Origin of the sequence: Candidatus Nitrosotalea sinensis (assembly GCF_900143675.1) — an archaeon.
Taxonomy (GTDB): domain Archaea; phylum Thermoproteota; class Nitrososphaeria; order Nitrososphaerales; family Nitrosopumilaceae; genus Nitrosotalea; species Nitrosotalea sinensis.
The window spans coordinates 171,570-397,235 of sequence record NZ_FRFC01000003.1 but is presented as its reverse complement, the minus strand read 5'-3'; the positions used below and the strand labels follow the sequence as shown (position 1 = coordinate 397,235).

Sequence of the window (225,666 nt, the reverse complement as noted above, 5' to 3'; positions counted from 1 at the left end):
TGTCAAGTCCAAGCATAGATTGTCTTTCATCAATCATTTTTTGTGCTTCTTTTACTTTATCTGGATCTTCCCAGAACGTAGTTGCAAGAACTATTGCTTGTGCTCTTTCCTTAGCATCATCTGCCTTGAATATTCCAGATCCTACAAATACACCATCACAACCCAAGGTCATAAGATATGCAGCATCAGCAGGAGTGGATATTCCGCCTGCTGCAAAGTTTACAACTGGCAGCCTACCTAAACTTGCAGTCTCTTCTACAACAGAATAAGAAACCTTGAGTTCTCGTGCAACACTAATCAAATCTTGTTCATCACCTGCATCATAGATAGATTTGATACGTCTTAATTCTGTGTTAACATTTTTGATATGAATTACTGCTTCTGCAACATTTCCAGTTCCTGGTTCACCTTTTGTTCTTATCATAGCAGCACCCTCTTCTATTCTTCGTAATGCTTCTCCTAGGTTTCTTGCCCCATTTACAAAAGGACTAGTAAAATTCCATTTCCATATGTGTCGATTTTCATCTGCAGGAGTTAGAACTTCTGATTCATCAATCATGTCTACATTTGTTTCTTGTAATACCATTGCTTCATAGACATGACCAATTCTGCATTTGGCCATCACTGGGATTGTTACCGAGTCCATTATTTCTTGAATAATTCTAATACTTGCAGTCCTTGCAACACCACCAGCTTTTCTTACATCAGACGGCAGTTTGTCCAATACCATGACTGCAACTGCTCCAGCATCTTCTGCAATCTGGGCTTGTTCAACTGTTGTAACATCCATCACAACTCCATTTTTTAACATGTGAGCAAAACCACGTTTTAGTGTAGATGTTCCTCGTATAGTACCAAAGGACCCAACTTTTTCTTTTACTACTCCTTTGGTATCGCCTAAATCACCAGAAAGTGGAATCATAAGATTTGATCGTCTCCTTAGGCTATTTTATTATTTCCGCAATGACGTCATCCAAACTACTTTGAACGTGAGTCATCAAGGGAGGAATAAATGCGTCAGTAGAATTTTGGTCTGGCCATTGCATATTAACAGATTTGCCATTCAATGTTACCTGTAACCCAAATTTTTCATATTGACTTAGATCACTTTTTACAGGATAGTTAGTTGACGGGATTGCCATAAATCCTGTTTCTTTTATCAGAGCAGTCAATCTTTTTACCTCATCTTTTGATAATTGGTATTTTTTATCAGGTTCTGAATACCCGTTCTTTGTTAAACTATAGGTAGTTTGACCATCATTTGATATAGTTAGAACTTCAGTGGTATCTGCACCAATACTTTGAGTCATACCAAACGATATTTTCTGTAAATGTTGCTTACTGTATTCTATTGATATTACATCATCATCATTTACTGCAACATTTGGGATTTCAGGACGTAAAAGTGTAGGAACTACGATAAACAGGGCTGCAAGTATAGGGATTGCTGCCAATAGAACAATTATGGGACGGACCAAAATCTACTCCCAGCGTGTACAATATCACAGTACAAAGCTTTCTTGTAACAGCCCAACGCTCAAAGAAAGTTACATGGTACCAATAAATCTTCAGCAACCAAGTAAATTAAAATTCAAGTGCATTTATGGTCATTACGTGGGGTCGTAGCCTAGCCTGGCATGGCGACAGTTAAGATCACATGATCACCGCTAAGGGCTCCAGTGGTTTCACAAGCTTCACTGACGCAAGGATGATGTACAGTTTGGAGCTGTAGTGACCCGTGTGTCGCCGGTTCAACTCCGGTCGGCCCCACCATCTGATCTTTAGACAACCTTAACAGTTATAAGGAAAAAGAGAGATAGTAATTCTGCTAGGGGAGAATGGGACACATGAGTTTTACAATTACAAAAAAATTTCGAGGTAGTAATAATTGAGTAAAGGAAATTTTCCAACATTTGGTGCATCCAAGACTGGAACTTTTGTCTCTACTCTGAAAAACTATAATCTGCCTCCTTTCATTTTAGAAAAGGTTGCAGCAGATTGTAAATCAGAACTTGTTAGAAAAGGCAGAATTGAAGAACGGCTGCAAAGCATGAATGACTCGGCTCTTGAATTGTTGCATAAGGTTTTTGTTGATTGTCATGAAGATGAAAATGGCGTATATGCCAACTATAGATTTTTTGCATACATTTCAAGCATGTTCCACAAGTGTGAGATTTTATTAAATGAAAAAATTCCAGGCAATTCTGGTAAAGTGTACAAAGTTCCTATTGCAGTTAAAAACAACGGCATGTACATTGCTGTTGGAGTCAACAAATCTTCAGGTGGCCCAACAACAAAAAGAGAAGCAATCAAGTTTTACGAAATGGTAGACGATATCAAGAAAGGAGAGCATGGAAACCAACTCTCAGAAGGAGTCTTTGGATCTTCAGTAGGATTTGACGGTGAGGCACTTGTCGCACTTGAAAAACTAAGTACAAGTAGAAAGAAAGATCCTCAAAATAAGATTGATTTCAAAACAGCTAGTTTTCAAGACAGAATTTACTCTGTCACAAAGTGCTAGTGTTTCTTTTTAGCAGGACAAAATTTTGAATGTATTTGTTTTTCCACAGTAAGTGTGGTTTCATTTTCGTGAAATAGTTTCGTACTGCAATCCGGGCAAATGAATTCAGGCATAAAAAAACTCCAAATCACTTACTTATAGTCTTTTAGCGCACCGAAATGATCTATACTTTAAAGCTGGAGGTATCAAGAGTTGCAAACAGTGCTTCTTTTTCTGTTCTGAGGTGATTTTTATCATAATACTCAAAGGGTACTGATGCAAAAAGATGTTTGTCCCAGATATCATGTACCAGTTCTTTGTAATTTTTGTATCCAGATTGTCTTAGAAATTCATGCGCTAACTCATGTGAGACTTTGGGACAATTAACATCCATTAGAAATTTGAGATCGTTTGGTTGTGGACTTTTACTCCATTGAACCATGCCAAAATTATCAGCAAAGTAACCTTCACATGTACAATCAGTCCACAAAGGTCTAAAATATGTCAAATAGAAATGAAATATGTCTCTGCCTCTATCAGCATGATCATCAAGTAAAGCAGGAGTATCAACAATCCTAAGACGTCCACCAGATCTTACCACCATTTCATCGGTTTGAACATCAACTTTTTTTGAGAAAGTTTTTTCTATCCATGTCTTGTAAAATGCGGCCATATCTGTGATATATTCAAATTCCCATTTTCGATTTTCTAGATCCTCTTCTTTTACCAAGAATATGAAATGTAGAAGCATAAAGAAAAAAGAATTATGAAGCAATTAAAGGTCTTTGCATAAAAATAGAATACTCTATGGATAGGTTTCAAAAATATGGAATGGAGAAATTTCCAAAGATTTAGCTTTGGCCTTCTATTCCCATCAGGGTAAGAGTGGAACGGATCTTCTCTATTTTACGAATTTTCCAGGTAATTATCTCACGTAGTGCTTCCACTGTTGGAGATTCTATCTTTGCTAGAATATCGTAGGCCCCAAAGGTACCATGTACTTCCTTGACTCCGTTAATGGCTTTCAGCTGAGAGATTATAGACTCTTCAGAGCCAAGTTCACAATTTATCAGCACATATGCAGTTGCCATGATATACCTATACAACGCAAATATATCAATAGATCTGTTTTATCAGTACAGGATCAAAAATTGCATCATATTGATAATAGCAGTGTTTTTTGATATTTTATACCAAAAAATCTTTTGAATATAGTTATTTTTAGAAGAATTAAGAAAAATAATGTTCCCCGGTTCTGACTCACATAGAGTCATTGGTACTTTTAGCCTAAATCCTCATCTTGTTCTATTACCGGGGTGCCCTGTAGCACGGCTGGGTGGACCAAAAATCATATTTTATCATCCCAGTCCGTCTGCGTGCATTTGGGGCGATAGATTATTTTTTATCCAGTAATTTATTGTGATTGTTTAATATCAAATTCCAGTGTGATTCTATTCCAATATCTTGGAATCACATATTCGTGTAACCGCTTCAAGAGTAAATGCAAAATAACTAGGCAGACAGCAATCCTGAGAGTTTTATCTCAAATCCTGACACTGGTGTTCGTAGTTTGAAATTATCAGAGATTTTCGGACTAATTTCTCCTATTGTGCCAACCTCTTTTCCAGATACCATAATTTTGCCTGTTCTTCCCTCTACAAACATTGGTTCTTTTTGTGTCACAGTTTTACATGAAAGATCAAAACTTGTTTTAAAGAGAGATTGCAAAACCGATTTTATCTCAGTAAAGTTGACGTCTTTATGTGCACTAAGGCAAGCCATATGCATGATCTCTTGTATCTGGGAACCCTTTTCAAATACAGTCCCTATTTCAAATATTTTTTGAGGGTACGATTCATGAATATTTCTTGATAGTACTTCCATCATTTCAGGAATTAACATGTCGCGAAGAATGATGTGTTCTTGACTTTTTGAATCGGCTACAGATATCATCTTTGTAGAATCTCTTGAAGTTTTATCATACAGAGATTCTTTGCTAGTCAGCTCAAAGTTCATTACTTCAGTATATCCAAGACCTATCATAACAGAACGAATTGTTTCAAGTGTTTTTGTGATGTGGTTTCTTTCACCAGCAGAAAATGAAGCCGGCATTGTAGGAGTCAGGTTTTGTATTCCATAACCAAGTGCCACTTCTTCAACTAGATCCATTTCTCCAAAAATATCCGTCCTATATCTTGGAATAGTGCATACAATTTTTTTTCCTTTTATCTTTGCGTCAAGTCTGCTCTTTCGAAGAGATTGAACAATCAGTGGATTGGTCATTTCAATTCCAAGAGTCTTTTGTACCAACATAGGATCAAGATTTAGGTTTCGTGATTGTAATGTAGGAGTGGCATTATTTTTTCCAGTTATTTTTACCGAGAAGAGTTGGAATCCAGCTGTTTGTAATATATTTGCGATAACTGCAAGCACCCCTTCTGCAGTATTTTTATCAGTTGCTGTAACTTCTACAAGAAGATTACGAGTTTTTGTATTCATCTGTGTTAGTTTTGAGTTTATTATAGGAGGAAGTGATACAGTGTTCTCATCAGAATCAAGTATGATAGGTACCTGTTTGTATCCATCAAGTATATGATGATATTTTTTTCCAGTTTCTGTTTTTTCAAGTATTTCTGATACTGTCATTACACTATCAGCCTCAAGCGGTACAAAACTATGATTTTTATTCACAGTTTTATAATACAGTGGGAATTTTATTTTTTCAAGATCGTGTATGCCAATTGATGCCTTTTTCCTTCTCCTTCCAAGTCCATTGTGCAGATCTTCCTGCATTGTTATGATTTGTCTTATTGTTTCATCATCAAGTTTGCCATTTCGTGCTTCAATAGCTGTTACAAATGGTCTTATCTTTGACACTGAAGAATCAGATTTTATAACATTTTTGCCATTTTTGATTTTCAACACAGGCATTCCCAGTTTTATTCCAAGTAATCCTTGAAGACCAGTAACTATTCCATAATCAGTAGAATAATCCGGCCTATTGGGACTATATTCTACATTAACATGATCCTTTGTCTCCTCTTCTATGTCAAGGCCGATAAATGGCAATGTTTCTACAATTTTGTTTTTAGGAACACTCCTGCCCAGGATTTTTTTCAATCTGTCAAAGTATAATGTGACTACGGGCATTTTGGTACACTCCTCAACCAGCCAAATTTATTTTCATACAAGTCACGAACATCTTGTAATCCAAATCTCAACATTGCAATTCTTTCAATTCCTCCACCCCATGCAAGAACTGGATTTTTTATGCCTAGTGGTTTTGTTACCTCAGGTCTGAATATTCCCATTCCAAATAATTCCACCCACTTGCCGAGTTTTTCATTATATATCATAGACTGTAGCGACGGTTCAGTATATGGGAAAAATGTAGGCCAGAATTTTATTTTCTTTATTCCCATCTTGTGATAAAATTCCGTTTGTAGTCCCATAAGATCTCGTAGTGTGACATTTGTTCCCATCACTACACCTTCAACTTGGTGGAATTCCGCAAGATGTTTGTAGCTTAGTTTTTCATTTCGAAATACTCGACCTATTGAAAACAGTCGTGCTTCATCATATTGTTGATCTGCAAGCTCCCTTATTGTGACACATGTAGTATGAGTTCGTAGTACCAGTTTTTTTGCTTCTTCGCTCTGCCAGTTGTAATTCCAGCCTTTTTTATGAGATTCAGAGACTTTACGTATCTGATCAGGCTTTGCTACATTTCCTGCTTTGATATCCTTCAGATAGAAAGTATCCTGCATTTCACGTGCAGGGTGATCCTGTGGTGTAAAGAGTGCATCAAAATTCCAAAAACTTGATTGCACGTTATTTCCTATAATTTCAGAAAATCCTAGACTGACAAATATTTCACGTACTTCATCAATTACATCTCGTAATGGATGACTGCGAGCTGCAAATGCAAGCGGTGCATCAGCCTCAACATCAATTGCCCTCACATAGTCATGTGTCAGAGATGCATCAGATATCAAGACAGAATCAAGATTATCTGGAACAGTTCTTGATGCATCTATTCCTTTTTCAGTAAGGCCTACCAAAGTAGATTTTTTTGAGATAATAGCAATAAGATCAGGTCTTTTTTTGAGAGAATCTAGTGCATTTTTTTCTAGTTCGTTTGCAGATACTCCTTCAGGAGATTTAGATACAGTTTTTAGAATTTTTTCTTCAGGAGTAACATCATGATACCCTTTTAGCATCATTCTATTTTCATGAATTTCAATCCATCCGTTTTTCTTTGCATTTGCTATTGCAGGACTAAATTCATTTTTTAGATAATTTTTTGCATCATTAATTTCACATGAGTATCCATCCAAGGATCTTAGATGGTTTAGCAGTTGCCTTTCAGGCAAGCCCTTTTCAATGGCTTCAGGTCCTTTCTTTCCCAGTGTTACTACATTTGTTTCAGATTCTTGTACATCTGTAAGATTTTTGAATTTGAGCCATTCTATACCTCTTCGTATCTGATCAAGAGAGAGTTTTGTAATAGAAGCAAGTTCTTCAGGTGTGAGATTTTTCTTTTCTGCTAGGGTCTTGAGTATTTTTTGTTCAATAGGATGCAGAACTTGTGACATTATGACAAAAAACCATAAAGACTTTTTAAACCTAATCCTAAGTAAATCATGAATGTCATCTGAAGAGTTTACCGTAACTCCTTGGAGCGTAGAAGGAGATATTGACTATGATAAACTCATGCAGAAGTTTGGTACAGAAAAAATTTCTCCAGAATTAGAGGCTCGCATTGAAAAGATAACTGGTGAGGTCCATCCCATGTTAAAACTTGGGTATTTTTTTAGCCATAGAGATTTGGATAAGATTTTAACAGAATATGAAAAAGGTAACAAGTTCTACCTGTACACTGGAAGAGGTCCTTCCGGCAGAATTCACATGGGACATCTTCTTCCATGGATTTTTACAAAATATCTTCAAGAAAAATTTGATGTAAATCTAATTTTCCAGTTAACTGATGATGAAAAATTTCTGTATAGCGATGGGAAGACAATGGAAGATGTCTCAAGATTTACCCAGGAAAATATTTTAGACATAATTGCAATAGGGTTTGATCCAAAAAAAACCAAGATATTAATCGACACAAAAGACATCAAGAGAATTTATCCCATATCACTTGAGATAGCAAAGAGGATTACATTCTCAACTGTAAAAGCAGTTTTTGGATTTGAGAATTCAACAAACATTGGCATGATTGGATTTCCGCCAATACAGGCAGCACCTTGTTTTCTTCCATCAATAATAGAAGGGCGACCAACACCAGTACTCATACCTGCTGCAATAGATCAAGATCCCTATTGGAGAGTCACAAGAGATATTGCAGAAAAGATGGGATACCCCAAGCCTGCACAAATTCATTCCAAGTTTTTGCCAGGACTTGGGATGCAAGGAAAAATGTCTTCATCAATACCAGAGACTGCCATTTTTACTACAGACGATGACAAATCAATAGACAAAAAGATCTCAAGTACATTTACCGGAGGCCAACCAACAGTGGAACTACAACGACAACTTGGAGCAAACTTTAGCATATGCCCCGTATTTTGGTATCTCAGATACTTTTTTGACACAGAAAAAGAATCTGATGAAAGAGCAAGAAAATGCAAAGGTGGACAATTATTGTGTGGCGAGTGTAAGTGCAACCTAAAAGATGCTACAAAACCTTTCTTAGCAGAATTTAAGAAACAGAGAGAAAAAGCTAAAGATCAGATAGACAAATTCATGTTTGACTGAAATGAAGAGAAATATCACATGTGCAGACAATTATGAGGCACAGAAACTTGCAAGCCTAATATACATAAAAGAAGACAATGAGATTTTCATTAAGGGAATCTTAGAGATAATTGAAAACGAGATAATAATATCTTTGAAAGATAAGTCAGCTCACAGCATACTTTTTAAAGATAAATCCCAGGCAGAGTCTTTTGCAGATTTTATCCAATCAGTAATTGAAGAGACAAACAGAATAACAACGACTCTGGTTGTTGAAGATGTAGTAGAGATAACAAAAGAATGAAATTCAGACAAGAGATTTGTCCATTTCCTGAGTAACCAGTTCTTGAACTTTGAGAAAATACAATCTTGTTGTATATGGCATCTCATCAAGATTATTTTCTATTGCAATCATGAGATATCGTACTGCTCTTTTTGAGATATTTAGATTAAATTTGAGATATAAAATTGGATCTTGTTTTACACCAATCTTGTCTACCAACCATGGCGGTGCCATTTCTTTTGCATCTCCAATAATTTTGTTATACCAAAGTGCTATGTTTTCTGGATCCAAACCTTCCTTCAGATTAGTAATTCCATATGACATTCCATGTAGCATTTTATCGGTTAATTCCTTCAACACCATACAAAGTATTGTAGAGTTTTAGATAACCTACTCAAAGAATGAAAAGTTATTAGTCAAAGTATGTTTCCATCAGAATCAATCTCAGATTTTTTTATTCTTGTTGTTGATATTCTCATTCCGTCCTTTGCAAGAGCCATAGGTACAACAATTATCTCAACTGGAGAAGAATTTCGTGCTTTGCGCAGTCTATTTAGTTCATCACCTTTGAAAGCAGTTTCCTCACTTACCACCAATGCTTCCACATCATTTTCTAGAACAGCAGGACCAAAATCATTATCTAGCTTACTTATTTCATAGTTGGAATTTGGAAAATTCTTCTTAATTGCATCTTCAAGGGAGTGAAATCTAGTAACATAGTCATTTGATGGATTTTTCCCCTTTTTCTGTGCAAACTCATCACTTGTTAGACCGATTATAACTTTGGATGAAATCAAAAAGCCATTTCGTAGCAACTCAAGATGACCCTTATGAACAATATCAAAAGTTCCCCCCAGAGCTACAAGTTTGAATTTTGTCATGACAGATAGTAATGTTTTGGTAGTTTTATCATTTAACAACTATAGGATTAAGGGATAATGAAGATGAGGAAGACAGAGGGACAGCATCAGGATTCCACACATATGTTTCAATAAAATAAGAACCTGCATTCTGGGGTTTCCAATCTACTGATATTGTTTGATTTTGTGAACCAAGAAATACTCCTGTAGATTTTCCTATGAATTCAGATCTACCGTCAAATTGTTTTATTTGAACATAAAAGACAAATGGTTGTGTGGAGTTAAGCAAATATTGAATTCCACTGGATATCTTCATTGATGCATTCAATGGTATTGCAGAATATGAAGTGCCATTAGAGTCAGTTATTACAGTGTTACCTACAATTACAGGTGAAATTACTTGGGCGGCAGTTACAGGAATTAATTTTGATTGATAAGAATCAGATTCGGCAAGTATTACATATGATTTTGCTCGTGTGTTAGAATCAGATGTCATACTAAATGCAGAATTGGCTCCAGGGCCGACAGTAATTGGATCAGATATTCCAACAGCAACTACTCTCTGAAACGCATCGTATGAAATCAAATAGAGTTTAGTATTAGCAGACTTTTGTGCCCCATTGTTTGTAAGAGTACCAGAGATAGAAAGTTTGTCAGATACTTGCAAAGTTCCAGGAGAGATTTGTAACACTTGTTGCTTATCAGGAGAAGATTGGAATCCTGCAATCTTTACCTGTACTTGAGTAATGGAAGGATTAGGACTTGTAGAGGATATCATAAATGGTGATTTTCCTCCAGCTGGAATTACCTGAAGAAGTGTGGTGCCAGTCTTGTATTCAATTTGATTAGAGTTATCATCCATGAATGTTACCCCAATTGTAACAGCATTGACAGGTGAGCTTAGATTGTTTTGTACCTCGCCGAAGACCTGCGTGGTACCGTCACTTACCTTGTGTGAATAGATTGTTTGAAGAACTGTAACGCCCAGGCTTGTAGATGGCGGAAGATCAGCCCAAGCAAAATTTGTTGTAAGCAATATAACAGCCAAAAATGATGAAAGTAACAACATTTTCATGAATGAATGTTGTATGAGGAGATTAATCACGTGCTACATATCATAATCTATACAACATAGTTTAGAAGGTTCTACTAAACTAGCGTTAGAAAATCAACATAAAAAGAAGATAAAAGATTTGGTTTTATTTACTTGTGTTTTCGTGCAGTAATTACACACCAGTAAATGAATCCTGGTATCAGTCCTACCATCAATGGTATGTATACGCCGGCTTGACTCCAATCTTGCATATCTAAATTACCTAACCACCAAAAAACTTGCATAGTATTTAAATCCATCTTTCTGAGGCTTTACATAAATACAATTTAGCGATCTTGTTTCAAGTCTGTTCTTATTTAAATAAAACATGAGCTCGAGTTCTAATCAAGACTTGGAAATAACAATAGAACCATGGAACCAACTAGTAATCCACGAGGTTCTAGAGCTAAAATTCGAAGATTGGATAATACAGATAATTGCCAGTGCAAGATCTGCAGGCGGAGGTATTCCCACTATCTTTTGGGCAGGAGGAGTGGCATTTCATTTTGCAACCTTTCCTGATACTGATACAATAGTACAGGAGAAGCTAAAGGGGAGAATACATTATTCTTCAGTCACATTTGCCATAAAAGAAAAATTTGAAAAACAAGTAATACGAGAAGGCGGAGCTGTTAATTTTACAGATGTTGGGCACAATGAAATATTTAGCAAACTCACAGAGAAATTAAAATCTCAATCAAAATTCCAAAATTCTCACTGAGTTTTTCTTGATTTTCTATAGACCAAGAAACCACCTATTACAATCAATGCTATACCTATCACAAGATAATACGGAGGATCAGACGATATTGGAAAAATGAAGATTCCTGCTGTAATCATGCCGAGATACACAAGCATTGTCTGATCTATATCAAATGCCATAAAGATTGGCATCTCCGCTCCATGCTATAAAGAATGCTAATTGTATATTTGTAGGATAATTACTCCTCAGATAATCAATTTTGCCCAAGTCATAAACATGACTATTACTGAGAATCCCATTATCCCAACAGTAATCCAGCCCATAGAATTTGACATTTTTCCATTAGTAATACCATCTAGTATTTTTCTGTCACTGCCTATCTTCATGATAAATACAAGGAGTGGAACTGCAATTATTCCATTTATCACAGCTGCATATATCAGAGCTTTAATTGGATCAACATCTGTAAAGTTTATCCACAAACCTACAACGGTGGATGCTATAATGATCAAGTAGAATCCTTTTGCCTGTTTGAATTTCTTGCCTAGTCCCTCTTTCCATCCAAATTCTTCTGACAAGGCATATGCAGATGAACCCGCTAGAACAGGTATTGCAAGTAACCCAGTGCCAATTATGCCTAAAGCGAATATGGTTTTTGCAATCTCTCCAGCATGAGGGAATGTTTTTACAAGAGGTTCTAGTGATTTAGCTGCGTCATCAGCAGTAGCAATATCAGTAAGACCATGTACATGTAAAGTTCCAGCAGTAGTTAGAATGATAAACCACATTATCACCTGTGACAATCCCATCCCTATTGCTACATCTTTTCGCATGGTTTTGATTTCTTTTTTTAGAATTTTTGGCATACCTTTCCCAATTTCAGATATCTTATTTTTTGCAACATCTTCTTCAGCTTCTTGAGAAGTTTGCCAGAAAAACAAGTATGGGGATATAGTAGTACCAAAGATTGCAACAAACAACATTACAAATTCAGAAGTAAATTCAAAATGCGGTACGATACTTGATACAACAATATCTTTCCAATTCCCTCCTACAATAAATGCCGTAACAACATACGCAAGCAGACTTAGAGTAAGATACTTGAGCATAGTAACATATTTTCTATAAGAAATGAAAATTTCCATACATACTATAAATGCAGAAAATAGTATTGTGATTGCCACTATTGGAATTTGCGGTAAGACTAGAGTTATTGATGCAGACATGGCACCAATATCTGCTCCAATGTTTATTGTATTTGCAATAAGAAGCAGACCTATTATGGGATAAACAGTACTTTTTGAATACCTATGTTTCATAATATTTGCAAGACCACCACCAGTAACAAGTCCAATTCGCGCACACATTTCTTGAATTGTAATCATTAAAGGTAACTGGAACAATGCCAACCATAACATTCCAAATCCAAATTGTGCCCCTGCTTGTGAATAAGTCGCTATTCCAGACGGATCGTCATCAGATGCTCCAGTGATTAATCCCGGTCCCAAGCTTTTGAAAAAGGAATTCAGTCTATCAAACAAGTACTTACACCTTTACAAAGAATTTGCAAGACAGACATGCTTAGAAATTACTCCCATTTAATTAAAAAGAATTCTAAATTATCGAATTTGATAACAGACGATATTGTCCGTGAATGGTTATCAGTGTTGATAATTTAGCGTCGGTTAAAATCCAGTTATCAAGTATCAACTAGATATGAGATTAGCCATAGTACTTTTGATTGCAGTATCAATATTAGCAGTTAATACAGCATTTGCAGATTCACCACAGACTGGAATAAAGGGATCAGGATTTGCTTTGATAAATGGTGACTCGCCTAAAATGTATACATCAAGTGTCAAGATTTTCTTGCACAATCAAACAGTTGATAGTGGTTATGTTATGATTAACTCAGAGAATTCCATAATAATTGCAAAGATTGCATCAAATGGATGGCAGTTTGCATATAATGGAGATGGTTCATTTCATGCTACCGGGCCAGTCACATCTAGACAAAATATATCATATTCTCTAGTTCTAGATGGAAGTAGAGTCATTTCATCAGGAGCAGGTTCATTATGGAAGATAAGTGCAGAGATGACAGGAAATGGTCAGAATTACCTATTAGAGTATCTAGCAAATAGCAAAGACTATCTTAATGCAGGAACATCAAGTTCATCACTTACAGCAAGTATAACAATTCCAAATGGAAACTCTGCACAGTCCAGTGTGGGATTCTTCGTACCACTTAATCTAGAGATTTTGAGAGGTACCACAGTTACATGGCAAAACCAAGACAACATAGGCCATACAATCCAAAGCATAAATGACAAGGGAATCATCATCCCAATGTTTAACAGTCCAGTTCTAAAAACAGGTGATACCTTTGTCTACAAGTTTACCAAACCAGGAGTATACCACTACTATTGCTCTATCCATCCTTGGAGAATTGGCGTAGTAACAGTGTCATAAGTACGCACTCAAATCCAACCAAGCATTATCTTTCACATTACAACTTTATTTTCAAATACAATTTACACATATGTCTATACAGGTAGATTCAAGAAAAAATACCCAATAGCAATCCCATATACAACATGACCAATAAAACTTGAAACAGATGGCAGTATTCCATCAGGATGAGTTCGTAGTGATATTCCTGTTATAGGTTTGTGGATAGGAAGTAATGTGACAACCCATAGAAATAATCCATATAGTATTCCTGAGAAAAACAAACTTCCAAGAGCAATTGGGAATATCCACAATGCTAACAAAAATCCCATACTTCCCAAACCACCATTTACAAAATGTAACAAAAAAATTCCTTTGAAATGAAGATTTGATTTTGATAATTTGAAAAATTTAACACATAGTACTTGATTTTCATGCCATTCTAATACACCCTGCAATCCCCATTTCTTCCACGATGGAATTTCTGTTGCAGTCATCAAAAGAGTAGCAAATAGACCACCAAGAAATGCCACAGCAAAAGAGAGTAAATCAGGTGTCATCATAATAATTCATGAACTTAGACATTACATTTACATTTTTTATTTTTTAAGATTTCTACCTGTTCTTCGAGAGAATTGATAAATTTGGTTTGTTTTGTAGAACCTATGGCCAGTCTTTTATCCAAATCACTTTTGTGGTGATATCCGCGACGTTTCATTTCAGATACTAGTAAACTATGTCTATTATACAGTGCGTGTAACTTGTTTTTCCAGCGCAATGTTTCTGGATGATGAGTATAGCCCATCTTATTTTGTGTCAATATAGTCCAAATTGCATGTAATTCCCTATGTTCTCCCAAAAGATGTAATTGACACAAGTTTTTTGGCGGAATATCCCAGATTCTCAATTAGAGTATCAACTTTTTTTATTATAGGGTTTAGGTTTTTTCTGATTTTTCATCATGGTTTTCACCAATGAAGAAACACTATCAAGATCATCAGTAGATACAATGGCATCAAGTTTCTGGTCCTTCATTTCTTTCACAGCCAGTCCACCCACAGCTATAGGTACAGAAGATTTTGATTCGATCTTATGTATGAGGCGTTTACAGGAAGACAGGTTTTCAGCAAGAGTCACAGAAATAAAGACAGCATCAGGTTTAACATCTAGAATATAATTTACAACAGAATCATGAGGTAAAGAAGGAGAAATATTAAAGACTTTGAAACCTTTATTCTGCAATACGGATTGCAGTACATTGCATCCAAGATTGTGCCATTCTCCTTCAGGAGTACATATTACTATCTTGCATCCCTGTTGTGAGGCAGACGTTCTTTCTGTTAATGTTTTTACAAATGAATTCGCTGTATTGCTTGCTACATGTTCTTGAGCAATCTCAAGCTTTTTGTTTTTCCAGAGATCACCAATCTCATACATTACAATTTTTAAAATATAGTCATAGAAGTTTGATAAGTGTAAAGACTTTGAATATGTATCATAGACATCAATCGCTCCTTCAAGGTTTCCATCAATTAGAAGATTGAAAAATATTTTTCGTATCTTTGTATGTTCTTTTTGTACATTAATTTTATTCTCTATATTATGATTCACAAGAAAAGTCCTGACATTAGGAATGTCTTGAAACTCTTTTGGGATGCTGTCAATGGAGATATGAGAAACTTTACCAAGATATTTTATCGTCTTTTGTCTTGATGTGTTTAATTTTTCATCCCAGACACTATGAACTAGATACGCATATTCGATACCTTTTATTTTTTTACTTCGAATATAGACCAATGAATTTGATAGTATATCATCATTATTTAAAATAGTGCTAAGAATTCTACATGGTGCCAACTAATCTATACAATTTATAAAAAATATTAGGCACTAGAATTATTAGTTGTCACTAGTTTATATTCTAAAATAACAAAAACAAATCAATGAAGAAAGAAATTGGCATGATTTTGGCACTAGTTGTCATCGGATTTGCATTAAATCACGCATATGCAGATTCTATTCCAGCTTGGGTCAAAAATAATGCCAAATGGTGGTCTGAAGATCAGATAAATGACAAGGAATTTGTCAGTTCCATACAATACCTAATACAAAGCAACATAATCAAAATTCCAACATCATCGCAGAATACAAATGCTACAAAATCTGATCACATACCAAAATGGGTAAAAACCAATGCGGGTGGATGGGCCAATGATTCCATTAGCACTTTGGAATTTGTATCAAGCCTTCAGTACATGATAGATGTAGGAATAATCCAAATATCACAAGGAGGAAATGAATCTCAGAATTCAAATCAAACCCAGTTGTCAAATACTACATCCGTAAGTTCTGATACAACAAGTTGTGACAATGAGAGTACTCCTGCAGATAAAGAGACATGCCTAGCAAATATAGAAAATGAACAAGAACTCAAAACAAAAATGCAAAACTCTACACCATATACAGTAGGTCCTGTGACCTATTATCTAACAGGTGCAGATGCGATCAATACAGGTGATGGTGAAATGGTGATAGTTCATACAATAATAGAGAATACCCAGAGTTCATCAAACAATCCAGATTTGTTTTGCACAGGACCTTTTGCATGCAACTATCATTTGTCAGACGGGCAAGGAGATTATCCACCATCGATATTTTCTCTTACATCTGGCCATCTAGAATTAGTATACCACAAACCTGTTGCAATAGATTGGAACTTTTACAGCAAAGAACATGTGGGAGGATTTGACTTTGATCCATCAAAGCAATACTATCTAAAAATAGGAGAACCATTTGGCAGTACCTCAATACCACTGAAGTTAAACCTTCAGTGAGATTTTTTATTATCTACATTTAGAAGAAATTTTTTATGCAATATCAGAGAGCGCGATAACTAGTAATCATGTTCGCTAAACTCAGCTCCAAGTGCAATGCTAGCAATAGTTGTATTTGGTGTTGTTTTACATTGCATTGTAATATTTGGTAGAAACTGATGGAAAATTTGTTTCAGCAAATATTCTGTAAAAAGAGACCATTTTATACCAAGACTATGCTGTATGATGAAATGATGTATGCCACCTTCTATTCTATGATCAGATGTCATTCCCGATGCTCTCATATAATCTTCTAATGCTTCAATCGCTCTCTTCAGATCATAGTTTCCTTTCATAAACATGACCCAATCTTTGATCATTGGAATCATGACATCAATTATCTTGTTTATCTCGTCTCCTTTCATTTCATCGCCAAGTATTCTCAAAATTTCTTTCGGTACTGGAATTATCCCTATCTTATCTGCGAATCTATCCCATTTAACGTATTTTTCTAAAATTTGTTTTACAAGTACATTTTGCGATATTTCTTTTTGCATTGCTTCTGTCTCTAACTCATTTATGATATATTCAGGAAGCCTATAGCTAATACTCCGGGTTTGTTCGTGTTTTGGAGGATGTCGTTGTCTTTTAACAACCATCTTGTTACAGTACACAATTGGCAATGTAATAAGATTATGCCAATTACAGTTTATTTACTAGGGAAAATGTAGTTGTAAAATACGAGTTTATTGTACTGAAATACTGTTTTTCAGTGCAATAAACTTCAATTGCCCTGAAACTATTTGACTACCAATACAGGTATTTTGGACTTGTGTACAACATCATTTGCTACACTTCCAAGGAATGTACTTTTCATCGGACCTCGTCCACGAGAAGCAATAACAATCAGATCAAATTTTCTATATGAAGCATATTCAGTAATTTGCCATGATTCTGTGCCGTAGATTATTTTCTCATGAAATACAATACCATTTTGAGCGCAGAGTTTTTTTGCATCAGTCATGAATTGCTTTGCTTCCTTCAATGTTTGATTCTTCAAAGAAGTAAGTAGGGGCCCAAGACTTATTGTGTAATACGGAGTTACACATAGACCTGTTATAGTAGAGCCACATTGTCTTGCAAGGTATATCGCTTCATGTAGACCCTTAAATGATCTTTCAGAGCCATCAAGTGCAACCAAGATCTTGCTAATTTTTTGTTTCATAGAATAATAAAGAATATTGAAGAATATTAACAGATCTTACAATTATCAAAACTGGTTTCAATGTACAATAGTTACTGGGCACTGAGCATGTTCTGAAACATGTCTTGCAGTGCTTCCAAGACGCTTTATAGAAGATACTCCAGTGAGCCTTCTACTTCCCATGATTATCATATCAGTTTTTGATTTTTTTGCATGTTTTAATATTGCATTAGATACATCATCATGGACAATCTTATACGATGTCTTGGTTCCTTCTTGCCTGCATTTTTCTACAACTTTAGTAAGCTCCTTTTCTCCTTGTTGAGTCAGGGTTTTTACAATTTCCTGATAATTCATGACAGCAGCACCAGAAAATACAGAGTCGCTTATTGGATAATAAACAGGGATCACCATCAAGATAGTTAGATCTGCCGTGAAATTTCTTGCTATATCCTTTGCTAGTTCCAAAGCTTTTTTAGATAGAGCGGCTCCATCATATGGCACCAAGATATTTCGTATAACCATGTTACAGTTACAGTCTAGTCATAATGATATTTTAATGAATGTATGCATTATCAGAATTGATTTTATTTAATTATCAAATATGATAATGTTGCCAGTGATTTTATATCAAGATAGGTAAGACTCCTCATGACAACTGCACGCGACATTATGTCAAAAAAAGTAATTACGATAGAGACTAGTTCATCTACAACTGAAATCGCAAAAATAATGAACAAGAACAATATCAGCTGTATTGTTTTAACCAAAGATGATAGACCGTGCGGAATAATCACTGAAAGAGATTATCTATCAAAGATTATCTCACAGAATAAAAAGGCATCAGACATGAGTCCGTCACAGATAATGTCCTCACCATTTGTCACAGTCTCAACAGTTTCAACTGCAGATGATGTAGCACAGACTATGCTTGAGAATAAAATTAGACATGTAGTAGTAATGGATAATGCACATCCTGTAGGAATAATCACCATAACAGACTTTTTAAAACATCTCAATACACTGGTTACAGATTCATCAGAATACAAAAAGGATCTATACGAGAGCCTATTCGAAGAACATGAATATTGGGATAGATAACGTATTGTGTACATGGGAGAAAATAAAGACAGACGAGATGATAAGCTATCCCCAGATTATGGTTCAGTATTAAGAGAAAACGCTATTTTAACAACCTTTTCTGCATTTTTGTTTGGATTCTTGTTGAACATTGCAATCAATCCCCCAAAAAATTTTATTTTCATAGACAAGATCATACTTTTGATATCATTATTTTCTATCACCATATCAGCAGTCTTGTTCATAATGCCTGTAATTTATCACCACTTGGAATATCCATACCTTGATTTTGACAAATTCAAGGAACGAAGTCATCGCTTTACATTATTTGGATTGATTCCTGCAATGATTACATTATTTTTAGGATTACAACTTGCAACAAGATCGCTGGTAGAAAACATCACAATTTCATTTGCATTGGGAACAATTCCATTTATTTTGATTTATGTATTTTACAGATTAAGAAAGTAATCAAGTGTTTTTAGATATCAGGTCTTTAAGATTTCTTCATTCGTAAAAGAATTTGATCAGCAACTCGACGCATTTCAGAGTCTGAACCTGCACTGCATAGTTTTGTGAGATCAGTTGTAGTTACAATCCCAACTAATCTATTGTCACGCACAACAGGAACCTTGTGAATTCTTCGGAGTTTCATGATTTCAGCTAATTCCCACACACTTTCATCAGGATTAATCACAATGAGAGGTGACGACATTACATCTTTTACAGAAGTGGACAGGGGTTTTGCATGGGCTACTATCCTTCGCACAAAATCCCTCTCAGTCAATATTCCAATTGCAACATTTTCTTCCATTACAATAACACATCCCACACCTGTATCTTCCATAATTTTTGCAGCGTCTTTTACAGAGATAGAGGAATCTACTGTAACCACTTGTTTTTTCATTATATTGTGAACTAGTTCTGTCATGTTTGTTCTAATTACCTAAAGATATTGCCTTTACTATATCAGTTTTAGTTATTATGCCTACAAGTAATGATTTTTGCACTACTGGAAGACCACTTATTCCATGGCGTATCATTAACAATGATGCTTCAGATACATCTTCTTTTACATCAACAGTGATTGGATTAGGCGTCATAATATCTGCCGCAATAAAAGTACCAAGATAACTTAATTGGTTTGATTTAAACTCGTGTGGTTTTTCTGCCATCTGATAATTTTCTATTTCCTTAGGATCACCAGATTGCCGTAACCATAGAGGGATTTTCGCAGGAATAAAGTCACGATGTGTGATTATTCCAACTGGCTTTCTATTTCTACTTACTACCACGCGTGATATTTTATTTTTCATTAATACACTTTCCACATATAGAAGAGAATCGGCCGTTTTTACAGTGATTACAGGTTTTGTCATAACTTTCGATACAGAAATAGATTCTGCTGCCTGGGTTAGAAATACCGAGACCATGTCGGTTTTTGTTATTATTCCAAACAAGCTCGAGTCTTTTTTCAATACAATTATCGAGCTTATCTTGTGATTCAACATTAATCTTGCACAGTCATACATAGTAGCGTCCTCAGTAACAGTAACAAGCTTTTTTGTCATTGCATCATTTACTTGCATGTTTTCAATTGATTTGTTATCCATACGGTATATCGATCGAACTAAATCTTTTTCAGTTATGATTCCTACCGGTTTTTCATTTTCAGTTACGACAAGCCTGCCTATTCGGTGTCGTAGCAACATAGATCGCGCATCAAGAAGTGAGGTTTTAGGAGACGTTACTACTGCCCGTTTCATTATTTGGTGAATATCAGAATTTTTTAATTTCAATAACATATGAACAAATCAGTGATAGATAAGAGTACTTTTGCAATTTTCAAAAATGATTATCAAATATGATAAACTAGTCTAATACTAAAATACATTTTTGTAAAAATATGCTCCAAATGGACAAGCCACAGAAAAAATCAGAAGTCTCCAATGAGATTTCGCCATATTGGAAAGCTGGCTGGTTGGAAATGGACAGGGTTTTTGACAACTTTAGAAGAGATTTGGAGCGTTCACTATCCATGTTTCCACACATAGGTGTTCCGTCTTTTCCCACATCTGCAATGTCATGTGACATAATAGATGAGGGAGACAAATTCATGATCAATGCAAACATGCCAGGCATCCAAAAAGACGAAATCAAATTGAACATAACTGAGAATTCAGTGGAGATTTCAGCACAACATAAAGAAGAGACAGATGAGAAAAAGAAGAATTATGTACGAAAAGAAAGAAGAGAGACGTCATATTACAGGACATTGTCTTTGCCTGAGAAAGTGTCTTCATCAAAGGCAAAAGCAAAGATGAACAATGGAATCCTAAATATTGAGATTCCAAAAGTTACACCTACACCCAAATCAAAAGGTTCGTCAATTCCAGTGCAATAATTCTTTTAGATTTTTTTTATATTGTTTTTTATTACATTAGATGATTTAACAAGCATATCATGTTCAGAGTCATCAAGATCAATTTCTTTAATGGATGCACCATTCTTATTTATCACTAGTGGAACTCCCATGCATACATCAGATATGCCATATTCCCCATGCAACATCACAGAGGATGGTACTTCTAATGATTCATTCTTCATTATTGCTTTTATGATGTCGTAGGAATGTTTTGCAGCACCAAAGACAGACGCGCCCTTTAATTCTGTCAAAGGTCTCCAATAATTTCTTACCTCATTTGTGATATCAGTCATTTGATTTTTATCAAAATGTATTGCTTTCCCATCAAGTTTAACAGTTGAAAATATTGGAACCATCGAATTTCCATGTTCTCCTAATACAATAGATTCAATTCCAGATTGGTTTGTGTGTAGTGTTTTTGATATGGCATATCTGAATCTATCAGAATCTAGACTAGAGCCCATTCCAATTACATTTTTTACAGACAATCCACTTTCTTGTAAAATACAATATGTAATAACGTCCACAGGATTTGTAATCACTATAACTTTGGCATTGCTAGCATATCTTTCAATCTTTTTTGAAATGTCTTTTATTATTGGAATATTATATTGGATTAGATCAGATCTATCAGTGACTATTTTTCCTGCATTTACAGTGATTACAACAACCTGAGACCCTGCAATATTCTCATAGTCATCTGTACCAGTAACAGATATTGTAGAATTTTTTGGTACTACGTTTACAATATCAAGTGCTTCCCCCATAGCCTTATTCTTGTTCCTATTCACTAGAACAATATCATCAAGAGATGCAGAGGCTGAAAGAAATCCAATTGCAGAACCTACCTTGCCAGCACCAATTATTGAAATCATATAACTAGAATACAGACCCTAGAAAAAGAGTTTTTCTAGATATCACGCAAAATGAGGATCGTTTCTTTGAATTACAGCATGGATTTTTACTTCATGATAGGCACGCACTATGTCAGTAGCGGTAACTACTCCTTCTAGATCTCCATTTTCATTTACTACCGGTATTCCACTTATTTTATATTCAGACATTAATTTTGCTGCTTTTGCAAGATCATCGTTATACCCTATTGTCAGAAGCTCATTACCAACAACGTCATTTACAAACAATCCCCTTGCAGAGGTTTTTGGAAGAAGATATTCCCTTGTATTTTCGGCTCCAGATCTAAAATAAGGACTGTTTCGCAAGAATGTATCATAGCTGATTATACCAACCGGTTTTCCATCATTATCAGTGACAACAAGTCTTGATATCTTGTTTCTATTTAACATGTTAAGAGCAAATAACAGTGAATCAGATTTTCTGCATGTGATTATGTTTGTATTCATGTAATCTTTAACCTTGTACAAACCAGTAAATAATTTTGAGAAATTGTTAACCAAATCAGATTTTGTGACAATTCCTTCTAGTTTTTCTTCATCTACAACAACAATAGAGCTTATTTGAAATGCATCCATACGTATAGCGCATTGAACTAGAATTTCATCTTGATCTTTTGAGATAGTAAAGAGATTCCTACTCATGATTTCATCAAGATGTATTTGGTTTAACATTCTAGATGTTTTATCATTTTGTAGAAACTTGCCTATATCACGTTCAGTTACAATACCAACAGGATTACCGTCACTAATAATGACAATTCTCTTTATGTCATTGTTATTCATAAGAAGTAATGCATCATGAATGCTGCTATCAGGATGTAATGTTATCACATTCTTGGTGTAAGACATATTTCCAGCACAATATTTTCTACCATACAAGATTTAAAATGATTTTATGATTATCAGGTTTGGTTTGGATATAAAATTTGGTTTGTTCTAATCCTGTAAATTTACAGAATTAGGAACAATTTCAACATCAAGCATACCATTGTTAAAACATGTTACAATGGATTTGATTTTAGATTTATACAAAAAGTACTTTTTTCCATCTTCATTGATTGAGCCTGATATGCCCAGAAGTTTGTGAGTATGGAGTTGTTGTACTCTTCTATAAGCAGTGCTGATGGGGATTCCACAGTCATTACTTAATTCAAGAGCTGATTTGGACACATCCATAGTAGATTCAAGTATAGCACGAGAATACTTGTCTGCCATGATTTCAAGGAGGACGTCTTTGGTTGTTTCTTCTTGTACGGGTTTGCCGTGTAATAACACTTGCATGTCTACATTACTTTGCTAATTTGATATAACAAGTAGGACCGCATTGCACGACAGTGCATACAATTTGTGCGCACATTAGATTGCCATGGACTACATCATCTAATCATTTGCCTTGCAAGATTTCGTAGTGTTTCTAATCTATACACAGAGATAGACAATTTTTGGGACCATTTGGGAAGATCCATGTCTAGTAAATCTCTTGCCAGCATGACATTATTCTGTGAGAATGCGTCCAATTCTTTCTTCCTTAGCCCAAGTATTGTGATAGGATAAAGTCCATTATCTTCAATAATTTTTTCAAGACCATGTTCTGGAGGATAACGCCAAGATAGGACCTCTTGGCCAATACACATACCGTATGTTATGGCTTCATGAGATACTTTAGTATTGCATACAAGTATTTCTTTGTCAAACTTCCCAGCCAAGTCCAGAAATCGTGCATGAGTATACAATGATTCTTTTATTCCAGTATAGATACCAGGCGAATTATGAAATTTACATTCCACCATATATCGAATATGTGAATCACGTACTGCAATAATGTCTATTTCATGAGACACACATGTTCCCTGTACCGCAGATCTTTTGGATTTTATCTCATATCCACGTGCCTCAAGTACTGCGCTAACATAATTTTCAAAGGAGAATCCCGCAGGACCCATCTGCATAATGGATTCTTTGAGACGATATCGATGTCCTATCAATCTGTTCTCAGCATTTAGAGCAAGGATATCCAAGACCATTCGATAGATTTGACGCGTGGTTATGCCTGGGAATATTTGTTTAGAGATCTTTTGTGCTACTTGTGTTGCTAGTTTGTTATTAGCCCCTGCTCTTATACACGTAGTCTTGACTTTGTTAAAGTCAAATGGTACAGAACTACCATCAGACTTTATTACAAAACCTCGCTTTCTCATCCTACATGTATAAGATTAGAGGTCCGTTTTAATATGATGCTACAGAAGCAGAGCCTGTTAGTTTTTCAACCTGTGGATCCTGTGCAATTTCCTGAAGCATTGTTATGTTCATAGTTCCTCTAGCAAGAACTTCATTGTCATCATGAGCTGCTACTAGAAATCCATACCTGTTTCTTATGTATGAGACCTTATCAGAAATATCAACTCCATTTTTGTAATGGATCTCAAGTTCCACCATTGGATATGCGTCTGGCATTTTTCTTTCATAGAGCATTATCTGTAAACCAAGCTCTACGTCGATTTTTCCTAGTGCCTTCTCTACATTTGAGAGAAAACCATCGTAGATCATTTCTGCAGTATTTGACATGGAATATAACAGTCATAGTAAATAATTAAAGAGAAAACCTGATTATCACGTTTGATAATGAATGTGACTTTTCCATATCAGAATCTAAATTGTATAAACTATCTATGAAAATTATGATAATGATTCTAATATTAAATAGATATTTTTTGTATCATGAAAGATAAAAAATCAAAGAAGAAAGAAGATGATCTAGAATGGGAACATGAGAAGGCAAAAGAAGAACTACACCAAGCAGAATTAGCAGAAGGATACGAACAAGATGAGAAATTCGAAGAATCTTCAGACTAGATTTTGAGAGACGTCATACAGATTGAAAAACATCAACAATAGACGAAAAAATAGTTTGATTTTACATATCATTATAAACCTGACATGTTGTTTCAAAATCCATCAGGGGCACATAGGTTTGAAACAAACAAGGTTTTACATAAATTTGTTATTTGTTTTCTTTCTCATGTCTGTACTTGTATCATCTAATCTTGCTCATGCACAAATAGACCCACCAGAGATCCCACAATGGGTAAAAAATACTGCCAAATGGTGGTCTGAGAACAAGACTACAGACAAACAATTTCTGATATCAGTAGCATATCTGATTAAAACAAACATGGTAAGTAGTTCAAATACAAATCCCAGTTCTGACTATAAAGTTCCAGGATGGTTCAAAAAAGTAGCAACATTTTATGCTGATAACAAGATCACTGAAGAAGATTTTGAGAAATCTATTGAATACCTCATTAATACAAATTCAATTACAGTTTCAGATTCACTTCTTAATGCAATAGACAAAAGAGGTTTGGCTACTATAAATTATCATGGATTCTCCCCATTGTTTCAAATATACGCATATGCAAAAGATTTTCGCATCATAAACGGTACGCATGTACCAATGGAAGCTCATTTTGCATTAAAACCAGATCTCATGACAAACGGAACGTACGACAAGATTGCATTATGGGACAAGCCACATAGTGCTGCTGTCATAGTTCCTTTGTTTACATCTACAGCATATTGGGAACCAGGATTTTATACATATTACAGAGGAGATTGTGATTCTAGTTGTCTGACAAAAAAAATCTTGTTTGATAGACCAGGTGGATTTTCTGCAAGTCAGAATGCAGTAGGTACATTGCAATTACTTGGATATGATACCATAACAGATCTTGATGTTGACCAGAATCCTCAAATTTTGAATCAATATGAGAAAATAGTCGTATTACATAACGAATATGTCACTCAGCAGGAATTTGATGCAATAACACATCATCCAAAAGTGATTTACCTATATGCAAATCCATTATATGCCAAAGTGAGTGTAGATTACAGCAATGATACCATCACCCTAGTTAAAGGACATGGATATCCTACACCACAAGATCGTAATGCTCTTGGATGGAAATTTGACAATAGTGAAAAAGAATACAATACAAATTGCGCTCATACTTCTTTTCATCCAATAGACAATGGCATAATGCTTGATTGTTATCCTGAAAACATGATTTTCACCAATATGACAATACTGAAAATTATGAAAGATTATTGAAAATTAAATACAGAGAGTGGACCGGAGGGTTTCTCCTCCATCTGAGGGGGCTACATCTCGATTTCCGCGCCGTAAAATAATCAGGTGATTAGGGTGAAAACCAATCACTTTTCCTTAATTTTTTATTGTTTAATGAATTTGAAATAACAGGTACATTTAGAGCAATACTCTCCACATTCAACATAAATTTACGAGTTCTGGAGAACTACCACTTACAGTATTTGAGAATACTAACTGTTTGTATCAACATAAAACCAGATGGGTTTTGATTCTACTCCGCCATATTTTGCTGTTAGTTGATATTTTCCGTCATACGGCCAGCTACTTTTTTGCATTCGGATAACTTGTTTAAAACATCCAACTTCAGGAAATTCGCATCTACTTAGAACCGCATTTACAGGTCTGTCAGATCTAGGTTGGTGAGCTGGATTGGCATCCCCTATTGGTCCTGTTAGAATAATGTCTATTGGACCGTCCATACCGGATCTAATTGTTCCATACACGGTCACAGAAATTTCTTTATCCTGCCAATAGTAATTTGTAGTGTCAGTTTCAAAGTAAACCCATTCGACTTCATTTACCATTTAATATTATCCACTCATTTTCTGTACAGTACAAAAATATAAAAAGATAGCAGATTCTCAAAATTGGTAAACTGCATCACTCTTTACTATAACAAACAAGATTGATTCATCAATGGCAAATTGGGCGCCTGATCCAGAATCAATAATAAGTCTTGCTTGGTCGATTTCAGGCAAATATGCAGACTCTGTCGAGGAACAAGAAACTGCACAGCGGGCGGAATCGCATTTCATAGAAATTAAACAAAAACTAATGGATAATAATCAACTAGCTTATGCCAATGACATAGCTACTTCATTACTGGCATCTAGTAGAACACTTGCCTTGATAGTAAGACACAGAAACAACAATTTTGACATGATTGAAACTCTCAAAACAAATGAGATTGACATGTATAAAAAATTGCAGAGTTTTACCGGTTCATTACAGAGCATATTGCCTAGACTTTCAGGTGTTGCAATTGGCGGATCAACAATCCCAGCCCTCTTAAAAGATGTTTACAGTGTTTCTCCCTCGGTTTCATATCTTCTTATTGCTACTTTTGGTGGTGTTGGGTACATATTATCAGAAATCATATCCGCCAGGATTGGAGGTATAAAACTAAATGAAACCGTAGAAAAATACGGATTAAAAAAAGACACAGAATTTCACGAGTATATCTACAGATCTAGACTGGAACTACGTTCTTTATTGGATGATTTGATTCTAAGTTATCGGCGAAATATAGATCCAGATTATGACGTTTCAGAAGATGAACGAAATAAAATCATAAAAAATATTTTTGATTCTGTAAAACAGAGTGTACCAAAGTCCAAAGACCAATAAGCAAAATTACAGTTGATTTTCATCAAATCCCTGTAAGATTCAAACTCTGTGAGACTCGTTACAAAATTCCCTTATTGACATAGGAGTGAAGAAAGATTATTATGATAAAATTACTGTTTGTAAAAATGTGCAACAGGCTACAATAGAGACTAACTTTGGAAATATTGTTTTCGAACTATTACCAAATTATGCTCCTGAGACTGTAAGGAACTTTGTCAAACTGGCCAAGTCCAATTTTTATGACGGCATACTTTTCCACAGGATAATACCCGGATTTATGATTCAGGGAGGAGATCCAAATACAAAGCAACCAAACAAAAGCAGCTGGGGGATGGGAGGACCTGGATATACCATAAGGGCGGAATTTAATTCAAAACCACATGTGAGAGGCGTTGTCTCAATGGCAAGGTCTGATGATCCTAACAGTGCAGGTTCACAGTTTTTCATCGTAACAGGCGACAGCACATTTCTTGATGGCCAGTATACAGCGTTTGGTGAGGTAAAGAGTGGCATGGAAGTTGCCGACAAGATAGGCCGCCTTCCAAGAGGCAAGAATGACTGCCCCGACATAGAGGCTAAAATTCTTCGCATTACAATCTCAGAGTAGATACAAAATTCCTTTTAGTTTTTTATCAAAATAGAAATCGCATATATAGAACTACAAAAAACTCGATTCGTTGATTAAGAATCATCTTAATGTGACTTTAAGAAAAACCTTCATCGTATTACTTGTTCTTGGTTTTACCGCATGTATCCTTCCATTAAATTTAGCTGCATATGCTTTTACCAACGGGCAGAGTGCAACTACAGTAATAGGCCAATCAAGCTTTACTACAAATGATTTTACTCCCAACGCAACTAGAGAGAATTCTCCTATCGGTCTTGCATTTGACTCGTCAGGTAACTTATGGGTCGCAGATGATGGCAACAATAGAGTGTTAGAGTACACTGCACCATTTTCTAATGGCGAGGCTGCAACTACAGTAATAGGCCAACCAAACTTTACTTCATTTGCCAAGGCCACCACAGCAACTGGAGAAAATGGTACTTCTGGTCTTGCATTTGACTCGTCAGGTAACTTATGGGTCGCAGATTTTTACAACAGCAGAGTACTAGAATATAAAAAACCATTTTCTAATGGCGAGGCAGCATCTCTTGTAATAGGCCAGCCAAACTTTACTACAAATACTAGTGCGCTCACTGCAACGGGATTGCATTTTCCTTCTAGTCTTAAATTTGATTCATCAGGTAACTTATGGGTTGTAGATGAGTATAATGACAGAGTGTTAGAATATACTGCACCATTTTCTAATGGCGAGGCTGCAACTACAGTAATAGGCCAGCCAAACTTTACTACAAATAATTGCGTTACTACAGCAACAGAGTTGTGTGTTCCTTATGATCTTGCATTTGACTCGTCAGGTAACCTATGGGTTACAGATCAAGATAACAAGAGAGTAATAGAGTACACTACGCCTCTTTCTACTGGCGAGGCTGCAACTACAGTAATAGGCCAGCCAAACTTTACTACAAATACTAGTGCGCTCACTGCAACGGGATTTATTGGTCCTTATGGCATTGCATTTGACTCGTCAGGTAACCTATGGGTTACAGATCAACCTGGCAACAGGGCACTAGAGTTCCTAAAAGGAACAGGATTTACAAATGGTGAGGCTGCAACTACAGTAATAGGCCAGCCCAGTTTTACTACAGGCACTGGCGCGCTCACAGCAACTGGATTGAATAATCCCTATGGTATTGGATTTGACCCATCAGGCAATCTATGGATTGTAGATTTTCTTAACGACAGAGTACTAGGATATTCATTAGCACAGGCCACAGTGCCAGAATTTCCTATTGCTGCAATATTGCTTGTAATAGGCTTTGCATCAGTTACAATGCTATCTAGGATAAAATTTAGAGCATAGAACGCAATTCCTAAATTAATTTTTCGAAATTAACTTATTGGCATAATTTTAGAATTTTCATCTAGAAGAAATTGAATAAACAATTACAATCTAGTTAAAAAATAGTTATAATTTAGAAACATCTCTTTCTATTTTTTTGCCTTCTTTATCTACAAAATAGTAGGTATCATGACCATCATTTTCAAAATGTAATGTAAAGCTCTCATCTAAATCATCTAATGTATCTCCTCGGACTTGAAATCCACAGTCGACACAAATTCCTCTCATGTCCCTAGTCATGTTATTTTTTTATTTTATCACTTCTTACTATTAAACAAGATCTAGGTTTTCAATAATGCAAATTTATCGTAGTTTAAGACTAGCTAATTTGGCTGCTTTAACTTCCATTTGCAAAAACTGTAAAGGGCATCATATACGTAAAACTGTTTACTCATGTTGTCATGGTCATCTTTTGCATTCATGCTAAAGCCATATGCTATGGCAAGTAGACCTTCAGATTGGGGTGTCAGAGATCTGTTTGGAGTATCTGCACCTCGAACTATCTTTGCTACCTCGACTAGTGCCTTATCCTTCTTGTCCAAACCATATTTTTTCACAATGGCATCAAAAGAGCATTCTTCTCCATGATGACCAAGTTCAACATTTGATACATCATACGGTGTGGCGTTTTTCTCCTTTGCAGTCTGCATTACACTATCAGCAGGAACAAAGAGAAACTCTGCATCCTTGTCTACAAAGTTCTTGATTAACCAGGGGCAAGCAATCCTGTCCACCTTTGCATGCTCTCTTGTTACCCATTTCATTAGAATACACTATGTAGATAATCTACATATAAGACTTGTTTAATCCTATATGTAGTAAAATCATGATAAAACAAAAAGGAATGAAGGTGGGTGCAGTTTCCTTGTGGCTACTTCTCTTACTGGCAGAGCGTCCAATGTATGGTTATGAAATAATTAAAGAACTTGAGAAAAAATTCTCCGGATACTGGAAACCTAAAACAGGTACCATATATCCAGCTTTAGAAAAACTTGAAGAAAACAAATCAGTTACAAGTAAAGTTGAGTTTATGGACAAGGCACCTGACAGAAAGCATTATGCTATAACAAAAAAAGGAGAAGATGAACTTGCAGAATCAATGGTACACTGGTCAAAGATGGCAGAGATAATAGAAAATCACTGGGAGACTCATCAAGCTGTATTTCGCCACAAATCTGAAATCTCAAAAGATGATCTAGTCAAGATCTTTTCGAATCTTGGAAAATCATTGCAAAGTAAAGACAATCTTGAGATGAGCAAGATAATTCCATCTTCAAAGAAAGTTTCTGTGAAAAATCCAACTGATCCACTTGAGTTCAAATTTCTTTATGCTAAGGAAAAGACAAAAGAAGGAAAGGACAAGTTTGAAATTCACATAGAATTTGAATGGAATGAAAAACACAAGCGCGGTTCTAAATAATTATTGAATTTTGTGGGTTTCAAACACTAGTAACTTTGCATCAGATCCAGAATAATCAGGAACTGCTATGTAGAGCCTATCCAACTGTGGTACAAAAAGAGAAGTTCTACCTCCATCACCAGTTGGTGTCTTTGCTATTTCTTGGTAGTTGTTAGCATCTTTTTGGGATATTACATCCAAGTATCCTTCGCCTCCTGTGATGTAGATTTGTCCAGTTTTATTATCAAAGAATATGTCGTCAGCATCTTTTACAATGTCTAATTTTGCTACAGGTTTACCAGTATCTGTGTTGATTACTTGAAGCTGAGAGGGGGATCTGTAGACTATAAAGAGCCTATGGTTACCATCATCTAATGCCATGGGGTAATTTCCACCTGCTTCACTATTTTGCCACTTTGTAGATATGGTTCTTTTTTGAGCATCAATTATTGCTATTGAGTTGTCTTCTGGAACATTGACAAAGATTCCAGGTTGTAATTTGTCTGAAATCTGAAATGATTCTGGATGTCCATCGAGTTTTATGATATCAAGCAATTCTAGTTTTGTGGGATCTATTATTGCCAAGCCTCCATTTCCAAACCCAACGTATACCAGTTTCTGATATTGATCATAATGGATGTTGTCAGCATCACCTGTAAGAGATATTGTATTTACAAGAGAGTATGTGCTAGCATCAAAAATCTGAACTGTTCCATCTTGTCCGTTTGCAACAAAAATTTTGTTTGTGTTAGGGACAAATACAATACCTTGAGGCTCATGTAGACCAGTAATTGATTTGATGTGTTTTTCTGTTGTAAGATCTATAACATCAACTGAATTATTTCCTAGCTCAGATACAAACAATCTTTTTCCATCAAGATCAATATCCATGTGATCAATTCTTCCAGAAACATTTGGCAGTTGTATAGTTTGAATTAGCTTAAGTGATGATGAATTAAGTTTGGACTGTACTAGGTTTTCTTTATTTTCATTTTTTCCAATGTTTTCTGTTGAATAGATTAGCAATGTCGCCATGATTACTGCACCAGCCATACCAATAATGCCAAAATAGATTTTTTTGTTTGTCATTGATGTCAAAATCATCTATTCATTGAATTGCTGGAATGGTTTTTTTATTGTGATACCTTGATCATCAGTAACAGTCACTGTAGTTGATGAAGATGGTGGTGATAAGATCACTCGCTCTCCAGGCTTGAGTATTGGAATCTTGTCTGTATAGTTGCCATAATTGATTTTGAGATTTGTTAATGCACTAGAACCTGAATTTAAAAGAGTTACATGTGATTCTGAGACGCCATCTCCTGATTCTGTTCTTGCATCAACATACAGAGAATATTGAGAGGTGGAGCCATTAAACACGAATAGAAAAACTATGACCACTGCGGCTCCACCGCCGATTGCTCCTGTGACCAGAGATTTTCTCATAGTAGATCTACTACCTAGGTAGATCATCTACTTATTTAAGAGTCTTTTGAGATCAAATAATTGGCACACGATCAAGTTCAAATCCAAAAACCTTTCCTTAATTTTTATTTCATTTCCAAGCACGACAAAAAGTAATGTTGTCACCTCAATCATGAAAATTCTAGATTCCAGCACCAAGAATTATGCCAACCTCATACAGGGCGGTTGAAAAAAGCCCCATGTGGCGGCGTAGATCAGTCATTGATTGTTCGCTAACAAATCAGTATAACATTATATCGTGATTTTCAAGAATGAGAAAATCACATGCCTGTAGAATTTTATTCTGATTCTGTTTACATCAACTAACGAGATTCTATTTTTAATAACAGAAACACAAGATTAAACTTTCATAGGTTTTCATCAAAAATTTTCATAGTTTTTATTTGTTATGGGCAAGATTTTAAAACCATAAAAATTCAGGTTTATAAAAATTGAAAATGACACGAAAAAAATCCACATTAAATAAAATGTATGATCATTTTTTACATATTGCTCCACGTTATCGTGAATTGAGAACCACAGATCTTGGACCCATATTGTTTATCACTAACAAGCTTCAACACCTCCCAAAAATACATGCGGTAGATATCGGATGTGGTACAGGCAGATACAGTCTCAAGTTAGCTCAACATTTGGGAGAAAAATGTCATCTTTTTTGTCTTGATAATAATAGAGAAATGTTACGACAACTAAAGGAGCATTTTGTAAGCAACAATATTACAAATTTTACTCCAATACGAAGTGATTCTCACAAAATACCGTTACAAACAGACTCGCTTGATTGTGTCATGTCATTTAATGCAGTTCATCATTTTTCACTGCAAAATTTCTTAAAAGAATCTTCAAGAGTACTCAAAAACAATGGAAGATTATTCATATACACTAGATTGAGAGACCAGAATGCAAAGACTATCTGGGGAATGCATTTTCCTTTATTTGAGAAAAAAGAAAATCGTCTTTATGAGCTAGATGAGTTAAAATTAGCTTTTGAGAAAGATCCAAACCTGAACATCAATTCGGTCAAGTTTTTTGAACACAGTAGAGTCTATCCACTGGAAAAACTTGTAGAACAGGCAAAAAATCACCATTATTCAACTTTTAAGTTTTATAAAAAACATGAATTTCGAGAAGCATTGCACAGATTTGTGCAAAACATATTGAATCATTATGATGATCTAGACAAAATAACATGGAAGGATCAGAATACATTGCTTGTAATTGAAAACAAACAGTAAGTGACCAAATTTTCTCATGTCTAATTCTGATAACATAGGAACAACCCGAATCTTGCTAAAAGATCATGAAACTCGTAGTATAATCAAGAAGATATTAGAATCAAATAGACAAGCACTATGGCTCCAAACATAGCAAGACCGATACTTGCTATGTACATCGTAGAGTGTCGTGGTAGATATTTTCCTGCTTCTATGTCCTTCTGAGCTTTGAGATAATTTATCAATGCGTAAATTATCAATAAAATTCCAAGACCAATCATACTCATACCAAGTATGGTTGAGGAGGACTGCGACGGCAAGTTTGGCGGAATTGTCTGATTTTTTGTAAGGATGCTGAATTCTCTAAGAAATAGACTGAATCTTGCAACTACAAAACCTAATCCCATGATGGCTATGCAAGTGCGTATCCATGCAAGAAAAGTACGTTCATTTGCTAGGTGTTGTGTAGAACGATCTGGTTTTCTATCTTCTGCAGACAATATCTGAAGCTAATATTTTGGACCTATAAGGTTTGGTTTTTCATTTACAATATTCTTGAAAGTCAACCAAGTGTCATGCAAACAAATGAATTTCAAAATGCTAAACCATTTTTACATTTTAACTGATTGTAGTATAAACATTAAATTATTTTATAATAAACAGAAGCATATTTTCAATCAAGTATTTGTTAAAGCTTTTGGTACAATCACAGAATACGCTAATAGAAGAAAAACATTCCGTAACAAAATCAGTTGACAATGTTAATTATCTCGTAAATACTTCAACATGAGACACATCATATGATAACAAGTGGAACAAAGAAAACATCCACCATCACCTTCAGATTGAATGATGACATCATTACAAAATTACGCAATGAATCTAGGAATAAAGACATAAGCACCAACACACTTGTAAACCAAGCTCTTAAGAAATTTCTGGATTGGGATGTATTCCAGCCACAAATTGGACTAGTCAGTATTAACAAAACTGTTTTTATCAAAATCTTTGGAAATTTGAAGGAACAAGAGATCATTAAGATGGCATCAAGGATTGGTAAAGACGCTGGTGTGTAAAATCAATATTTCTTACTTCGATATGTTTCCCACTTTTGTTTGCTGATTTCATATACAAAATTTAGGCGCAGAGACTCTCCAAAATATGTCACTTCCTGTTCAGCGATTTTTTCTGCGCCCAAGCGACTGATGGCTATTTGAGAACGAATGTTGTTTTCCCCAATGTGAAAACGTACCTTTGAAACGAATTGAAAAATATAATCAAGCATCATTACTTTTACTGATTGGTTGATGCCTTTGCCCCAATAAGGTGTGGCATAAAATGTATAGCCTATGAATATGTGATCTTCTTTTTGATTGTAATCGTAAAACCGTGTACTTCCTATTACATTTCCTGTTGCTCTATCCACAATTTTAAAAGCTCCTTTGCTTTGGATTGCTCCATCAAAGAATGTGTGAAATACGTCTTTTTTCCATCGGTCCTTATTTGGATGCTGCTCCCATATTTTAGGATCTGAAGCTACTGCATACAAATCTTCAAAATCTTTTTCTTGTAAAGGATAAAGAATTACTTTGTCATTTTCTAACAGGGGTTGTGTGTTGAAAATCATTTTGGAAATAGATACAGAATTAATTTAATAAAAATTAAACTTTGTATTAATTCTTCGTTTTATTTTTTAATTCAAAATTTGCAAGATTCAAATCCTTACAAGTCGGAACCTGAAGATTTGTTTACAAGATTCTTTTCCTTAATGTTTATTTTAGAAATTTATGGTATTGATTTTATAATATTTTGTGCAGCACCTATCAACTGAACAGCTTGAGCTTGTGTGATTGTTTTTCCTGTTTGTGCATTAACATGATTTATGAATGCGTTAAGTTGATTCTTTGCTTGAGTATTTTGATTTGAATTAAGGGAGTTTATTGCAGATGTAAGCTGGGAATTGAGGCTTGAGGTTTGTCCACTTGACAAGTTCATGTTAGTTATTGTAGTAGTAAGCTGTTGTGATGCTTGAGTTGGTGTAAGAACTGTGACCGTAAACGATGCTGATCCAGTGTTACCGTGAGTATCTGTCGAGGTACATGTTACTGTAGTAGTGCCAATTGGAAATGTCGAGCCGGATGCTGTATCGCATACAGGTGTACTGGCAGTATCATCTGGATCTGTTGCAGAAACAGTAAAGGTTACAACAGCACCCGCTGTACTTGTTGGAGATACTGTGATGTCTTGAGGTACAGTTAGAACTGGCGAAGTTGTATCAGTAGTAGATGTAGATATTACTGAGACTGTATTGCCTGTACCTCCATTTCCGTAATTGGTTACATAGACAGTATTTGTGTTGGGGTTGACTGCAATACCATTAGGACCTGTTCCGACAGTAATTGTAGATGTAACTGCATTAGTGTTGCCATCTATTACAGAAACAGTGTTACCAGCACCAAGTCCTTGGTTGGCAACATAGATATTATTTGTAGTAGGATTGACTGCAACTCCTTGAGGTTGTAAGCCAACAGGAATTGTAGATGTAACTGCATTAGTTGCACCGTTGATTACATAAACGGCATTGACTGTGCTGCTTCCAATACTGCTTGCATATGCAGTATTTGTATTGGAATTGACTGCGATACCAAAAGTACCTGTGCCAACGTTGATTGTAGATGTAACTGCATTAGTGTTGCCATCTATTACAGAAACGGTGTTACTATTTTCATTTGTAACATAAATGGTATTTGTGTTAGGGTTGACTGCTATTCCGACAGGACCTTGGCCAACGTTGATTGTAGATGTAACTGCATTAGTGTTGCCATCTATTACAGAAACAGTGTCCCCATAGCCTGATCCATAATTGGTTACATAGATTGTATTTGTGTTAGGGTTGACTGCAATTCCTACAGGTTCGTGGCCAACGTTGATTGTAGATGTAACTGCATTAGTTGCACCGTTGATTACAGAAATAGTGTTACCAGCACCAGTATTGCCGTTAGCAGTGGCTACATAGACGGTATTTGTGTTGGGGTTGACTGCTATTCCTTGAGGAGCAACTGTGCCAACAGTGATTGTAGCTGTAACTGCATTAGTTGCACCGTTGATTACAGAAACAGTGTCGCCTGTATTACCACCACTATTGCCTACATACACGGTATTTGTATTGGGATTGACAGCTACTCCGTAAGGACCTGTGCCAGTTGTGATTGTGGCAGTTACACTATCTGCAAAAGCGTAATGTGATTGATTCATTGAAAGTATAGATTGTGAAGATAAAGTTACAACAAGAATTAATGTGAAGACAAATGTTAGCCTATTCAGATTTACATTCATTTGTAATTTCCATCCTTATTGTATCTATGTGATTGTTCAAAATCATATTATCAGATAGTGTTTGAGTATATCAATGATCTTTCAAAAATGAAAATACAAACATTATAAATTTTACAAAATCGTAACCAATATTTCAAAAATAATATTCGATCCTATTGTTTAAAAAATTCATTTTATAAAATCAAAGGACACCAAACTTATTTGGTTAAATATTAGATTCCATAGACATTAGAACTATGTCTGATGATTCCAATCAATTCTTTATAGAAATGAATGGTAAAGACATTAACAAGATAGCTACCATCAGATTGCAGAATAAGATTTTAAACGCAGATGGCAAACATTATGAAAATAACAGGAATGAAAAATTTTTTTACATTACAGATAAAAAAATAGCTGAATTAATATTTGATACATATGGGAATCCATTAAACCGTCAAATTCTTGAATACGCATCAATCCCACATACTATAATGGAGATTTCCTCTAATTGCATCGGTTCACAAACTACCTCATATAGAAGAATTTTGAAACTAATTGAGAATGGTTTTTTGATACCTTTGGATGTTGGCAAGAAATGGAAGGGTAAAAAATCAATTAGGTTTGTATCTACTTGCACGAATGTATACTTGCATGTATCAGTAGGATCTCTCATGGTATTGATACAATTTCAAAACTTCTTGCAATAACTTGATAAAAAAGATAAAACTAAATCTGCAAGATTCAAATCCTCACAAGTCTGAACCCAAATGAATTCATCGACAAGCAGTAAAAATGGTTTACCCCCTCAATTAGGCGTAAAAATCTGCTACATCTCGTAAAAGTTAAGATGTTAGGTACCAGACTTTATTCGTTGAAGATCTTTTTTTCTTTCTTATTGTCAGAAAACTTGACGACAACAGAACAACCAATTCAGATTGTTGTCAGTGTTGATCAAGTTGAAAAAATGATTTCACAGGGCTGGAGATTTTTGGCAACTTTGCCCGGAGAAAAGGCAGTATTTGAAAATTTTGGGTTCAGAACACGAGATGTTTAACCCTCGTATAGAGTGGACTGGAGGGGATTTGAACCCCTGACCCCTCGCGTGCAAGGCGAGTATTCTACCGCTGAACTACCAGCCCGTTACAGGAATGAGAAAACCGCTTAGATTTTAATTGTTGCCTTTAGGTGGTAAAGATTTTATTGATAATATTCATCGAAATATTCATGGTATTATTAAAATCAGAAATAGTCTTAAATGCAGGAGACAAGGCTCCAGACTTTAATCTTTTAGGAATTGATGATAAGAAACATTCCTTTGCAGAATACAAAGACTATAAAGCGAAATTAGTAATTTTCATGTGCAATCATTGTCCATATGTACAAGCCAAAGTAGATGCAATTAATGAGATCTACGATAAATTCAAAGGAAAGATTGCAATGATAGGAATTAACAGTAATGATTCAACCAAATATCCAGATGACAGTTTTGAAAACATGAAAAAATTTGCAAAAGAAAAGGGTTTGAAATTCACATACCTGGTAGATGAAACCCAGGAGATTGCAAAAAAATATGGTGCAGTTTGTACTCCGGATCCGTTTCTCTTTGATAAAGAAGGAAAACTTGTTTTTCACGGAAGAATAGACAATGCAATGAAACCTGAAGACAAGCCTACAGAAAAAACAATGATACTAAACATAGAGAAGATTCTTTCAGAAAAGAAGATAGAGAAAGATTTTGACCCATCTATGGGCTGCTCCATCAAATGGAAAAGCCAGCAGACTTAAATGACAGTTGGGCAAAAAAATTTCGGGCCGATAGCTCAGCTTGGCTGGAGCGTTCGACTGATAAAGATTATTCAGATATCGAAAGGTCGTGGGTTCAAATCCCATTCGGCCCATATTCTATTCCACATACAATAGATTTCGATAAATAGGAAGAACTTGTTACACTTTTGTTGTCAAGATTTAAGCTACCAGCATATCTTTTGGGTAAGAAGTGATACAATATGGAAAAGGACGAACTATGCAAACAGGTCTTAGATTTAGATTCACGAATAAGGTTTGCAGGCGTGATAAATGAAAATGGCAGACTAATTGCAGGAGGGATGAGATCAGGATTCAAGTCTCTTGAAGATTCAAAAGATGATGAGATGCTATACATGGAATTAGTTTTAAGAGCAAGAATGAGAAAGGAGTTTGACAAGGTCTTAGGCCCAGTGAAATTTGCCATGTCATACAGAGACAAATTGATAATCATGAGTTTCCCAGTAGAGGAAAATATTCTATTGATTTCAGTTGAGAAGGATATTGATTTTTCCAAGCTCCCATTCAATATTCTGGATATAATCAATCATTGATTTTTATAACTTTCAAATACAGTTTGGCACCACTGTAGTAGCGCTTCAACATCATTTGATACAAAATCAGCATTGACCTTTGTTTTTTTTGCAACCTTTGTACACAATGCAAGATGAAAATTTTTTCCAAATCTTTCTGCACTTGTATTTACTGCCTGGGAGAAAAATTTGATCTCACTTTCTTTTGAGGAAAAAATTGTTACAATCATAACACCTTCACGTTTTGACCACACTTTATTGAGAAACCTCTGCAAATCAATGTCAAACATAACATCGATTGCAGAAGACATATCTCCAAGCAATGAGACTCTCCATTTTTGAGTACGGAGTACGGAAGAGACAGCCTGTGCAAAAAGTGCATTTTGATAATCAGTAGATAAAATTACCATGTTTTTTTTAGGATCAACTTCCTCTTCTAAGAGACCTATAAGAGAAATAGAAGTAGAAATTAATTCATCAAGAAAATTCTTCTCGGATCTTCCTATTTTTCCACTATCATATGAATTCTCAACTGCCTCAATGGTTGGGATTATTATTTCACTTACAATCTTGGCAGGAGTTGCTCCAGAGTGAAGGGATGTACGTATTAGAGTATGTGCTTCACGGGCAGACCCAGATAAAACATAGTCCAGATATCGATTTTTTACCTGGAAAAAATCAGCTGGAAAACTAAGCTTATCCACACCATCTTCTATGAACCAGAGATTGACACTTCCCATGTTTTTTTGTTTTATCAAGCCCTCTCCTGCAAAAATTTTCAGATATTTAGACATGGTAACGCGATTGATTCCAAGCTCTTCAGAAATCTCTATTCCTGTTAATCCTGTTTTAGATGACCCTAGTGTATCAATCAATTTCTCGCGTATCTTTTCTAAATTATATTCTCTGGCCACAAACCCCGTGTGTTATTCCAGTATATAGCATTAATAAAATCAACAAGGACCAAAATTTGGTCCTTGTTGACCGGTACTTTGGTATGGTCTGGTTGGTCCAAGTTATGTGAGCGTGGTATGTGGTATACTACTAGCGCACTATCAATCAAATCACCAAAAAAGTAAATAAAAAAAACGCAGAAAAGATACCAAATATTTAAAAGATAAAACAAAAAAATTGCACAGATACACACCTAGTACATACAGAAAGACACTCATTGTTGAAATGATTTCATCTGAACAATGCCAAGTTACTTGAAAGTTAGATAATTACATGATTTGTAGGTAGATAACAATTGGTTAGAACATTTACAGCCAAAACTGTTAAATATTTGTACTTTAAAGTACGGTATAGATAAGTAATATGCCAAAAGCAGGTTTCAAATCAATAACAATTTCAGAAGAAGTCTACAATAGATTCCACGATGTTTACAAGAAAAGTAAGCATGAGCTTGCAATGAAAGGTGTCAATAGTTTTGCAGGTTACATAACTTACATGATGGAAGACTTGATGCAAAAAGACGATACCTTTGCAAGATATGCACCAAAGCTTGAGAAAATATCCGTTGATGGTGACAGAGTAGTCATAAAGGATAATATCAAAAATAGAATAGCAGAGGTTGCAGTTCAGAATAATGAACTCTACTGCTTGCTTTGTGAAGAAAAGAATTGTGTTCATGTAGGATTCGTATTTTCTCTTCCAGAGATTTATGAAGTTCTAAACGCTAGAGGAATTAAACATCAGAGATAAGAAAGTGCAGGAGGTGGGATTTGAACCCACGAACCCCTAAGAGACGGGATCACCCATTAGTATGATCTTAAGTCCCGCGCGTCCAAAGGCCATTAAACCTTCTTTGGCCAGGCTCGGCGACTCCTGCGTTTTATTAGCGATATGTTGGAGAAATTAAACGTTTTATGAAAAAATTTTCTAGAACCAAGTAAGATTAATAAGGATTCAGAAGAGCGAGCTTGTCATGCTTCGATAGCTCAGCCTGGTAGAGCGTTACCTTGGTAAGGTAAAGGTCGCGGGATCGAATCCCGTTCGAAGCTTTAGATGTTTTCAATAAATATGATTTGTTCATTCTCAGAGATGTATCAATTACATCATTTTTGAATGACAGAGTATTATCAAAAATGACAGATTAATTTTCATCACATATCAACAGAACCTTATTCTGTTTCCAGAATAGAAATTACCATATCAAGCAAATGTTGGGTTTGTTTCTTTACTCCCGCAAGGATCTGTTTTATTTCATCATCAGTAATTCTAGCCTCATGGATTTTGAGGCTTCTTGAAACATGGTCTGTGCCATGCTCAGCCATGAATTTATTGAACTGATCTAAAAATTTGCTTTCAACTATTATCTTACTGGAATTCTCTAGTTCTTTAACTGGATGATATATTGTTGATCTACCAAAAAAAGTCATCATATCAGGTGACAAATTTATCATATTCCCATATAGATCATAAAATTTCCAAGATGTTTTCCTATAGGGAGGCAGATTCAGGTATAACTCATCTCTTGTTTTATATCGTACTAGATACCCACTAGTCTCAAGATCAAGCCAGGAGTTCTCTTCAGATATTCCAACTAGTTTACACAGGTTTTTGCAAGATTCCAATATTTCATGCAACGAACGAGCATCATCTAATAGCTCGATGCTAATGTTTTTTGCCATTTGAAGGGCTTGAGATCTCTTACCAGAAGACAATACATACAAATCAGAAAATACCTTTGATTTTATTCTATCTTATGAATATAGGCGGTTTATTCAATAGTTCTTGATTAATAATTCAGTATGCCCCGTTCTCTTTTGGGAAACAGAATTGATGAATCTATTTGCATTAATTTCTATTATGCCATCTGAGAACTCTTTGAATAACTCGAGTATATCTTCAGAGTGAGAATTTGACAATAACACCTTGACGCCTTTTTTGTCAAGTGCCTTGAATTTATCATATAATCTTCTCTGATCGCTAAAATCAAAATCACTATCAGTATAGCTTGTAAAACTTGCAGTAGAGCTAACAGGTTGATACGGAGGATCAAGATAGACAAAATCTCCATGCCCTACCGTATGTAAGGCATCTTCAAAATCCTGACACTTTATTGAAATGTCCCTTGATTGCAATATTTTACTTACCTCAAGGAGATTTTCCTTGTTTACAATGTTAGGATTTACGTATCTTCCAACTGGAACATTGAATTTTCCTTTGCTGTTTACACGATACAATCCATTGAAGCATGTTTTGTTCAAAAAGATGAGTCGTGAAACCTTATCAACATCATGTTTTGGATTGGTTTCTCTTATCTTGTAATAATATACACTAGAATTTTTTGCATAATTTGCAGCATGGGCCTCAAGTGAAGAAATGAGTTCTTGTACCTTGTCCCTAATTGTTACATAAGATAATACAAGATCTGAGTTAAGATCAGACAGGAACCATTTTGTCTTTTTTTCTTTCAAGACAAGAGAAAAGAATACTGCCCCTCCACCTAGAAATGGTTCAAAATATCTCTCAAATTTACTAGGAATGTGATTTGATATAACAGGCAAAAGTTGCCTTTTTCCTCCAGCCCATTTTACAAACGGTTTAGGCACAATTGATACCAGATATTCTTGTTTCAACAGAGGTTAATTTCAAAATATTATTTTGTGGCATAAGGTTACAAAAGATCACACATTGTGTAACTTTTTTTAATCAAAAATTAATCTCAAGATAGCTTAAGGATCGAACATAATAAAAGTAAAAGAAGGGGTGTTAATCCCACTTAGACCAAGCTGCCATCCACCTGTATGTCCAGGTTGTGAGTTTGGTACCTAATGCAGTCATTGTTACTGTCAAAACTGCACCAGCTCCTGCACCCAATGCAACAGGACTATCATAGAACTTTCCTACTTGGGGTTCTATTGGTGTCATGTATGGAGGCAATGTGGTTCTTGGATATTTGAAAGCAGTCTCAAGAGGATCATCTATTGTGATTAGATTGATCATGTTGAACATCGACATTGACATTCCACAGAGCACACCGCCGATTAGGATCAAAGAGTGTTTGTTTCTCTTTGTTGCCCAATATGCCAAGTCCATCAATATTGCAGATGGAATCCACATTGGCACAACGATGAAGCTGTATGGATATCCTAAGGAGAACCACGCACCTTTTGCAATCCAAGTATACACTGTCATTATAAGTGCATAGTAGGTTGCTGTTCCTGGAACACCAGTGAACGTAAGGTAGTATGCTGCACCGACTGCGAGCATCAATGATTGTGATAGAGTAAATACCACATAAGATGTCCACATCCAGTCAGTATAGAAGATGTAGTCTCCTGCGTTGATTGTCAACAAGGTCGAGTTGACTGCTACCACTACTATGAATAAGTAGTGAGTACATCGTCTTAGCCAGACCATTAACTTGTATGCAGGAAGTGATGTATATAAAATTTTATGACATGCGAGATCAGCAACAGATCGTCTCAAGATCTGAGTTAACTCTGATGGAATAATAATAAAAGAAAAGATGAAAAGGAATTTTTCTATCCGAAGAAGAAACAGTCAGTCACAAGTGTTGCAATTGCGATTGCAGCAATTACACCAGCGATTAGACCGTTGTATGTCTTCGCTTTAGAAGTACCCTCTGTCACTACCTTGACACAGAACAAGTACCCTATAGCTTCTATGATTGTAAGTACAGTTAACGCAAAGTGTGCGCTTGGCGGTGGATATGCCCATGGATAATATACCACTGCAACAGCAACTCCTCCCCATGTTCCTGCCCAGAGTGCAACAAATGCACCTGTGATGAGGCCAATCATGTCTTCTACACGTTTGCCAATCATCTTGCTTACATCGGAACTGGAAGCGCCGCCACCTGTACCGAATCCTTTTGGTAAGGTCATTTGGTTTTACTGACAGATGTATGCTTTTAAGTCTTTTCCCAATACAACTCACGTTAAACTGATCGGAGAAAAATAAGAAAAAGAGCGCTTGTGCGCGTTTATGGGATTGATCTGCTGTACAATTTGCCTTCAAGAGCCATCTTGTACATTTCTGCAACATATGGATTCTCACCTGGTGTTTCTGCGCCAAGTTCGACAAGTCGTGCGTATACTCTTACTACATAGGCAAGTGCACCCATGAAAGCAACGACGACACCCATGTTGAACATCCAGTGGTTTGGAACTGCGAAGATCTCTTCTACATACCAGAAGTGCCACATCTCGTTGACACCTATTGTAAACATGGTTGCTAAGTAACCAAGAATGGTCATTTTAAGACCGGTGTTCATTGAGTTGTTTGGACCTCTCAGAATTGGTACCTTTCTGTCATAAACAGCTACCATTCCCCATCCTAATGGAAGAGCAATGAAGTGGCTGTATAACCACCAGTGTGCTGGTGTGAAAGCACTATCTCTGATTGATGTCTGGTGTAGAGATCCGTCTACGAAGTTATCGACCTCTACGGATGCAGCGATCGATCCCAATGCGATGATGATAAGCCAGATCTTTTTCAATCTCTGGATTTCAACTTCTTTTGGAATCAGTGCTGGCATTTGTGCCATAGTGTGTTGAATCAAACACAGTTATTTAAAATATTAGTTGTAATTTCTATAATTTTAATTATAATTTTTACATCATTAAACTTCAATATATAATAATATCAATTAAAAACAATACAAAATCAAATAATAATATAACTAAAAAAATCATGCATGCCATGATAATCATGAATGCATAACATGATCCAGTCAAATCACTGGATCAACAGGGCAAAACATATATCGTTGTAGTTTCTCAGTTGGTTTAGTTAAGCGATATGGTCGATAAGAAGTTTATTGTGGCTGCAATAGGTGTGATAGTAGCACTTGGAGCAGTTGGACCATCATTAACACAAATGTTCCAACATGCTGAAGCACATGGTGTTCAGGCACAACTACAAAGTCGTTTCATAAGAATAGACGGTGAGACATGGTCAAAACAGTCTGTTCATACTGGAGACACTTTGACAGTATCTGGCAAATTTGTAAGTCTTGTAAACAGAGACTTGCGAGGCTGGTACACTGTATATGGTGACTCACCAAACGCTGGTAACAGATGGGAAATTGTAGCAAGAGATCCACCTGGTAACGTAATCACGATACCAGCAAACGCAGTGGTTCCATACAAGTTGACCATAAAGGCACTTGAACCAGCAGTATATCACATGCATACGCAGCTTAACATAGCAAGCATCGGTCCAGGTCTAGGTCCAGGACAAACAGTCGTGGTAACAGGCGATCCAATCGTGAAGCCAATCCCATACACAAACGTCATCTATCAATCGATAGTGATTGGTGTAGGATATGCAATCACATTCGCAACAAGACCTTGGCAAGTGATTTAACAATCACCCCCTCTCTTTTCATTTTCTAAGTTTCCTAGCAGAGGCTTTACACAAATATTAGAAAACAGACTTGGTTCTATCAAATTCCAAAGTCCATTTTCTCACATAATAAAGAGGAATTAGTACTGATACGGGCAATGCAATTATCATTCCAAAAGGCCAAGAAATACTCATTTGAATTACCAAGTCCACAAAGAAGATGATGATTTCGATAATAATACCATAAGCTAATTTTTTGATCCTGTAGAATGCAATCAGTTGTGTAACAAAGGTAGGTATCACTGCAAGTATCATTTGAATTTTAAGGAACTTTTCATCTCTGTCATTTTTTTCCATATTAGAAACCTATTGCAATTTTTGTTTTCAAGTAAAATATTTCTATCGTAAATATCAGTAAGTTGTTAAAACATATCATTTAGAAATTTTGTGAAGTTTTAGGTGTAGATTTCACCCCAGATTGGGAACTGTCTGCACAACACGTTCACAATTCAAGATGTTCATTTTTTGTTTGTCAAATCAAGTTTTTAATTTCATTCTATTTCAAATCTAATGATTCATTTGTTCAACATGAGCTTCTTGATTGAAAATAACAGGTCGTTATATTATCTAGGCATTGTTTGGGTCTAGAGAGACTAAAATCAATACTCTATCTTAAAGTCATCAAAATAAGCGCCAGTGTCTTTCTTGGTCCACATTCCTACTTGTCCTGATTGATAATTATGATCATTTGCACGTATAATTATTTGCCCGTCAAGAGAAGCTGCTATTCCTTGTGATGACACTAGTGCTTCCATGGTGTGCCACTGTCCAGGGGTTATTGTAACTGATTTGTCATAATTACAAATTAGAAAATCAGGGGTGTTTTTACAAAGAGAGAGCCTGTTTTGCTCTGAATCCGCCATGAGAACAAAGTAGTGTTTTGGATCAATGAATCGTAGAATCATACCAGCAGACTTGGCATTTTGACCTGAGATAATTTTGAACTTCATTGTAACATTTTCAGTATCCACTGTAGGAGAATCCGGAATTAATTGTAAATGATAATCAGAAGTATCATTGACTGGCATCTTTTCAAGTACATTTGGAAGAGAGGGTGCAGTTGGTTCAGATTTTACAATCCAATATGGTTTTTGATCTGTTGACAAGTCAGCAAATCCTTGCGGAATTGTTCCATTTTGATAAGAATCAAAGTCCACCATTTTTGTATGATGATATCCAGAATTTATCTGAGCATTGTAATACGCATAAGATATTCCAATTACGGTGATAATTCCAAATACTATAAGACGCATTTTCCTGTTAAATTTAGGTTTACGAGATGACAAGATCTAGAGATAGTGAAAGTTGTGAATGATATAAAGATACCAGATTCAAAGAAAAGAGAATTTCAAACTATTTTCTCTTTTCTCGCTTTCTTGGTTTGTTTTTCCCTCTCCATTTGTCAAAGCCCCACCTTGTTGCTCCAAATGTTCCAAACGTGAAGAAGAATCCAGCAACCAACAAAAATATGGTATTATGATGAGGATCTATTAGATACCAAAATGCAAAACCTATTGCTGCACTTACAAATTGTAATACAACAAAAACTAGCCATCTATCTACCATGAACAAAATTGGTAAAGGCACATACTATTTACAGTTTCTCAATGGAATACAAAATATTTGTACAAAAGATAAAAATGAAAAAGATGGGATGATTTTTACTCTGCAAATCCAGAGTATGCTCTTTCGCCTACTTGAGATATGTCCAATCCAATTTCTTCTTCTTTTGGTGTGACTCTGACACCACCTGGCCAAATTGCATCTTGGATTCTCCAAATGATGTAAGTTAGACCAAATGACCAAGCTGCACCAAATCCTGCACCCATACTGTTGATTACGAACTGCATTGGGTTGCCAAAGAAGAGGCCATTGTGTCCATATGGATTGATTCTGACTTCACTGAATGCACCTGTTAGTAATGCACCTACTACACCACCCATTCCGTGTACACCCCAAGTATCTAGTGCATCATCTATTCTTGCCCTATTCTTGATAAGTACACAGTAGAAGCATACTGTAGCACATGCAAATCCTACTATTATTGATGCCCATGTTCCAATGAAACCAGAGGCTGGTGTAATTGCAACAAGTCCAGCAACAGCTCCGTTGACTGCACCGATGGCGCTAGTCTTTCCAGTATGTGCCCAGCTTAAGAACAACCACCATATTGCTGCAACTGCAGTTGCTATGTTGGTATTCTGGAATGCCTGCGTTTCTAGGAAACCTGCAAATCCTGCACTACCAGGGTTGAAACCGAACCATCCAAACCACAGCAATGATGCACCCAAAATTATGAGCGGTATTGAGTGCGGTTCAAATGGAGCCTTTCCATATCCTATTCTCCTTCCCAAGAACATTGCAGTTGCTAGACCTGCAAATCCTGAGGTGATGTGAATGACTGTTCCTCCCGCAAAGTCTTCTGCACCCATCTTGGCTAACCAACCAAGTGCGGTACCTTGACTTCCAAGAGACCAGTTTGCATGTCCTGCTACATCGTAAATGAATGTGGTCCACAATACAACATGTATTAGGAATGCACTCATCTTCACCCTGTCAGCATAACCAGCAATGGCTAGTGATGGAGTGATGGCAGCGAACATGAGCTGGAACATCACATAGGCTAAGTGAGGAATTGTTGGAGCATATACATCAGCTGGTGCGTTGTGCGATACATTATTCAGACCTATCCAGTCCAAGTTTCCGATAAACCCTACTGGATCAGCGGAAGGACCAAACATTATCGAGTATCCAAAGATAACCCATTGGACACTGACAATAGAGTAGACCATGAATGCCTGTAACATCACTGTTAAGGAGTGCTTTCTTCTTGTAAGACCTCCATACAAGAATCCCACACCACCAGGAGTCATTATCATGACGAAGACTGCTGCTGCGTACATGAATGTAGTATCTCCTGTGTCTATACATGGTGCATTGCTTCCACCAAACGTCCCGTTACCCGGAGGAGTCATCGGCTGTGAACAGTGAATCTCATGTGTTTTGTTAGGATCTGCAAGAGCTCCTAACGGACCAAACTGAGCATGTGCGTCCTGTATTGCCGTGAATCCAGATAACCCGACTATTAAGCCTGCGAGCACAAAAACTACCGGCCACTTGTGTTTTGTTACTATCTGCATTGGCGATTTAGAAATTGTCTCCAGCATCTTTCGATAGAGATGTTTCGCATCTATAAAAGGCATTTTATCCTAAAATATTTTTTTTATGATACTATACATCAATAATTGACAATTTGAAAAAATTTTAGTATCATAAAATTACAAAAAATTCTAAATAAAATTATTATACAACTTTAGGACTAGTGCACGCATGACTGAAGCAGGAATAGAAATTTTCATTGCAACTGGTGTAACACTTGCAATGACAATAGCAATTTACTTCGGTGAAAGAGCTCACAGATATAATTTGGCAAAGAAAGGAAAGACATGGGGAACCTACGGCTTCAAGTACGAAGGTCACGGTCACGCCTAGAGTAAATCCCTTTTACCACATTTTTCTAAATCACAAGATCAGATAGATTGATTTATTCACACAATGTGCTGAACAAATGATGAAAAAGAGTCTCAAAGAAGACGAGGTCATAATAGCTTCACTTCCTCAGATTTGGGGAATAGCTCTTGGATTACGAGGTTTCTTTCATAAAAGTAAAGAAGGAATTCTTATTCTAACAAACAAAAATTTGATCTTTGTTCCACGCTACATATGGATAACAGCAAAAGAAAAGGAAAGGTATTTTGCAAATGACAAGGCAGTAATAGGAAAGCTAGCAGATTATAATGAATCAGATCTAGATGAGGATTTGACAGACAATCCCAAATCATGGATGATACCCCTTGATTCTATTACAGATGTCAAAAGTGTTACAGCAAGAAAGGTAGATTTTCTCAGGATCACATTTAGAGAAAAGGGAAAAGAGATCAAATATGAATTTGGAATAACAAAGACAGTAACAACATATCCATATCGACAGCCCCTTGTTTTTAAGAACCTAGATTGGAGCTTGTGGATAGGCCTCATAGTATCACAGATGAAAAAATAAAAAATTAACCTTTATTTTCTAGTTTTTTTCGTGCCTGAGACACAATAAAATCATCATTTGTATCATCATCTTTTTTTAAGAATTGTACGTCAGATACTTTCTTTTTAAATTTGAATATTTCAAGTTCATATTTTTTCTCCTTTGTGAAATAAATTGCAAGCTGCAATGACATGGAACCATTATACTCATCAAGAAATTGTTTATAATTATCAGAAATTTTAAGAGATTTCAAAAATACATTTGTTGTCTGCAATATCCTTGATTTACAGTACAGTATGAATTCATAATTATCAGTACCTTCAAAGAACCGGATTTTGATTTCATCATCAGGCCAATATTTTATTATTTTATTCCAGGTGTCTGCGAGTTTCCTTCGTCCATCAAATATCAAATATATCGTAGGTCTCACATCATAAACATGATATCCCAAGCCCAAAAAATCTTCAAACCAATCTATTTTAGAATCAGTCATGCTCAATTCAAAAAAACAAGTATTGTATTTAATGATTAGAGATACATACAATAAGAAAAGTTAAGATGGTCATAAGACAACAGAGTATCAATGGGAAATAGAAAAAAAATTTCTGAAATAATGAAGATGAGTAAAGAAGAATTGTATCAATATCTAAGACAAGAAGATAGTTCCATCCAATCAACAGACAAGATAGACATGAAACCTTTTGAACATGGCATCAAGGTTTTTTATTTTCACAAAGATTCAGAAAAACCATACAAGACAAAGGTGTACCTAAATCCAGATGAATTAGAATCTCTAAGATAAATAATTAAGATTATCACAATATTAAATTAAAATGAAAAAAGTGTATGATTATAGGAAGGGTTTTGATTTTAATTCACGCCACTTGCCACGAGCCCAGAATCCCCATTTCTGTTTGTCTTCATTTGCATAGAAACATTTCTCATTATGAGGACATTCCATGCATCTTTCAGACGGTTCGATTGCAGGAGCAATGTTGTTTGCCAACAATGTATTGAGAATTTTTGCTCTACGTTTTGTTTCGTGTATGAGCTTTTCACTCTTTGGTACATTGAATTCCATTTCATTTCCTTCTCTATCAAAGTAGACAATCACACCTTCTGGTTTGTCAAACATGAATAGATACGAGTTCAGATGTATGAAATCTTCTGGATATGGCATCTCAGGAAGTTTTTCTGAACTTCTAAAGAGCATCACTACCTCATCTTCAACTCTGTCAGCTCTACCGACTATCTTTACGTTAGAACCTGCATCAAGTTGGCCATCCATGGGTTTTTCCATGATGCTAAATGCGCTCTTTTTCATTATCTTTGACACCATCTGTTTGTGATTGCTTTCAGATGGATCTTTTCGATCAAGGTATGCACTTCGTAAACATCCGCTTACCTCATCTACTGTGATCTTCCCCTGGTCAGCTACTTGTGGATTTATTTCTGCAAAGACTTGTTCAATTACATCGTAAACATCTACTCGCGGCGGTGAATCAGTTGCTGCACGGTAGTTGTCAATTCCTTCCTTGATCTTTTCTTGAACTTTTCCAACAATTTTTGCTTTCTTGTAGCTAGCTTTGGATTCTGTCATTCTTTTGAAGAGTGGGATTTCATCTATAAAAGGTATTTTATCCTAAAAAGATTCTTTTATGATATTATTCTTTATTTTACAATATTTTAAGCAATGATTTTAATAAAACCATTTGATATGTGCAATGAATCATAACCATGAAAAAAATTGAAGCAATAGTTTCAGAAGAAAAATTGGATGCCGTCTTCTATGCACTAACAGAACTAGACATCGGAGGGTTTACGTATTTTAGTGTCAAGGGCAGAGGTAAGAGGCCAAGAGAAATGGTTTCCTCAGGTAGAGGAGGGCGTGTCGAAGCTACACATAACGTCAATGCATTCATCTATGTAGTTGTAAAGGACGCCATGGTAGACAAAGTAATAGACACAATAACTTCCCATGCAAGTACAGGTCAAGCTGGAGAAGGAAAGATCTTCATCTACAATGTCGATGACTCAGTCGATGTAGGAACCAAGAAACGCGGCGAATCCTCACTCTAAATTTCTTTTACATCTTTTAATTTAATTAAAAATGTCTTAATCTATATACCACTACAAAGAACAAAAATTATGTTCTGGCCTGGGATGGGAGATCCCACAAAACGCAAAAAAGTGCTCAGGTTTCTTGCAATTTCAGTAGCTGTAGGAATAGCAGTAGTTTTGATAAGCACTACAGCTATTTCAAAGGTCAAAGAACAAGATCCATTATACCACAAGTGTGTCAACGGATTAGATATTCAATATCATGTATCTGCCACGCTAGATGTAGAAGTAGATGGTAAAAAATGGGTCAGGCCAGTAAGTACGGAAACTATTCCAAAAGATTGTGAGAGGTCAATGGTCTTTTTAGATGATGGAACAATCAGAGGAGAATGGACAAAGAAATATCCATTTGAAGTAGGCCAGTTCCTTTGGATGTCAGGATTTCCTTTACGCGATATGGATGAGACCAAATCAAAGATCTATGTAAATGGAGTTGAATCATCAGAATTCATACACACCCAAGTACAAGATGGGGCACACTACAAAGCAGAGTTTGCCACAAAGAATGCAGGAGCACCGACTTTCACACCGCCACAAAATTAGCTCGAGTCTACAGTAAATGAAAATTATCCATTAGAGGACCGAATTAAAAATAAGGAAAAAAGAATTTTTGGTATTTACCAGTATTTACCGTTGTCTGGTATCAGACCAATGCCTTCTCTTTCAAAGTGCTTGTTGAGTTCTGCGACCCATCTTTCTCTTGTGTCGCCACCAAGACCGTGCACTCTGAGCCAGAATGCAATTACTCCGAGAAGGAATACTGTGAACATGATGGTTGCAAAGATGTAGACCATCACATCATAAAATAGCGGGTCATAGTTTGGACCTATCTGACCTGCAAAGTTTGACAGCATACCTACGAGCATAGTGAATATTGTGCTCATCATAATTCAGAACAATTTAGGTACGATATATACATTTCTGTAAAAGACGAAAATCATGGATCAGATCTGAGGTTAATAAAATAAGAAAAAGAGAAGAATTTATGCTCTCTTTGCTTTTTCCGCTTGCTTTGCTCTTACGACAAAGGCAATGAAGATTCCACCGAATACTCCACCTGCAATGATAGATGCACCGATTACACCGTTTGCATCAAGGTATGGAGTACCTGAACCTGCGTGCGGATTATTTTGTACTGCCTGTATTTTTGCTCGAGCGAGTTTCAACTGGTCTTCCAGTGTAACTCCTCCACCACCACCTACACCTGCATATTGTGCAGCTGCAAATGGAGCGAATGTCGAGACTACAAATAGAGCCAGGAGTACCGTTCCAATAATTATTGGTGTTTTCATATGAGTACCTAACTCAGATTCAAGTTAGTAGATATTTAACTTTTATGTAAATACTGCGCACAAGAACTCAAGTAACATTTATGTTTCCTCAAAAAACAAACGCTTCGTGGGTCGTCTTCATTCACACCGACATGGAAAGTCACATTCGACTAGACCGATCACTCCTAGTACACCTACATGGGTAAAACAGAGTCCAGCCGAGATCGAAGAACTTATTGTCAAGTATTCAAAGGATGGTCTTGCACCAAGTAAGATCGGTGTCAAACTACGTGATCAATATGCAATACCAAACACAAGACAGATAGTCAAAAAATCAGTTACAGAAATACTTGAACAAAAGGGAATAAAGACAGAGATGCCAGAGGACCTCAACAATCTAGTAAACAAAGCACTTGGCCTTCAGAGACATTTGAAGGAAAATCGATCTGATAAGAGAAATGTAAGATCACTTGAGCTTTTAGAGGCAAAGGTTCACAGATTATCCTCATATTACAAGAAGATTGGTAAAATACCCAAGACTTGGAAATATAAGGCAGTCATCGCTCAACTCGAGTAATGGCAAAGTTAGATCAAGCATTATCCTATTTTCATGACAGAGTTTCAGATTGCATCAAATCAGGCAAAGATATTTCCGTAATAACTCATCTTGATTGCGACGGTATAACTTCAGGAAGCATCGTAACCAAATCATTAATCAGATCAGGTGCAAAATGTACAGTACGTACAGTCAATGAATTTAGTAAAAACCTCATAGAGAAAATGAAAAGCGATTCCAGACAATTTCACATAATTACAGATCTTGGAGGAGGATTTGCAAAAGATATCGACAATGCATTAGATGACAATTGGATAGTAGTTGATCATCATCAAATACCTCAAGAGGAATTTGACAATCAAAGAGTCATCAATGCTTGGAAATACGACATCGATGGAGGAAAAGATGTATCAGCAGGAGGCATGGCTTATCTTGTTTCAAATGCAATCCATAAAGAAAATACTGATTTGGCATGGATTGCAGTTGTTGCTGCATTAGGAGATAGACAAGACCAAGGCGAAAAAAAATCATTTACAGGAATAAATCTTGACATTGCATCTGCCGCAAAAAAAGATGGCCAAGTCGAGATTGATTTAGACATATTACTTGTAGGAAGAGAAACCAGGCCGCTACCAGATGCCCTTGCATTCACATCACAGCCATTCATAGAAGGCCTCACATGGAATCGCGATGCTTGTCTTTCACTTTTGAATTCCTCAGGAATAAAACTAAAAGATGGTAGTAGATGGCGGGTTCCAGCAGAGCTGACAGAGGATGAAAAGAGAACTTTGCTCCAAACAATATCAAAATACATCTCAACTAAAAATGCAAGCGATATACTTGATGAGCTTGTTGGATATACCTACACATTATCAGGTGAGGACAAACGAAGTTTCCTTCGCGATGCAAGAGAGTTTTCAACAATGTTGAATTCTTGCGGACGAATTCGTAAAGCAGGAGTAGGAGTATCAATATGCATGGGAGATAGAACTAAGATGTTGCAAGAAGGAGAAAATATTTTGGTAGAGTATAGGACTTTCTTGAGAACTTACATGAATACACTTTCCAGTGAGAGGTGGAGAATTACAGATAACGGCCAGTATTTAATGGTAAATGGCGAAGGTCTAGTGCCAGAGAATATGACTGGTGCAGTATCATCACTTCTTGGCGGATCACAGAAAAATACTGGAAAAATAATCATACTTAGAACAAATGGAGAAGAGGGAACTATCAAGTTCTCATCTCGTAAATCCACAGGATGCAAGTCTGATGTCAATTTAGGACTATTGATGCGAGAATGTGCTGCAAAGGTATCAGGAGTTGGAGGAGGACATGCTGCTGCAGCAGGAGCAAGAATAACAAAAGACAAACTGGATGAATTCCTTGATCATTTAGAAAAAAATGTCACTAGAATGCAAAATTCAAGTATTTCTGAATAATATTTCAGAAAAAAAAGCAGAGTCCATAAGAAAGTCTTTAGAGCCAGATAATGTTGATTTTCCAGAAAATCTTTCATTTATAATAGAAAAAAAAGAAACATCTCTGATTTTTACATTTGAAGGTAAAGGAAATATACGAACACTGATTTCTACTATTGATGAAGTTCTTGAACAGACTCAGGTTATACTCAAAGTGACAGCAGATGCTTGACCCTAAACTTCTTCGAGACAATCCCGATAAAATAAAAAACATGCTAGAAGCAAGAGCTGTCAACTTTCCATTAGATGAATTGATTTCATTAGATAAAGAAAGAAGAGATCTCATAGTAAAGACTGATGAATTCAGAAAAAAAAGAAATGAAGTTTCATTAGAGATTGCAAGAAAAAAGAAGGCAAAAGAAGATGCATCAGAGCTGATCAATCAGATGCAAGCAGTTTCAGATAATCTCAACAGACTGGAACAAGATCAGATAAAAACAGAAGAAAAATTCACGAAACTTTCTCTGACATTGCCAAACATGCTACATGAATCAGTTCCAATTGGAAAAGATGAGACTGCAAACAAGGAAATAAAAAAATGGGGAAGCATTCCTACTTTTGATTTTCAGATAAAAGATCATATTGATTTGATGCAGAATCTTGATCTAGTAGATTTAGAAAGAGCTGCAAAAGTTTCTGGTGCTAGATTTTATTATCTTAAAAATCAGCTTGTCAGGCTAAATCAAGCATTATTACAATTTGCACTTGATTTCTTGTCAGAGAAAAATTACATGCCAATACAAACTCCATTTTTGATAAACAGACATGCAATGGAGGGTGCAATAATTGCACAGGATTTCGAAGACGTAATTTACAAGGTAGAAGGAGAGGATCTTTACCTCATAGGAACAAGTGAACATGCAGTTGCATCAATGCATACAGATGAGATAATTGATGGTAAGAGATTACCTCTTCGATATGCTGGAGTTAGTACATGTTTTAGAAAAGAAGCAGGAGCACATGGTAGAGATCAAAAAGGAATATTCAGAGTTCATCAATTTGAGAAAGTAGAACAGTTCGTATTTACAAAACCTGAGGATTCATGGCAAGAACATGAAAGAATGCTTTCAATAGCAGAGGAGTTTTACCAAAAAATTGGTATACCATACAGAGTAATGTTGTTGTCAAGTGGAGATCTAGGTAAGATATCTGCCAAGACATATGATATTGAAGCATGGATGGCAGGGCAGAAAAATTACAGAGAGATAGTATCTTGTTCAAACTGTCTTGACTTTCAAGCAAGAAGATTAAAGATAAGATTTAGAGATAGAACCGATGAGCAGCCACAGTACCTACATTCATTGAATAGTACTCTTGTAGCAACCACCAGAACCATGGTTTCAATAATAGAAAACTTCCAGACAAAGGATGGACATGTTCTAGTTCCTAAGATATTACAGAAATACGTGGGTTCTAGTACGATCTAAAATGTCGTACAACTTATATTTTGGCCGCAGAAGTCCATCATAGTTGGCACGTCAAAAGACTGCAAGAGTAAAAGACAAGTGGAGAGAAAAGAAGTGGGTTACAGTATTACTTCCTGCTTCATTTGACAAGAAACCAATTGCTTACATACCAGTTACAGACGATGATAGTGCAGTAGGCAGAGTAATAGAGGTTACATTACATGATATACTAAAGGGAGATCCATCACAACATCAATTCAAGTTGTATTTCCAAGTTCACAAAGTAGAAGGTGAAACAGCAACTACAATATTCAAGAGATTTGAATATTCCAAGGAATTCCTTCGTAGCCTTGTGAGACGAGGATCTTCGTTGATTAGCTTTATTGCAGATGTAAAGACAAAGGACGGATACATTTTCAGAATAAAGATAGTAGCATTAACACATAAGAAATTGAATACATCTAGAAAACATGCAATCAGACTGGTTGCCCAAGAGGTAATGTCAAAGACCATACCTGAAATGACAATAGACCAATTCATTCAAGCAACAGTCTTTGGAAAGATAAATTCAGACATCATGGCAGCGGTCAAGAAGATAATTCACGTAAGACATGTAGGAATTGAAAAGGCAAAACTCATCAGAACTGCAGAGGGCGAAATCGCCTTGCTACAGGCTTGATAGATATAGCCAAGGTTTTACATATTTCATAGCATGGCAAATCAATTAGAAGTAACAATAGAATTGATTTTGCATGCAACCGAAGACACCAAAAAAATCTTTGATCCCATCTTTGAACTATTCAACATAGAAGAGGAAGAATTCATAATGGAAAAAACTCTAGGACATTATGGAAATACAATATTGCTTGCAAGAGCAACACTTGTGAAAAAACGTGCTGGAGAATTCGTTAAGAAACTGGCAGCTAGCATATCGAAAGTACAGATGAATGAATTAATAGAAAATATAGACATGTATTTTGAAGACACTTTACTCTTTTTGAGAATCGGCAAGAATGAGATTGTTAGGAAGGAAGTTAGTTTGCAACAAGATAATGCAATAAAGATCAAGATAAAAATGCCCATATACAAGAGAGATCAGATTTCAAGAAAATACATAGAATTACTAACGGTTTGAATAAAATCATCAAAGCCTGCAATGATTTAATAATATTTATCGACCTAACAGAGAAGGGAATGAGGTAATATTTTTGCCGCTCCAGTCTGAGCATCTGCTGTGAGGAAGCCGCGACGAACCGACCCAAAAACACCTTTGATCCATTTCATACGGTTCTTTTAAATAGAGTAGATCCTGTTTTTTCGCTGTGAAAACAGATTATGATATCATAATAGCAGGCGGAGGACTAGCAGGAATGATTGCTGCCCAGTCAGCTTCATACTATTCTAAACAAAGATTATCAATTCTAATAATAGATAGAAACCCCGAACCTACAATAGGCAAGAAGACCATCAATGGATGGGTTTGTGGAGATGCAGTAGGTAAGAACACTGTAGACTATATGACTGAGAGGATAAAGATTGCATGGGGAAATCCAGAGATTGAACATCCAGTAAAAGGTGTAATGGCATTTTCACCAGATCGAGAAACTTCCATTCCATTTGATGGTGATGGATATATGTTAAACAGACAGCAACTTCCACAACGTCAGCTCCGCGATGCAAAGAAAGCAGGAGTCAACATACAGTATTCTGTTGCACTAAGAGGTTTGATATACGAAAACGGTACAGTTGTGGGAGTAGAAGGAACAAATCTCGTTACAAATGAGCCATTCAAAAAGACTGCCAAAGTCGTAGTTGATGCCACAGGAGTCACATCAATGTTAAGAAACGGTCTTTCAATAAAATCAAAGATTGAGAGAAAGATTGACCGTGATGATCTAGAATCTACTGGAAGACACATTATGAAATTTGAACAAGGCATACCGGATAAGACAGATTTTGATCCTGATTATTGCATAATACATCTTGATCAAGACATTGCCCCAGGAGGATACGGATGGGTATTTCCAAAAGGCAAAAACAAAGTCAACATAGGATTAGGAGTACAACAAAAAGAGCTGATAAAAAGAAACCAGAGACTCGGAGCACATGATGATGTTACAAAATTAATTAATGATTATGTAAAGATGAACAAGGCAATAAAGAATCCAAAGCTATCAGATGATCCAATGGATTCCAACAATGTCACAGGAAACTGGCAGGTTTCTGTTAGAAGACAAAACGATTGTCTTGTTGCAAACGGATACATGCTTGTAGGAGATTCCGCATGGATGCCAAAACCACTTGATGCTGGAGGAATAGGTCCAGCCATAGTTGCGGCAACAATCTTGGGTAAAAACATAGTAAATGCGATAGAAGCAAATGATGTTAGTGAAACTGGTCTTTGGCAATACAATATTGATTTCATAAATGACTACGGATACAAAACTGCAGGTCTTGAAATTTTCAGACGTTTACTCCAGACATTAACAAATGATCAGATAAACTATGGAATGAAGCACTTTTTGTCTAAATTAGATGTAGAAGCAATAAGCAAAGGAGAGCATCCAGACTTTGGAACTGTGGGAAAACTAGGTATGATGATAAGAGGAGCACTTAATAAAAAATTGGCAGATGGTCTACGATTTACTGCGCAGCAGAATAAAGTACTTACAGAGCATTACTACAATTTCCCGAAAAAACCAGAAGGTTTTGATGCATGGCAAAAAACTCTGCACCACATACTTGATGAATCATATTCAAAAATAGAAGTATAGACGTTCTAGGAGAATTTTACAGGTATGGAACCAGTTCCCCATTGCTCTTTTATTACAAATGAATAATTCTTCGATGGATCAATCACATCATAAAAAGTCCAATCTAGAAATTTAGTATCATTAGGCACAAGAGTCATACTTCCATAGATTAGAGTATTTGTAGAATATGAGATATCATGCTGCCCATCACTCAACACATAGCTGCAAGAGTCTCTATTTTGGCACGTCATTGTAACCTGATGATCAGAATTGTTTTTCACTACAAAATGAATTGTCAGTATTGTTTTTCCATCATCAGCATCTTGAGATTCACTATTTACATAGTAGAAAGTGACAGGACCTATCACATATGGTGTTGCAGCCTGTATAGAATTTTTAATTTTTGTATCATATGCTAGTTGTTCATAACAAGTCTCTTTATCTGCGGCAGTTGCCAATTGACTGCAGTTAGTGACAACATTATCTTGTGAGATTGTAATTATTCCAGAACTTAGAAGATATTGTATTCCAGAGACAAATTCATCGTTAGAGATCACATCATTTGCCCAAAGACCTGCATTATTTTTTATCCAAGATGGAATTTTGTTGTCATGTGAGATTACAGAACCAAGAGGGATTATCAATATTTTATTTTCAATCAAGAATTGAAGACCTTTGATAAATTCATCATCTGAGATCTGGCCTTGGTTCCACAATTTTGCATTAGTTTTTACCCAATTTGGGATTTGAGATTCTGCATTTATCGGCATGAAAACAGCAGAGAACACGACTACACATAGAACACAGACAACACTAGAGAAACTAGCCATGAATAAACAGAGTGTTTGTTGAAGATTAATCCTACTAATTCCTAGTGGTAAAATGGAAGACATTTTTAAATTGAGGATAAGACTTGTACCAAACGTGCTTGCAGAATCATCATTATACATAGACTGGAATAATTCCTTTGAGGTTTTAGACAAGGCATATGCATCCAACTTGTTTGTATTAATAATAGGCCCCAAAGGCACAGGTAAGACTACACTTGTGAGAGAATTTGCAGAAAAGAAAGGAATCAAACTAGAATCAATCAACTTTAGTTTGAGAACTCGTGAAAGTCATCTAGTTGGAGCAAAGACCCTAGAAAATGGAGCCATAGGATTTGAACAAGGAATTCTAGTCAAATCTATGAAAGAAGGAAACATACTTTATCTTGATGAAATAAACTCTGCAGAAGCAGATGTCCTTCTAAGACTTGATGAGGCACTAGACGACAGAAGACAAATAGTCCTAAAGGAATCAGGGGGAGAAGTAATCAAGGCTACAAAAGGATGGTTTGTCATTGCTACAATCAATCCCCTGTCACATGTAGGTACAAAGGAACTGCCTCCACAACTATTGAGTAGATTTCCAATAAGACTCAGACTTGAGTATCCTCCAGAAGATATTGAATTTCAAATAGTAAGACAGTATTCATCAGGATCACATGAAAATGAAATAATGCAGGGAATCAGATTGGCAAATATTTTAAGACAAGCAGCTGCAGTTGAAGAGTTGTACTATTCACCCAGTTTACGTGAAACAATAGCATTTGCAAAGATACTTGATTCAGGAATCAAAACAAGACAAGCGGCAGAGTTGGTATTTGCTAACGTATATCTACAATGGGGCAGCGTAGAATTCCAAAAAGTAAATGACATCATAACATCCATGTTTGGCAATTGATGCAATCACTACATCTTAGAAATGACACATTACTTGAGATATCTACATTTCTTGTAAGACGATGGTCTGGAAGAGAATCAATCACTGTCAGTATATCTGATCAGAAAGAAGTTCAGACAAAGTTACGTGAAAACAAGATTGTAATGTTTCCATTGGAAAAATATCAAGGTACAGATTTTCAAAAATATAGACAATTTAGAACAGCTCTATGGTATGAGGCTATGCGAATTAGATATTCAAGCAAGATCCTCAGCAATGATCATGCATTTGGTTACATTCTCAACACAATTGAGACCAGAAGAATTGAAACGATTGCAAGAAAAGTTTGGCAGGGAATGGACGGAGAGATAATCTTCAGATATGGAGTATCATGGCTTTATAGACCATTATTGAATACACTCTACGGCAATACCAGAATTGTAGAAGGTTTTTCCCAGTATTTCTTACTAGGAGACATTAAGGGGGAGCTTTCACCAAATGCATTTGAGAAGGTACAAAAGGCTACAAAATTGGCTCAAGAGATAGTCAACGAAGCAATTGAAAAAAAATACGGAACAGACTGGCTTGAGAAAAAAATACCAGAAATAATCAAGGTTTTAGAGATTGACCCACTTTTAACAATTCCAATATCAATACCCAAGTTGAGTTCAGGGATGGCACTTTCAGATGACGAGTTTGTAAAAACTCTTAACAAAATTGCAAAATATCGGGAAAGTGATTTTGGAGAACTAGATCCTAAGAAAATTGCAGAAGGCAAGGAAGTATTTGAAGAATTCAAAGTTTTGCTAGAAGAAGCAAAAAGAACTGAAAACAAGGGTCTTACCAGCGAGATAATAGGTGTGAACATGCCCACTGCAACAAATGTCGATGAAACCAAAATAGTTGATACAGATTTGATAAATCACCTCAAAGCAAAATTCAAGGAATGGAAATCAGGGTGGAAAGAAGAACATGTTTTTGCAGGAGATGAGTTTGACGAGGAGACACACATGGAAGGTCATAAACCATTTATTGCAGATAGGAAGATTGCAATAAAAACAAAGATTGTGATACTGCTTGATCATTCATCAAGCATAGCAAATCAAGAAGTACAGTACAAAAAGGCCACACTTGCCTTGTGCGAGGTTTTAGAATACCTGAAAGTAAAGTTTTCAGTATATGCGTTTAACACAGAACAAAAGCAAGTAATTTGTTGGTTGATAAAACCAGAGAATTTAAAGTGGAATAACATTGCAGCCAAGAGACTTGCACAGATAAAAGCAAATGGGAGTACGCCGCTTGCTGAAGTTTACAATACTTTATTGCCATCGCTTCGTTCAAAAAAACCAGATATATTTTTGACATTAACAGATGGAGAACCATCAGATCCTGATGCAGTTCGTGCTGTTATGCGAGATCTCAAATCAATTGGAATAAAGATGGTTGCAATAGGATGTGGACCTGATACTGAGGATGCCATAACAATAGCAAACAATCTCAGAAGACTAGGATATGAACGAACTCTTGCAGTAAGTAGATTGAGTGATATTCCAAAAAGAGTTTTGAGCGTACTTGGGACTAGTTAGAATATGAAATGCCTTTCAGTTTCCCAGCCTTACGCAGATTTGATAATCAGTGGTAAAAAGACCATAGAATTGAGAACATGGAATACAAAATTTCGAGGAGAGTTTCTAGTTCATTCCCCAATCAAGATAAAAAAAGAAGCATGTAAAAAACTAGGCATAGACGAATCAAATTTACGTACAGGCGTAATCATAGGCAAAGTCGAGATATATAATGTGAAATCATATGATTCCATCGAGGATCTCAAGAAAGATCAAGACAAGCACCTTGCCACCGAGGAATTTTTACGCCACAGATACGGATTTTTGCTTAGAAAACCACAGGCTCTAAGAGTTCCAGTACCATACAAAGGTAGTTTGGGGTTTTTTGAAGTCAAAAAATTACCAAGACCATCAAACAATGACATAAAATCAGAATTGTTTGATGAAGAATACAGATACCAATGGATAGGAAAACACTAGAAATTTGTAATTTTAGATCTTGGTATTTGGGTTTTCTTTTTTGAGTTTTTCCCAGTCTGCAAGAAAGTTTTTCAGACCAACATCCGTAAGAGGATGTTTCAACATCTTACCTAGTACGTCGGGAGGCAATGTAACTACATCGGCTCCTATTTTTGCAGATTCTACTACATGCATCGGATGTCTAACACTTGCAACAAGAATTTGAGTGCCAAAATTATAATTGTCGAAAACTTCTCGCATTTCTCGTATCAGATTCATTCCATCTTGGCCGTTATCATCAAGTCTTCCAATGAATGGACTCACATATTTTGCACCTGCCTTTGCTGCGAGTATTGCTTGATTTACAGAAAAGCACAATGTAACATTAACAGGAATATTCTCAGATGTTAGGATTTTGCATGCTTTGAGACCTTCAGGTGTAAGGGGACATTTGACAACTACATTGTTTCCATATTTTCGCAATCTTCGTCCTTCCTCTAGCATTCCATCAGTATCCACACTTAGTACCTCAAGACTTACGTCGCCTTTGACAATTCGGACAATTTCTTCCATTACCTTTTTAGGATCTCCGCCTTCTTTTGCCATCAAAGATGGGTTTGTAGTTATTCCGTCAACAAGTCCCATGTCATTATACATCTTTATTGCTGAAAGATTTGCAGTATCAAGAAATATTTTCATTTTATTTGACTCCTAATGGATTTTACCGTATTAGATATATGAACTGATGTGATTCCATGTTTTTCAAGCAAGAGAGGTATCTCACTATCTCGTGCAGATTCACCAAACTGATCTTTTGCACCTACACGTTTTACAAGTACAGGATAAGTTTCAGAAACTGTTTCTGCAACTGCAGAACCAAATCCTGCCATTATGTTATGCTCTTCACATGTAACTATTCCCCCTGTTTCACGTGCAGCCTTTTCCAATAGTTCAGAATCTATTGGTTTGATTGAGAACATGTCAATTACTCTGCATGATATCCCTTCTTGTTTTAGAGAATCAGCTGCCTCAAGTGCTATACTTACAGTTATACCACATGCAACAATTGTGCAATCAGAACCATCACGCATTACTATTCCCTTTCCCATTTTGAATTCCTGATCTTTTGCATGTATTATAGGAGTTTTTGATCTTGCCAATCTCATATAGCACGGACCATACACCTGTGAAAATAGTTGTGTGAGTTTTTCCACAGATATAGTGTCTGCAGGAACAAACACTTTGACATTAGGAATTACTCTCATTATAGCAATATCTTCAATCTGTTGATGTGAGCCTCCATCAGGACCCACACTGAGTCCACCATGAGATACAACCATCTTTACATTAAGACCATTTTTTCCATTTCTTGACGGGTAAGCAATACCATTACGGATTTGATCAACACATCGGCCCGGAAGAAATGCGGCATAGGTACTTGCAAACGGAATTTTTCCTTCATTTGCAAGTCCCGCTGCAACTGTAACTAGATTTGCTTCTGCAATTCCTACATTAAAGAACCTGTTTGGAAATTTTTTTCCAAAAGGCTTTGTTTTCAGGGAATCCGTAGTGTCAGCTCCTACCACTACGATGTTAGAGTTTTCCTCACCTAATTTGATCAGTGTTTCTCCATATACGGTTCTCATGTCAGCAAATTCAGTCATGCAAAACCTGCCTCCTTGGCAATTTGTAAGAGTTCAGTCTTTTTCTTTCCAACTTCGTGTAAATCAATCCACTTGTTTACAAGATCATTTCCACCAAGAGTATGAGCATGATGAATCAAGAGTTTTCGTCTTGCATGCATTAGTTTTTTTCTAAATTCCACTATTGTTGCTCGCACATCTTTTTGTCCTATTATTGCACTTCCACCAACAAAGATTCGTGCCCCATCTGAAAAGCAAGATTCAATATTGTTCAAATCTACTCCTCCATCTGCCTCAATTAGACCCTCGAATCCTCTTTCAGTCAAGAATTTGGAGATCCTTTGGGTCTTTTCATGAATAGGTTCTATGTATTTTTGTCCAGATTTACCTGGAATTACAGACATTATTATTAGCTGATCTAAACCAGGAATGAATTTTTCAGACCAGGAAGGCAATTCCGTATCCGGATTTATTGCAAGTCCCACACTTACATCATTAGAGCGAAGCACATCATGAATTTCCCCAAAACTTGATTCATCACAAACTTCGACATGTACTGTAATTATATCAGATCCTGCATCTACATAGTTTTTGACATGTTTTACTGGTTCAGTTATCATAAGATGTGTATCAAAAGGAATTGGTGTTATTGAACGCAGTTGTTTTATTTTTTCATGATCAAATGTCTTGTTCGGTACAAATACTCCGTCCATTACATCAAGATGAATAAAATCCGCTCTTGCAAGAGCGGCTCTTTTTACTTCATTTTCTAGATTTGCCATGTCTCCAGCAATTATTGAAGGAGATATCAAAAATTGACAGTCAAGTTCTAGATTAATTATTGGTGATATCTGAGGATTTGGTGCAACTCCATGCCATTTTGGATTGTCTTCCATGTGTTCTACAGATTTTCCTTTTATGGTACGGGACACAATGATAGATGGTGTTCCTCTTGTTTGTAATGCAGAATTTACTGCTTTAACAATCTGTTCTATTCTATGACCATCAATTTCTAGTACATTCCATCCGAAAGATCTCCACTTGTCTCCAACCTTCCACCTTGCTGCATTCTTCCACATTTCAGATATATCGTCCCCTACAAGCTCCTCATCTAGCGGCATTATTCTTTCTGTGTAATCGTCTTGTTGAATGAAATTCCTATCAAGAAATACAGTAAGATTATCTACTTGATATTTTGAAGCAGCCATGGCTGCTTCCCATACTTGTCCCTCATCAGATTCTCCATCTCCGATTATAGTGTAAATATGATGATTTTTTCCATCAATTCGTGCTGCAAGTGCCATACCAGTAGAAAATGACAATCCAAGGCCAAGAGAACCCCCACAAAATTCTACCCCAGGACATTTGAAATCAGGATGACCCTGCAGTTTGCTTCCAAATTTTCTCAGTGTCTCCAGTTCAGATTTATCAAAAAATCCAGCTACTGCCAAATTTGAGAATAAACCAGGGGATGCATGACCTTTTGACAAGACAAGCCTGTCTCTATCTTCCCACAGAGGATTCTTAGGATCATACTTTAGGAACTTGAAATACATACATCCCATTATCTCTGCCATCGAGAACGATCCTCCAGGATGACCAGAGCCTGCAATAGTTATTCCTTTAATTACAAGTTTCCTTGCTTCTCGCACTTTCTTGAAGATATGATAATAATTTAGTGCCATGACCATTCCAGAATATGAATTTCAAAAATTTTGCTATGGTTCAAATTCATAGGGTTTAGCGCCTTTGGAGTAAATAAAAAGTTATTTCATAAAATATTAATTCAAAAGCAGCGTCTAGAAAATATGATTGTAGATCTTCTCCCTCTTGTGATTTATGATGACAAATGCTACCTATGCTCCAAGTTTGCCAGCATTGTTCATATTTTTTCCAGAAACAAGATCCCAATCATAGGTCATTATTCTAAAGAAGGCATGAAAATAAAATCCGAAATTTTCGATACCAATTATGATTCTACCAGAATGTTTTGGTTTGTTACAGAAAATAGTGCATATGGAGGTAGAGCAGCAATAATACCGCTAGTTTGGCACACAATTACAAGTACAAAGAATCGTCCAATCATAGGACCATTTCCGCCTACATGCAGCAAAGAATGTAAAACCATCAAGTCCTTTTTTGTAAGAACAACAAGTCTGCTTTGCAATAGTGAAAAGATTGCACTCAAACTTGGTTAATATCCACGGCTGTTTCGATCAGGAATTCCCACATTTGGATTTCTAAATCCATGTTTTTCCATCATATGGTTTAGGAATCGTATATCATCAGAGAATTTCTCTCCACATATAGAACAGTTGCTCATATACACAACTACTGATCGAGATCTTTTTTAGGTTTTGTAAACATATACAGATATGGTAAACATCCATAAGATGCACAAGATTACTTTTACCATAACACCTAATGCAAACGGTTATCTTGTTGGATGCAAGGAGATCCAGTCCCTTTTTACAGATATACACTCAGTTTCAGACATTGAAAAGACGCTGCAAAATCTCCTATCAGAGTATGTAGACAATTTTCCAGACGATGCGCAAAAGAAAGGTTTTGGCAAAGATACACCTATTGAAGTAACATGGCATGTATCTCCCAATTCAGTTGCTTTAGAATAAAGGCGCCAGCACTACTGCTTCCCAAGGGCTCTCGCACCTTAGTAACACAGTAGCGACATTGGGTTTGACTTCCGGGTTCGGTATGGGACCGGGTCGGACCCCAACGCTGTGGCCGGCTTACTTTTTTTGCTGTTAATGTTATGTATTAATCTTGCTTGAGTAGAGATATAAATTAAAGAAGAGGGTATCAGGCATGACTCATCGAGTTGCAGTACTGGATAAAGAAAACTGCCAGACCAAAAAATGTGGCCTTGAGTGTATCAAGTATTGCCCAGTAAACAAGATGGGATCAGACTGTATTGTATTAAATGAAGAGACCGCCAAGGCTCAGATTGACGAGAACATTTGCAACGGATGTGGAATTTGTGTAAAGGTTTGTCCATTTGATGCAATCACAATAGTCAATCTTGCTGAAGAGCTAAAATCAGACAAGATTCATCAATATGGACAGAATGCATTTAGGCTTTACAGAATTCCAAGTTTGAAGAAAGGTCAAGTCATGGGCTTGTTGGGAAGAAACGGTATAGGAAAAAGTACAGTTGTAGGCATATTGTCAGGAAATCTCAAACCAAATTTAGGAAATTATTCATCACCCCCAGAATGGAGTCAAATTTTAAAGCATTTTCAGGGGACAGAGTTAAAACAGCATTTTGAAAAAATATCAAATAATCAATTAAAGGCGTCCATAAAGCCACAACAAGTATACAACTTGGCAAAGGTGTTTGACGGTAATGCAAAAGAACTATTAGAAAAATATGACGAACGTGGAAAAATAAAAGAACTCGTACAGCAACTTGGACTTCAAAACTCCCTTGAAAATAAACTCACAGATCTTAGTGGAGGTGAGCTTCAAAGAATTGCAGTAGCAGTGGCAGCATCAAGAGAGGCAGATTTCTATTTCTTTGATGAACCATCGTCATATAACGATGTATTCCAGAGAATAGGAGTAGCACGAGTAATTCAAGATCTTGCAAAGATAGGAAAGAGTGTCATGGTTGTAGAACATGATTTGACTCTGCTTGATTATCTTAGTGATTTTATAGAGATTCTATATGGAGAACCTGCAGCATACGGAATAGTTGCAAACATGCTCTCTACAAAGGTTGGAATCAACGTATTTCTTGATGGATATCTACCTAATGAGAATGTAAGATTCAGAGATGCCGCATTCAAATTTGATGCATCTACATCCACCGATGAATTTGTCACAATTGAGAACATCATAAACTATCCAAACTTGGAAAAGAAATTTTCAAACTTTTCTTTATCAGTAGAGGCAGGCAGAGTTAAGAAAAGCGAAGTTTTAGGCATAGTTGGAGCAAATGCATTAGGAAAAACAACACTGATGAAGATGATAGCAGGTGTTGAAAAACCAGACATTGGCAGCATAGAAACCAAAGTAAAGATTGCATACAAGCCACAATATCTCACAAACGATTTTGATATTGAGGTTATTGCTCTTCTTGAAAAAGCATACGGAGGTGCAATACAGGAGACACCAGAAGAAGAAGTCATAATCAATCCCATGAGGATAAAAAAACTATACAACAAGTCAGTCAAGAATTTATCTGGAGGAGAGTTACAGAAAGTAGCAATAGGAGCATGTCTTCTCCAAAAAGTAGACGTCTATGCACTTGATGAACCTTCTGCGTTTTTAGATGTGGAAGACAGAATTGCCGTTGCAAAACTAATACAGAGATTTGTAAGATCATATGGTAAATCTGCAATTATAATTGATCATGACATTCAACTCATGGATTTAATCTCTGATTCTATTGTAATATTCCACGGAACACCAGGAAGAGAAGGACATGCAACAACCCCCAAATCCAAGGTAGAGGGAATGAATGAATTTCTTAGATCTCTTGATATGACATACAGAAGAGATGAGACAAGCATGAGACCAAGGGTAAACAAGCTTGAGAGCAGATTAGACAGAGAGCAAAAACAATCTGGAAAGTTTTACTATAGAAATTGACAAAGATGCTAAAACAAGCAATGGCTGGGATACTCACCGAGGTAGAGGCAGCAGAGATGTACGGTGCCTTTGATCAGATAGGAAATATCATAATACTAAGAGTTCCAGATTCTCTATTATCCAAGAGAAAAACCATCGGTGAGGTTCTATTAGACAAGGTAAAGACAGCTAAGTCGGTCTATTACCAATCATCCCCGGTAGAAGGTGATTATAGAATTAGAAGGCTAGAATTACTTGCAGGAGAGGATAATACAATAACAGAATACAAGGAACATGGATGCAGATTCAAGGTTGACGTGGAAAAAACATTTTTTTCACCTCGACTTGCAACAGAACGCCAAAGGATTGCAGATCTTATCAAGGATGGAGAAACAGTAATCAACATGTTTGGTGGTGTTGGTATGTTTTCCTTGGTAGCTGCAAAGAAGAAAAAATGTCATGTCTACAACATAGATATCAATCCAGATGCAGCAAGATTGTGCTCTGAAAACATATCATTAAACAAACTAAAAGGTACTGTTGAATCCATAGAAGGAGATGCAGCCAAAGTAGTTGAAGACAGACTACAAGACACTGGTGACAGAGTTTTGATGTTACTGCCAGAAAGATCAGATGAATTTTTGGATCATGCAATAATGTCTGCCAAAAAAAATGCAATAATTCATTACTATTGTCACATTCATGCAGAAAAAAAAGACCAAGTAGCATTTTTAGCACCGCAACATTTTCTTGGAGTGGTCAAAGTCAAATCAGAAATTTTAGGTGCAAAGATAGTAAGGCCTGTAGGACCTAGATTTTATCAGGCAGTAGTAGATGCTGCCATATCAAAATAATTTACTTGTCATCAGTTACAAGAGAAGATGGAGACGGTCTTGATGTTGCCATGTTATATCCAATCCATGATATAACCCCAAGAATACCTCCCACTGCCATGAGTACAGAGAGCTGAAGAACAATAGGACTCCATTCAGAGAGCATTAACAGATAGGCATAGAGAAAGAACCCCACTATTGCCAAGACAAATATCATCATTCCAATAGTGCGTTGTCTTGTCATAAGGCTAGAGTCTTTTTGTGACTTATTTATTTTAATCTAGTAAGCAAACTCTATTGCCATTAGATATGCGTCTTCACCATCACGATAGTACGCCTTTAGTCTCTGTTTTGTAACAAATCCAATCTTTTCATACAATCGCACAGCCTCATTGTTACTACATCTGACTTCAAGATACAGCTCATCAGATTTTTTCAACTTTACTCCTGCAATTGCTTCCTGGACCAGACCTTCTCCAATTCCTTTCTTTCTATGTTCAGGAAGCACTGCAATGGATACGACATGACCCTTTTTTACAAATCCAAGTTTTTTGAAGTTTGAAAAGCCATATTCAATTTTGCACATAATATATCCAACAAGTTTCTTGTCAATTTCAGCCACTAAGAAGGCTTCAGGTAATTCAGCAAGTAGGCTTTCATAGAAATAATCAGAATAATGTTCAGGCAATGTTTTGAGGTTTATCTCCATTGCAGGGATAAGATCAGACAAGTCACATCGACGAATTACGCAATTTCCAATTTCTCTTAATGCTACTTGCATTGTTATGGATACTTGAATAATTAATTATTTAACTTTAAGCAAAATAAGAGAGAAATAATTAAAGCCAGCAGTAGGTCATAGTCAGGCATATCATCTCTTGACGAAATTCTATCAGTGGTTTCCTCTCATTTTAGAGTAATAGGATTCAATCAAAGCCCAGTAGTATTACAAGTTGAGATTTCTGGAGATAACGTAACTGAGCAATTTCGCCAATTAGTTCAAAAGTTGGAAACAAAAAACATTCTGGTTAGGCTAGAATCAGATTCAGGAAGAATGTTCTTACTTATTTCACGATTTGAACCTCCCAAGTCACGTAGGTCATGGATTCCAAGGGCACTGTTTGCAGCAACAATAGTGACAGTCATGATCGATGGCTACTATCGAGCAGTAGGTATGAATTCAATAGTGAAAGGCGATGATCCGTTTTACGTAGCCGTTTTGTATACAGCGTCACTTATTGGAATACTAGGAATACACGAACTTGGACACATGATTGCATCAAAAATTCACAAACTTAGAATCAGTTGGCCATATTTTATTCCAGGAATTCCAGTACTTGGATTTGTTCCAACTTTTGGTGCACTAATTATGTCCAGAGGACTAATTGTAAATAGAAACATACTTTTTGATGTAGGTATTTCCGGCCCAATAGCAGGCCTCATAATAGCAATAATAGTATCCACATATGGTGCATCTGTATCCCCACTGATACCAACTTCACAGGCTCAGGAACTTGCAGAAAAGTTAGGTCTTGTGGATCTTCATTCAAGTGTGATAATGGATGCCACTATTGCACTTGTGGGAAAACATGTACCACATCAAGAACTTGTAATGTCTCCTGTCTTGCTTGCTGCATGGTTTGGATTTCTCATAACATTTCTTAATCTTTTACCTGCGTGGCAGCTTGATGGAGGACACATTGCAAGAGCAACATTTGGTATAAAGTGGCACAGAATTTTGACATATGTAAGTATAGGAATACTTGCTGCAACAGGATATTACATCATGGCATTATTTGTCTTGATTTTTAGTATGAGAAGTATGGACGTAAGACCACTTGATGATATATCACCACTATCGAAGAAAAGAAAGAAAATGTTCATCATAGTCATGATACTTGCATTTCTTTGCGCCCCCCTGCCATTTTCTATTTTACCTCAATAGAATGCGGGAGCCATCAGAAATTATTGCAATCTTTTGTCGTTCCCCATATGTTTTAAGAACATAATCCAGAGTTTCTTTTGCACCACTAAATGGAATCATTCCTAATTTTTCTTTCGTATACAAATATGGAAGAATAGATACTATACCTATTCCAAATTTCTTGCGTACCTCAGTTAGAAATAGAAGATCTTCCATTCTATCTACATATTTGGAAGGGCTCTTTAGCCTGTCCAGATTCATTCTACCTTCCACATACTGCTGTATGGCTTCAGAACCTAGCCCTCCCTTGCATTCTGCAAGAAGTATTGCTAATCCTTCATCTTTAATTGCATTATAACAATTCCATAGTGATGAAAGAGATCTGCTCAATGTTTCGTTACTTGTTTCCTTTCCAGTACTGATTATTGCTACCTTGTGTTTTTCTGATTCTTGAGTTGCAACAGAGGATAAGGATTTTGCCAGTAAGAAAGTTGATGATGGATGACCTGCTGCAATATCAACAATCCCTGTTTGATTTGCTACAATCTCTATAGATGATATTTCAAACCCATCTGTGAATTTTTTTGCAACCTGCATTGTTGATACATCATAACCAGGCATAGGAAGATTTCCCTCTCTTTTTTCATATGCTTCAAGCATGTTGTCTCTTCCAAATCTACGTAATAGTTTGGTAGATACTGTATCATATCCAAATAAACCATCAAATTCCATTTCATTGATAAAAACAAGATTAGCATTAGAAAATTGTGCAGAATCAAATTCAGATATAGATATTTCAGGATCAGCAAAGATGTTTTTTATAGAATTCAGATTTGGTTTGTCTACCAGGAACTTCGGTTTTGGTAGCGATTTTTTTACGCATATTTCAACCAAAGATGAGATTATTTTTTGAATGTTCTTTGAATGTTCTAGTATCACAAATTCTGTGGGTTTTGACATGTCAAGAGATTCTAGTTTTGAGACAATTCCAGAATCAGATAAAGGTGCACCACCAGGGACAATTTGTTTTTCTAAATTCTCTGCTTTTACATCAAGCACAACATCTGTAGGCCCATAACTTAACCAAATTTCTGGCATACCATACCGAAGGGACAGTTAAAATAAATCTAGTTCGGTAAATTTTGCTGTGGATTTTGTCAAAGAGTTTGCAATATTCCTGCAAAAAAGCGGTGCAATCAAGTTTGGAAACTTTAGGCTTTCAAGTGGAAAAGACAGTGCATACTACATAGATCTCAGACTAGTACCAAGTTTTCCACATCAGTTCAGAAAGATGATAAAATCACTCCAGAGTTTGATATCAGATAAGATAGGTCTTGATAGTTTTGACTATATAGCATCAGTTCCAACATCAGGACTTGTGATAGCGTCTGCTCTATCTATTGAAGCTGTAAAACCCCTTATCTACATAAGACAAAAACCAAAGGATTATGGTACATCCAGCCTAATAGAGGGAAAGATACCAGAAGGATCAAGAGTTGTCCTGGTAGATGACGTAGGAACAACAGGTCATTCTCTACTTCACGCAGTCAAGGCACTAAAAGAAGCCAAAATGAAGATAGAGCATGCATTTGTCATAGTCAACAGACTTGAAGATGCACGTAAAAACCTAGAACAAGAAGGTGTGAAATTATATGAAATTACAGATATTCTTGCACTTGCAAACATTTTACATAGTGAAGAGATGATTGATAGTCAAACCATTGACAGAATCAACAGTCAAATGTCAAAGTCCTGATTTAAATTAATTTTTGCAATTAACTTTCATAAATCATCAGTCTTTTTTCTTCCAAAAGAGTATGTAGATTATGTACTGAGCGATACACATCAGATTCTTTTTTTGCTCCAGTACATACAAGTTTTCCAGATGCAAATAGCAATATGACCGTTTTAGGGTCAAGCATCCTATGTATTAATCCAGGAAATTGTTCTGGCTCATACATGCTTCTTGGAAGATTACGTGCTGCTTGTTCAAGATGTATCTTGCCACCAAGATTTGCAGATGCGACAATGTTTTGAATTACAATCACTGCATCTTTTTTTATTTTAACTCCTCCCTTTCGCAAAATTTGTACAACACTTCGTACTGCCTTTATGGATTGTTCCTCTGATTTTGCTCCAGTGCAAACCATTTTCCCAGAACTGAAAATTAATGTAGCAGTTTTTGGAGATTTTATTCTGAAAACTAGACCTGGAAATTGATCAGGATGATATTCAACATCAGGAAATGTCTGAGTGATTATATTAAGATCAAGTCTTTGATCAATTGAAGCAGATGCCACAACGTTTTCTATACTTACAATAGGTTTTGTTTGGGGCATTTCGGTGTTTAAATACGCGCTTTATATATACTCTATAACATTTGGGATAAAATCAATGATTTGATCATCACTAGTGTAGGCAGCTCAGACAAATGCCTTTACATCATCAGGTCAGTTATAACTCTGATTCTTCATTGCGGCCAAATGAAAATAAGTTACTGCTTATTTTAAAATTGACATATCAAAACAAAAAATTCAAAAAATAATCAGATTAGAAAACAAGTATAGAAAAATATCAAATAGAGAAAATGAATTAGTGGGCCCAAAGGGCTTCGATCCCTTGGCTCACCGGTTATGAGCCGGTTACTCTACCAAGCTGAGTTATGGGCCCTACGAAAGAGCAAAATTGACACGCGCTATAAAATAGTATAGAGTTAACAGTAAGCATTGTAGCAGCTGTCAAGTAGCATATTTTGAGCAGCCATTGATTTTATTGCAATTTGAACCAATTCATCCTCTCTTGATGCAGGAGTTTTTTCCAAGACTTGTCTCCACAGAGCAGCATGTCTAATGTCAGCTTCTGCATGCAATCTGAAATATTCTATTGCCCTATCATCTGATATTCCATAGAATTTTCTCAGTCCATCAATTTTTGTGAGACTGATTTTTGGTATTTCTTGTTCTAGAGCATACATTGCTGCAGCACCGCCCTCAAAAGAATTCATCAGTGAAGAAAGATTAGAAACTGCTTGTTTTGTCAAGTCAAGTCCTTCATATGTACTTAGGTCATTTTGGTGTACACCTAAAGATTGTGCAAAATTCATCCATGGTGCAATATGTTCTGATTCTTCATCCCTGTTTAATGCAATTGCGTCTTTGAGCTCACCCGGGCTATTTGTCATAATCTTGTCTACAAACAAAGGTACCGATTTTACTAGCTGCAAGTATTCTCTTGAATAACCGTTAAGTGAATCAATTGATAATTTACCCTCATTCCACATAACATAGAATTTGTGCTTTAACAGACTTTGTTCTTCAATTATCTTGTCAATTCTCTGAATAAGGGAATTCATGCGAATTATCAAATTCTAGCAATAAAAAAATCTTTTGAAATGGCTTCAAAAGGATTTTATGGATATAAAATAGGATGCAAGTTGGGCTCCAGTGGTGTAGACCGGTCAAGCATGTGGGACTTTCAATCCTACGACCCGGGTTCAAATTCTTACATGATGAAAATCCCGGCTGGAGCACCACTTCAAAAGCATTAATATCCTAACTAGGTCTTACGATAGCTAGTGCAGATGATTGGATAGAAAGAATTTTGAGATAAATCCGCTCATAAAAGACTTTGAAAATTACATAGGCAAGGTTGATCTTGCAATAAAACAAGAATTAGAGTTGTATTCAGCATCTGAGTTTTTTGAGCCTCTACAATACGCCCTTGAAGGCGGGAAAAGAATTAGGCCACTGATTCTAATCTTATCTGCAGAGAGCATAGGAAAATGTGATCAAAATGCCTATTCTGCATCATGTGCGGTTGAATTATTGCACACAGAATCTGTTATACATGATGACATAATAGACAACGAAATATTACGAAGAAGAAAAGATCCTTTCCACATAAAATATGGATACAATACAAGCATAATTACTGGCGATTTTGTTCTTGGTTTAATTTTGAACATTTCATCCAGACTTGACAATGCAAGAATAGGACGAGAGCTTGCAATCACGGCTATGATGATGAGTGAAGGCGAAATGCTTGAGACAAGACTAGAAACAAGTGAAGATGTAACATTTGATGATTATGTCAAGGTGATGGAATACAAGACTGCCACAGCATTTGAGGCAGCTGCAAAGATAGGGGCAATCTTAGGAGGTGGCACAGAAGAGCAAATTTTAGCTCTTGCAGAATATGGTAAGAATATGGGAATTGCATATCAAATACGAGATGATTTACAAGATTGGAATAATGAAGACAAGCTGTTTAACATATTAATCAAAAAGAGTTCAGATCCAAGAGTTGTATTTGACAAGATGGAGATAATGCTTAACACATATTCAAAGAAAGCAAAGACAACTCTAAGAAAGATAAATGAAGGTCCTGCAAGAACAAGATTAGAGAGTCTTTTAGATCTTACTATGCTTAGTGTATAGCTGGCAATCCACTCATTATTGGAACTGCAGATTTTGCAAATTGGATTATTGGGTCTGGGTAGACACCTATTCCAACTATGAATATTATTGAGAATATCATCACTGTAATTACAGACTTTGGTTCCTTGACTCTCTTTTGTTCTCCATCATCTTCAAAGTACATCTTTCGTATTATCCAACCATAATAAGCCAGTGAAAGAGCACTGTTTAGTACTCCAGCTATTGCAAGATACGGAGCCCAAGATACAGTGTGCCCTGCATCTATTGCAGAACCAAATAGCATCAATTTACTCCAAAATCCATTAAGTGGTGGAACACCTGCTAGAGCAAGTAATGATATAGTAAGACCAAATGCGGTAATGGGCATTTTTTTGCCAAGACCTTTTATCTTTTCAATATGGGTAACTCCAAGAGTTGTAACTATGCCTGCAACTGCAATAAAGGCAGCAGCTTTCATTACAGAATGATTCAATATGTGAAATAGCGACGCTTGTATTCCAATTGGAGATATTGGTGCAACACTAAGACCAATTAGGATGTATCCGGCCTGACCTATACTTGAATATGCAAGCATTCGGGTAAGATTTCTTTGTCTTATTGCTGCCAAGTTTCCTACAGTCATTGTAACTATAGCAATTACGGCAAGTGCAAATGCCCAGTGGAGGTTCAAAGCTATTGCGCCCATAATTACTACTCGCAGTGCTGCTGCAAAGCCAGCTTTCTTTGTACCAGCTGCAAGCAATGCTGCGATTGTAGGTGGAGAACCTTCGTATGCGTCGGGTAACCACATATGGAATGGAACAAGACCAATCTTGAATCCAAATCCTGCAATGAACATTCCCACTGCAAGAATGGCAAGAGGCATCATGTCAGGCGATAGATGTGAAAATCCTGCAATCACCTGTTCGATGTTGGTAGAACCTGTTAGACCATACGCGATAGATATTCCATAAATTATGATTCCAGATGATAAGGCTCCAAACAAAAAGTACTTGATAGCAGCCTCGTTTGATGATGGATCTTTCTTTAGATATCCAGCAAGCACGTATGTAGGAATACTCATGAGTTCCCAAGATACAAACAACATGACTAGATCAGTAGAATATGCAATCAGTACCATTCCAATAGAGGAAAGCAAGATCAGAGAATAGTATACAGCAGGATTTGCCCTATTGCGCATATAGTTAAACGAACCAACTGTCGTCATTATTCCAACAATTAGCATTGCTATTGCAAAGAATGAACCAAACTTGTCATCTACAAGTACATTAGATGAAAATATTGCAGACTGGGTTATTTGTTTTGTAATTATCTGATATATGACAAAGCCTATTGATGTAAGCAGTGCACCAAGTGTTATGATTCCATAAACTGAAGAACCTTTTTCTTTTCTTGCCACATTTATGACAGGAATTAACATTCCTATTGTTCCCAGTATCAGAGTTAACATGATTGGTGTTGATGTAAAGTCTATCATTTTCTATCTCCTAAATTAACAACAGGAATACTACGATTAGTATACCTACTCCAAATATGTATAGATAAGATTGTGAGACTCCGGTCTGTGTTGCTTGCATTATTCTTGCTCCACCTGCCATAGTCCTCTCAGGAACCACGTTGAATCCCTCCAACACGATATTTTCAAAGTATTTGTAAAGACCACGAGCAGCATATAGTGGAGCTACCACAAATGCCCAATAGATTATTGCGTTAAGATACCATCTATTTAGGAAGAATTTATGAATTGCATAAAAGAAAATATTTGAATTTACAAATTTAACAGGATCGACAAATCTTCCAATGTAGAATATGTATCCTAGTCCAAATCCAATTGCAAATGCAGCAAGCGAAGCCATCAAAGCTATTGGATTAACACCTTCCAAGAATCCTCCAAGTAATGGTTGAGATTCAGTAGCAACTATATCCATACTTGATTTGATTCCAAATGTAGAGCTCAAGTAGTTGACAAATAGATCATGAATTTGGTGTTCAAATGCAAGACCCATAACACCAATTCCAATTGTGAGTACAGCAAGTATTCCATATGGAATCCACATTGATGGGCCAGCTTCGTGTATGTGATGCCCTTCTTTTTCTAATTCTTCTACATGTTTACTCTTGTTACCAAAGAATACCAAACCTATCATTCTAGTTGTATAGAATGCGGTAATTACAGCAGTAATAACTGCTATTGCAAACAATGGAATTGCCCAAGTGCTACCAGACTGATACACGGCACCAAAGATTGCATCCTTACTCCAAAATCCAGTAGATATGAACGGGGCTCCCATCAATCCAAGTCCTGCTGCCCACATGAATACATATGTCTTTTTCATGTACTTTCTAAGACCACCCATATCAGTCATGAATCTAGAACCTACAATGTGTAACAGAGAACCAGCTGCCATGAACAAAGAAGCTTTGAACATAGCATGTGAAATCAAGTGGAAGAATCCAGCAGTATAACCATCAACAAATTGTTTAGACAGACCTGCTACACCAAGAGCCATCATCATATAGCCTATCTGTGATCCAGTAGAATATGCAAGAACTTTCTTTATTTCAGGATGTACCATTCCTTGAGTAGCAAGCAAGAGTGCAGTTATGGCTCCAACCCAGGCTATTACTTCAAAGAATTGATCCATGTTTATTCCAATTGCAGCAAGTGCAAAGAAGAGTGGAGCAAGACGTGCCACCAAGAATACACCAGCTTTTACCATGGTTGCAGCGTGAATGAGTGCGGATACAGCAGTAGGTCCAGTCATTGCTTCAAGCAACCATTCATTGAGTGGGAATTGTGCTGACTTACCTATAGCACCACCAAACAACAACACTGCGGCAGGAATGAGCAAGTGTTGTGCAGACATGGCAGTAGCCCAGCTTGTATTTGCGGTAAGTTCTCTAAATCCAAAAGTTCCAGCAAATGCAAAGATAAGGAACATTCCTGCAAGCATCATGATATCACCTACTTTTGTCATGATGAATGCCTTCATTCCAGAATGAGTTGGAGAGTAATAATCTACCAGTCCGAGCACATGTCGTCCCTCTACTCCCACATGATCCTTCTTCTTGTCCCTATACCAGAATCCTACTAGTGCATAAGATGCAAGACCTACTCCTTCCCAACCAAAGAAGAGTTGCAAAAAGTTGTCTGATAAAACAATAAGCTGCATAGAGCCTAGGAAAAAGGCCATCCAGAAGAAGAATCTGGTAAGATCCTTGTCGCCTTTCATGTAGCCAGTACTGTACACAAATATCAAAAATGAAATCCATGCCACAATGTTACTCATTATTACTGCAAGTGGATCAGCAAGGACACCAGCTTTGAGTCCAATAGATGAAATCCACGGTATTTGGTTATGAATTTCATGATTACCAAGTGCAGCTGGAAGTAGAGTCACTGCAGATATTGCGCTTGCAAGAGCAAATGCTACTGCGACCCAGCCTGTTGATCTTTTCGATACTCGGCCAAAAGCAGGTATTATCAATGCGGCTACAAATGGCAATATCCAGATTGCCCATACACTCAAGTCTCCAAATCCAGAACTAAAATCAAAAGGTAAGATAGCCATGTCTAAACTCCTACAAGTCCCCTCATGAAAGGAATTATTTGGTTAAAGAAGATGTCAGGATATATTCCAATAACAACACTAAATCCTGCAAGAACCATCATTGGGCCTGTTACATACCAATTGGCTTCTCTTGTATTTTCCAAATGTTCTGGAAGTTTTCCAAAGAAGACTCGTTTTATCATCCACAAGATGTATGCCATAGTAATTACTGTTGCAACAAGACCCAGACCAAATGTAATCATTCTAATCATAGAACCCTGTTGGATGGCAGTTTGTAATGCACCATAGAACATGGTCCATTCGGACATGAATCCACTTGTTGGTGGAACGCCCATCAATGTTAGAGCTCCAATCATAGAGCATACTGCAGTTATTGGCATTTTTCCTGCAAGTCCTCCCATCTGTGTTATACTTCGAGTTCCTACTTGCAAGATTATTGCACCGGCCATCATAAACAAAATTACTTTACCCAAGCTGTGAGAGACAAACAACATTTCGGAGCCAGAAAGTCCAAGTGCAGAAGCAGAGCCAATCCCAAACAAGATGTAACCCATTTGACTAATACTAGAATATGCAAACAATTTCCTAATATCATCCTGGACTAGTGCCATGACTCCACCATAGATCATTGTGGCCAAGCCCCAGATATTCAATGCAAGAGCAAAGTGTTCATACTGACCTGGCATCAGCATTATTATCAGTCTAAAGAAACCATATGCACCGACTCCAAGCATTGCTCCAGACGATAATGCATTAAGTGGTGTAGGCGATGCCTTGTAGACATGTGGTAGCCACATGTGAACTACAAATGAGGCCATCTTTACTGTGAGACCAACTATTATTGCAACTGCTGCCAGTCCTAGAACATGTGGCGGAATTCCATGCGTTTTGATATCAGCATAGTTAAAGCTACCAACACTTAGACCAATTGAAAGAAAACCAAGTAAGAGAATTACTGCACCTACATGAGTCCAGAAGAAGAACAATAATGCAACTCTTCTTCTTGACTCATAACCCCAAAATGCTAACATGAAAAATGCAGGAATAAGCATAACCTCAAAGAAGACATAAAATTCTATCAGATTGGTTGCAAGGACAGTACCAAGCATTCCCATTGCCATGACAAGGAAGAGTGCATAGTATGCACCAATTTGGTGGTTGACATGATCTTTAGTAGCTGTAGATTCAATTATTTCAGTTCCTCCTCCAATCAATTGTTTTTCTTTCATTTTTTCTTCAAACACTTTAGTGATTCTTGAAACCATGTATGGTTTTGAGAAGAGAGCAACCAATGTAGATACAACATAGATGATGATTGCAAATGGGGATGCAAGACCATCAAGTAATAAACCAAATTCACCAAATAACTGAGTCCATTGATAGTGTTCCTCATATGATGTTCCAGATAATGCGGGAGTGATTACCAGAACTGTGCAATATAACAACAATCCAAAGCTAAACAATGCCGCAGCTGTTGCACCAATCTTACGTCCGAGGAAATATGCTACTGGTGAAAGCAGCAATGGTAAGAATATAGCTTGTAATAGTACGAATTGCATTATCCTTTCAAGCTCCTAAAGTCTGCAATGTCAATGTTTCTGTACATTCTATACGCTACTATTACCAGTGCTAGTCCAACTGCAACTTCTGCAGCAGCTATGGCAATGGAAAAGAGAGCAAATGTTTGGCCTTGACTGTTTGGTATGTATCGTGAAAATGCCACCAAGTTTAGATTAGCAGAATTAACAACCATTTCAATTCCAAATAACATACGAATTGCATTTCTCTTTACAGCAATTCCATAGATTCCAATGGCAAGTAATGCCACTGAAACTAGAATAAAATCAATCAGCCCGTTGGTCATTTATTACATCCTCCCTTCTTGCCAGTGTCATTGCACCAATAATCGATGATGCTAGAATTAATGCCATCACTATTAATGCAGGTGAATAATATGTTAGAAAATCTTCTCCAATCTTTTTGTAATCTACTGCTGATGAGTGTGTATCCATTGTTTTCAGCCCAGAACCAATTATTATTGTTCCAATACCTAACATGAGTACTATCATTAGCCCAATACCGGCATATCTTCTACGTTTATCCTCAACTTTGTTGAAGATCAAATCTCGTCTTACCAACATGACTGTAAACAATATGAGAACTGCAATAGAGCCAACATATACCGAGAGTTGAAACATTGCTACAAATGGAGCATCAAGCAATAAGAAGAACCCTGCAACGCCAGACAGAGTAAGCATCAATGCTATTGAACCATAAATCAATGATCTAATTTCAAGTGCTACAATTGCGGAACCAATTGTTAGAACAGAAAGAGCTAAAAATACAGAATCAACCATGTGTAGCACCCCTGTCATCTATCTTTATTTCAACATCCTGTGAAATCTTTGGTTTTATAGCAAGTTGTGCCGGGGTGTAGATAAGAGCAGATTTTGTAAAGGAAGAAAGCTCATAGTCGTTGGTCATGTATAATGCATAGAACGGACATGCATCTACACATAAACCACAGAAGACACATTTACCATAATCTATCTGTGGCATTATTGCTTTCTTGTTGTGTTTCCAAGTTTCGTTAACCTTGACCATACTTATGGCCTCTGCAATTCCCTCACATGCTACAGAACAAAGCTGACAACCAGTACAGTGTTCGTGATATAGTATGTGTCGTCCGCGTAGTCCAGCTATTCCTACACCAATTTCAGGATTGAATTGAAAACCATCACCTACAAATTTTAATTTCTGTTCAGGATAACGCAGAGTGAATCGTTTTATTGCAAGATGTTTCACACCCGAATTCAGGGCACGTATTATTCCACCTATGTTACTCAATGTAATAATCCCCCAGGTCCCAAGACACCTGCGTATAGCAATCCGAGAGCTATAAAGATGTTAACGAATGCAAGACCAATTAATTTGTACCAACCAGTATGCAATATCATATCAATTCTGACTCTGGGGAAGACTCCACGAGGTAACAATATCAAAAGTATAACTCCTACAGTTTTTATCACAAACCACAACGTTCCGTTAAGCATATCTTGATCAAAGAGTGGCAATCCTGGGAACTTCGCAGTTACTGGACCAATTGTTATTCCTTGAGTAATGATATCTTGCGGGAACGGAGGCCAGACCATTGGACCATTCCAACCACCAAGGAATAGAACTGTGAACAATCCTGCAAATGCGTATAATTTCAGATAGGTTCCAAGTTGAATCAATCCATACATCATTCCAGAGAACTCTGTCAACCATCCAGCTACGATTTCACTTTCTGCTTCGGGAAGATCAAATGGAACTCTTTCAAGTTCTGCCAGTATTGTAATGAAAAATACTATAGCACCAATTGGAAGGAATGTGATCCACCAAAAGTGTTCTTGAGATTCTACAATGTGTGAGAGGTTGAGACTGCCAGAGAGTATTACCACCCCCAACAGAGACAATATCAATGGAATTTCAAATGCAACCATTTGATGGAGTGCTCTAAGACCTCCAATGAAGGTCCACTTGCTATTTGCTGCCCATGCAGTAAGTACTGCAATTATTGGGAAGAAACCAATTACGGCAAATACTGCTAACAAACCAACACTTGGATTTGCAACAACCCAACCTGGTGCAACTGGAATAAGAGAAACAAATGCGCCTGCCGTTCCTACAAATAATAATGGACCAACCCAGAAGATTGGTTTGTCAGCCTTTGCAGGAATGATAATTTCCTTACTCATTAATTTGAAACCGTCTCCCATCAGTTGTAGTATTCCTTCTATTTTTCCACAATACAGTGGTCCTACTCTAAGCTGTATTTTTGCAAGGAACTTTCTTTCAACAAATATGGTAGCAGCTGCAAGGAGAGCAGCAAATCCAAATCCTGGAAATGCCATCACCCTAAAAATGGTTGTATGCATGAAACTTTTTACAATTGGAAGTGTACGTGATGGGTCTGCCATCCAGGTCATTGCCAAATATGGCGTCATAAATTGACCATTAATTACAGGAAGTTTGATGTAGAATAGAACAATGAAGACTATTGGTAATCCAACAAGACTGAAGATAAGAAGTACCCAGAAGATTAGATCAAATAAAGAAGCTATGAATCTACTAAGTCTAAACTGAGGTGCTATAGTAGACATTATCTATCTGCCTCCACAGGCCAATAATTAAGACCCCAATAAACTGCCGGCATGTTTCCAAGTTTTTCTCCTTTTAACAAATAAGGCATACAAATCAAATTTCTAAATGAACCAACACTGATCTTCACTCTATAAGGCTCCGGTCTGTTGTTAGATACAATGTAATATCCAACTGCTCCTCTGCCAGATTCTATTCTGCGATAAACTTCATCATTTCCTCCTTTTGGATTTGGTTTTAATTTAGTGCGGACAGAACCAGATTTTGGCATCTTTCTTAATGCATCTTTTATGATTCTGCAGCTCTCAAACATTTCAAGATAAGGTACACGAGATCTTGCATAAGAATCACCTTCTTTCATCACTATAGATTGAAAGTCAAGATTTTCATAGACATCATATGGTTCCTTTTTCCTTACATCAAAGTCAACACCAGATGCTCTTAGTACTGAACCAGTTGTACCAAGTCGTATAGCATCAGTCTTGGATAGGATTCCACTTCCCTCTGTTCTTGCTTTCAGTAACGGATTTTGATAGAATACAGCCTCATATTCTTTGAGCCTCTTTTCAAAGTACTCAACTTGACGTAAGCATCTCTCCTCAAAATTTGATGGTAAGTCATTTCTGACTCCACCAGGAACAAGATATGCATGTGTGACTCTAGCACCAGACATTGCTTCCAAGAGATCAATGAAAAGTTCTCTGTCACCAGCTGGCCACATGAACATTGTCGAGTGACCCATGAATATACCGTAGATAGCTAACCAGTACAAGATGTAAATACAACGATTAAGTTCTGCTGCAATCACTCTGATGTACTTTGCTCGTTCCGGTACTTCAATTCCCAACAACTCTTCTACTGAGAGACAATACGGATACAAAATATTAGAAGAATCATGTATTACAGGTCTTTCAAGATGAGGAATATTTTGTATGTAATTTCTATACTCAGCCATTTTCTCTTCCCCTCGGTGTACATAACCAGGATCAGGATCACATGAAACAATATAGTCACCGTCTACTTTGATTATCAATCGCATATGTCCAGAACCTGGGTGTTGTGGACCTACGTTGAGCGTCATTATCTTCTCATCCACAGTTTCAATATGCATTCCGGGTGGTAGTTGTGTAGTCATTTTATCTTCCCTTTATCTTGAAGTCCTTTCTAAATGGAGGTATATCTGCCCAATCTTCTGGTAAAAGCAATCGTCGCATATCAGGATGTCCTTCAAAGTATACACCAAACATTTCAAAACACTCTCTTTCATGAAATTCTACACTATAGAATATGTCACGCAATGAAGGAGTTCTAGACATATCAGATCCTGGATTTGGAACATCTTCTCTTGGAACTCGAGTTGCAAGAGCAAATATTTGTCGTCCAAGCTTTTCATCAGTATAAGATCCCAAGTGATAGATTACCTCAATTTCTTTTGAATCAGGATAATCAACGCCGGATACAGATTCTGCATGATCATATTTTAATTCATCCCGGATAAACTTGGCAACTGATATAATATCTTCTCTTTTAGATGTAACCCTAATTCGATCAGACCGTACATAATCAACACGCACCTTGTCTCCAAACTTTGAAGAAATTTTGTCTGCCAAAGATTTTTCAAATTCTGGAATTGGTTTTGGTTTGACAGGTACATCAGGAGATAAATCAAGTCCCTTTTCTTCATAGAATTTTTTTGCTTCATCTTTTGACATGGACTCTGGCTTATTGCCCGTAGTTTTCTCCTCGCCAGTATCCTTAGCCTCTACGTCCTTGTCAATTCCAGAGCTCATTGCTATTTGGCCTTTGTCCGTTTAATTTTTTCTTGAAGTAACATGCATCCTTGAATCAAAGTTTCAGGTCTTGGAGGACATCCCGGAACATAGACATCAACAGGAAGAACCCCATCAATTCCTGGAAGCACGTTATATGAGTCAAAGTATAATCCTCCAGTTATAGCACAGGCACCCATTGCAATCACATATTTTGGATCAGGCATCTGATCATACACCATTCTCAATCTAGGAGCCATTTTTCTGGTAATTGTTCCCATCACTACAATTAGATCACATTGTCGAAGAGAACCAAATGCTTCGATGATACCAAATCTTTCAACATCATATCTAGGACTGGATGCAGCACCAAATTCTACACTGCAACAAGCAGTCTCAAGATGGACAGGCCACAGAGAGTAGATCCTACCCCAGTTTATTGCATAATCAAATGGTTTTCCTACTGCTCTAACTAGAATATCACCAAGTTTTCCTACCAGAACGTTTGTAGCATGAGGAGAATTTTCCGGACTAACTAATTCTTTTAACATTATTGCTTCCCATCCCGAATCTTTGTTATATTCGATTTAAAAGTTACCAAATGTCTTTCCTCCCAGCTTGATATAATGCAAAGGCAAAGGCTGCAAAGATTATAGCAAGAAATCCAATTATTGGAAGAGTTGCGGACTTTGGAAGATTTAGTATACTGCTGCCCCAGGCATACAAAAAGATCGCTGCTACATCAAAGACTACAAACATGAGCACAAATGAGTAATATTGCATCATAAAGTGGGTACGTCCTTCGCCCTTTGGAACCTGACCAGACTCCATAGGCAGGAACTTGACAGGGTTAGGAGTACGTCTTGGAGCGATCATTCTAGATAGGATTAGAGTTGGTCCTGTTGCCACTATTGCAAAAGTGAATAATAATAAAATTGGACTGAAACTACCAGCAGCTTCTCCTACCAAAGTAGCTAACAAGCCAGTCGGAGAGTATAAAAATCTATGCACATTCTACGATCATAATTTTCATTGTAAACAAAATTTTCAAGAATTTTATCAAAATTAAATAATATATTCAATTGTTCAAATATCCTCAAATTGACTACATGATTTCTAAAATGATTGATATATGACAGCAGGAGAGTATCAATATGGTAAATGTAGGACAGAAGGCACCACCTTTTACCTTAGTAGATACAGAATTAAAAATGCGAAGCTTGGATGAGTTTAAAGGAAAAAAAGTTGTCTTGTCATTCTTCGTGGCAGCAAGTTCTCCTGTATGTACAAAGGAAATGTGCACCTTTAGAGACGAGTGGAATGAAATATCAAAACTTGGAGCACATGTAATTGGAATTAGTAATGATGGACCATTTGCAAACAAAGCATTTGCAGAAGCTCAACACCTCAACTTTCCAGTACTTGGAGACTACAAGAGTAAAACCATAAGAGACTATGATGTTCTAATGCCAGACTTGTTGCATGTAAAAGGGTATGATGCAGCAAAGAGATCTGTATTTATTGTAGATGAGGCAGGAACTGTTGTCTATAAATGGGTTTCAGACAATCCGTTGTTAGAGCCAAACTATCAAGAGATCATGGACTTTCTAAAGAAGAAATAACATCTCTTTCAATTTATTTTACAAATATATTACATATCAAATATTTTATAACTAAAATCTAAATATCAAGAAAACAACTAAGATAGAGTGACATTCAAACAAGAAAATTACAAAAATAATTTAGAAACTCGATCTAAAAAACAAAAATCACTACAACGTGAATTTACCAGCCTAATAATAAAAATAATATCAATCGCAGTGACATCATGGGTTGGGTTAACAATCTTTGAGATATTTGCAGCACCTATGGTAGGATTAAAACATCCCCATATTCAAGCAGCAGAGACAGTTGTTACAATAACACTTTCACTAATAGCAGTTATTGCAGTTAGACGCATACTAAAAGAATTTTCACACAAGATACCTGCACAATTTTCTGCAGGCATTTCATTTTTTGCAATAATTTTGATATCATTGATTTCCAGCATATCGTTGCTATACCAATGGAATGTAGCACCAGAAGAGATCTTAGTAGGAGGAGGAGTAGCAGCAATCATCATAGGTATTGGGATATCAACAATAGTAGGAAACATAATCTCAGGAGGGTTAATGTTGACTACATTTCCAGCGAAAATTGGTGATGAAATAGTGATAGTAAATGACAACGTACGTGGAAAGGTTGAGGAGGTAAACGTCTTGTATACAAAGATAGTTACGGATCACAATACAGAATACATCGTTCCAAACAATGCCATAATTCAAGGAAATGTCAGAATAATGAAAGAGATCCCAATAAAGGAACAACTGCCATTTACAGAAGGTGATGAGATTGAGCTGAAAAATTCAACAGACATCTATTCAGGAGTAGTATTCAAGATAAGCCCAAAGTTTACAACTATTTTGTGTGAAAATAAGGAAATTACTGTTGCAAATAGTGCTATATTTGACGGTCAATTCACCATAGTAAAATCACGAAAATAACAATAATTTATTTTAAATTTCAGTTAGAAATTTATTCAATTTCTACAAGTACATCATTTTTAGCAACTGATGCACCTTGTTTCATTTTTATTGATTTTACAACTCCATCTTTGTGAGATTTAATTGAGATCTGCATTTTCATAGATTCTAAAACACAAACTACATCACCTTTTTTTACATTAGATCCAGCTTCGACATTAACTGATACAACTCTTCCAGGAATTTGGCTTTTGAGATTGGCTTGAGAATCAGTAGCAGAGTCAGCACCAGAATTTTTGTATACAATATTATCCATTTCAGGACGCTTGTTAAATGTCAGTTTTACACCATCAATAACCAGAGTTATCTTGTTAGTGCTATTCTCGAGATATTTTGTAATATGATAAGCACTATCTAACATGAATTCTACTTTGTCATGAGTCATTGTGATGACTTTGAGATCTCTTTCTTTTCCTTTAATTTTTAGTACAAACTCATTGTTGCCTGCAGTCTTGACAATTTCACCATCCAAGTTTTCATCTGTATTTTCTAATTTGAATTTCATATCAATGCCTGTCCACTTGTGTTTTCCATCTTACGCCATGTTCTTTACGTGTCTTGATTTTATTTTTGAGAAATTCTGAATGTATGAGAGTAGCAGCAAGTCCGGCCTCAGATTTTTGTGTTGCCTCATCTTTTAGGTCATTTTGTAGCCTATCAAGAATCTTGAATCTATCAAGAAAGTCTGTTGACAGATCACCTGTAATAAACTCCTTGCTGTTTAAGATGGTTTTGTATAATGGTATAGCAGTTTCAACTCCTTCGATGTAAAAGTCAGACAATGCTAAAGACATGCGTTGTCTTGCTTCTTCAAAGTTTTGACCCCATGTGATGAGTTTACCCATAAGTGAGTCATAATATGGAGAAACAGTACAGCCTGGATAGAGATATGTGTCAACTCTAACTCCTGGTCCAGATGGTATGCTAGTATCCCATATTTTTCCAGTAGAAGGTGCAAAGTCCAAAAATGTATCCTCTGCATTTATTCTACATTCTATTGAACATCCATTTACTTTGAGATCCTTTTGTTTGAATGGAATTTCTTCTCCATTTGCAATGTCAATTTGTAATTTAACAAGATCAAGACCGGATACTAATTCAGTTACTGGGTGTTCTACCTGAAGTCTTGCATTTATTTCTATAAAGTAAAATGTTCCATCGTCCAATCTTAGAAACTCTGCAGTTCCTGCATTAAGATAATCAACTGCGATTGCGGCATTGACTGCCAATGCTCCTATCTCATCACGGGTCTTTTGATCTACTACAGGAGATGGAGACATTTCTATGAGTTTTTGATGTCTTCTCTGTATGGAGCATTCTCGTTCAAATATGTGCACCGCATTTCCGTGCTTGTCACGTGCTAACTGAAACTCAATGTGTCGTATTTTTGGCAGAAATTTTTCTACAAATAGAGCAGACTTGCCAAAAGCAGCTTTAGATTCTCCAGAAGCAAGTTCAAAGGCTTGTCGTAATTCCTGTTCATTATGTACTAGTCTAATTCCTCTTCCTCCACCACCAAAGACAGATTTTAGTAAAACGGGGTATCCAATATTATGTGCAATATCTAGTGCTTTTTCTACCTCTTCTACAATTCCGGGACTTCCAGGAACTGTAGGTACTTTAGCTTTTATCATTGCAGCTTTGCATTCCATTTTATCACCACATAGTCTCATTGATTTTCCCGAAGGTCCAATGAAATTCAGATTCTTTTTTTCACAGAGATCTGCAAAGTCTGCGTTTTCAGAGAGAAATCCATACCCAGGATGAATAGCGTCAGCGCCGGAACTAATTGCAGTTTCTGCTATTTTCTCCATGTTAAGATAACTTTGAGCCGGAGGGGCTGGACCAATATGATATGCTTCTGTTGCCATCTTTACATGTTTTGAGTTTACGTCTTCATCAGAATAAACTGCAACTGATTTTATTCCCAATGCATTACATGCCTTAATTACGCGTATTGCGATTTCACCTCTGTTTGCGATTAAAATTTTCTTGATCATGTCTTTCTAGAGATTAATGTTCCCATGTTTTCTTGGAATTCTTCGTTCCCTTTTATTTGCCAAAGCATCTAGGGCTCTTATAAGAGCTGGTCGTGTTTCGGCAGGGTCGATTACTGAATCAATAGTACCATAAGATGCAGCTACATAAGGATTAGCAAATTTTTCTGTAAAGTTGTCTACTAGTTGTTTTTTCAGAGCAACTGGATCTTTTGCAGCATCAAGTTCCTTTCTGTTCATAATCCTCACAGCAGCTTCGGATCCAAGTACTGCTATTTGTGCAGTAGGCCATGCATAATTAACATCAGTACCAAGATTTTTGCTTGCCATAGCTATGTAGGCTCCACCATAAGCTTTACCCATAATCAATGTTATTTTGGGCACAGTGGCTTCACAGTAAGCATACAACAACTTGCTTCCGTGACGAATGATTCCAGCATGTTCTTGTTGGGTTCCAGGCATGTATCCAGGAGTATCCACTAGTGTGATGATTGGTATTCCATAACAATCACAGAATCTGATAAATCGAGATGCCTTGTTAGACGAATCAATATCAAGTGCTCCTGCCAATACCATGGGTTGATTTGCAACAATTCCAACTGTTCTTCCATGAAGTCTTGCAAAACCTACTACGACATTGGGTGCAAATAGTTCATGTATCTCAAAAAATACATGATTATCAACTATGGAATTTATTATTTCTTTGACATCATATGGTTGAAGTGGATTTTCTGGTATGATGTTTATTAAACTATTATCAAGTCTGTTAGGATCATCGCCTGTTTCTACAATGGCAGGTTCTTCAGTGCTGTTCTGTGGAATATACGACAAGAGTGTTTTGGCAATATCCATACACTGATACTCATTTTTACCTACAAAGTGTGCAACACCACTATTTCTTCCATGAGACATTGCTCCACCAAGTTCATCAAAAGATACATCTTCGCCAAGTACTGTCTTTACTACCTCAGGACCAGTAACAAACATTGTAGCAATCTTGTCTGCCATTATGACAAAATCAGTCATAGCCGGAGAATATACTGCTCCACCTGCAGATGGTCCAACACTAATTGTAATTTGCGGAACTACTCCAGATGCCAGTTGATTATGATAGAATATACTTGCAAAACCATCAAGACTTAGAATTCCTTCTTGAATTCTAGCACCACCCGAATCAATTATTCCAATGATGGGGCACCCAACCTTTACTGCATTATTCATCACTTTGGTGATTTTTTTGGCACCCATTTCACTAAGTGTACCTCCAAGAACCGTGAAGTCATATGCAAAGAGAAAGACTTGTCTTCCATGAATTGTGCCATAGCCTGTTATGACTCCATCTCCAAAGAATTTCTTGTTCTGCATATCAAATTCATAATAATGGTGTGTAGTCATTGCATCAATTTCAGTGAAACTTCCTTCATCAAGAAGAAGATCAATTCTTTCTCTAGCGGTGAGCTTACCTTTATCATGCTGACTTTGAATTCTTTCCTCTCCACCGCTTTGTTCTGCTTGTTTCTTTTTATGTAAAAAATTTTTAATTTTTTCAGAGTGCATGATTCGAATTAGAAACTAATGTTAACCTATATTAATTTAATCAGTTTTGACTTCTCGAATACCATCTCGACCACCCTTTGCATTTCGAAAAACATTCATGCCGACATGATAATTTTCCCACAAACCCTCGATTATTTGTAGGTCTTCTCTTGCAATTTGTAGAGATTCTTTGTTAGCCTGTGGATCAGATTCTAATTTTGCTACCAAGTTTCTCTTTTCTACAAGAAGATCCTCCAAACCTACCTCATAGTTTGATTCTCCATGAAAAGCTGGATCTAGTGGAGTTATCTTAGTGGATTTTGCCATTTGTTTTCTAGTTTTAGTGGTTAGATTTTAAGGTTTTAGATACACCACAATCCCAACGTCTTAATTTAGTCCAGTATTTTGAACATAGAATAACAAAAATTCAAGATTCTTTTTTTAACCCCTTTATGACAATTGTATCATGGACTTTTTCCAAGTAGAACCTGCTTATATTTCCAAAGAAGGATGCAGGTTGATCTGGAAAGGAAATGATGAAGATGACCAAGATGTCATAGTCCTAAGTAAAGAGGAATTAGAATCCCTAGTTGAACTACTATCAAAAGAATCTACAGGAAAAGTAGAACTTGAAGACGAATTTAGTACCATATGGGTCAATACAGATACAACACAATTCAGGTTAAAAGAACACAAAATGTTAGAAGTGAAAACTCAGTTACTTAGAAAGGAAATTTTAGAATACAAAAAAATACCCCAGGAGCAAAAACCAATCAAGATTTATCCAAAAGAGTATTTTCCGTCAATAACAATAGAAGATGAAGATAGAACAGAAAATAACAAGACGCTTGATTCCATACTAGGTAACAAGGACAAGACAGTGACACCAGAGAGTGATTTTTTCAGAGTTATTGCAATTCGTAGATCAACTAGAAATTTTGACACAACTAGATTGGTCGAACAATGGAAGATTGATAAGATTCTAGCTGCGGCCGACACTGCTCCAACTGCAGGCAATTTCCAGGGGTTTGAAGTATTTTATGTCAGAAACAAGGAAGTTAAAAAACGTCTCGTAGAAGCAGCAAACAATCAACCATATGTTAATGCACCAGTAGTACTTGTCTTTTGCAAAGACCCCTCTCGGGTAAAAATGAATTTCCGCCCTGAAATTCTTGCCAAGTTTTCTTTACAGGATGCAACCCTTGCAGCAGCATATTCACAAATTGCTGCATCTGCACTTGGATTGAGCTCTATATGGATTGGAATGATTGATGAAGAAAAAGTTAGGCGGATAATTGATACTAATTTGATACCATCATCAATTCTTTGTATTGGATATCCACATCGTAATAGACCACCAAAGTCTAGACGCAAACTAAAAGATTTGATCCATGTAATAGAATAAACATTGCAATGAAACAGTGATATTTTTCATTCCAAGTTCAACAGAGGATATTTCTTTATCACTGCAACTTGATACAGTGAAAAAGCATCTTTTGTATCACTGCATTTCTTGCATATGCACATTTGAGAAACCTTGTCTAGATCACAATTATCTGCAAATTCGCAATCAGGACATCCTGCAGGTCCCCCACAAACTAGACATTTGAGTTGTTTGACTTCTGCACAAGCTTGGTGCTTTACTCCCAAACCCTTGGCCCAGAGTGCGATTTCGCTGACCTCGATTTTTTTGTTACAGACAATACATGTACCAGGAAATTTCATCGGGATTGTACGCCAACTCATTTTAACAGCGCCATTTCCTTTTGTACAATTTCAGTATCATTTTCATCTAGATGCATTTCAATGGATTTATTTTTAATACAATATAGAAGATACGGAAGATAAAATGTAGCAAATGTACTACGTGATACATGTGTTTGCCGTGCAAGAATGCTAGTGAGTTTTTTGATGGCAGCACCATCCCACCTTATTCTGTTAAGAGTGGGCCAAGAAAGATTGAATTTAGAATATTTGATAGATAATCCTGGTTTGTATAGTTTTAACAATATGCTGTCAAGATATCTCAAGAGACGCCATTCTTGATTTTTCATTATTTTTCCATACAACATATCAGCTTCTGACAGGACATCTAGCATTTGTTTTAGCTCATTCGTAGAAATATTGCTTGTTATAATGCTAGAATAAAACGCATTAATTTTTTCTCTAGGATCAGTTCGTAATGAATAGAGTATTGTTTGTGCTTCTTCACTAGATTTGGCATCAAAAAATCTATTTATTGATTCTTCCACATCATTAGTTTCATATGATTTGTCGAGCTGTGGTTCAAATCCACCAGCTAGTGCCTGTGCAGAATTTAAAATTGAGCGTATATCTCCACGTGAATCTATTACAATTTTTATCATACTGCCAATTGGTATAGATTTGTTTTCTTGTTTGAGAATTTTTTCAAGGTAGAATCTCATCAATCTAGGAGGAAGCGGTTTTAGTTTTACAGTTGTTGCAACTTTTTTTATAGATTTCATCTTGTCAGATGTATCAAAATTTGCTGCAAGAATTATTGGCACAGTAGGTTCCTTGAGTATATCAATTAGTGCCTCTACTCCACCAAAATCAGATCGTCCATGTATCCCATCTACTTCATCAATGAAGATCATTGGTTTGCCAAGTACGCTACGATTTCCAAGTACTGGACTGAGAATTTCTTGAATTTTTTGTTTGTTTCTCACATCACTTGCATTCATACTTATAAGATCATACCCAAATTGTTTGGCCCCCAATACGGCCATGGTTGTCTTTCCAATTCCGGGAGGACCAACTAGTAAGATGGGTTTTGTTCCTTTAATCCACTTTCCAAGCCACTTTACAAAAGATTCCTTTGCTTCTTCATTCCCAATCATCTCAAGTAGATTAGTTGGCCTATATTTTTCAGACCACATCATATGAAATCACTTTGGAATTTTTGATTCAAATTCCTTCCATAGTTTCTCTTTTGATAGTTGGTTAAACCAATACATGTTGTAATGTTCTACTGTTAGAAAGAGAAATTCCAGAAAATCTCTGTGTGAAAAATTTTCAGGCAATAATTCCAAGGCAAGTCGTGCCTCTCCTAGATAGATATCACTTTTCTTCATGGTAAACTCAAATCCTTTTTGAACATCTCCTGTAAGAAATGTGTAGTAAAGCGGCCATGAGGGAACTTTGACAAATTTATTTTTTATAGAATCTTCAACTTCATTTCCACAGCCAACAGATTCTGCTGCCTTTGCCATTCCCAGATAAAATATCTCTCCAAGTGGAAATCTTGTAAGAGTCATATTCTTTCCAGCAGTTCCCATAACTGCACGGTATTTTTTATAACATTGAATCATTTCTTCTTCAGATATGGATTTGGGATTCATTTTTAATTTGTAATCGACATATTGACCTATTCTCGCATCTTTGAATCCTCGCTCAAATTCTTCCAATACTTCTTTTCCTCCCGTAGAAATTTTGTCTCTTGCAAGTTTTAGAATATATGGGTTCATCAGTTTATAGTCGTCAAGAAATTCCACATCTTCATCTCTATCCATTATTCTATCCATAGGTTCACTGAGATCAATTGCTATGATATGACCATCTATAATGTCAGTTTTTTTCTTGGGATTATCATCATCACCGAAATATTGAGCGGAAGCATCATACAAAGCGCTGAAAACTGGAAATGTCATTTTGACAAAATTAGAATTTAGTATTCTAGATACCCTATCAAGAAGTGTCTCATAATTTTCAAGTCTTTTTCGAACCTCATCAATCTGAGATTTTTGTAGGATTATCTCAGTAGAGCCCACTTCTTTTGCAAATTTTTCCTGGGTTTCAAATGGATTAGGATCTGATTTTATTTCATTTAGTAGATCTTCGGTAAATCTTTTAGTAAATTTTGGAAATTCTTCCTCTGCCTCTTTTTTGTATTTATCAAATAGCCGATATCCCTTACTCTTGAACAAGGCTTGTTTAACAATATCTTTACCGGGTTTAGTGGACAAAAGAGCCTCCTTACTAAAGATAGAATCGTCTTTACTGCTCACACAATGGCACTCACTTTTTTGCTATTTATGCATTCAGTCTGTTTTTTATTACTTAAAATAAATTAGGATCAGCAAAAGAAAACTTGTGAAAGTAATCGAAATTTTGGAAGAAGCTGCAAAAAGAGTACACAAAAATGTCAAACACCTTGCAGGAACTAAAGAATCTGGAACAGATCATGGGGTAGGAGCGGGAGGAGACATTTCACGCCGTATTGATATTGTTGCAGAAAAGACAGTTCTGGATTATCTACGTGAAATAAATTTCGAATGTACCGTTTTTGGAGAAGAATGTGGAATGGTAGAGTTATCTCCAAATCCAAAGGGTTTTGTCATAATGGATGCAATAGATGGTTCCACTAATGCAGTCAGAGGTTTGCCTTTCTATTGTTGCTCACTTGCATTTACTCCAGAAGATAGACTTGGTTCTGTCACGGATGGAGTTGTAATGGATTTACATAATGGTGATCTATATTCGGCCTCAAAAGGGAAAGGTGCATACATGAATGGTAAAAAAATTCAGGTACACAAAGAAAAACCAGTGTACTTTGTTGTTGGAGTAGATATTTCAGGAATATCATCTGATGCATTGCCACGACTAGCACCAATTCTTGCAGCATCAAATCATGTAAGACATTTTGGAGCAGTAGCTTTAGAGCTTGCAATATTTGCTCGAGGATTAGTTGATGTCTTTGTTGATTTAAGAAGAAAATTAAGAATCACGGATATTGCTGCAGGATATCTAATAGCATTAGAGGCAGGTGGATATGTTGTTGATGAAAATTACATGCCTCTTGATTCAAATTTGAGCTACGACAAAAGGATCTCATTTATTGCTGCCGCAAACAAGGAAACACTTGCAGAGACCATGAGAAAGCTCGGATTACCAAATAATGCCTAAAACATATCCTTGGAAAAAAGTTATGGCGCCCTTGGCGGGATTTGAACACGCGTCGAGGCCGTGACAGGGCCCCATTCTAGACCGGGTTTTACGAGGATAGGCATAACCACATCCCCTCTATACTACAAGGGCGTTGAAGTATTTTGGAAGAAAATCTGAGTTTAAAGCTTTCTTTTCTTCTAGAAATTTTGTAAAAGACTAAATTATACACAACTATGACCCTTCGCTATGGGTTCGTAGCTCAGCCAGGTAGAGTACCGGACTTTTAATCCGGCTGTCCGGGGTCCGAATCCCCGCGAACCCGTTTAAAATCAATAAAAATTGCCTTACATGGAATCAGGCGTGCAATATCAACAAAACTACTATTTTTACATCAAACAGCCCAAAAATAGGAGAATTCTAACTAACTTAGGTTCAGTTCTGGAAACTCTGCTTGTTTGATTCCCAGATCATGCTGCAATGTTCTGATTTTCTTTGCATATTCGGCCATTCGGGTATTGTCACTCTGCACTTTGGCTATCTTGTATCCACGCCATGCTTTTTTGAGTGCACCCCATGTCTGACCCGCAGTGTAGTTAGGGTTGTTTGTTTGTGGCTGTACGAATTGGTACATACTAGCAGATGAGTTGTAAAAAATGAATATCAGTACATATGTTAAGTAAAATCAATATAAAAGTCAAGTTTCTCACATTAAATTTAGATAATTTCTAACTTTTATGTATAATAACTTAATTTTTCTACATTTTTGATATATTTTAGGTTTTGTTTTTTATTAAGGTCTTCAAGTTATTTTCAAGATTTTCAATTGCTTCACTTACTTCATTTGTTCTCTTACGTGTACCCGTTGCATATGCTTGGATCTTTCTTCTTCTTTCTGAAATCATTCTTTGCTGTTCACTTTTGCCAGAAGACCCCTGTGATCTTCTTGTTTGTAGTGAAGATTCAGGAGTTGTAGTTTGTATAATCTGATAGAGTTCTTTTACATCAATTTCATTAGTTGGAATGGTTTCTTTCACTTCAGATATGGACAATTGTGTTAGTGATTTATTTGAATTTGCAGCTAGTTGTACTAGATGACCAACTATTTTATGAGACACTCGAAAAGGCACTCCTTTTCGCACTAAATGTTCTGCAACATCAAGAGAGATAGAGAATCCTTCGTCTATTGCTTGGCGTAATTTTTTTTCATTGATAGTCATAGTTTGAAGAAGAGAGTTGATCACAAGTAATGACGATATTACTATTGTAGTCGTAGGCCCTATCGAGACTTTGATTTGTTGTAGATCTCTGTTATATCCAGATGGGAGTCCTTTGAGATTTGACAAAATTGCCATTTGATATCCTATGACTTGAGCTGTTTTTCCTCGAATTAATTCAAGAATATCAGGATTTTTCTTCTGAGGCATAACACTTGATGTAGATGTGAATTTGTCTGATAGTTCGATGAAAGAAAATTCAGAGGTAGACCATATAATGAAATCTTCTGCCATTCGACTTAGATTTGTCATAAGAATTGAGGAATTACCCACATATTCCGCTACAAAATCTCTAGATGATGTTGCATCAATTGAATTCTCTATCAATCCCTTAAATCCAAGCATTTTTGCAGTAAGCTGTCTATCAATTGGAATACTTGTTCCTCCCACAGGTCCTGCTCCAAGTGGAGATTCATTGATTCTACCATATGCCACATAGAACCTATCAAGATCTCGAAATAATGCATCAGCATATGCAAGAAGGAAATGTGAGAACAATCCAACTTGTGCTTGTTGAAGATGCGTATATAGTGGCATAATCGTATTTTGGTGTTTTTCAGATAACTGGACTAGTGTAGATATGACTTCGGTCAAACAAAAACAGATATTGTTAACATCATCACGTATCTTCATTCGCATATCAAGAGTAACTTGATCATTTCTTGAACGTGCAGTATGCATTTTTCCGCCTGCTTCTTTTCCAGCTTTTTTTATCACCAGTGATTCAATTAGCTCATGAATGTCTTCTGCCTCAGATTTTGCAGAAAATTTTACTTTTTTTAGTTTCTCTAATGCACCAAGAATCTTTTGTGCTTCTATTTTTGTGATAATTTTATTTTCTAAAAGCATGAGAGTGTGAGCTTGGCTTCCAAGAATGTCATACTTGGCAATTTGGAAATCATCAGAGATTGATGAAAGAAATTCTAACGTATTTTCATCTAGTTTCCCTTCTAATCTAGATCTGTACATCAATTTAGGAATTAAAATGGTTATATATAGCATAGACGCTTTTTTGAATTATGTCGCAGGCATCTCAAGACTTGAGGAGACAAATCTTTGATGAACTAACAAAAATAGTTGATCCTGAAATAAATGTCTCAATAATGGAACTTGAGTTAGTAGACAACATAGACATTGCAGGGTCTGAAGTAAAAATTGATCTTCATTTGACCAGTCCATTTTGTCCTGCAATATTCGGATTTAAGATAGCACAGGATGTTCATGACAGTTTGCTCAAGATAGATGGGATAAATGATGTAAAATTGAATGTCTCGAATCATTTTATGGCAGAAGCCATAAACAATCAGGTAAATTCTAGTAAGAATCCCAAAAAACCCTAAGACAAGAAAATATTATTTTCTGAATCCTAAGAGATATCCTCTAAGTAATTGAATTGCCATTGCTGGGTCTACACCTTTTGGACATACATGACTACAAGATCCTGCAAAGTGACATCTCCAGATACCATGAGAATCATCAATTACTTTTAGCCTATCGTCTTTTCCTTTGTCACGATTATCTGCAACATACCTATAAGCTTGTGCAAGTCCCTGTGGACCAATAAATGAGGTATCTGTAGCCATAGTTGGGCAAGCAGAGTTACACAAGCCACATTTGATACAATAAGAGAATTGTAGAAACTTTTCAAGATCTTCTGGTTTTTGTATGAATTCCTTAGAACCAGGAGTAATCTCAGAATCCTCCCTTATGATAAAGGGTTTTATTTTTTTGTGATTCGAAATTAGTTGCTTAAAGTCAACTGCAAGATCCCGAATTATTGGAAAGTTGTTCATTGGCTCAACTGTAATCACATTTGAATTCAATTCGGAAATCTTGGTGTAACAAGCTAGGGCAGGCTTGCCATTAATTTTCATACCACATGAACCACATGATGCTTGTCTGCAAGAATATCGTACTGCCACAGAGTGATCAAAATGCTGCTTTACATACAATATTGCTTCAAGAACTGTTGTCCATTTTTGTATTGGAATTTGAAATTCAGCAAAAGAAGCTTCTTGTCCTTCAGATGGATTTGATCGAGCAATTCTGAGAGTAATAGTATTGGGTTGATTTGTAGTTTTTGAATCTTCAGACGGTTTTTGTGTCTCTGCAACTGCCATATCTACGAAGCTCCCATTCCCGCCATCAATATAGTTCTTGAGCCATAAGCAATCAATGCAGCCATTGCAGCAAGAGAACCATAGTTAATCATTTTCTCATATGTTGATCCTTGTTTTAATTCTAAGAGTATCACTCGAAGACCATTAAATCCATGTACAGAAAGTAAAATCAACACAGCTTCAAGCATCAATGCATATGGGAGGAAGTGATAATTTGCAATGACATTCTGATATTGTAAAGAGTCAGAAAATTTTTGCGACATCCTCATCAAAATATGTACTGCTACGAGTGCCACAGCTCCTAGTGCTGTCCCATAATGTATTTTCATGATGATACTTTCTCGCATTTTACTCACCAAATAGTACTGATGCACCATACATCATAGCTAGTGCTGCAAGAGCGATTGAGACCCAGATGCAAAGTCTTTGTTTATAATTAAGGGATGCAGCCTTGTAGGGGTATTCTGGTTGCCCAGGTTTTCCTACACCTATACCTCCATGTCCAAGCATCACTCTTATTCCATTTGCAGTATGAAATACACACATGCCGATTACAAGAGTAAGAAAGAGATGGCCTTGAGTAGTTTGAGTAAATTCAAGCATCTTATCCCATGCAATCTTTCCGTTTACGATTGTACTTGTTTCATAAATGTGACCTATCAGGTAAGCAAGCAACCCAAGTCCTGTCAGTCTCTGAAGCCAATATGCGACTCGCTCCATTCCATAGCGTGTCGGATTTGCCATTCCCTTTATGCCTTCACGGTTTGACAATCTTTCTGCCACTAGTATTTCCTCTCCACTGGCTTGTATTTAGTGATAGTTACTGGATGAGTCTTTAGAACAGGTTCCTTTGTGTCATAATAAACAAGGGTATGGTGTAAGAAGTTCTTATCATCTCTATCAGGATAGTCCACTCTTGCGTGAGCTCCCCTAGATTCTTTTCTTGCAATAGCACCCATTAAAATCACTTCAGCAACACGAAACATAGAATCTAATTCCATCACGTTTGTAAAATTAGTATTGTACTCTTTGGCTTTATCATCAACATGTTTCCAGGTTTGTTGATGTAGTTTTCGTACTTGTTTTAGTCCTTCAACAAGATCACTTTCTGTTCTAAAGACATATGCTTTTGAGTTCATAATATCAGTCAATTCTTGTCTAACTTCATATGGATTTGCACTTCCACTTCCTCTGAATATACCATCGTAGATTCTTTTTTCTTCATTTGCGATTAGGTGTATTGGAAATTGAGGTTGTGGTTTTCCTTCAAGAATATATTTCGCAGCCAACTCTCCAGTTATTTTTCCCCATACAAGACATTCTGCAGTAGAGTTTGCTCCCAGTCTATTTGCACCATGTACACTGTTACAAGCAGCTTCCCCTGCTGCCCATATTCCTTGTATTTCTGTTGCACCATCAATGTTTGTGTGAATCCCCCCCATCATGTAATGACATACAGGTCTCACATCAATTGGTTCATTGATAGGATCTACGCCTGAGAATTTCAGTGAGATTTCTCTAATTGCAGGTAGCTTTCCAATTAGTACCTCTTTACCAAGATGTGTAAGATCTAATTTCAGACACTCGACCCCGGTCTCGTTTTTGAAACCTCTTCCTTCATTTATTTCAGTCATCATTGCACGTGAAACAACATCTCTTGATGCAAGTTCAAGTTTTGTTGGAGCATATTTTTTCATGAATCTTTCTCCATTTTTATTGAGTAGATATCCACCTTCTCCTCTTGCACCTTCTGTAATCAAAATTCCTGATGGAAGTATTCCAGTAGGATGAAACTGGACAAATTCCATATCTTTTAGTGCCATACCTGCACGATAGGCCATGTCTAAGCCATCAGGAGTAGAAGCTAGTGCATAAGTTGAGAAACTGTATACACGTCCAGCTCCACCCGTTGCAATTATGAGCGCTTTAGCTTTGAACATGTAAAAGTTGCCACTTGCCATCTCTATTGCAGTAATACCGCAAAAGCGTTGACCATCATGAATTATTGATGTAACAAACCACTCATTGTAAAATTCAATATTATCAAATTTTTGGCACGTATCATACAAAGTCTGCATTTCGTAGAATCCAACTTTATCTTGCGCATACGTTGCACGATTAAAGCTATAACCTCCAAATGCTCGTTGACCTATTCTTCCATCTTCTCTTCTTGACCAAGGCATGCCCCAATGCTCAAGCTGATATACTTCAGAGGGCATTTCTTGTACAAGTCTTTCAATTACATCTTGATCTCCAAGAAAGTCGCTTCCTTTCACAGTATCATAAACATGAGATTCCAGAGAATCTCCTTCTTCAGGATACAGCACTGCAGCTGTTCCACCTTCGGCAGATACAGAATGAGAACGCATAACTTGAAGTTTCGATACAACTCCAATCTTTATCGTTGAACTGACTTTTGCCGCTTGAATTGCCGCTCTAAGACCAGCAAGGCCAGAACCAACTATCAAAAGGTCAAGTTCTATGCTGTTAACCATTATTCGACATTCTCCTTTCCAGGCTTCATAAATATGTCTTGTGAAGGATTTCTGCTAATATTTACCATACATCGTAGTATCAACACCATCTGCCGTAAAACTCAAGACATTTTTTAATGATTTTTACATATTATGAAAAAGATCTGTTGTATAACTGGCTTGAGATTAATCAAATAATAAATAATTGTATAACGCCATAGCCACAGTGGCCAATATTAGAAAGTTATTACTAGATAAGTCAAAACCTCTTGTGTTTCCAGGTGTCTACGATGCGATAACTGCAAGAATATCTCAAAAAGCAGGATTTGAAGCAATGTTTCAAACTGGGTATGGCACATCCGCAGCATTACTCGGTATGCCAGACTATGGTTTCATAGGATCAACTGAAACAATTGAAAATGCGAGAAGAATATGCAAATCAGTGTCAGTCCCAGTCATTGTTGATGCAGATACAGGTTACGGAAATCCATTAAGCGTATGGAAACTTGTCAATGAATTAGAAGCAGTAGGAGCTTCAGGAATATTTCTTGAAGATCAAAAGTGGCCAAAAAGATGTGGACACATGTCTGGTAAAGAAGTAATTCCAAAAGAAGAATATGTGGAAAAACTCAGAGCTGCAGTAGAAGCTAGGAAGAATAAGGATTTCATAATTGTTGCAAGGACAGATGCAAGAGCTACAGAAGGTCTTGATGCTGCAATAGAGAGGGGTCTACTTTACAAAAAGATAGGTGCAGACGCCATATTTGTCGAGGCTCCAAAAACAGTAGAAGAAATGAAGAAAATAGGAAGATCAATCAAAGCACCATTGGTTGCAAATATGATAGAGGGGGGAGCCACACCGGTACTCCCAGCCAAAGAATTACACAGGATGGGATTCAATCTTATTTTATATCCATTGTCTGTTCTTTATGCAAATACGTTTTCTACTCTACAGATTTTGAAAGAGTTGAAGAAGAATGGAACAACGTTAAAGTTGAAAAAATCTCTTGTGAACTTTAATGAATTCAATGATATAGTTGACCTTTCAAAATTTAAGAAAATGGAAAATAGATATTCAACAAAATAAATTACAAAAAAGAAAAGAGTTTTTCAAGGTAATCCTATCTAAGAGTTTGTTCTCTTTACTTCTATTTCTATAGTAGAAACATTCCTGGAGCGTCCATCTTGTGATTGCATCTGTTCTGAACCTATCTTGATGTTTCCTACGGCATAGCCGGCATTTTCTGTTTTTCGTGCAATGATTTGCGCTACATCAACTGCATGACCGATACTAAGCCCTCTTGCCTTGATTGATATTTTTGGTTGGTTTGCCAACTGTATGAGCGCAGACGTAACGTATGACATCAGTGGCTTTTTTCCAATGTAGATAATGTCTCTAGATTCGGACATGGGCTAACTATCATTTGGGATAATTTAAATCTAAGAATGAAAAATTCGAGGCAATGAAGTTTTTACTAGCATTAATTTTCGCATTAATAATCATAGGAGTAGATTCTGCATATGGTTATGAAGAAGTTTCTACGTCAGACTTTAAGATAGTAAATTCCCTTGGAGAGGAGATAAGATCTCCTGTGGTTGACCAACAACTCAACTTACAAACATCATTAAAAAATTCGAGTGAAAAAAATATTGACTGGGCATACATAGTTCAAGTAATTAGTTCGGATGGAGTTATTGTTGATCTTAATTACGCTACAGGATCCCTAGTGAAGAACCAAACTCTTGCAGCATCACTTTCATGGACTCCAAGTGAAAAGGGAAATTATAAAATCGAAATATTTGTGTGGGACAATCTTCGTGACATCAATCCTCTAGCTCCAATGTCAACACAGTCAGTGACAGTAACCTAAAGTGAACTGGAGGATCTGGAGCCTAAGAAACCTACGATAAATCCATTCATATAGCAAAACCTTACAGAGTAATGAAAATTATGTCCATTCCCAATTTCTTATTTGAATAACAAGAGACCAGATCTGTTAGATTATGATATAATTAAAATCAGGAAAATTGTATTGCGTTAATTATCAAAGAACTGGTAGCAGATCTATGATCATCCATTGCACTGACAACCAAGTTAGATAAATCCATTTTACCAGTTGGTGTTATGTGAAATGTGACATATACAAATGGTTGTTCTATTTTATATTCAGCAATAACATTACCTAAAAGGTTGTGAGGATCAACTAGATAGAGATGGTGGTTCATAGGATACGATATTGAAGTATCACCGATGTTTGATAAATCCGTACCCTGCATATTCATGTAAAGGGAGACTGACTTGATAGTGGCAGGACCTTCATTGTCAAATATCTTAAGAGTGATCGTAGATGATTTTCCTATTGGAAGAATCTGTGGTACTGGTATTTGTTGAGAAAACTTTGAAATGTCAATCGTGTTTCCGTTGATTGTAAGTCCGTCGGCATACTTTAACAATTTCCCACTGCCAAACGAAGGAGGATTAGAATATGCTGCATATGCTGGCATGTTTTGTCCTGCAATAGCTGAAGATAACAGAATAATAGCGATAAGAGATGTCAATTTCATGAATTTTTTGTGCATGTCAGTTGTAACGGCTTTACCATAATAAAGTACAGATATGATTATCATTATTGATTTTTAGCTACAAAACTCCCTTCATAATTTTCATGTTATTGAATTTATTGCAATTATCAATTAGATCAAGATGTCACTTGACTCCATTTATGCTCAATTCTAATCTCCTCCAAAGTTTTAATCAATCATCCTTTCATACATATCTAAAGGTGTTCAAGTGATCAAGACTTCAAAGCGTATAGCTGAAATGTTACTTGACATAAAAGCAGTAACTTTTAGTTTTACAAAACCTTACTTGTACACTTTTGTTTCCGGTATCAAAGGACCCATGTATTGTGATAATAGACGATTGATAAGTTATCCAAATAAAAGACGAGTGGTTGTTAGTAGCGTAGTTAAGATTGCTAAAAAACTGGATTTTGATATCGTTGGAGGAGTATCAACAGCAGGGATTCCATGGGCTGCGCTAATTGCCGAACGACTCAACAAGCCCATGATATACATAAGACCTGAGGCCAAGAGTTACGGTAAAAAAAGACAGATAGAAGGAGATATGAAAAAGGGTGACAGAATTTTAGTAATTGAAGATCTTGTAAGTACTGGCAATAGCGCAATATCTGCAATCAAGGCGGTAAGAAGAAATGGAGGAAAGGTAAGTGATTGCATATTTATTTTCACCTACGATCTTGATGCTGCAAAGAAGAATTTTCAGAGAATCAGATGTAAAATGCACCCATTACTCATATTTCCTGATCTTATTGAAGTTGCAGTGACAAGAAATTACATCAGCAAGAAAGAAAAAGAAGAGCTACTAAAATGGCATAAAGATCCCAAGAAATATTGGACATCAATTTGATCTGGCAATTATAAAACATTGATTGGAAATAAGATGGTCTAAACTCACTAAATAGAGTTCTAGGAGGCTAGAGGTTTGTCAAAAAACAAATCAGTGGTGGAAAAAATTGTTGGACTATGACCTGTTTGAAATCAATGATAAAGTGGACCGGGTGGGATTTGAACCCACGATCTCACCCATGCCAAGGGCGTATCCTACTAGGCTAGACGACCGGCCCATGTTCAACCAGAATATTGTATCTGATTTGCATTAACTTTTTTTGAGAGGTTATTAACGTTTAGTGTAAGTCTAGAACATAATGAAAAATAATAACATAAGATATTTAACCACCTAAATCAAAATCTCCGCGTGGTCGTAGACAGCAAAGCAATAATTTCATACATACAAATTCAGAAAGAAGATTTAGCGGTTTTCAGATTCAAACCAAAAGATGGAGGTGAAGTTCCACAATACAAGGCAGGACAATTCCTTACACTTGGAGCACATGTGCCATCAGAGAATAAAGTAATTCGCAGAGCATATTCAATTGCCTCGAATCCAGAAAATAGAAACTATATTGAATTATACATTAGATGGGTAAGAAAGCCTCTTCCAGGTCGTCTTACTACAGTATTATTTAGCGCAAAAGAAGGAGATGAGATAATTTGGTTAAAGCCTACTGGTCCATTTACAATAGAAGAAAAGATGCCAAATGGCGAACCAGATAATAGAAGAATAGTTTGTCTTGGAGGAGGTACAGGTCTTGCACCGTTTCTTAGCTATGCTAGACACCTTCACGCAGTAGGAAGCAATAGAGAGATCGTAGTATTTCATGGTGCAAGTTATGTTGATGAATTAGGATATAGAGATGAATTAACAAAACTTGAAGAAGAAAGTCTTGATAGAGGTAGAGACAAGTGGAATTTCAGATATAGAGCTACAATCAGCAGACCAGATGAATGGTTCAACAGAACATGGAATGGTCACAAAGGTAGAGTAGAGAGTTTCTTACAGTCAAAAGATGGAGAAATGTCACCTCTTGAAAAAATGGTTGGTGAAAAAGTTACAAAAGAAAATACAGTTTTCTTTATTTGTGGCTGGCAGGGAACTATAGATGGATGCCTAGATGTATTGACTCCAAAGGGCTTTGTTACTGAAAGAAACAAGAGAGCAGACAAGAGCTTTGAAATAAAATACGAGTCATACGGATAATTCTTTGAAAGAGTAATATTCTATTGCAATAGCGATTCTTACAGGGACGTAGGTTAGCTTGGTAGACTGCCAGCCTCGGGCGCTGGATGTCGTGGGTTCAAGTCCCATCGTCCCTATATCTGTGAAATTTTAGCACGACTGCAAATAAATGATGTAAATATAACACGAAAATAGAGAAACCTATTGACAGTTGCAATATATCTTGCACATTTGAATCCAGTTACCAAAGCACATGTAGAGATAATCAAAGAATTAAAGAATGAAGAGCAAGTGAGAATTTTACCAGTCATTTTCATGAAAGATGGAAACGAGATAAACAGTAGAAGTTTTCCATTCAGTTACGAACTAAGAAAAAAAATGTTAAAAGCAGTATTTGGTGAAAGTGTGGAGGTTGCGTCAGATTATACATTTTATTCCCCATTTGCAAAATACATGCCACCAATGTTATCACCATATTCCTGGAAGATTAAAAAGCAGATTTTAGAAGGGGTAAAGACAGACTATTTTACATACACCGGAGACAAAGCTGAAGGATTTGTACTCAGATTATACGGATTAAATCCCAGAATAGGTAAAAGAAAGGAGACATCAGCATCATCTGTGAAGCAGAAAATGTTTGATTCAGCAATGGGTGAAGATACAGATTGGGAAGATTATGTAGAACCCAGTGTAGTCAAGATAATACACGATAATTGGGATGTAGTGAAAAAGTTTGCAAATGCCCAGGATCTTACATATAGAATACTAGGAATGAAGTTTCCAAGTACAGGATTTTGGTAGAAATAGATTAATTATAGACAAGCTCGGTTTTTCACTATGAAATCTTTTACCCCAAAGTTTGTGTGGTTTGATGGAAAAATAATCAAGGATGAAGATGCAAAGGTGCCAGTCATGACACATGCCATACATTATGGCACATCAGTTTTTGAGGGATTACGTGGATATTGGAATTCAAAGAACTTGAATATCTTTAGACTACAGGATCATATCAAAAGATTCAGAAATTCAGGCAAGGTTTACTCAATATCATTAAAGTTTACAGATAAAGAAATAGCTGATGCGATAATTCAGATTTGTAAGAAAAATAATGTTAGAGAATCATGCTACATAAGACCATTTTATTTTGTAGGCAGACATGGTATCAACCTGCATGTTACTGAAGATACCCCAACACATGCTGCAATAGTTATGTTTCCTTTTGGAGAATTATTTAACAGAAATGGAATAAAAGCTGGAATATCTTCATGGAGGAGAATTAATGATGTATCAACACCACCACTTGCAAAAATGGGTGGAAATTATCTTAATTCAATATTAGCAACACAAGAATCAAAGAGAAATGGATATGATGAAGCGATATTGTTAGATTATTTAGGGAACATAAGTGAAGCACCTGGAGAAAACATTTTCATTGTACGAGACAAGAAATTGTTAACCCCACCACCAAGCTCATCCGCATTAGAGGGAATAACAAAAGATTCAGTAGTAAAGATAGCAGAAAATTTAGGATATCAGGTAGTGGAGCGTGAAATTCCAAGAACAGAGATCTATTTTGCTGATGAGGTATTTCTTACAGGAACTGCAGCAGAGATAACACCTGTTATTTCCATAGATGGTAAAAAAATTGGAGAGGGAATAGTAGGAAAGACAACAGACAATATCAGAAAAATATACTCGGACATTACAATGGGCAAGAATAAAAAATACTCAAGATGGATCACACCGGTGTATTAGAATGAATATAATTCAAATAGGAACAGGTGGGTTTGGCAAGAATCATGCAAGAATCCTTTCCCAGTTTGGAGTTTTATCAGCCATATGTGACGCAGATGAATCACGAGCAGAAGATTTTGGGAAAAAATATTCTGTGAACCATTATTCATCTCTTGATTCACTTATGAATTCTGAGAAATTTGATGCAGCATTTGTCTGCACTCCTACTTCTACTCATTTTGATCTTGCAAAGAAACTCTTAGAACATAAAAAAAATGTCTTTGTTGAAAAACCAATGACATATCTCTCAAGAGAAGGGGAAGATCTTCTTAAATTAGCAAAGAAAAACAAAGTCATACTCACAAGTGGGTACATAGAGAGATTCAATCCTGCAGTTTCACTTGTTAAAGAATATGTCAAGACAAAAAAATATGGAGAATTGATAATGCTAGAGTTTCATCGTGAAAACAGAATGCCAAATCACATAAAGGATGTAGGGATAATCTATGATACCTCTGTTCATGACATAGATACTGCGATGTGGTTGTTTGATGATGTTCCAGAAGTAGTGTTTGCCAGATCTGGAAAGATAAGACATGAGCATGAAGATTTTGCAACAATTATGCTTGGTTTCAAAGACAATAGGGTTGCCATAATATCATCAAATTGGATAACGCCCATACGTGTGAGAAAATTTAATGCAGTGTGTGGAGATGCAATAATTTCTTCAGATTTCATAACACAAGAAGTGAAAATTGAAACCAGTTTAGGTGCAGAGATACCTCGAAAAGAGATGGAAGAGCCTTTGCTTTTAGAGATAAAGAATTTCATATCTGCAATAGAGGGTAAAGACAACATCAGAGTAAAAGCAGAAGATGCAGTCAACACTACAAAGATTGCAGAAGCGGCACTTTTATCTAGTCAAAAGGGAACCCCAGTGTATCTAGATCTGAAATGAACAGAAAATTAATGAATATACTTGCATGTCCCATAGACAAACATTCCCCATTGGAGTTGATAGAGTTATCCTCTAATGGAGATGTGATTGCAGAGGGCATCATATTTTGTTCTAAATGTTCCAGATATTATCCAATACTAGAAGAGATTCCGGTGATGTTACCAGATGAGCTGCGTGAAAAAAATCAAGATATTGAATTTTTGAATAAATACAAAACCATTCTTCCCGACAAGATCATTGCAAAAGGCTTGCCGTGGCATTTGTGATGAAAATGGTAACAAATTTTATTTCTGAAAAGGCAAAACTTGGAAAGGATGTTAGGATATGGCATTTTGCATATGTGGGCGACAATACAGAAATTGGAGACAATGTCAAAATAGGCTCTCTTGCACATATTGATTACAACGTAAAGATAGGAGAAAATACAATGATTGAGGGCCTTGTTTACATACCACCACTATCAAGAATCGGAAAGAATGTCTTCATTGGACCAGCTGCTACATTGACTAATGATCCTTATCCAGCTAGCAAAAAAATGATAGGGGTAATCATAGAGGATGGAGTAGTCATAGGTTCAAGAGCAGTAATAAAGGCAGGAGTCAGAATAGGAAAGAATAGCGTAATAGCAATGGGAGCAGTTGTAACAAGAGATATTCCTGAAAATTGTGTAGCAGTAGGAGTTCCTGCCAAGGTGAAATATTCAAGAGAGGAATATGACAAGAAGAAGAAGAACTGGGAAGACAGTTAACGATTGATTTGCCTGTGAAATATCCAATTCTTTATTTTTGACATTATCAAAATCCAAATAATTACAAGCATAATTGCGATTCCCGCTTTTACAGAAGAATCCACTATGGAATCTAGTTTGCCAAACCCATGTATTGAGATGTGTGCAATTATTGGTACAACTATAGCACCTCCTGCAATTATCAATATCCACATTACGAATATGTAAAAGAAAATCAAAGATCCTTTCATAGCTTAATTTCCATCATAAAAGATGTTATTATTGCAAGTGCTGCAGAAAATAGCGACAATTTGAATATAACAAACCCCACTTGTTTTTCGGTAAGAGGGCCATTTGCAAGAATCAATCTCACAAGAGTTACAGGAGCAGATTTATCGTCACTGGCCATGAGCTTAAAGTCTGCAGTATGAACTACCGGTTTTGCTTTTATCTGTCTGTGTTCTATTATTCTCTTTACACTTGAGAGAAATAGGAAAGAGTTTATCACAGCAGGAAGAAGAGCAATTGCTGCAATAATTTCCACATGACCTACAATGGATATCACACCATACATTGCACCAAGGGTCAAAGCACCAGAATCTCCTGGAAATATTTTACTTGGAACTTTGTGATATTTGTAGAATGCCAATGAAACAAAACCAAGAGGCAGACTGGCCAGTGCAATGTCATAATTTTGTACGATTACAAGACAAATAGTAAGAGCAAAACTTGCGATAGTCATAAATCCGCTTGCAACGCCATTTAATACGTCAATAGAGTTTATGGTGTTTCCCATAACAGGAATCATGATTACTATTAATCCAAGATATAGTTCTGGGATCTTGACTGAACCAAATAGTGGAAAGGCAAGATGTGGTGGAACATATGCACCAAGCAAGATAATGGGAAGTGCAGATACAGCAAGTGCAAGAGGCTTAAACCATCCACCAAGTACTTTTCTATCATCCGCAAGCCCAACAAGAAAGGCAAGTGAAGTTGTAGATATTATTGCAAGAATTGAAGCAGAAGGAAAAAACCCATACAAAGTAAACTCTGAAGCCAATATACCTACAAGAATAGATGGACCACCCGGTCTTGCGACCATTGTTGCAGTCTCCTTATTGTAGTCCTTTACAGTCATGTTTTTCTTATTAAGAAGAGAAATCAGTCGAGGAGTTGTTCCATAAACAACAACAAATGCAATTGCAGAGATTAATACCGCTACAACTGTTTTGTCTAACATCATCTTATCTTTTTTAGATGTGTCTTTATGTTTTCTGCAATAACTGGCCCTATCTTGTCCATTTTTGCAAGTTTTTCAACAGGTATTGATGCTAGATCAGCTGTTGTTTTAATGCCATTTTTGAACAAGAGTCTGGCTCGTATTCTACCAATCCCCTTTATTCTTACTAGATCAATAAGTTCTTCCTTTATTCCATACAATATTCTAGATCGTAAGACATCAAGTTCAGGTAGCAGGCTGTCTTTTCTTTCCAATTTTGCAATTTCATAAAGTGCATGAATGAGCCAATCTGATGTTTCAACCATTCTGTGCATATCCCCAGACTCTATGCCGTAATTATCAGAAAGAGAAATTTCATTTGATTCATCAATCCAAGCACGTAGAGCAAGAAGACTACGATTACAATCATATTCTGATATATGCTCTATTAGCTCATCTGCATGATTTTCAATCAGAGTTCCTATGTATTCATAGTCTTTATTACGTAATGAGAATTTTGGAAAAAAATCTTCTGAGCTTGTAATTAGATGTAATAGACCAAGAGTATGTCCAGATGTAGAAATTTTCTCTAGAGATTTTTTGAATAGCACTGCAGTAAGAGGATCTATATACAAAGTAGAAGTTTTTTTACCAAAATCTGTTGCAATGTATCTATTTCCTTTTTGTTGTACAAGACCTTCTGATTCTAGATATCTCAACGATATTTGTATATGAAATTTCATAGTTGATTTTCTTTCCTGAGATCCAGATAGTGTTTTTGAAAAGAAATCTATGATATCTTCACCTTTAATGCCAGGACTTGTAGATACAAAACTCAGAAGATGAATTCGTAGTGCTTTGTCTCCTGTGAGCTTTGATAGTATTGGTTCAGGAGTTCCGTTGATGTAATAGTCAAAGATTTCCTCACCATTTGAATTGCTGACAATTATCGCTTCCCCATATTTGTCATACTGTGGCCTTCCTGCTCTACCACATAGTTGCTTGTACTCTAATATGCTGATTGGTTTGTTTGCTCCGTATTTTGCGTCATATCGAGTAACATTTGATATAACTACTCTTCTAGCGGGAAGGTTTACTCCCGCAGCAAGTGTTGGAGTAGACGCTAAAATTTTGATTCTCTTATTTCGAAATTCAGATTCCACCACATCTCTACAATTTGGATTAAGACCAGCATGATGAAACGCTACTCCATTTTTAATTAGACCAGCAAGTGTTTTGACAAGATCAGTATGTTCATTATCATCTAAAATTTTTTGTGATGTTTCTGCAAGTTGTTCTTTTTCTTCATTTTGTAGTATCTTTGATACTGCTTCAGACGCTTTTGTAGCAAGGGCTACAGAGCGTGCCCGGGTTTCTGCAAACAATATTGCTTGCCCTCCATTTTTTAATGAATCCAACCCTAAGTCTACTGGGGGTCCTCGTATGCTTGTTTTTATTTCAAATGTTTTATTATCTTGCATGGTTACTATGCCTTGATCATAGACTCCCTCGAATAATGGCACTGGTCTCCATTCGCTATGAACCAGTTTACATTCTAACCAATCAGCAATCTCGTCAGCGTTAGTGACAGTTGCACTCAAAGCAAGTATTTGCGGCTTTGATGGCAGTAGTTTTAATTTTGTAAGTACAATTTCCAAAGTTGGGCCTCTATCATCATCACCGAGAAGATGTACTTCATCTGCAATTACAAGACTTATTTCGTCTACCCATTCAGCTCCTTGTCGTATGATAGAATCCATTTTCTCATTAGTCAATACCAATATGTCATTATTTCCTAGATTTCTGTCAGACACATCAAAGTCTCCAGTAGATATTTGAATTTTCACATTCTTTCCAAGATCAATAGATGTTAGTTTTTTGAATTCATTAAATTTTTCAGATGCCAGAGCTTTTAGTGGACTAAGATAGACAATTTTTCCTCTCTTCTCAGATAGATTTTTTATTATTGCAAGAATCGCAATTAGTGTCTTACCACTAGCAGTAGGCGCTGAAACCAGAATATTTTTTCCTTCAAGCAATCCTGCTTTTACTGTCTTTTCTTGTGGTTGATACAGGCTCACGTAGCCCTGTATTTTCAAGAACTCAATTACAGAAGTAGGAATATCTAGTTGCTCTATTTTCATACACGGTTATAATGACCAGGTTTGGATTCATAAATAGCTGACTCTCTTTGCAACTTTTTAAGATATTTTCTTGCTTCATCTTCTGTAAATTTACCAGTCTTGGCAAGTTCTTTAACAAATGCTTTTTCTTCTACAGGTCTCTTTTCATCTCCTTCAAGGGATCTCATAACATCCATGAACAGTTGCATTTTTGATACTTCACTGTGGGGTCGTCCTTGGAGAACCCCAAGATCGACCTTACCAGTATTAACATCAACCCCGGCATCTTGTAACATACTCTGCATAAGAAAAATAGATCTTTCTGCATCTTCTGCATCAACTTGAGTTTTCATTAACAATCTAGCTCTTGCAGTGGCTAATCTCACAAGTCCTTCTAGTTGTCTTGGTGTTACAGTAATCATTCCTTCAGATTCTACATTTCTCATTGTCATATAGTAGTTGAGTATAAGATCTTCTGCTTCTGGAGTTAGATTTGGATCATATCTTTTTGCATATGACAAATATTTTGTTAGAATATCAACATCAATGAGCGATTTTGTATCAACACCAGTTGTATGATGCAAATTCAGGATGTGTCTGGCAATTCTGGTATCTCTTTCTTTTGATGGAATATCTCGTACAACAAAAATTAAATCAAAACGTGTCAAGAGAGGAACCGGAAGATTGACATTTTCAGTTATATTCTTGAATGGATCATATTTTCCAAACATCGGGTTAGCTGCTGCTAAAATTGAGGTTCTAGCATTTAATGTTGCAACAATTCCACCCTTTGCAATGCTTACAGATTGCTGCTCCATTGTTTCATGTAAAGCACTTCGATCTTCTGGTTTCATTTTATCAAACTCATCTATACAGACAAGTCCCTGATCTCCTAATACGACTGCACCTGCCTCTAACATCATTATACCAATTTTATCTCGTACTACTGCTGCAGTAAGTCCTGCTGCCGTAGAACCTCTTCCAGATGTATACAATCCCCTTGGTGCAATTCTTGCACAGAACTTGAGCATTTCACTTTTTGCAGTACCAGGATCACCTACCAAAAATACATTGATGTCACCACGAATTTTAGCTCCATCTGCAAGTATTTTTTGTGTTGAACCAACGATCAACAACAAGATTGCTTCTTTGATGATATCATGTCCACTAACATGTGGTGCAAAGGAAGCCACAAGTCTGTCATAAATATCAGGATTTTTAACAAGAGATTTTATTATTCTCTCTTCGTCTGGAGAGATCTCTTCTCGCTCTGTACTTCTAGATGTTTTATTTCCACGCCCACGATGAAATTCAATGTTATTTCCTTGAACACGTAGTCTATAGATACCACTTTTTCCTCGCATAGATGGGATATGTTCTTGTTCAATTCTCACAATCCCAGTCAATATGATACGATCACCTGGTCTTGCATTGTCAACTAAATCTTGTAGAACTGTAACATCCAGATAATGTGGTAGTTGACCTGGCGGTAGATCTTCTGGCAATTCTTGCAATCTAACCATTTGGAAATCGATAAACTTACTTTGTTCAGGGCTTATCTCTAGATCTCGGTGAGTACATTTTCCATTATCACATTTTAATGGTTCTTTGAATTCTAATCCTTTTTCTTGAATTCTGACAGTTTTATGATTATCAGGACAATAGTATACTAGTTCTTTTGCTAGAGGTTTAATTTCAGAAGATCGTACTACCATTCCAGACACACTAATTACTTTACCAATTACTTCGGCATTCACTTCACGTAAGCTTCTCTGTGACGGATAATTGGAGATTCTTACACGTATATCATGACGAATCTTTTCTGCATACTGTGGAAACCTTTCTTTTAGGACATCTTTTATTGCACCTCCAAAAGCTCTGAGTATTTCATCAGGATCAATGGTAAACATAGATTCTATCTCAGGATATGAAACTAGATCATTATAATCAACAACAATATATTGTGTTTTTTTTGCCATCATTTGATCTATTTCATCAACATACTTGTAAGATCCAGATTTGTCTTTGAATTGACTAAGAAAATCTTTTACTTGATCTTGCAGTTTACTTTTAGAGATAGATTCAGACTGTGCAGTCATTTTTTATCTCCAATTATCTGTTTTTTAAATTCAGAGCTATTATTATGAATATAATCAAATAATGCTCTTTCCTCTATTGTTAATTTTTTAGCCAGATCAGCTGTCATCTTTGACGAATCTGCCAATCGGATTATCTTTCCTTGTCTTTTACGAATCAGAGAATTTAACATGCTTTCTATTTTATCACGATCATCTTGTGGTAGTCTCTTGGTGAACGAATTTACTTTAATGTAAAAATCTAGTTCTAGTGTAGCTAGATCAAAATCTCCTTGTACATTCTCTTTCATGACTGCTTGTTTTAGTGCTACAATCATATCATTATCTTGAACTTCAACGAGCTTTTCCGTAGAGAGTACTTCGGCTATCCACCTGGGGATGCTCAATATTTCCCCCTGTTTAGATTCCATAGATACTAATGGAGCTTCTATTTTCAAATCATGACTAAAATTCACCTTAACATCCTGTAGGCGATATCCCATACTATGTACTTGGATTAATTCAGAGACATGCAATTTACTCGATCCTCCTATGACCTTCTAAAGGGATCGATCGATCAATTCTGTTAACCATTTTGTTTGATCATTTGATCCATCTTTTATCCGTACAAATTTCTTCCTATTTGCATATACTGACGTATGTTCAATTTGACCTAATGTAATCATACAAAAATTAACTTTTTTTCATTCATAATAGCAAGGTCATATCAGAATACCCTAGCTACTATACATTGGAAGGTAGATCCTCAAACTTAATTTTATTAGTAAGTGAAAGACGTATGTCCCTATGACTGAATCATCAATGTGGGTAGAAAAATATCGTCCAACAAAGATCTCAGACATCATAAATCAGAAGGAAATTGTTGGTAGTTTACAATCACTTTTAAAAAATACATCAGAGATGCCACATTTACTATTTTCTGGATCAGCAGGAGTGGGTAAGACCACCACTGCACTATGTCTTGCAAGAGAGATTCTTGGAGATTCGTGGAGAGAATACACACTAGAATTGAATGCATCAGATGAGCGTGGTATAAACATGGTCAGAGAAAGAGTAAAGAAATTTGCAAGATTTTCAGGTTTAGATACAAACATACCTTTCAAACTTGTAATTTTAGATGAAGCTGATGAGATGACTTCAGATGCTCAAACTGCATTAAGAAGAATTATTGAAGATGCCGCAAAGCATTGTAGATTCATAATGATTGCAAACAACATATCAAAGATAATAGAACCGTTACAGAGTAGATGTGCTGTTTTTAAATTTACTAGAATACCAGAAGATGACATAATCAACCATCTTGAAGAAATTTGTAAAAAAGAGAAAATAAAGTATACACAAGGAGGTTTGAAAACTTTATACCAATATTCAGAGGGAGACATGCGTCATACAATAAACATGTTACAAGCAACAGCGAGCATAGGTGTGATAAATGAAGATAATGTAAAATCCTCTGCAGGACTTGCCAAAACTAGTGATGTAAGTTCAGTCTTCAAGCTTGCGCTTGCTGGAAAAACTTCAGAGGCAAGAAACAAGATGATTGAGCTCATTAAAGTATATGGCATGTCAGAATCAGATTTTTTGAAATATCTTAATGAAGAATGCTATAAAACCAAAACATCGCATCTATCAGAGATGCTTGAGATCATAGCAAAATATGATTATAGATTAATCATAGGAGCAAATCCTGAAATTCAACTATCTGCATTATTGGCAGAATTAGGAAGTATAGAAAAAGAATAGCGCAGAGAGAGGGATTTGAACCCCCGGGTGCTTGCGCACATAGGCTCTCAAGGCCCACGCCATGCCGGGCTAGGCGACCTCTGCAAGTTTTTTTGATAAGGACTTGTTAAAATTTGTTAAGTTTGCCAAACTGAGAAGTTTAGACATTACATGTAGAGACTAGCAATAAGAAAAAGAAAAGGGACGAAAAAATTTAGTGGTGTGCGTGTGGATTGACAGAACCGGTTTCCATTTTTACAAAGGTTCCGGCTGCTTTCTCATGGTGTTCCAAGTTAGATTGATCTACCTTGATAGCTTGTGGTGGGCAAACTGAAACGCATGCCATGCACCAAATGCAATCGTGCTCTCTAATTGGATCAGCCTTGTCAGTGTAGTCTGCTCTATGTTCTTTTTCAGAACTACCAGTTCCAGCAAATGTTGCATTTACTGTCTGTTTTGCAGGAATATCTTGTTCTGTTCTATACCATTGGAATACTTGCACAGGACATGCTTCAATGCATGCACCATCTGCGACACATGAATCCCAATCTACTGCTACCATTGTACCACTTACACCCAATGGTTCGATTTTTTCTCCTCGAGCCTTGAATGATGCGATGCAATTTTCATCTTTTGAAGCTTCTGCTAATCTACCAGGGCCCCATCTGAAGTGAAAATGCTCACCATCGGCGTGATTTATTTTTCCAAGTGGGTTGTAACCCTTTGGAAAGTCTTCTGGTATCGGCATAGTTTTTTGTCGCAGGCTATGTTATTTAAACCTAGACAAAGCTATGCAAGTTTTGCAATCTCTCTTTCATGAATATCTTGGCTTAGCTGATCAACTTTGATTGCTTTTGTCGGACATACTTCAACACATGCCATGCACCAAATACAGTCAGCCTCTTTGACAGGATTTGCTTTATCAGTGTAATCTTTTCTATCTTTTCGTCCAGTTTCACCAGGATTTTTGTACCATTCAAAAACTTTGGTAGGACAACTCATCAAACAGATCCCATCTGCAATACATGAGTCCCAATCTACTGCTACAAACGTACCATGTACTCCAATTGGTTTTATTTCTTCACCTATAGCTTGATAATCAGCTATAACTTTAGGATCCGAAGCGGCTTCTGCAAGTCGTCCAGGACCCCAAACTAGGTGATAGTTTTCACTTAATGGATCTTTGAATTTTTCAATTACTTTATGATTTGTAGGAAAATTTGGATCTATGGGCATACTATCTGAAATTGCTGTTACTTATTTAAAGTGTATACAAGATAAATTCATATCTTTCACAAATCGTCCTAGCTTATTGGGAATTTTCAAGTATGATGTATATCGCAATCCTAACGTAGGCATTTATGCCAAATGTAACGATAAGTTCGTTTTCATACCAAATGGATTTGCTCAAACAAAAGCAAAGAACCTTGCCGATTTCTTAAAAACAGAATACGTTTTCACGTCAGTGGCAAATACAAGATTACTTGGTCCATTAATGGCAGTAAACAACAAAGGACTTTTGCTCCCACGTAATTGTCATGAAGAAGAGGTTGTGCATTTGAAGAGATCGACTGGACTAAATGTAGACATATTAGATACAAAACATACAGCGTTAGGAAATTTGATTTGTGCAAATGATAAGGGAGCTATAGTATCACCATTAATTCCAACAGAAAATGTCAAGACAATAGAAGATGTTTTGGGAGTAGAGGTAATTAGAAGAAGAGTAGCTGGATACCACCAAACTGGTGCTATGATTGTTGCAAACTCACACGGAGGAATTATTCATCCATCATCAGAGGAAGAGGACATTAGAATAATATCACAAACACTAGGGGTCGAGGTAGAGCCAGCAACCATAAACGGCGGTTCGCCATATCTTTCCTCCGGAATACTTGCAAACAATAATGCCCTAGTAGTAGGAGTACTTACAAATGGCCCAGAACTTGTAATGTTAACTAGAGCATTTAAAGTTCAAGATTAGATTTAATTTCATTCAATACAGAATCAATTTTTATTGAGGTTTCAGATCCATTTTCCATATTTCTCAATATAACATAATTTTCAGCATATTCTTTTGGAGCAATTATTATCACATATTTAGAGTCAGAGGCAATCTCCATTTGTTTTTTCAAGGATTTTCCTGATAATTCTACATCCGTAGCTATTCCCTCTAATCGTAATTTAGATGCAATATTAATTGCAATTTTTTGCATGTCATCATTAACAAAAACTACTGATACCCTAGGTTTCTTATTGTTTGATTCTACTTGTTGTTTTTCTAATAATAATGCAATTCTTTCTACTCCTCCAGCTGCACCAGTAGCTCCAAGATCATTTCGCCCAAAGGCCCTAGTCAAGGTATCATATCTACCACCGCCCACCAGTGCACCTACATCAAAATTCCTTTCAAATACCTCAAATACAATTCCAGAATAATAGTCAAGTCCTCTCACTATACCAAAATTGATTCTAATATTATCCACATTTCTATTTTGTAGAGTCTCAAATAATCGTAAAATCTTGTCCCAGTTTTTTATTTGTGTAGTATCAATTCTTTGTTCTATTTCAGTGGGGGATCCTTTTATCTCAGAGAAATCAAGAATTTTTTCTAACTCAGGCACAGAATATCCTTTTTCTTGATATTCTCTAACGATGTCTTGCTTTCGCTTTTTTTGAATCTTGTCAACAGCTCTAAGAATATCTCCAATAATGTCAGGCGAATCAGTATTGAAAACATTCTTGACATATGATTCTACCAATTCTCTATCACATACATCAATTACAACATTCTCAAGACCTAGACTAGATAGGAATTTAGATGTAAAATCTATTATTTCTGCATCAGATTCTACATTTGGTTCACCGTAGATTTCTATATCCCATTGATGGAAAAATCTATACCTACCCTTTTGTGGTTCATCATAACGCCACACACCTCCAAATGTAGAAATTTTTGCTGGTAATCTCATAGATTTTTGTGATGTAGCAAAGCGGGTAAGTCCTATTGTAAAATCAAAACGTAATGCGATTTCTCTATCTCCCTTATCAGTAAAATGATAGATTTCATTTTTTATTGACGGACCGCTTTTTGTTTCAAGAACGGATAGTAATTCAATGGGGGAAGGTTCCATAAATTGAAAACCAAACAAGGTTGACGTTTCTATGAATTTTTGACGAACATATTCAATTTTAGAAGACTCTTTTGATTCAATGTCTCTCATTCCACGCGGTAGTTCCAATTTCAAGACTCATTCTTTTTCTAATGCATTTAGACTTTCTGATTATCAAATCATTGTTAGAATAAATAGTGTGTAACACACCTACCAATTCATGACTTATCGATATCTGGAACACATGACAGATGCATTCATTGAGGTTACCGGGGATACGATAGATGAAGCCTTTGAGAATGCTGGAATATCTGTTGTTGATACGATCATTGACATAAAATCAGTTGAGGTCAAGGAAGACAGGACCATGGAACTTCATGCAGATAATTTGAAGAGTTTGTTGTATAACTGGCTTGAAGAAATCATAATTCTCACAGTTACAGACGGTTTTGCAGTAAAAATATTTCATGTTAAAATAACAAAGAATGACACATGTCACTTGTTAGCAAATATCAGTGGGGAGGAGATAAATGTTGAAAAACATCATTTTAAAATGGAGATCAAGGCACCAACTTATCATTTGATGGAAATCATAGAGGAAAAGCCTGTTTTGATGCGATTCATTTTAGATCTTTAGGCTAAATTATTAAATGGCTAGCATCTAAGTTAAACTAGTTTTGGTAGATGAAGAATTAGAAAAGATCATGAAAAGAAAATTAGAAGAGATGAAATCATACAAGGAACCTGAAATTTTAGATTTAACAGATTCTAATTTTGATAAATCCATAACTGGTGATACACCAATAATCGTAGATTTTTGGGCAACGTGGTGTGGTCCATGTCAATTCATGTCTCCCATTTTTGAGAAGATTGCAAAAAAATACAAAACTATTAGATTTGCAAGAGTAAATGTGGATAATGCGCCTGGAATCTCACAGAGATATGGAGTGTATTCAATTCCAACATTCATCGTATTTAGTAATGGAGAGCCTGTTGACAAGGCAATGGGTGCAGTAGGAGAGCCCGGATTACATATGCTTGCTCAAAAATACTCCTAGTAAGCATAAAGTGGGTTAACTTTTCTTTGAATCTCGATTATTTCCTGTAGCGTTTGAAATTCTTCAGGGCTCAATTTATGAGAGAAAGTTTTGAGCAGTTGTTTTGCTTCCGGAGATGGCGGCAGAGAATAGAGAACATCTTCTTCAGATATTTGCCTACCTATTGTTACATTTTGGATTGATACTGCCACTTCTTTACCTTTTTTTGCAACATCTACACTTTTTCCATTTTCTTGTATCTGGTGTACAATTCCAATTTTTCTCCCATCTGTACTCATTACAGGTATTTTTTGTTTCAATGTTCCCGCATCTATCAAAACTCCAAATACAGCAGGATTATTTTTTCTAAAAACAAAACCCTTCAGAAAGGTAAATTTGCATATTGGTGTAAGTTCCGAAAATACGGCATTCTCTTCATTTGCAGTATCATCTTGAACCCAATTTACGTAATTATCAATAAGACTATAGATTACTTGATCATGGAAAATTTTAATGTGATTTGCTTCTGCCTCTTCTTGAGCATCTGTTAAAATTTTCACATTAAATGCTATTATCACACCCAGATGTCTATCTCGTTCTTTGATTGCAAGTGCTTCCATAACATCGCGTCGTGTAACAGGTCCAATATCTGCAGTAGACACAGGAACGTTCTGTTTTTTCAACATATCAGTTAATGCTTCTAATGATCCAATAGTATCACATTTTAGAATGACACCTTTTGTATCAGTCTTGATGAATACAGATTTCATTTCAGACTCGATTAGTTTTTTGAGATCATCAATTGTTGATTCTTCAGTAGTTGCATAGACAGGACTTCCTGGAAGTACACCATCAAGATCAGGCGATGCAATTTTGATACCAGCCGCTGCAACTACTTCATTTACTGGTCTAAATTTATCTCTAGGATCACGCATCTCATCTAATGGTTTTGGAAGAAGAATTGCCTTTGGCTTTGTTACTATTACAGAATCTCTTTTAGCGACTAGAACAGAATCACTTTTTCGCAGAGTACCATCAATCAATATCATATTTGCAGTCATTCCAAGTCCAATCTCCTCTTTTACCTCAAGAACAATACCACGCGTCTTTTTTTCTGTTTGATCTAGTTTTTTTTGCATATATTGCTGTGTTAATCCAACCAACACTGCTAGCAATTCAGGCATTCCTTCTCCACTTCGTGCACTGACTGGGACTATTGCAACTTCTTTTGAGAAATCCTTAACCCTGTAAAATGCTTCAGAGTTGTATCCAAGAATTGATAATGTTCCCACTACATTGTAGAGTAATTCATCAAGAGCAGTTTGAACAAATGAATCTTGTTCCTTGACAGATTGTGATATGAACATTGTTTTAGGATTCTTTTTCCATCCAGAAATCATATCTACTTTATTTAATGCTATAACAAATGGAACTTTTCTATTCTGGAGGATTTTTAGACTTTCATTTGTCTGTGGTTGGAATCCTCTATTGACATCTATAACTAGAATTGCAATATCTGCAGCAGAGCCACCTCGTGCCCTGAGATTTGTAAATATTTCATGACCGGGAGTATCAATCACAAGTAAACCCGGTATCTCCTGGTTTGCACCTCCCATTTTTACATATAATGGTCCACATACTTTCTTTAATATCTCAGAAGGGAGAAAGCTTGCACCAATATGTTGTGTAATTCCACCTGCTTCTCTTGCTTGTACGCCAGTACCTCGTATCTTGTCAAGTAGTGATGTTTTACCAGAATCTACATGACCTAGAACTGCGACTATGGGCTGTCGTATTTGCAATTATCTTCACTTGAATACCACAGCTATTTCTTTTTCAAAACTTTCTTTAGAGTCAGAAGCATGGATGATGTTATCAGATATTCCCAATCCAAAATCTCCTCTTATTGTTCCTGGTGCTGCCTCAAATGATTTTGTAGATCCTATCATCAATCTAGTCGTAGCAATTGCATTATTTCCTTCTACTATAGCTGCAACAACACTTCCTGATGTGATAAAAGAAACTAATTCACCAAAGAAAGGTCTTGTATTATGTACTGCATAAAATTCTTCAGCCATTTGTTTTGTAAAAGTGAACATCTTTAATTTTACAATTTTAAAGCCTTTATGTTCAAATCTTGAGACAATATCTCCAACGAGTTTTCTTTCTACTCCGTCGGGCTTGACAATGAATAATGTTTGTTCAGTCATTTACTTTTTGACCTTAATTCCGCCTTTTACATATCTGTTGGTCCACTTGAGTCTTCTTGGATCTCGTTTTAGGACTAGCATGTTCTTTTTACATTTTGAAGAACAGAACCAAAAGACTGTACCATCGTTTTTCACAAGCATAGTACCCGAACCTTTTGCTACAGGTTTATTGCAAAAACTACAAGGCTTGACAAGAACACTCAATTTTTATCACTTTATTTTTCTAGCTTCACGTTCTGTCTCTCGCAACATAAGAATGTCTGACATTCTTACAGATCCTTTAACATTTCTTGTAAGGATTCTACCTCTATCCTTTCCATCTAGTATCTTTACTCGTACTTGTATAACTTCACCAGCAATTCCAGTTCTACCCACTATTTGTATAACTTCGGCAGAAGTAGGAACTTCGGTACTCATTGGTTAGCTTGACCGCCTTTTATCTGCGACAATGATGCCACAATTTGGTCTACTATATGTTGAGCATCTCCTGCGTCTAATATCGCAGCAGCAGCAGAAGTAACATCAATGCCTAAAGATTTACCTAGATCTTGTCTACTTGGAACAAAGCCATATGGAATTCCATGTTCTTCACATAGTATAGGAAGATGTGCAACTACTTCTGCAGGCTCTACATCTTCTGCAATAATTACTAGTTTACTTATTCCTCTCTCTATTGCTTTTGTAACTTCATTGGTACCTTTCTTTACTTTGCCACTTTGATGTGCAACTCTTACAGCTTCGTATATCGGGCTAACCAAGTCAGCCGGCACTTGAAACTTTACGTAATAAGCCTTAGCCACATGTATCACCCATTGGGATCATTTCCATTCTTTGTGTGCTTACAATTGGTTTTAAAAGTGTTATCTGTCAAGTACTGCCTTTACTTTTTGCAAGTATTTGTTAAATATTTCATCAAGTTTAGATTGTGACGAAGATTCTGCATATATTCTAGCTATAGGTTCAGTGCCACTGAGTCTTACCATTATCCAGCTAGAGGTATCTAATGATAACTTGATTCCATCGGTAAGATCTTTTTTGTATGGTTCTGATTGTAATATTTGAATGATTTTCTTGAATTCGTCTTTTGTACAGTTGATTTTGTCTTTTGTAGTAAAAGATGGAGGAAGACTATCCATTTCCTTAGACAAAGAGTTCCCAGTAGTTGCCAAAAGATCAAGCAATATTGCCATTGTCATAGATCCATCTCTGACTTGATTATGTTTACCAAACATAAAACCACCATTTTCTTCAAAACCAATAATTGCTTTTTCTTTAACCATTTTACGTGATACCTCAACACTACCTACTTTAGTTCGTAAAACATTTGACTGTGAATCAGAAGCTATTTTTTCTATCACAGATGTTGAATTGACAGAAGTAATTAGTTTTGATTTAGGATATTTTTGTAGAATATATTTTGATAACAACAATGCAGATCTGTCACCTGTAAGAATTTTTCCTGATTCATCACAGAAAATGCTTCTGTCGCCATCACCATCAAAAGCTATTCCAAAATCAGCTTTTGATTTTACAACCATTTTTGATAATTTTTCTAAATTTTGAGGTGTAGGCTCTGAACCTCTACCAGGAAAAGCTCCATCAATTTTTTCATTTATTAGAATTGTTTTGCAACCAAGATCTTTGCACAATATAGGTGCAGCCTCTGCTTGAGCACCATTACCAAGATCTAGCACTATTGTAGGATGCAACGATTTTATTTTTTTTATGTTTATTTGTTTTTTAATTCCTGACAGATAGACATCAATTGCTTTTGGTTCAGTAGTAATAATACCGAATTTTTTAGATATTTTCCATTTTTTCGTAAAATAAATCTCTTCTACTTTGAGCTCATCTTCTCTTGATATTTCAATCCCATCTTTTGCAATAACCTTCAGTCCATTATATTGCGGAGGATTATGTGATGCGGTAATCATTATGCCACCATTATATCCGAGTTTCTTTGTAGCATATTGTAGACATGGAGTAGGAACTAGACCACATACAGCAGAATCAAGACCAGAGGAACTCAAAGTAGCTATTACTACTTTTGATATTATTGTGCTTGATACTCGTCCATCATAACCTACAAGAATTGGCCCTTTTTTAAAAAAAGCTGCAAGTGAAGCAGTTATTTTGGATATGAAATCAAGGGTAAGATCTTCCTCAAATACCCCCCTAACCCCATTAGTGCCAAATAACTTCCCCATGCCCTACCATCGACAATAGAATAAATTTGTCTTAAAAATCATGGTGCATGCGGGAGTTGCCAAGCCTGGTCAAAGGCGCAGGGCTTAGGACCCTGTCTTTTAGGAGTTCGTGGGTTCAAATCCCACCTCCCGCACCTAAACAATACAGAGTTGCATTTCTTTATGACTGTGAAAATGGGCACTACAGAAATTGTTTGAGCACTCATAGCAGTGCCAATCACCTATGGTGGAACAAACCTTGCAAATTTTGACAGGATTATTGTGATCATAACTATTTCCACGATTATGAGATCTATGAGAATTTTTTTGCTTGTCCATCAGAATCCCTCATTTGTATAGAAATTTGAAAAACTAGTATCTCCCATTAGCAACACATTACAGAATTATAATATCTAGTTGGACTAGCATTCTTACAATACGACGTATCCAAAAGGCTATTTAAGTATTAATAAGTGCAGTATGTCTAACAGTTAGAATGAACAAAACCATTGTTGAACTTGTCATAGTAGGAAAAGATCATGAAGGAGTAGTGGCTGGTTTTACTAATTTCATATTTCAGAATGATGGAAACATAGAGAAAATTAATCAAAATGTGGTAAAGGGACTTTTTGGAATGTATCTAGAAGCGTCTTTTGTAAAGAAACTAGATATGGAAAAATTTAGTAAAGAAGCAGAGAATTTAGCAAGAAACCTGAAGATGGAGGTAAACATACATTATGAAATATCAAAAAGCAAAAAAGTTGCAGTACTTGTTACAAAAGAACCTCATTGTCTTGAGTCAATTTTAGATGCAAGGACAAAGAGGAAGATCAATGGAGAGATTGTAGTCATAATAGGTACAGAAGACACTTTATCCCCCTTAGCAAAAAAAGCCAAAATTCCTTTTGTATTAGTTGATGAGAAGGACCAGCAAAAGGCAGAGGAAAAAATAATCTCAATAATAAAAAAATTCAATGTGGACCTGATAGTACTTGCAAGATACATGAGAATACTTTCACCTAACTTTGTCTGGAGATATCCCAATAGAGTAATCAACATACATCCGTCATTATTACCTGCATTCCCAGGTGCCTTTGCTTATGTTCAAGCGTATGAGAGAGGAGCAAAAATAGTAGGTTGTACGGCCCATTACGTAACAGAAGATTTGGATCAAGGACCTATAATATTTCAGGATGCTTTTGCAATAAATGAAAATGAAACCATAGAGTCACTGAAAAAGAAGGGGCAAAAATTAGAAGCAAGTACACTATTAGAAGCTGTAAAAATGCATTTGGACGAAAGGCTAGAGGTATATTGGGGAAAGGTTCATGTCAAACCCAAGAGATCTAAATGATAGCAAGAGACCTTACAAATACAGACATTATCAAATTAACAAAAAAAGATACAGTCGCAATAATCCCTGTTGGTTCAATTGAACAACATGGTCCACATCTTCCCATATCCACAGATACAGATATTGTTTCGCACATAGCAAGGCAAGTAGCTGAAAGAAATGAATTTTTGCTTTTACCTACCATAGAATATGGCGTCTCCTATGAACATCGTCCATTTTTCAACATGAGTGTATCCAGCCGCATCTTGGAGAGGATCTTGATAGAATTATGTAATTCGTTATCAGAAAACAACATAAGAAAAGTCATAATCCTCAATGGACATCACGGAAACCAAAATGCGTTAAAAAAAATACCAGAAAAAATATCCAAGACAACTAGACAACGAGTTTTTGTCTATTCGTATTGGCGTTTTATGAAAAGAAAATTTGATCATGCAGGATTTGTTGAAACATCCATCATGTTAGCAATATCAAATAAGGTATCCATGCACAAAGCCGAAAAGGGATTAGTACCTGAAAATATGCCAGTTAGCGATCTAAAAAGAATAAGTAAAAAAGCTAACAAGTCATTTATTTCTGTCACAAAAAATGGCGTTTGGGGAGATCCTACTACTGCTACAGCAAGAGCAGGAAAAACGATTCTAAAGGAGATAATCTCAAATTTATCAAAAGAGAGTCAAACTTGCCTCACTGGAGCAGGTTGAAAATTTCACCAATGAAATTTTAATATATACCCTCCTTAGAGTGGGTAATAAGTGAAATAAATGTCAGTAGATATGGCAGTAAAAGTACTTGATGAAAGCCTGAACAAGGTTGTGCTTATCAAGCTGAAAGGCGGCAAAGTGATAAGAGGCAATCTTCACGGTTTTGACCAACACATGAATCTGCTACTTGAATCCTCAGAAGAGATTCCTTCTGAAGGAGAGACAAAAAGCCTCGGTACCATAGTTGTCAGAGGAGACAACGTAGTAATTATATCTCCTCCACCAAAGTGAGTATACTATGACAAAGGGTACCACCTCAATGGGAGGATACACAAAAGGGCGTTTACACATTAGATGTAGACGATGCGGCAAGAACTCCTACCACATACGACATAAAAGATGTGCAAGTTGTGGATATCCAGAGGCCAAGATAAGGAAATATACTTGGATCAAATGGTATACTTAGATGGAAGAAATAGTCCTAGCTTTTAGTTCTATTGCAGGTGCATGTACCGCGGTAGCACTGGACAAAATTCCAAAAGTCAAACGTAGCAAGCATGTGCCCACTGTCAATTCTGCAATCACATCTCAGTTACATTCACTGAGAATGGAAAAAGAGATTTTATCAAAAACAATTACAAGGATTCATCAACAAGAATCAGACGTAAATAAAATACAAAAAGACAAGCTTTTACTGCGTTATCAACACCAACTTGGAATAATAATTGCCAAGATTGAGAAATTAGAAGTAGCCAGCAGATATCCAGATCTTGGTCCTGTAGGAGACAGTTTGATTTCACTAATGGACAACAAGCTTTCACAGTTAGATCAAAGATTACATGAAATTTCTTCAAAGATCACAGTAAATACTATTCAACCCAAGCAAATAGAAAAACCCGTCCAGATAATTGAGATTCCACAAGAGAAAAAAATTGAACCAAAATTAGATACTCATAAAGAAAAAACAGAGGTTAAAGAAGAAAAGATTGTCAAGCCAGAAAGAACACAAGAATGGTTGCCACCAATGGAAGTGCCAATGCACGAGAAACACAGAACAGTTGAATTGAGTACATTAACAGAGATCACAGGTAAATCCCCACAATTTCCTGCTGAATTAATAAAACCCGTCCAAGCAGAGCCCCAAACTCCTCAGATCATAGAACCAAAAATAGAACCAGTACAAACGTTAAAGATTACAGAATCAATAGTTGAGGAAATAACAGTAACTGTTCCCCAACCTATCATACAAAATACAATTGAGACATTACCAGAGATAAAACACGACCAACCGGAACATGAAAGAAAGATCCAGTTACCTACTCCAATTAAGATTCCAGAAGAAGAAAAATTAGAAGATGACGACAAGGATTTAGATAAAATAAAAAGTGAAATAATGAAGGCACTGTCAAAACTAGAACAAGTAGAGGTAGAGTAATTGACAGTTGATGATGCCATAGAGGCATTGTCCCCACAGGCATTAAAGATGATCAAGAACAATTTTGTGATAGGTCTTGGTAGTGGAAGAGCCGCAACCGCCATAGTAAGACTATTGTCAAGCCACATCAAAAAGACCAAGTTTTCTGTAAAAGCAATACCAACATCTTTACAAATCAAAATGGAAGCTGAAAGGGGGCAGATTCCACTAATAGAGGCAGATCAGATAAACCATATTGATCTAGTTTTTGACGGTGCAGACCAGATAGATGCAAGTGGTAATATGATAAAAGGTGGAGGCGGAGCTCTATTACGAGAAAAGATTCTGATAAGCATTGCAGACAAAGTAGTAATCATTGCAGACGAGTCAAAATTTGTCAAGAAACTAAACAGGAGTGTACCTGTTGAGGTTCACCCATTTGCAAGAAAAATAACAGAATCGCAGATAAGAAAAATAGGTGGTAACCCACACATAAGATTGTTGGATAGAGGCTATCCATTTATGACAGAGAATGGGAATGTCATACTTGACTGTGATTTTGGCCAAATTAGAAATCCTAAGGAGCTTGCAACAAAAATAATTGAGATACCAGGAGTTATAGAAGTAGGAATATTTTCCAAACCAGACATTATTTACAAAGTAAAAGAAAACGGTAAATATGAAATTGTATAATATGCAAGGATTAGAAATATTTTATGAAATGTGATCGTTGTGAAAACATAGCAGCATATTCTAGAAAATACTCGGGAGAGAATCTTTGTTCAATTTGTTTCTCAGATTCCATAGTAAACAAGACTTCTAGAACAATAGCAAAATACAACATGATAAGATCTGGCGATACAATAGGAGTAGCAGTTTCAGGTGGAAAAGATTCTCTTTCATTATTACAAGTATTGAAAAAAATTTCACTAGACCATAGATTTACCCTAAAGGCAATCACCGTTGATGAAGGAATTCCAGGATATAGAGACGAGGCACTCAAGATTGTAGAAGATTTTTGTAAGAAACTAGATGTAGAACACAAAGTGTACCCATACAGTTCCCTTTTCGGTACAACCCTGGAACAGACATTGGATCTTCGAAATAATGACAAAACTTCTTCTTGTTCAATATGCGGAGTCTTGCGAAGAAGGGCAATTGATTTTGGAGCAACTGACCTCAATGTTGACGCAATAGCAACTGGACATAATTTGGATGATATGCTTCAAACATTTGTTATAAACATAATTTCTGGAGATACCAAAAAGATTGGCTGGATGAATCCAGATACATCACAAAACAGATTAAGAAAGATAAAGCCATTTTGTGAGATTTACGAAAATGAGATTGTATTTTATGCATTCACAAATAATATTCCATTCCAGTCAGAAGAATGCCCTCACATGAACGAGGGTATTAGAACAGAGATCCGTAATTTTCTAAATTCTTTAGAAAAGACGCATAGTGGCATCAAGAATAACATGTACAAATCAATACTAAAGATTTCAACAACTCTCAAAGAATCTAATAATTCAGAGTGGAGAATTTGTTCTAAATGCGGTAGTGAATGCACAGGAAATACATGTTCAGTGTGCAACACACTAGCCAATTTAAGAATAAACTAAAAACCCAATGCAGATAAAGAACTTGTATTTACAATAAATTCGGTAGTAGGTAGGGTTGGGGCGCTAGCCGTGCCCTGCCTCTGAAACCGGCTATATGCAGAGACCAGTAACCGCTGGATAAATCTCTAGATAGACGGTACTCGCTTGACTTGCGGATATGAAATCACGCCGAAGCGGGTGGATACAGGACTGAAGTTATCCGAAGGGATAACTCTCAAGTTCTAACTGCCGAAAGGGATGAGGTCCGGGAGGGAGCAATCCTAAGGTAGAGCATCCACGCTGCTTCGTCTACGTGGCGGATCTTGCTTGACTTGAGATGAGACCGCTTGTTTAGACTGGAACTGGCGGATCTACTACCTTAATATTCTTAAATCAAAATCATATAAATTATGGAAGGTCTAATTTCGGGTAAAAGTAGAACTTATGCTGAATTCAAGCCTAGCATACCAGCAACAATTATTCCATTATTTGATGAGCTTCGAGATTATTGTTTGTCGCTTGGAAAAAATGTTATCGAAGATGTCCGTATGCATAGAGTTGTATTTTCAAAATCAATTAAATTTCGTAGTTTTGCAGATATTGAACCTCAGAGAGATCATATAGTAATAAAGATCAAAAAAGGTAGAAAAGAATCAGAAAAAGAGATGCAAGTAAAGACAAATGACAATCTTGAAGAAGTCAAAAAATTACTGCTAGAAGCTTATACTAATATTCACTAGTAATGAATTTGAAAATCAGAAAATTCTCCAAGATATTTTTCTTCAGAAACTTGTAATTCCGTTACAATTGCGCCAGCAGGACCAAATTGAGCCCAGTCTATTACGGCATTAACGTTTGAATCTTCTCCTTCCAAAATGGCTTCTACTCGATTGTCTGGAAGATTTTTCACCCAACCAAAGACATTATTTTTTTCAGCAGTCTCCATAGTTCCCTGACGAAAATATACACCTTGTACTTTTCCACTTACTAAAATACGAACTCTCTTTGTATTCATTTGTTATTCAGAGACTAGTCCAGGATTATTCTCTTTCTTTCATTCTAGAACGTCCAGTCTTTCTTGCTGCTATGCTTCCGACTTTACGTCCAGGCGGTGCGTTTCGTGAAACTGTTGATCCTCTTCCAACGTGTTGGTGTCTTCCACCACCGTGGGGGTGTACATAAACTGCTTGAGCAACACCTCGTACTATAGGATATTTGTGTCCTTTTGATTTCTTTCGTCTCCATGCAGGTCCAGCCCTCATAAACGGTCTATCTCCAACACCTCCGCCTGCAAGAACTCCAATCATTGCCCTATTCTGAGGATTAAGAGTTGTGAATTTGCCAGATGGAAGTTTTATTGTTACACCTTCAGAGCTATGTGAAAATACAGTTGCATATGTACCAGCAGATTTTACTATTGCACCACCATCACCAAAATGTTTCTCAACATTGCATACAATGGTACCATCAGGTATGTTTTGAACACTGATTACATTACCTGGAGAAATATTAGATTTTAAACCAAATTGAAATTTAGAACCAATCTTTGTACCAAGAACTGACGGAACAAAAGAAAAGAGTCCAGTCTCAAATCTCACTTTAGCAAGAGGAGCATCTCGTCCTGTTTCATGCACAATGTCAACCACTTCCGCCTCATGTTGTTCTCCTAATTGAAATCGTGGATATTTAGCAGGAAGTAACTTTCCAGTAGAAGCTGCTCGGAATTGCATTCCTCCTCTACCTCGTCTTCTTACTAGTGGTCGCTTACCCAAAGTATCGATTGTGATTTATCTTGTAAATTTTAATCTTCTGATCTAAATCGTGGATCAAAGACGACAAAGGTATAAAAATTAGTTTGAGGGTGCTAAAATGTGAGCCAAAACGCACTCTCCCTTAAGGTACTTGAGGCTTATACCCGTGACGTAGGGAGAGGAGTAGCTCGTATAGATTATGATTCCATGGATTCACTGGGAGCTTCTACAGGTGATGTTATTGAGATAAAGGGAAAACGAAGAACTGTTGCTAAATGTTTACCACTGTATCCTTCAGATGAAGGAAAAGGGATTATCAGAGTAGACGGATTGGTCAGAAACAATGCAGGTATTGCAATTGGTGATACTGTAGCTGTAAGAAAAATTAAAGCAGTGGCAGCAGAAAAAGTAGTTGTTGCACCACTAGAAGCAATACCTCCAATTGATGAAAGATATCTTGCAGATGCCCTAGAAAGTGTACCTCTGATAAAAGGAGACAACGTAATGGTGCCGTATTTTGGCGGACGATTAACTTTTCAAGTGATAGGAGTTACACCTGCAGCTGATGCAGTACTTGTTACACAAAAGACAGTATTTCACATTGCCGAGAAAGGAGAAACATTGCGTGGTGTACCACAGGTAACATACGAGGATATCGGAGGATTAACTGATGAAATTAAGAAAGTTCGTGAAATGATAGAACTCCCTCTAAGACATCCCGAGATTTTTGAAAAATTAGGGATTGAAGCTCCAAAAGGCGTTTTGTTATACGGACCTCCAGGAACAGGTAAAACACTACTTGCAAAAGCAGTTGCAAATGAAAGTAATGCACATTTCATAAGCATATCAGGTCCAGAGATAATGAGTAAGTTTTACGGTGAAAGTGAGGCAAGATTAAGAGAGATCTTCAAAGAGGCAAAAGAAAAGTCTCCATCAATAATATTTATCGATGAAATTGATTCAATTGCACCAAAAAGAGAAGAGGTCACAGGAGAAGTAGAGCGAAGAGTTGTTTCCCAATTACTTTCCCTGATGGATGGACTTGAGGCCAGAGGAAAAGTAATTGTCATATCTGCAACCAACAGACCTAATGCAATCGATCCTGCACTTAGAAGACCTGGCAGATTTGACAGAGAGATAGAGATCAAAGTACCTGACAAAAAGGGCAGAAAAGACATTTTGATGATACATACAAGAAACATGCCATTAAGCGATGATGTGAATGCAGACAAGATTGCATCAATTAGCCATGGATATGTAGGAGCAGATTTGGAGTATCTATGTAAAGAGGCGGCAATGAAGTGTCTGCGAAGACTACTTCCAGAGCTAAACTTGGAAGATGAAAAACTCCCACCCGAAACATTAGATAAATTAGTAGTAAATGCAGAGGACTTTCAAAATGCAATAAGAGAAGTCACTCCATCAGGAATGCGTGAAGTTTTCATTGAAAATCCAGATGTTAGTTGGGACGAGGTAGGAGGACTTGAAAATGTCAAACGTGAACTTCAAGAAGCCGTAGAATGGCCAATGAAATATCCCACATTATACTCAAAACTTGGACATCGTATGCCTAGAGGAATATTGTTGCATGGACCAAGTGGTACTGGAAAAACATTGATGGCAAAAGCAGTAGCAACTGAGAGTGAAGCAAACTTCATTTCAGTTAGAGGACCAGAATTATTATCAAAATGGGTTGGAGAATCAGAGCGTGGAATAAGAGAGATCTTCAGACGAGCAAGACAGGCATCTCCATGTGTAATATTTTTCGATGAAATTGATTCAATTGCACCAATACGTGGTGTAGGAGGAGAGACGGCAGTTACAGAAAGAGTAGTAAGTCAGCTTTTGACAGAATTAGATGGTATAGAGAGTTTACATGGTGTAGTAGTTCTTGCTGCAACTAACAGAGCAGACATGATTGATACCGCATTGTTAAGACCAGGCAGATTTGATAAAATCATACTTGTGCCACTTCCAGACAAAGAAGGAAGGAGGAAGATCTTAGAGATAAACACAAAGGAGATTCCAGTAGTCAGAGAACCTATGACAAATGGAATAAAGAATACAGATTATGTAGACATTGACAAGATTGCAGAAGCAACAGATGGAATGAGTGGTGCTGATGTTGCATCAATAGCAAACACTGCAGTGTCACTTGTCATACATGAGTTTCTTGATAAATATCCAGATCAAAAAGAGGCAGAAAAACAAGCAACAGAGGCAAAAGTAACTATGAGGCATTTTGAAGAAGCAGTAAGAAAAGTCAAGACACAGAAGGAATTGAAGATAGGCGAAAAGGTAGCAGTTCCATACTATAGGTAATTATAAGTTACGAAAAGCATTATTAAATAAAAAACTTGGAATATGCAATTATTTCCAAAACTTCCATTTATTCTCAGGAATGTTTTCTTGTTTTTCATTTAATGTATTATAACTATCTCCAGTTTCTATCAGTGAGATAATTTTTTCCAAGCTTAACGGAGTATAGTTGACAAGCTCTGCTGAAACATTAACTGTCTTATTTTTTTGGTGTATTAATGGATAATCTATCAAATTTGTATTGTGTTTATCACCATGAATTATCCATCCATCATATCCAAAAGGTCTACGTGGTTCATGCATTAGCAAAAATTGGTAATCTCTATACTGTATTCCATACCTATTTGGTATTACTGTAGCATGCTCAATTATGTCAGTATCATGATTTCCCCTCAAATGGTATATCTTTCCACCGAGTTTTTTCAGCCAAAAGTCTATCGGTCTTCTTCCTCGACCAAACGTTAAATCCCCTAGAAAATACAATCTATCTTCCTTCACAGTATTGTTCCAGTTTTCAACCATTTGATAGTTCATTTGTCTTATAGAATCAAAAGGTCTGTGAGAAAATCGAATAACGTTACCATGATCAAAATGAGTATCGCTTAATACGAAAACTCTTTCAGTGCTAGGTATTTTCTCAAATTTGATTTCAGACGGCTCTCTTTTCTCACCTAGTTTCTTCATAGTCTTGTGATATGTTTTTCTGTCAAGAGATTTGGAACGATCCAGAGTTTTTCCTTGTAGAAGATCATATTCAGCAAGTATTTTGAAATTCTTTACTACAGTAACTCTAATTACATATTGATCCATTTCTGGTATCTTCCAAGTCTGAAGATAATCCCAAATACGATCAAACTTTCTTTGTATGTCTTTTACAAGTGTTGCATGAAAAGTAAAATGGACTTTATCAAATTCTGATACATCACAGAATTTTCCTAATTTTTCATACAGTTCCAATCGGAGTTGTTTGAGTTCTTCGGAGGGGTTTATTTTTACAAAGATTACACGATCTTCAAAGCTATCAAATCCGTCTAACTTGAATTTGACTAGCTCATAGTGCTTGCAAACATCTTTGACTTCCTTAACAAGTCGTTTTTCATCTCGTGTTGATACAGGTCCAACAAGTGTAATGTGAGGAACCTTTTGACTTTTCACATGATAGTTTCTAGCTATGTTTTTTTTCAATTCCTTTATGGCTTCTTTTGCATAACCTGAAAATCTAAACTCAATCAGATAACTGGATTTATTTGGATTTTTGTAACGACGAAGCCGATTAGAATGACTTAATATCCAATAGTAATTTGGTTCATCATCTGGCATGTTTCACAAAATTATTCAGTAACAAGTATTTCAGCATTCTATTATAATTTAGAATTAATTTACCAGCAGAACTTTTGATCTTGTGGTTCTGTTTGAAAACTAGAAGGATCATACTCATAACCATTAGGTAGAACTGCTTGGAAGTCTTGGACCATAACTAGTCTTTGTGAATCATAGGCAATTCCTATTGAGACGGACACAGGTTCTGGGTCGAGTATGTTTCTTTTATGGCCCCAATTAGATGATGCATCATCATACATCATTCTATTATTTCCATCTAGAATACTTGATTGAGGAGTTCCATAGGTTGTACCAGATTCACCAGCAATGTTTTCTGAAACTAGAAACATAGTATCGCCGTTATTTTTGTATCTCAGCATAGGACCCTCACCTTTAGCATCTATATGATGAATACAACCTTCTTGAAGCAACTCTTCTGCGTATATCTGAGATGATCTTGCGTTTCCTAGAGTTAGTACGTGTAATCCATTTTGTGTCCTGTACTTGTTGAGGTCATCTAATGCAATCTGCTTTAGTTCATCAAGTGAAGGTGGAGGAACAGCTTGTGGTATTATTGATGGAAGATTAGGTACTGAAACATCTGGTAATTTGATTGGTATTGATACTGGAAGTTTTGGCATTGGTACTTTGATTATTTTTGGTGCTGGACTACCTGGAATGTTAATAAAATTTGGTTTTTGAATTGTTACAAATGATGAGTTGATAGTTGGATGAAATACAAAATATGCAATTACAGCAACTACAATTATAGATAAAATAATCCAAGGGCCTTTTTTTCGTCTTCTATAATGAGTTCGCTTTTGATATGTTCTCTTTCTACATTTTACACAGACAAAATAGCCTTGAGTATACTGGTATTGATGTCTACAAAACACCATAATTAATGATCAAATCCCTTAAGAAAAGTTCTTTTTTGTGCATTACATTCAGGATTGTTAGTCAAACACAACTAGGCTCTTTTCCATGCCTATTCTATAGACCCCTGATTATTTTAATAACGAGCTTTATAGCTTATCGGTAACAAGTTACGAAAAGCGTATTAAATTACATTTTTTCAAGCAATACTTCTACTTCTTTTTCAGACAATATATTAAAAAAATTACAAGAACAGAATAAACTTCTAAAAGTCTTTTATTTCATTTCCAAGATCTTCGAATAGCTGTTCATGTTCCTTCATGAATGCATCTATGAAATCAGATTCATCTTGGCTCATAATGGTTTAGTATTTTTTCTAATATATAAAATTAGTCTATCAATTATCTCTGTCTGGAGTCCTCCTCTCTCTTCTTGGATTTTAAATAAAAGTTGCCTCAATTCACGTTGTTCCTCTGGTGGGAATTTTATAGATAATCCATTTCTTCGTAGGAATATCGTGGTAGATAGTATTGCAGTTCGTTTGTTTGCCCCACTAAATGATTGAGCCCACGGTATGCCACCAAGAAGATGAGCTGCTTTTACAATTATTTTGTCTTTATGATCTACCTCATCATTACCTGTTTTTTCTACGATAGAAAGAACTTCGTCAAGTCCAGATCCTGACTCAGATATGTATTCTGGCAACTCAGGATGCCGTTCATTCCATTCTACAATTATTTTTTTATTCAATTCTATTACAAGTGATTTTTCCAAGTAACGGATTTGCATTGCTTCCACTTTCTTGTACATGGTATGGTTAATAGGCATTAAAATAAAATGACAGTTCTGGAACTGTTCTTATGTTCCAATTAAAAGATGATTAATTTCTTAATTCAGTTCCCTTACCTTTACGTATACTCCTTCTTCGCCTTCAGTAGGTAATTTACTAGCCTCTAAATGAAATATCTCGGAATCATCACAAATGATACCTATTCTTTTCATTGCATCCAGTACTGGTTTTGATAAATTATCCAAGTCATTTCTCTGCATTCGATATATTCTATTAGGTGCAAGCCAAAATCGTAACACCACAGAGAGTTTTCTTTTTTCACAGGTACTACAATGTAAAGAGGCAAAATGCCTCTCAAGAATACATCTCCAATTTTCGATTGTTTCCTTTCCAGAGTTGGTACTTACATGACCATTCACACTGATTTCAAAAATAGGTCTGGATTTCATATTGGTGTAACTCCTCTTCTATCCAGTTCCTCTTTGATTCTCTCTTGCATCTCACCTGCAAAATTTGCCACTTCCTCTACAATCTTTTGTTTGGATCTGTCCTCAATTGCAGCAAGAAATTCCTCAAAGGGTAATTGTTTCAGATTCTGCAAGATAGATTCTAGATCTTTCCAAGGTCCAACTTTGAGATTTCTTTGACTCTCTGTTAAGAAGGCGTATGCTTTTTCGATGTTTCCATCTTCTGCATCCAAGATAGCTAGTGCTTGTGAACTCTTTGGGTTTGGTGTAGCAATGATTTTTGCAAAGGTTCGCACATCTTTGTAAGTAAGAGTGAACTTTTTGCTTGCAATCAAGTCAATGAAGTAATCTAGCCTTGAAGGATCTTCACTGACCCAACTTGTCAATATTTTGCTACTATATAGCTCTGCAAAGAAAGAATACTTGTGCAGATAGTTCTTGTCTTCAGGATGTCTTTTGCCATAGGTCTGTGTTGCTTTGAATGCATGATAGTAGTTCATTACAGTCTTTTTTGTCATTGCAAGGTCTTCTGCAATACTTTGAAATGACTCACCATGTTTTTCGACTAGATCAAATATGTGACCTGCTTTGTTTGCTGCTGCCCATGCTTTAGGACCTGATACGTGAATCGAGCCTAGGAATATGTCAATTTCACGGTCAGTGCCTTTGAGAACCATTACTGGCACTATCTCAAAGTGATGTTTCTCAAACCCTTTTTCTTTACCTAGAAGGATTTCTTTACTAATTCTCCTAAGAGCTGTGGTTCTCCTATTACCTTCCTTGACAACATACTTGCCATTTTTCTGTTTAACATAGAGGGGTTGTAGGATACCTTTATCTCGCAAAATCTGTTTCATCAAGGCTCTTACATCTTCCTCATCATAGAGCCATTCCTCAATTTGAGATTCTGTCAGATGGGTTCCTAGATGCTTGAATCTGACATTCTCTGAATCCAGTTGAAGGTCTTTCAATGCTACTTCCTTTGGACCTTCATATATTGACGGCATGGAGGAAAGTATCAATTCGATTTAACCCCCAACATATCACATATTTTTTTGTCAGGCATCTTGTAGATAATCTGACATTTTTTACAAAAATACATGTCATTTATCTTGTCTTTTCTTCCTCCAGTGTAAAGAGAGTAGCAACGATTGTTACACTCGGTACAGATGGGATTTTGATGAGCTAACTCACCGTTGAATATCCTTATGCTCATTTCCACTCTCCCACTGGTTTTCTAGAGGAATTTTTCCTACACTTCTTACACCAAGATTGTACTCTGACTGTTCCATCACCCATACTTCTCAGTCCAAAAATACTTTGGATTGCAGATCTGCCTGATGTTCCTGTTCCACAGTGTGGACATGATGTTGGGTCTTTCAAAACTTCCTTCATTGATCCCAACCTCTTGTTTTATTTCTGAAATTTCTCCCTGATGCACTGACAGAGATACGATGGATTCTTCTTTGCTGTTTAGCAGAATAAGACGGGCATAAAGAAAAACCACCTATGTCTTCTGTTACACTGTTTGGAAGATTTTTGCCCTCTTTTACCAGGTATCTTCCTACTGGATTTTCTACAGGGGAGTGCTTCCCGATCTCAATTACGAGATATTGTTGTAATCTGTGATTCATGTAGTCTATTCAGCAGACTAGACTACATTCAAAACGGAGAATTTGTGTCGGTCTTAGTATCTTTGGTTTGAAATCTAGTTACATTCTTCTGAGGATTAGTACCATTGGTACTATTCCATTAAATAATAAGCAACACATCATTTTTTGAATAAATTTGTCAAGCAAATTGGGATTAGGAGGAGGTTTTAAAAAATTCATGGCTCGTATGAAAGAAGATCCTTTTGAACACTTTCTGGATGCGTTAGCTCTTGGTTTCAATGCGGATTATGAAGAAGCTATTGAAAAGATCGATAGAGCGATTTATCTTACCAATGAAGGTTATGATAAAATAGAAAAGGCTACGCTCTTGATGCTCAAAGGTCTTGCATATTATCACATTGAAAATTATAAAGAATCCCTATCAGCTTTTGAACAGTCTATCAAATTAAACCCTAAAAATTTCTCAGTATGGAATGCTAAAGGAGTTACACTCATAGAATCTGAGAAATATGAGGAAGCTTTGTCATCTTTTGAAACAGCACTAAGATATGCAGAAAAAGAGGACTTGCCTTTAGCTTGGACAAACATGGGATATGTATTGAATGAATTAGATAGATTTGAAGAGGCATTGGAAGTATGCATAAAGGCTCTAGAATCAGATCCCGCCATTGTTGATGCGTGGTATGACAAGTCTTATGCTTTGTCTGAATTAGGAAATCATGATGAGGCACTTGTTGCATGCGAAGAGGGATTAAAATTAGATAAAGAGGATCTGAATTTGCTTGTTCAAAAAGGCATTGTGATGTTAGATTTAAAAAGAAATGACGAAGCTCTAACATATTTTGAACATGCTACAAAACTTGACCCAACTGATGAACTTGCTTGGTATAACAAAGCTTGTACTCTATCCATATTAAACAGAGGTGAAGACGCTGTAGATGCTTTAATTGTGGCCACATCATTAGAGCCAGAAAATCTACTTGAGATGGTAGAGGAAGAAGATTTTGAAAATATAAGAAAATTAGATCGATTCAAAAAACTTGCTAGTCAGATACTTTAACTTCGTGAAAGCTGTCCAGTTTCCACAGTTCATTATTTTGACTCTGTAATTCAGCCAACTTGTTAGATAATTCTCTTCCTTTGTCAAGTAACTCGTATACTGTTACATTCTTTGCATCTTCAGATGGTTTTTTAGTTATCCATCCCCATTCGCATAATTCATCTAGAATGTTTGCAAGTGATACCCACTTTTGTCCTCTCAAACCCGATCTTTCATCTTGTGTCATATTGTGCTGATTTGAACGGTTGACTGAACGAAGAAACATAATGACTTTCAATCTAACATTATCTCTAGGAAGATAGGTAGGTCCTCCTTTACTTGGTTTGAACTTGCCTCTTCTTACCAACACTTTGTTGCGTAAGTTGTTTTAGATAAACTCGATCAAAATATCTCAATCCAGCTAAAAAGTAGTTATAATGAGTAGTATGGCTTTTGAGAGATTTATCTATTTTAATGAATTAGCTTGGGGGGTGGAGGAACCAGTTAGTACAGTTATTCTTTTTCCTGATGCATTACAATGTCTACTGCTCAACATGGAACGTATGGTCTTTTATGAGCAATTTTCTTAATAGGATGGAATTGTATTATAATATACATGCTTTTTAAAAAACCACGAGATAATTGTTTTTTCGTCGTAGGTTTAGCGGTGGGTAATTTAATTTTTGAAAAGTGGTTAGACTCTTTGAATCCATCTAATATGATAAATCAAGGACCACCTCCGTGGATTGTACAATATCTTTCTACTATTGTGATTCTGGTAATTGGAGTATATCTTATTCTTCATTTGACGTTAACGACTTATTCAAATCTTGGGTCAAAATTAAACAGAACCAGACATAACTGGTACGTATATGGAATCAAGTCATCTGCAGCTCTAGTTATAGTTCTAGGAGATGCTACTACACTACTTGTAACAGAAGGCAACTTCTACAACAGTGCATTTCATTTCGCTAATAGTTTATCTCCATTGGAAATGCTTTTCATACACTTGATTTTTCCAATTCTAGGGATATTCTTGATTTGGAATTTAAGAAATCAAAAGATAGAATATGAAGAAACTTCACCGATCAAATCCTAAAATAAAGCAGTAAGAGCATGATAGAAAAAGAATAAAACGTTAGTAATGAACAATCCATTGTGAACTTCTCAGAAATTTTACTTCAATACATGCAAAAATACTACACAAAACCTCATGAAACCATCAATCTTCTCTTTGCCATGATAGCTGGATTCGCAGCACTTTCTGCTATAATAATTACATTATCCGAAAAAATACCTGATGCATTATCACGTATAATTGCAATAACATTTACACCTATAATGCTACTTATTGCAGTCTTGTATGTGGGAAAAAAAGCTCCAAAGGAAAACAAAAAGGTTCTAGAAATAGAACACGCAATAATGCTAAATCATGATATTATTGATGGATTCAATCCATTAAAAAGGAGAAGGGTACTTGAATTGATTCACCCTTCCCTTACAGAAAAAAATACAGATGACAAATTTAATGAACTAATGAATATTCTAAATTCAAGAACTTCTACCTAGTCATGATTTTCAAAAAGAAAAGGAAGAGGGATTTGTATTTTAAGGCATCAAAACTAGCTTTAGATAATTCTAGATTAATTTGTGATGAAGCACAGTTTTTGATAGATAAAAATCATTACGCTCGAGGTTTTGCGTTATCCATTATTAGTTTAGAAGAGTCTGCCAAGTCATTTCTATTACGTTTAATCTCACTTGATCTTGTCTATGAGGATAAGACAATGAAATTTGTTCGTAATCACGAAAGTAAATTACAACAATCATCTCAGATACTCTCGCTCTCACCAAAATTGATACAAGCATTCGTAGGACTTGCTCAAATGGCTCAGGATGCAGGGTATATCAAAACTGAAATTGAGATACCAAAAAACTATCATGAAAAAATCAAACAATTAGAAGAAATCACTCAAATGGTAGCAAAATATCATAATAAAAAAAACGATTCGTTATATGTAGATGTACGTGAGGGTAGAATAATCAATCCTAACGAAATAACCAAAAAAGAACAAGCTTCAACAATAGCAGAAATGGCAGATATGCAAATTGACATAGTTGAGATTGCTCACAAGTTAGATGATTCTAAATGTCTAGAAATTTGGAAATCACCTTATGTGTCGATGTTAAAAATTGATCATCTTTTGAAGTCATGACTTAAGATTACATGTAGAAAAACATCAGTGAGAAATAACTCTACATGATCATGTGATACTATGTTGGTATCACACTTGCACTTCAAATGGATCTTTTTGAAAATATTTAGTCCACCATTCTTTTGGTGCAACAAACTTGTCTATTGAAATATTTGCTTCATCAGATCCTGTATAATAGAACGGTTCATCGTTTTGTGTCAATCCTACACGTCTATCATTTTCAATACGTGACTTGATAAACACTAGGTGATTTTTTTCCAATTTTTGTGCAGGTTCAAATGTGGTTTGTCTATTAATTGTTTGATTACCCCATGATTTCTTATTAAAAAGAACATCATACGCAGCTTGATGTATCCTATCTATGTGCTGGTTCATATCCTCACTATGAACAAGAGTCTGTGTTATTCTCCTATCTGCGTGAGTTGCTCCATCCCGTTTGGTTACCATCCAATCTGCAATTTCATCTTTTGAATAATCAAACTCTGAAGATTTTAAAAATGCATATAATGATTCTGCCAGTCTACTACCATCATTACCAAAAGCATTTTCAAATAATCGTACCAATTCTTTGAACTTTGATAGGTTGTCAGTCTGACCATTTGCATTAGCCATGATTTTTACACCCTCAGTTCTATCCAATAATTGATTCTCATAAATTTCTCTGAAAAAATTATTATGAAAAACCATTCTTGAGATTAATTTTAATTCAAATCCTTTAGATTGAGTAAGGTATCTACTTTCACTTTCATTTTCAGGTATGAATCCTTGTGATGGATGAGGACTGGAAATACTTACTTTAGACATATCAGAGATAGATATAAGTTGAGAAAAATATCTCAGAGTCTTACCTAATTCTGATAATTCATTCTGGGGTATTTCAATGGATTTATCTTCTAATAATGTTGGAAGAGATGTTAATTTTATTATCGCATGCATTAATACAGTTACACCGCTTTCACGAAATTGGCGTTTATTTACTGGTTTTATGTTAATGATTCTACCATCAGTGGATTTAGTCGTGTAGCCTATGAAATGCCACTCGTTCTGTGGTTGTTCTATGTGAAAATTTAAGTTATTAAATAAAAGCATAGTTACTTTTTCCTTGTATTTTGAATTAAGCTTTTCCAATTAAATGACTAATTCTAAAACAATTAATTTGATATCGTCAATGATTTCAATATTTCATTCAGATCTCTAAACGGAGCATAATCAAATCGATTGTCTTCAGACTCAATCCATCTTCCAGTTGACACTGTCTTCCAATGATCATCCGAGTCAATCAATCCCTCATAATGCCGATCTGGTGGCACTATTGGATGCACTCCCTCATAGTAAACTTGTACAAAATCCCCTCCACAGACAGGACAACAGGTGATTTTAGGCTCTTTCTCAGAAGGTACTTTGCTATATGACAACTCCCCTATCCATGTTAGCACATGATGCTTCTTTCTTATGCCACAATGCGAGAGAAGATAACAAAACGTTTGAAAGACTGATTTTCTCTCTTCTGCTATTTTCACATACCATCCATACCTTCCAAATGCTCTTGAAATTTTATCCCGATTTCCAAACCCTACTAGATGAAAATGTGGTGAATAGTACCATTGTCTAGAATTTTTATTGAATCTAAAAGGATGGAAAATGACTGCACCTCCTTCCCATTGGGCCATCTTAAGAATTTCCATCATTCTTTTTCTTAATAGACTGTAAGGAAGATCATGCTGAGAAGTATTAACCATCAGCATTAGATGAATTGGTTTTTGATTTGTTTTCTTAGCATATTCTTCAATTCTTGTTGTTGCCCTGTTTGCCTGTCTTGCAATCCATTTCACATAGCACTCCATACATGATGCTCGATAGCAGGAACGTTGGTATTGTTTTATGTATACACGTTTTCCCTTCCCTAGCATTTCATGTAGCTTATCTTTCAGACAACCAAAAGTTGTCCATATACCGCACCAATCATATTTTTCTAGAGTACAAGGAAGCTTCCATTCATCATGCTCTATGGTAAGCCAATTTGTACGAAATTTGTAATCTGCAACAAATGCTGCTACAGCTGCTAAAATTTGGGTACTTTGCTTAGAGGGCTTAGAGGCAGGACGGAAATATTTTATTAAATTTTCATTTCTCATTTTCAGATAGACACTTTCTTAATGATGTATTTTTTGAAATATTCTAGATTCTCACATGATTTGCAAACAGAGTACATTTTTTCTTCGCCTGCAACTGAAAAAGTGATGAGAAATATAGGATCTTTATGACCACAGGAAAAAACTGAATTATTTTCACTCATTTTTATGCACCACAGCATTCAGCAATTCAGATATAACGTCATCAAATGTAGCTGCCTTCCTCTGCACAAGTTTATTCCAGTTTTCTTTTGATATTCGAATAGTTTTGTAACGCATTATAATACAATACACCAAAAGATATATCCGAATTTACTACATATTTTTGTGTGAAAAAATGTACTAGTTTGACCTGGACCATTAGATCAGAATCCAAACTAACAAAGGCTCAGAAGAAAATTCTAAAGGAATTTTTTGAAAATGGCCCTAATTTGCGATATGGTATTAATAAAAAACAGTCCATGCACAGACATGGCACCTCATATAACAAAAATCTAGATACACTAGTGCAATTAAGGCTCCTGCAACATGAGGAATCTCACAGAGAATTATTACATATTGACCATCCAAACCTAGATCCCCTTGAACCAAAGCTTAGGTTTTCAGTAAGAGAAGCTTTCAAAAAAAGAGATTATAGTCGTCCGTCTGGTATTGGCAAGGAAAGATGGAAAAAAGCACTGGATGCGTATAGAATTGCAAATTATAATGAACGCATAGGAAATAAAATTGGCGAATCACTTTATCGTCTTACAATATGGGGAATAATTTCGCATTTTCGAGATGAAGGTAAGCTTCCGCCTAGTAGAATAATTCTCACAGATGGTCAGGTAGATCCTAATGTCTACCAACTACAATCAAAAATAACAGACGAGGATCTTGACAGAGTTTTGCCACATCTATGGGATTTTCCCGTTACAATTCCTGACATAATTCAGCGAAAATGGAGTTATCTTTGTAAGAGTAACGACAAGAATGTAGTTTACAATCAGCTATTTGACGCATTGGTCCTTGCAAATCATTACTACGAATGGTTAAATGCCGATTTTGCTAGATTTGAAAATAGTGCTCTAAAAGACATTTTATTACATTTTCTAATTCCCTACAGGTTGAATCAACCCTATGCGAATAACTGGATAAAATCAATAGTAAAAGATAGAGAACTTTTTGATTTTCTTACAACTTGTTTTGCTGAGCTAAAGGAGTACTATGAATCAAATCAAGAAATTATTAGAGAATATGACAAAATATTGAAGCAGGCAAGGAAGAATGGAGAAGTAAATGTTCCCAAATTTTTTAAGAATGGCTCATTCTTTGTGAAATTGCCACCCTATTTTCATCACGGGTATTATCTTGGCGAAGGACCATGGGGTTATCGCCTCAGCTATTTTTTGAATGAGTTGGAATCAGGTCCGATTCAATATACTCTGTCTTTACTTACAAGATCTAGAAAATATAGAACAAAACAGAATAAAGTCAGTATGAAATTAGCTATTTCCTTGCCAGAATCTACAGGAGATAAAAAAGAAAAACCGAATAATTCAGGTAAGTCAGCTACCTGATAGTTTTGAGTTTTCCATTCGTTGCTTGTCTGCCCATAACTCATCCACCTTTCTAAGAGCATCTGAGAGTTTTTCATTGGTTTTTACAAGTTCAGATTTTTCTGCTGCAAGCTTTAGATTTTCCATTCTTAATGCTTCAGATTCATCTATAGTTAGATTTACAATATGAATTTTAAATTCATTAAACAAAGTTTGTGCATCTGCATCATGATAAACCCCATCTAAAACAAAGACACCTTTATGACCCATTAGTTTTTCTTTTAGTGAGATATTTCCTTCCTTGTTATTTTTTAGAATAGTATTGAATCTCTTTCTAAAACCATGTGCTGCCATTACGGAGTATCTTTTACCTTGCTTGTTCCTTGCTACAGATTTAGCTAAACGTATAGCAATCATTTTGGCGGAAGCAGTACTCATAGATTTTACTTTTTGCATGCCTACTTGATATGATGAACGTAATACAGGAGAATCTTGGTCTATACGTTCACCATCCTTTCTTCTCTCATCAATATACTCATCCACTGCCTTGCTTGCCTCAGGAGTTAGAAATCCAAGATATTCTTCTTCTGAACCCTCATAGAATAACACACTTTTACAGTTATCAGACATGTTAGTCAGATGCTTCAACTTTAACTCCTGTAATGCACCTATTCTGCAACCTGTGGAAGAGAGAAGGTGAATGAAGGCCCTATCTCTACCAGATACAGCATTTTGAAGCATTTTTCGTATATCGTTTGTAGTCCAAGCAGTATGACCAGACTTCTTTATTGATGCTGGAACCATCCTCCGAATCTTCTTAAAATTGAGATTTTTGTCATTCATAGAGAAGAACAGTTCCAAGGCAGCTATTATTGCAGGCATGGAATTAGGTGATAATCTCCTTCGTAGATACATCATATAGTCTTCTACAATTTCCTGAAGTTTTTCATCTTTTAGCTGTAAAAACCCATCAGCGGTGAGAAGCTTTTCAACACTATTTTGAGCCCATTTCAGAAATGTGTTAAAGTAGTAAAAATACATCTTTTTAGTAGCCTCAGATCTGACAAACTTTTCAAACACAACTAGGCTCTTTTCCATGCCTATTCTATAGACCTCTGATTATTTTAATAACGAGCTTTATAGCTAATAGGTAATTTTAATAAAATAACGTTACTAATCCCAATAAATGTCGCAATTTGGATATAGGGGTAAAGGCCTTGAGTTTCTTACAAACAATAAGATAGAGGTGGGAAGTCAAGTCAAGATTCACGCAGACTTGGTTTACTCAGGAGTAATAATGCCAAGATATGAACACAGTGATGATCAGCATATTGTTTTAAAACTAAAAAATGGATACAACATAGGACTAGATCTAGATAAAATCAAAGAGATAGTGATAGAAGCATCACCAGCAATAAAAAAAGGATCAACATACAATGCTCAGCCAGATCAAAGACTTCCCAAGATCCTGCTTTTATCAACAGGAGGAACTATCGCAAGCAGAATAGATTACAGAACGGGCGCTGTCACTCCTGCTCTTACTGCATCTGAACTTAACGCAAGTGTTCCAGAACTTGCAAAAATAGCTAACATAGATGCCGAAGTACTCTTTTCTGAATATTCGGAAAATCTACTTCCAGAACACTGGATAAAAATTGCAGAAAAACTTGACTCTTATGCAAGATCAGACTATATTGGAATCATAGTAGCACATGGTACTGATACAATGCAATATACCGCATCAGCCTTGGCATTTTCTTTATCAGGATTTCCAAAACCCATTGTTCTAGTGGGTTCACAGAGATCATCAGATAGACCATCTTCAGATGCAGCATCCAATCTCATAGCAGCAACAAGATTTTTGGTAAACAGTCATTCTTCTGGAATATTTGTGGCAATGCACAATAATTCAAGCGATGAGGAAATTGCATGCAATTGGGCAACTCGCGTAAGAAAGAACCACACTAGCAGAAGAGACGCTTTCAAAACAGTAGGAGGTCCACCTGCATACATTATAAAATCAGAAACCATTGAAAAGGATAAACTGTTTGAAGTTCCTCAGAGAGAATACAATCCAAGAATCAAATTTGATAACAGAGTATTATTGATCAAATATTATCCAGGTCTTAATCCCAAAATAATTGATTATGCAATAGATTCTGGGTGCAGAGGAATAATTATCGAGGGTACAGGACTTGGGCATGTAGGAAAAACAATGTATCAAGCAATAGAGAATGCAAGAAAGAAAGGATTGTTCATAGGCATGACTTCACAATGTATTGACGGAATGGTAAGAATGACTGTATACGACAGCGGAAGAGATCTGCTAAATCTTGGTGTTGTGCCACTTGGAAACATGTTGCCTGAAACAGCTCTTGTAAAGACAATGTGGGCATTGGCAAATTCAAAAAATTCAGAAGAAGCAACTAGCCTTATGAATGAAAATATTGCGTTAGAATTTTCAGACTAAGATTTAAAACAAGTATTACAATAAAATTACAAGTGACTGAAATAGATCACGATAAGATAGGCCTTTTGGTTGGATTAGAGATTCATCAGCAGCTTGCAACTGGTTCCAAATTATTTTGCAGGTGCAAACCTATAGAATCTGACGAGTATCCCATCAAATTTTCTCGCAAACTAAGAATAACAAGCAGTGAATTAGGAGAATTTGATCCTAGTGCAATCTTTGAAAAGAGTAAGGAAAAAACCATTTTGTATTATAGAAATCCTCAAAGTAGTTGTTTAGTAGAACAAGATGATGAACCCCCACATGACTTGGAATTAAGTGCAAAAGAAACTGTCTTAATTATGGCAGCTGCCCTGAAATCGACTATTTTCAATGAGATATACGTAATGAGAAAACTGGTAATTGATGGTTCCAATACTTCTGGTTTTCAGAGAACTATGCTTGTCTCAGCTGGGGGTAATCTTGAAGTCAATGGGAAAAAGATAGGGGTTCAGAGTATTTGTCTTGAAGAAGATGCGGCAAAACTAATCCAAGATTCAAAAGATACAAGAGAATATAGCCTGGATAGACTTGGAATACCATTAGTAGAGATAGCACTAGAGCCAGTAGCAGGAACTCCCCAAGAAGTAAAGAACATCGCCCTGACTCTAGGAAGAATGTTACGTGCAACAAAAAGAGTCGGAAGAGGAATAGGATCAATCAGACAAGATGTCAATGTGTCAATAGAAGGAGGGGGTTCAGTAGTAGAAGTAAAAGGAGTTCAAAAATTAGATCAACTTGAAAAGGTTATCGAATATGAAGCAAAAAGACAACATGGTCTGAAGATAATTGCAGAGAAATTAAAAACAATCGATGCAAGGATATCCAAAGAACACGACATAAAAGATGTATCGGAAATATTCAAAGAGTGCAAATCAAAAGTAATCCAAAAATCTTTTGCAGAAGGCTCTTTGATCAAAGCAATAAAAATTAATGGATTTGTAGGAATGTTTGGTTATGAACCATATCCTGGAATAAGATTAGGAAAACAATTAGGCGAACTGGTGAGATTTTTTGGTTTGGGAGGATTATTTCATTCAGATGAGCTTCCAAATTATGGCATAGAGGAAAAAGAAATCCAGCAAGTAAAAAATGTACTAAGCATTGGTCCTACTGATGCATTCATCATCATAGCTGGAAATGAAAGAAAATTAGATGTTGTAATAGATTCGATAATAAAAAGAATTGAAGATGCAAAAAAAGGAGTTCCTGCAGAGACAAGAGCTGCTACGATGACAGGTGATACAGTCTTTTTAAGACCAAGGCCTGGTTCTTCTAGAATGTATCCAGAGACAGATATTCCACCAATAATTGTAACAAACACAGAGATAGAACAAGCAAGAAACAAAATCCCAAGATCATGGGAAGAGAATCTCATGGCCCTACAGAAACAATACGACTTGAATCAGCAGCTTTCAGCACAAATATTTGATTCAGAATATCTCGATCTTTTCGAAACAATATGCAAGGATAAGAGAGCATCTCCCAACTTTGTTGCATCTACACTTTCTGGCACTATAACAAATTTAGAACGACGCGGAATGGATGTAAGTTTACTAAAGGCCAAAGATATCATCGAGTCTTTTAATTTAGTTGCAGAAGGAAAGATAGCAAAGGAATCACTTGAGATGATATTTGAGAGCATTATGAGTGCAAAAGCAAAAACAATCTCAGAGGCAATCAAATCCAATGCATTGAGCACCATAGAAGATTCGGAATTAGATAAGATACTAGACGAGTTAGTAAAATCAAATCTCAAGATGATTCAAGAACAAGGACTACGATCAATGGGACCACTGATGGGTTTGGCGATGAAGACACTTCGTGGAAAAGTAGATGGCCAGAAATTAAATCAATTATTAGAAATTAGAATAAAAAGCAAGATATCTGCAAAATAATGGTGCGGGAGGTGGGATTTGAACCCACGAACTCCTAAAAGATAAGGTTCTGAGCCTTACGCCGTTGACCAGGCTAGGCGACCCCCGCAACAACGTGAGAATTAAAATCCGACAATAAGTTCTTTTATATTTTTAATTCGTATTACCTATTCATTAGAATTAATCATTTTGTTAATTATAGGTACTGCATCTTTTAATTCATAAATTCTAGTTGCTCTCTTGTCTTCAAAAGATAGATTCCAAGGTTGAGAATACAATATAACAGATTTACCATTTTCCAACATACTTTTTGCATTAAGTGGAGAATCATCAATAAAAACATCGTAATTAAGTTTTGATTTTTCTACACCCTCCAAGACTCCCACATAATTTTTAAAATCTACCTTGTGTAGTTTAAGCCATTTTTTAACATCATTGTGTGTAGATTCATCCCTTGCAGTTACAATATCAACAGTACCTAGATTTGACAGGCGTGTGGTTGTCAGTCCAATATTACTCTCAGTTGGAGGAATATCTTTCCATGATCTCCAGCAAGTTGAAAGCTCAGTATAGAAATCAAACTTGTCAATATCATAATTTTTCCAGAAATCCCACTCAGATATTTCAGACTTTGAGATTACTGATCTTATTTTATTATTGTAAGATAACCAAGATTCAATGACATCTGCCAAAACCCCATCTACATCTAATGCTATCTTCAATTTCATGAATTCCCATCAAGAGTATCGTTTAATTCTTCCAATAATTTTCGTTGATGTCTGTCAATTTTTGTGGGAACATTCACCACAATTCGAACATATTCATCCCCCCTACCTCTTCCATGTTGGTGAGGAAGTCCTTTGCCTTTTAGTTTGATTATAGTATTTGGCTGACTTCCAGATTTTACTTCGAGTCTCTCTTGTCCCTCTAGAGTATCGACTAGTATATCTTTTCCAAGAGCTGCGTCTATCATAGAGATATTTGCATCATAGAAGATGTCAGAACCGTCTCTTTTGAATTTATCATGAGGTTTTATTTTTATTCTAACTATTAGATCCCCATTGGTGCCATTATGAATGGATTCACCTTCACCTGGTATACGATATTCTCCGTCCTCTACTCCAGGTGGAATATCAAACGAGAACTTTTTCGTAGTCTTTTGCTTTCCTGAACCCTTACATTTGGAACATGGCCTTTCTATGATTTTTCCCTGACCTTTACAGGTATTACACGGTTGTACTGTTACAAATGTAGAAAATCCACTGCTTCGTGACGTTCTTACCTGGCCATAGCCATTACATACAGAGCATGTTCTTGCAGATGTTCCAGGAGTACAGCCTGTTCCACTACAAGTATCACAGCTTACTAGCCTTGGAAGATCAATCTCTTCTTTTTTACCACGAAATGCTTCTTCTAATGTCAATGTAGTTTCATACATAAGATCAGAACCCCTTGCTCTGCCAGATCCTCCAAAATCAAAACCACCAAATCGAAATCCACCTCCTCTACCAAAAATAGATTCGAAAACAGAATCAAAACCACCACCAAAGATATCCTCAAAGTTTGATTTTGAACCTTGGAAGATATCATCAGTACTGTATTTTCCATCCACACCAGCATGACCATATGCATCATAGAGTTTTCTTTTCTCCGAGTCAGATAGAACTGCATAAGCTTCTGAAATTTCCTTAAAGTGCTCTGCAGCATCAGGAGATTTGTTCTTGTCAGGATGGAATTTTAAAGCAAGTTTTCTATATTGTGATTTTATCTCATCAGGACCAGAGTTCTTTGAAACACCCAAAACCTCATAATAATCGCGTTTAGTACTCATAATGGATCAATTAGATTATTCCCTTGTATAAAGATCAGTTCTGTGTGTTTCCTGTATTCTGATTGGTTGTACCAGGATCACCTTGTGTAGCTTCTGGGCCAGCTTGTCCTGCTCCACCTGGTGGAGGAGTAGCATTTTTGTAAAGTTCTGTACTTACCTCGTTTATCAATTTTGTTAATAAGTCAAGCTTAGGTTTTATCTCATCAATGCTCTTATCAAGAACATCCCTTAATTCCTTAATTGCATTACTTACTTTGATACCTTGATCTTGTGATATCTTGTCTTTTTGTTCACTGATTAGATGTTCTGCTGCATAGATAGCTTGCTGTGCTTCATTTTTTACCATCACGTCTTCTTTTTTCTTTTTGTCTTGTTCTGCAAAAAGTTCTGCATCCTTTGTCATTTTTTCTATGTCTTCTTTGGCAAGTTTTGTACTGGCAGTGATTGTGATTTTTGCCTCTTTTTGAGTAGCTAAATCTTTAGCTGTGACATTCAGTATACCGTTTGCATCAATATCAAACTTGACCTCAATTTGTGGAATACCACGTGGAGCAGGAAGAATTCCTGAAAGATTAAAGCTTCCAAGAGATACGTTATCTGCAGCCATAGGTCTTTCACCTTGTACCACGTGTATTGTTACAGCAGTTTGATTATCAGCAGCTGTTGTGAAAACCTTGCTCTTTGATGTAGGAATAGTCGTGTTTCTGTCAATTATAGGCTCTCTTAATCCTCCAAGCACTTCTAATCCAAGTGTTAAAGGAGTTACATCTAACAATACAATATCACTTGTTACTTCACCTCCTATGATTCCTGCTTGAACTGCTGCACCTAATGCAACTGCTTCCATAGGATCAATTCCTGCCTCAGGTTCTTTTCCCATTAAATTCGCTACAAATTTTTTGATTAGAGGAATTCTTGTAGGACCTCCAACCAAGATAATTTTGTTGACATCACCAGGAGAAAGTTTTGCATCTTCTAGTGATTTCATAACAGAAGGTCTGCATCTTTCCACAATTGGATTTATCAATTCTTCAAATTTTGCCCTAGTTATTTTTAGCTCTAAATTCTTTGGACCAGAAGAAGGATCATATGATATGAATGGTAGATTTATGTCAGTTTCAAATATTGAAGAAAGCTCTATCTTTGCTTTTTCAGCTGCCTCTCTTACTCGTACCATTGCTGCATTGTCTTTAGAAATATCAATCCCAGATGTTTTTCTAAAGCTGTCTACGATATAATCAATCAAGACTTTGTCCATATCTGTGCCTCCAAGTTGTGTATCTCCAGAAGTACTCATGACTTCAAATACACCTCCTCCCATCTCCATTATTGTTACATCTAGTGTACCTCCTCCCAAATCAAATACCATTATCTTCATGTCTTGTTTTAGTTTGTCAAGACCAAATGCCAGTGCTGCAGCAGTAGGTTCATTGATTATTCTTACAACCTCAAGACCTGCAATTTGTCCTGCATCTTTTGTTGCTTGTCTTTGATTATCATTAAAATATGCAGGAACCGTAATTACTGCTTTCTCAACCTTATCACCGGTAAATGCTTCTGCATCTCGTTTTATTTTCTGTAGAATAAATGCAGAGATTTGTTGAGGTTTGTATTCCTTATCATATATTTTAAAAACATGATCAGTACCCATCTTTCGTTTTGCAGCAACTACAGTACCTTCTGGATTAGTCACTGCCTGCCTTCTTGCAGGTTCACCAACTATGAGTTGACCGTCTTTTGTCAGTCCGACAACGGAAGGAAATGCCTTTCCCCCAACAGTAGTGCCCTCAGATGCTGGAATCAGGGTAGGTTTGCCTCCTAGCATGACAGCAGCAGCAGAATTGCTTGTTCCTAAATCAATACCAATAATTTTAGCCATTTACATTTGTCTCCTTTACGTTCCTTTTTGATATTTCTACTAAACTTGGTCTAATAACTCTCTCTTTTAAAATATATCCTTTACGAAGCTCCGCAATTATGGTATTATCATGCAGAGTTGGATCTTCTTTGATAGATATTGCTTCATGTAACTTGGGATCAAAAATTTCCCCTGTTGCTTCAATTGGTTTGACTCCGAATTCAGATAAAAAGGAATTCATGTTTTTTAGTATAGCATCGAGTCCTTGTGAATTAACATGTTGTTTTGAAAGAGCATCTCGTGCACGAGCAAAATCATCGTAAATTCCAAGAAATTTCAGGATCATCCCATCAGTGATTGAATTTACACGATTTTGTACATCAATCTCCGATCGTTTCTTAATATTTTCAAAATCAGCAAGTAGGTATTGGATTTTTTTTTCTTGTAATAGGACTTTTTCCTGTTCTTGTTCTAATTGATTTTTTAAATTTGCCAATTCCTGTTCAGATTGCATATCACCGTTTTTTTCTTGTGAGAATTCTTCCAAATTATTTTCAGATATATCACTCATACTAAGAAATGTATTATGTTGAAAATATTAGCCTTATTGTAATATCTCACAGAGAGGATTTGTTTTAATTATTATAACGTCAGAATCTTTACCATTTTTGGTTATTTTATCATAATCAAATTTTGAACATGCAACAATTATAGTTGTTTTATCACTGTGGAATATATCTAATTCAGGACCCTGATGTATCTCAACATCGCCTATGTAGTCACGAAGTTTGGTAACAAGAGAGTTTAACATATCCACCTTATCCCCCCTCATTTCATAGGAATCTTGAGTCCATACCAAGACAACCTTTGTCCTACTAGCCTTTAGTTCATTTTTCTTAAGAGTGGAACGAATTTCGTCAATTAGCCTTTTCACATAACCTTCAATTCCCTTTATGCTTCCATTGACTAGATACATCATAGTGCCTGCCCCCTCCACAGATGTGCCAAGAGATCTCAAATCATACAACCTGTTTGTCATGTCATCGAGAAATAGATCATTATATTCAGTCTGAACAAGATCATTTCTTGTTTGTACATCCTGGGCAAATTTTGATACCTCCAATACACTTGACAGACTTGCAAATTGTGTAAGAACCTTGATTGCATGTAAAATTTCAGCAGATGATATAGAAACAAATTTTTTTACTTTTTTATCAGATTCTAATAGTTTTGCAAGTTTTTCATCATCTTTTGCATTAAATGAGCCAATAATTTCTGGGACGCTATTTTTTGAGAGAGGATAATAAAAGTAAGATATGCCTTTTCCCATCTCAAGGCCTGAAACATGTTCCAGTAAGGAAATAGTTTCATTGTTACCACCTATTCCAGTTGGGAGATTGTAAATTACAGATCCGCCTTTTTTTATAGATGATGTAGCATCTTTGAATTTTGAATGAATTTCCATCTTTGCTTCTTGGCCTGTTTTTCGTACTCGGGGTGCAAAGAAAAGATATTCTGCATGAGATATTGCCACATCGATTGGTTCAACACCCAACAGGGGCTCGTCTTCTTTTAGAGATGTGACATTAGGGTAAGTCTTTGCAATCTCAGCTTTTAGGGATATTGCCATATGAGCAGACTCGTCTACAATAAAAACATCAGCTCCCTTTATTGCCATTTGGCATGCAATAGCGTAACCTTCGGTACTCAAACCATAAACTACAATTTTCGTTGCAGCCAAATCAACCGGACTATGAGTACGGGCTAAGAAAAACTTTTTCCACCCTCAGATTATACCAAAAATGTTTGAAAATCTGGTTTGACATCTTAACGCCTAAACAATTGCTTTTTTTTGCCCCAATGGTAAGCAAACTAAGTAAAAATCATAAAATATTATGCACTTCAAGAAATTATCGCGAAGTTGTTGAATTATCCAAGATAAAAAATGTGAATCTAAGATTAATTGGCAAACATGGAGGATCTGAAAGAGAAGGAAAACTCCACTCCAGTATACAAAGAATGAATGATCTTTTGGGTGAAATTACTAGGTTTTCCCCCGACTTGACCATAAGCTTTTGTTCTCCAGAAGCAGCAAGAATTGCATTTGGGATGGGCATAAAACACATAGCATTTTCAGATTCTCCTCATGCAGAAGCTGTGATGAGACTTGCAGTTCCATTTGTACAAAAACTTCTCATTCCATGGATAATACCAAAAAGTGAATTTATCAAATATGGTATTACAGAAAAAGACATTATTCAATACAAATCAATTGATGCAGCAGTAATAGTAAAAGAAAAGACAAAAATTAAAAAAATAAACATAGAGAAGACAAAGAAGACAATCGTTATCAGGCCTGAAGAATCAGAGGCTGCATACGTCCAAGGAAAAACTAGAAGTGACGAAATTATTGAGAAGGTAAGTAAGGTAAGTAATCTCTACAACATACTAGTTTTAGCAAGATATACGCCACAACAAAAAAGGCTCAAAGAAAAATTTGGTAAAAAAATTACAATAATGGATAAAGTAGTTGACGGTAAATCGCTTCTCAGTATTACGGATCTTTTCATTGGTTCTGGAGGTACCATGACTGCAGAGGCTGCATTGATGGGAGTTCCCACTATATCATATGATGCAGTACCAAATCACATTGAAAAATATCTTGTACGTACAGGATTAGTAAAGAGGGAAACAGAACCAAATAGAATTCTTCCTTTGATCAAAGAGATGACAGAAAAAATAGGCAATAAGAAAAAAGCAAAAAATGTGTTGGCAACAATGGAAGATCCATACATCAAATTAGTCAAAACAATAAAGACTTTGTAGACATTAGAAAGCGTTTATGCATTTATTAGTTTTTTATACAATGTAATTGCAGAGCTTTCATCTTTTTCGCCAACAATTACAGCAGATCCACGTTTTAAGAAGCTTACATAGATATCATTAGAAGATATAGACAATCCGAGTTCACCTTGATTTTGTACCTTAAATCCTTTTTCAGATGCTATGCTAGTTATTTTTGGAACATCAATCTCGAACATGGTTGTTGGAGTTATTGAGAACGTTCTCTTCCCTCTATTGCGTCCACATAGCTCCTCAATAATAAGTTCCTGAGCAGGCATTTCTTCATGTTTTCCCGAACCGCATTCCGGACATTCATCTACTCTACTAAATACAGTAGTATTGAAATCAAGATTATCCAAATCAATGTACAACAGTTTGTTTGCCAGTGTAGGAGTTCTTCCTATCATGATTTTTACTGCTTCTGCAACCTCAATTCCCCCAACGATAGAAAGTATTGAAGGATGAACTCCCTCTGTACTACATGTAGGCATTGAATTTTCATCAAGTGATGGGAAAATACAATGGTAGCATGCAGTGTTGTGAGGAAGAATAGTAAACACCTGTCCAGAAACTCCTACCGCTGCTCCTGTTACAAATGGTATGTTTTTCTTAATACATGCCTTGTTAAGAGAATATCTGGCATTAACACTATCAAGCGCATCAATTACCACGTCACATCCCTCTACTACATCTAAAGCAGTATAGTCATTTACAGACACTGGTAATGCTTCTATTATTACATCTGAATTCATTTTTTTGAGTTTTTTTGCAGCTGCTTCTACTTTGACTTGACCAATATCAGACTCGTCAAACATTGTTTGTCTATGTAAATTAGATATCTCCACCACATCTCTGTCAACAATCCTTATTGTCCCTATTCCCATCGCAACTAATCGCGTTACTATAGGATTACCTAGTCCACCTACTCCAACAACACATGCCTTTGATTTTTTTAGTTTAAGCTGACCCTCATAACCGATTTCTTCCAACATCACTTGTCTAGAATATCTCTCAAGATCTTTACTTGAAAGATCAGAACCACCGGCTACTGCAGGCAATATGTAAATTTCATCACCGTCTTTTAATACAGTAGTCATACCTCCAGAAAATCTCATGTTTTTTCCATTTACGTATATGTTGATAAGAGATCGTGGAGATCCATCCGGATTTAGAACTCGTCTCTTAAATTCATCTCCTAATTGTTCTGCAATATTAACAAATGCCTCAGAGAGCGTACCAGCTGCTAATTCCACTTTCTTTTCGCCGCCCCCCTTGTTTAATACTGAAGGAATTGTGAATTTGATATTTGCCATTTATCTCACCAATGCCAATATTTTTCCAACGTCGGCCTGCATCACTTGGGGTTTTGACAATACATCCATCATAACCTCTGTTGTTTTTAGTCCGTTACCTGTTACATAGCATACAGTGTGGTCATTTTTGTCAATTTTTCCTTCATCAACCATTTTTTTCAGAACAGCAACAGAGACACCTCCTGCAGGTTCTGTGAATATACCTTCAGTCTTGGCAAGCAACAGTATAGCATCCAAGATTTCTTTGTTATTAGATTCTTCTGCAAATCCATTATATTGTTTTAGACGTCGTAATACGTATTGGCCATCACCAGGATCTCCTATTGCCAAGCTTTTTGCAATTGTATCAGGAGCTTCAACAGGAGTTACTTCTGAGAGATGTTTCTTGAAAGCATCAACGATTGGTGCACATCCATGTGGCTGAGCTGCAATCATGTGCATATTAGATACATTATTCAGTAATGAAACACTTTCCAGTTCTTCAAATCCTTTACAGATGGCATTTAACATTGCACCGCTTCCCACAGGGACAATCAATTGATCCGGTACTTTCCATCCAAGTTGTTCTGCTACTTCATATGCCAATGTTTTTGATCCCTCAACATAGTAGGAACGCATGTTTATGTTTACTATTCCTATTCCTTTACTATCTCCTATCTGTGCAGCAATTCTATTTGCATCATCATATGTACCGTCAACTGAGATGAAATTAGCACCATAAGAGAGAGCTTGAGTGATCTTTGCATGTTCTATATCACTTGGTGCAAAAATATAACATGGAAAATCTCCTTTAGCTGCATGTGCTGCAGTGGCAGATGCCAAGTTTCCAGTGGATGCACATCCTACTGCAGATAAACCAAATTCTTTTGCTTTTGAAACAGCAACACCTGCAGGTCTATCTTTGAATGAAAAAGTGGGATTTACCGAGTCATTTTTTATGTAGAGATTATTTAGTCCAAGAGATTTACCAAGTTTTTCTGCCCTAATCAAAGGCGTCATACCTGCACCTATGCTTACAATGTTAGATTTTGATTCAATTGGTAGTAGTTCATGATATCTCCAGTATGTGTGCTCACGATTTGAAAATGAATCCTTGTTCACAGATGGAAAATCATAGCATACATCAAGAGGACCAAAACATTCTTCACAGATATACTTGAAGGTAGGTGCGTATTCTTTTTTGCATTCCCTACATTGTAGAAACTTGATTTTTCCCAAGATAATTCTGACTTTGTAAAATAGTAGATAAAAAATCCTAATATTAATTTAAGCTATACTTAATTTCTAAAATACTATAATTAAGTAAAAATTAATACAAATCTAACTTTAATTGCAAAAAGATCAAAAAGTAAGAGAGAGAACAATATAGAAATTTTTGGAATTATAGAATTTTATAAATTTTTTAGAATTAGAAGAAATATTAATGATATAGTAAGAATGAAAATTAAAAATTGAAGATAAGAGAGAGAGCGAAAAAGAAGAAGCATACTGGAAAAATAATTGCTTTAGCTATAGTTGTAGGCATAGTTGCAATTTCAGTTTATTCTTATTATCAACAACAAGAAATAGAATCTAGACAGTGGAAATGGGTGGTATCAGGACCATTCTCAATCAATAAGAATCAGTACAAATTAGGAGAAAATATTTTCATGATAGTAAGCGGATTACAACCAACCGAAGCTGGAGAAATTGATATTGTTGATCCAAAGGGAGACACGTTTACAAAGATCCCATTTAATGGTACGCTCAAGTCTAACTTTAAACAATTCTTCAAACCTACAACTGAGAGAAGTATAGCATTATGCAATGCAACAGATTTGGTTGGCACATGGAATGTAGTATTTAGAGGAGTGCCTTACAAAGCAATACCATTTGAGATCGTAAACGAGTACATACCAGGAGAAGAGAAAAGTTCAGGCTTGGCTCCAGTTCCTAAAGGATTAAGTCCCTGCTAAAATTATTTTTCAAGGATATTGTGAAAGCATACACGATCTCCAGTATGGCATGCAGGTCCACTCGGTTCCACAAGATATATGATAGCATCAGAGTCACAGTCAACTAGTACCTCTTTTACTTTTTGTACATTTCCAGATTCTTCTCCTTTCATCCACAATTTATTTCTGGATCTACTCCAGAACCATGAATTACCAGTTTTTTGTGTAAGCTCAAGTGATTCTTTATTTGCATATGCAAGAGTCAAGACCTCTTTAGAATTTACATCTTGCACTATTACAGGCACAAGACCATCACTTTTTGCAAAATCAATATCGCCTATTTTTTTATTCATCACACCATCTCTTCTTGTATGCCCTATTTTTCTGTTATAGTCTTACAGGTACCCCATTCTCTTTTAGATATTCTTTTACCCTATCTACTGAGTGAGTCTTGTAGTGAAATATGGATGCGGCAAGAGCGGCATCTACATTAGTTTGTAAAAATACGTCAAGCATGTGTTTTGGTTTTCCACATCCCCCTGATGCCACAACAGGTATGTTTACAGTATTTACTATTTCTTGAATCAGTTGAACATCATAACCCTCTTTTGTTCCATCCATGTCGATGCTTGTCAGTAGAATTTCTCCTGCACCACGTCTTTCTACTTCTTTTGCCCACTCTATAGCATCAAGACCTGTAGGAGTTTTCCCTCCATAGATGAAAACTTCGAACCAGAATTTTTTTGAATCAGATTCGAAGATATGTTTGCCTTCTTTTATCTCAAAATTACGTCGTACATCCATAGCTATTACTATGCACTGTTTTCCAAAAATTTCCATCAATTTTGTTATTATTTCTGGATTTTTTACTGCTCCCGTGTTTATAGCAACTTTATCAGCACCACTGAGAAGAATGTCACGCGCGTCCTGTAGTGTCTTTACTCCTCCACCTACAGTAAATGGTATATCAATGACTTGTGCTACTTTTTTAACAAGGCTTTTGATTGTCTCTCGTTGCTGTTCTGATGCAGTAATATCAAGAAAGACCAGTTCGTCAGCACCTTCTTGACTATATTTTTCTGCAAGCAACACTGGGTCTCCCGCATCTTTTATTGATTTAAAATGCATTCCTTTTACTACTCTGCCGTTATCAACATCAAGACATGGAATTACTCTCTTGGTTAAAGTCATGCTAGAGCCTTGGCCTCCCCCACAGATATTTTTCCATCATATAATGCCTTACCAAGAATTACACCAAAGGCCCCACACTTCTTAACGTTTGTTATATCATGTAGACTAGAAATTCCTCCGCTGGCAATAACATGTGTATTTGGTAACTTGCATGATTTTGTTAGCGTATCAAGATCTGGGCCATTGAGTGTTCCATCTCGTTCCACAGTTGTTATAAGAAAATGAGAATATCCTTGATTTATAAAATTTTGAAGTCCTTGTTCAAGTTCTATACCAGTACTTTCCGTCCAACCACTTACTACTATTTTTCCTCCCATCTGATCTGCTGATATTACAATTCTCTCTTTTCGATATTTTGCAGATATTTCATCCAAAATTTGTTTATTCTTAAAGGCAACAGTTCCTAGAACTACTCTTGAGGAGAATTCAAGTGCGTTTTCTATTGTTTCTTTAGTACGCAGTCCTCCTGCAGATTCTATAGGTATTGAAACAGACTCGGCGATCTTTTTGATTGTTTGAAGGTTAGAACCAATGCCAAGTGTGGCATCCAAGTCTACTACATGAAGCATATCTGCACCAGATTTTTCCCATTTTTTTGCTATGCTAACAGGGTCTGAGCTGTACACGGTCTTGTTTTTAGGATCTCCTTTTACAAGTCGTACTACCTTATTGTCCATAATGTCAATTGCTGGAATTATTTTCACTTTTTACACACTCGTAAAAAGTTCTTTATCATCATAGAACCAACTTTTCCTGATTTTTCAGGATGAAATTGTGTTCCAAATAGGGTGTTGTCTTCAATCACTGCAGGTACATTTATTCCGTAATCAGAGTCTGCCTTTATGATGTCTTCATTTTTCGGTTTTACTCTATAGGAATGGACAAAATAAACCCATGAACCCTCCTTCACTCCATCTAACAAGACACTGGGTTTTTTGATTTGTAGATCATTCCATCCCATATGTGGAATCTTGAATTTATTTGGAAGAATAACTACCTCTCCATCAAAGACTCCCAGTCCTGATAACTTTCCTTCCTCACTCTTCTCAAAGAACATCTCCATTCCAAGACATATTCCAAGTATTGGGATTTGATCCTTAACCAGATCTTGAAATGCCACCTTTGATGTATTCAAACTGGTTATCGCAGGATCAAAGTTTCCAACTCCAGGCAAGAGTAATCCCGAATAGTTTTTTATTTTTTTGAGATTAGTTATGATGTCAACTTCTGCTTCATTTTTTTCAAGTGATGATTTTAGGCTGAATATGTTCCCTGCCCCATAATCAAATATAGCTACCTTGACCATCACATGGCACCTTTTGTACTAGGTATTCCTTTTTGTTTGGAATCATATCCTGCTGCAGTTCGCCAGGCTACTGCAAATGCCTTTATTGCAGATTCTATCTTGTGGTGATCATTTTCTCCGTACTTTACAGATACGTGCATACAGATGTTTAGATTCTGAGCAAGTGATCTGAAAAAATGTTCAAGATCTTCTCTAGAAATCTCTTCGATTTGATTTCTTTTTATAGATAGTTCAATTTGTTGATATTGTCTTTTTACTAGATCAAGTGATGCTTCTGCAAGTGACTCATCCATAGGTACTGAAGCATGACCAAATCTCACAATACCAGCTCTATCACCCAGTGATTGGTCCATTGCAGCTCCAAGTGTAATAGCTGTATCCTCTATTAGGTGGTGGTCTATCCCATCCATTGATTTGGCAATTAATTTCAAGTCCATCATGGCATGTTTTGACATCGATATAATGAGGTGATCAAGAAACGCTAGTCCTGTCTTTACAGATATCTTTCCAGTTCCATCAAGATCTACCTCGACTAGTACCTCGGTTTCCTTAGTTTTTCTATTAACGTGTGCTTTTCTAGACTTCATTAAAATCCCCGAGTAGAGAATGGATTTATGCCTAGACCAGATTTAATGTATTCGGAATTAGATCTATTGATTTTATTATGATATCTGCATTTATGCTCTCAAATAGTGTTCTTTTTGCCTGAGGATCTTTACTAGTGCCATATATCCCACAGAATATTGTTGATACACCATGTTCATTGGCTTTATGGGCCATGATATAGTCTTCCATGGAGTCACCTACATATAGCGCGTTTTTTCCATTCATGCCCTTTATTGCAGATATAAGGGATTGGGGATTTGGTTTTGCCATTTCACGAGGCTCATCCTCAAGAAATTTCGAGTTGTGTAGATCAAACGCATCAAAAAGACCCTTTAGTGAATATTTTGCAGACAAGTGACCGCGCCCTGTTACAATTGCTAATTTGTTACCAAATTTTACATGAAGTTTCTGTACAAGGTCTCTGCTCAAAAGAACTACATCATTTTCAATTAGTCCAGGACCATCAAAGAATTGAGGTTTTCTCTTATAGAGTTGTAGATATAGCTCAGAACCATAAAAAATCTCATCAAAGATTGAGGATAGAGGGTTTTGAAATTTTGGGCTTGGATATGACAGTGTCTTTCTAATATCTGAAACATCTGCATTTATAGAATCAAGATATTTTTCAACTGATTTGATACCAGTTTGATCTGCATTCTCAATTAATTGGCAAACAAATTTGTGGAATGGTTCGTTTCTTTTTTGTGCTGCAACTACACCAAGTATTAATGCATATGTAACATCAATTTCATCATTAAAGCCACCACTAGCTTTGAATCCTTCTATCATCTGTTTTGTAACAAGACCTGATTGGTTTATGTGAGCCATCTTTTGTACTATATAGTCTACAGTTTTTTGTATGGCTAGATCATATGATTTTGTGATATCAATAAGAACTCCATCACAATCAAACACTATAGAATCTAGTTTTTTCATTACTGGAATTTTTTCTGGATTTATCATCATTCCCTCTGCAATCTCCTGTAGAGTCAATTTAGCAAATCCCGTATGGCTGTGAGAAATCTAGAGTTCATTTCTTCTGATCCCACGGTAACTCGTAGACATCCATCGTATTTTCCAATTTTACCAAGATTCTTTATCGAAATACCTTGTTCAAGTAAAGCCTTGTAGATTCGTTGACCAGAACCACCAGTTGCAAAGAGAACAAAATTTGCTTTCGAATCAAATACCGAGAATATTTTCATTTGCTGAAGATTTGAGATGATTCTTGAACGTTCTTTCTTAATAAGACATGCTACATCTTCAAAATACTTTGATTGTTTAAGAGATAATATGCCAACTTCTATTGCAAATGTGTTTAGTGGATAAGGGTACTGAATTACTCTTGTGAATGTGTCAATTATTCGTGCATTTGCAACAAAATATCCTATTCTCAACCCTGCCAGGCCAAATGACTTGGATAGTGTTCTAAGCACAATGAGATTGTTCACTTTTCTAGTCAATTCAACAATCGAATAATCAGAAAATTCCACATATGCTTCATCTATTATTACAAGGCCTTTGAATTCCCGCACTAGTTTTTCCAGGTCTTTTCTTGGGAATTGGAATCCAGTTGGATTGTTAGGCGTATCAAGATACAAAATATCAGCTTTCTTTGAGTTTGACAAAAACTTGTCCAGATCAAGCATCATGTTTTTGTCAAAGGGAATTTTTATTGTAGAAATTCCATATAATTTACAGCGTTCTTCAAAGAATCCAAAAGTTGGATCTGAGGTCAGAATTTTTGTGGCCTTGGATGCGAAATTACTGAGGAAAAGATCAATTATTTGATCAGAACCGTTTCCAACTCCAATCATTTCTTTAGGCATCTTGAGATACTTTGAAATTTCTTCTACTAGTTTTTCTGTTCCCCCCAATGGATATTCTCTAATATCAATACGCTCTCTTGCCTTACTCATCATAGATTCAAGAAATTCTTTTGGTACTGCATAATTTTCATTGGAATCAAGCTTTATTGCACCTGTGTATTTTTCCGGTTTTTTGTATCCTGTAAGTTTGGAATATCCCTCAAGTTCTCTTACAAACCAATCTTTTTTCATAGCAACCTTCCCTTTACTGCTTCATAGTGGTTTGGCAAGTCTTCTGCATCTGTTAGGGCTTTCATATATTTTGAGATTTTTTTCAATGAGGTTTTTGATGATTCTACCTGAGTTTTTATTTTCATATAATCAAGTACACCTAGAGAGCCCCTAGTTCTTCCAAACCTATTAGTTGGAAGAACATGATTTGATCCTAACAGATAATCGCTTGCAGATGAAGGAGTATTTTCTCCCAACAATATCAATCCAGCTGACTTTATATCTTGTGCAAGTCTTCTGGAATTCCTTGTCACAAGTTCAAGGTGTTCAGGTGCAAGCTTGTTTGCAAAATCAACCATTTGTTGAGTAGTTTTACATATTGCAATAAACCCATTTTGCTGCAAGCTTTCCCTTACAATGGAAGACCTCTTAACAAATGAGAGCCTTTGTTCAAGTGATTTTAATACTAAATTTTTCAATTGTATAGAGTTTGTTATCAGGCAACACATTGTATCAGGGCTGTGTTCTGCCTGAGAGATAAGATCAAGCGCTACAAGATCGGCATTAGATGTATCATCTGCTACAATTGCTAGCTCTGTAGGACCTGCTATCATGTCAATTGAAACAACTTCACTTAGTAATGACTTGGCAAGAGTAACAAATGAACCCCCTGGACCCACTATCTTGTCTACTTGGGGGATGGATTGTGTTCCATATGCAAGGGCTGCAATGGCCTGAGCACCCCCTATTTTATAGAATTCATCTACTCCACAGATATCTGCTGCAACAAGTGTAAGTGGATCTATTTTTCCTCGATAAGATGGAGATACGGCAACTATTTTTTTTACTCCTGCGACTTTTGCAGGAACAGTTGACATTATCACAGTACTCGGATATCGAGCCTTTCCACCAGGAATGTAACAGCCAACAGTATCAATTGGTAAAAACGTTTTTTTTATAACAATTCCATCCATCACTATAGAAACATTTCCCAGTTTCTTTCGTACCGCATTTTCAGATTTTTCTAGGCGAAATTTGGCAAGTTTAATTCCATCAATTTGTTCTTTTGTCACCTTGGAATAGGCAGACTTTATTTCCCGTCTAGTAACTTTCAGAGAGCGGATTTTAGCTCCGCTAAATTTTGTTTCATATTCTTGTAGAGCTTTATCCTTTCTTTTTTGTACATCAGAAATGATATCTAGTACTTTTTGCCTTGCAGTGCTATCTATTTTTGGCCTTGTGGACTCTATGATTGAATCCACATTGTAAACATTGATGATTTTCATCAACTTTCCTCATCACGTTTTATCTCCTCAAGTGCCAAAATTTGTTTTGGCTCATGTACCACTAGACCCTGTGCAATCTTTCGTAGTTTTGGAATCATCTTATGGAATTCAGATTTTGGAATAACTGTGTTGATTCCATACCAGCCTTTTTCACTCAATGGACTTATTGTAGGTTGTTTGAGCGATGGTAACTCATGCAACAGTTTGTCTAGATTTTCTTCTTTAACATTTAAGAACAGATGTAGATGCTTCTTTCCTTCTACCGCACCTCTCAACATTGTTACAATGTCATATATTTTTCCTCGTTTGGATTTGTCCTTTAGAGATACTTTGTTTGCTATCAGAACTGCAGTTGATTCCACCACAGTCTCAACAATTTTTAGTTGATTTTGTGTCAGAGTAGTACCAGTTTCTGTTACATCAACTATAGCATCAACATCCTCCGGAGGTTTTGCTTCTGTTGCTCCAAAAGAGAGGAAGATCTGAACATTTTTGTTCGAACCTTGACTCAACCATGGTGTAACTATAACAGGGGTTTTAGTACCATAGAGTTTCTTGTAGTTCTTGCATTGCATGATAAATTTGGCAGTTGTGTTAAGATACTCAGAAGATATTCTCAGTATTTTCTTTTTCTTTGCGTATGCCAATATCATTTCATCGAGTGATTTAAAGTGATAAGAGTCAGGAATTGCAACTACAAGTTTTATTTTTCCATACTCTAGATCAAGAAGTATCTCTACATCAGAATTTGTTTCCTTGACCCAATCTCTTCCAGTTATACCTACATCATACAATCCTGCAAATACAAGATTAGGAATTTCTTGTGGGCGTAGCATTTTTACTGAGATGAGGGGATCATCAAGCAAGACACGGTAAGTTCTGTCTCTTTTTACTACACGTGTCCATGATCTTTCAAGTATCTTGAAGGTAGCTTCTTCTATGCTTCCCTTAGGAACGGCAAATTTTACCAAAGTCAATGTAGACCTAACAAACTTCTTTGGATATATATTTAGTCGCCTAGAGATTTTCCAGAATCTCTCGTGCTCTAGTAACAGAGATATTTCCTTCCTTTGTCATTTGGGCTATTACTTGAGCAATCTTTTCAGGTGGGACTCCTGCACTGGCAGCGATGTTTTTAGCATGAAGCTTCATGTGGCCCTTCTGTATTCCCTCGGAAGCCAGGGCTCTCATTGCACTGAGATTTTGTGCAAGTCCTGCTGCACCTATAATACATGACAATTCACGAGCAGATTTTACGCCTAGGATTTTCAAACAGGTTTTCATTACAGGATGAATGTTGATTATCCCACCAACAATTCCTACAGACATGGGCATTTCTATTTCTCCAACTAGATTCCCATCTCGGTCTTTTTTCCACTTTGTGAGTGATGTATAATGACCATCCTTTGAGGCATATGCATGAGCTGCAGCCTCAATTGCTCGTGTATCCTGTCCAGTAGAATTTGCAACTGCAATGATTCCATTCATTATTCCTTTGTTATGAGTAACAGCTCGGTATGGGTCATTTGCTGCAAATTCATATGCCAAAATTATATTATCTACAACATTACTGCCACCCAACTCTTCTTTATCAAACGTGGCTCTTCCTCTGACTAGTCTTCTAGTAGAATAGTTTGATAATATTTTTAGTACTGCCCTGCCTCCAGTTATTTCTTCTATCATAGGTGCAACTGCTTCGCACATGGTATTTGTAACATTAGCACCCATTGCATCACCAACATCTATTAGAATTTCAACTACAAGCATAGGACCAGATCTTGTCGAGATTTCTTTACACAGAACTTGTTTCGCCCCTTTTCCCATTTTTGATAATGTATTACTTTTTGAATTTGCAAGAGTAATGATATCATCAGACTTGGCCAAGATTTTTCGAGTTACAGATTTCACATCAACATCGACTATTTGGATCTGTCCAATACTGTATGATTCGTCTGCTTCCATTGTAAACCCACCATGTTTTCTTGCAATCTTGGCAGCCTTGGATGCAGCAGCGATTACAGAGGGTTCCTCTATTACCATTGGGACAAGATAGTCATTTCCATTTATTTTGAAATTGGTTGCAATACCAAGTGGAAATGAGACAATTCCTACAGCGTTTTCAACCATCGTATTTGCTTGATCAAAAGTTATTCCTCCATTTCCTTTCAGGATTTCTACTTCTTCTTTTGAAAGATTAGAAAATGATTCTAGTGTTTTTATTTTTTCATCTCTTGTTTTTTCATGAAATTTTGAGATAGAAGAATCAGTCAATTTACTTCACAATCCTCAATAGTTTATCATCATTTTTGTCTGGAAATCCTTGTCCATCGGTATTAGCAGTAAGAACATATGCATAACCATCAGGTCCCACCCCAACCTCACGAATTCGTCCAAGACCATCTAATATGATCTTTTGTGATGTCATGTTACCATCAGAGACATGGAGTTGATACAGTATGTTTCCACGAAGGGTAGTCATCAGCAAACTATCCTTGAAATCAAGAGGTCCTGAACCATAATATGCAATACCTGCAGGTTCTACACTAATATTATAACACAAAAGTGCAGGCTGGTATCCTGGAGAACCAGTACATTCTTGATTTGGCCATCCATAGTTTTTTCCTTTTTGTATTACATTAAGTTCATCATTTTTGGTTGGGCCTTCCTCAGTTTCATACAAGATTCCTTTACTATCCCATGTAAGACCTTGAGGATTCCTGTGACCTGATGAATAAACTGGGGAATTTGGATAAGGATTGTCATTTGGAATAGAGCCATCATCGTTTAATCTCAATATCTTTCCTGCAAGAGAGGTCAAATCTTGAGCGGCATTTTCATCTGTTGCATCTCCAGTACCAATGTAGAGTTTTCCATCAGGACCAAATTTTATCACTCCTCCATCATCAAATTCTGCGCCAGGAATTTTATCAAGTATGACAGTTGCATCAGATATTTTATTATTAGATTCAGTTATTCGAAGAACCTTGTTCCACAATTTGTCTCCATCTTTATAGGTGTAATAGACATAGATCCAGTGATTTTTTGCAAAATTTGGATGTGTTGCTACTCCAAGAAGACCTGCATCAGAAATATCAGATGCATGAAGATCAGCAACAGAGTCATTTACAAGTATACCATTATCTACAACTCGTAGTTTACCAATTTTTTCAGTGAAAAATATTTTCCCATCACCAAATGCCATTGCCCAAGGTTTCTGTAGATGTGTTGCAATAACTTGTACTGCATCACTTCCAGTAGTTGTACTAGTATTGGGTTGTGGAATTACAATTGATCCTGAAGGAGATGTGACAATCAAAATGGAAGCTGCAATAGCAGCTACTATCGCCAATATTCTAGTTTTTTTATCCACAGGTCTGAGACTTGAGAAATCCTATTAATTATTTCTAAATTCGTTTAAAGAGTATATATCACCCTTGAGGCCTTTCTTCACTTAGCGGGGTGGGGAAGTCAGACTAATGGGCTAAGTCATCCCGGCGGGCTCATAATCTATACCGATGAGATACCCGCAAGTCAGTAGTTCAAATCTACTCCCCGCTATCTTCAAGATATTAATTTGAGAACCATCTTTTAGAGTTGTCAAATTCGATTTTGGCATTGATTTTATTGATACGTTGCATTGGGCGTGTCAAATGACGATGTGCAGAGATCACAGGAAGATAGAATTGTTTGCTGATGTTACGTAAGACTTCTTGTTCAACTTTTTCTCTGGCAGTATTTCCACATTTGATACATTGATAGCCTTGTTTTACTCCCTTTGATTTCATTCGTTTATTGCATTTTGTGCAGGAAGGATTCACTATTATTACATGTTTTTTTAAATCAAGTATTTCAAGAAATTCTACATTTAGAACCTGACCATGTTTTTTTGAAGATTTTCTAATTCCGCCTCCAACTTTTACTAAATCTCCTTCTATCAGATTTTCTGCAATAGAGCCAAGCTTTGTCGGTTTGTATATCGCACACTTGATGATAGAATTGTTTACAGATATGGAAAAAAATACATGTCCGCCCAAAGTTGTTTGTGGTTTTTGAATTATATTTCCAACCAAGTAACCAGAAGAAAATGGTCGAAGATGTCTTACATCAAGTTGATTTTGTAGATGATCACCTGTACCTTGATTTGAACGAAATACCATGTAACCACAAAATTTTTCCTTTGATTGTACCATTGATGCACCTTTAATTACAGAATCGGGATCTTCTCCACGTACTCCAAAAAGAACTGGATCTGGACCGTGTGGTGCTATAAGAATTCTATTTTTTGATTCATCAAAGCTGTTAAATGTTTTTGGAAATGTATGGTGCTGCATTTTAGCTACACTGATTTTGGATATTTCTCTTTTTTTACCAAGATTTGTTTTGTTTCTGTAGGAGATTAGCTCAAAAGTATGATCTCTAAAATCGTATCCTATTGCACCTATTGCTCCAATTAATCCTTGGCCATTTCCTAGATGATATGTCTCAAGTTCATTGTCTTGAACAAATTTTTTTGTTTCTTTTCTACTTACTAGGCGATGTAGTGCCATTTTTCCAAATTCAGAAAAATTTGCAGGGATCTCTTTTTTTTCATAAAAAACAAGGCCTGGATTCGCACCATCACCTACTGCAGAATATTTTTGGATAAATTTCACAATATTTTTTTTGATCAGACCAGGATTGCCAGTCTTTATTTTTAATGCAACGGCACCATTTCCACGAGTTTTCCAGGGGACATTAGGGTTGAATCTAATTAGATATGGATAATCAAGAAATTGTACTTGTTCTTTTTTCAGATATTCTACAATTTTATAGGCAAGAAAAGTTGTGCACATTCCCTTTCTAGAGTCTGTATCATCAAAACCAATATGGAGAATTGAGCTTTCTTTCATTCGATTACAGTCATTGTAAGTGTAGAGCGTACATTTTTGAGTTGCCTTATGTTATTGGATATTGTTTTCTTGAGTGTTTCATTGTCTGGTGCTTCAACCTTTACTACTAGATCATATGCACCATAGAGAACATAGACATACTTGACACTAGGCATATTTTTTAGCTGATTTAGCAATTCACTTTCTGCTCCCAGTTCAGTGTTTATCAATACAAAAGCAATGGGCATTGATAGCTCTTTGGAATGTACAATATTAAATATTGTGGAGGTTCGTTTGATTTAAATTAAAAAAACAATTGTTGATAACGATTGATAGTAATAGATGAGGAAAAGATTTTCCAGGAAATAGAAAAAAGAAAACCTGCTTCGGTGGCATTAAACGGTCCAGATGGAATAATACCAAAGATCCAGGAGACTGCATCAAGAATAATGGAGAAGTTTGGAATTCCAGCCTATGTTATGGCAGACAGTTGTTTTGGTACATGCGATCTCAACTCTAATGGTGCAAAAGTTTTGGGAGCAGAAATTCTATTTCACATAGGTCACACGATTAATTCAATGAGTTTTGGGGACAACATAGTCCTAATAGACGCATTTGATAACATGTCATTTGAAAAAATTGCCAGAAAATGTGCTAAAGAAATCAAGGAGAGAACAGTTTCACTTGTTACAGACAGCCAACATTTGCACGAGGTAGACAAGGTGCGTGAGATACTTGAAGAAGGCGGAATGACAGTAAAGATTGGAAAAGGCAAGGGGCAGCTAAACGACGGTCAAGTATTTGGTTGTGAGTTTTATCCAGTAGCAGAAACAAAGAATGTGGTAGAGGCAAACGTATTCTTAGGACAAAGCAATTTTCATGCAGCCGGGATTGCATTGTCTACTAACTTGCCAACATATGTTCTTGATCCATACTTTAATGAGATTAGAGAAGTTACAGAATTTGCAAGAAAACTGCAAAAGTCTGCAATATTGACAGTTTACAAGGCAGCAGAGGCTGAGACATTTGGAATAATTGTAGGCCTAAAAGAAGGTCAGTTCTCAAAAGTCACTGCAATAAAATTCAAAAAAGAATTAGAAAAGATGGGGAAAAAAGTACAACTATTTGCAATAACAGATATCACAGATGAAAGATTGCGTAATCTAAAAGGAATTGATGCATTCATCCAGGTTGCATGTCCAAGAATATCGACTGACAATCATTTCCACAAGCCAGTTTTATCTACACCACAGGCAAATGCATTGTTGAAGATACTAAGGAAGGAAGGTATGGAAGAATTCTTGCAGATTTCCCATTGGCTATAAACAATTATAATCATCAGAACTCAACTTATGACATTGTCTCAAAAACCAGCTCTTCCAGGGGATAAAATTGCAATAATTGAAGAATTCGAAACAGGTGAGAATACATTTGATGATGGTCAATCAATAAGATCACTAGTTGTAGGCACACCAGAATTTGACAAGACTAGTAGAATAGCTAGAATTAGTGGTATGCGCAGACCAGCAGTTGCCAAGTCAGGAGACGTGGTAACAGGCAGTGTTGCAGCCCTCATGAATAACATGTTTGCGATAAATATCTTGTACATAAATGGCAAGCCCACACATGCTGGCCTTGAATGCATATGCCAGGCCAAGGGGGCAAAGAAGAGAATTCTTGTAAGAGTAGGTGACATAGTGACTGCAAAAATACTCAGTCTTCTCAATGGAGTAATACATGCCACAATTAGTGAACCTGAATTAGGGGTTTTATTTACACAGTGTATCAAGTGTGGCGCAAAGGTAATAGCAATGAGTAACAACATAAAATGCATAGACTGTGGATATATTGAAGAGAGAAAACTATCAACCAGGTTTGGAAACAGCGATTTTATAAAATTCAATTCCAACTAAGAAACATGTTAAAAGTAGCATTTCAAGGAGAACCGGGAGCTTATAGTCAGGCAGCAGCAATAGGATTTTTCAAAGAACAAATTGAGACTGTTCCATATTCCACGTTTTATGATGCTCTTGGGTCAACAGAAAGCGGAAATACTGACTGTACCATACTTCCTGTAGAAAATTCTCTTGAGGGAAGTGTGGGTGAAAGCTATGATTTACTACTTACAACCAAACTCAATGCCATTGGAGAGACATATCATAGAATATCACACTGCTTAATTGGTTTACAGAATCTTGGAAAGATTGATACTGTATATTCACACCCTCAGGCACTTGGTCAATGCAGGAAATTTATACAAGAAAATCATCTCAAGCCCATACCAACCTATGATACTGCAGGAAGTGTAAAAATTCTCTTAGAGCTAAATAAGGACAACATAGCGTGTATTGCTAGCAGAAAGGCTGCAGAGATATACAATGTTCCAATAATAAGAGAAGGTATAGAAGACAACTCAAATAATTATACAAGATTTCTTGTTATGGCAAACAATAAAAAAGAAAGAACTACAAAAGACAAGACATCAATAATTTTTGCAATAAAGCATGTTCCAGGTGCATTGTATAACATTCTTGAAAAATTCAATGCAAACAAAATTAATCTGACAAAAATTGAATCTCGCCCTACAAAGAGTACTCCCTGGGAGTACAATTTTTACGTAGACTTTGAGGGTCATCAGGACGATAAGAATATTCAAGATACATTAGAAAAGATAAAGACAAACACTACATTCTTGAAGATAGTTGGTTCATACCCACGAGCCGAACTAAATTAGAATCCTTTTGGCTTCCGTATTGAAAATGCGGCACTAATTCCAATTATTAGAACTCCAGAGGATATTACTATGAGGTGAGATGTAAATATTATAGGATTTGTCACTGCCTCTAGCTTACCTACTACATGAAGTGTAGAGCCTCCAGTATTTGTCACATTGATAAAGTGTCTTCCACTGACAAGGCTGTACCAATCAAAACTTATCTCCTTTTCAAAGTCTCTGTCAACCTGAAGCCCATCTCCAGGAGTCTTCATCAATACATGAAATGAACTGCCTGTAACATTGAGAGATTCATGATAATGTTTTTCTGCATCAAATGCAAATACGTCACTTTTTCCAATATCTACTGTATCGCTAACATCATGCACATTGGTGGATATAGTTTGTAAAAGGAAAAATGTTCCCAGAACTACTGCAATTGAGCCAATTGCAATTCCAGCAATGGATTTTTTTGTCAACATTGTGAAAAATTAATTCTTGATATTATTTAAAGTAAATTACATCAATTCCACATCATGGGGTTGACTTTCTGCATATCCTGCTGTTGACATTTTTATAAATTCTGCATTCTGTTGCATTTGAGGAATTGTATTTGCACCACAATAGCTAAGGCCTGAGCGAATTCCTCCTGTTAATTGTTTAATGATATCAGTTACACTTCCCTTGTATGGAACCATTGCTTCAACTCCTTCTGCCACATAATCATTAAGATCTTCCACCATTGAAGCATTACTAGTCTCTTTAGATTTTCTTCCTAATGCAGCATAAAATGACGCCATTCCTCTGTAAATTTTGTATCGTTTACCATTTTTCATCATAAATGAACCTGGACTTTCATCGGTTCCACCAAGTAAACTGCCAACCATTACAGTAGATGCTCCTGCAGCAAGTGCTTTTGTTGCATCACCTGATGTTCGTACACCCCCGTCAGATATTATCGGAATACCATATTTTTTGCCAACTTGGGCACAATCCATAACAGCAGTTAGTTGCGGCACTCCAGAACCTGTGATAACTCTAGTGATACAAATAGAACCAGAACCTACACCTACCTTTACTGCATCAACACCAGCCTGAATGAGATCCTCCGTACCTTGGGCAGTAGCTACATTTCCTGCAATTAATTCACAGTTTGGAAATGCTTTTTTTATCAATCGAACTGTATTGATAGCATTTTCACTGTGTCCATGTGCTATATCTACAACTATGGCATCTGCTCCTGCATCAAGTAGAGCCTCTGTTCTTTCCATGAAATCTCCCTTTACTCCAACTGCAGCTCCAACAAGAGGTCTACCTTTCTTGTCCTTTGAGGCCTGAGGATAATTTCCTGCATTTATGATGTCTTTACTTGTTATCAAGCCCTTGACATGTCCTCTTTCGTCAAGAAGTGGAAGTTTCTCAATGCAATTCTCTCGTAGAATGTCTTTTGCAGAAACAACATCTATTCCAAATTTTGCCGTAATGACATCATTCGTCATGACTTCTGTAACCTTTTTAGTTTCATCTTTTGCTTCGAGCATAACAATATCTCGTCTTGTCAATATTCCAACAAGTTTTCCTTGATCATCAGTGACAAGAAGTCCTGATGCACCTTTTTCTCTCATTGATTCTATTGCATCACGGACAGTTTGTTCTGGCTTGATTGTATACGGATTTTCTATCAATATACTACCTGAACGCTTTGTCTTGAGAACCTCGGTTACCTGCTCAGATATAGTAAGAAATCTATGTATGATACCTATTCCTCCTTCCCTTGCTATTGCTACTGCCATAGCAGACTCGGTAACTGTATCCATGTTAGCACTTATGATAGGTATGTTGAGTGAGATATTTTTGGAAAGTTTTGTTTGTAGATTGGTTTGAGATCTTGTAACAATAGATGAACGTTTGGGAACAAGGAGCACATCATCAAATGTTAGTCCTTCCCTTATTTCCAATGAAACCTTCTTGAATTGTATGAAAATCTGTTATAAGCCTTTCTTGATATTTTTTAGATCTGATGCGATCTTTGTTGCATCAGATGTAGCCTTGACATGGTGTGTGCGTATTATATCAGCACCATGCAAAACAGCAAAAGTTTCTGCGGCCAAGGAACCATAGAGTCGCTTTTGTGGATCAGGTTCACTTAGAAGTTCTCCCAAGAAGGATTTACGTGAGACAGAGACAAGAATTGGATATTTTCCTCTTACAATATTCAAATTGTTTAAAATTACAAGATCTCTTTGTAACCAATCAGAACTTATCCTGGTAAATAATACACCTTGTGCCTTTTTTCTAAAAAACCCAATTGCAGGATCTACCACAATATTTCTTTTTGAAACCCCAGACCTTAATGCGATTTTGACACTTTGATCAATCAACTTTTGTGTTTGGATGATATGATTTCCTCTGATAGGTTGTTCTCCAAATGCACATAAAATTACTGATGGAGTATATTCTTCCAACACATGAATCATTTTTTCATCATATTTCAATCCAGAGACATCATTTACTATCTCAACACCTAGGTCAAGTGCAGCTTTTGCCACAGCTGCTCTACAGGTATCAATGGAGATTGGCAATCGTGAAACCTTTTGTATCGCTTCAATCGCATTTGTGACTCTTCCAATCTCTTTTTCCTCCGAGATTAAGGTCCTGATATATGGCGCAGTGGACATACCGCCAACATCGATAAAATCTGCACCATCTTCTTCCATTGATTTGGCAGTTTTTGAGATAATTCTTTTTTCTGTAAATATCGATTTTTTATAAAATGACTCTGGACTGGTGTTGATAATGCCCATTATCCTTACAGGATTGGAGCCTCCTACTTTGACACTGGCAAGATTATGCATATGGTTTATGATTAACCCAGGATCATTTAGACTTATGATTAAAGGATGGCATGAAAAGTATTTAGAAATTTTAAAAGAATTTCATTATGATAGAATAAAAGAGATACAAGCCGCCAATGTACTTGACTGGTTGCTTGAAAAGAAATCACAACCATACAGTATTAGAAAAAAGATCAGCGGTAAGGCTGTTTTTGTCATAGGCGCAGGACCATCTCTTGATTCTGCAATATCACATATCAAAAAATTCAAAAATATAACAAAGATTGTTGCAGACGGTTCTGCCCAGGCATTACTTGAGCATGACATAGTTCCAGATATCATAGTAACTGATCTTGATGGTGACATTGATTCTCTTAGGAAAGCTTCAGAATTAGGATCAATCATGGTAGTACATGCACATGGAGACAACATACCAAGACTTCCATATTCTACATTGTTTCAAAATTGTATTGGAACTACAGAAGACAAACAAGTTGGAATGGTAAAGAATTTTGGAGGTTTTACTGACGGAGACAGATGTGTTTTTCTTGCAGAACATTTTGGTGCAAAGAAAATCATTCTAATTGGGATGGATTTTGGGACCAAGATAGGGAGATACTCAAAGCAAGTTGTTTCAGACAGGTCTACAAAGATAAGAAAACTTGAAAAAGCAAAATCTCTATTGGAGTGGCTTGCCTCAAATACCAACGCAAAATTGTATACCACAACCTACCCAATCAAGGGATTTGAAAATATGAGAATTTCCGATCTTCGAAGAATCATATCGTAAAATAATGAAATTCTCATTCTAGTTTCTAATTAAGAATAACCATGCATCAAGAACAATGCTTGAACCAACTTTCAGCTTGTTTTAATATTTATTATCCATTTTACAATAGGAAAAACATGGATTCTGAAGAACATCTCCGTGACATTTTAGAGTTAAGAGAGTGGATCTCAGAAGAGATTGAAAAAAGAGAAAAAGAGATAGACAAGTTTAGACAAAATATCAGGATTCTTGATTCTATCGTAAAACAATCAAGCTTTAGCAAGGCGTCTTCGTTGGTATCATCATCAAACAAGCCAGTTACACAATCAAAACAAGAATCTTCGGTAATTCCAATCAAATCCCAAGATAGAATCTTGGCAAATGCACATGTAACGTCAGATGAAATGGTAATCATTCCATCAGAAGATATAACATTAGATGTGGAGACAAATCCCTTCAAGTCATTCTTTCTTGGAAGAATCATAGGAGGTATGGAGAATCAAGATAGGCTTGATGCCCAAAATGGCAAAATTCCACAAAATACTATGATATCATGTCTTGTAAACAAGGATGGCGGTAAAATAAGGGAGATACTCATCAAAAATTATAGGCAAAAAGAAAGAGTCAGCGAGATAATAAATACAGTAACATGGTCATTTTCCAGAATGCTTGAGAATTCTCAAAAGTGATACGATGGACAAAATTATTGTTCTAGATTTTGGTTCGCAATATAGCCATCTGATTTGTAGAAGAATCAGAGAGTTTTCAGTTTATTCAGAACTTGTTCCATATGACATATCACTTGAAGAATTAAAAAAGATGAATCCAAAAGGAATCGTCTTTAGTGGAGGTCCTGCAAGTGTTTACAACAAAGATTCGCCACAACCATCAAGTGGAATATTTGAGATAGGCCTTCCAGTGCTTGGCATATGTTATGGTCATCAGTTGATCGTAAACAAGTTTGGCGGAAAAGTAAGGCGAGCTCACAAGGAATATGGTTCATCGGTATTAAGCATAGACAATGACTCTGACTTGCTTTCAGGGATGGGTAAATCTACAAGAGCATGGATGAGCCATGGTGATGCAGCAGAAAGTTTACCTGAAGGATTTAATGTCATAGGACATACTGAGAATTCTTTTGCAGCTGCGATTGCAAACAAGCAAAAAATGGTATATGGAATACAATTTCATCCAGAGGTAATACATACAGAAAATGGAGTCCAAGTGCTCAAAAATTTTGTATTAAACATATGCAAAGCAAAACAGGACTGGACATTAGAGAACTTTATAGAGAATACAATATCTGAGATTTCAAAAATTGATGGCAACGTTTTGTGTGGTATTAGTGGAGGTGTTGATTCCACAGTAGCTGCAGTACTAATTCAAAAAGCAATCGGGGACAAGCTCAAGTGTGTCTTTGTAGACAATGGGCTTTTGCGACTTGATGAGGAAATGGAGGTAAATAATATGTTTGAGAATAATTTTGGAATGAACTTTACAATGATAAATGCAAAAGACAGATTTCTTTCAAGATTAAAGGGAGTAACTGATCCTGAACAAAAACGAAAGATCGTAGGAGAAGAATTTGTCAAGGTATTTACAGAATTTGCGGAGAAAAATGGTCCCTTCAAGTGGCTTGCCCAAGGAACTTTGTATCCTGATGTCATAGAAAGTGGTGTATCAAAAGGCCCTGCAGCAGTAATAAAGACTCATCATAATGTAGGTGGACTTCCATCATGGCTACACCTACAGGTTCTAGAACCTCTCAGATTCCTCTACAAAGACGAGGTAAGGAGAGTAGGCAAGATATTAGGAGTACCAGACAAGTTACTATACCGCCACCCATTTCCAGGACCCGGGCTTGCAGTAAGAGTAATGGGTGAACTTACTCCAGAGAAGCTTCAGATTGCAAAACAAGCAAGCAAGATTGTGGAGAACGAACTTGTTGTATCAGGCTGGTACGACAAAGTATGGCAAGCCTATGCTGCAGTTGGCGATGACAGAGCAGTAGGAGTAGTGGGAGATGAAAGAAAATATGGACATGTTGTACTTGTAAGGGTAGTGGATTCAATTGATGCCATGACTGCAGATTGGACAAGGCTTCCCTCTGAAATTTTAGAGAGAATAAGTAACAGGATTACAAATGAGGTAGAAGATGTGGCCTGGGTTAGCTATGTAATTTCAAGCAAGCCGCCTGCTACAATAGAACCACAATAAAAAGTCCATTAACACCCTTTAAAGAAAGATATGACTAGAATAAAGATAAGTTACTTTAAAGTAAAATTTTGTATTTTAAAGGAAAATTACAAGAAAAGTGACTAGGGCACCACTGTAATTCTTGCAGTTGGTGGATTCTGGTCCTGAATCACTGTTACTTTGACTGTGCTGCTGCTTGAACCATATTGGTTGGTTACAGTGAGCTTGAATTCTAACACCTTCTGTTGACCATAGTCAACTGCTGGCGAGTAGAATGCTGGGTGTGCAGTACCTCTGAGTATCAGAGTAACTGGGTCACCGCTTGTCTGTTCCCACTTGTATGTGATGTTGTCACCAGTACTGGCGCTTCCATCCAACACAACTCTACTGTTTGGTGAAACTACTTGGTCTGGACCTGCATTAGCAACTGGTGGTTGTCCGGTTGCTGGCAAGTTGCTTACCTTGATAGTTACAGAGCATGATGGGATATCTACCATGTTGTCAGATACATCTAGTGTAAATCTCAATGTGCTGCTTGAACCAACTGGAGTAGGTGCTACAAATGATGGACTCATGTCAGTGCTAGAAGACAATTTTACTGGTTCTCCAGATATTTGTCTCCAATAGTATGATATTGTGTCACCACTTGGGTTAGCGACTGATACTGGTAATCTCACTAGTGAGTTAGCATATACAGAAGCGTCTTGGCATGCCACGGTTGGATCTTGGTGGGTGCTCTTGACGGTGACTTTGGTCATGGCAGCAGATTTGCCTCCATGTCCATCATCTGCAGTAAATACGAATAACAAAACTGAAGTCTGGCCAGGTGTTACCGCTGGTGCAACAAATGATGTATCAGTTGTTGTGGTAGAGGATAACTGTACTGCGGTACCAGAATATTGTCCCCATGATAAGGTTAACGGATCATTGTCTGGGTCTGTTGCAGTACCTTTGAGTGAAACTACTGTTCCCTCATCGACAACCTGGTCTGGGTTTACTGTAACAACCGGTGGATGATTTACGTGTAATACTATGACATCAAAGGTTGTGGAATCTTCTAGTTTATACCCATCATCAACTGTTAATGATATCTTTAGTGACTTGACTTGATTTGCTGGAACTGATGGTGCGATGAAGGATATTACAGGTTCAGTAGAACTTGGGGTAAATGTTATCTTGTCTCCTGAGACTTGGCCCCATTGATAGGTTAACTTTTTACCTGCATCAGGAGTTGTTGATTTTAGACCGGAAAGTGTAACTTTTGTATTTTCATATACTACAATGCTATTTGCAAGAGAACCCTGCAAAAAGTATTGGTTCAATGTGCCAGATCTAGCAACATCTGTGGTATAGAATTTAGAACAGTAAATGTGATCGGTACCTTGGAATTGCTGAATACATTGTTGTAGATACTGTTGTGCACCAAGGTCACCTGCACTAGTTTGAGCATGTGCAGACATTGTTGGTACCACTGCAGAAAAGATCATTGCTGCTAGTATAGCAACAAAAAATTTGTAATTCAACTTGTGAGTCCTAAATTTTAGATTATTAAAAAACCTTTCTCTCAATTTGTAGTATTGGTCTGATCAGTTTTTTGATCTAAATTTACGATTTGACATGATAATTTCATCAATTTTGCAAATAAATGGACTTAACAGGGATTAGAACTAACAAGCGACAAAATTTGATCAATTGTAGGTGGAATACCAAGGGGATTTCTTACATATAACGAGGCAGCCCCATTTGCAAATTGGAGCCTTGTACAAGCATCAAGTCCTACAAGATACCCAGCAATGTTTGCAGCATCCCATACATCTCCTGCACCAGTAACAAATTTTGGCTCTACCAGAAAAGAGGTAGCAAACTCTACATGATCCCCATCTGACCAGTATGATCCATTTGTGGTGTGAAGATCTATTGATACAGAGTAAGACTTGGCAAGTTTTTGTATAAGTCTTTTTGTCTTTTCTTCTCCTGAGACCATGCCAAGACCAGACTGCTGTAGGAGGATATTGCATTCATTCTCATTTAGACATAGAGAATCCAAATAAGTTGAGAGTCTTGGCAATGCACTTGCAAACTCCTTTGCTCTTGTTTGAATATCGGCAGGATCCAGAAAATGAAGTGCAGAAACAGACTTGGAAAATACAAATTCTGAAAGATCAGTTCCTTTTTTGTTGCTTGCCCAATTTGTTACAATCACTGCAGATGCATTCGTAATTTCATCTTGTTCTTTTTGTCCGAGTTTTTCAGGTCCAAAGTTTTCATTGTCTCCAAGATCAGAGATCATTACATTTGCAATATCTTTACCATTATCAAGCTCAAGGGATGTTGTGCGTCCTGGTCTTCCCTCAAGTACAAAAAGAGATGCAGTATCAAATTGTGAAAAACTTTCTTTGATGATATTTTGTCCTGTCTTGTCTGCAATTGTGATTAGTGATACTGGACAACCAAGTCTTGCAAGAGCATACGCCACATTTGTTGCATTCCCTCCTTTTAGATCTGTTTGCGGTATTCCACGAATGCTTCCACCAAGATTACTTTTTTCCAAAACTTGTTTGTAGAGTAGATCAGGATTTTTTATCCTGATTATTCTATCCAAGAAAAAATCATTTAGAACAACAACAGGATGAACTTGTTTTAGATTTTGTAGTTCTTCAAACATGAAGAGATTTAGCCCATTGGTGGAGGACCACGTCCGCCCTTGGCTCCAGATGAAGCAATGACATCATCAATTCGGAGTATCATACATGCTGCCTCTGTTGCAGATTTTATTATCTGCTCTTTTACTGCAACTGGTTCGATGATATCAATTGAAAACATGTCTGCAACTCTAGTATTTCTTGCATCTATACCTGTCCATTTCTTTCCTTGACTATGTTTGGCACGGATTGTAACCATAGTATTGATTGGATCCATTCCTGCATTTTCTGCAATTGTCAATGGAATAACCTCAAGTGCCTCCGCATATTTTTTAATTGCAAGTTGTTCTCTTCCCTCAAATTTATCTGCCCATTCCTTTAGGTTTGAAGCAAGGAATTCTTCAGGAGCACCACCACCAGCTACTACTGCTGGTTTTTCAATGACATCCTTTACAACCATCAATGAGTCGTGCATGGATCTATCAACCTCATCAACAACTCTTTGGGAGCCTCCCCTTAGCAATAATGTAATAGCTTTCGGATTCTTACAACCTTCAATGAATACCCATTTGTCTGTCTCTACTTTTCTTTGTTCTACAAGTTCTGCGGCGCCAAGGTCTTTTGCAGTCATGTCATCAATATTGCTGCTTATTCTTCCTCCCGTTGCCTTGGAAAGTTTTGTCATATCACTTTCTTTTACTCTTCGAACTGCAAGTATTCCTTGTTTAGCCAAATAGTGTTGTGCGATGTCATCAATACCTTTTTGGCATACAAGCACATTTGCACCAATTTGATGAATCTTGTCTACCATTGACTTTAGCATTCTATTTTCTTCTTCAAGGAACATTTGCATTTGAGTAGGATCACTGATTCTTATTTCTGCACTCATCTCTGTCTTTTCAATCTCTAGTGCAGAGTTTAGTAGAGCAATCTTTGCCTTTTCAATCTTAGTTGGCATGCCACTGTGTACGACCTCTTTGTCAAGTACTATACCTTTGATAAATTGAGTATTTCTAATAGATCCGCCTGCTTTCTTTTCTACCTTGATGTTGTCAAGGTCTACCTTGTGTCCTTCTGTTTCTTTTTCTACAACTTGCAATATAGAGTCAACTACAAGTTTTGATAATAGATCACTATCTTCTGAGATAAGTTTTGATTGCATGCTGGTTTTTGCAATCTTGAGCAAAATTTCTTTTTCATTTGGACTAACTTGTTTGGCCATTTCTGTAAGAAGTAAAAGAGCTTTTTCTGCAGCTGCTTGATATCCTTCAATTATTACCGTTGCATGAACATCCTTTTCCAGAAGCTCTTCAGCTTTTGCCAACAATGATCCACCAAATACTACAGAAGATGTAGTACCATCGCCTACTTCATTATCAACAGTCTTTGAAATCTCAACCATCATTTTTGCAGCAGGATGTTGAACATCAATTTCTTTTAGTATCGTAGCACCATCATTTGTAATCGTAACATCACCTAGTGAATCAACAAGCATCTTGTCCATTCCTCGTGGACCAAGACTTGTCCTTACAAGTTCTGCAACTAGCTTTGCTGCAGCAATGTTATTCTTTTGTGCATCTCTTCCCTTTTGCTGCAATGCACTTTCTTTTAACACTAGTACTGGTCCTTGTGGTGTTTGTTGAATAGACGCCAAAATTAATCCCTTATTTCGTGTAATTAATTGCCCCTTTTAATACCTTATCGGTTAAGAATCTTCAGATATTTTCTATTTTTAACATCAACCACACCTGTATACAAGATTCGTATCTCAGGCAATGCAAGAAAGGGTAAGAAAAGAGGTATCAGGTGAGGATTCCTGAATTTACAGCCATTATCTGCCAATTTTGAATCAATGTCAGAATATTCATCTAGTGTTTTTTCAAATGGAGATATAGAAATCAGACCAGCAAGAGGCAATGAAAATTTACTTAGAATTTTGTTATCCTTTGCAACCAACATACCTCCCTGCATCTTTACTAGATTGTTTGCAACAAATGCCATATCACTTTCATTTGATCCAATCACAATCATGTCATTTTCATGGAAACTCTGAGTGCATCCAAATGCTCCTATGTCAGCACCAAGATTTCTCAAAAATGCCACTGTTTTTTTTCCAGTTCCATAAGTTCTATCTATTGCAGCTACTTTCCAAATATCCTTGTCATATGATGATGCAACATTACCATCTTGTACTCGTAATTCTTCATTATCCATCTTTGTTATGATTTCAGTATCAAGTCTTATGACTAGCACTTGTTCAGAGTTGTTCTTGCTTTTTATGATAAAGTCCTTTTCCTTAAATTTGGTTCCAGTTTTTACAGTTTTTTTCATCCAGTTTGGAATAACAACTCTTGGCAAGTCTGTCACCACGCGGTTGTGTGCAACCACCAATTTTCCTCCAACAAAGACTTTGTCAGGCATTATTCTTTCCAGATCATCTAGCACAAGAATATCGGCTAATTTACCTGGAGCAATTGCTCCCAAATCTTTGCCCATTCCATAATATTCAAAGGAGTTCTTTGAAGCAATTGTAATAGCATCAATTGGATCCATACCCAGAGAGATGGCTTTTCTTACACAATGATCAATTAGGCCATATTCTACAATGTCCTTTGGTGTAACACCGTCAGTGCAGAACATGAGTCTATCCAAGTATGTTTTATTAGATAATACACTAGGCAGAATTTTATCAAGATCACGTCTTATGGAACCCTCTCTCATCATGACCCACATTCCAAGTCGTAGTCTTTCCAGGACTTGGTCATAGTCGATTGGTTCATGACAAGAAAATATTCCAGAGGCAATGTATGCATTTAGTTTTTTGTCACTTGCACCTGCAGTATGACCATTAATGATTCCGCCATTTTTCAACATGTTAGTTATACTTGTAATTGTACTAGGGTCTTGGGTCGTAACTCTAGTCCATGAAAATACTTCTCCAAGGCCTATCACATTTTCTATTTTTAGTCCATCAAGTTCTTCTTTTTTTGTCAATGTTCTTGCGTGGCTGAATTTTCTATCAACTGGTAATCCACCGGGAACTACATGGTAGAATCGCATTGGCAATCCTTGGGTTAATTTAACAAATTCTTTGAATCCTCTAAAACCACAAACACTGACAATGTCTATTGGGTCTGCAAACAAAGAGGTAGTTCCTGACAGGAGTGATTTTTTTGCAAGCTCCGACGGAAGCAAATACTGATCTATGTGTATATGAGGATCTACAAATCCAGGCGCGATATATTTGCCCTGTAGATCCATAATTACAGTACCTTCTCCTGCAGTATGCGATGCATCTTTTCCCACATATGCAATTCTATCTTTTTTTATTGCTACATGAATTTCAGGTACAATTTCTCTTGAATAGACATTTACTAGTTTACAGTTCTTTAGAACAATGTCTGCTTTGCTCTCACCCATGGCTACTGCATTAAGTGATGAAATCATGGAGGCAAGTGAATTGGCCTTCATAGAAAAGATGTAATTGACTATACTATTAAAGCGATGTTTAAATTACGGTCAACGCAGCTCATTTTTTATGAATATGCCAAAGGAGATCAACAGGTATTGCCCTAAGTGTAAAAAGCATACTTTACACAAGGTCTCCATATACAAGGCAGGGAAGAGAAGAGGTTCTGCAATAGGTGAAAGAAGACACGCCGAGGATAAGAAGGGATATGGTGGTCAGAAATTCCCCAAATTGGCAAAGCCAGCAAAAACAACTAAAAAACTTACACCAATCATGACATGTCCAGAATGCAAGAAAAAATGGAATGTATCAGGTATTAGATTAAGAAAATTGGAGCTTGTTGCATAATGAAGAAAGCACACATTTGGATACCAAAGCCCGGAAGCAAGTTCCAGAGAGTTCAATGCAAGGAATGCGGAGAAGAGAGCGTTGTATATTCACATGTTTCTTCAACAGTAACATGTAAAGCATGTGGCAACACACTAGCAGAACCTACAGGATCTGTTGCAAAAATAAATGGCAAAGTTTTAGGTAGTGCAGATTAAGTCATATTCTTTTTCAGTATTAAGATTAACAGATATTCTCTTATCATCAAGAATCACATATGATTCAGGTACAGATTGCATTTTTTTTGTTTGTACTGGATTTACTATAGATATTCCAGTATAAGCACAATTTTCTCCATTGTATTCTATAAAAAATTCAGAATCAAGACCCAGCGATTTTAGAAAATCTTTTCGTACAAGTATGCTTGTCCACACATTTTTTATATTTACCAAATTAATGATTTTTTTAATAATTTCAGAATCTAAGAGAGGTAGGTCTCCAGAGGTTACAAAAACTAGTTCATCAAATTTGGATAATGATTCTCCAAGATCATTAGAATACCCATCACCTTTGGCATCAAAGATCTCAATTCCTAGACTAGAAACAAATTCTCTTGTTTTTGGTGCATTATTACTTGTAACGCATACAATCTTGGAAAATAATTTAGAATTATCGAGTGCATTTATCACATGTTCTATCAGTGGTTTTTTATATTTTAGAAGAAGCTTTTCTTCTCTAGATTGCATTCTAGTGCCTTTACCACCGCACATCACAAGCCCAATCATGTCGATGCAAAGATCAAAAGAGACGCTAATCGTACTAGTTCATTACTTGCCCCAAAGACATCGCCTGAGATTCCTCCAAAACTTTTCTTTGCAATAGCAAGCATCAAAAAAGACAGTCCAATACAAGATATTACTACAATTATGCCTGTAACCCCTCCCAAAACCAATGTTGGTGTTATTGCAAGAACCATTGCAGTAGCAAGTTTTTTCGGATCCTTCATAAATTGAGTAAATGGAGAGCTTAGTCCTGGCCAGGCAGACATGCCCCTATTTGCTTGGATAACCATTGAAAGTTTGGCCATTAATTCACTTAGTAAGATTGCTTCAAACAATACAAGACCTTTCATCATTGAAATACCAATTATCATTCCTGCTGCATACAGCACAATTGTGATCACTCCTGCGGAGCCAACTGCTGGATCCCTCATTGCTTTGAGTTTTTTTTCTTTTGTTCCTTTTGCCATTATTCCATCTGCAAAATCACAAAGTGCATCTGTGTGATGTATTCCTGTGATTATAGTAATAGCACCAGTCAATACAAGACCTGTGATTAATGGATGAGCAAATAAAGATAGGCCGTAACCTGCAGCACCAATTATCAATCCTATCAAAGAACCAGCAACTGGAAATAGATACATATTTTTTGCAACAGTGTCCAGTTCACTATTCTTAGAAGGTATGATTGTAAGAAATGAAACTACAGATGAAATTGCCTTAAACATTGAACCACCAGCCAATAGATGACAAGATAATAATTACAGGTATTGTGAAACATAAAGTAAACATAATACTAGTTAGTTTCATTATAGAGATTGCAGACTTGAAATGCATTTCAGTAATTACTGAATTTCCATCACCTAATACATAATGCTCTATCTTTTCAAACTTGATTCCCAATGCACCTGCCAATGTAGCCATAGGGTATCCAGCATTAGGACTCTCAGTCTTTGGGCCATCTCTTTTCATTATATGTATAGAATGTCTCCAGTCTTTCTTTAGAATAATACAAGAAAGTATCATTACAAGACTGGTAAGCCTAGATGGAAGAAAGTTTAATGCCTTATCACAATTGGCAGCAAACCAGCCGACGTTTCTAAATATATCTGTCTTATATCCAACCATAGAGTCTGCTGTGTTTATAGTCCTGTAAACAAACGCACCGATTAGACCAAAAAATGAAAAATAAAAAAGCGGTCCAGTTATTCCGTCAACAATATTCTCACTTATGCTCTCAAGAGTAGCAGAAATTACGTGCTGTTTGTCCAGATTCATAGTATCACGTTTTACTATCATAGATAGTTTTACTCGTGCCCCTTCTAGATCATTTTTAGATAAAGAATCCATAATGGCAGAAGCATGGCTTTCCATTCCCTTGATTGCAATAGTAGTTTTAAGAAGAATACCTGTAGCGATCACTCCTGTTATAACAAGTAATGTCTTGTAGATATTAGAATCAAGATTGTATATTTGATTCATGGATGACGAGAATAAAGATATTAAAACAGAGATAAGAATAACAATGAAAACAATTCCAAGTGTTCCATTGATTTTCTCATTTGTAGGATTTTGTGATCTTGTGTATGGAATAATTTTCCCAATTATTCTACCAATCCATACTGTAGGATGATATCTATTTTTTGGATCACCAAAAACAAGATCAAGCACAAGTGCAATGATGACTGCAATTATAGGTACAAACATCAATGAAGTAGACCTCGTATTTTTTTCATGTCAAGGTTTTTTTCCACAATTTTAGATAGATGGTTTATTTCCTTATCTAGTACGTTAAGATATTTGGTAGACCATGAGATTTGTTTTGGATTTGAGTGTAATGAGTCTTCATCAGGTATATCAAAGTCAATCAATGGAATTGTCCCAAAAACAGGTTTTCCGGTTTTCTTTTTTAGTACAGAATAGCTAGGATACAATATAGTCACATCTCCTCGAAATTTGTTTATTACAAATCCCTTGATAAATTTCTGATGCCTTTTTTCAAGAAGTGTTAGAGTTCCTACAATGCTTGCAAAACTTCCTCCCTTGTCAATATCAGTAACAAGAATTACAGGCGCTTTACAATATTCTGCCATTTTCATATTAGCAATGTCATATTGCTGTAGATTTATCTCAGCAGGAGAACCTGCCCCTTCCAGTATTACAATGTCATTTGTTTGTAATAGATGATCAAGTGAGTTTTTTGATTCTGTAAGACCCTTGTATAACGCAAATTTTTTGTAATAATCTTGTGCATGCATCTTACCATAAGAGATGCCTTTGACAAAGACATGGCTGTTGTAGTTTCCAAGAGGTTTTAGAAGAATAGGGTTAATCATAGGAGTTATCTCTGTTCTTGCTGCAATTGCCTGAATAGCCTGTGCCCGTGAAATTTCAAATTTTTCACCTACATATGAATAGGAAGACATATTTTGTGATTTGAATGGGGCTACTTTGTAGCCTTCATCAGAGAGAATTCTGCAAAGCGCAGTTACAAGAGTTGTTTTACCAGCTCCTGACGAGGTACCTTGTATCATCAAAGTTGATGCAGTCATTGTTCTTTTAGTGCCTCTATGAGCCTGATATTTTCTTTATGAGTTCTGATTGCAATTCGTATAAAACTACTATTCAATCCTCTAAATGTACTACAATCACGTACAAGAATATTTTTCTTCAACAATTTACTTTGTAATTTACTTGATGGAATATCGGATCGTATCAAAATAAAATTGGTTGCAGAATTGTAACAGGTAAATCCAGGAATGTTAGATATTGAGTTTATTAGAAATTTTGATTCTTTTTTTATTAGATTAAGCGTTTTTGGTATGTGTGATTTATCAGACAATGCCATTATTGCAGATTGTTGTGCAGTTCCACTGACATTCCACGGAATTTTTATTTTTTGTAAAATTTCAATGATTTTTTTATTTCCAATGCCATATCCAATCCGTAGTCCTGCAAGCCCAAAAGATTTTGTAAGTGATCTTAGGATAAAGAGATTGTCAAATTCTCGAAGGTATGATATGACACTCTCATTTGTATCTGGTACAAGCTCAATAAAGCATTCATCAAGAAACACCATTGCGGATTTATTATATGCAGATTCTATAATGCGCAATACATTTTGTTTTTTCAAAATAGATCCAGTAGGATTATTAGGGTTACATAAAAAAACACAATTTTTCTCAGAAATCATGTTGTTAAATTCATCCAAGTCTTTATTCAGATCCATCGTTTTGAAGAAATAGAGTTTAGCATTGTGTAGTTTTGCAGCAGATTCGTATTCACTAAACGTAGGAATAGGAATTAGTACATTTTGGTTTTTCAAAAATGCCGTACAATAATTGTAGATTATTTCAGTGGCACCATTACCCACCACGATTTGATTTTTTGAAATACCAATGAATTTTTGCAAAGCAGTTCTCAGTTCATTTGAGTCAGGATCAGGATAGATCGATATCTGCGAAAGATTTTTGAATGCATTTTTCACTGAGGGTGGAAATCCAAGTGGATTTACATTTGAGCTAAAATCTAGCAACTTAGGATTATGTTTTGGTCCAATTGAAAAGATACCTCCGTGAGAGGCTACTTTATGATTTGTTATAGCTTCTGGTACCCGAATTTTCACGTTTTTCAAATACGCATAACGGTATTTAGTTGTGCTTTGTTGCTAAAAGAATATTAATTGTATAAAGGGCTATTTTCTTCATGAAACGTGTAGCGATAATAGGAGTTACTGGCGCAGTAGGCCAGGAATTTGTTCTTGCATTAAATAAACATCCATGGTTTGAGGTTAAGCAGATAGCGGCATCAGAGAGATCAGCCAAGAAAAAGTTTGAGGATGCAATAAGAGACCCAAATACCGGCATCTTGAGATGGCACTTGCGTGAGCCTATTCCAGATTATGTAAAAAACATGACAATAGACGCAGTAGATGACATTAATCCAGAGAATTTTGATTTAATCTTCAGTTCTGTAGAAAGCGAAGCGGCAAGAGACATTGAAACAAAATTTGCAAAGCATGTACCAGTCATAAGTACTTCTGCCGCTTACAGATACGAAGCAGATGTACCAATATTAATTCCAGGAATAAATGATGATCATATAGGATTGCTAGATATTCAAAAAAAGAATAGAGGTTGGAAGGGATTTGTTGCACCATTACCAAATTGTACAACAACAGGACTTGCAATCACAATGAAACCACTTTTGGACAAATTTGGCGCTCAAAAGATAATCATGACATCTATGCAAGCAATGTCAGGAGCAGGTAGATCACCTGGTGTATCAGCATTAGACATTACTGATAACATCATTCCATACATACCAAAAGAAGAGGACAAGGTTAGACTAGAAACGGGAAAGATACTTGGTAAACTGGTAGATGGAAAGATTGATCCAGCAAAGATGAAGGTAAGTTGTACATGTACAAGGGTTCCAGTATTAGATGGTCATACTGAGAGTGTTTTCGTTGAAACTGCCACACATGTGGATCCTGAAACAGTAAAGAAAGCAATGAAAGAATTCTCAAACAGCGTGAGTGTAACAGGTTTACCATCAGCCCCAAAAGAGTACTTGATGGTAAATGAAGATCCCACAAGGCCACAGCCAAGACTTGATAGAGAGATAAACGAAGGAATGACTACAGTGGTAGGAAGATTAAGAGAAGATACAGTATTTGATAATGGAATCAAGTATGTATTATTCTCACATAATGAAAAAATGGGTTCTGCAAAAGGAGCAGTTCTCTTAGCGGAAATGCTATACAAGAAAGGCTACATATAGAAACTTCTAAAATTATAGAAATTTTACACTAATAACTTAATAAGATCCATTTATTCACAATAATCTGTATTTTGATGACAAAAGTTGATGATTTAGATATGATAATTTTATCAGAATTATCACAGGATGCCAACATATCAGTTCCGAGAATCTCAAAAAAGATCAATGTAAACTCATCTGTAGTATACAGTCGAATTAAGAGATTAATTAAGAGAAAACTCATTGAACGTTTTACCATAGTAGTAAATGATAGAGAATTAGGTTACACGGTAAAAGCACTTACCGGAATTAACATGGACTCTAAGATGAGAGATAATGTAATCGAAGAATTAATGAAGATTCCAGAGGTAAGAGAAATTTCCGAGGTTACGGGTAGATTCGATATAATTGTGACCATGTATGCTAAAAATCTAGATGAGATGCACCGACTGATATCTGAGAGACTTGGGCGAATTCAAGGAGTTCAGCGTTCCGAGAGCTTTATTGAGATGAAAAGAACTACAAAACCCATGCCTTACAAACCTGCAAAATAACTGGTGCCTTTTCAACCTATAAATAAGTAATAAGATCCAAATGGAAGTAAGAGTGTGCTAACAACAAAAGCTAGTTCAAGAATTAAGGTATACTACGAGGTTACCAAACCAAAGATATGGTATCTCCTTGTTTTCACTGCAATAGGAGCAGCCCTCACGGCATCGAATTTGTATCATATTCCAATATCACCTCTAACTTGGATTTTGGTTACAGGGGGTGTAATTGCAGGTTCTGCAGCAGCAAATACGCTAACAAACTACAATGATAGAGACATAGATGCAATAATGGAACGAACTAAGGAAAGACCCATTCCAAGTAGAAGAATTTACCCAGCCAAAAAGGCATTATATTTCGGATTAATACTTGCTGCAATTTCTCTAGTATGCGCCTTTGCCATTAATACATGGGCGGGAATTTTTATGGCATTTGGATTAGCAGATAACATTTTGGTTTACAGTAAACTTCTCAAAAGAAGAAGTAGAACAAATATTGTTCTAGGAGGATTTTCTGGAGGAGCTCCTGCAATGATTGGATATGTTGCTGTGACAACCACTGGACTATGGGATTTGGGATTAGTAATGGCAGGATTAGTTTTTGTCTGGATTCCTATGCACATATGGAGCCTTACATTACATGTAAAAGAAGATTATAACAAAGTTAATGTGCCAATGTTGACCGCAGTCGAATCAGAAAAGACGTCAGTTCGTGTAATTGCAGGAACTACGTTAATGATGGTTCTCTTCAGCATACTTCCATTTTTCATGGTAGGGACATCTGGAAAACATCTCTTTCATGAGGTATACCTGTACACTGCAATTGTGTCAGGCGCAATAATGTTTGCACTAAGTGTTTGGCTTCTTGTAAAACCATCAGAGAAAGCATCATGGACACTATTCAAATTTTCAAGCCCATATCTTGCAATATTGTTTATTGCATTAATGATTGATTCTGCACTTTGAATTTTTTATTTAATGTAATTTTTTAATGATAATTTATCAGCACCGGGAATCTTTGCAATCTCAAATCCTTCTGATCTCTTTGAGAATGATTTTGTTGCATCTACACCCATTTTAGTAGTAAGAAGATTTTTTTGATCACTTGATGGATCTAGGCTCGAACCTCGTACTTTTGGTATTATCACTAGATCTGTATCCGCTTGAAACCTTGTAGCCATTGCATATTCTACAGCAACAGGATCTGACGGATCAATGTCATCATCTACAACTACCACATTCTTAAGTGAACGGTGGGCTGCAAAAGTAGCATCAATTGCTTTTTTTGGATCAGATTCGTGTTTCTTTGAGATTTGAATTACTGCATGTAGCCATTTACAGCCACCTTCTGTGAGAACTACATTCTTGGTTTGTGGTAGGACATGTTTTAGTTCCTTGTTTATTTTTGCTTCAATAGGCATTCCCATGAGTAATTGATGTTCTCCAAAACCTGCCAATATATCATGAAATATAGGATTATCTCTAAAGTAAATTCTCTCAAGTTCAAAAACAGGTTGTTCTCTTTTGAAATCATATGTACGAAGCATTTCTACCATCCATTCTTTGTGAGTCTTGTCCTGGAGAATTTTTCCCTCAATTATTATTTCAGATTCTGAAGGTACACTCATTTGGGAATATGGTAATTTTGAGAGAGTAAGTTTTTTGTCAAGCAATTCATTTGCAATCTCAAGTTCATCTTTTCCCCAATCTGCTTGATATGCTCCCGCTATTGAAATTGCTGGATGTACACCTATAGATATGGCAACTTTCAGGTCTTCACCATGTTCTTTTGCATGAACAAAAGTCCTGTGAAGATGCCTACCTTCAACCATTCTTATTGAGAAGTGTTTTTCATCAATTCTCAATAATCTGTTAAATGAAGAGTTCTGTGTACCCATTTCTTGGTTTTTTGTATATATGATTGAAGATGTGATAAAGGGACCAGGTTCCTTTTCAAAATGTGTGATTATTGGAAGTGTAAATAGATCTCGTGATTGGTTTTCCATGAACTTTGCTTTTGGGATAAGTTTCGGTTTTGATGCATGTTTTATAGCAGAAATTACTTTTGTGTGTATTTTGTCTTCGGTAGAACCTACTGCATATGCAAATCTTTTTCTGGTTCCAACCAAGTTTGAGACCACACGAAATTTAGTATCTCGGACATTTTCAAACAAAAGTGCTTTTGAACCGTCCACCTTGGAAGTCACAGCAGCAATCTCAAATTTAGTTGAGACTTTCTTTTTTATTACTGCCAATTCACCCTTTTTGTCCAGAATATCTAGATAGCCCCTCATATCCCAAGTCATTTCTTAATAATCTCCATTAGTTCGTTCATTAGAATCTTCATACTATCCAGATCTAAATCTTTTTCAATATTTAATGAAAATATAGTGATTCCATTTATGGTTGAAGCTACACGCTCTGAAACCATTTTTAGAAAAAGTGTATCAAATTTTGATGGTATAACAGTAGCAGTGCTAACTCTGCCAGTTGAACCAATAGAAACTATTAGCGATCCTATCTTTTCTTTTCCCTCTGATATAGAAATAAAATTCCCATTATCATAGGGAACTGTCTGTACCAGAAAATCTCGATGATTCACCTTGACGGTTTTTTTTACATAACCGACTTGTGATATCAACAGTTTACTTCAGCTTACTAGACCTATATTGCTACCGGCGTAACTGCTACTTTTTTTGCAGCAGCCTTGACCGTCTTAGCTTTTGTAGTCTTTGCCTTGGCAGTTTTTGTCTTCTTTGCAGACTTGACTGCTATTGGCTCTAGCTCTATTTCTTCTACTTCTGCAGCCTTAACAGCAACAGCTTCTAGTTGATCAGCTTCGACTCTAGCTCTTAGTTTTGCTTTGTACTTGAGGTTTCGTGGTTTAGTTCTTAGTCTGTATCCACAGCAGGGACACCAAAGACCCTCCCATTTTATGAAAATTTCACAAATTTGGCATCTTTTTTGTCCTGATGCGTAACGACCAGTTCCTACTGGCTTCTGTGCCTTGTATCTTGTGCATATGCCTTTACATGTCATATGTTGTTACCTGCAACCATATAGTAATAGTAAATATTTAAGCATGGATCTAAAATTTTTATAATTTTAATTCAATCTTATTGAAATAATTATCATTGATCTACAACCTCTATTGAGAGGTTTTCAAGAAAAAAATGAAAAACAGTATAAATATCTACCTATATTTCACATCTTACAAAAATGATCATCTTTAAATGAAAGATCCCAAGTTTTTTAACGATTTTCGCATTTTTCAACCAATTCTAGAAAGTGGTAGAACAAGATGCCGGTAACCTTCTCTTTGTGTAATATATCTAGCAGATATCTTGTCTCGCGCACCGCGTTTGTTGTATTTTTTTATCTTCAATGATGTTTTACGTTCATCCACAAATTCTAACTCAAAATGCGAACAGAACCTTAGGTTCAGAGAGTTTGTTATATGTATAGCAATTTTCATGTTACCATTACCCACCTTGACAATTTTTCGAGGAGCATTAATTCCTACCATGATCTTGACAATATGTGATACTAGTTCATCAACTGACGTATAGATAGAGCTCTCTATCTCTTTTTCATGATAAAATATTGACAATCCAATTCTATTTCCAGGATCAATTCCAATTATTAGAGAATTGTCGTTGATTCCTGATTGCAATTTTTCAACTATTTTTGCACGTATTATTGTAGGATGATAATTAAATTCATCATCCAAAAGAACTAGACTTGTTGGTATCCTAGAAGATTCATCAGTGGTAGTAAGTATCAATCTCTTATCAGAACTTGTTATTTCTTCTGGAAGTATAGAATCGTATGAAAGATCAAGTCTTCGTAATATATTTATGAATTTATAATATGATCTTCCTGATACCGTTGCCACTGCTATATTATTTTGTGGTGGGTATGATATGATTAACAATACTCTATTGAAAATTTAAAGATTGTTTCGTGTTGTTTTTTATCAATAAATTTCATTTAGTCGTCAATAGAAGTATTGCTCTTGCAAGATCTCCTTTTGCTTCAGTCAGAGCTTGAGTTGCTTTTTCAGGAGACACGTTGGCTTGTTGTGCAACAAGCATTATGTCATCCTGACTAAAGATAGGCACTTCAAGTTCTCTTTCTTCATAGCTTTCTGCAATTACTTGAAAAATAGAATTATCTTTTGCTTTCATTTCTGTGACAGACGGTTTTACAATGATAATCTCTTTTGTGTCTGTTTTTATTATGACTTCTTGAACATTTTGGATATCCTTCATTTCAAGACCCATTTTGTCCAACATTCTTCGCATTTCGCGATTTCCGCCACGCATCATATTACATCATACTCCGCTGTCTAGACTTTTTAAACTATCTCTGATCTTTATTGCTACACCTTTCTTAAATGACTTGATCATTCTTGTGGATAATACTGCTTTACCAACCGCAATTACTTTGCCGTTATGCAGAATAGGCACATCTCCTCCAATCAGTATATTTTTTCCACACCAAGTAACATGCTTACAGAAAACAGAGCTCCCCTGTTGAACAAATGCCTTTGATTCATCATCAATTTCAAGACAATTTTCTTTGAATTTCTTGCTTTTTAACAAAATTTGTGCGAAATAAGGCGTAATAGCAAGTCCCCCATCGGTTCTAAGAGTACAGAGTAGTACATCATTTTGAAATACATGCTTTATTCGTCCTGTATTTTTAGAATAAGAAATAGTTACATCTTTCGGAAGACATTTTGAGACTCCCTGTCCAAAGAGCGCATCAAGAGTACACTTGATTTTTAGTACAGAATCCATACAGTTTGACTAGTTTAGCCTGTTAATTATTTTTGCAATAAAATTAACCTATATAGTAAGTCCTAACAACTATATAGAATAAATCTCTATTTGTTATCAATGGTAGTAAATGAAGAAATGCGAAAAATACAATTCACAGGCAAGTCTTCGTACATTGTTTCATTACCAAAACAATGGATAATGGAAATGGGTTTGAAACAAGGAGACCAGGTTTCTGTAGTAAGACAAGGAGTTTCAAATTTACAAATAGTACCATTGAAACATCACAACAAACCAATAGGTACTGAAGAAGCTACAATTGAGATTAAACCAGAAGATGAAGATTCCACAATTGTTAGGAAGTTAATATCACTTTACCTGTTGGGATTTACCATAATCAATGTAAAATCAAAAATTGGAAGACTGAAACCTTCTCAAAGAAATTCCATAAAAGATGCAGTAAAGAGCATTTTGATGGGAACTGAGATCACTGCAGATTCTATTGAAGGCATAACTATTCAAGTACTCATTAATTTGTTTGAGCTTTCAGTAGATGGTGCATTAAAGAGAATGTTGATAATAGCAAAATCCATGTTAAATGATGCATTACTTTCTCAAGAAGAAGCAAATTTTGATTTAGCAAAAGAAGTCATAAACAGTGATGATGAAGTTGATAGATTCAGTTTTTACATAATGCGACAACTAAAGATAGCTATACAGAATGAACATATGTTAAGTGAAATGGGAATGGAAAGTCCATATCACTGCTTAGGATATAGACTAATAGTAAAAAATATTGAGCGAGTAGGAGATCATGCTACAGAGATAGCAAAAGATTTACTAGGATATAAGAAACCTATCAAGAAAACAGTATTAGAACCAATACATGAGATGAATCACTTTACCTTAACAGTCTTAGATGAAGCATGCTTATCTTTATTTAAAAAAGATGCTAATCAAGCAGAACAAACAGTACAGAAATCATCAGAAATTGTAAAATATGAGAAAAAGATTCAAGATAGTCTCAGATCATTAAAGGACACCGAGGAAATCTACAGAGTTAGAAGAATGAGTGAGAATATACGAAGGATATCAGAATATGCAAGTGATATAGCAGAAATTGTACTAGATGTAACAATAGAGAAAACTCTGCGAAAGCAATAAGATAGTCAGGAATGTCAATAAAATGTTGAAAGATTCTGCAATTCTCATTACTTATGATAACAAAGATTCACTAAAAGAAGCACTAGGATTATGTGATGCGGCAGGTTATGAAGTGCGCAAAATCATACAACAGAGAATTTTAAACAAATCAAAGTATGGACTTGGAGAAGGCAAAGTAGAAGAAATAAAGGAGATGCTAGGCAGCATTAAACCCGATGTCATAATATTTGATGAAATACTCAAGCCAAGCCAAAATTACAATTTAGCATCCACTTTAAAGACGAATATTCTAGATAGAGAAGCTCTAATTCTTGAGATCTTTGAGCGTAGAGCAAAAAGTTCAGAATCCACCTTACAGGTAAAGATGGCTCAACTCAGATATGAAATGTCAAGGGCCAAAGAGAAAGTGAGGTTGGCAAAGATGGGGGAACAACCAGGATTTATGGGCATAGGAAAATTTGAGGTGGACATTTATTTTAACGACATTAAAAATAGAATGAACAATGTAAAAACAAAATTAGCAAAATCATCAACACAACGAGCTCTTCACAGACAAGCAAGAAAGAGATTTGGGTTCAGGACAGTTTCTCTTGCAGGATATACATCTGCAGGAAAAACCACTCTCTTTAATGTTCTTACAGGAGAAGAAAGAGAAGAAAGCCCAAAACTTTTCACTACTCTTTCTACAACTACAAGAAAGATTACTCTGAAAAACTTGGAGGTCTTGATTTCAGATACAGTAGGTTTCATTAGTAGACTTCCGGCATACATGGTACAAGCATTCAAGTCAACTCTTGAAGAACTTGTTTATACAGATGTTGTCATAGTGGTTATAGATGTTAGTGATACAAGTTTGGAATTACGAAAAAAATTTAAAAGTTGTATATCGACATTAGATGAAATCGGTGTCAATAAAGACAAAATGATTTTTGCTCTTAACAAATCAGATTTGACATCAAAAGAAGAAATCATGGAAAAGGCAAATCTATTGGGTCTATCAGACAATAAGAGATGGCTAGCAATATCATCAACAACAGGATTTAATATTTCACAGTTAAAGACATTGATTTATCAAGCATTAGATAACACACCATTATTTGAGCAGAAAAATGAAATATCAAAGCCAAAAATTAGAATAGATTATGATGATTGAAGTTCTTCGTATAGGAACACGACTTGTCAGAGATGACAGGGTAACTACACATGTTACTCTTGTATCAAGAGCATTTGGAGCATCAAAGATATACATGTATGATGCAAATCCGGAGATTAAAGAAACTGTTTCCAAAGTAAACAAGATGTGGGGTGGTGATTTTGAAGTAGAAATCATCGAGAATTGGAAAGATGTCATAAAATTAAGAAAAAAAGATGGTTACAAAGTGATTCATTTAACAATGTATGGTGAAAATATCAACGATGTACAAGAACAAATAAGAAAAGAAGAGAAACTTCTAGTTGTAGTAGGTGCAGAAAAAGTTCCTAGAGAGGCATACGATATGGCTGATTATAATGTTGCAATAGGAAATCAACCTCATTCAGAGATTTCCGCTCTTGCGATATTACTTGACAGGGTATCACAAGGGCACCAACTTCAGAAAAAGTATTCAGGTGGAGAACGTGAAATAATACCTACAAAAAAAGGAAAAAAAGTAATAGACAAAACTACAATCTAAATTATCAACACAAAAAACAAGTTTAAAACCATTTGATTAAATATAGAGATTAGGAAGAAAGTATACTATGTCAGTTGAACATGAAGATCCCTTTGTAAAAATTGCTGCTTTAATTGGTGGAGATGAATACCTAAAGGTTGCACGTTCTCTTCTCAATACAGAGGATGCTACAGACGAAGAGATAGCAAGTTCTACAGGACTGAGAATAAACATAGTTAGAAAAGTATTGTATGACCTTTTTGGAAAAGCACTGATAACAGGTATACGAGTCAAGGATGAAAAGAAAGGATGGTTTGTTTATAGGTGGAGAGCAAGAAAAGATGAAGTAGATAATTTCATTGAGAATCAAAAAAAGAAAATTGTGGAAAGATTACAACAAAGATTAGATTATGAAAATTCAGCAGACTTTTATCATTGTGGTAATGAGGACTGTCAAAAATTAACTTTTGAAAAAGCTCTTGATCTTTCATTCAAATGTCCTACTTGTGGAAAATTAGTCAATCTATCAAAGAATGAAAAACTCAAGAAAGCATTACAAGGAAAGATAGATCAGCTACGTGATGATCTGAAACACTAGGTAACATAGTATAAAACTAGCTCATTTTGCATTCTCTGTATTTTTTTTAGTTTAAATGAATTTGATATTTTTGTAAAGCCTTTACCTTCTACAAAAGAGATTGCAGTTCTACCTCCAACAATATATGGTGCAACAGTAACTATAATTTCATCTACAAGTTGTTGTTTGAGAAAATACCAATTCGTAGTTCCACCTCCTTCTACTAGTATTTTGTTTATTCCTTGTTTTTTTAGAATTTGCAATAGTTTTTTTAAATTAATTATTTTTTTTCCGCATTTTATCATCTGAACTCCATGTGCAATAAATTTTTCATCATTTTTTGAAACATTTTCTAATGTTACAATAATAGTCGGAATTTTGGTTGCAGTCATTATTACTTTTGATTTAGCGGATGATTTCCCTCTAGGATCAAGAATAATTCTAATCGGGCTTTTCCCCTTTACATAACGTACTGTAAGTAATGGGTCATCTGTTTGTACAGTATTTTTTCCTACAAGTATTGCATCAACACTCTTTCGTAAACCATGAATTCGAATCAAATCTTTCTTGGATGAGAGATTTGATCTACCAGTGTTAGTTGCTATCTTTCCATCAATACTAATTGCAGCACTAATTATCACATAAGGTCTAGATTTTACCATACACTATTTCTCCTTCATACATTACTGCTCTTATGGTATTTTCTGAGGCTCTTTGCACTATTGATGCATGTGGATTATGCATAGGCTCTAGATCAATAGAGTGTTTTTCTATAAATATGCAATCAGCTATTTTGTTATTTTGTACAACTCCTATTTTCTTACCTAAGATGTTTGAGGCATTAGTGGTAGCCATTTTGAGTATATCTTTTGCTTCCAATCTTTTTTTCTTCATGCCCATTGAAACCTTCCACAAATAATCCATTTCTCTAAACACATCAGGTGAGTTTATCATGACGTTATCAGTTCCAATTGCAACATTACATCCAGCCTCAAGCATTAGATCTACATCAGGAATACCTTCTGCAAGAGATCCGTTTGCTCGTGGACACACAACAATACTTGCCTTATTTCGTACAGCCATTGCTAGATCTTTTTTTGAGGCATATGTCATATGAACAAGAAAGTTAGGTTTTACCAGTAGTGCTCTCTGAGTCTCGGTTTTTCCAGTAATTTTTTTTGATATTTGATTACTTTCTTCAGTTTCAGCAGAATGTATTGCACGAATCTTTGTTGTTTTGGCAAAAGAGGTCAATGCAGAATTACTAAATTCATTTGGACCACTGATTCCAAGTCCATCACAATTCATGAGGAGATTTTGAATATGTTGTATATGATATGGTGGTATAGGAGTATTCTTTTTGATAGATTGTACATCTTGATAATATTCTGCCCTTCCTAGAATAATTGATCGTATAGGAATATCAGTAGATGAATTTTTCAACAGACTAACTCCATCTAATCCACCTTCTCTAAAATCAATGAAAGAGGTTATACCCTTCTTCATCATTGAGATACAAGAATTTTTTATAAAACTTGTAAGATGTGATTTAGTAGAATTTTTCAATACTTTTTGTTTGAATCCACTTACCGGATGTATTTTTTCTTCAACATCAGAATCTATTCCAATATCTTTTGCTATTGAATCACCAATATGAGTATGAGAATTGATAAGCCCAGGCATCATTAAAATTCCCTCACAATCAAGAACGATCTCATTTTTTTTAGGAGTGATCTTTACACCTATCTGTTCAATGTTTTTTCCTGAAATTCGTACGTTTGTATTTTGTATATAAGTTAGTTCTACACCATAAAGAAGACTGATGTTTTTTATCAGCATGTTAATTCAAGAATTCGTGTATCTTTTTTTCCAGAATCACGGAGTTGGCGAATCTTATCTAATGATTGAGTAGCTAATCTTGCTGCATCTCTTCCTGTCTTTGCAGTTCCAATTCCACAGTTAAATGAGATATCATATTTTTGTTTAATAATTTCAAGAAATTGAGTTATGTCATTTTTATTTGCTTGAGAATTTATTATCATAAAATTATCTCCACCCATAAAAAATGCAAGTGAATTTTTTTGTAAGAAAAATTCAGACATTTCGGAATATAGTTTTATGACAAGTGATGACACCTCATAAGGAGATTTTTTTGCAGAAACTGATGTAGAGCCATCCACATCCATATGTATAATTTGAACTAAATCCGCATCTTCTTTCATAGGTAATCCAAAGATATCATAATCCTTGTTCAGGCTTGTTTTAGATCGTCTTGCCTTGTCTGCATTTACACTTGCCTCCAGAGGGGTATTTCCTTGCCCTATAGACATGGATAATCCCAAATCAAATAATTTTATCAATTGTTTTTGTATTTCAGTATGATCATCTATTGAAAGGCCATTTGTTATCACAAATATTTCATCGAATCTATTTGGAAATGCAAGGCAATTCTTTTGAGAAAATAAATTTTGAATCTCTTTGTATAATTGTGCTTGGAGTATCTGTAGCCTGTGTTCTCTATCGCTACCAAGAGTTAGGGTCCATGGACCATATCCAGTAATCTTGATTATAGTTATCTGTATCATTTTCTAATCTTTTCCAATTCATCAAATAATTTCTTAGCAGCTTCTACAGCCCTTTCAGATACAGGCCTGATTCTTTGATGTGCTTGTCTATCACTCATTCCAGGACCAGTTATTCCCAAAGTTACTGGTTTTTGATATTTTATAGAAAGATCCGATAATATCTTTGCAGTTACATTTGAGATTAGTTCATCATGTTTGGTTTGTCCTTTAATTACTGCTCCAATAGTCACTATCGCATCAATATCTTTTCTTTGTAGCAATACATCAATCAAAAGAGGCATATCAAATACTCCAGGTACTCTACATATGTGGTTGACATTTATTTTCAATGCATGTGCTTTTTCTCTAGCAAGTTCAAGCATTTTTGAAGTCACTTCACTATTAAACTCAGCAGCAACAATTGCAATATTCAATTTTAATTCCCCCTAGCAAGTTTGACAAGTTCAGTACCATCAAAATATGGTATAGCATTATTTTTTGCGTATTCTTGTGCTTTTTTAGTGGATAATGCGGCATATGTTTGAGAATCTAACATTTCACATATTGCTGTAACTGGTGAGAGTCCTGCAAGTTTCATTAGATAAATCGACATTTCAGTATGCCCAAGCCTATTGGACAACAATCCTTCTGATGCTATAAGTAATGGCACATGACCAGGTGTTCTAAAATTTGAATTGAAAATTTCTTTTTTGTCAGGTTTGTTATTTTTGAATAGTTGAGACATTTCGTAAATAGTAAGTGCCCTATCTTTGTCGGTAATCCCGGTAAATGTATCCTTGTGATTAATTGAAATTGAAAATGATGGCCTATCCCCATAAGGTGCAGTACCAATAATCATCTTTTTTAATCCAGAGTCAAAATTTTGTGATGTAGAAAGAATTTCATGCATATAGTTCAATCCTAAATTAGATGCAAATCCATGATTGATAGACATGCAAATTAGACCCCCTGCATCTTTTCTCATACGTGCAATATGCTCAGGAGTTACAAATTCTGCTGCAACAACCATATCTACCTCATTTTCACGTTTTCCTCCATCATGGAGCAAAATAAAATCACCTCTACGAAGTGATGTTAGTGCTTCATCTAGAGACATACATATGATCAGCTTTTCACTAATGTTATAAATCTTACTCGAAAATTGGTAATTACCACTATAATGGTAATAGATTAATCATCAGATAAAATGTATTTTCCAAGGATGTCAGTTTCAATATTAACTTTATCGCCAATTTTTTTGTAACTAAGATTAGTTATTTTCACAGTGTGTGGTATTAAAGAAACAGAGAATTGGTTTTTCAACACATCTACTACTGTTAAACTAATTCCATCAACAGTAATTGAACCCTTTTTGATGACATACTTTGATAATTCTTGTGGAATTTTTATCCAAAGTTGTATTTGATTAGATTGTTTTTCAATTTTAGAGATAATACCAACTCCATCAACATGTCCTAGTACAAAATGACCTTCTAATCGTTGACCAATTTTTAAGCTTCGTTCTATGTTTACTTTATCACCACGTTGCAATGATCCTAGATTAGTTTTTTTGATCGTTTCACCAATCATTTCAAATTCTGTTATTCCTTTTGAAATTTTGATTGCTGTAAGACAAACGCCATTAATAGCTACACTATCTCCTACTTTGAGACCCCTAGAAATTCTACCAAGATCAATGTGCATTTTTGCTGCACTACGGCTATTTGTTGTTGTACCAAATTTGACAATCTTTCCAAGACCTTCAATTATTCCGGTAAACATTACTGGTTTTTCATTCACATTGAGATGATTTATGTTTATCAAATATGATCAAGATACTCATTTTATAGAATTAATCAAAGCCATAGCCCTTTTGTAATGTACTTCATCAATCATTTTTCCATCAACAGTAGTAGCTCCTTTTTTCTTTTTCTTGGCTAAAGTATAGGCATTAATGACTTTTTTTGCCCATTCTACTTCTTGAGGGGTGGGATAGAATATCCGATGAACAACATCAATTTGATTAGGATGAATTATGCTTTTTCCTACATATCCAAGATTTTTTGCAGATATAGAGTCTTTTTCTAATCCTTTTGTATCGTCGAGATCTTGCCATATTGCATCTATTGCATATTTTCCTGCTGCTCTTGCATCAATTGGAATTTTTGATCTAGAGTATATTGCACCTTCAGGGTTCTTTGAATATTCCACACCTAGGTCATTTAGTAAATCAAATACACCAAAAACTAGTGCTGAAACTCTATTGCATGAAGCAATAGAATATGCATTTACAACACCTTGTGTTGATTCTATCGATGCTATCAATTCTATTGGTTTAAGGGAACGTTTTTTTTCTAAACTTGTCATTATTTTTTCAATCTTTCTTATTTCATCTTCGGTATTCACCTTAGGAATTACTATTCCATCAATCCCGGATTGCACAATTTCGGACAGATCCTCAGGTATCATTCCGGAAACAGGAGAATTGGTTCGTACATAAATTTCTGAGACATATTCAGATCTGTTTTTCAATGCATTTTTTATCAAGTTTCTTGCAGATTTTTTTTCTTCCAATGGAACAGAATCTTCTAAATCAAAACAAACAATGTCTGCCACAAGAGATTTTGCTTTTTCTAAGAAACGATTGTTATTACCCGGTACAAACAAAAGACTACGCAAGAGTCTTGCCATAAATAGAAAAGATTATGGTTTGAGGAGGATTTTACCTACTAATCCTTTACCAGTAAGCATCTTGGTGTGTGCTTCAGCAGCATTTTCGAAGCTATATACAGAATCTATAATGGATTTAATTTTCTTCTTACCCATCCAGTACAGGCCTTGTTCTAGTTCTGCTTTTGTTCCCTGTGTAGAACCCAAGATATTAGTACCTTTGAAAAAGATATGTCTCAAGTCTGTCTTTGCGTCATATCCAGTAGTTGCTCCACAAGTTACTAGTGTTCCGCCATATTTTAGCAAGGTTAGTTGATCATTCCAGTGAGTTTGACCGATGTGATCAAAGGCTATATCAATACCGCCAAAAGGCTTGGCAATCTGTCTGACTTCTTTGCTCCAATCTGGTTTTCTATGATCTACGGCAAAATCAGCTCCGAGTTCTTTCAACTTGTCAAGCTTATCTGGACTTCCAGTAGCAATAACATTACAATTGTATAGTTTAGCAATTTGAATTCCAAAACTTCCAACACCAGAACCTCCTCCCATAATGAGTACTGTTTGACCAGGACGAATTCTTGCTCTTCCTACCAGCATGTGCCATGAAGTAAGCAATGTCATGGAAGCTGCTGCAGCTTCATCAAAACTTACACTATCTGGAACTTTTGCAACATTGACTTCTGGAAGATGTGTAAACTCAGAATATGCACCCCATAAAGGTCCTGTCTGGAATCCCCAAATGGTTCTCTTTGTGCAATCATATTCACGACCATCAGTACATGCTTCACATACTCTACATGACATGTTAGAATGTGAAACGACACGATCTCCAACCTTGAAATTAGTAACATCTGCCCCTACTGCAACAACTTCTCCTGCAGCATCAGAACCTGATATGTGTGGTAATGGCACTGGTACTGGTTGACCTCTCATACCCCAGATATCATTATAATTCAGAGCTGCTGCTCTGACACGAAAAACAACTTCATTTGGCTTTGGAGTTGGTTCAGGGATATCTTTTACACTTAGAATGGATTTGTAATCATCGTTTGGAGCATATTTGTCATAAACAACTGCTTTCATATCGATAATCGATCTGTTTACCCCTAATATATTTTCCCTATACTATTTGCGATTTATCTTGAAATCTCGTTTTGGTTGTTGAGTAGATAATAAAATTTGTTTTAGTTGATCGTCTGATATTTGTGAATGCAGACGTCCCTGAGATGCTAATCCTAACAAGTAGTTTTCAACCATAGCTGCAAGATCAGGTTTCACCATTCGCACGTTATTTAGTCTTAATCTTGCATCTGCAGAAAGTAGAGTTTTTAAAGCATTTTCCTTTAAAGCGGAAACTTCAGCATCACTTGGATTTCTATCATCGTTTGGATTAGAAGAGCTCATGATTTTATTAAGAATATTTCTTTAGATTTGGATTCTTTGCAATTAATTCATTTAAGATCTCAGTTGAAAGTCTGTCAAGTTTCTTCATACCTTCATGAGATATTGTTCTTCCTTTTCCTTCAACTTTATCAAGATAACCTAATTTTTCTAAGCTATGTATTGCAGTTCTTATTATTGCACCTCCTGCATCTCTATGATGAGCACCTCCATAACCAACTGGCTTGGTACTTCCATACATTGATCGTAAATCATTTATGCCTATAGGTCCGTGTAAGTAAATTTTTCTTAAGAGGGAGGCACATCTTGTATAATACCAATCACTCTGTTGTGGAGGTTTTACTGCATGAGCTCCAGTCTTAACAAATGGAATCCAGCTTGGTTGTACTATATCCTCGTTTTTCAGAGTCTCGGTTAATTTACTAATCAGTAAATCGGCTGGTACATCATATGCCTTTGCCATAAAAACCAAAATTCAAAGTTCGTCTTATAAATCATTGACCTATTAGAATTTGTTTTTTATTATCTTTCTATATGTATGATTGCAGAAATTACAGGTAATACGTATTGATTTTACATTACTTCGTCCTATTCTAATTCTTGCTGTAAATCCTGGTACTATGAATTGTTTGCATCTCTTACAGTAGTGAATTCGTAATTCATATGGCATTCTAATACGATATTTTGTAGAAAGTCTTTTTGCAAGCATGGCTTGTCTTTGTGCTAATTCTGGATGAACTCTTGCGTTACTAGTAGCATTTTTAATTAGAATTCCCATTCTCTCTATTAAAAGGGCCTTAATGACAGGTTTCATGTTGTTTAATAATTCCCACTCTTAAATTACAATCTTGCTATCACTTGTAATAATTGAAGCTGCACTAGAGTTAGTGCCTGTAGAATTACAGAGACATAATTCAGTAATATCACATGCCAGAAGAATTGGAAAAAGACCAGCAGAGATTTTGCTTGATATTTCATGGCATTTTGCGGCAATGAAGGGAATCAAAAATGAGATAAAACGTGGCAGGCCAGATCTGATTCATTTTTCTCTTCTTGAAGCTTGTAGTATACCCCTATATTTTGAGAACAAATTGAATGTGTTTGTTCATACAATTGATGATAAAGTGATTACATTGGGACAAAATGTACGGCTACCAAAATCATATCATAGATTCACAGGACTCGTTGAAAAATTGTATGCAACTGGAAAAATAATAGAAAATGAAAATACACTTCTTGAAATAGAAAGTATGAATTTTGGTAGTCTCGTTAAAAAAATCAATCCTACAAAAACAATTGCATTATCAAGCAAAGGCATCAAAAGTTCATATCAAAAATTATCAGAAGAAATGTGTGATGATACATGTATTGTGGTTGGAGGATTTCCTAAAGGTCAATTTTTCGAAAATAATGCACAGTATTTTGATAAAGTTCTATCAGTTGACAAGATGGCTCTTGAAGCCCATATCATAATTTCACGTGTACTTTATGAGTATGAAAAAAGAATTATTATGTAGGTCTAAGATTGGCAGAGTGAGCGGTCGTAGTATAGTTTGGTTAGTACACTGGCCTTCCAAGCCCGTTACCCGGGTTCAAATCCCGGCGACCGCATCTTATTTTAAGAAATTATTCCTTTAGTAATTAGATATTGTATGGAATTAACAAATACGCTATCCCCAATCTCATCAGTAAACCACAAGTGGGCATTCTTTTGTAACCAATGGGGTACTGTAGATATGGTATTTTTTCCATTATCGGTATTTACAATATTATGTTCAATCATATAATTTAGTGCAGCATTAAAATCACCATCATGTCCCTGTTGACTTGACCACAAACCAGCAATTCGTTTTACCCAGACAGGAACAGGCTCTGGCGTATCATGTGTTTTCTCAGAATTAAAGATGTAGAACCATGCAATTCCTGATTTTGTTATATCTTTGAGATATCCACTAAGAAATACATCATTTTTTATCTGAAAGAATGAATCTTCAGATATGTTATTTGTTCTAAGAGTTATCTTTGTACCACTTCCAAATGAGGGATAGTCTGTAAAGCTAAGCACTTTGATAGTAAATGTACCATTATTTGTCATATCAGGAGATATTTCTTTGGTTATCATTTTTCCACCTTGTTGATCTACAAGTTCAGATGCAAATTGTGTTTGTAGATAGTTGATTATTTTGTGATCAGGATCAGCAAAAGAATAATCAATATCACTTCCAGATTGAGAATTACAGGTTTCTTTCTGCCACAATGTAGAGCCCTTTATCGCATCAATCATTAGTTGTCCATGAAGTAATTCATGATACAATATAACTAAATTTTCAATATTGTGTAATCTTGTATCTACTTGAGTATCATTTGATATCACTTTAGGATTAATTCTAATTTCATTGTTACAGACCAATGATCCTTTTCCAGCTTGTATATCTTCAGAACAATGCCAAGTATAAGATCCTCCAGTAACTAGATCCTGATGAACGGTGTTTTCATCAAATTTTGCTAATTTAGTATTTACAAATGTCATAATTTTACTATGGACATCACCCTGACTACATGAAAAAGTAATTAGCATTGTTTTTTGAAGCGTATCTATCACATCAGATACATCCTTTTTTGGTGCGTTTACTGTTTGAAATTGAGATAAAAGTTGATCAAATAATGTTTTTTCTTCATTTGTGGGAGGTTCATACACAGCGTGTACAGGAATAATGTGTACAATTAACAGAATTACACTACAGATTACAACATATTTCAATAATGAAATGACTTGTAGTTATATAATTAAGAGTTAATGATGGATTGTATCTGATGTTTTAATTCATCCCAAGCAGGTTTTGGATTTTGATCTACATCAAACAAACCTGTCCCACATAGATATGCGGCAGTATTATTCAATACTATATCATTACCAAATATAGAACTACTATCTTGATTCAATGAACTATAACATGTATCAACAGGTCTATCATATTGCCTGTACCAAGTCAAAAACTCAAAGTCATTTTGGTTCTTTTTATAGAAATCATATACAACTTGGACGAATTTTTGTTGGTTTTCTTTTGTTCCGTTAATTGATTTATCGGTGCTCCAACCAACCTCCATTAATGCTATTTTTTTACCCTTTGCATAATCAATCATTTTGTGTAAATTAGCTCCCTCTTGCTGTGTACCATTATTTTCATAATACAATAGATCTACTGGTGCGTAAGAATACGCTACAAAATCTCCTTGGTTTAGTTTTCCTACAAGATCTCCTTCATAATGATTGGATACATCATTTAATGAGAACCAGTTTCCAAATTTTACGTTAGGATGTTTTGCTTTCAGTTGGCTGTAAACCCCATTGAAAAAGTCTACATACTGAGGAATCTCACTTGGATGTTCTCTAAAGTAGCTATCTACGTTTCCACCTATTATTACATAGTCTACTATGTAATATCTTGAGAGTATCGCATCAAGCGTAGTTACTGTTTGATCTTGAAGCTTTTTGTCTAGTTGAGGTTTTCCCATCCAGTTTGGAAATGGGCCTAGGATTTGGTTGTTAATTACTGAAAAGTAGAGTGTAACATTGAGATTTTGTTCTCGATTTAATCCCATAAGAATATCAGAATAACCCCAGTTGTATTCGCCTTGTTTTGGCTCCATTAATGGCCAAGAGAGGTAGACATTACTTCGTCCTATACCTATTGATGCTGCTTGAGAGTATGCACTTTTGATTTCATCTAATGTAGGTTTTTGTGTTGGTGGCATTATGACAAGTCCAAGTTTTGAATTATGTTGAATATTAGCTGGCGGAGTTGGTCCTGATTGCAACAAAGGGATTAACACAAAGAGTACAACAACAGCTGCTATTGCAGTTCCTCCACCAATTGATGCACTTAGGATTTTTTTATTCAATATTACCCTGAAGAATTAAAGATACTAAAAGAGTTTTGATTGTAGAACCTATCCAGATGTGCAACCGCTATATCCACATTCAATGCATACACTACATCCTTCTGCAAATACCAAGTTGTTTTTACATGTAGGGCATAATCTTTCTTCCATTTGTTCTGGTGTAAGTGCTGGTGTGGGAGTAGATGTTACACTTTCTGGCATTTTTATCTGAAGTGCTCTTTCTATCTCAGTTTTTAGATATGAGTTTGTGACATTCTTTGCGATATAATCTGTTACATATGTACTAGGAGTTACTTGGAAGTTCTTTTGTACGTTATTTCCAGTCATGTGTAATACTTGTTCATGTCTTGAACCATCTCTGAATACAGTTATTCCCTTTAGACCAAGATCATGTGCTAGTAGATATGCAGCCTTGACATCATCAGATGATACATCATTTGGCATATTGATTGTCTTTGCAATGGCATTTCCTATCCAGCGTTGCCATACTCCCTGAGCCATCAAGTGGTCTGCCCAGTGAATGTCCATAGCAGTGACAAATATTTTCTGCATCCATTCTGGAATTTCCGGAATTCCTTTTACTGAACCATAGTTATTTGCAATTTTCTCAAGAATCTGGTCATTGTATAGACCATGTTCTTTGAGTACTGCTTCAAAGATTTTGTTAGTGTAGAAGAATCTACCTACTGTTACTCTCTTTTCAAATACTAGAGCAAACATTGGTTCCATTCCGTTTGAGCAGTCAGATATCATTGACAATGTGCCAGTAGGAGCCACAGTAGTTGTAAGAACATTTCTGATACCATGTTTCTGAATCTTGGCAATCAATGCATCCCAATCATAAGTTCGTCCATTCTTTGGTTTTTCATAGTATCCAGCAATAGGTATCTTACCTTCTGGGAACTCTGTTTTTGAACACAATGGGAATGACCCGCGCGCTTTTGCAAGTGCTACACTTTCCTCCATGGAATAGTAAGAGAGTGCTTCGGCAAGTTTCTCTTGGAACTCATACCCCTCCTGAGAGTTATATGGAATTCGTAACTTGAATAACAGATCAGCTACTCCCATGACTCCAAGTCCAATTCTTCTAGAGTCTTTTGATGCTTTGTCAATTTCTGGGATAGGATATGTGTTTACATCAATAACATTGTCAAGGAACCTTGTTGTCTTTCTTATTGCTTCTTCATATCTCTGCCAATCAAACTCGTATTGACCATCAGCTTTTCTTTTTACAAAGTTTGAGAGATTGATTGAACCGAGGTTACAAGATTCGTATGGATAGAGACTTTGTTCTCCACATGGATTTGTTGCTCTTATTGGTCCTCCTCTTGCTTTAGCAAATACATTGTATTTGTTTATAATATCAAAGAAGATCAATCCTGGTTCACCACTCTTCCATGCAGATAATGCAATTAGGTCAATTAGGTGATGTGCATTTATTTCTCGAACAGGATCTCTTTCACGTGGACTTCGAAGGACAAATTTTCCATCTGGTGAATTTACAAGTGCATCCCAAAAGTCTTCCCACACGCCAACACTCACGTTAAAGTTTTCCAAAACACCTGGTTTTGTTTTAGCAGTAATGAATTTTTCAATATCAGGATGCCATGCTTCAATGATTCCCATGTTTGCGCCTCTTCGTTTTCCACCCTGTTTGACTACCTCAGTAACAGTATTGATTATATTCATGAAAGACACTGGTCCTGAAGCTACTCCAGATGTTGATGCTACCATATCTCCCTCCTGTCTCAGATCAGAGTAGTTGATTCCAACACCTCCGCCTGATTTGAATATCAATGCAGCATCTGATGACGATTTCATTATTTTTTCCATGTCATCTTCCATTGCAAGCACAAAGCATGCAGAAAGTTGGCCTAATCGTGCTCCTGCATTCATCATGGTTGGAGAATTAGGCAGAAAGTCTTGAGCAACCATCAGGTCAGATGATTCTTTTATTCTCTCAGCATATTGTTCAAACTTGTTTGCAGCTAACATGGTCAACAATTCTCTAAAGCTTACTTTCATTTGGCCACGTTTTGCCAAATCAATATAAGCATTGATAAGAGATCTAAAATGATATTTGTTAAGATAGTATTTTCCTACCTTGAATTTATAGTTGAAATCGTCAAGTTTGTCCAAATATCTTGTGGCTTCTTCAGTATTTTGAATGGTACCACTTTCAATTTGAAATACAGATGGATCTCGTAGTATATCTGCAATACCTACAAGAATAGCAACCCTTTCAAACATTTCACCTGGACTTTCTGTGATTTGGCCCTTGTTGTTACGTAGAAGATATCTAGATGCTAAAACTCTCAAACAGTTTAGATCAAATCTTTTTGCGACGCTATCAAGGGATTTAGATTCAAGAACCTTCATCTTTTCTTCTCTAACTCGTCGTCGTTCATGTCTATATAGGATGTAGGCCTTTGCGATCTCTCCCAGGCCCTCTTCAATCAAAGTAGATTCTACCATATCTTGTACATCCTCTACACTTGGTGCGTCAGAACCAGAAAATCCTCTATTAACAAGTTTTACAAGTACATGACCTGCTAGTTTATCTGCAAGCCCATGATCGGATCTACCGCATGCAACAAGTGCCTTGTATATTGCATTTGAAATTTTATCTTTTTGGAAATCAGATACTCGACCATCTCGCTTTTTTACTTGAATGATTGAATTTTCTATTTGTGAAAAATCTGTCAAATTACTCCCCTCCAACCTATCAAATGGGAGTTAAATAAACACTGCGGCAAAAAATAATTTTCTAAAGCTAAACTTTGGATCAATTTTGTTGACACCGTTACGATTTTCATGGTATTAGATCGTCTCGAGATAAAATAAATTTTGAGGATTCATTGAAAATTCAGTATAAATTTTAGATTAATTTAGATTGTTTTCCTCTTTAATTATTTCATCTTTCCTAAGGTGAAAGTTATGCGAGTATGTATGGTGACTTACATACAGAGCATTTCTCAGCGATCTTTTCTTCTTTGAGACCACAGTTACTACAAATAGGCACTTTTTTGATCGGTCTGAATGACACTAGTAGATCTCCTGCTTTTTCTATAGCCTTCTTTATTTCTGAAGAATCCATCGTGTCAGGGATCTTTAACTGTACCAATAAACCACCATTGAGTACTTTTGAAAAGTAGTTTGATTCTATAATTTTTTCATTTTTTGGACTCATTTCTGCCATTTCAGCAGCATCAAGAATTACTCCCTCGGAATATGATTCTCCTACTACATGATGACTAATTGACATCTTACCATATTTTTCACCATCAAGGGACGAGAAACGGCTGGCTGCATCACTCTCAGTCATGGTAACTATGACATTATCTCCCATTTCCTTTCCTTTCTTGGCAGCTACTTCTATGGCAGTGTTTATTACTTTGGATATTATTTCATGCCCAGTCTTATTATTTTCATATCCCAATATACCATATACTGCTTCTTTGAGTCCAATCAGATTAACAACTAGCGTAACTGAACCTTTTTGCATGTATTGCGTATTGTTTGCAAGGATAGGGTTTAGGCCTCGTCTTGTTAGATCAGAGATCTCTTTCTTTCTTAAAGACATAGCTGCTAGTGCTGGTTTCATCAATAGTGCAAGTCGTGCTCTGAAATAGGTTTCATCTTTATTAGATTCAAAGGCAAGTCGTGGCATGTTAATAGACAATGATTCTAAATTGATTGAGGTTGTTCCAATATTTTTTGTATCTCCACGTGAGAGTCCCTTGTTAGACACCAATCCTCTAGAGAACATAATATGTCCTCCTAATGCGATAATGTCAGACAATACTTCAGAATAGTCACTTATCTTGGCTTTTTCATAATCAACAATCAATCCTATTGAAGGAAGAGGTGTTACTTTGACATATTTTTTGTATGCTTGAAGGATTGTTCCAACTAGTTTTGGTTCTGTGTTTATTGAAATTCTAAATGAAGCAAGAGTTCCATTCTTTCCATATTTTGATCCTGTAGATATTTTTGCAAAACAGCTTGCAAGCTTTTCTTCAATCTCAGGCAAATTCTTGGCATATTTTTGTAATACAGTAACTAAACCATCCATTACTACTTCTTGAGATGCTTCTTTGATGAGTAGAGATGTCAGTATAGACAGGGAAGTAAATAGACTATCCAATGAATTTGGAGAAGGAGTTCTAGTTACACTTAAGAATTTTCCTCTCAGGTCAACGCCTTCTTCAATGAGTTCCTTTATGTTTACAAATACAGTATCAGGTAAAAGTGACCATAAACCAGCATTAGTTATATGAAGATCACCGGAGAGATGAGAATCAGCAACATCTTTTGGTAGAGTATTCAGTACAAGATATTCTCCAAATACGCTTTGGCCTGTTTTAGATATTAGGCCTTCTACTCCATTATGAATCCCATCTACATTAGTTAACATTTCACGTATATCATAGCCAGGAAGTCCAAATCTAGCTAGTTTGTGCCTGTAATCTTCATGACCTTGTTCCAAAAGAACAGAGTTAACCATTTCACGTATAAGCGAGGATGTAAGATACGATGTTTGGAATTTGTATATTCGGTTTTCTACTTCTTCAGTTATTTTTTGAGCCAGTTCTAGTGGAAGGCTACCTTCACGAACAAGAGATTGAATAATCTTATGAGAATTGAATTCTTCTATTGACTCATGAGAAGTCCTGACGTACATCTTACCACTTTCAATAATAGATCTTTCCTCAATCTGCCTAGCAAGACTTAGGACGAGTTTTCCCAAGTTAGTAATGGTGTATCTTCTTTCAGATTTGTTAAGTGCTACAAGAGATTGTCTAAGTAATTTTCTCAAATGATATGCAAATTTACCACTTTCTTTTTTTGACTTGAAACCAGCAAGTGATTTGAGTTCAGAATAGGTAAGAGGTCCTTTTGAATTTAGTATACGCAAAATATCTATTCTGTTTGGACTTGCCATAACAGAGAAGATCATTCTTACACGTTTTGATGCAGATTGTAGAATTCCACCACGTTTTGGATCTCCAAAGTCTTCGCTTAGTTCCATGGGATGTCTAGAGTGCATCAGTAATTAAGATTTTTGACTGATTTGATCGTAAAAGTAAGCTTTTTAGATCAGTTTTTCTGTACGTCTACACTAAATTCAGATTGAGACAATGTCTGACCGCAGGATGGACATTTACTGTTATATGGTCGCATCACATCCTTTATTGATTTCAGCATTCTCATATTTGCAATTCTAGCTCCGCATCTTCCGCAAACAACATCAACAGACATTATAATCAACCATTAATTAGAATATTATAAAAAAGATTTTTTGAATTTTTTTAATCAGTTTAATAAATTTGGTTTACTGTTTTTCAATTATGATTCCACGTTGATCATAACCAGTAACTCGAGCTCTTGTTCCAAGTGGAAGATCTGCAGGGGATTTAATACCTGCCATAAAACCAGAAATTCGCAATTCAGAATTGTCTATTTTCATGACCACCCACGCATATGGCACATATTCTTCATAGCCATCTGGAGGTACAGTAATTATAGTATAAGTCACAATAGAACCCTTCCCCTCCACTATATCATTTACAAACCCCTTATTCCCACAATTTTGGCAGAAATATGTTGTTACAAGATGATGATGACCACATTTGGTGCATTTCCTGGTCATAATTTTGCCAGATTTGGCATTTATAGCAAATTCTTCTTTTGTAAGCAAGTCTATACACTTCTGAATATATGTACGGCACAACTGGCGCCTGTGGCACCAAAATTATGTGTTAATCCTATTTTGGCATCTTTTACAGTTCTTTCACCTGCTTTTCCTGTTAATTGATCAAATACTTCTGCCACTTGACCTATTCCAGTAGCACCTATTGGATGACCTTTTGATTTTAGACCTCCAGAAGGATTGATTGAGATATCTCCGTTGAGTTTTGTTCGTCCTTCTCTTACAGCTTCTACAGCTTTTCCTTTCTCGAAGAATCCTAGGTCTTCAGTATCAACCAGTTCTGCAATTGTGAAGCAATCATGAACTTCAGCAAAATCAACATCTTTTGCTGTTATTCCTGCCATCTTGTAAGCAGCTTGTGCCGCAATTTTTGTGCTTGGTATAGTAGTAATGTGATCTCTTCCTTGCAGTGCAGCAGGTGATCCACCCCTGCCTGAACCAATGACTTCAACATAATTTTTAGTGTGAGCTTTTGCAAATTTTTCACTGCATAGTATTACTGCACTTGCTCCATCGGAGAAAGGACAACAGTCATACAATTTTAGAGGACTTGCGACTACAGCTGATTTTAAAACATCGTCTACAGATATTTTTTTTCTAAGATGTGCTTTTGGATTTAAGAGACCATTATCATGATTTTTTACTGCAACTTTTGCAAGATCTTCTTCAGTTGCTTTGAATTCAGAAAGATATGCTCGTGCCATGGATGCAAATAATCCAGGAAATGATGCACCTGCTCCACCTTCATAAAAGAAATCAGAGCAATATGAGAAATATGTTGTAGTCCATTCAGTACCTGTGTGAGTTACTTTTTCCACACCTGTTGCTAAGATAACATCATAAAAGCCTGCAGCAACATTTGCATATGCTTCTCTAAATGAAACTGATCCACTACCGCATGCAGATTCTATAGATAGTGAAGGAACTTCCGGTATACCCAAATTACTCATTATAACAGGACCCAAGTGCACTTGTTTATCGGCTATACCAAACACGTTTGAGATGTATCCGGCCTGTATTTCCTTAGGACTTATTCCTGCGCTTTCTATGGCATCTACAGATGCCTGAAGTGCAATATCTGTAATACTATCTTCCAATTTGCCATATTTTGTACTACCAGCACCAATAAGACAGACTTTTTCCACAAATCTCGCTGACTGGATTCCATATAAAAATTCTTCAGTAGTTTCTTTAGTGGAACATACATTATGAAATCATTGAAAGATCGGGTTACTCAGGTTATAGTTAGAAGACATCCAGATTCCAGAAATTCTGTTAGGATAACAAAGAAAAAGATCGGTAAGATTCAAAGTGAGATTAGGCAATATTATGATAAAAACGGATACCTTTCATGGTCGGAGAAAAAAAGGAAATATGTCATACTTGGTACAAATGTGCCTGTTAATGGTCTTGTGGAATGCCCAGTTTGTCACATAGGAAAACTTCTAGTAATTAGATCTCGTCAGACAAAAAAACGATTCATCGGTTGTTCAAATTATTACAATGGATGTAGAGCATCATCACCGCTTGTTCAAAGAGGAATGATTTGTGCAACAAAAATCTCATGTGAGATTTGTTTTTGGCCAATTATTTTGCAGAGATATTCCAGAAAACAAAAATGGACTAGACAATGTGCTAACATCAAATGCACGAGCAGGATCAGATCTTGAGATTAGTGTAGATATCAGTACGCCTATTTTGTAAAAGTGGAAGCTTTTTTCTTACTTGTTTTACCTCATCTAATGAGATATCAACAATTCCAATACCCTCTCTTTTTTTCATATCAAGAAGTATTTTTCCATATGGATCAACTACCAAACTTCTTCCACAATAGATGTTGCCTACTTGATCTGGTGATACAACGTAACATCCATTCTCAATAGCTCTTGTCTTGTTTATAGTGATCCAATGTTCTTCTTTCATTTTTCCTTGCACCCAGGCTGATGGCACTACAAGAATCTCAGATCCTGATGATGCTAGGATTCGCGACATTTCTGGAAATCTTAGATCATAACAAATCATCATCCCCATTTTTCCTGCAATTGTTTTGATTGGTTTTGTTATTGCTGAGCCAGGGTAAAGTTTTGCAGACTCTTTAAAGCCAAGTGCATCATAGAGATGGATTTTTCTATATTTTGAAATTACTTTTCCTTTATTATCTATAAGAAATGATGTGTCATATACTCTATTTGGCTGTGGGCTTTTTTCATACATGGTACCGACAACTTGCATTGAATTTTGTTTTGCTGCTTCAGCAATCGATGAAACAAACTCTCCGTTTATTTGTTCAGCAATTGTAGAAAGTTCAGATGGAGATTGTGATGATGGAGTGTAACACATCATGAATTCTGGAAATGCACAAAGTTTGGAACCCCTATGTGTTGCTTGTGATATATAACGCAAAATTTTTTTTAAATTTTGATTTTTACTAGTTTCAGCTCGCATTTGAATTAGAGCAATTTTTGTCACGAGGTTCATCAATTAGAATAAAATAAAAATGTGTTTAGAGAGGACTGCCAGCCATATACCAGTTTTCTTTAGGATTTTCCTCAAAGACTACAATGACATGACTTTCTTTTGTTTTGAGAATATCTACTGCTGATTTTGTTATGGCTTTCGCAAATTCCTCTTTCTGTTTTTCAGTTCTGCCTGGATACATGGAGATTGTTATTATAGGCATGCTCAAATGACAAACACATAGAATTTATTTCTTAATAATGTCCTGATTTGAATTCCAAGTATGATTTGAGAATGGAATTTACCTTCCCCAATTGGTACCACCGCCTTTCCACCCATATCGTGTACCATACATATATTCCGAGCCATGAGTTTTTTTGTAAATAAATCCAATAAACAATCCTACTAGAAATCCTCCAATATGAGCAAAAAATGCAACCCCAGAACCACTTGAACCAATTAAGGCAGGAAATACATTTTGAAAAATAAACCAGAATGGTAAATACCATTTCGCAGATATACGTTGCAACCTAGTGAAAAAACCAAATAGTAACAGTGTCACTACTTTTGCATTTGGAAACATGATAAGGTATGCACCTAATACTCCAGATATCGCACCTGATGCGCCTAGTGCAGGAACTGTACTAGATGGATCTGATAATATATGGAAAAAATCTGCAATTACACCCCAAAAAAGATAAAGTATGAGGTATTTACCTCTTCCAAATTTGTATTCCACATTATCTCCAAATATCCAGAGAAATAGCATGTTGCCTCCAATGTGTATTATACCTGCATGAAGAAACATGGAACTAAAGACAGAAGTAAATGCAGTATAGTTGTGATTTTCCAATACATTTACAATATTACTTGGGATTGTACCGTAACTCAATAACATATTCTCTGCATGTTGATTTGTAAATTCCCAGAATTGATGTGTTACAGATATTTCCCAAAAAAAGACTAGAATATTAATTGCGATTAATGTGTATGTAACATATGGCCTATACCCTACGGGTTTTGGGTTCTCGTCTCTTATAGGTAACATTGAATATTGAATTCACTTTGTAATTTCTATAATAGCATTTTGTGAATTATACTGTAATTATTCCAATGCTGATCAGATATTGGATTCCTGATGCAAATGTTTTGTCATCAATCTGACCAGCAGCCCAGAATCCGGCATTCTTTTTGACCCATGATGGTATTACAGAACTTTGAGTATTAGCTGCAGTTGTAGGTGGAAGATGAATTATCCCATTCTTTACAAGATACTGAATTGCAGATATGAAAGTTTGATCATCAATTTTATCAGTGGACCACCAGTCTGCAGTATTTTTAATCCATTTTGGAATTACAATTCCAGTATCATTTGAAGTCTGGGTTTGGTTATCAGATGTAGTTGATTGAGTTTGGTTATCAGATGTAGTGGTTGTTTGTGTCAGGGAATCACTTTCTGTTACAGTAGAAGGTATCACGACGTTTCCTCTACCCAATCCAATTCTGGTTGTGTCAGGAACACCATTACTGACAATCGAGTTTACTTTTACAGTAATACTGTAGATACCATTACTGGGTAAGTTTATTGTTTGAGTATCAACACCATTTTGTGCAACGGCATCATTCTTTGACCATAATACACTTTGATCTTTATCAAGTAGTTGTATATCATAATGTACATCACCGTTTACTTGATTTTCTGTAAATGAATCATAGAAACTAATGTTTAGTTTATTTTGTGAATTTGCGGATAAAGTAGTTGGATTCCATCCTAGTTTTATGTGCCAACCACCAAAGTCTGTTAGCAAAGAAGCTGATGATTGTACGTTTGGTTTTTCCGGTGCCACTGTGAAATCAATACCATTAGCTCCACTAGGTACCGTCTTTGCCATATTTACCAAGTCAGCTTTGTTAAGGAACAAATGTACTATCATGTAGTCACCAATTGTATATGGATCAACAATTATTCTTCTTCCAGTAAGACCATACCCTTCAGCACTTGCAGAATATGTTGGCGTATCTGAAAATGCAGTTAAAGATTTTGGTACTCGTAACTCTTCATGGATAAATATTGGTCTATCTTGGAATCTGCTTACATCCCAGTTGAATGGCATTTTCCATGAAAATTGTTTAGTTGATTGATCAAAGTTGAAGTCTGATGTCTTATCGTAGTAAGATATCAAAGTTGTGTTATATTGATTATTTTGATATGTTACATCTTGTGTAGATACATCTCCTACACTAAGATAAGAGTCAAAGGTTGGAGGATTTGATCTATCTATTATTGTATTAGCATAGTCAAGAGCTAATAGTTCCATATGAAAATGATAAAGGCCTCCTTCAGAAAGTATTGGTCCTGCAACTGTCACTTCATCTGTTTGTGACATCCATCCACCCAGAACAGGATCAGTATCACCGTATACAGTGTATGTTCCATCGCTACCACCAGGTTGGAACTTTATGGTAAGATATCCAGAATGGGTATAAAATAATTCATGCATTAAGACTTTGTCGCCTTTTGTAGCATTAATGAAAAATGAGACATTGTTTATCGTAGTATTGGTATTTGCATCAAAAAATCTAAACTGTAAATATTTGTCTTCAGAACTATCTGAAGTTATTATCGGGGGGTTTAATTTGATAAAAGCTGTGATCACTCGATTTCCAATGTTTGCTTGAACATTTTCTTGAGTAAAACCATCGCCGTATGCTTTTTGAGGAATGAATGGAACTGATGAGGATAAAATTATCAAGGCAAAAACAAGTGATAATATACTCTTGGCGTAAAGTCGCATAAATTAAAAAAAACCTTGCAACCTATTTAATTCTTGAGCATCATTGGTGCTTAACATAAAATTATTAACAAGACAGCATAGAACTAGAAAATGAAAAAAGAATCAAAGATACTTCTATTGGTTTTTGTTATATTAGTTGCATCAATTATGCTCATAATATCAGGTTTGGGAACACATCAAAATCCAGTATTTGCTCAAAGCTCGTCACTTACTATAATTTCACTCTCAAGTGACAACAAACTCATTGGAGGAAGCCAATTTTCAATATCACCAAATCCATTTACTGGAACGGGAAATTATACAATAAAAGATAATTCTTCAGACGATACTGACAAAGACAAGGATGGAGTTATTACTTTGTCAGGAATTAAGAATGGAAATTATGTCATAATTCAGACAAATACGGTATCTGGATACAATGTTGATCAGATTCAAAAAACCACGCAAGTAAATAATTCTCAAACTGTTGTTACTTTTACAAACATACCTAGTAATTCTCCAGTACAATCATCATCCTCGTCCTCAAGAAGTATTACATATACAACCAAGTTTGAATGTGGTTCAATATACGCAGGAGAAGGCCCACTAAGACCAGGACACTATGATACTGACATTAGTCTGTTTAATAAACAGAGTTTTCAAACACAAGTTTTTTGGAATGCAGTAGTAAACAATGGCCCCAGTTCAAATGCAGTTTTATTCAAAATGGACTCTGAAACATCAAAAAGTATAACATGCCAAGACATCAGAACTTCACTTGGAAATAATAATGAAAATTTCATAGAGGGATTCACCATAATCACTGTACCTTTAGACTCCACATTTGGTGGAGGAATGACTATGACAGATCAACCATCAAATGATATTAACGTATTAAATGTTCAGGCATTTTATACTGCAAATGCATTAGACACTCTACCCCACGAAGTAATTGTAGACAAGATTTCATTTTACATAATACAAGATGACAGTGGAAAGATTCCAGTAAGTATGTTTAGAAAAACTCTTGATATATCCATCCCATCTGGATTAAATCAAATATCAGACACTGAAAAGAAAGTCAAAGATGCTCTTGCCAAACAATATTCTCTTTCAGATGAAGATTTGGCAAAAATTGTAATCAGAATAAAAGATGTTTCAATAGGAGTAGGAGTATTACATGATGATCATGCTATTTCATTATCTACAATAAACCCACAGTTAGGGTCTTAGAAAAATAATAAAAAAGAGAAAGTTAGAGTTTAGAATTTTGGAATTCCTCTAGTCTTTGCTACAAATACTACCATGCTCATTACAGCAATTGCAAGAACTATTGATGCTACTGGACCAAATTCTGGTACAGCAGTTGTATTATCCTGTGTAGTTGTTGCATTTGGTGTTGTTGCGGGAGTAGTTGTTGTAGTTGTTACATTTGCTGGAGTAGTTGTTGTACTTGGTGTACCGCTACCTGCTCCTACAATTACTTGACCTGTCATCCATGGATGCACAGAGCAAAAGTAATCAAATGTACCTGCATTTGCAAAGGTAAATTGGAATGTTGTTCCTGGTTTTAGAGTGTCATCTTCGAACACTTTGCCACATTCATCATCTGTGACTTTACCGCTGCATATTACATGCATTGTTGTATCAGTGTTCTTCCAAGTTACCGTTGTTCCTGGTGCAACAGTCAATGGATTTGGATTAAAGCAGTTGTTTGTTGATACACAGGCTGCTTGTGCGCTGCCGCCTGCACCTTTTGCAATATCAATTTCATTTGCTGTTTGTCCAAATGCTGGTGCTACACCTAAGATA

General features: G+C 36.1%; 268 protein-coding genes, 15 tRNA genes, 1 rRNA gene and 1 other RNA gene (2 of these 285 running past the window's edge). 107 read left to right on the top strand and 178 right to left on the bottom strand.

Annotated elements, in window-relative coordinates; genetic code table 11:
- Both pdxS and NSIN_RS03875 read right to left on the bottom strand, forming a co-directional pair.
- Positions 1-922 carry the 5' portion of a pyridoxal 5'-phosphate synthase lyase subunit PdxS gene (gene pdxS, locus NSIN_RS03880; RefSeq protein ID WP_101009475.1) on the bottom strand. Its footprint begins 47 nt before the window's first position, so the window shows 922 of its 969 coding nt (coding positions 1-922); the start codon lies at positions 920-922; its stop codon lies off the left edge, out of view.
- A gap of 22 nt (positions 923-944) precedes the next feature.
- The gene (locus NSIN_RS03875) at positions 945-1,478 is read right to left on the bottom strand and encodes a hypothetical protein (RefSeq protein WP_133124048.1); all 534 of its coding nucleotides are present in this window, start codon (positions 1,476-1,478) and stop codon (positions 945-947) included.
- Between the two features lie 410 nt (positions 1,479-1,888).
- Between NSIN_RS03875 and NSIN_RS03870 the strand changes: the two genes are divergently transcribed.
- Positions 1,889-2,521: a hypothetical protein gene (locus tag NSIN_RS03870; protein ID WP_101009473.1), complete on the top strand. Its 633-nt coding sequence runs from the start codon at positions 1,889-1,891 to the stop codon at positions 2,519-2,521.
- 163 nt (positions 2,522-2,684) lie between these two features.
- Here the strand turns inward: NSIN_RS03870 and NSIN_RS03865 are convergent, their stop codons facing one another.
- From NSIN_RS03865 to pheS, 4 genes are all read right to left on the bottom strand, one after another.
- Positions 2,685-3,230, bottom strand: coding sequence for a hypothetical protein (locus tag NSIN_RS03865; protein ID WP_320410666.1), 546 nt, complete (start codon positions 3,228-3,230; stop codon positions 2,685-2,687).
- Between the two features lie 121 nt (positions 3,231-3,351).
- On the bottom strand, positions 3,352-3,591 hold the full coding sequence (locus tag NSIN_RS03860; RefSeq protein ID WP_101009471.1) for an Lrp/AsnC family transcriptional regulator: 240 nt from the start codon (positions 3,589-3,591) through the stop codon (positions 3,352-3,354).
- 421 nt (positions 3,592-4,012) lie between these two features.
- Positions 4,013-5,650, bottom strand: a complete 1,638-nt coding sequence (gene pheT / locus NSIN_RS03855) for a phenylalanine--tRNA ligase subunit beta (RefSeq protein WP_101009470.1) — start codon at positions 5,648-5,650, stop codon at positions 4,013-4,015.
- Entirely contained in the window at positions 5,641-7,095 is a 1,455-nt protein-coding gene (gene pheS / locus NSIN_RS03850) for a phenylalanine--tRNA ligase subunit alpha (protein ID WP_101009469.1), read from the bottom strand. Before pheS ends, pheT begins: the two co-directional genes overlap by 10 nt.
- 52 nt (positions 7,096-7,147) lie before the next feature.
- Between pheS and NSIN_RS03845 the strand changes: the two genes are divergently transcribed.
- Together NSIN_RS03845 and NSIN_RS03840 are read left to right on the top strand one after the other, a co-directional pair.
- A complete protein-coding gene (locus NSIN_RS03845) occupies positions 7,148-8,263 on the top strand; it encodes a tryptophan--tRNA ligase (RefSeq protein WP_101009468.1) in 1,116 nt (371 codons plus the stop codon).
- Position 8,264: 1 nt separating this feature from the next.
- A complete protein-coding gene (locus NSIN_RS03840; RefSeq protein WP_101009467.1) occupies positions 8,265-8,546 on the top strand; it encodes a hypothetical protein in 282 nt (93 codons plus the stop codon).
- Positions 8,547-8,549: 3 nt separating this feature from the next.
- Here the strand turns inward: NSIN_RS03840 and NSIN_RS03835 are convergent, their stop codons facing one another.
- The 3 genes from NSIN_RS03835 to NSIN_RS03825 all read right to left on the bottom strand — a co-directional run bounded on the left by NSIN_RS03835 (position 8,550) and on the right by NSIN_RS03825 (position 10,421).
- Positions 8,550-8,861 (bottom strand): hypothetical protein, encoded by a 312-nt coding sequence (locus NSIN_RS03835; RefSeq protein ID WP_101009466.1) that lies wholly within the window; start codon positions 8,859-8,861, stop codon positions 8,550-8,552.
- Positions 8,862-8,941: 80 nt separating this feature from the next.
- On the bottom strand, positions 8,942-9,406 hold the full coding sequence (locus NSIN_RS03830; protein WP_101010034.1) for a phosphopantetheine adenylyltransferase: 465 nt from the start codon (positions 9,404-9,406) through the stop codon (positions 8,942-8,944).
- A 28-nt stretch (positions 9,407-9,434) separates the two neighbouring features.
- On the bottom strand, positions 9,435-10,421 hold the full coding sequence (locus tag NSIN_RS03825; protein ID WP_133124047.1) for an FxLYD domain-containing protein: 987 nt from the start codon (positions 10,419-10,421) through the stop codon (positions 9,435-9,437).
- Positions 10,422-10,806: 385 nt separating this feature from the next.
- Here NSIN_RS03825 and NSIN_RS03820 point away from each other — a divergent pair, with 385 nt between their 5' ends.
- Positions 10,807-11,199 (top strand): hypothetical protein, encoded by a 393-nt coding sequence (locus NSIN_RS03820; protein WP_101009464.1) that lies wholly within the window; start codon positions 10,807-10,809, stop codon positions 11,197-11,199.
- Here NSIN_RS03820 and NSIN_RS03815 read toward each other — a convergent pair.
- A complete protein-coding gene (locus NSIN_RS03815; RefSeq protein WP_165775234.1) occupies positions 11,193-11,360 on the bottom strand; it encodes an LPXTG cell wall anchor domain-containing protein in 168 nt (55 codons plus the stop codon). The two genes, NSIN_RS03820 and NSIN_RS03815, sit on opposite strands and share 7 nt — an antisense overlap.
- A 66-nt stretch (positions 11,361-11,426) precedes the next feature.
- On the bottom strand, positions 11,427-12,722 hold the full coding sequence (locus NSIN_RS03810) for an NRAMP family divalent metal transporter (RefSeq protein WP_245871892.1): 1,296 nt from the start codon (positions 12,720-12,722) through the stop codon (positions 11,427-11,429).
- A 175-nt stretch (positions 12,723-12,897) separates the two neighbouring features.
- On the opposite strand from NSIN_RS03810, the gene NSIN_RS03805 reads away from it, so the two are divergent.
- Positions 12,898-13,653 (top strand): cupredoxin domain-containing protein, encoded by a 756-nt coding sequence (locus tag NSIN_RS03805; RefSeq protein WP_101009462.1) that lies wholly within the window; start codon positions 12,898-12,900, stop codon positions 13,651-13,653.
- 74 nt (positions 13,654-13,727) lie between these two features.
- On the opposite strand, the gene NSIN_RS03800 is transcribed toward NSIN_RS03805, so the two are convergent.
- The 3 genes from NSIN_RS03800 to NSIN_RS03790 are packed head-to-tail and all read right to left on the bottom strand — an operon-like array spanning position 13,728 to position 15,429.
- A complete protein-coding gene (locus NSIN_RS03800) occupies positions 13,728-14,195 on the bottom strand; it encodes a hypothetical protein (RefSeq protein ID WP_101009461.1) in 468 nt (155 codons plus the stop codon).
- A 14-nt stretch (positions 14,196-14,209) separates the two neighbouring features.
- On the bottom strand, positions 14,210-14,539 hold the full coding sequence (locus NSIN_RS03795; protein ID WP_101009460.1) for a pyrimidine dimer DNA glycosylase/endonuclease V: 330 nt from the start codon (positions 14,537-14,539) through the stop codon (positions 14,210-14,212).
- Positions 14,540-14,547: 8 nt separating this feature from the next.
- Positions 14,548-15,429 (bottom strand): cobalamin B12-binding domain-containing protein, encoded by an 882-nt coding sequence (locus NSIN_RS03790; RefSeq protein WP_165775233.1) that lies wholly within the window; start codon positions 15,427-15,429, stop codon positions 14,548-14,550.
- Between the two features lie 146 nt (positions 15,430-15,575).
- Here NSIN_RS03790 and NSIN_RS03785 point away from each other — a divergent pair, with 146 nt between their 5' ends.
- Positions 15,576-16,466, top strand: coding sequence for a hypothetical protein (locus NSIN_RS03785; protein WP_101009458.1), 891 nt, complete (start codon positions 15,576-15,578; stop codon positions 16,464-16,466).
- A gap of 59 nt (positions 16,467-16,525) precedes the next feature.
- On the opposite strand, the gene NSIN_RS03780 is transcribed toward NSIN_RS03785, so the two are convergent.
- The 3 genes from NSIN_RS03780 to NSIN_RS03770 all read right to left on the bottom strand — a co-directional run bounded on the left by NSIN_RS03780 (position 16,526) and on the right by NSIN_RS03770 (position 18,174).
- Complete coding sequence (locus NSIN_RS03780; protein ID WP_101009457.1) at positions 16,526-17,104, bottom strand: hypothetical protein; 579 nt, start codon at positions 17,102-17,104, stop codon at positions 16,526-16,528.
- A gap of 140 nt (positions 17,105-17,244) precedes the next feature.
- Positions 17,245-17,670 (bottom strand): universal stress protein, encoded by a 426-nt coding sequence (locus tag NSIN_RS03775; protein WP_101009456.1) that lies wholly within the window; start codon positions 17,668-17,670, stop codon positions 17,245-17,247.
- Between the two features lie 57 nt (positions 17,671-17,727).
- Positions 17,728-18,174, bottom strand: coding sequence for a universal stress protein (locus tag NSIN_RS03770; RefSeq protein WP_101009455.1), 447 nt, complete (start codon positions 18,172-18,174; stop codon positions 17,728-17,730).
- Positions 18,175-18,300: 126 nt separating this feature from the next.
- Between NSIN_RS03770 and NSIN_RS03765 the strand changes: the two genes are divergently transcribed.
- Complete coding sequence (locus tag NSIN_RS03765; RefSeq protein ID WP_101009454.1) at positions 18,301-18,750, top strand: CBS domain-containing protein; 450 nt, start codon at positions 18,301-18,303, stop codon at positions 18,748-18,750.
- Between the two features lie 12 nt (positions 18,751-18,762).
- A complete protein-coding gene (locus tag NSIN_RS03760; RefSeq protein WP_101009453.1) occupies positions 18,763-19,200 on the top strand; it encodes a DUF6328 family protein in 438 nt (145 codons plus the stop codon).
- 25 nt (positions 19,201-19,225) lie between these two features.
- On the opposite strand, the gene NSIN_RS03755 is transcribed toward NSIN_RS03760, so the two are convergent.
- Positions 19,226-19,660 carry a CBS domain-containing protein gene (locus NSIN_RS03755; protein ID WP_101009452.1) on the bottom strand — a complete coding sequence of 145 codons (435 nt, stop codon included), beginning with the start codon at positions 19,658-19,660 and terminating at the stop codon, positions 19,226-19,228.
- A gap of 7 nt (positions 19,661-19,667) precedes the next feature.
- On the bottom strand, positions 19,668-20,495 hold the full coding sequence (locus NSIN_RS03750) for a CBS domain-containing protein (RefSeq protein WP_245871891.1): 828 nt from the start codon (positions 20,493-20,495) through the stop codon (positions 19,668-19,670).
- A gap of 149 nt (positions 20,496-20,644) precedes the next feature.
- On the opposite strand from NSIN_RS03750, the gene NSIN_RS03745 reads away from it, so the two are divergent.
- Entirely contained in the window at positions 20,645-21,133 is a 489-nt protein-coding gene (locus tag NSIN_RS03745) for an Hsp20/alpha crystallin family protein (protein WP_101010030.1), read from the top strand.
- 5 nt (positions 21,134-21,138) lie between these two features.
- Here NSIN_RS03745 and NSIN_RS03740 read toward each other — a convergent pair whose 3' ends face one another.
- The 5 genes from NSIN_RS03740 to NSIN_RS03720 all read right to left on the bottom strand — a co-directional run bounded on the left by NSIN_RS03740 (position 21,139) and on the right by NSIN_RS03720 (position 24,633).
- Positions 21,139-22,029 (bottom strand): malate dehydrogenase, encoded by an 891-nt coding sequence (locus NSIN_RS03740; protein WP_101009450.1) that lies wholly within the window; start codon positions 22,027-22,029, stop codon positions 21,139-21,141.
- 42 nt (positions 22,030-22,071) lie between these two features.
- Positions 22,072-22,917, bottom strand: coding sequence for a CBS domain-containing protein (locus tag NSIN_RS03735; RefSeq protein ID WP_133124046.1), 846 nt, complete (start codon positions 22,915-22,917; stop codon positions 22,072-22,074).
- 87 nt (positions 22,918-23,004) lie between these two features.
- Positions 23,005-23,349: a helix-turn-helix transcriptional regulator gene (locus NSIN_RS03730; protein ID WP_101009448.1), complete on the bottom strand. Its 345-nt coding sequence runs from the start codon at positions 23,347-23,349 to the stop codon at positions 23,005-23,007.
- A gap of 95 nt (positions 23,350-23,444) precedes the next feature.
- Positions 23,445-24,266, bottom strand: coding sequence for an ATP cone domain-containing protein (locus NSIN_RS03725; RefSeq protein ID WP_101009447.1), 822 nt, complete (start codon positions 24,264-24,266; stop codon positions 23,445-23,447).
- A 28-nt stretch (positions 24,267-24,294) separates the two neighbouring features.
- Entirely contained in the window at positions 24,295-24,633 is a 339-nt protein-coding gene (locus tag NSIN_RS03720) for a hypothetical protein (RefSeq protein WP_101009446.1), read from the bottom strand.
- A 153-nt stretch (positions 24,634-24,786) separates the two neighbouring features.
- Between NSIN_RS03720 and NSIN_RS09655 the strand changes: the two genes are divergently transcribed.
- Positions 24,787-24,921 carry a hypothetical protein gene (locus tag NSIN_RS09655; RefSeq protein WP_281259590.1) on the top strand — a complete coding sequence of 45 codons (135 nt, stop codon included), beginning with the start codon at positions 24,787-24,789 and terminating at the stop codon, positions 24,919-24,921.
- Positions 24,922-25,087: 166 nt separating this feature from the next.
- Complete coding sequence (locus NSIN_RS03715; protein ID WP_101009445.1) at positions 25,088-26,176, top strand: N,N-dimethylformamidase beta subunit family domain-containing protein; 1,089 nt, start codon at positions 25,088-25,090, stop codon at positions 26,174-26,176.
- A 230-nt stretch (positions 26,177-26,406) separates the two neighbouring features.
- Here NSIN_RS03715 and NSIN_RS03710 read toward each other — a convergent pair whose 3' ends face one another.
- Entirely contained in the window at positions 26,407-26,760 is a 354-nt protein-coding gene (locus tag NSIN_RS03710; RefSeq protein ID WP_101009444.1) for a hypothetical protein, read from the bottom strand.
- Positions 26,761-26,872: 112 nt separating this feature from the next.
- Between NSIN_RS03710 and NSIN_RS03705 the strand changes: the two genes are divergently transcribed.
- From NSIN_RS03705 to NSIN_RS03695, 3 genes are all read left to right on the top strand, one after another.
- Positions 26,873-27,583 carry a hypothetical protein gene (locus NSIN_RS03705; RefSeq protein WP_101009443.1) on the top strand — a complete coding sequence of 237 codons (711 nt, stop codon included), beginning with the start codon at positions 26,873-26,875 and terminating at the stop codon, positions 27,581-27,583.
- Positions 27,584-27,710: 127 nt separating this feature from the next.
- Positions 27,711-28,190: a peptidylprolyl isomerase gene (locus NSIN_RS03700; protein WP_101010028.1), complete on the top strand. Its 480-nt coding sequence runs from the start codon at positions 27,711-27,713 to the stop codon at positions 28,188-28,190.
- 70 nt (positions 28,191-28,260) lie between these two features.
- Positions 28,261-29,511: an NHL repeat-containing protein gene (locus NSIN_RS03695; protein ID WP_101009442.1), complete on the top strand. Its 1,251-nt coding sequence runs from the start codon at positions 28,261-28,263 to the stop codon at positions 29,509-29,511.
- Between the two features lie 105 nt (positions 29,512-29,616).
- Here the strand turns inward: NSIN_RS03695 and NSIN_RS09415 are convergent, their stop codons facing one another.
- Positions 29,617-29,778, bottom strand: a complete 162-nt coding sequence (locus tag NSIN_RS09415) for a hypothetical protein (protein WP_165775232.1) — start codon at positions 29,776-29,778, stop codon at positions 29,617-29,619.
- A gap of 95 nt (positions 29,779-29,873) precedes the next feature.
- Entirely contained in the window at positions 29,874-30,314 is a 441-nt protein-coding gene (locus tag NSIN_RS03690) for a chromate resistance protein ChrB domain-containing protein (protein ID WP_101009441.1), read from the bottom strand.
- Between the two features lie 62 nt (positions 30,315-30,376).
- Between NSIN_RS03690 and NSIN_RS03685 the strand changes: the two genes are divergently transcribed.
- The gene (locus tag NSIN_RS03685) at positions 30,377-30,970 is read left to right on the top strand and encodes a PadR family transcriptional regulator (protein ID WP_101009440.1); all 594 of its coding nucleotides are present in this window, start codon (positions 30,377-30,379) and stop codon (positions 30,968-30,970) included.
- On the opposite strand, the gene NSIN_RS03680 is transcribed toward NSIN_RS03685, so the two are convergent.
- Positions 30,971-32,038: a YncE family protein gene (locus NSIN_RS03680; RefSeq protein ID WP_165775231.1), complete on the bottom strand. Its 1,068-nt coding sequence runs from the start codon at positions 32,036-32,038 to the stop codon at positions 30,971-30,973.
- 15 nt (positions 32,039-32,053) lie between these two features.
- Positions 32,054-32,395 (bottom strand): hypothetical protein, encoded by a 342-nt coding sequence (locus tag NSIN_RS03675; protein WP_101009438.1) that lies wholly within the window; start codon positions 32,393-32,395, stop codon positions 32,054-32,056.
- Positions 32,396-32,871: 476 nt separating this feature from the next.
- Between NSIN_RS03675 and NSIN_RS03670 the strand changes: the two genes are divergently transcribed.
- The gene (locus NSIN_RS03670; protein WP_133124045.1) at positions 32,872-33,669 is read left to right on the top strand and encodes a class I SAM-dependent methyltransferase; all 798 of its coding nucleotides are present in this window, start codon (positions 32,872-32,874) and stop codon (positions 33,667-33,669) included.
- Between the two features lie 83 nt (positions 33,670-33,752).
- On the opposite strand, the gene NSIN_RS03665 is transcribed toward NSIN_RS03670, so the two are convergent.
- The gene (locus NSIN_RS03665; RefSeq protein ID WP_165775230.1) at positions 33,753-34,148 is read right to left on the bottom strand and encodes a YidH family protein; all 396 of its coding nucleotides are present in this window, start codon (positions 34,146-34,148) and stop codon (positions 33,753-33,755) included.
- A gap of 300 nt (positions 34,149-34,448) precedes the next feature.
- Between NSIN_RS03665 and NSIN_RS03660 the strand changes: the two genes are divergently transcribed.
- Entirely contained in the window at positions 34,449-34,724 is a 276-nt protein-coding gene (locus NSIN_RS03660; RefSeq protein WP_101009435.1) for a hypothetical protein, read from the top strand.
- Between the two features lie 2 nt (positions 34,725-34,726).
- Here the strand turns inward: NSIN_RS03660 and NSIN_RS03655 are convergent, their stop codons facing one another.
- Together NSIN_RS03655 and NSIN_RS03650 are read right to left on the bottom strand one after the other, a co-directional pair.
- Complete coding sequence (locus NSIN_RS03655) at positions 34,727-35,275, bottom strand: GNAT family N-acetyltransferase (protein WP_101009434.1); 549 nt, start codon at positions 35,273-35,275, stop codon at positions 34,727-34,729.
- Between the two features lie 158 nt (positions 35,276-35,433).
- Complete coding sequence (locus NSIN_RS03650) at positions 35,434-36,984, bottom strand: beta-propeller fold lactonase family protein (RefSeq protein ID WP_101009433.1); 1,551 nt, start codon at positions 36,982-36,984, stop codon at positions 35,434-35,436.
- A gap of 236 nt (positions 36,985-37,220) precedes the next feature.
- Between NSIN_RS03650 and NSIN_RS03645 the strand changes: the two genes are divergently transcribed.
- Together NSIN_RS03645 and NSIN_RS09410 are read left to right on the top strand one after the other, a co-directional pair.
- Entirely contained in the window at positions 37,221-37,673 is a 453-nt protein-coding gene (locus NSIN_RS03645) for a hypothetical protein (RefSeq protein WP_101009432.1), read from the top strand.
- Positions 37,674-37,873: 200 nt separating this feature from the next.
- Complete coding sequence (locus NSIN_RS09410; protein ID WP_165775229.1) at positions 37,874-38,020, top strand: hypothetical protein; 147 nt, start codon at positions 37,874-37,876, stop codon at positions 38,018-38,020.
- Positions 38,021-38,033: 13 nt separating this feature from the next.
- Here NSIN_RS09410 and NSIN_RS03640 read toward each other — a convergent pair.
- Positions 38,034-38,105 (bottom strand) — tRNA-Ala (locus NSIN_RS03640).
- An 85-nt stretch (positions 38,106-38,190) separates the two neighbouring features.
- Here NSIN_RS03640 and NSIN_RS03635 point away from each other — a divergent pair.
- The 3 genes from NSIN_RS03635 to NSIN_RS03625 all read left to right on the top strand — a co-directional run bounded on the left by NSIN_RS03635 (position 38,191) and on the right by NSIN_RS03625 (position 39,323).
- Entirely contained in the window at positions 38,191-38,751 is a 561-nt protein-coding gene (locus NSIN_RS03635; RefSeq protein WP_101009431.1) for a thioredoxin family protein, read from the top strand.
- A gap of 24 nt (positions 38,752-38,775) precedes the next feature.
- Positions 38,776-38,864: transfer RNA gene (locus NSIN_RS03630), tRNA-Ile, on the top strand.
- 108 nt (positions 38,865-38,972) lie between these two features.
- Positions 38,973-39,323, top strand: coding sequence for a DUF6659 family protein (locus tag NSIN_RS03625; RefSeq protein ID WP_101009430.1), 351 nt, complete (start codon positions 38,973-38,975; stop codon positions 39,321-39,323).
- Here the strand turns inward: NSIN_RS03625 and NSIN_RS03620 are convergent.
- Complete coding sequence (locus tag NSIN_RS03620; RefSeq protein WP_101009429.1) at positions 39,317-40,216, bottom strand: transcriptional regulator; 900 nt, start codon at positions 40,214-40,216, stop codon at positions 39,317-39,319. The genes NSIN_RS03625 and NSIN_RS03620 overlap by 7 nt on opposite strands.
- A 403-nt stretch (positions 40,217-40,619) precedes the next feature.
- Here NSIN_RS03620 and NSIN_RS03615 point away from each other — a divergent pair, with 403 nt between their 5' ends.
- Positions 40,620-41,006, top strand: a complete 387-nt coding sequence (locus NSIN_RS03615) for a hypothetical protein (protein WP_101009428.1) — start codon at positions 40,620-40,622, stop codon at positions 41,004-41,006.
- Between the two features lie 5 nt (positions 41,007-41,011).
- Here NSIN_RS03615 and NSIN_RS03610 read toward each other — a convergent pair.
- Positions 41,012-41,133 (bottom strand) — tRNA-Leu (locus NSIN_RS03610).
- A gap of 98 nt (positions 41,134-41,231) precedes the next feature.
- On the opposite strand from NSIN_RS03610, the gene NSIN_RS03605 reads away from it, so the two are divergent.
- Positions 41,232-41,305: transfer RNA gene (locus NSIN_RS03605), tRNA-Thr, on the top strand.
- 120 nt (positions 41,306-41,425) lie between these two features.
- Here NSIN_RS03605 and NSIN_RS03600 read toward each other — a convergent pair.
- The 5 genes from NSIN_RS03600 to NSIN_RS03580 form a co-directional block, all read right to left on the bottom strand.
- The gene (locus tag NSIN_RS03600) at positions 41,426-41,935 is read right to left on the bottom strand and encodes an AbiTii domain-containing protein (protein WP_101009427.1); all 510 of its coding nucleotides are present in this window, start codon (positions 41,933-41,935) and stop codon (positions 41,426-41,428) included.
- 93 nt (positions 41,936-42,028) lie between these two features.
- Positions 42,029-42,886 carry a DNA adenine methylase gene (locus NSIN_RS03595; protein WP_101009426.1) on the bottom strand — a complete coding sequence of 286 codons (858 nt, stop codon included), beginning with the start codon at positions 42,884-42,886 and terminating at the stop codon, positions 42,029-42,031.
- 133 nt (positions 42,887-43,019) lie between these two features.
- Entirely contained in the window at positions 43,020-43,670 is a 651-nt protein-coding gene (locus NSIN_RS03590; RefSeq protein WP_101009425.1) for an ammonia monooxygenase, read from the bottom strand.
- 125 nt (positions 43,671-43,795) lie between these two features.
- Positions 43,796-44,158 (bottom strand): hypothetical protein, encoded by a 363-nt coding sequence (locus tag NSIN_RS03585; RefSeq protein ID WP_101009424.1) that lies wholly within the window; start codon positions 44,156-44,158, stop codon positions 43,796-43,798.
- A gap of 98 nt (positions 44,159-44,256) precedes the next feature.
- The gene (locus tag NSIN_RS03580) at positions 44,257-44,820 is read right to left on the bottom strand and encodes a methane monooxygenase/ammonia monooxygenase subunit C (protein ID WP_101009423.1); all 564 of its coding nucleotides are present in this window, start codon (positions 44,818-44,820) and stop codon (positions 44,257-44,259) included.
- Between the two features lie 254 nt (positions 44,821-45,074).
- Between NSIN_RS03580 and NSIN_RS03575 the strand changes: the two genes are divergently transcribed.
- On the top strand, positions 45,075-45,641 hold the full coding sequence (locus NSIN_RS03575; RefSeq protein ID WP_101009422.1) for a methane monooxygenase/ammonia monooxygenase subunit B: 567 nt from the start codon (positions 45,075-45,077) through the stop codon (positions 45,639-45,641).
- 57 nt (positions 45,642-45,698) lie between these two features.
- Here NSIN_RS03575 and NSIN_RS03570 read toward each other — a convergent pair whose 3' ends face one another.
- The 4 genes from NSIN_RS03570 to NSIN_RS03555 form a co-directional block, all read right to left on the bottom strand.
- The gene (locus NSIN_RS03570) at positions 45,699-45,977 is read right to left on the bottom strand and encodes a hypothetical protein (RefSeq protein ID WP_101009421.1); all 279 of its coding nucleotides are present in this window, start codon (positions 45,975-45,977) and stop codon (positions 45,699-45,701) included.
- Positions 45,978-46,279: 302 nt separating this feature from the next.
- Positions 46,280-46,966 (bottom strand): hypothetical protein, encoded by a 687-nt coding sequence (locus tag NSIN_RS03565; RefSeq protein WP_133124044.1) that lies wholly within the window; start codon positions 46,964-46,966, stop codon positions 46,280-46,282.
- A 67-nt stretch (positions 46,967-47,033) separates the two neighbouring features.
- The gene (locus NSIN_RS03560; protein ID WP_101009419.1) at positions 47,034-47,246 is read right to left on the bottom strand and encodes a hypothetical protein; all 213 of its coding nucleotides are present in this window, start codon (positions 47,244-47,246) and stop codon (positions 47,034-47,036) included.
- Positions 47,247-47,341: 95 nt separating this feature from the next.
- Positions 47,342-48,847 carry an ammonium transporter gene (locus tag NSIN_RS03555; RefSeq protein ID WP_165775228.1) on the bottom strand — a complete coding sequence of 502 codons (1,506 nt, stop codon included), beginning with the start codon at positions 48,845-48,847 and terminating at the stop codon, positions 47,342-47,344.
- Between the two features lie 163 nt (positions 48,848-49,010).
- Between NSIN_RS03555 and NSIN_RS09405 the strand changes: the two genes are divergently transcribed.
- A complete protein-coding gene (locus NSIN_RS09405) occupies positions 49,011-49,172 on the top strand; it encodes a hypothetical protein (protein ID WP_165775227.1) in 162 nt (53 codons plus the stop codon).
- 76 nt (positions 49,173-49,248) lie between these two features.
- Positions 49,249-49,740: a hypothetical protein gene (locus NSIN_RS03550; protein ID WP_133124043.1), complete on the top strand. Its 492-nt coding sequence runs from the start codon at positions 49,249-49,251 to the stop codon at positions 49,738-49,740.
- Between the two features lie 4 nt (positions 49,741-49,744).
- On the opposite strand, the gene NSIN_RS03545 is transcribed toward NSIN_RS03550, so the two are convergent.
- Positions 49,745-50,212: a hypothetical protein gene (locus NSIN_RS03545; RefSeq protein ID WP_101009416.1), complete on the bottom strand. Its 468-nt coding sequence runs from the start codon at positions 50,210-50,212 to the stop codon at positions 49,745-49,747.
- Between the two features lie 90 nt (positions 50,213-50,302).
- On the opposite strand from NSIN_RS03545, the gene NSIN_RS03540 reads away from it, so the two are divergent.
- Entirely contained in the window at positions 50,303-50,521 is a 219-nt protein-coding gene (locus NSIN_RS03540; protein ID WP_101009415.1) for a hypothetical protein, read from the top strand.
- 48 nt (positions 50,522-50,569) lie between these two features.
- Here the strand turns inward: NSIN_RS03540 and NSIN_RS03535 are convergent, their stop codons facing one another.
- Positions 50,570-51,319: a hypothetical protein gene (locus NSIN_RS03535; RefSeq protein WP_101009414.1), complete on the bottom strand. Its 750-nt coding sequence runs from the start codon at positions 51,317-51,319 to the stop codon at positions 50,570-50,572.
- 137 nt (positions 51,320-51,456) lie between these two features.
- On the opposite strand from NSIN_RS03535, the gene NSIN_RS03530 reads away from it, so the two are divergent.
- Both NSIN_RS03530 and NSIN_RS03525 read left to right on the top strand, forming a co-directional pair.
- Complete coding sequence (locus NSIN_RS03530; RefSeq protein WP_101009413.1) at positions 51,457-51,798, top strand: P-II family nitrogen regulator; 342 nt, start codon at positions 51,457-51,459, stop codon at positions 51,796-51,798.
- 69 nt (positions 51,799-51,867) lie between these two features.
- On the top strand, positions 51,868-52,383 hold the full coding sequence (locus NSIN_RS03525) for a hypothetical protein (RefSeq protein ID WP_101009412.1): 516 nt from the start codon (positions 51,868-51,870) through the stop codon (positions 52,381-52,383).
- Between the two features lie 74 nt (positions 52,384-52,457).
- On the opposite strand, the gene NSIN_RS03520 is transcribed toward NSIN_RS03525, so the two are convergent.
- Positions 52,458-52,724, bottom strand: coding sequence for a hypothetical protein (locus tag NSIN_RS03520; protein ID WP_101010026.1), 267 nt, complete (start codon positions 52,722-52,724; stop codon positions 52,458-52,460).
- A 99-nt stretch (positions 52,725-52,823) separates the two neighbouring features.
- Complete coding sequence (locus NSIN_RS03515; RefSeq protein ID WP_101009411.1) at positions 52,824-53,132, bottom strand: hypothetical protein; 309 nt, start codon at positions 53,130-53,132, stop codon at positions 52,824-52,826.
- Positions 53,133-53,238: 106 nt separating this feature from the next.
- Here NSIN_RS03515 and NSIN_RS03510 point away from each other — a divergent pair, with 106 nt between their 5' ends.
- The 7 genes from NSIN_RS03510 to NSIN_RS03480 all read left to right on the top strand — a co-directional run bounded on the left by NSIN_RS03510 (position 53,239) and on the right by NSIN_RS03480 (position 59,325).
- Complete coding sequence (locus tag NSIN_RS03510; protein WP_101009410.1) at positions 53,239-53,688, top strand: 30S ribosomal protein S15; 450 nt, start codon at positions 53,239-53,241, stop codon at positions 53,686-53,688.
- The gene (locus NSIN_RS03505; RefSeq protein WP_101009409.1) at positions 53,688-55,106 is read left to right on the top strand and encodes a DHHA1 domain-containing protein; all 1,419 of its coding nucleotides are present in this window, start codon (positions 53,688-53,690) and stop codon (positions 55,104-55,106) included. Before NSIN_RS03510 ends, NSIN_RS03505 begins: the two co-directional genes overlap by 1 nt.
- Complete coding sequence (locus NSIN_RS03500) at positions 55,069-55,317, top strand: KEOPS complex subunit Pcc1 (protein WP_101009408.1); 249 nt, start codon at positions 55,069-55,071, stop codon at positions 55,315-55,317. The genes NSIN_RS03505 and NSIN_RS03500 overlap by 38 nt, the downstream gene beginning before the upstream one ends.
- Positions 55,310-56,572 (top strand): serine--tRNA ligase, encoded by a 1,263-nt coding sequence (gene serS / locus NSIN_RS03495; protein ID WP_101009407.1) that lies wholly within the window; start codon positions 55,310-55,312, stop codon positions 56,570-56,572. The genes NSIN_RS03500 and serS overlap by 8 nt, the downstream gene beginning before the upstream one ends.
- Before the next feature lie 43 nt (positions 56,573-56,615).
- Positions 56,616-57,230, top strand: a complete 615-nt coding sequence (locus NSIN_RS03490; protein WP_101009406.1) for a 30S ribosomal protein S3ae — start codon at positions 56,616-56,618, stop codon at positions 57,228-57,230.
- Between the two features lie 33 nt (positions 57,231-57,263).
- Positions 57,264-57,686 carry an RNA-binding domain-containing protein gene (locus NSIN_RS03485; RefSeq protein WP_101009405.1) on the top strand — a complete coding sequence of 141 codons (423 nt, stop codon included), beginning with the start codon at positions 57,264-57,266 and terminating at the stop codon, positions 57,684-57,686.
- 235 nt (positions 57,687-57,921) lie between these two features.
- Positions 57,922-59,325 carry an NAD(P)/FAD-dependent oxidoreductase gene (locus tag NSIN_RS03480; protein ID WP_101010024.1) on the top strand — a complete coding sequence of 468 codons (1,404 nt, stop codon included), beginning with the start codon at positions 57,922-57,924 and terminating at the stop codon, positions 59,323-59,325.
- A 5-nt stretch (positions 59,326-59,330) separates the two neighbouring features.
- Here the strand turns inward: NSIN_RS03480 and NSIN_RS03475 are convergent, their stop codons facing one another.
- A complete protein-coding gene (locus NSIN_RS03475) occupies positions 59,331-60,134 on the bottom strand; it encodes a hypothetical protein (protein ID WP_133124042.1) in 804 nt (267 codons plus the stop codon).
- A 52-nt stretch (positions 60,135-60,186) separates the two neighbouring features.
- Between NSIN_RS03475 and NSIN_RS03470 the strand changes: the two genes are divergently transcribed.
- Genes NSIN_RS03470 through NSIN_RS03460 form a run of 3 tightly spaced genes read left to right on the top strand, consistent with a single transcriptional unit; the run spans position 60,187 to position 63,053 of the window.
- Positions 60,187-61,029 carry an AAA family ATPase gene (locus NSIN_RS03470; protein ID WP_101009403.1) on the top strand — a complete coding sequence of 281 codons (843 nt, stop codon included), beginning with the start codon at positions 60,187-60,189 and terminating at the stop codon, positions 61,027-61,029.
- Positions 61,029-62,594, top strand: a complete 1,566-nt coding sequence (locus NSIN_RS03465; protein ID WP_101009402.1) for a vWA domain-containing protein — start codon at positions 61,029-61,031, stop codon at positions 62,592-62,594. Before NSIN_RS03470 ends, NSIN_RS03465 begins: the two co-directional genes overlap by 1 nt.
- A 3-nt stretch (positions 62,595-62,597) precedes the next feature.
- Positions 62,598-63,053, top strand: a complete 456-nt coding sequence (locus tag NSIN_RS03460) for an ASCH domain-containing protein (RefSeq protein WP_101009401.1) — start codon at positions 62,598-62,600, stop codon at positions 63,051-63,053.
- 12 nt (positions 63,054-63,065) lie between these two features.
- On the opposite strand, the gene fsa is transcribed toward NSIN_RS03460, so the two are convergent.
- From fsa to NSIN_RS03445, 3 genes are read right to left on the bottom strand one after another with little or no spacing between them, the layout of a single operon-like run.
- Positions 63,066-63,731 (bottom strand): fructose-6-phosphate aldolase, encoded by a 666-nt coding sequence (gene fsa, locus NSIN_RS03455; protein WP_101009400.1) that lies wholly within the window; start codon positions 63,729-63,731, stop codon positions 63,066-63,068.
- Positions 63,728-64,696 (bottom strand): transketolase family protein, encoded by a 969-nt coding sequence (locus tag NSIN_RS03450; protein WP_101009399.1) that lies wholly within the window; start codon positions 64,694-64,696, stop codon positions 63,728-63,730. Before NSIN_RS03450 ends, fsa begins: the two co-directional genes overlap by 4 nt.
- The gene (locus tag NSIN_RS03445; protein WP_101010022.1) at positions 64,693-66,360 is read right to left on the bottom strand and encodes a ribulose-phosphate 3-epimerase; all 1,668 of its coding nucleotides are present in this window, start codon (positions 66,358-66,360) and stop codon (positions 64,693-64,695) included. Before NSIN_RS03445 ends, NSIN_RS03450 begins: the two co-directional genes overlap by 4 nt.
- A gap of 123 nt (positions 66,361-66,483) precedes the next feature.
- Here NSIN_RS03445 and NSIN_RS03440 point away from each other — a divergent pair, with 123 nt between their 5' ends.
- Entirely contained in the window at positions 66,484-66,873 is a 390-nt protein-coding gene (locus NSIN_RS03440; RefSeq protein WP_101009398.1) for a hypothetical protein, read from the top strand.
- On the opposite strand, the gene NSIN_RS09650 is transcribed toward NSIN_RS03440, so the two are convergent.
- Positions 66,870-66,998, bottom strand: a complete 129-nt coding sequence (locus NSIN_RS09650; RefSeq protein WP_281259589.1) for a hypothetical protein — start codon at positions 66,996-66,998, stop codon at positions 66,870-66,872. The two genes, NSIN_RS03440 and NSIN_RS09650, sit on opposite strands and share 4 nt — an antisense overlap.
- A 52-nt stretch (positions 66,999-67,050) precedes the next feature.
- On the opposite strand from NSIN_RS09650, the gene NSIN_RS03435 reads away from it, so the two are divergent.
- Positions 67,051-67,308: a hypothetical protein gene (locus NSIN_RS03435; protein ID WP_101009397.1), complete on the top strand. Its 258-nt coding sequence runs from the start codon at positions 67,051-67,053 to the stop codon at positions 67,306-67,308.
- Here NSIN_RS03435 and rrf read toward each other — a convergent pair.
- Positions 67,309-67,428: ribosomal RNA gene (gene rrf / locus NSIN_RS03430) — 5S ribosomal RNA — on the bottom strand.
- A 73-nt stretch (positions 67,429-67,501) separates the two neighbouring features.
- Here rrf and NSIN_RS03425 point away from each other — a divergent pair.
- Positions 67,502-69,286 (top strand): ribosome biogenesis/translation initiation ATPase RLI, encoded by a 1,785-nt coding sequence (locus tag NSIN_RS03425; protein ID WP_101009396.1) that lies wholly within the window; start codon positions 67,502-67,504, stop codon positions 69,284-69,286.
- Between the two features lie 5 nt (positions 69,287-69,291).
- Positions 69,292-70,119 (top strand): class I SAM-dependent methyltransferase, encoded by an 828-nt coding sequence (locus tag NSIN_RS03420; protein ID WP_101010020.1) that lies wholly within the window; start codon positions 69,292-69,294, stop codon positions 70,117-70,119.
- A gap of 1 nt (position 70,120) precedes the next feature.
- On the opposite strand, the gene NSIN_RS03415 is transcribed toward NSIN_RS03420, so the two are convergent.
- Both NSIN_RS03415 and rimI read right to left on the bottom strand, forming a co-directional pair.
- Positions 70,121-70,342, bottom strand: a complete 222-nt coding sequence (locus NSIN_RS03415) for a transcriptional regulator (protein ID WP_101009395.1) — start codon at positions 70,340-70,342, stop codon at positions 70,121-70,123.
- 36 nt (positions 70,343-70,378) lie between these two features.
- Entirely contained in the window at positions 70,379-70,879 is a 501-nt protein-coding gene (gene rimI / locus NSIN_RS03410) for a ribosomal protein S18-alanine N-acetyltransferase (protein WP_101009394.1), read from the bottom strand.
- A 114-nt stretch (positions 70,880-70,993) separates the two neighbouring features.
- On the opposite strand from rimI, the gene NSIN_RS03405 reads away from it, so the two are divergent.
- A complete protein-coding gene (locus NSIN_RS03405) occupies positions 70,994-72,043 on the top strand; it encodes a site-2 protease family protein (RefSeq protein WP_245871890.1) in 1,050 nt (349 codons plus the stop codon).
- Here the strand turns inward: NSIN_RS03405 and NSIN_RS03400 are convergent.
- The gene (locus NSIN_RS03400) at positions 72,032-73,120 is read right to left on the bottom strand and encodes a transcriptional regulator (RefSeq protein WP_101009392.1); all 1,089 of its coding nucleotides are present in this window, start codon (positions 73,118-73,120) and stop codon (positions 72,032-72,034) included. The two genes, NSIN_RS03405 and NSIN_RS03400, sit on opposite strands and share 12 nt — an antisense overlap.
- Positions 73,121-73,169: 49 nt before the next feature.
- On the opposite strand from NSIN_RS03400, the gene pyrE (NSIN_RS03395) reads away from it, so the two are divergent.
- Positions 73,170-73,778: an orotate phosphoribosyltransferase gene (gene pyrE, locus NSIN_RS03395; RefSeq protein WP_101009391.1), complete on the top strand. Its 609-nt coding sequence runs from the start codon at positions 73,170-73,172 to the stop codon at positions 73,776-73,778.
- A 19-nt stretch (positions 73,779-73,797) separates the two neighbouring features.
- Here pyrE (NSIN_RS03395) and NSIN_RS03390 read toward each other — a convergent pair whose 3' ends face one another.
- The 3 genes from NSIN_RS03390 to NSIN_RS03380 all read right to left on the bottom strand — a co-directional run bounded on the left by NSIN_RS03390 (position 73,798) and on the right by NSIN_RS03380 (position 75,374).
- Positions 73,798-74,361 carry a TATA-box-binding protein gene (locus NSIN_RS03390; RefSeq protein WP_101009390.1) on the bottom strand — a complete coding sequence of 188 codons (564 nt, stop codon included), beginning with the start codon at positions 74,359-74,361 and terminating at the stop codon, positions 73,798-73,800.
- A gap of 257 nt (positions 74,362-74,618) precedes the next feature.
- Positions 74,619-74,692: transfer RNA gene (locus NSIN_RS03385), tRNA-Ile, on the bottom strand.
- 43 nt (positions 74,693-74,735) lie between these two features.
- A complete protein-coding gene (locus NSIN_RS03380; RefSeq protein WP_101009389.1) occupies positions 74,736-75,374 on the bottom strand; it encodes a TenA family transcriptional regulator in 639 nt (212 codons plus the stop codon).
- Positions 75,375-75,459: 85 nt separating this feature from the next.
- On the opposite strand from NSIN_RS03380, the gene NSIN_RS03375 reads away from it, so the two are divergent.
- Together NSIN_RS03375 and NSIN_RS03370 are read left to right on the top strand one after the other, a co-directional pair.
- Positions 75,460-75,554 (top strand) — tRNA-Glu (locus NSIN_RS03375).
- A 52-nt stretch (positions 75,555-75,606) separates the two neighbouring features.
- Complete coding sequence (locus NSIN_RS03370) at positions 75,607-76,458, top strand: polyprenyl synthetase family protein (RefSeq protein ID WP_101009388.1); 852 nt, start codon at positions 75,607-75,609, stop codon at positions 76,456-76,458.
- On the opposite strand, the gene NSIN_RS03365 is transcribed toward NSIN_RS03370, so the two are convergent.
- From NSIN_RS03365 to NSIN_RS03315, 11 genes are read right to left on the bottom strand one after another with little or no spacing between them, the layout of a single operon-like run.
- Positions 76,448-77,935 (bottom strand): NADH-quinone oxidoreductase subunit N, encoded by a 1,488-nt coding sequence (locus NSIN_RS03365; protein WP_101009387.1) that lies wholly within the window; start codon positions 77,933-77,935, stop codon positions 76,448-76,450. The two genes, NSIN_RS03370 and NSIN_RS03365, sit on opposite strands and share 11 nt — an antisense overlap.
- A gap of 10 nt (positions 77,936-77,945) precedes the next feature.
- On the bottom strand, positions 77,946-80,030 hold the full coding sequence (locus NSIN_RS03360) for an NADH-quinone oxidoreductase subunit 5 family protein (RefSeq protein ID WP_101009386.1): 2,085 nt from the start codon (positions 80,028-80,030) through the stop codon (positions 77,946-77,948).
- A gap of 2 nt (positions 80,031-80,032) precedes the next feature.
- The gene (locus tag NSIN_RS03355; protein ID WP_101009385.1) at positions 80,033-81,589 is read right to left on the bottom strand and encodes a complex I subunit 4 family protein; all 1,557 of its coding nucleotides are present in this window, start codon (positions 81,587-81,589) and stop codon (positions 80,033-80,035) included.
- On the bottom strand, positions 81,589-81,894 hold the full coding sequence (gene nuoK / locus NSIN_RS03350) for an NADH-quinone oxidoreductase subunit NuoK (protein WP_101009384.1): 306 nt from the start codon (positions 81,892-81,894) through the stop codon (positions 81,589-81,591). The genes NSIN_RS03355 and nuoK overlap by 1 nt, the downstream gene beginning before the upstream one ends.
- Positions 81,875-82,387 carry an NADH-quinone oxidoreductase subunit J family protein gene (locus tag NSIN_RS03345; protein WP_101009383.1) on the bottom strand — a complete coding sequence of 171 codons (513 nt, stop codon included), beginning with the start codon at positions 82,385-82,387 and terminating at the stop codon, positions 81,875-81,877. The genes nuoK and NSIN_RS03345 overlap by 20 nt, the downstream gene beginning before the upstream one ends.
- Positions 82,380-82,877, bottom strand: a complete 498-nt coding sequence (locus tag NSIN_RS03340) for an NADH-quinone oxidoreductase subunit I (protein ID WP_101009382.1) — start codon at positions 82,875-82,877, stop codon at positions 82,380-82,382. The genes NSIN_RS03345 and NSIN_RS03340 overlap by 8 nt, the downstream gene beginning before the upstream one ends.
- A complete protein-coding gene (gene nuoH / locus NSIN_RS03335; RefSeq protein WP_101009381.1) occupies positions 82,874-84,175 on the bottom strand; it encodes an NADH-quinone oxidoreductase subunit NuoH in 1,302 nt (433 codons plus the stop codon). Before nuoH ends, NSIN_RS03340 begins: the two co-directional genes overlap by 4 nt.
- Positions 84,175-85,308, bottom strand: a complete 1,134-nt coding sequence (locus tag NSIN_RS03330) for an NADH-quinone oxidoreductase subunit D (RefSeq protein WP_101009380.1) — start codon at positions 85,306-85,308, stop codon at positions 84,175-84,177. The genes nuoH and NSIN_RS03330 overlap by 1 nt, the downstream gene beginning before the upstream one ends.
- A gap of 1 nt (position 85,309) precedes the next feature.
- Positions 85,310-85,963, bottom strand: coding sequence for an NADH-quinone oxidoreductase subunit C (locus NSIN_RS03325; RefSeq protein WP_101009379.1), 654 nt, complete (start codon positions 85,961-85,963; stop codon positions 85,310-85,312).
- 2 nt (positions 85,964-85,965) lie between these two features.
- Positions 85,966-86,493, bottom strand: coding sequence for an NADH-quinone oxidoreductase subunit B (locus tag NSIN_RS03320; RefSeq protein WP_101009378.1), 528 nt, complete (start codon positions 86,491-86,493; stop codon positions 85,966-85,968).
- Between the two features lie 43 nt (positions 86,494-86,536).
- Positions 86,537-86,911, bottom strand: coding sequence for an NADH-quinone oxidoreductase subunit A (locus tag NSIN_RS03315; RefSeq protein WP_177346284.1), 375 nt, complete (start codon positions 86,909-86,911; stop codon positions 86,537-86,539).
- Between the two features lie 185 nt (positions 86,912-87,096).
- Between NSIN_RS03315 and NSIN_RS03310 the strand changes: the two genes are divergently transcribed.
- A complete protein-coding gene (locus tag NSIN_RS03310; RefSeq protein WP_101009377.1) occupies positions 87,097-87,564 on the top strand; it encodes a redoxin domain-containing protein in 468 nt (155 codons plus the stop codon).
- An 87-nt stretch (positions 87,565-87,651) separates the two neighbouring features.
- The gene (locus NSIN_RS03305) at positions 87,652-88,485 is read left to right on the top strand and encodes a mechanosensitive ion channel domain-containing protein (protein WP_101009376.1); all 834 of its coding nucleotides are present in this window, start codon (positions 87,652-87,654) and stop codon (positions 88,483-88,485) included.
- 31 nt (positions 88,486-88,516) lie between these two features.
- Here NSIN_RS03305 and NSIN_RS03300 read toward each other — a convergent pair whose 3' ends face one another.
- Genes NSIN_RS03300 through NSIN_RS03285 form a run of 4 tightly spaced genes read right to left on the bottom strand, consistent with a single transcriptional unit; the run spans position 88,517 to position 92,384 of the window.
- On the bottom strand, positions 88,517-89,029 hold the full coding sequence (locus tag NSIN_RS03300; protein WP_101009375.1) for an acetyl-CoA carboxylase biotin carboxyl carrier protein subunit: 513 nt from the start codon (positions 89,027-89,029) through the stop codon (positions 88,517-88,519).
- Between the two features lies 1 nt (position 89,030).
- Positions 89,031-90,524: an acetyl-CoA carboxylase biotin carboxylase subunit gene (locus tag NSIN_RS03295; RefSeq protein ID WP_101009374.1), complete on the bottom strand. Its 1,494-nt coding sequence runs from the start codon at positions 90,522-90,524 to the stop codon at positions 89,031-89,033.
- Between the two features lie 6 nt (positions 90,525-90,530).
- Entirely contained in the window at positions 90,531-92,078 is a 1,548-nt protein-coding gene (locus NSIN_RS03290; RefSeq protein ID WP_101009373.1) for an acyl-CoA carboxylase subunit beta, read from the bottom strand.
- A 36-nt stretch (positions 92,079-92,114) separates the two neighbouring features.
- Positions 92,115-92,384, bottom strand: coding sequence for a hypothetical protein (locus NSIN_RS03285; RefSeq protein WP_101009372.1), 270 nt, complete (start codon positions 92,382-92,384; stop codon positions 92,115-92,117).
- 139 nt (positions 92,385-92,523) lie between these two features.
- Between NSIN_RS03285 and NSIN_RS03280 the strand changes: the two genes are divergently transcribed.
- The gene (locus NSIN_RS03280; RefSeq protein WP_101009371.1) at positions 92,524-93,462 is read left to right on the top strand and encodes a nitroreductase family protein; all 939 of its coding nucleotides are present in this window, start codon (positions 92,524-92,526) and stop codon (positions 93,460-93,462) included.
- Positions 93,463-93,488: 26 nt separating this feature from the next.
- On the opposite strand, the gene NSIN_RS03275 is transcribed toward NSIN_RS03280, so the two are convergent.
- The 3 genes from NSIN_RS03275 to NSIN_RS03265 are packed head-to-tail and all read right to left on the bottom strand — an operon-like array spanning position 93,489 to position 96,085.
- Positions 93,489-93,803 carry a hypothetical protein gene (locus NSIN_RS03275; RefSeq protein ID WP_101009370.1) on the bottom strand — a complete coding sequence of 105 codons (315 nt, stop codon included), beginning with the start codon at positions 93,801-93,803 and terminating at the stop codon, positions 93,489-93,491.
- Positions 93,800-94,960: an AAA family ATPase gene (locus NSIN_RS03270; RefSeq protein ID WP_320410665.1), complete on the bottom strand. Its 1,161-nt coding sequence runs from the start codon at positions 94,958-94,960 to the stop codon at positions 93,800-93,802. Before NSIN_RS03270 ends, NSIN_RS03275 begins: the two co-directional genes overlap by 4 nt.
- A gap of 6 nt (positions 94,961-94,966) precedes the next feature.
- Positions 94,967-96,085: a hypothetical protein gene (locus NSIN_RS03265; protein ID WP_101009369.1), complete on the bottom strand. Its 1,119-nt coding sequence runs from the start codon at positions 96,083-96,085 to the stop codon at positions 94,967-94,969.
- An 85-nt stretch (positions 96,086-96,170) separates the two neighbouring features.
- Here NSIN_RS03265 and NSIN_RS03260 point away from each other — a divergent pair, with 85 nt between their 5' ends.
- Positions 96,171-96,983 (top strand): inositol monophosphatase family protein, encoded by an 813-nt coding sequence (locus NSIN_RS03260; RefSeq protein WP_101009368.1) that lies wholly within the window; start codon positions 96,171-96,173, stop codon positions 96,981-96,983.
- A 23-nt stretch (positions 96,984-97,006) separates the two neighbouring features.
- Here NSIN_RS03260 and NSIN_RS03255 read toward each other — a convergent pair.
- Positions 97,007-97,115, bottom strand: a tRNA-Asp gene (locus NSIN_RS03255).
- A gap of 98 nt (positions 97,116-97,213) precedes the next feature.
- Here NSIN_RS03255 and NSIN_RS03250 point away from each other — a divergent pair.
- Positions 97,214-97,287: transfer RNA gene (locus tag NSIN_RS03250), tRNA-Lys, on the top strand.
- A 99-nt stretch (positions 97,288-97,386) separates the two neighbouring features.
- Here NSIN_RS03250 and NSIN_RS03245 read toward each other — a convergent pair.
- Together NSIN_RS03245 and argH are read right to left on the bottom strand one after the other, a co-directional pair.
- On the bottom strand, positions 97,387-97,596 hold the full coding sequence (locus NSIN_RS03245; RefSeq protein ID WP_101009367.1) for a hypothetical protein: 210 nt from the start codon (positions 97,594-97,596) through the stop codon (positions 97,387-97,389).
- 142 nt (positions 97,597-97,738) lie between these two features.
- Positions 97,739-99,208, bottom strand: coding sequence for an argininosuccinate lyase (gene argH, locus NSIN_RS03240; RefSeq protein ID WP_101010014.1), 1,470 nt, complete (start codon positions 99,206-99,208; stop codon positions 97,739-97,741).
- Positions 99,209-99,258: 50 nt separating this feature from the next.
- On the opposite strand from argH, the gene NSIN_RS03235 reads away from it, so the two are divergent.
- A complete protein-coding gene (locus tag NSIN_RS03235) occupies positions 99,259-99,579 on the top strand; it encodes a metal-sulfur cluster assembly factor (RefSeq protein ID WP_101009366.1) in 321 nt (106 codons plus the stop codon).
- Positions 99,580-99,591: 12 nt separating this feature from the next.
- Here the strand turns inward: NSIN_RS03235 and NSIN_RS03230 are convergent, their stop codons facing one another.
- From NSIN_RS03230 to NSIN_RS03215, 4 genes are read right to left on the bottom strand one after another with little or no spacing between them, the layout of a single operon-like run.
- A complete protein-coding gene (locus NSIN_RS03230; protein WP_101009365.1) occupies positions 99,592-100,359 on the bottom strand; it encodes a succinate dehydrogenase/fumarate reductase iron-sulfur subunit in 768 nt (255 codons plus the stop codon).
- A 2-nt stretch (positions 100,360-100,361) separates the two neighbouring features.
- On the bottom strand, positions 100,362-100,706 hold the full coding sequence (locus NSIN_RS03225) for a succinate dehydrogenase (RefSeq protein ID WP_101009364.1): 345 nt from the start codon (positions 100,704-100,706) through the stop codon (positions 100,362-100,364).
- Between the two features lies 1 nt (position 100,707).
- Positions 100,708-101,103 carry a succinate dehydrogenase gene (locus tag NSIN_RS03220; protein ID WP_101010012.1) on the bottom strand — a complete coding sequence of 132 codons (396 nt, stop codon included), beginning with the start codon at positions 101,101-101,103 and terminating at the stop codon, positions 100,708-100,710.
- 38 nt (positions 101,104-101,141) lie between these two features.
- On the bottom strand, positions 101,142-102,854 hold the full coding sequence (locus NSIN_RS03215; protein WP_101009363.1) for a succinate dehydrogenase/fumarate reductase flavoprotein subunit: 1,713 nt from the start codon (positions 102,852-102,854) through the stop codon (positions 101,142-101,144).
- A gap of 205 nt (positions 102,855-103,059) precedes the next feature.
- Here NSIN_RS03215 and NSIN_RS03210 point away from each other — a divergent pair, with 205 nt between their 5' ends.
- Positions 103,060-103,920: an isocitrate lyase/PEP mutase family protein gene (locus NSIN_RS03210; protein ID WP_101009362.1), complete on the top strand. Its 861-nt coding sequence runs from the start codon at positions 103,060-103,062 to the stop codon at positions 103,918-103,920.
- Positions 103,921-103,958: 38 nt separating this feature from the next.
- Here NSIN_RS03210 and NSIN_RS03205 read toward each other — a convergent pair whose 3' ends face one another.
- Positions 103,959-104,243, bottom strand: a complete 285-nt coding sequence (locus NSIN_RS03205) for a DNA-binding protein (protein ID WP_101009361.1) — start codon at positions 104,241-104,243, stop codon at positions 103,959-103,961.
- Positions 104,244-104,296: 53 nt separating this feature from the next.
- On the opposite strand from NSIN_RS03205, the gene NSIN_RS03200 reads away from it, so the two are divergent.
- Positions 104,297-104,704 (top strand): hypothetical protein, encoded by a 408-nt coding sequence (locus NSIN_RS03200; RefSeq protein WP_101009360.1) that lies wholly within the window; start codon positions 104,297-104,299, stop codon positions 104,702-104,704.
- Between the two features lie 148 nt (positions 104,705-104,852).
- Here the strand turns inward: NSIN_RS03200 and NSIN_RS03195 are convergent, their stop codons facing one another.
- Complete coding sequence (locus tag NSIN_RS03195) at positions 104,853-105,461, bottom strand: hypothetical protein (RefSeq protein WP_101009359.1); 609 nt, start codon at positions 105,459-105,461, stop codon at positions 104,853-104,855.
- A gap of 163 nt (positions 105,462-105,624) precedes the next feature.
- Between NSIN_RS03195 and pyrE (NSIN_RS03190) the strand changes: the two genes are divergently transcribed.
- Complete coding sequence (gene pyrE, locus NSIN_RS03190; protein WP_245871889.1) at positions 105,625-106,263, top strand: orotate phosphoribosyltransferase; 639 nt, start codon at positions 105,625-105,627, stop codon at positions 106,261-106,263.
- Between the two features lie 143 nt (positions 106,264-106,406).
- Here the strand turns inward: pyrE (NSIN_RS03190) and NSIN_RS03185 are convergent.
- Positions 106,407-106,480, bottom strand: a tRNA-Ala gene (locus NSIN_RS03185).
- Between the two features lie 131 nt (positions 106,481-106,611).
- Here NSIN_RS03185 and NSIN_RS03180 point away from each other — a divergent pair.
- From NSIN_RS03180 to NSIN_RS03150, 7 genes are all read left to right on the top strand, one after another.
- Positions 106,612-107,454, top strand: coding sequence for an FAD-binding oxidoreductase (locus tag NSIN_RS03180; RefSeq protein ID WP_101009357.1), 843 nt, complete (start codon positions 106,612-106,614; stop codon positions 107,452-107,454).
- Positions 107,455-107,496: 42 nt separating this feature from the next.
- A tRNA-Pro gene (locus NSIN_RS03175) sits at positions 107,497-107,570 on the top strand.
- A 67-nt stretch (positions 107,571-107,637) separates the two neighbouring features.
- Positions 107,638-108,234, top strand: a complete 597-nt coding sequence (locus NSIN_RS03170; RefSeq protein ID WP_101009356.1) for a hypothetical protein — start codon at positions 107,638-107,640, stop codon at positions 108,232-108,234.
- A 36-nt stretch (positions 108,235-108,270) separates the two neighbouring features.
- Positions 108,271-109,188 (top strand): branched-chain amino acid transaminase, encoded by a 918-nt coding sequence (locus NSIN_RS03165; RefSeq protein ID WP_101009355.1) that lies wholly within the window; start codon positions 108,271-108,273, stop codon positions 109,186-109,188.
- A 1-nt stretch (position 109,189) separates the two neighbouring features.
- The gene (locus tag NSIN_RS03160) at positions 109,190-110,125 is read left to right on the top strand and encodes a Gfo/Idh/MocA family protein (protein WP_101009354.1); all 936 of its coding nucleotides are present in this window, start codon (positions 109,190-109,192) and stop codon (positions 110,123-110,125) included.
- The gene (locus tag NSIN_RS03155) at positions 110,122-110,391 is read left to right on the top strand and encodes a Trm112 family protein (protein ID WP_101009353.1); all 270 of its coding nucleotides are present in this window, start codon (positions 110,122-110,124) and stop codon (positions 110,389-110,391) included. Before NSIN_RS03160 ends, NSIN_RS03155 begins: the two co-directional genes overlap by 4 nt.
- Positions 110,392-110,396: 5 nt before the next feature.
- Entirely contained in the window at positions 110,397-110,873 is a 477-nt protein-coding gene (locus tag NSIN_RS03150; RefSeq protein WP_101010010.1) for an acyltransferase, read from the top strand.
- Here NSIN_RS03150 and NSIN_RS03145 read toward each other — a convergent pair.
- From NSIN_RS03145 to NSIN_RS03125, 5 genes are read right to left on the bottom strand one after another with little or no spacing between them, the layout of a single operon-like run.
- Positions 110,870-111,103: a hypothetical protein gene (locus NSIN_RS03145; RefSeq protein ID WP_101009352.1), complete on the bottom strand. Its 234-nt coding sequence runs from the start codon at positions 111,101-111,103 to the stop codon at positions 110,870-110,872. The two genes, NSIN_RS03150 and NSIN_RS03145, sit on opposite strands and share 4 nt — an antisense overlap.
- Positions 111,100-112,095, bottom strand: a complete 996-nt coding sequence (locus NSIN_RS03140) for an MraY family glycosyltransferase (protein ID WP_101010008.1) — start codon at positions 112,093-112,095, stop codon at positions 111,100-111,102. The genes NSIN_RS03145 and NSIN_RS03140 overlap by 4 nt, the downstream gene beginning before the upstream one ends.
- Complete coding sequence (locus NSIN_RS03135; RefSeq protein ID WP_101009351.1) at positions 112,095-114,218, bottom strand: DEAD/DEAH box helicase; 2,124 nt, start codon at positions 114,216-114,218, stop codon at positions 112,095-112,097. The genes NSIN_RS03140 and NSIN_RS03135 overlap by 1 nt, the downstream gene beginning before the upstream one ends.
- Entirely contained in the window at positions 114,215-116,296 is a 2,082-nt protein-coding gene (locus NSIN_RS03130) for a minichromosome maintenance protein MCM (RefSeq protein WP_101009350.1), read from the bottom strand. Before NSIN_RS03130 ends, NSIN_RS03135 begins: the two co-directional genes overlap by 4 nt.
- Entirely contained in the window at positions 116,293-116,679 is a 387-nt protein-coding gene (locus NSIN_RS03125) for a DNA replication complex GINS family protein (protein ID WP_245871888.1), read from the bottom strand. Before NSIN_RS03125 ends, NSIN_RS03130 begins: the two co-directional genes overlap by 4 nt.
- 400 nt (positions 116,680-117,079) lie before the next feature.
- Between NSIN_RS03125 and NSIN_RS03120 the strand changes: the two genes are divergently transcribed.
- Positions 117,080-118,036, top strand: coding sequence for a replication factor C small subunit (locus NSIN_RS03120; RefSeq protein WP_101009348.1), 957 nt, complete (start codon positions 117,080-117,082; stop codon positions 118,034-118,036).
- On the opposite strand, the gene NSIN_RS03115 is transcribed toward NSIN_RS03120, so the two are convergent.
- The 3 genes from NSIN_RS03115 to NSIN_RS03105 all read right to left on the bottom strand — a co-directional run bounded on the left by NSIN_RS03115 (position 118,037) and on the right by NSIN_RS03105 (position 119,251).
- Positions 118,037-118,120, bottom strand: a tRNA-Ser gene (locus NSIN_RS03115).
- A gap of 109 nt (positions 118,121-118,229) precedes the next feature.
- The gene (locus tag NSIN_RS03110; protein WP_101009347.1) at positions 118,230-118,763 is read right to left on the bottom strand and encodes a 4Fe-4S dicluster domain-containing protein; all 534 of its coding nucleotides are present in this window, start codon (positions 118,761-118,763) and stop codon (positions 118,230-118,232) included.
- 41 nt (positions 118,764-118,804) lie between these two features.
- A complete protein-coding gene (locus NSIN_RS03105) occupies positions 118,805-119,251 on the bottom strand; it encodes a 4Fe-4S dicluster domain-containing protein (protein WP_101009346.1) in 447 nt (148 codons plus the stop codon).
- Positions 119,252-119,327: 76 nt separating this feature from the next.
- On the opposite strand from NSIN_RS03105, the gene NSIN_RS03100 reads away from it, so the two are divergent.
- Positions 119,328-119,999 (top strand): translation initiation factor IF-6, encoded by a 672-nt coding sequence (locus tag NSIN_RS03100; protein ID WP_101009345.1) that lies wholly within the window; start codon positions 119,328-119,330, stop codon positions 119,997-119,999.
- Here NSIN_RS03100 and hisS read toward each other — a convergent pair.
- Complete coding sequence (gene hisS, locus NSIN_RS03095; protein WP_101009344.1) at positions 119,983-121,257, bottom strand: histidine--tRNA ligase; 1,275 nt, start codon at positions 121,255-121,257, stop codon at positions 119,983-119,985. The two genes, NSIN_RS03100 and hisS, sit on opposite strands and share 17 nt — an antisense overlap.
- Positions 121,258-121,348: 91 nt before the next feature.
- On the opposite strand from hisS, the gene NSIN_RS03090 reads away from it, so the two are divergent.
- Together NSIN_RS03090 and trxA are read left to right on the top strand one after the other, a co-directional pair.
- Positions 121,349-121,765: an archease gene (locus NSIN_RS03090; RefSeq protein WP_101009343.1), complete on the top strand. Its 417-nt coding sequence runs from the start codon at positions 121,349-121,351 to the stop codon at positions 121,763-121,765.
- A gap of 40 nt (positions 121,766-121,805) precedes the next feature.
- Positions 121,806-122,186, top strand: coding sequence for a thioredoxin (gene trxA / locus NSIN_RS03085; RefSeq protein ID WP_320410664.1), 381 nt, complete (start codon positions 121,806-121,808; stop codon positions 122,184-122,186).
- Here trxA and infB read toward each other — a convergent pair.
- The 6 genes from infB to glmM are packed head-to-tail and all read right to left on the bottom strand — an operon-like array spanning position 122,183 to position 126,582.
- Positions 122,183-123,967 carry a translation initiation factor IF-2 gene (infB, locus tag NSIN_RS03080; protein ID WP_101009342.1) on the bottom strand — a complete coding sequence of 595 codons (1,785 nt, stop codon included), beginning with the start codon at positions 123,965-123,967 and terminating at the stop codon, positions 122,183-122,185. The genes trxA and infB overlap by 4 nt on opposite strands.
- Before the next feature lie 6 nt (positions 123,968-123,973).
- Positions 123,974-124,375, bottom strand: coding sequence for a nucleoside-diphosphate kinase (ndk, locus tag NSIN_RS03075; protein ID WP_101009341.1), 402 nt, complete (start codon positions 124,373-124,375; stop codon positions 123,974-123,976).
- Positions 124,376-124,579: a 50S ribosomal protein L24e gene (locus tag NSIN_RS03070; protein WP_101009340.1), complete on the bottom strand. Its 204-nt coding sequence runs from the start codon at positions 124,577-124,579 to the stop codon at positions 124,376-124,378.
- 6 nt (positions 124,580-124,585) lie between these two features.
- Positions 124,586-124,792 carry a 30S ribosomal protein S28e gene (locus tag NSIN_RS03065; RefSeq protein ID WP_101009339.1) on the bottom strand — a complete coding sequence of 69 codons (207 nt, stop codon included), beginning with the start codon at positions 124,790-124,792 and terminating at the stop codon, positions 124,586-124,588.
- A complete protein-coding gene (gene rpl7ae / locus NSIN_RS03060; RefSeq protein WP_101010004.1) occupies positions 124,789-125,175 on the bottom strand; it encodes a 50S ribosomal protein L7Ae in 387 nt (128 codons plus the stop codon). The genes NSIN_RS03065 and rpl7ae overlap by 4 nt, the downstream gene beginning before the upstream one ends.
- Before the next feature lie 60 nt (positions 125,176-125,235).
- Positions 125,236-126,582, bottom strand: a complete 1,347-nt coding sequence (glmM, locus tag NSIN_RS03055) for a phosphoglucosamine mutase (protein WP_101009338.1) — start codon at positions 126,580-126,582, stop codon at positions 125,236-125,238.
- A 49-nt stretch (positions 126,583-126,631) separates the two neighbouring features.
- Here glmM and NSIN_RS03050 point away from each other — a divergent pair.
- From NSIN_RS03050 to NSIN_RS03005, 10 genes are all read left to right on the top strand, one after another.
- Positions 126,632-126,716, top strand: a tRNA-Leu gene (locus NSIN_RS03050).
- Between the two features lie 341 nt (positions 126,717-127,057).
- Positions 127,058-127,915, top strand: coding sequence for a phosphoribosylglycinamide formyltransferase (purN, locus tag NSIN_RS03045; protein ID WP_101009337.1), 858 nt, complete (start codon positions 127,058-127,060; stop codon positions 127,913-127,915).
- Positions 127,912-128,619 carry a creatininase family protein gene (locus NSIN_RS03040; RefSeq protein WP_101009336.1) on the top strand — a complete coding sequence of 236 codons (708 nt, stop codon included), beginning with the start codon at positions 127,912-127,914 and terminating at the stop codon, positions 128,617-128,619. Before purN ends, NSIN_RS03040 begins: the two co-directional genes overlap by 4 nt.
- Before the next feature lie 60 nt (positions 128,620-128,679).
- Positions 128,680-128,910, top strand: a complete 231-nt coding sequence (locus tag NSIN_RS03035; RefSeq protein WP_101009335.1) for an LSm family protein — start codon at positions 128,680-128,682, stop codon at positions 128,908-128,910.
- A gap of 7 nt (positions 128,911-128,917) precedes the next feature.
- Positions 128,918-129,085, top strand: a complete 168-nt coding sequence (locus tag NSIN_RS03030; protein ID WP_101009334.1) for a 50S ribosomal protein L37e — start codon at positions 128,918-128,920, stop codon at positions 129,083-129,085.
- On the top strand, positions 129,086-130,054 hold the full coding sequence (locus NSIN_RS03025; protein ID WP_101009333.1) for a hypothetical protein: 969 nt from the start codon (positions 129,086-129,088) through the stop codon (positions 130,052-130,054).
- A complete protein-coding gene (gene rpiA / locus NSIN_RS03020) occupies positions 130,055-130,726 on the top strand; it encodes a ribose-5-phosphate isomerase RpiA (protein WP_101009332.1) in 672 nt (223 codons plus the stop codon).
- 23 nt (positions 130,727-130,749) lie between these two features.
- Positions 130,750-131,658 (top strand): TIGR00269 family protein, encoded by a 909-nt coding sequence (locus tag NSIN_RS03015; RefSeq protein WP_101009331.1) that lies wholly within the window; start codon positions 130,750-130,752, stop codon positions 131,656-131,658.
- A gap of 43 nt (positions 131,659-131,701) precedes the next feature.
- Positions 131,702-132,014, top strand: an RNA gene (ffs, locus tag NSIN_RS03010) — signal recognition particle sRNA.
- Between the two features lie 33 nt (positions 132,015-132,047).
- Positions 132,048-132,377, top strand: a complete 330-nt coding sequence (locus tag NSIN_RS03005) for a DUF5655 domain-containing protein (protein WP_101009330.1) — start codon at positions 132,048-132,050, stop codon at positions 132,375-132,377.
- Here NSIN_RS03005 and NSIN_RS03000 read toward each other — a convergent pair.
- Both NSIN_RS03000 and NSIN_RS02995 read right to left on the bottom strand, forming a co-directional pair.
- The gene (locus tag NSIN_RS03000; RefSeq protein WP_101009329.1) at positions 132,374-132,652 is read right to left on the bottom strand and encodes an acylphosphatase; all 279 of its coding nucleotides are present in this window, start codon (positions 132,650-132,652) and stop codon (positions 132,374-132,376) included. The genes NSIN_RS03005 and NSIN_RS03000 overlap by 4 nt on opposite strands.
- A 25-nt stretch (positions 132,653-132,677) precedes the next feature.
- Positions 132,678-133,409 (bottom strand): 50S ribosomal protein L2, encoded by a 732-nt coding sequence (locus tag NSIN_RS02995; RefSeq protein WP_101009328.1) that lies wholly within the window; start codon positions 133,407-133,409, stop codon positions 132,678-132,680.
- A gap of 99 nt (positions 133,410-133,508) precedes the next feature.
- Between NSIN_RS02995 and NSIN_RS02990 the strand changes: the two genes are divergently transcribed.
- The gene (locus NSIN_RS02990) at positions 133,509-135,710 is read left to right on the top strand and encodes a CDC48 family AAA ATPase (RefSeq protein WP_101009327.1); all 2,202 of its coding nucleotides are present in this window, start codon (positions 133,509-133,511) and stop codon (positions 135,708-135,710) included.
- Positions 135,711-135,758: 48 nt separating this feature from the next.
- Here NSIN_RS02990 and NSIN_RS02985 read toward each other — a convergent pair whose 3' ends face one another.
- The 7 genes from NSIN_RS02985 to NSIN_RS02955 form a co-directional block, all read right to left on the bottom strand.
- A complete protein-coding gene (locus NSIN_RS02985) occupies positions 135,759-137,027 on the bottom strand; it encodes a 2'-5' RNA ligase family protein (RefSeq protein WP_101009326.1) in 1,269 nt (422 codons plus the stop codon).
- A 59-nt stretch (positions 137,028-137,086) separates the two neighbouring features.
- On the bottom strand, positions 137,087-137,926 hold the full coding sequence (locus tag NSIN_RS02980; protein ID WP_101009325.1) for a CAP domain-containing protein: 840 nt from the start codon (positions 137,924-137,926) through the stop codon (positions 137,087-137,089).
- A gap of 331 nt (positions 137,927-138,257) precedes the next feature.
- The gene (locus tag NSIN_RS02975) at positions 138,258-138,713 is read right to left on the bottom strand and encodes a Fic family protein (RefSeq protein ID WP_101009324.1); all 456 of its coding nucleotides are present in this window, start codon (positions 138,711-138,713) and stop codon (positions 138,258-138,260) included.
- 78 nt (positions 138,714-138,791) lie between these two features.
- Complete coding sequence (locus tag NSIN_RS02970) at positions 138,792-139,142, bottom strand: RusA family crossover junction endodeoxyribonuclease (protein ID WP_101009323.1); 351 nt, start codon at positions 139,140-139,142, stop codon at positions 138,792-138,794.
- Entirely contained in the window at positions 139,139-140,182 is a 1,044-nt protein-coding gene (locus NSIN_RS02965) for a ParB/RepB/Spo0J family partition protein (RefSeq protein WP_101009322.1), read from the bottom strand. The genes NSIN_RS02970 and NSIN_RS02965 overlap by 4 nt, the downstream gene beginning before the upstream one ends.
- A 190-nt stretch (positions 140,183-140,372) precedes the next feature.
- Positions 140,373-140,555, bottom strand: coding sequence for a hemagglutinin (locus NSIN_RS02960; RefSeq protein WP_101009320.1), 183 nt, complete (start codon positions 140,553-140,555; stop codon positions 140,373-140,375).
- On the bottom strand, positions 140,552-140,794 hold the full coding sequence (locus NSIN_RS02955) for a hypothetical protein (protein WP_101009319.1): 243 nt from the start codon (positions 140,792-140,794) through the stop codon (positions 140,552-140,554). Before NSIN_RS02955 ends, NSIN_RS02960 begins: the two co-directional genes overlap by 4 nt.
- Before the next feature lie 166 nt (positions 140,795-140,960).
- On the opposite strand from NSIN_RS02955, the gene NSIN_RS02950 reads away from it, so the two are divergent.
- Complete coding sequence (locus tag NSIN_RS02950) at positions 140,961-141,833, top strand: tetratricopeptide repeat protein (RefSeq protein ID WP_133124040.1); 873 nt, start codon at positions 140,961-140,963, stop codon at positions 141,831-141,833.
- Here the strand turns inward: NSIN_RS02950 and NSIN_RS02945 are convergent.
- On the bottom strand, positions 141,817-142,182 hold the full coding sequence (locus NSIN_RS02945) for a hypothetical protein (protein WP_101009317.1): 366 nt from the start codon (positions 142,180-142,182) through the stop codon (positions 141,817-141,819). The two genes, NSIN_RS02950 and NSIN_RS02945, sit on opposite strands and share 17 nt — an antisense overlap.
- A 333-nt stretch (positions 142,183-142,515) precedes the next feature.
- On the opposite strand from NSIN_RS02945, the gene NSIN_RS02940 reads away from it, so the two are divergent.
- From NSIN_RS02940 to NSIN_RS02930, 3 genes are read left to right on the top strand one after another with little or no spacing between them, the layout of a single operon-like run.
- Positions 142,516-142,911, top strand: coding sequence for a hypothetical protein (locus NSIN_RS02940; protein ID WP_133124039.1), 396 nt, complete (start codon positions 142,516-142,518; stop codon positions 142,909-142,911).
- A gap of 59 nt (positions 142,912-142,970) precedes the next feature.
- The gene (locus NSIN_RS02935; protein WP_133124038.1) at positions 142,971-143,381 is read left to right on the top strand and encodes a hypothetical protein; all 411 of its coding nucleotides are present in this window, start codon (positions 142,971-142,973) and stop codon (positions 143,379-143,381) included.
- A gap of 32 nt (positions 143,382-143,413) precedes the next feature.
- Positions 143,414-144,028 (top strand): AbiV family abortive infection protein, encoded by a 615-nt coding sequence (locus NSIN_RS02930; protein WP_165775225.1) that lies wholly within the window; start codon positions 143,414-143,416, stop codon positions 144,026-144,028.
- Positions 144,029-144,097: 69 nt separating this feature from the next.
- Here the strand turns inward: NSIN_RS02930 and NSIN_RS02925 are convergent, their stop codons facing one another.
- Entirely contained in the window at positions 144,098-145,156 is a 1,059-nt protein-coding gene (locus NSIN_RS02925) for a hypothetical protein (RefSeq protein ID WP_101009313.1), read from the bottom strand.
- 23 nt (positions 145,157-145,179) lie between these two features.
- A complete protein-coding gene (locus NSIN_RS02920) occupies positions 145,180-146,163 on the bottom strand; it encodes a hypothetical protein (protein ID WP_101009312.1) in 984 nt (327 codons plus the stop codon).
- Positions 146,164-146,507: 344 nt separating this feature from the next.
- Between NSIN_RS02920 and NSIN_RS02915 the strand changes: the two genes are divergently transcribed.
- The gene (locus NSIN_RS02915; RefSeq protein ID WP_133124036.1) at positions 146,508-147,719 is read left to right on the top strand and encodes a hypothetical protein; all 1,212 of its coding nucleotides are present in this window, start codon (positions 146,508-146,510) and stop codon (positions 147,717-147,719) included.
- Here NSIN_RS02915 and NSIN_RS02910 read toward each other — a convergent pair.
- Positions 147,708-148,796 (bottom strand): tyrosine-type recombinase/integrase, encoded by a 1,089-nt coding sequence (locus NSIN_RS02910; protein WP_101009310.1) that lies wholly within the window; start codon positions 148,794-148,796, stop codon positions 147,708-147,710. The genes NSIN_RS02915 and NSIN_RS02910 overlap by 12 nt on opposite strands.
- 88 nt (positions 148,797-148,884) lie before the next feature.
- Between NSIN_RS02910 and gatD the strand changes: the two genes are divergently transcribed.
- On the top strand, positions 148,885-150,168 hold the full coding sequence (gatD, locus tag NSIN_RS02905; RefSeq protein ID WP_101009309.1) for a Glu-tRNA(Gln) amidotransferase subunit GatD: 1,284 nt from the start codon (positions 148,885-148,887) through the stop codon (positions 150,166-150,168).
- 32 nt (positions 150,169-150,200) lie between these two features.
- Positions 150,201-152,105, top strand: a complete 1,905-nt coding sequence (gene gatE / locus NSIN_RS02900; RefSeq protein WP_101009308.1) for a Glu-tRNA(Gln) amidotransferase subunit GatE — start codon at positions 150,201-150,203, stop codon at positions 152,103-152,105.
- On the opposite strand, the gene NSIN_RS02895 is transcribed toward gatE, so the two are convergent.
- From NSIN_RS02895 to NSIN_RS02870, 6 genes are all read right to left on the bottom strand, one after another.
- Positions 152,106-152,193: transfer RNA gene (locus NSIN_RS02895), tRNA-Leu, on the bottom strand.
- 58 nt (positions 152,194-152,251) lie between these two features.
- Positions 152,252-152,812 (bottom strand): 5' nucleotidase, NT5C type, encoded by a 561-nt coding sequence (locus tag NSIN_RS02890; protein ID WP_394340806.1) that lies wholly within the window; start codon positions 152,810-152,812, stop codon positions 152,252-152,254.
- Complete coding sequence (dnaJ, locus tag NSIN_RS02885; protein WP_101009307.1) at positions 152,809-153,915, bottom strand: molecular chaperone DnaJ; 1,107 nt, start codon at positions 153,913-153,915, stop codon at positions 152,809-152,811. The genes NSIN_RS02890 and dnaJ overlap by 4 nt, the downstream gene beginning before the upstream one ends.
- A 34-nt stretch (positions 153,916-153,949) precedes the next feature.
- A complete protein-coding gene (dnaK, locus tag NSIN_RS02880; RefSeq protein ID WP_101009306.1) occupies positions 153,950-155,794 on the bottom strand; it encodes a molecular chaperone DnaK in 1,845 nt (614 codons plus the stop codon).
- Positions 155,787-156,344, bottom strand: coding sequence for a nucleotide exchange factor GrpE (locus NSIN_RS02875; RefSeq protein ID WP_101009305.1), 558 nt, complete (start codon positions 156,342-156,344; stop codon positions 155,787-155,789). The genes dnaK and NSIN_RS02875 overlap by 8 nt, the downstream gene beginning before the upstream one ends.
- Before the next feature lie 33 nt (positions 156,345-156,377).
- A complete protein-coding gene (locus tag NSIN_RS02870) occupies positions 156,378-157,514 on the bottom strand; it encodes a hypothetical protein (protein WP_101009304.1) in 1,137 nt (378 codons plus the stop codon).
- Between NSIN_RS02870 and NSIN_RS02865 the strand changes: the two genes are divergently transcribed.
- Positions 157,505-158,599, top strand: a complete 1,095-nt coding sequence (locus NSIN_RS02865; protein WP_394340805.1) for a DUF354 domain-containing protein — start codon at positions 157,505-157,507, stop codon at positions 158,597-158,599. The genes NSIN_RS02870 and NSIN_RS02865 overlap by 10 nt on opposite strands.
- Positions 158,600-158,613: 14 nt before the next feature.
- On the opposite strand, the gene NSIN_RS02860 is transcribed toward NSIN_RS02865, so the two are convergent.
- Together NSIN_RS02860 and NSIN_RS02855 are read right to left on the bottom strand one after the other, a co-directional pair.
- On the bottom strand, positions 158,614-159,930 hold the full coding sequence (locus tag NSIN_RS02860) for a ThiF family adenylyltransferase (RefSeq protein ID WP_101009302.1): 1,317 nt from the start codon (positions 159,928-159,930) through the stop codon (positions 158,614-158,616).
- Positions 159,931-161,148, bottom strand: coding sequence for a threonine synthase (locus NSIN_RS02855; RefSeq protein ID WP_394340804.1), 1,218 nt, complete (start codon positions 161,146-161,148; stop codon positions 159,931-159,933).
- Between the two features lie 233 nt (positions 161,149-161,381).
- Between NSIN_RS02855 and NSIN_RS02850 the strand changes: the two genes are divergently transcribed.
- Positions 161,382-161,885: a hypothetical protein gene (locus tag NSIN_RS02850; RefSeq protein WP_101009300.1), complete on the top strand. Its 504-nt coding sequence runs from the start codon at positions 161,382-161,384 to the stop codon at positions 161,883-161,885.
- A gap of 2 nt (positions 161,886-161,887) precedes the next feature.
- Here NSIN_RS02850 and hisI read toward each other — a convergent pair whose 3' ends face one another.
- From hisI to NSIN_RS02795, 11 genes are read right to left on the bottom strand one after another with little or no spacing between them, the layout of a single operon-like run.
- The gene (gene hisI, locus NSIN_RS02845; protein ID WP_101009299.1) at positions 161,888-162,217 is read right to left on the bottom strand and encodes a phosphoribosyl-AMP cyclohydrolase; all 330 of its coding nucleotides are present in this window, start codon (positions 162,215-162,217) and stop codon (positions 161,888-161,890) included.
- A gap of 34 nt (positions 162,218-162,251) precedes the next feature.
- Positions 162,252-163,055 (bottom strand): imidazole glycerol phosphate synthase subunit HisF, encoded by an 804-nt coding sequence (hisF, locus tag NSIN_RS02840; protein WP_101009298.1) that lies wholly within the window; start codon positions 163,053-163,055, stop codon positions 162,252-162,254.
- Positions 163,052-163,759, bottom strand: coding sequence for a 1-(5-phosphoribosyl)-5-[(5-phosphoribosylamino)methylideneamino]imidazole-4-carboxamide isomerase (gene hisA, locus NSIN_RS02835; protein WP_101009297.1), 708 nt, complete (start codon positions 163,757-163,759; stop codon positions 163,052-163,054). The genes hisF and hisA overlap by 4 nt, the downstream gene beginning before the upstream one ends.
- Positions 163,756-164,361 (bottom strand): imidazole glycerol phosphate synthase subunit HisH, encoded by a 606-nt coding sequence (gene hisH / locus NSIN_RS02830; RefSeq protein ID WP_101009296.1) that lies wholly within the window; start codon positions 164,359-164,361, stop codon positions 163,756-163,758. The genes hisA and hisH overlap by 4 nt, the downstream gene beginning before the upstream one ends.
- The gene (locus NSIN_RS02825) at positions 164,361-164,948 is read right to left on the bottom strand and encodes an imidazoleglycerol-phosphate dehydratase (protein WP_101009295.1); all 588 of its coding nucleotides are present in this window, start codon (positions 164,946-164,948) and stop codon (positions 164,361-164,363) included. The genes hisH and NSIN_RS02825 overlap by 1 nt, the downstream gene beginning before the upstream one ends.
- 31 nt (positions 164,949-164,979) lie before the next feature.
- Positions 164,980-165,960: an HAD family hydrolase gene (locus NSIN_RS02820; protein WP_101009294.1), complete on the bottom strand. Its 981-nt coding sequence runs from the start codon at positions 165,958-165,960 to the stop codon at positions 164,980-164,982.
- Positions 165,957-167,027 (bottom strand): histidinol-phosphate transaminase, encoded by a 1,071-nt coding sequence (gene hisC, locus NSIN_RS02815; RefSeq protein WP_101009293.1) that lies wholly within the window; start codon positions 167,025-167,027, stop codon positions 165,957-165,959. The genes NSIN_RS02820 and hisC overlap by 4 nt, the downstream gene beginning before the upstream one ends.
- Positions 167,024-168,292, bottom strand: coding sequence for a histidinol dehydrogenase (hisD, locus tag NSIN_RS02810; protein WP_101009292.1), 1,269 nt, complete (start codon positions 168,290-168,292; stop codon positions 167,024-167,026). The genes hisC and hisD overlap by 4 nt, the downstream gene beginning before the upstream one ends.
- Positions 168,292-169,269, bottom strand: a complete 978-nt coding sequence (gene hisG / locus NSIN_RS02805; RefSeq protein WP_101009291.1) for an ATP phosphoribosyltransferase — start codon at positions 169,267-169,269, stop codon at positions 168,292-168,294. Before hisG ends, hisD begins: the two co-directional genes overlap by 1 nt.
- A gap of 40 nt (positions 169,270-169,309) precedes the next feature.
- Positions 169,310-170,563 carry a hydroxymethylglutaryl-CoA reductase, degradative gene (locus NSIN_RS02800; protein WP_101009290.1) on the bottom strand — a complete coding sequence of 418 codons (1,254 nt, stop codon included), beginning with the start codon at positions 170,561-170,563 and terminating at the stop codon, positions 169,310-169,312.
- Position 170,564: 1 nt separating this feature from the next.
- Positions 170,565-171,662, bottom strand: coding sequence for a PQQ-dependent sugar dehydrogenase (locus NSIN_RS02795; protein ID WP_101009289.1), 1,098 nt, complete (start codon positions 171,660-171,662; stop codon positions 170,565-170,567).
- Positions 171,663-171,745: 83 nt separating this feature from the next.
- On the opposite strand from NSIN_RS02795, the gene NSIN_RS09400 reads away from it, so the two are divergent.
- Positions 171,746-171,850, top strand: a tRNA-Met gene (locus NSIN_RS09400).
- An 11-nt stretch (positions 171,851-171,861) separates the two neighbouring features.
- On the opposite strand, the gene NSIN_RS02790 is transcribed toward NSIN_RS09400, so the two are convergent.
- Positions 171,862-173,181, bottom strand: coding sequence for a tRNA(Ile)(2)-agmatinylcytidine synthase (locus tag NSIN_RS02790; RefSeq protein WP_101009288.1), 1,320 nt, complete (start codon positions 173,179-173,181; stop codon positions 171,862-171,864).
- The gene (locus tag NSIN_RS02785) at positions 173,178-173,408 is read right to left on the bottom strand and encodes an Lrp/AsnC ligand binding domain-containing protein (protein ID WP_101009287.1); all 231 of its coding nucleotides are present in this window, start codon (positions 173,406-173,408) and stop codon (positions 173,178-173,180) included. Before NSIN_RS02785 ends, NSIN_RS02790 begins: the two co-directional genes overlap by 4 nt.
- Positions 173,409-173,489: 81 nt before the next feature.
- On the opposite strand from NSIN_RS02785, the gene dph2 reads away from it, so the two are divergent.
- The 3 genes from dph2 to pheA are packed head-to-tail and all read left to right on the top strand — an operon-like array spanning position 173,490 to position 175,894.
- The gene (gene dph2, locus NSIN_RS02780; protein ID WP_101009286.1) at positions 173,490-174,485 is read left to right on the top strand and encodes a diphthamide biosynthesis enzyme Dph2; all 996 of its coding nucleotides are present in this window, start codon (positions 173,490-173,492) and stop codon (positions 174,483-174,485) included.
- 33 nt (positions 174,486-174,518) lie between these two features.
- On the top strand, positions 174,519-175,073 hold the full coding sequence (locus tag NSIN_RS02775) for an exosome complex RNA-binding protein Csl4 (RefSeq protein ID WP_245871886.1): 555 nt from the start codon (positions 174,519-174,521) through the stop codon (positions 175,071-175,073).
- A 5-nt stretch (positions 175,074-175,078) separates the two neighbouring features.
- Entirely contained in the window at positions 175,079-175,894 is an 816-nt protein-coding gene (gene pheA, locus NSIN_RS02770) for a prephenate dehydratase (protein ID WP_101009284.1), read from the top strand.
- Here the strand turns inward: pheA and NSIN_RS02765 are convergent.
- The 3 genes from NSIN_RS02765 to folP are packed head-to-tail and all read right to left on the bottom strand — an operon-like array spanning position 175,891 to position 178,728.
- Positions 175,891-176,355, bottom strand: a complete 465-nt coding sequence (locus NSIN_RS02765; protein ID WP_101009283.1) for a hypothetical protein — start codon at positions 176,353-176,355, stop codon at positions 175,891-175,893. The two genes, pheA and NSIN_RS02765, sit on opposite strands and share 4 nt — an antisense overlap.
- A 36-nt stretch (positions 176,356-176,391) precedes the next feature.
- Complete coding sequence (gene guaB, locus NSIN_RS02760) at positions 176,392-177,831, bottom strand: IMP dehydrogenase (protein ID WP_101009282.1); 1,440 nt, start codon at positions 177,829-177,831, stop codon at positions 176,392-176,394.
- Between the two features lie 30 nt (positions 177,832-177,861).
- Positions 177,862-178,728, bottom strand: coding sequence for a dihydropteroate synthase (folP, locus tag NSIN_RS02755; protein ID WP_101009281.1), 867 nt, complete (start codon positions 178,726-178,728; stop codon positions 177,862-177,864).
- A 34-nt stretch (positions 178,729-178,762) separates the two neighbouring features.
- Here folP and NSIN_RS02750 point away from each other — a divergent pair, with 34 nt between their 5' ends.
- The 3 genes from NSIN_RS02750 to guaA all read left to right on the top strand — a co-directional run bounded on the left by NSIN_RS02750 (position 178,763) and on the right by guaA (position 181,693).
- Positions 178,763-179,497 carry a 6-hydroxymethylpterin diphosphokinase MptE-like protein gene (locus tag NSIN_RS02750; RefSeq protein ID WP_101010000.1) on the top strand — a complete coding sequence of 245 codons (735 nt, stop codon included), beginning with the start codon at positions 178,763-178,765 and terminating at the stop codon, positions 179,495-179,497.
- A 116-nt stretch (positions 179,498-179,613) separates the two neighbouring features.
- On the top strand, positions 179,614-180,165 hold the full coding sequence (locus tag NSIN_RS02745) for a hypothetical protein (protein ID WP_101009280.1): 552 nt from the start codon (positions 179,614-179,616) through the stop codon (positions 180,163-180,165).
- 4 nt (positions 180,166-180,169) lie between these two features.
- Positions 180,170-181,693, top strand: a complete 1,524-nt coding sequence (guaA, locus tag NSIN_RS02740) for a glutamine-hydrolyzing GMP synthase (RefSeq protein ID WP_101009999.1) — start codon at positions 180,170-180,172, stop codon at positions 181,691-181,693.
- A 101-nt stretch (positions 181,694-181,794) separates the two neighbouring features.
- Here guaA and NSIN_RS02735 read toward each other — a convergent pair whose 3' ends face one another.
- The 4 genes from NSIN_RS02735 to NSIN_RS02720 all read right to left on the bottom strand — a co-directional run bounded on the left by NSIN_RS02735 (position 181,795) and on the right by NSIN_RS02720 (position 187,785).
- A complete protein-coding gene (locus tag NSIN_RS02735) occupies positions 181,795-183,195 on the bottom strand; it encodes a PKD domain-containing protein (protein ID WP_101009279.1) in 1,401 nt (466 codons plus the stop codon).
- A gap of 128 nt (positions 183,196-183,323) precedes the next feature.
- Positions 183,324-184,337, bottom strand: a complete 1,014-nt coding sequence (locus tag NSIN_RS02730) for a carbohydrate kinase family protein (RefSeq protein WP_101009278.1) — start codon at positions 184,335-184,337, stop codon at positions 183,324-183,326.
- 8 nt (positions 184,338-184,345) lie between these two features.
- Complete coding sequence (gene thsB / locus NSIN_RS02725) at positions 184,346-185,968, bottom strand: thermosome subunit beta (RefSeq protein WP_101009277.1); 1,623 nt, start codon at positions 185,966-185,968, stop codon at positions 184,346-184,348.
- A gap of 44 nt (positions 185,969-186,012) precedes the next feature.
- Positions 186,013-187,785 carry an adenine deaminase gene (locus NSIN_RS02720; protein ID WP_245871885.1) on the bottom strand — a complete coding sequence of 591 codons (1,773 nt, stop codon included), beginning with the start codon at positions 187,783-187,785 and terminating at the stop codon, positions 186,013-186,015.
- Between the two features lie 67 nt (positions 187,786-187,852).
- On the opposite strand from NSIN_RS02720, the gene NSIN_RS02715 reads away from it, so the two are divergent.
- Both NSIN_RS02715 and NSIN_RS02710 read left to right on the top strand, forming a co-directional pair.
- Entirely contained in the window at positions 187,853-188,131 is a 279-nt protein-coding gene (locus tag NSIN_RS02715) for a 50S ribosomal protein L44e (RefSeq protein WP_101009276.1), read from the top strand.
- The gene (locus NSIN_RS02710; RefSeq protein ID WP_101009275.1) at positions 188,131-188,328 is read left to right on the top strand and encodes a 30S ribosomal protein S27e; all 198 of its coding nucleotides are present in this window, start codon (positions 188,131-188,133) and stop codon (positions 188,326-188,328) included. The genes NSIN_RS02715 and NSIN_RS02710 overlap by 1 nt, the downstream gene beginning before the upstream one ends.
- On the opposite strand, the gene NSIN_RS02705 is transcribed toward NSIN_RS02710, so the two are convergent.
- Genes NSIN_RS02705 through cobD form a run of 5 tightly spaced genes read right to left on the bottom strand, consistent with a single transcriptional unit; the run spans position 188,311 to position 192,514 of the window.
- Positions 188,311-188,880 (bottom strand): NTP transferase domain-containing protein, encoded by a 570-nt coding sequence (locus NSIN_RS02705; protein WP_320410663.1) that lies wholly within the window; start codon positions 188,878-188,880, stop codon positions 188,311-188,313. The genes NSIN_RS02710 and NSIN_RS02705 overlap by 18 nt on opposite strands.
- 11 nt (positions 188,881-188,891) lie before the next feature.
- The gene (cobS, locus tag NSIN_RS02700) at positions 188,892-189,617 is read right to left on the bottom strand and encodes an adenosylcobinamide-GDP ribazoletransferase (RefSeq protein WP_101009995.1); all 726 of its coding nucleotides are present in this window, start codon (positions 189,615-189,617) and stop codon (positions 188,892-188,894) included.
- The gene (locus tag NSIN_RS02695; protein WP_320410662.1) at positions 189,610-190,596 is read right to left on the bottom strand and encodes a cobalamin biosynthesis protein; all 987 of its coding nucleotides are present in this window, start codon (positions 190,594-190,596) and stop codon (positions 189,610-189,612) included. Before NSIN_RS02695 ends, cobS begins: the two co-directional genes overlap by 8 nt.
- A complete protein-coding gene (locus tag NSIN_RS02690; protein WP_245871884.1) occupies positions 190,596-191,441 on the bottom strand; it encodes a cobyric acid synthase in 846 nt (281 codons plus the stop codon). The genes NSIN_RS02695 and NSIN_RS02690 overlap by 1 nt, the downstream gene beginning before the upstream one ends.
- Positions 191,438-192,514 (bottom strand): threonine-phosphate decarboxylase CobD, encoded by a 1,077-nt coding sequence (gene cobD, locus NSIN_RS02685; RefSeq protein ID WP_101009272.1) that lies wholly within the window; start codon positions 192,512-192,514, stop codon positions 191,438-191,440. Before cobD ends, NSIN_RS02690 begins: the two co-directional genes overlap by 4 nt.
- An 80-nt stretch (positions 192,515-192,594) precedes the next feature.
- Between cobD and asd the strand changes: the two genes are divergently transcribed.
- The 3 genes from asd to NSIN_RS02670 all read left to right on the top strand — a co-directional run bounded on the left by asd (position 192,595) and on the right by NSIN_RS02670 (position 195,164).
- Positions 192,595-193,671, top strand: coding sequence for an aspartate-semialdehyde dehydrogenase (gene asd / locus NSIN_RS02680; protein WP_101009271.1), 1,077 nt, complete (start codon positions 192,595-192,597; stop codon positions 193,669-193,671).
- Positions 193,672-193,745: 74 nt separating this feature from the next.
- Positions 193,746-194,204: an Lrp/AsnC family transcriptional regulator gene (locus NSIN_RS02675; protein ID WP_101009270.1), complete on the top strand. Its 459-nt coding sequence runs from the start codon at positions 193,746-193,748 to the stop codon at positions 194,202-194,204.
- 54 nt (positions 194,205-194,258) lie between these two features.
- Positions 194,259-195,164, top strand: a complete 906-nt coding sequence (locus tag NSIN_RS02670; RefSeq protein ID WP_101009269.1) for a heme o synthase — start codon at positions 194,259-194,261, stop codon at positions 195,162-195,164.
- A 5-nt stretch (positions 195,165-195,169) separates the two neighbouring features.
- On the opposite strand, the gene NSIN_RS02665 is transcribed toward NSIN_RS02670, so the two are convergent.
- From NSIN_RS02665 to NSIN_RS02640, 6 genes are all read right to left on the bottom strand, one after another.
- Positions 195,170-196,504, bottom strand: coding sequence for a UbiD family decarboxylase (locus NSIN_RS02665; RefSeq protein WP_101009268.1), 1,335 nt, complete (start codon positions 196,502-196,504; stop codon positions 195,170-195,172).
- Positions 196,501-196,839, bottom strand: coding sequence for a hypothetical protein (locus tag NSIN_RS02660; protein WP_101009267.1), 339 nt, complete (start codon positions 196,837-196,839; stop codon positions 196,501-196,503). The genes NSIN_RS02665 and NSIN_RS02660 overlap by 4 nt, the downstream gene beginning before the upstream one ends.
- A 23-nt stretch (positions 196,840-196,862) precedes the next feature.
- On the bottom strand, positions 196,863-197,237 hold the full coding sequence (locus NSIN_RS02655; protein WP_245871883.1) for a hypothetical protein: 375 nt from the start codon (positions 197,235-197,237) through the stop codon (positions 196,863-196,865).
- A 232-nt stretch (positions 197,238-197,469) separates the two neighbouring features.
- Positions 197,470-198,093: a hypothetical protein gene (locus NSIN_RS02650; RefSeq protein WP_177346283.1), complete on the bottom strand. Its 624-nt coding sequence runs from the start codon at positions 198,091-198,093 to the stop codon at positions 197,470-197,472.
- A gap of 91 nt (positions 198,094-198,184) precedes the next feature.
- Positions 198,185-198,526 carry a nascent polypeptide-associated complex protein gene (locus NSIN_RS02645; RefSeq protein WP_101009266.1) on the bottom strand — a complete coding sequence of 114 codons (342 nt, stop codon included), beginning with the start codon at positions 198,524-198,526 and terminating at the stop codon, positions 198,185-198,187.
- Positions 198,527-198,532: 6 nt separating this feature from the next.
- On the bottom strand, positions 198,533-199,000 hold the full coding sequence (locus NSIN_RS02640) for a PUA domain-containing protein (RefSeq protein ID WP_101009265.1): 468 nt from the start codon (positions 198,998-199,000) through the stop codon (positions 198,533-198,535).
- 99 nt (positions 199,001-199,099) lie between these two features.
- On the opposite strand from NSIN_RS02640, the gene NSIN_RS02635 reads away from it, so the two are divergent.
- From NSIN_RS02635 to NSIN_RS02620, 4 genes are all read left to right on the top strand, one after another.
- Positions 199,100-200,143: a phosphate uptake regulator PhoU gene (locus NSIN_RS02635; RefSeq protein WP_101009264.1), complete on the top strand. Its 1,044-nt coding sequence runs from the start codon at positions 199,100-199,102 to the stop codon at positions 200,141-200,143.
- 22 nt (positions 200,144-200,165) lie between these two features.
- Entirely contained in the window at positions 200,166-201,296 is a 1,131-nt protein-coding gene (gene hflX / locus NSIN_RS02630) for a GTPase HflX (protein WP_101009263.1), read from the top strand.
- Complete coding sequence (locus NSIN_RS02625; RefSeq protein WP_101009262.1) at positions 201,286-201,816, top strand: tRNA (cytidine(56)-2'-O)-methyltransferase; 531 nt, start codon at positions 201,286-201,288, stop codon at positions 201,814-201,816. Before hflX ends, NSIN_RS02625 begins: the two co-directional genes overlap by 11 nt.
- Before the next feature lie 67 nt (positions 201,817-201,883).
- Positions 201,884-202,393: a transcription factor gene (locus NSIN_RS02620; protein WP_101009261.1), complete on the top strand. Its 510-nt coding sequence runs from the start codon at positions 201,884-201,886 to the stop codon at positions 202,391-202,393.
- Here the strand turns inward: NSIN_RS02620 and NSIN_RS02615 are convergent.
- The 11 genes from NSIN_RS02615 to NSIN_RS02565 form a co-directional block, all read right to left on the bottom strand.
- Entirely contained in the window at positions 202,390-203,034 is a 645-nt protein-coding gene (locus NSIN_RS02615) for a 2,5-diamino-6-(ribosylamino)-4(3H)-pyrimidinone 5'-phosphate reductase (protein ID WP_101009260.1), read from the bottom strand. The two genes, NSIN_RS02620 and NSIN_RS02615, sit on opposite strands and share 4 nt — an antisense overlap.
- The gene (locus NSIN_RS02610; RefSeq protein WP_101009259.1) at positions 203,021-204,211 is read right to left on the bottom strand and encodes an amidohydrolase family protein; all 1,191 of its coding nucleotides are present in this window, start codon (positions 204,209-204,211) and stop codon (positions 203,021-203,023) included. Before NSIN_RS02610 ends, NSIN_RS02615 begins: the two co-directional genes overlap by 14 nt.
- Positions 204,205-204,957 (bottom strand): GTP cyclohydrolase IIa, encoded by a 753-nt coding sequence (locus NSIN_RS02605; RefSeq protein ID WP_101009258.1) that lies wholly within the window; start codon positions 204,955-204,957, stop codon positions 204,205-204,207. The genes NSIN_RS02610 and NSIN_RS02605 overlap by 7 nt, the downstream gene beginning before the upstream one ends.
- Positions 204,954-205,370 carry a 6,7-dimethyl-8-ribityllumazine synthase gene (gene ribH, locus NSIN_RS02600; protein WP_101009257.1) on the bottom strand — a complete coding sequence of 139 codons (417 nt, stop codon included), beginning with the start codon at positions 205,368-205,370 and terminating at the stop codon, positions 204,954-204,956. The genes NSIN_RS02605 and ribH overlap by 4 nt, the downstream gene beginning before the upstream one ends.
- A 2-nt stretch (positions 205,371-205,372) precedes the next feature.
- Positions 205,373-206,053: a 3,4-dihydroxy-2-butanone-4-phosphate synthase gene (gene ribB / locus NSIN_RS02595; RefSeq protein ID WP_101009256.1), complete on the bottom strand. Its 681-nt coding sequence runs from the start codon at positions 206,051-206,053 to the stop codon at positions 205,373-205,375.
- Positions 206,054-206,127: 74 nt separating this feature from the next.
- Entirely contained in the window at positions 206,128-206,718 is a 591-nt protein-coding gene (locus NSIN_RS02590) for a riboflavin synthase (RefSeq protein ID WP_101009989.1), read from the bottom strand.
- Between the two features lie 57 nt (positions 206,719-206,775).
- Positions 206,776-207,627 (bottom strand): HpcH/HpaI aldolase/citrate lyase family protein, encoded by an 852-nt coding sequence (locus NSIN_RS02585; protein ID WP_101009255.1) that lies wholly within the window; start codon positions 207,625-207,627, stop codon positions 206,776-206,778.
- 12 nt (positions 207,628-207,639) lie between these two features.
- Complete coding sequence (locus tag NSIN_RS02580) at positions 207,640-208,689, bottom strand: zinc-binding dehydrogenase (protein WP_101009254.1); 1,050 nt, start codon at positions 208,687-208,689, stop codon at positions 207,640-207,642.
- Between the two features lie 42 nt (positions 208,690-208,731).
- Entirely contained in the window at positions 208,732-209,010 is a 279-nt protein-coding gene (locus NSIN_RS02575) for a DNA-binding protein (RefSeq protein WP_101009253.1), read from the bottom strand.
- A gap of 7 nt (positions 209,011-209,017) precedes the next feature.
- Positions 209,018-209,470, bottom strand: coding sequence for a 30S ribosomal protein S19e (locus NSIN_RS02570; protein ID WP_101009252.1), 453 nt, complete (start codon positions 209,468-209,470; stop codon positions 209,018-209,020).
- 42 nt (positions 209,471-209,512) lie between these two features.
- The gene (locus NSIN_RS02565; protein ID WP_101009251.1) at positions 209,513-209,821 is read right to left on the bottom strand and encodes a ribonuclease P protein component 4; all 309 of its coding nucleotides are present in this window, start codon (positions 209,819-209,821) and stop codon (positions 209,513-209,515) included.
- Between the two features lie 34 nt (positions 209,822-209,855).
- Here NSIN_RS02565 and NSIN_RS02560 point away from each other — a divergent pair, with 34 nt between their 5' ends.
- Both NSIN_RS02560 and NSIN_RS02555 read left to right on the top strand, forming a co-directional pair.
- Positions 209,856-210,524, top strand: coding sequence for a ribosome biogenesis protein (locus NSIN_RS02560; protein WP_101009250.1), 669 nt, complete (start codon positions 209,856-209,858; stop codon positions 210,522-210,524).
- Positions 210,525-210,544: 20 nt separating this feature from the next.
- A tRNA-Gly gene (locus tag NSIN_RS02555) sits at positions 210,545-210,618 on the top strand.
- Positions 210,619-210,625: 7 nt separating this feature from the next.
- Here the strand turns inward: NSIN_RS02555 and NSIN_RS02550 are convergent.
- From NSIN_RS02550 to NSIN_RS02500, 11 genes are all read right to left on the bottom strand, one after another.
- Complete coding sequence (locus NSIN_RS02550) at positions 210,626-211,768, bottom strand: hypothetical protein (protein ID WP_101009249.1); 1,143 nt, start codon at positions 211,766-211,768, stop codon at positions 210,626-210,628.
- Between the two features lie 26 nt (positions 211,769-211,794).
- Positions 211,795-212,910: a hypothetical protein gene (locus tag NSIN_RS02545; RefSeq protein WP_101009248.1), complete on the bottom strand. Its 1,116-nt coding sequence runs from the start codon at positions 212,908-212,910 to the stop codon at positions 211,795-211,797.
- A 48-nt stretch (positions 212,911-212,958) separates the two neighbouring features.
- Complete coding sequence (locus tag NSIN_RS02540) at positions 212,959-215,616, bottom strand: adenosylcobalamin-dependent ribonucleoside-diphosphate reductase (RefSeq protein ID WP_101009247.1); 2,658 nt, start codon at positions 215,614-215,616, stop codon at positions 212,959-212,961.
- 229 nt (positions 215,617-215,845) lie between these two features.
- Positions 215,846-217,942: an anaerobic ribonucleoside-triphosphate reductase gene (gene nrdD, locus NSIN_RS02535; protein WP_101009246.1), complete on the bottom strand. Its 2,097-nt coding sequence runs from the start codon at positions 217,940-217,942 to the stop codon at positions 215,846-215,848.
- Positions 217,943-218,010: 68 nt separating this feature from the next.
- A complete protein-coding gene (locus NSIN_RS09395) occupies positions 218,011-218,172 on the bottom strand; it encodes a hypothetical protein (RefSeq protein WP_165775224.1) in 162 nt (53 codons plus the stop codon).
- A 73-nt stretch (positions 218,173-218,245) separates the two neighbouring features.
- A complete protein-coding gene (locus tag NSIN_RS02530) occupies positions 218,246-218,611 on the bottom strand; it encodes a Zn-ribbon domain-containing OB-fold protein (RefSeq protein ID WP_133124035.1) in 366 nt (121 codons plus the stop codon).
- A 2-nt stretch (positions 218,612-218,613) separates the two neighbouring features.
- On the bottom strand, positions 218,614-219,768 hold the full coding sequence (locus NSIN_RS02525) for a thiolase domain-containing protein (RefSeq protein ID WP_101009245.1): 1,155 nt from the start codon (positions 219,766-219,768) through the stop codon (positions 218,614-218,616).
- A 514-nt stretch (positions 219,769-220,282) separates the two neighbouring features.
- Positions 220,283-221,101: a carbon-nitrogen hydrolase family protein gene (locus NSIN_RS02515; protein WP_101009243.1), complete on the bottom strand. Its 819-nt coding sequence runs from the start codon at positions 221,099-221,101 to the stop codon at positions 220,283-220,285.
- A 25-nt stretch (positions 221,102-221,126) separates the two neighbouring features.
- A complete protein-coding gene (locus tag NSIN_RS02510) occupies positions 221,127-221,303 on the bottom strand; it encodes a tautomerase family protein (RefSeq protein WP_101009242.1) in 177 nt (58 codons plus the stop codon).
- A gap of 78 nt (positions 221,304-221,381) precedes the next feature.
- Positions 221,382-222,128: a rhomboid family intramembrane serine protease gene (locus tag NSIN_RS02505; protein WP_101009241.1), complete on the bottom strand. Its 747-nt coding sequence runs from the start codon at positions 222,126-222,128 to the stop codon at positions 221,382-221,384.
- Between the two features lie 46 nt (positions 222,129-222,174).
- Complete coding sequence (locus NSIN_RS02500) at positions 222,175-223,875, bottom strand: hypothetical protein (RefSeq protein ID WP_101009240.1); 1,701 nt, start codon at positions 223,873-223,875, stop codon at positions 222,175-222,177.
- A 90-nt stretch (positions 223,876-223,965) separates the two neighbouring features.
- Here NSIN_RS02500 and NSIN_RS02495 point away from each other — a divergent pair, with 90 nt between their 5' ends.
- Positions 223,966-225,087, top strand: a complete 1,122-nt coding sequence (locus NSIN_RS02495; protein WP_101009239.1) for a SpaA isopeptide-forming pilin-related protein — start codon at positions 223,966-223,968, stop codon at positions 225,085-225,087.
- A gap of 29 nt (positions 225,088-225,116) precedes the next feature.
- Here NSIN_RS02495 and NSIN_RS02490 read toward each other — a convergent pair whose 3' ends face one another.
- Positions 225,117-225,666, bottom strand: partial view of a cupredoxin domain-containing protein gene (locus tag NSIN_RS02490; protein ID WP_101009238.1) — the 3' portion only. Its footprint extends 50 nt past the window's final position; only the last 550 of its 600 coding nucleotides appear in the window; the start codon falls outside the window, past its right edge; its stop codon occupies positions 225,117-225,119.

What these genes read in the sequence shown, in the direction of transcription:
- NSIN_RS03650 (WP_101009433.1), bottom strand. Translation starts at nt 36,984, where the DNA reads ATGAATGTAAATCTGAATAGGCTAACATTTGTCTTCACATTAATTCTT.
- hisD (WP_101009292.1), bottom strand. Translation starts at nt 168,292, where the DNA reads ATGAAAATCATCAATGTTTACAATGTGGATTCAATCATAGAGTCCACA.
- NSIN_RS02510 (WP_101009242.1), bottom strand. Translation starts at nt 221,303, where the DNA reads ATGCCTATAATAACAATCTCCATGTATCCAGGCAGAACTGAAAAACAG.
- NSIN_RS03030 (WP_101009334.1), top strand. Translation starts at nt 128,918, where the DNA reads ATGACAAAGGGTACCACCTCAATGGGAGGATACACAAAAGGGCGTTTA.
- purN (WP_101009337.1), top strand. Translation starts at nt 127,058, where the DNA reads ATGAACAAAACCATTGTTGAACTTGTCATAGTAGGAAAAGATCATGAA.
- nuoH (WP_101009381.1), bottom strand. Translation starts at nt 84,175, where the DNA reads ATGTCTACTATAGCACCTCAGTTTAGACTTAGTAGATTCATAGCTTCT.
- NSIN_RS02695 (WP_320410662.1), bottom strand. Translation starts at nt 190,596, where the DNA reads ATGTTTGTACCTATAATTGCAGTCATCATTGCACTTGTGCTTGATCTT.
- NSIN_RS03675 (WP_101009438.1), bottom strand. Translation starts at nt 32,395, where the DNA reads ATGAGAAAATCTCTGGTCACAGGAGCAATCGGCGGTGGAGCCGCAGTG.
- gatD (WP_101009309.1), top strand. Translation starts at nt 148,885, where the DNA reads ATGTCGCAATTTGGATATAGGGGTAAAGGCCTTGAGTTTCTTACAAAC.
- NSIN_RS02750 (WP_101010000.1), top strand. Translation starts at nt 178,763, where the DNA reads ATGATTAAAGGATGGCATGAAAAGTATTTAGAAATTTTAAAAGAATTT.
- NSIN_RS03705 (WP_101009443.1), top strand. Translation starts at nt 26,873, where the DNA reads ATGGCAAATTGGGCGCCTGATCCAGAATCAATAATAAGTCTTGCTTGG.
- NSIN_RS03785 (WP_101009458.1), top strand. Translation starts at nt 15,576, where the DNA reads ATGAAGAAAGAAATTGGCATGATTTTGGCACTAGTTGTCATCGGATTT.
- dnaK (WP_101009306.1), bottom strand. Translation starts at nt 155,794, where the DNA reads ATGGCTAAAATTATTGGTATTGATTTAGGAACAAGCAATTCTGCTGCT.
- NSIN_RS02615 (WP_101009260.1), bottom strand. Translation starts at nt 203,034, where the DNA reads ATGGTAAAATCTAGACCTTATGTGATAATTAGTGCTGCAATTAGTATT.
- NSIN_RS03815 (WP_165775234.1), bottom strand. Translation starts at nt 11,360, where the DNA reads ATGGCATTTGATATAGATCAGACAATGCTTGTGTATCTCGGCATGATT.
- NSIN_RS03835 (WP_101009466.1), bottom strand. Translation starts at nt 8,861, where the DNA reads ATGCTACATGGAATGTCATATGGAATTACTAATCTGAAGGAAGGTTTG.
- NSIN_RS02585 (WP_101009255.1), bottom strand. Translation starts at nt 207,627, where the DNA reads ATGGCAAGACTCTTGCGTAGTCTTTTGTTTGTACCGGGTAATAACAAT.
- NSIN_RS03500 (WP_101009408.1), top strand. Translation starts at nt 55,069, where the DNA reads ATGTCACTAGAATGCAAAATTCAAGTATTTCTGAATAATATTTCAGAA.
- NSIN_RS03780 (WP_101009457.1), bottom strand. Translation starts at nt 17,104, where the DNA reads ATGGTTGTTAAAAGACAACGACATCCTCCAAAACACGAACAAACCCGG.
- NSIN_RS09415 (WP_165775232.1), bottom strand. Translation starts at nt 29,778, where the DNA reads ATGAGAGGAATTTGTGTCGACTGTGGATTTCAAGTCCGAGGAGATACA.
- NSIN_RS03505 (WP_101009409.1), top strand. Translation starts at nt 53,688, where the DNA reads ATGGCAAAGTTAGATCAAGCATTATCCTATTTTCATGACAGAGTTTCA.
- NSIN_RS03590 (WP_101009425.1), bottom strand. Translation starts at nt 43,670, where the DNA reads ATGGTCTGGCTAAGACGATGTACTCACTACTTATTCATAGTAGTGGTA.
- NSIN_RS03685 (WP_101009440.1), top strand. Translation starts at nt 30,377, where the DNA reads ATGATAAAACAAAAAGGAATGAAGGTGGGTGCAGTTTCCTTGTGGCTA.
- NSIN_RS03830 (WP_101010034.1), bottom strand. Translation starts at nt 9,406, where the DNA reads ATGACAAAATTCAAACTTGTAGCTCTGGGGGGAACTTTTGATATTGTT.
- NSIN_RS03540 (WP_101009415.1), top strand. Translation starts at nt 50,303, where the DNA reads ATGGGAAATAGAAAAAAAATTTCTGAAATAATGAAGATGAGTAAAGAA.
- NSIN_RS02655 (WP_245871883.1), bottom strand. Translation starts at nt 197,237, where the DNA reads ATGACATGTAAAGGCATATGCACAAGATACAAGGCACAGAAGCCAGTA.
- NSIN_RS03445 (WP_101010022.1), bottom strand. Translation starts at nt 66,360, where the DNA reads ATGGCACTAAATTATTATCATATCTTCAAGAAAGTGCGAGAAGCAAGG.
- NSIN_RS03760 (WP_101009453.1), top strand. Translation starts at nt 18,763, where the DNA reads ATGGGAGAAAATAAAGACAGACGAGATGATAAGCTATCCCCAGATTAT.
- NSIN_RS03525 (WP_101009412.1), top strand. Translation starts at nt 51,868, where the DNA reads ATGTTCTGGCCTGGGATGGGAGATCCCACAAAACGCAAAAAAGTGCTC.
- ribB (WP_101009256.1), bottom strand. Translation starts at nt 206,053, where the DNA reads ATGTCTCTAGATGAAGCACTAACATCACTTCGTAGAGGTGATTTTATT.
- NSIN_RS03090 (WP_101009343.1), top strand. Translation starts at nt 121,349, where the DNA reads ATGACTTATCGATATCTGGAACACATGACAGATGCATTCATTGAGGTT.
- NSIN_RS03450 (WP_101009399.1), bottom strand. Translation starts at nt 64,696, where the DNA reads ATGACTGAATTTGCTGACATGAGAACCGTATATGGAGAAACACTGATC.
- NSIN_RS03720 (WP_101009446.1), bottom strand. Translation starts at nt 24,633, where the DNA reads ATGTCAAATACTGCAGAAATGATCTACGATGGTTTTCTCTCAAATGTA.
- NSIN_RS03625 (WP_101009430.1), top strand. Translation starts at nt 38,973, where the DNA reads ATGGAAAAGGACGAACTATGCAAACAGGTCTTAGATTTAGATTCACGA.
- NSIN_RS03725 (WP_101009447.1), bottom strand. Translation starts at nt 24,266, where the DNA reads ATGAGAAAGCGAGGTTTTGTAATAAAGTCTGATGGTAGTTCTGTACCA.
- NSIN_RS03645 (WP_101009432.1), top strand. Translation starts at nt 37,221, where the DNA reads ATGTCTGATGATTCCAATCAATTCTTTATAGAAATGAATGGTAAAGAC.
- asd (WP_101009271.1), top strand. Translation starts at nt 192,595, where the DNA reads ATGAAACGTGTAGCGATAATAGGAGTTACTGGCGCAGTAGGCCAGGAA.
- NSIN_RS03245 (WP_101009367.1), bottom strand. Translation starts at nt 97,596, where the DNA reads ATGTACCAATTCGTACAGCCACAAACAAACAACCCTAACTACACTGCG.
- NSIN_RS02765 (WP_101009283.1), bottom strand. Translation starts at nt 176,355, where the DNA reads ATGTTGACAAAAAAATCCATTGCTGGAATTGCAATTGGCTCAATTGCA.
- NSIN_RS03220 (WP_101010012.1), bottom strand. Translation starts at nt 101,103, where the DNA reads ATGGCAAATCCGACACGCTATGGAATGGAGCGAGTCGCATATTGGCTT.
- glmM (WP_101009338.1), bottom strand. Translation starts at nt 126,582, where the DNA reads ATGGGGAAGTTATTTGGCACTAATGGGGTTAGGGGGGTATTTGAGGAA.
- NSIN_RS03235 (WP_101009366.1), top strand. Translation starts at nt 99,259, where the DNA reads ATGTCGCAGGCATCTCAAGACTTGAGGAGACAAATCTTTGATGAACTA.
- NSIN_RS03435 (WP_101009397.1), top strand. Translation starts at nt 67,051, where the DNA reads ATGGTAAACATCCATAAGATGCACAAGATTACTTTTACCATAACACCT.
- NSIN_RS03515 (WP_101009411.1), bottom strand. Translation starts at nt 53,132, where the DNA reads ATGAAAACACCAATAATTATTGGAACGGTACTCCTGGCTCTATTTGTA.
- NSIN_RS03215 (WP_101009363.1), bottom strand. Translation starts at nt 102,854, where the DNA reads ATGGTTAACAGCATAGAACTTGACCTTTTGATAGTTGGTTCTGGCCTT.
- NSIN_RS03775 (WP_101009456.1), bottom strand. Translation starts at nt 17,670, where the DNA reads ATGAAACAAAAAATTAGCAAGATCTTGGTTGCACTTGATGGCTCTGAA.
- NSIN_RS03230 (WP_101009365.1), bottom strand. Translation starts at nt 100,359, where the DNA reads ATGGCAGTTGCAGAGACACAAAAACCGTCTGAAGATTCAAAAACTACA.
- NSIN_RS03015 (WP_101009331.1), top strand. Translation starts at nt 130,750, where the DNA reads ATGAAATGTGATCGTTGTGAAAACATAGCAGCATATTCTAGAAAATAC.
- pheT (WP_101009470.1), bottom strand. Translation starts at nt 5,650, where the DNA reads ATGCCCGTAGTCACATTATACTTTGACAGATTGAAAAAAATCCTGGGC.
- NSIN_RS02715 (WP_101009276.1), top strand. Translation starts at nt 187,853, where the DNA reads ATGAATATGCCAAAGGAGATCAACAGGTATTGCCCTAAGTGTAAAAAG.
- NSIN_RS03480 (WP_101010024.1), top strand. Translation starts at nt 57,922, where the DNA reads ATGATTGCTGCCCAGTCAGCTTCATACTATTCTAAACAAAGATTATCA.
- NSIN_RS03745 (WP_101010030.1), top strand. Translation starts at nt 20,645, where the DNA reads ATGGACAAGCCACAGAAAAAATCAGAAGTCTCCAATGAGATTTCGCCA.
- NSIN_RS03195 (WP_101009359.1), bottom strand. Translation starts at nt 105,461, where the DNA reads ATGATAATCATATCTGTACTTTATTATGGTAAAGCCGTTACAACTGAC.
- NSIN_RS03570 (WP_101009421.1), bottom strand. Translation starts at nt 45,977, where the DNA reads ATGGAAAAAAATGACAGAGATGAAAAGTTCCTTAAAATTCAAATGATA.
- NSIN_RS03560 (WP_101009419.1), bottom strand. Translation starts at nt 47,246, where the DNA reads ATGGTAGATAGATGGCTAGTTTTTGTTGTATTACAATTTGTAAGTGCA.
- hisI (WP_101009299.1), bottom strand. Translation starts at nt 162,217, where the DNA reads ATGAATAAAAAAATAGGCGATATTGATTTTGCAAAAAGTGATGGTCTT.
- NSIN_RS03345 (WP_101009383.1), bottom strand. Translation starts at nt 82,387, where the DNA reads ATGGTTGATTCTGTATTTTTAGCTCTTTCTGTTCTAACAATTGGTTCC.
- NSIN_RS03580 (WP_101009423.1), bottom strand. Translation starts at nt 44,820, where the DNA reads ATGGCACAAATGCCAGCACTGATTCCAAAAGAAGTTGAAATCCAGAGA.
- fsa (WP_101009400.1), bottom strand. Translation starts at nt 63,731, where the DNA reads ATGAAAATATTTCTTGATACTGCAAATCTTTCAGCAATAAAGATGTAT.
- NSIN_RS02690 (WP_245871884.1), bottom strand. Translation starts at nt 191,441, where the DNA reads ATGACTGCATCAACTTTGATGATACAAGGTACCTCGTCAGGAGCTGGT.
- NSIN_RS03765 (WP_101009454.1), top strand. Translation starts at nt 18,301, where the DNA reads ATGACAACTGCACGCGACATTATGTCAAAAAAAGTAATTACGATAGAG.
- NSIN_RS03270 (WP_320410665.1), bottom strand. Translation starts at nt 94,960, where the DNA reads ATGATGTGGTCTGAAAAATATAGGCCAACTAATCTACTTGAGATGATT.
- NSIN_RS02505 (WP_101009241.1), bottom strand. Translation starts at nt 222,128, where the DNA reads ATGTTACCTATAAGAGACGAGAACCCAAAACCCGTAGGGTATAGGCCA.
- NSIN_RS02575 (WP_101009253.1), bottom strand. Translation starts at nt 209,010, where the DNA reads ATGAGCTCTTCTAATCCAAACGATGATAGAAATCCAAGTGATGCTGAA.
- NSIN_RS03160 (WP_101009354.1), top strand. Translation starts at nt 109,190, where the DNA reads ATGAATATAATTCAAATAGGAACAGGTGGGTTTGGCAAGAATCATGCA.
- hisF (WP_101009298.1), bottom strand. Translation starts at nt 163,055, where the DNA reads ATGACTTTAACCAAGAGAGTAATTCCATGTCTTGATGTTGATAACGGC.
- NSIN_RS02720 (WP_245871885.1), bottom strand. Translation starts at nt 187,785, where the DNA reads ATGAAGGCCAATTCACTTGCCTCCATGATTTCATCACTTAATGCAGTA.
- NSIN_RS03110 (WP_101009347.1), bottom strand. Translation starts at nt 118,763, where the DNA reads ATGCCGATACCAGAAGACTTTCCAAAGGGTTACAACCCACTTGGAAAA.
- NSIN_RS02640 (WP_101009265.1), bottom strand. Translation starts at nt 199,000, where the DNA reads ATGGATTCTGTACTAAAAATCAAGTGTACTCTTGATGCGCTCTTTGGA.
- NSIN_RS02590 (WP_101009989.1), bottom strand. Translation starts at nt 206,718, where the DNA reads ATGTTTACCGGAATAATTGAAGGTCTTGGAAAGATTGTCAAATTTGGT.
- hisC (WP_101009293.1), bottom strand. Translation starts at nt 167,027, where the DNA reads ATGAAAAAAGATTGGTTTGTAAGAGAACTTGAGGGATATTCCAAACTT.
- NSIN_RS03415 (WP_101009395.1), bottom strand. Translation starts at nt 70,342, where the DNA reads ATGACAAGACAACGCACTATTGGAATGATGATATTTGTCTTGGCAATA.
- NSIN_RS02665 (WP_101009268.1), bottom strand. Translation starts at nt 196,504, where the DNA reads ATGACTTGGGATATGAGGGGCTATCTAGATATTCTGGACAAAAAGGGT.
- NSIN_RS09655 (WP_281259590.1), top strand. Translation starts at nt 24,787, where the DNA reads ATGAAAGATAAAAAATCAAAGAAGAAAGAAGATGATCTAGAATGGGAA.
- NSIN_RS03670 (WP_133124045.1), top strand. Translation starts at nt 32,872, where the DNA reads ATGACACGAAAAAAATCCACATTAAATAAAATGTATGATCATTTTTTA.
- NSIN_RS03320 (WP_101009378.1), bottom strand. Translation starts at nt 86,493, where the DNA reads ATGTTAAAAGAATTAGTTAGTCCGGAAAATTCTCCTCATGCTACAAAC.
- NSIN_RS03325 (WP_101009379.1), bottom strand. Translation starts at nt 85,963, where the DNA reads ATGAGCTCTGGAATTGACAAGGACGTAGAGGCTAAGGATACTGGCGAG.
- NSIN_RS03440 (WP_101009398.1), top strand. Translation starts at nt 66,484, where the DNA reads ATGATTGTAGATCTTCTCCCTCTTGTGATTTATGATGACAAATGCTAC.
- NSIN_RS02825 (WP_101009295.1), bottom strand. Translation starts at nt 164,948, where the DNA reads ATGAAGTCTAGAAAAGCACACGTTAATAGAAAAACTAAGGAAACCGAG.
- NSIN_RS03860 (WP_101009471.1), bottom strand. Translation starts at nt 3,591, where the DNA reads ATGGCAACTGCATATGTGCTGATAAATTGTGAACTTGGCTCTGAAGAG.
- NSIN_RS03715 (WP_101009445.1), top strand. Translation starts at nt 25,088, where the DNA reads ATGTCTGTACTTGTATCATCTAATCTTGCTCATGCACAAATAGACCCA.
- NSIN_RS03145 (WP_101009352.1), bottom strand. Translation starts at nt 111,103, where the DNA reads ATGAAAGGATCTTTGATTTTCTTTTACATATTCGTAATGTGGATATTG.
- NSIN_RS03275 (WP_101009370.1), bottom strand. Translation starts at nt 93,803, where the DNA reads ATGAGTTGGCGTACAATCCCGATGAAATTTCCTGGTACATGTATTGTC.
- ndk (WP_101009341.1), bottom strand. Translation starts at nt 124,375, where the DNA reads ATGACTGAACAAACATTATTCATTGTCAAGCCCGACGGAGTAGAAAGA.
- NSIN_RS02730 (WP_101009278.1), bottom strand. Translation starts at nt 184,337, where the DNA reads ATGTTTGAAGAACTACAAAATCTAAAACAAGTTCATCCTGTTGTTGTT.
- NSIN_RS03285 (WP_101009372.1), bottom strand. Translation starts at nt 92,384, where the DNA reads ATGGCAAAATCCACTAAGATAACTCCACTAGATCCAGCTTTTCATGGA.
- NSIN_RS02580 (WP_101009254.1), bottom strand. Translation starts at nt 208,689, where the DNA reads ATGAAAGCAGTTGTTTATGACAAATATGCTCCAAACGATGATTACAAA.
- NSIN_RS03530 (WP_101009413.1), top strand. Translation starts at nt 51,457, where the DNA reads ATGAAAAAAATTGAAGCAATAGTTTCAGAAGAAAAATTGGATGCCGTC.
- serS (WP_101009407.1), top strand. Translation starts at nt 55,310, where the DNA reads ATGCTTGACCCTAAACTTCTTCGAGACAATCCCGATAAAATAAAAAAC.
- NSIN_RS03755 (WP_101009452.1), bottom strand. Translation starts at nt 19,660, where the DNA reads ATGACAGAACTAGTTCACAATATAATGAAAAAACAAGTGGTTACAGTA.
- NSIN_RS02675 (WP_101009270.1), top strand. Translation starts at nt 193,746, where the DNA reads ATGACAAAAGTTGATGATTTAGATATGATAATTTTATCAGAATTATCA.
- cobS (WP_101009995.1), bottom strand. Translation starts at nt 189,617, where the DNA reads ATGTTTAAGGCAATTTCATCTGTAGTTTCATTTCTTACAATCATACCT.
- NSIN_RS03280 (WP_101009371.1), top strand. Translation starts at nt 92,524, where the DNA reads ATGGACTTTTTCCAAGTAGAACCTGCTTATATTTCCAAAGAAGGATGC.
- NSIN_RS03155 (WP_101009353.1), top strand. Translation starts at nt 110,122, where the DNA reads ATGAACAGAAAATTAATGAATATACTTGCATGTCCCATAGACAAACAT.
- NSIN_RS03035 (WP_101009335.1), top strand. Translation starts at nt 128,680, where the DNA reads ATGTCAGTAGATATGGCAGTAAAAGTACTTGATGAAAGCCTGAACAAG.
- argH (WP_101010014.1), bottom strand. Translation starts at nt 99,208, where the DNA reads ATGTACAGATCTAGATTAGAAGGGAAACTAGATGAAAATACGTTAGAA.
- NSIN_RS03065 (WP_101009339.1), bottom strand. Translation starts at nt 124,792, where the DNA reads ATGAGTACCGAAGTTCCTACTTCTGCCGAAGTTATACAAATAGTGGGT.
- NSIN_RS03025 (WP_101009333.1), top strand. Translation starts at nt 129,086, where the DNA reads ATGGAAGAAATAGTCCTAGCTTTTAGTTCTATTGCAGGTGCATGTACC.
- rimI (WP_101009394.1), bottom strand. Translation starts at nt 70,879, where the DNA reads ATGCAAGTAGCATTAAGAGAAATTGGAAATTGCGTAATTCGTCGATGT.
- NSIN_RS03105 (WP_101009346.1), bottom strand. Translation starts at nt 119,251, where the DNA reads ATGCCCATAGATCCAAATTTTCCTACAAATCATAAAGTAATTGAAAAA.
- NSIN_RS02625 (WP_101009262.1), top strand. Translation starts at nt 201,286, where the DNA reads ATGATGATTGAAGTTCTTCGTATAGGAACACGACTTGTCAGAGATGAC.
- NSIN_RS03475 (WP_133124042.1), bottom strand. Translation starts at nt 60,134, where the DNA reads ATGGCTAGTTTCTCTAGTGTTGTCTGTGTTCTATGTGTAGTCGTGTTC.
- NSIN_RS03400 (WP_101009392.1), bottom strand. Translation starts at nt 73,120, where the DNA reads ATGCCAGAAATTTGGTTAAGTTATGGGCCTACAGATGTTGTGCTTGAT.
- NSIN_RS03300 (WP_101009375.1), bottom strand. Translation starts at nt 89,029, where the DNA reads ATGAAATTCAAATTAGAAAATACAGATGAAAACTTGGATGGTGAAATT.
- NSIN_RS03150 (WP_101010010.1), top strand. Translation starts at nt 110,397, where the DNA reads ATGGTAACAAATTTTATTTCTGAAAAGGCAAAACTTGGAAAGGATGTT.
- hisH (WP_101009296.1), bottom strand. Translation starts at nt 164,361, where the DNA reads ATGGTCAAGGTAGCTATATTTGATTATGGGGCAGGGAACATATTCAGC.
- NSIN_RS03600 (WP_101009427.1), bottom strand. Translation starts at nt 41,935, where the DNA reads ATGGCAAAAAACATTAGCATCGAGCTATTAGATGATGCTCGTTCGTTG.
- NSIN_RS03425 (WP_101009396.1), top strand. Translation starts at nt 67,502, where the DNA reads ATGACTCATCGAGTTGCAGTACTGGATAAAGAAAACTGCCAGACCAAA.
- NSIN_RS02985 (WP_101009326.1), bottom strand. Translation starts at nt 137,027, where the DNA reads ATGCCAGATGATGAACCAAATTACTATTGGATATTAAGTCATTCTAAT.
- NSIN_RS02635 (WP_101009264.1), top strand. Translation starts at nt 199,100, where the DNA reads ATGGTAGTAAATGAAGAAATGCGAAAAATACAATTCACAGGCAAGTCT.
- NSIN_RS09405 (WP_165775227.1), top strand. Translation starts at nt 49,011, where the DNA reads ATGACTGAAGCAGGAATAGAAATTTTCATTGCAACTGGTGTAACACTT.
- NSIN_RS02745 (WP_101009280.1), top strand. Translation starts at nt 179,614, where the DNA reads ATGGATTCTGAAGAACATCTCCGTGACATTTTAGAGTTAAGAGAGTGG.
- NSIN_RS03690 (WP_101009441.1), bottom strand. Translation starts at nt 30,314, where the DNA reads ATGAAATGGGTAACAAGAGAGCATGCAAAGGTGGACAGGATTGCTTGC.
- nuoK (WP_101009384.1), bottom strand. Translation starts at nt 81,894, where the DNA reads ATGACCAACGGGCTGATTGATTTTATTCTAGTTTCAGTGGCATTACTT.
- NSIN_RS03710 (WP_101009444.1), bottom strand. Translation starts at nt 26,760, where the DNA reads ATGGTAAATGAAGTCGAATGGGTTTACTTTGAAACTGACACTACAAAT.
- NSIN_RS02920 (WP_101009312.1), bottom strand. Translation starts at nt 146,163, where the DNA reads ATGAGAAATGAAAATTTAATAAAATATTTCCGTCCTGCCTCTAAGCCC.
- NSIN_RS03130 (WP_101009350.1), bottom strand. Translation starts at nt 116,296, where the DNA reads ATGACTGCACAGTCTGAATCTATCTCTAAAAGTAAACTGCAAGATCAA.
- NSIN_RS03575 (WP_101009422.1), top strand. Translation starts at nt 45,075, where the DNA reads ATGGTCGATAAGAAGTTTATTGTGGCTGCAATAGGTGTGATAGTAGCA.
- NSIN_RS03200 (WP_101009360.1), top strand. Translation starts at nt 104,297, where the DNA reads ATGAAGTTTTTACTAGCATTAATTTTCGCATTAATAATCATAGGAGTA.
- NSIN_RS03520 (WP_101010026.1), bottom strand. Translation starts at nt 52,724, where the DNA reads ATGAGCACAATATTCACTATGCTCGTAGGTATGCTGTCAAACTTTGCA.
- NSIN_RS03680 (WP_165775231.1), bottom strand. Translation starts at nt 32,038, where the DNA reads ATGACAAACAAAAAAATCTATTTTGGCATTATTGGTATGGCTGGTGCA.
- NSIN_RS03205 (WP_101009361.1), bottom strand. Translation starts at nt 104,243, where the DNA reads ATGTCCGAATCTAGAGACATTATCTACATTGGAAAAAAGCCACTGATG.
- NSIN_RS02980 (WP_101009325.1), bottom strand. Translation starts at nt 137,926, where the DNA reads ATGGTGTTTTGTAGACATCAATACCAGTATACTCAAGGCTATTTTGTC.
- NSIN_RS02515 (WP_101009243.1), bottom strand. Translation starts at nt 221,101, where the DNA reads ATGAACCTCGTGACAAAAATTGCTCTAATTCAAATGCGAGCTGAAACT.
- NSIN_RS03465 (WP_101009402.1), top strand. Translation starts at nt 61,029, where the DNA reads ATGCAATCACTACATCTTAGAAATGACACATTACTTGAGATATCTACA.
- NSIN_RS03135 (WP_101009351.1), bottom strand. Translation starts at nt 114,218, where the DNA reads ATGAAAATAGAGCAACTAGATATTCCTACTTCTGTAATTGAGTTCTTG.
- NSIN_RS03165 (WP_101009355.1), top strand. Translation starts at nt 108,271, where the DNA reads ATGAAATCTTTTACCCCAAAGTTTGTGTGGTTTGATGGAAAAATAATC.
- NSIN_RS02495 (WP_101009239.1), top strand. Translation starts at nt 223,966, where the DNA reads ATGAAAAAAGAATCAAAGATACTTCTATTGGTTTTTGTTATATTAGTT.
- NSIN_RS02785 (WP_101009287.1), bottom strand. Translation starts at nt 173,408, where the DNA reads ATGCCCATTGCTTTTGTATTGATAAACACTGAACTGGGAGCAGAAAGT.
- NSIN_RS03000 (WP_101009329.1), bottom strand. Translation starts at nt 132,652, where the DNA reads ATGAATACAAAGAGAGTTCGTATTTTAGTAAGTGGAAAAGTACAAGGT.
- NSIN_RS03735 (WP_133124046.1), bottom strand. Translation starts at nt 22,917, where the DNA reads ATGTCTTACACCAAGAATGTGATAACATTACATCCTGATAGCAGCATT.
- NSIN_RS02705 (WP_320410663.1), bottom strand. Translation starts at nt 188,880, where the DNA reads ATGTGCGGTGGTAAAGGCACTAGAATGCAATCTAGAGAAGAAAAGCTT.
- NSIN_RS02975 (WP_101009324.1), bottom strand. Translation starts at nt 138,713, where the DNA reads ATGTACAAGAAAGTGGAAGCAATGCAAATCCGTTACTTGGAAAAATCA.
- NSIN_RS03120 (WP_101009348.1), top strand. Translation starts at nt 117,080, where the DNA reads ATGACTGAATCATCAATGTGGGTAGAAAAATATCGTCCAACAAAGATC.
- NSIN_RS03225 (WP_101009364.1), bottom strand. Translation starts at nt 100,706, where the DNA reads ATGCGAGAAAGTATCATCATGAAAATACATTATGGGACAGCACTAGGA.
- NSIN_RS03820 (WP_101009464.1), top strand. Translation starts at nt 10,807, where the DNA reads ATGAGCTCGAGTTCTAATCAAGACTTGGAAATAACAATAGAACCATGG.
- NSIN_RS02960 (WP_101009320.1), bottom strand. Translation starts at nt 140,555, where the DNA reads ATGAAGGAAGTTTTGAAAGACCCAACATCATGTCCACACTGTGGAACA.
- NSIN_RS02860 (WP_101009302.1), bottom strand. Translation starts at nt 159,930, where the DNA reads ATGGCAAATATCAAATTCACAATTCCTTCAGTATTAAACAAGGGGGGC.
- NSIN_RS03585 (WP_101009424.1), bottom strand. Translation starts at nt 44,158, where the DNA reads ATGACCTTACCAAAAGGATTCGGTACAGGTGGCGGCGCTTCCAGTTCC.
- NSIN_RS02910 (WP_101009310.1), bottom strand. Translation starts at nt 148,796, where the DNA reads ATGGAAAAGAGCCTAGTTGTGTTTGAAAAGTTTGTCAGATCTGAGGCT.
- NSIN_RS02570 (WP_101009252.1), bottom strand. Translation starts at nt 209,470, where the DNA reads ATGGCAAAGGCATATGATGTACCAGCCGATTTACTGATTAGTAAATTA.
- NSIN_RS03845 (WP_101009468.1), top strand. Translation starts at nt 7,148, where the DNA reads ATGTCATCTGAAGAGTTTACCGTAACTCCTTGGAGCGTAGAAGGAGAT.
- NSIN_RS03800 (WP_101009461.1), bottom strand. Translation starts at nt 14,195, where the DNA reads ATGATGACACCTGATTTACTCTCTTTTGCTGTGGCATTTCTTGGTGGT.
- NSIN_RS03310 (WP_101009377.1), top strand. Translation starts at nt 87,097, where the DNA reads ATGGTAAATGTAGGACAGAAGGCACCACCTTTTACCTTAGTAGATACA.
- NSIN_RS02500 (WP_101009240.1), bottom strand. Translation starts at nt 223,875, where the DNA reads ATGCGACTTTACGCCAAGAGTATATTATCACTTGTTTTTGCCTTGATA.
- NSIN_RS03290 (WP_101009373.1), bottom strand. Translation starts at nt 92,078, where the DNA reads ATGCACTCTGAAAAAATTAAAAATTTTTTACATAAAAAGAAACAAGCA.
- NSIN_RS02620 (WP_101009261.1), top strand. Translation starts at nt 201,884, where the DNA reads ATGTCAGTTGAACATGAAGATCCCTTTGTAAAAATTGCTGCTTTAATT.
- NSIN_RS03750 (WP_245871891.1), bottom strand. Translation starts at nt 20,495, where the DNA reads ATGAAACGGGCAGTAGTAACGTCTCCTAAAACCTCACTTCTTGATGCG.
- NSIN_RS03295 (WP_101009374.1), bottom strand. Translation starts at nt 90,524, where the DNA reads ATGATCAAGAAAATTTTAATCGCAAACAGAGGTGAAATCGCAATACGC.
- NSIN_RS02645 (WP_101009266.1), bottom strand. Translation starts at nt 198,526, where the DNA reads ATGATGCGTGGCGGAAATCGCGAAATGCGAAGAATGTTGGACAAAATG.
- NSIN_RS02710 (WP_101009275.1), top strand. Translation starts at nt 188,131, where the DNA reads ATGAAGAAAGCACACATTTGGATACCAAAGCCCGGAAGCAAGTTCCAG.
- NSIN_RS02890 (WP_394340806.1), bottom strand. Translation starts at nt 152,812, where the DNA reads ATGAAATTGAAGATAGCATTAGATGTAGATGGGGTTTTGGCAGATGTC.
- hflX (WP_101009263.1), top strand. Translation starts at nt 200,166, where the DNA reads ATGTTGAAAGATTCTGCAATTCTCATTACTTATGATAACAAAGATTCA.
- NSIN_RS02605 (WP_101009258.1), bottom strand. Translation starts at nt 204,957, where the DNA reads ATGATACAGATAACTATAATCAAGATTACTGGATATGGTCCATGGACC.
- NSIN_RS02875 (WP_101009305.1), bottom strand. Translation starts at nt 156,344, where the DNA reads ATGAGTGATATATCTGAAAATAATTTGGAAGAATTCTCACAAGAAAAA.
- NSIN_RS03770 (WP_101009455.1), bottom strand. Translation starts at nt 18,174, where the DNA reads ATGGTTATACGAAATATCTTGGTGCCATATGATGGAGCCGCTCTATCT.
- pheS (WP_101009469.1), bottom strand. Translation starts at nt 7,095, where the DNA reads ATGTCACAAGTTCTGCATCCTATTGAACAAAAAATACTCAAGACCCTA.
- NSIN_RS03740 (WP_101009450.1), bottom strand. Translation starts at nt 22,029, where the DNA reads ATGATTTCAATAATTGGTGCTGGCAAGGTAGGTTCTGCAATTGGATTT.
- NSIN_RS03390 (WP_101009390.1), bottom strand. Translation starts at nt 74,361, where the DNA reads ATGCCCCAAACAAAACCTATTGTAAGTATAGAAAACGTTGTGGCATCT.
- folP (WP_101009281.1), bottom strand. Translation starts at nt 178,728, where the DNA reads ATGCATAATCTTGCCAGTGTCAAAGTAGGAGGCTCCAATCCTGTAAGG.
- NSIN_RS03545 (WP_101009416.1), bottom strand. Translation starts at nt 50,212, where the DNA reads ATGACTGATTCTAAAATAGATTGGTTTGAAGATTTTTTGGGCTTGGGA.
- guaA (WP_101009999.1), top strand. Translation starts at nt 180,170, where the DNA reads ATGGACAAAATTATTGTTCTAGATTTTGGTTCGCAATATAGCCATCTG.
- NSIN_RS03040 (WP_101009336.1), top strand. Translation starts at nt 127,912, where the DNA reads ATGATAGCAAGAGACCTTACAAATACAGACATTATCAAATTAACAAAA.
- NSIN_RS03635 (WP_101009431.1), top strand. Translation starts at nt 38,191, where the DNA reads ATGGTATTATTAAAATCAGAAATAGTCTTAAATGCAGGAGACAAGGCT.
- pheA (WP_101009284.1), top strand. Translation starts at nt 175,079, where the DNA reads ATGTTAAAAGTAGCATTTCAAGGAGAACCGGGAGCTTATAGTCAGGCA.
- dnaJ (WP_101009307.1), bottom strand. Translation starts at nt 153,915, where the DNA reads ATGAGTACTAAACGCGATTATTATGAGGTTTTGGGTGTTTCAAAGAAC.
- NSIN_RS03555 (WP_165775228.1), bottom strand. Translation starts at nt 48,847, where the DNA reads ATGCTGGAGACAATTTCTAAATCGCCAATGCAGATAGTAACAAAACAC.
- NSIN_RS03330 (WP_101009380.1), bottom strand. Translation starts at nt 85,308, where the DNA reads ATGACTACACAACTACCACCCGGAATGCATATTGAAACTGTGGATGAG.
- NSIN_RS03550 (WP_133124043.1), top strand. Translation starts at nt 49,249, where the DNA reads ATGATGAAAAAGAGTCTCAAAGAAGACGAGGTCATAATAGCTTCACTT.
- NSIN_RS03730 (WP_101009448.1), bottom strand. Translation starts at nt 23,349, where the DNA reads ATGCAAGTGTTATTACACGGCAAACCCGTACAAGAAGAAACAACCAAA.
- NSIN_RS03470 (WP_101009403.1), top strand. Translation starts at nt 60,187, where the DNA reads ATGGAAGACATTTTTAAATTGAGGATAAGACTTGTACCAAACGTGCTT.
- NSIN_RS03535 (WP_101009414.1), bottom strand. Translation starts at nt 51,319, where the DNA reads ATGACAGAATCCAAAGCTAGCTACAAGAAAGCAAAAATTGTTGGAAAA.
- NSIN_RS03420 (WP_101010020.1), top strand. Translation starts at nt 69,292, where the DNA reads ATGCTAAAACAAGCAATGGCTGGGATACTCACCGAGGTAGAGGCAGCA.
- NSIN_RS02790 (WP_101009288.1), bottom strand. Translation starts at nt 173,181, where the DNA reads ATGAAAGAAAGCTCAATTCTCCATATTGGTTTTGATGATACAGACTCT.
- NSIN_RS03360 (WP_101009386.1), bottom strand. Translation starts at nt 80,030, where the DNA reads ATGGCTATCTTACCTTTTGATTTTAGTTCTGGATTTGGAGACTTGAGT.
- NSIN_RS02955 (WP_101009319.1), bottom strand. Translation starts at nt 140,794, where the DNA reads ATGAATCACAGATTACAACAATATCTCGTAATTGAGATCGGGAAGCAC.
- NSIN_RS03005 (WP_101009330.1), top strand. Translation starts at nt 132,048, where the DNA reads ATGGAAGGTCTAATTTCGGGTAAAAGTAGAACTTATGCTGAATTCAAG.
- NSIN_RS02565 (WP_101009251.1), bottom strand. Translation starts at nt 209,821, where the DNA reads ATGAAACCTGTCATTAAGGCCCTTTTAATAGAGAGAATGGGAATTCTA.
- NSIN_RS09650 (WP_281259589.1), bottom strand. Translation starts at nt 66,998, where the DNA reads ATGAGCAACTGTTCTATATGTGGAGAGAAATTCTCTGATGATATACGA.
- NSIN_RS02970 (WP_101009323.1), bottom strand. Translation starts at nt 139,142, where the DNA reads ATGAAATCCAGACCTATTTTTGAAATCAGTGTGAATGGTCATGTAAGT.
- NSIN_RS03140 (WP_101010008.1), bottom strand. Translation starts at nt 112,095, where the DNA reads ATGTTAGACAAAACAGTTGTAGCGGTATTAATCTCTGCAATTGCATTT.
- NSIN_RS03840 (WP_101009467.1), top strand. Translation starts at nt 8,265, where the DNA reads ATGAAGAGAAATATCACATGTGCAGACAATTATGAGGCACAGAAACTT.
- NSIN_RS03655 (WP_101009434.1), bottom strand. Translation starts at nt 35,275, where the DNA reads ATGATTTTCAACACACAACCCCTGTTAGAAAATGACAAAGTAATTCTT.
- NSIN_RS03615 (WP_101009428.1), top strand. Translation starts at nt 40,620, where the DNA reads ATGCCAAAAGCAGGTTTCAAATCAATAACAATTTCAGAAGAAGTCTAC.
- NSIN_RS03485 (WP_101009405.1), top strand. Translation starts at nt 57,264, where the DNA reads ATGGCAAATCAATTAGAAGTAACAATAGAATTGATTTTGCATGCAACC.
- NSIN_RS03355 (WP_101009385.1), bottom strand. Translation starts at nt 81,589, where the DNA reads ATGCAATTCGTACTATTACAAGCTATATTCTTACCATTGCTGCTTTCA.
- NSIN_RS03460 (WP_101009401.1), top strand. Translation starts at nt 62,598, where the DNA reads ATGAAATGCCTTTCAGTTTCCCAGCCTTACGCAGATTTGATAATCAGT.
- nrdD (WP_101009246.1), bottom strand. Translation starts at nt 217,942, where the DNA reads ATGGAACTAAGCGAAGACTTTGGAGATCCAAAACGTGGTGGAATTCTA.
- NSIN_RS09395 (WP_165775224.1), bottom strand. Translation starts at nt 218,172, where the DNA reads ATGTCTGTTGATGTTGTTTGCGGAAGATGCGGAGCTAGAATTGCAAAT.
- NSIN_RS03805 (WP_101009462.1), top strand. Translation starts at nt 12,898, where the DNA reads ATGAGATTAGCCATAGTACTTTTGATTGCAGTATCAATATTAGCAGTT.
- NSIN_RS03380 (WP_101009389.1), bottom strand. Translation starts at nt 75,374, where the DNA reads ATGAATTCCCTTATTCAGAGAATTGACAAGATAATTGAAGAACAAAGT.
- NSIN_RS03660 (WP_101009435.1), top strand. Translation starts at nt 34,449, where the DNA reads ATGATAACAAGTGGAACAAAGAAAACATCCACCATCACCTTCAGATTG.
- NSIN_RS02610 (WP_101009259.1), bottom strand. Translation starts at nt 204,211, where the DNA reads ATGCTGATAAAAAACATCAGTCTTCTTTATGGTGTAGAACTAACTTAT.
- NSIN_RS03365 (WP_101009387.1), bottom strand. Translation starts at nt 77,935, where the DNA reads ATGATAGACTTTACATCAACACCAATCATGTTAACTCTGATACTGGGA.